At 22.9% G+C, this 230,686-nt stretch carries 219 protein-coding genes, 10 tRNA genes, 3 rRNA genes, 1 other RNA gene, 2 pseudogenes and 4 other annotated features (2 of these 239 running past the window's edge); of the genes and pseudogenes, 138 read left to right on the top strand and 97 right to left on the bottom strand.

The features are described 5' to 3' along the window. Positions 1-1,567, top strand: the 3' portion of a protein-coding gene (gene rpoC, locus H0H41_RS02255) for a DNA-directed RNA polymerase subunit beta' (RefSeq protein WP_185872088.1). The gene continues 2,669 nt to the left of window position 1, outside the view; the window shows 1,567 of its 4,236 coding nt (coding positions 2,670-4,236); its start codon lies off the left edge, out of view; the stop codon is at positions 1,565-1,567. Positions 1,568-1,569: 2 nt separating this feature from the next. Here rpoC and glnS read toward each other — a convergent pair whose 3' ends face one another. Next, on the bottom strand, positions 1,570-3,216 hold the full coding sequence (gene glnS, locus H0H41_RS02250; RefSeq protein WP_394798449.1) for a glutamine--tRNA ligase: 1,647 nt from the start codon (positions 3,214-3,216) through the stop codon (positions 1,570-1,572). Between the two features lie 82 nt (positions 3,217-3,298). On the opposite strand from glnS, the gene H0H41_RS02245 reads away from it, so the two are divergent. Together H0H41_RS02245 and H0H41_RS02240 are read left to right on the top strand one after the other, a co-directional pair. After that, entirely contained in the window at positions 3,299-4,591 is a 1,293-nt protein-coding gene (locus tag H0H41_RS02245; protein ID WP_223843723.1) for a bifunctional folylpolyglutamate synthase/dihydrofolate synthase, read from the top strand. A gap of 41 nt (positions 4,592-4,632) precedes the next feature. After that, positions 4,633-4,708 (top strand) — tRNA-Val (locus H0H41_RS02240). Here H0H41_RS02240 and miaA read toward each other — a convergent pair. From miaA to H0H41_RS02205, 7 genes are all read right to left on the bottom strand, one after another. Further along, on the bottom strand, positions 4,668-5,609 hold the full coding sequence (gene miaA / locus H0H41_RS02235) for a tRNA (adenosine(37)-N6)-dimethylallyltransferase MiaA (RefSeq protein WP_185872522.1): 942 nt from the start codon (positions 5,607-5,609) through the stop codon (positions 4,668-4,670). The two genes, H0H41_RS02240 and miaA, sit on opposite strands and share 41 nt — an antisense overlap. Before the next feature lie 32 nt (positions 5,610-5,641). Further along, positions 5,642-6,715, bottom strand: a complete 1,074-nt coding sequence (aroC, locus tag H0H41_RS02230; protein ID WP_185872087.1) for a chorismate synthase — start codon at positions 6,713-6,715, stop codon at positions 5,642-5,644. Positions 6,716-6,723: 8 nt separating this feature from the next. Beyond that, the gene (locus H0H41_RS02225; protein WP_185872086.1) at positions 6,724-8,391 is read right to left on the bottom strand and encodes a DEAD/DEAH box helicase; all 1,668 of its coding nucleotides are present in this window, start codon (positions 8,389-8,391) and stop codon (positions 6,724-6,726) included. Between the two features lie 132 nt (positions 8,392-8,523). After that, entirely contained in the window at positions 8,524-9,834 is a 1,311-nt protein-coding gene (locus H0H41_RS02220; RefSeq protein ID WP_185872085.1) for an MATE family efflux transporter, read from the bottom strand. Between the two features lie 56 nt (positions 9,835-9,890). Next, positions 9,891-11,006, bottom strand: a complete 1,116-nt coding sequence (gcvT, locus tag H0H41_RS02215) for a glycine cleavage system aminomethyltransferase GcvT (protein ID WP_185872084.1) — start codon at positions 11,004-11,006, stop codon at positions 9,891-9,893. Next, a complete protein-coding gene (locus H0H41_RS02210; protein ID WP_185872083.1) occupies positions 10,993-11,397 on the bottom strand; it encodes a 6-pyruvoyl trahydropterin synthase family protein in 405 nt (134 codons plus the stop codon). Before H0H41_RS02210 ends, gcvT begins: the two co-directional genes overlap by 14 nt. Before the next feature lie 3 nt (positions 11,398-11,400). Beyond that, a complete protein-coding gene (locus tag H0H41_RS02205) occupies positions 11,401-11,940 on the bottom strand; it encodes an isopentenyl-diphosphate Delta-isomerase (protein ID WP_185872082.1) in 540 nt (179 codons plus the stop codon). A gap of 51 nt (positions 11,941-11,991) precedes the next feature. Between H0H41_RS02205 and H0H41_RS02200 the strand changes: the two genes are divergently transcribed. Beyond that, positions 11,992-12,423, top strand: coding sequence for a hotdog fold thioesterase (locus tag H0H41_RS02200; protein WP_185872081.1), 432 nt, complete (start codon positions 11,992-11,994; stop codon positions 12,421-12,423). 2 nt (positions 12,424-12,425) lie between these two features. Next, the gene (locus H0H41_RS02195; protein ID WP_185872080.1) at positions 12,426-13,460 is read left to right on the top strand and encodes a chorismate-binding protein; all 1,035 of its coding nucleotides are present in this window, start codon (positions 12,426-12,428) and stop codon (positions 13,458-13,460) included. On the opposite strand, the gene H0H41_RS02190 is transcribed toward H0H41_RS02195, so the two are convergent. Then, positions 13,442-14,731, bottom strand: a complete 1,290-nt coding sequence (locus tag H0H41_RS02190; protein ID WP_185872079.1) for an NAD(P)/FAD-dependent oxidoreductase — start codon at positions 14,729-14,731, stop codon at positions 13,442-13,444. The genes H0H41_RS02195 and H0H41_RS02190 overlap by 19 nt on opposite strands. 88 nt (positions 14,732-14,819) lie before the next feature. On the opposite strand from H0H41_RS02190, the gene H0H41_RS02185 reads away from it, so the two are divergent. Beyond that, the gene (locus H0H41_RS02185) at positions 14,820-15,530 is read left to right on the top strand and encodes a zinc metallopeptidase (protein ID WP_185872078.1); all 711 of its coding nucleotides are present in this window, start codon (positions 14,820-14,822) and stop codon (positions 15,528-15,530) included. A 6-nt stretch (positions 15,531-15,536) separates the two neighbouring features. Here H0H41_RS02185 and H0H41_RS02180 read toward each other — a convergent pair whose 3' ends face one another. The 4 genes from H0H41_RS02180 to nusB are packed head-to-tail and all read right to left on the bottom strand — an operon-like array spanning position 15,537 to position 17,550. Beyond that, entirely contained in the window at positions 15,537-15,644 is a 108-nt protein-coding gene (locus H0H41_RS02180) for a 30S ribosomal protein THX (RefSeq protein ID WP_185872077.1), read from the bottom strand. Between the two features lies 1 nt (position 15,645). Then, positions 15,646-16,248 (bottom strand): dephospho-CoA kinase, encoded by a 603-nt coding sequence (coaE, locus tag H0H41_RS02175; RefSeq protein ID WP_185872076.1) that lies wholly within the window; start codon positions 16,246-16,248, stop codon positions 15,646-15,648. Continuing rightward, positions 16,245-16,571 carry a preprotein translocase subunit YajC gene (yajC, locus tag H0H41_RS02170; RefSeq protein ID WP_185872075.1) on the bottom strand — a complete coding sequence of 109 codons (327 nt, stop codon included), beginning with the start codon at positions 16,569-16,571 and terminating at the stop codon, positions 16,245-16,247. Before yajC ends, coaE begins: the two co-directional genes overlap by 4 nt. A 40-nt stretch (positions 16,572-16,611) precedes the next feature. Further along, positions 16,612-17,550 carry a transcription antitermination factor NusB gene (nusB, locus tag H0H41_RS02165; RefSeq protein WP_185872074.1) on the bottom strand — a complete coding sequence of 313 codons (939 nt, stop codon included), beginning with the start codon at positions 17,548-17,550 and terminating at the stop codon, positions 16,612-16,614. 129 nt (positions 17,551-17,679) lie between these two features. On the opposite strand from nusB, the gene H0H41_RS02160 reads away from it, so the two are divergent. From H0H41_RS02160 to H0H41_RS02150, 3 genes are all read left to right on the top strand, one after another. Continuing rightward, positions 17,680-19,392 carry an ABC transporter ATP-binding protein gene (locus H0H41_RS02160; RefSeq protein WP_185872073.1) on the top strand — a complete coding sequence of 571 codons (1,713 nt, stop codon included), beginning with the start codon at positions 17,680-17,682 and terminating at the stop codon, positions 19,390-19,392. Positions 19,393-19,480: 88 nt separating this feature from the next. After that, complete coding sequence (locus H0H41_RS02155) at positions 19,481-19,879, top strand: DUF3276 family protein (RefSeq protein WP_185872072.1); 399 nt, start codon at positions 19,481-19,483, stop codon at positions 19,877-19,879. 97 nt (positions 19,880-19,976) lie between these two features. Next, positions 19,977-20,456 (top strand): KdsC family phosphatase, encoded by a 480-nt coding sequence (locus H0H41_RS02150; protein ID WP_223843722.1) that lies wholly within the window; start codon positions 19,977-19,979, stop codon positions 20,454-20,456. A 72-nt stretch (positions 20,457-20,528) separates the two neighbouring features. Here the strand turns inward: H0H41_RS02150 and groL are convergent, their stop codons facing one another. From groL to pncB, 7 genes are all read right to left on the bottom strand, one after another. Further along, a complete protein-coding gene (gene groL, locus H0H41_RS02145) occupies positions 20,529-22,172 on the bottom strand; it encodes a chaperonin GroEL (RefSeq protein ID WP_185872070.1) in 1,644 nt (547 codons plus the stop codon). Positions 22,173-22,220: 48 nt separating this feature from the next. Then, positions 22,221-22,499, bottom strand: coding sequence for a co-chaperone GroES (locus tag H0H41_RS02140; protein WP_185872069.1), 279 nt, complete (start codon positions 22,497-22,499; stop codon positions 22,221-22,223). Between the two features lie 105 nt (positions 22,500-22,604). Next, positions 22,605-22,847, bottom strand: coding sequence for a preprotein translocase subunit SecG (gene secG / locus H0H41_RS02135; protein ID WP_185872068.1), 243 nt, complete (start codon positions 22,845-22,847; stop codon positions 22,605-22,607). Further along, positions 22,848-23,351: a hypothetical protein gene (locus tag H0H41_RS02130; RefSeq protein ID WP_185872067.1), complete on the bottom strand. Its 504-nt coding sequence runs from the start codon at positions 23,349-23,351 to the stop codon at positions 22,848-22,850. Beyond that, a complete protein-coding gene (locus tag H0H41_RS02125; RefSeq protein ID WP_185872066.1) occupies positions 23,341-24,591 on the bottom strand; it encodes a sigma 54-interacting transcriptional regulator in 1,251 nt (416 codons plus the stop codon). The genes H0H41_RS02130 and H0H41_RS02125 overlap by 11 nt, the downstream gene beginning before the upstream one ends. Before the next feature lie 4 nt (positions 24,592-24,595). Then, on the bottom strand, positions 24,596-25,930 hold the full coding sequence (gene miaB / locus H0H41_RS02120; RefSeq protein WP_185872065.1) for a tRNA (N6-isopentenyl adenosine(37)-C2)-methylthiotransferase MiaB: 1,335 nt from the start codon (positions 25,928-25,930) through the stop codon (positions 24,596-24,598). 46 nt (positions 25,931-25,976) lie between these two features. After that, a complete protein-coding gene (gene pncB / locus H0H41_RS02115) occupies positions 25,977-27,149 on the bottom strand; it encodes a nicotinate phosphoribosyltransferase (RefSeq protein ID WP_185872064.1) in 1,173 nt (390 codons plus the stop codon). Between the two features lie 126 nt (positions 27,150-27,275). Here pncB and H0H41_RS02110 point away from each other — a divergent pair, with 126 nt between their 5' ends. From H0H41_RS02110 to H0H41_RS02090, 5 genes are all read left to right on the top strand, one after another. Beyond that, entirely contained in the window at positions 27,276-27,548 is a 273-nt protein-coding gene (locus H0H41_RS02110; protein ID WP_185872063.1) for an RNA recognition motif domain-containing protein, read from the top strand. Positions 27,549-27,672: 124 nt separating this feature from the next. Further along, a complete protein-coding gene (gene dapA / locus H0H41_RS02105; protein ID WP_185872062.1) occupies positions 27,673-28,560 on the top strand; it encodes a 4-hydroxy-tetrahydrodipicolinate synthase in 888 nt (295 codons plus the stop codon). Between the two features lie 5 nt (positions 28,561-28,565). Beyond that, a complete protein-coding gene (locus H0H41_RS02100; protein WP_185872061.1) occupies positions 28,566-29,069 on the top strand; it encodes a ferritin in 504 nt (167 codons plus the stop codon). Then, positions 29,066-29,620, top strand: a complete 555-nt coding sequence (gene bamD / locus H0H41_RS02095) for an outer membrane protein assembly factor BamD (protein ID WP_185872060.1) — start codon at positions 29,066-29,068, stop codon at positions 29,618-29,620. Before H0H41_RS02100 ends, bamD begins: the two co-directional genes overlap by 4 nt. After that, positions 29,620-29,928, top strand: a complete 309-nt coding sequence (locus H0H41_RS02090) for a hypothetical protein (protein ID WP_185872059.1) — start codon at positions 29,620-29,622, stop codon at positions 29,926-29,928. The genes bamD and H0H41_RS02090 overlap by 1 nt, the downstream gene beginning before the upstream one ends. Positions 29,929-29,934: 6 nt before the next feature. Here H0H41_RS02090 and fsa read toward each other — a convergent pair whose 3' ends face one another. After that, complete coding sequence (fsa, locus tag H0H41_RS02085) at positions 29,935-30,597, bottom strand: fructose-6-phosphate aldolase (protein ID WP_185872058.1); 663 nt, start codon at positions 30,595-30,597, stop codon at positions 29,935-29,937. A 128-nt stretch (positions 30,598-30,725) separates the two neighbouring features. Between fsa and lpdA the strand changes: the two genes are divergently transcribed. The 3 genes from lpdA to obgE all read left to right on the top strand — a co-directional run bounded on the left by lpdA (position 30,726) and on the right by obgE (position 33,848). Then, on the top strand, positions 30,726-32,114 hold the full coding sequence (gene lpdA, locus H0H41_RS02080; RefSeq protein WP_185872521.1) for a dihydrolipoyl dehydrogenase: 1,389 nt from the start codon (positions 30,726-30,728) through the stop codon (positions 32,112-32,114). A gap of 152 nt (positions 32,115-32,266) precedes the next feature. Then, the gene (locus H0H41_RS02075) at positions 32,267-32,857 is read left to right on the top strand and encodes a nucleoside monophosphate kinase (protein ID WP_185872057.1); all 591 of its coding nucleotides are present in this window, start codon (positions 32,267-32,269) and stop codon (positions 32,855-32,857) included. Between the two features lie 4 nt (positions 32,858-32,861). Continuing rightward, complete coding sequence (obgE, locus tag H0H41_RS02070; protein WP_185872056.1) at positions 32,862-33,848, top strand: GTPase ObgE; 987 nt, start codon at positions 32,862-32,864, stop codon at positions 33,846-33,848. A gap of 2 nt (positions 33,849-33,850) precedes the next feature. Here the strand turns inward: obgE and clpX are convergent, their stop codons facing one another. Next, entirely contained in the window at positions 33,851-35,071 is a 1,221-nt protein-coding gene (clpX, locus tag H0H41_RS02065) for an ATP-dependent Clp protease ATP-binding subunit ClpX (RefSeq protein ID WP_185872055.1), read from the bottom strand. A gap of 30 nt (positions 35,072-35,101) precedes the next feature. Continuing rightward, positions 35,102-35,202: signal recognition particle sRNA small type (gene ffs, locus H0H41_RS02060), an RNA gene on the bottom strand. A 150-nt stretch (positions 35,203-35,352) separates the two neighbouring features. Between ffs and H0H41_RS02055 the strand changes: the two genes are divergently transcribed. Together H0H41_RS02055 and H0H41_RS02050 are read left to right on the top strand one after the other, a co-directional pair. Further along, a complete protein-coding gene (locus tag H0H41_RS02055) occupies positions 35,353-36,990 on the top strand; it encodes a CTP synthase (protein ID WP_185872520.1) in 1,638 nt (545 codons plus the stop codon). Continuing rightward, the gene (locus H0H41_RS02050; RefSeq protein WP_185872054.1) at positions 36,987-38,672 is read left to right on the top strand and encodes a YidC/Oxa1 family insertase periplasmic-domain containing protein; all 1,686 of its coding nucleotides are present in this window, start codon (positions 36,987-36,989) and stop codon (positions 38,670-38,672) included. Before H0H41_RS02055 ends, H0H41_RS02050 begins: the two co-directional genes overlap by 4 nt. A 12-nt stretch (positions 38,673-38,684) precedes the next feature. On the opposite strand, the gene H0H41_RS02045 is transcribed toward H0H41_RS02050, so the two are convergent. Next, entirely contained in the window at positions 38,685-39,434 is a 750-nt protein-coding gene (locus H0H41_RS02045) for a biotin--[acetyl-CoA-carboxylase] ligase (protein WP_185872053.1), read from the bottom strand. 109 nt (positions 39,435-39,543) lie between these two features. On the opposite strand from H0H41_RS02045, the gene rsfS reads away from it, so the two are divergent. From rsfS to H0H41_RS02025, 4 genes are read left to right on the top strand one after another with little or no spacing between them, the layout of a single operon-like run. Beyond that, the gene (gene rsfS / locus H0H41_RS02040; RefSeq protein WP_185872052.1) at positions 39,544-39,864 is read left to right on the top strand and encodes a ribosome silencing factor; all 321 of its coding nucleotides are present in this window, start codon (positions 39,544-39,546) and stop codon (positions 39,862-39,864) included. A 43-nt stretch (positions 39,865-39,907) separates the two neighbouring features. Continuing rightward, positions 39,908-41,860 (top strand): ATP-dependent zinc metalloprotease FtsH, encoded by a 1,953-nt coding sequence (gene ftsH, locus H0H41_RS02035; protein ID WP_185872051.1) that lies wholly within the window; start codon positions 39,908-39,910, stop codon positions 41,858-41,860. A 22-nt stretch (positions 41,861-41,882) separates the two neighbouring features. Continuing rightward, positions 41,883-42,707, top strand: coding sequence for a phosphatidate cytidylyltransferase (locus H0H41_RS02030; protein WP_185872050.1), 825 nt, complete (start codon positions 41,883-41,885; stop codon positions 42,705-42,707). Positions 42,708-42,725: 18 nt separating this feature from the next. Next, complete coding sequence (locus H0H41_RS02025) at positions 42,726-43,394, top strand: phosphatidylserine decarboxylase family protein (RefSeq protein ID WP_185872049.1); 669 nt, start codon at positions 42,726-42,728, stop codon at positions 43,392-43,394. A 33-nt stretch (positions 43,395-43,427) separates the two neighbouring features. Here the strand turns inward: H0H41_RS02025 and dnaK are convergent, their stop codons facing one another. Next, positions 43,428-45,341 carry a molecular chaperone DnaK gene (gene dnaK / locus H0H41_RS02020; RefSeq protein ID WP_185872048.1) on the bottom strand — a complete coding sequence of 638 codons (1,914 nt, stop codon included), beginning with the start codon at positions 45,339-45,341 and terminating at the stop codon, positions 43,428-43,430. A 205-nt stretch (positions 45,342-45,546) separates the two neighbouring features. Between dnaK and rplM the strand changes: the two genes are divergently transcribed. The 39 genes from rplM to H0H41_RS01825 all read left to right on the top strand — a co-directional run bounded on the left by rplM (position 45,547) and on the right by H0H41_RS01825 (position 69,536). Next, positions 45,547-45,993 (top strand): 50S ribosomal protein L13, encoded by a 447-nt coding sequence (gene rplM / locus H0H41_RS02015; protein ID WP_185872047.1) that lies wholly within the window; start codon positions 45,547-45,549, stop codon positions 45,991-45,993. 11 nt (positions 45,994-46,004) lie between these two features. Next, positions 46,005-46,385, top strand: a complete 381-nt coding sequence (rpsI, locus tag H0H41_RS02010) for a 30S ribosomal protein S9 (RefSeq protein WP_185872046.1) — start codon at positions 46,005-46,007, stop codon at positions 46,383-46,385. An 18-nt stretch (positions 46,386-46,403) separates the two neighbouring features. Next, positions 46,404-47,135 (top strand): 30S ribosomal protein S2, encoded by a 732-nt coding sequence (gene rpsB / locus H0H41_RS02005; protein WP_185872045.1) that lies wholly within the window; start codon positions 46,404-46,406, stop codon positions 47,133-47,135. Continuing rightward, positions 47,132-47,959: a translation elongation factor Ts gene (tsf, locus tag H0H41_RS02000; protein ID WP_185872044.1), complete on the top strand. Its 828-nt coding sequence runs from the start codon at positions 47,132-47,134 to the stop codon at positions 47,957-47,959. Before rpsB ends, tsf begins: the two co-directional genes overlap by 4 nt. 18 nt (positions 47,960-47,977) lie before the next feature. Beyond that, positions 47,978-49,525 carry a 2,3-bisphosphoglycerate-independent phosphoglycerate mutase gene (gene gpmI / locus H0H41_RS01995; protein ID WP_185872043.1) on the top strand — a complete coding sequence of 516 codons (1,548 nt, stop codon included), beginning with the start codon at positions 47,978-47,980 and terminating at the stop codon, positions 49,523-49,525. 23 nt (positions 49,526-49,548) lie between these two features. Beyond that, positions 49,549-50,364: a type I methionyl aminopeptidase gene (gene map / locus H0H41_RS01990; protein WP_185872518.1), complete on the top strand. Its 816-nt coding sequence runs from the start codon at positions 49,549-49,551 to the stop codon at positions 50,362-50,364. Between the two features lie 75 nt (positions 50,365-50,439). Then, entirely contained in the window at positions 50,440-50,847 is a 408-nt protein-coding gene (gene rpsL, locus H0H41_RS01985; protein WP_185872042.1) for a 30S ribosomal protein S12, read from the top strand. Next, positions 50,822-51,301 (top strand): 30S ribosomal protein S7, encoded by a 480-nt coding sequence (gene rpsG, locus H0H41_RS01980; protein WP_185872041.1) that lies wholly within the window; start codon positions 50,822-50,824, stop codon positions 51,299-51,301. The genes rpsL and rpsG overlap by 26 nt, the downstream gene beginning before the upstream one ends. Positions 51,302-51,312: 11 nt before the next feature. Next, positions 51,313-53,418, top strand: a complete 2,106-nt coding sequence (gene fusA / locus H0H41_RS01975; RefSeq protein ID WP_185872040.1) for an elongation factor G — start codon at positions 51,313-51,315, stop codon at positions 53,416-53,418. 5 nt (positions 53,419-53,423) lie between these two features. Then, on the top strand, positions 53,424-53,729 hold the full coding sequence (rpsJ, locus tag H0H41_RS01970) for a 30S ribosomal protein S10 (RefSeq protein WP_185872039.1): 306 nt from the start codon (positions 53,424-53,426) through the stop codon (positions 53,727-53,729). A 3-nt stretch (positions 53,730-53,732) separates the two neighbouring features. Beyond that, entirely contained in the window at positions 53,733-54,359 is a 627-nt protein-coding gene (rplC, locus tag H0H41_RS01965; protein WP_185872038.1) for a 50S ribosomal protein L3, read from the top strand. Further along, positions 54,356-54,985, top strand: a complete 630-nt coding sequence (rplD, locus tag H0H41_RS01960; RefSeq protein ID WP_185872037.1) for a 50S ribosomal protein L4 — start codon at positions 54,356-54,358, stop codon at positions 54,983-54,985. The genes rplC and rplD overlap by 4 nt, the downstream gene beginning before the upstream one ends. Before the next feature lie 38 nt (positions 54,986-55,023). Further along, complete coding sequence (rplW, locus tag H0H41_RS01955; protein ID WP_185872036.1) at positions 55,024-55,314, top strand: 50S ribosomal protein L23; 291 nt, start codon at positions 55,024-55,026, stop codon at positions 55,312-55,314. Then, positions 55,314-56,138 (top strand): 50S ribosomal protein L2, encoded by an 825-nt coding sequence (gene rplB, locus H0H41_RS01950; RefSeq protein ID WP_185872035.1) that lies wholly within the window; start codon positions 55,314-55,316, stop codon positions 56,136-56,138. Before rplW ends, rplB begins: the two co-directional genes overlap by 1 nt. Before the next feature lie 9 nt (positions 56,139-56,147). Continuing rightward, positions 56,148-56,432, top strand: a complete 285-nt coding sequence (gene rpsS / locus H0H41_RS01945) for a 30S ribosomal protein S19 (RefSeq protein WP_185872034.1) — start codon at positions 56,148-56,150, stop codon at positions 56,430-56,432. 6 nt (positions 56,433-56,438) lie between these two features. Then, positions 56,439-56,810, top strand: coding sequence for a 50S ribosomal protein L22 (gene rplV, locus H0H41_RS01940; protein ID WP_185872033.1), 372 nt, complete (start codon positions 56,439-56,441; stop codon positions 56,808-56,810). A gap of 8 nt (positions 56,811-56,818) precedes the next feature. After that, entirely contained in the window at positions 56,819-57,514 is a 696-nt protein-coding gene (gene rpsC / locus H0H41_RS01935; protein WP_185872032.1) for a 30S ribosomal protein S3, read from the top strand. Between the two features lie 15 nt (positions 57,515-57,529). Continuing rightward, positions 57,530-57,949: a 50S ribosomal protein L16 gene (gene rplP / locus H0H41_RS01930; RefSeq protein ID WP_185872031.1), complete on the top strand. Its 420-nt coding sequence runs from the start codon at positions 57,530-57,532 to the stop codon at positions 57,947-57,949. After that, positions 57,946-58,134: a 50S ribosomal protein L29 gene (gene rpmC, locus H0H41_RS01925; RefSeq protein ID WP_185872030.1), complete on the top strand. Its 189-nt coding sequence runs from the start codon at positions 57,946-57,948 to the stop codon at positions 58,132-58,134. The genes rplP and rpmC overlap by 4 nt, the downstream gene beginning before the upstream one ends. After that, positions 58,131-58,406, top strand: coding sequence for a 30S ribosomal protein S17 (gene rpsQ, locus H0H41_RS01920; RefSeq protein WP_185872029.1), 276 nt, complete (start codon positions 58,131-58,133; stop codon positions 58,404-58,406). The genes rpmC and rpsQ overlap by 4 nt, the downstream gene beginning before the upstream one ends. Positions 58,407-58,421: 15 nt before the next feature. Continuing rightward, complete coding sequence (rplN, locus tag H0H41_RS01915) at positions 58,422-58,793, top strand: 50S ribosomal protein L14 (RefSeq protein ID WP_185872028.1); 372 nt, start codon at positions 58,422-58,424, stop codon at positions 58,791-58,793. A gap of 18 nt (positions 58,794-58,811) precedes the next feature. After that, positions 58,812-59,081 carry a 50S ribosomal protein L24 gene (rplX, locus tag H0H41_RS01910; protein ID WP_185872027.1) on the top strand — a complete coding sequence of 90 codons (270 nt, stop codon included), beginning with the start codon at positions 58,812-58,814 and terminating at the stop codon, positions 59,079-59,081. A 27-nt stretch (positions 59,082-59,108) separates the two neighbouring features. After that, a complete protein-coding gene (gene rplE, locus H0H41_RS01905) occupies positions 59,109-59,657 on the top strand; it encodes a 50S ribosomal protein L5 (protein ID WP_185872026.1) in 549 nt (182 codons plus the stop codon). A gap of 1 nt (position 59,658) precedes the next feature. Further along, positions 59,659-59,928: a 30S ribosomal protein S14 gene (gene rpsN, locus H0H41_RS01900; protein WP_185872025.1), complete on the top strand. Its 270-nt coding sequence runs from the start codon at positions 59,659-59,661 to the stop codon at positions 59,926-59,928. 13 nt (positions 59,929-59,941) lie between these two features. Further along, positions 59,942-60,325 (top strand): 30S ribosomal protein S8, encoded by a 384-nt coding sequence (gene rpsH, locus H0H41_RS01895; protein WP_317168636.1) that lies wholly within the window; start codon positions 59,942-59,944, stop codon positions 60,323-60,325. A gap of 21 nt (positions 60,326-60,346) precedes the next feature. Beyond that, positions 60,347-60,892, top strand: coding sequence for a 50S ribosomal protein L6 (gene rplF, locus H0H41_RS01890; RefSeq protein WP_185872023.1), 546 nt, complete (start codon positions 60,347-60,349; stop codon positions 60,890-60,892). Between the two features lie 14 nt (positions 60,893-60,906). Then, positions 60,907-61,230 carry a 50S ribosomal protein L18 gene (gene rplR, locus H0H41_RS01885; protein ID WP_185872022.1) on the top strand — a complete coding sequence of 108 codons (324 nt, stop codon included), beginning with the start codon at positions 60,907-60,909 and terminating at the stop codon, positions 61,228-61,230. An 11-nt stretch (positions 61,231-61,241) separates the two neighbouring features. Continuing rightward, on the top strand, positions 61,242-61,745 hold the full coding sequence (gene rpsE / locus H0H41_RS01880; RefSeq protein ID WP_185872021.1) for a 30S ribosomal protein S5: 504 nt from the start codon (positions 61,242-61,244) through the stop codon (positions 61,743-61,745). Positions 61,746-61,758: 13 nt separating this feature from the next. Then, a complete protein-coding gene (rplO, locus tag H0H41_RS01875; protein WP_185872517.1) occupies positions 61,759-62,214 on the top strand; it encodes a 50S ribosomal protein L15 in 456 nt (151 codons plus the stop codon). Positions 62,215-62,223: 9 nt separating this feature from the next. Continuing rightward, positions 62,224-63,624 (top strand): preprotein translocase subunit SecY, encoded by a 1,401-nt coding sequence (gene secY, locus H0H41_RS01870; RefSeq protein ID WP_185872020.1) that lies wholly within the window; start codon positions 62,224-62,226, stop codon positions 63,622-63,624. A 42-nt stretch (positions 63,625-63,666) separates the two neighbouring features. Further along, positions 63,667-63,882, top strand: a complete 216-nt coding sequence (gene infA, locus H0H41_RS01865) for a translation initiation factor IF-1 (protein WP_012840793.1) — start codon at positions 63,667-63,669, stop codon at positions 63,880-63,882. 35 nt (positions 63,883-63,917) lie between these two features. Beyond that, entirely contained in the window at positions 63,918-64,034 is a 117-nt protein-coding gene (gene rpmJ / locus H0H41_RS01860) for a 50S ribosomal protein L36 (RefSeq protein WP_185872019.1), read from the top strand. 18 nt (positions 64,035-64,052) lie between these two features. After that, positions 64,053-64,433 (top strand): 30S ribosomal protein S13, encoded by a 381-nt coding sequence (gene rpsM / locus H0H41_RS01855; protein ID WP_185872018.1) that lies wholly within the window; start codon positions 64,053-64,055, stop codon positions 64,431-64,433. 9 nt (positions 64,434-64,442) lie between these two features. Beyond that, entirely contained in the window at positions 64,443-64,820 is a 378-nt protein-coding gene (rpsK, locus tag H0H41_RS01850) for a 30S ribosomal protein S11 (protein WP_185872017.1), read from the top strand. A 10-nt stretch (positions 64,821-64,830) separates the two neighbouring features. Then, the gene (gene rpsD / locus H0H41_RS01845) at positions 64,831-65,439 is read left to right on the top strand and encodes a 30S ribosomal protein S4 (protein ID WP_185872016.1); all 609 of its coding nucleotides are present in this window, start codon (positions 64,831-64,833) and stop codon (positions 65,437-65,439) included. A gap of 51 nt (positions 65,440-65,490) precedes the next feature. After that, entirely contained in the window at positions 65,491-66,486 is a 996-nt protein-coding gene (locus H0H41_RS01840; RefSeq protein ID WP_185872015.1) for a DNA-directed RNA polymerase subunit alpha, read from the top strand. A 29-nt stretch (positions 66,487-66,515) separates the two neighbouring features. Beyond that, positions 66,516-66,950: a 50S ribosomal protein L17 gene (gene rplQ / locus H0H41_RS01835; protein ID WP_185872014.1), complete on the top strand. Its 435-nt coding sequence runs from the start codon at positions 66,516-66,518 to the stop codon at positions 66,948-66,950. Next, the gene (gene eno, locus H0H41_RS01830; RefSeq protein ID WP_185872013.1) at positions 66,943-68,232 is read left to right on the top strand and encodes a phosphopyruvate hydratase; all 1,290 of its coding nucleotides are present in this window, start codon (positions 66,943-66,945) and stop codon (positions 68,230-68,232) included. Before rplQ ends, eno begins: the two co-directional genes overlap by 8 nt. A gap of 53 nt (positions 68,233-68,285) precedes the next feature. Further along, positions 68,286-69,536 carry an SLC13 family permease gene (locus tag H0H41_RS01825; RefSeq protein ID WP_185872012.1) on the top strand — a complete coding sequence of 417 codons (1,251 nt, stop codon included), beginning with the start codon at positions 68,286-68,288 and terminating at the stop codon, positions 69,534-69,536. Here the strand turns inward: H0H41_RS01825 and H0H41_RS01820 are convergent. After that, positions 69,517-69,993 carry a hypothetical protein gene (locus H0H41_RS01820; RefSeq protein WP_223843721.1) on the bottom strand — a complete coding sequence of 159 codons (477 nt, stop codon included), beginning with the start codon at positions 69,991-69,993 and terminating at the stop codon, positions 69,517-69,519. The two genes, H0H41_RS01825 and H0H41_RS01820, sit on opposite strands and share 20 nt — an antisense overlap. 23 nt (positions 69,994-70,016) lie before the next feature. Here H0H41_RS01820 and menB point away from each other — a divergent pair, with 23 nt between their 5' ends. From menB to H0H41_RS01795, 5 genes are all read left to right on the top strand, one after another. Continuing rightward, positions 70,017-70,847 (top strand): 1,4-dihydroxy-2-naphthoyl-CoA synthase, encoded by an 831-nt coding sequence (gene menB, locus H0H41_RS01815; RefSeq protein ID WP_185872011.1) that lies wholly within the window; start codon positions 70,017-70,019, stop codon positions 70,845-70,847. Then, positions 70,844-71,752 carry a 1,4-dihydroxy-2-naphthoate octaprenyltransferase gene (menA, locus tag H0H41_RS01810; RefSeq protein WP_185872010.1) on the top strand — a complete coding sequence of 303 codons (909 nt, stop codon included), beginning with the start codon at positions 70,844-70,846 and terminating at the stop codon, positions 71,750-71,752. Before menB ends, menA begins: the two co-directional genes overlap by 4 nt. A gap of 4 nt (positions 71,753-71,756) precedes the next feature. Beyond that, positions 71,757-72,452 (top strand): metal-dependent hydrolase, encoded by a 696-nt coding sequence (locus H0H41_RS01805; protein WP_185872009.1) that lies wholly within the window; start codon positions 71,757-71,759, stop codon positions 72,450-72,452. 71 nt (positions 72,453-72,523) lie between these two features. Then, positions 72,524-73,546: an enolase C-terminal domain-like protein gene (locus H0H41_RS01800; RefSeq protein ID WP_185872008.1), complete on the top strand. Its 1,023-nt coding sequence runs from the start codon at positions 72,524-72,526 to the stop codon at positions 73,544-73,546. A gap of 10 nt (positions 73,547-73,556) precedes the next feature. Next, entirely contained in the window at positions 73,557-74,627 is a 1,071-nt protein-coding gene (locus tag H0H41_RS01795) for an acyl-CoA synthetase family protein (RefSeq protein ID WP_185872007.1), read from the top strand. 8 nt (positions 74,628-74,635) lie between these two features. Here H0H41_RS01795 and H0H41_RS01790 read toward each other — a convergent pair whose 3' ends face one another. Next, entirely contained in the window at positions 74,636-75,859 is a 1,224-nt protein-coding gene (locus H0H41_RS01790; RefSeq protein ID WP_185872006.1) for an NADP-dependent isocitrate dehydrogenase, read from the bottom strand. Between the two features lie 644 nt (positions 75,860-76,503). Here H0H41_RS01790 and H0H41_RS01785 point away from each other — a divergent pair. The 3 genes from H0H41_RS01785 (at position 76,504) to H0H41_RS01775 (ending at position 80,045) form a co-directional block, all read left to right on the top strand. After that, positions 76,504-77,328 (top strand): serine O-acetyltransferase, encoded by an 825-nt coding sequence (locus tag H0H41_RS01785; RefSeq protein WP_185872005.1) that lies wholly within the window; start codon positions 76,504-76,506, stop codon positions 77,326-77,328. Between the two features lie 11 nt (positions 77,329-77,339). After that, a complete protein-coding gene (gene cysK, locus H0H41_RS01780; protein WP_185872004.1) occupies positions 77,340-78,251 on the top strand; it encodes a cysteine synthase A in 912 nt (303 codons plus the stop codon). 126 nt (positions 78,252-78,377) lie between these two features. Continuing rightward, entirely contained in the window at positions 78,378-80,045 is a 1,668-nt protein-coding gene (locus H0H41_RS01775; protein WP_185872003.1) for a diflavin oxidoreductase, read from the top strand. A gap of 44 nt (positions 80,046-80,089) precedes the next feature. Here H0H41_RS01775 and H0H41_RS01770 read toward each other — a convergent pair whose 3' ends face one another. From H0H41_RS01770 to H0H41_RS01760, 3 genes are read right to left on the bottom strand one after another with little or no spacing between them, the layout of a single operon-like run. Continuing rightward, positions 80,090-81,061, bottom strand: a complete 972-nt coding sequence (locus H0H41_RS01770; RefSeq protein WP_185872514.1) for a 2-hydroxyacid dehydrogenase — start codon at positions 81,059-81,061, stop codon at positions 80,090-80,092. A gap of 20 nt (positions 81,062-81,081) precedes the next feature. After that, entirely contained in the window at positions 81,082-83,436 is a 2,355-nt protein-coding gene (locus tag H0H41_RS01765) for a transglycosylase domain-containing protein (protein WP_185872002.1), read from the bottom strand. Positions 83,437-83,492: 56 nt separating this feature from the next. Then, the gene (locus tag H0H41_RS01760; RefSeq protein ID WP_185872001.1) at positions 83,493-84,551 is read right to left on the bottom strand and encodes a PSP1 domain-containing protein; all 1,059 of its coding nucleotides are present in this window, start codon (positions 84,549-84,551) and stop codon (positions 83,493-83,495) included. Between the two features lie 55 nt (positions 84,552-84,606). On the opposite strand from H0H41_RS01760, the gene coaD reads away from it, so the two are divergent. Next, positions 84,607-85,104, top strand: a complete 498-nt coding sequence (gene coaD / locus H0H41_RS01755; RefSeq protein ID WP_185872000.1) for a pantetheine-phosphate adenylyltransferase — start codon at positions 84,607-84,609, stop codon at positions 85,102-85,104. Positions 85,105-85,161: 57 nt separating this feature from the next. Here coaD and rnr read toward each other — a convergent pair whose 3' ends face one another. After that, positions 85,162-87,174: a ribonuclease R gene (gene rnr / locus H0H41_RS01750; RefSeq protein ID WP_185871999.1), complete on the bottom strand. Its 2,013-nt coding sequence runs from the start codon at positions 87,172-87,174 to the stop codon at positions 85,162-85,164. 176 nt (positions 87,175-87,350) lie between these two features. Between rnr and H0H41_RS01745 the strand changes: the two genes are divergently transcribed. Then, a complete protein-coding gene (locus H0H41_RS01745) occupies positions 87,351-88,169 on the top strand; it encodes a glycogen/starch synthase (protein ID WP_185871998.1) in 819 nt (272 codons plus the stop codon). Between the two features lie 40 nt (positions 88,170-88,209). Then, complete coding sequence (gene glmS / locus H0H41_RS01740) at positions 88,210-90,060, top strand: glutamine--fructose-6-phosphate transaminase (isomerizing) (RefSeq protein WP_185871997.1); 1,851 nt, start codon at positions 88,210-88,212, stop codon at positions 90,058-90,060. 27 nt (positions 90,061-90,087) lie between these two features. Here glmS and H0H41_RS01735 read toward each other — a convergent pair whose 3' ends face one another. The 5 genes from H0H41_RS01735 to H0H41_RS01715 all read right to left on the bottom strand — a co-directional run bounded on the left by H0H41_RS01735 (position 90,088) and on the right by H0H41_RS01715 (position 93,226). Further along, positions 90,088-90,846, bottom strand: a complete 759-nt coding sequence (locus tag H0H41_RS01735) for a uroporphyrinogen-III synthase (protein ID WP_185871996.1) — start codon at positions 90,844-90,846, stop codon at positions 90,088-90,090. 71 nt (positions 90,847-90,917) lie between these two features. After that, a tRNA-Cys gene (locus tag H0H41_RS01730) sits at positions 90,918-90,988 on the bottom strand. A 23-nt stretch (positions 90,989-91,011) separates the two neighbouring features. After that, positions 91,012-91,362, bottom strand: coding sequence for a dihydroneopterin aldolase (gene folB / locus H0H41_RS01725; RefSeq protein ID WP_185871995.1), 351 nt, complete (start codon positions 91,360-91,362; stop codon positions 91,012-91,014). Continuing rightward, on the bottom strand, positions 91,355-91,978 hold the full coding sequence (locus tag H0H41_RS01720; protein WP_185871994.1) for a superoxide dismutase: 624 nt from the start codon (positions 91,976-91,978) through the stop codon (positions 91,355-91,357). Before H0H41_RS01720 ends, folB begins: the two co-directional genes overlap by 8 nt. A 39-nt stretch (positions 91,979-92,017) precedes the next feature. Then, on the bottom strand, positions 92,018-93,226 hold the full coding sequence (locus H0H41_RS01715) for a phosphoglycerate kinase (protein WP_185871993.1): 1,209 nt from the start codon (positions 93,224-93,226) through the stop codon (positions 92,018-92,020). A 95-nt stretch (positions 93,227-93,321) separates the two neighbouring features. On the opposite strand from H0H41_RS01715, the gene H0H41_RS01710 reads away from it, so the two are divergent. Continuing rightward, positions 93,322-93,768, top strand: coding sequence for an RpiB/LacA/LacB family sugar-phosphate isomerase (locus H0H41_RS01710; RefSeq protein WP_185871992.1), 447 nt, complete (start codon positions 93,322-93,324; stop codon positions 93,766-93,768). Beyond that, a tRNA-Asn gene (locus H0H41_RS01705) sits at positions 93,759-93,832 on the top strand. The genes H0H41_RS01710 and H0H41_RS01705 overlap by 10 nt, the downstream gene beginning before the upstream one ends. Before the next feature lie 93 nt (positions 93,833-93,925). On the opposite strand, the gene gmk is transcribed toward H0H41_RS01705, so the two are convergent. Continuing rightward, positions 93,926-94,501, bottom strand: a complete 576-nt coding sequence (gene gmk, locus H0H41_RS01700) for a guanylate kinase (RefSeq protein WP_185871991.1) — start codon at positions 94,499-94,501, stop codon at positions 93,926-93,928. Between the two features lie 63 nt (positions 94,502-94,564). On the opposite strand from gmk, the gene H0H41_RS01695 reads away from it, so the two are divergent. Further along, entirely contained in the window at positions 94,565-95,560 is a 996-nt protein-coding gene (locus H0H41_RS01695; protein ID WP_185871990.1) for an aspartate-semialdehyde dehydrogenase, read from the top strand. Here the strand turns inward: H0H41_RS01695 and rsmI are convergent. Further along, positions 95,557-96,219, bottom strand: coding sequence for a 16S rRNA (cytidine(1402)-2'-O)-methyltransferase (rsmI, locus tag H0H41_RS01690; protein ID WP_185871989.1), 663 nt, complete (start codon positions 96,217-96,219; stop codon positions 95,557-95,559). The genes H0H41_RS01695 and rsmI overlap by 4 nt on opposite strands. Before the next feature lie 288 nt (positions 96,220-96,507). Between rsmI and H0H41_RS01685 the strand changes: the two genes are divergently transcribed. Beyond that, complete coding sequence (locus H0H41_RS01685; RefSeq protein WP_185871988.1) at positions 96,508-96,930, top strand: hypothetical protein; 423 nt, start codon at positions 96,508-96,510, stop codon at positions 96,928-96,930. On the opposite strand, the gene topA is transcribed toward H0H41_RS01685, so the two are convergent. Genes topA through queA form a run of 3 tightly spaced genes read right to left on the bottom strand, consistent with a single transcriptional unit; the run spans position 96,927 to position 101,113 of the window. Next, on the bottom strand, positions 96,927-99,062 hold the full coding sequence (topA, locus tag H0H41_RS01680) for a type I DNA topoisomerase (protein ID WP_185871987.1): 2,136 nt from the start codon (positions 99,060-99,062) through the stop codon (positions 96,927-96,929). The two genes, H0H41_RS01685 and topA, sit on opposite strands and share 4 nt — an antisense overlap. Before the next feature lie 9 nt (positions 99,063-99,071). Next, positions 99,072-100,049: a polyprenyl synthetase family protein gene (locus tag H0H41_RS01675; RefSeq protein ID WP_185871986.1), complete on the bottom strand. Its 978-nt coding sequence runs from the start codon at positions 100,047-100,049 to the stop codon at positions 99,072-99,074. Positions 100,050-100,069: 20 nt separating this feature from the next. Then, positions 100,070-101,113, bottom strand: a complete 1,044-nt coding sequence (queA, locus tag H0H41_RS01670; protein ID WP_185871985.1) for a tRNA preQ1(34) S-adenosylmethionine ribosyltransferase-isomerase QueA — start codon at positions 101,111-101,113, stop codon at positions 100,070-100,072. A 224-nt stretch (positions 101,114-101,337) separates the two neighbouring features. Here queA and H0H41_RS01665 point away from each other — a divergent pair. The 5 genes from H0H41_RS01665 (at position 101,338) to rrf (ending at position 108,215) form a co-directional block, all read left to right on the top strand. Continuing rightward, positions 101,338-102,872: ribosomal RNA gene (locus H0H41_RS01665) — 16S ribosomal RNA — on the top strand. 85 nt (positions 102,873-102,957) lie between these two features. Then, a tRNA-Ile gene (locus H0H41_RS01660) sits at positions 102,958-103,031 on the top strand. A 6-nt stretch (positions 103,032-103,037) separates the two neighbouring features. Beyond that, positions 103,038-103,111: transfer RNA gene (locus H0H41_RS01655), tRNA-Ala, on the top strand. 63 nt (positions 103,112-103,174) lie between these two features. Then, positions 103,175-103,713 (top strand) — a sequence feature (23S ribosomal RNA rRNA prediction is too short). A gap of 7 nt (positions 103,714-103,720) precedes the next feature. Then, positions 103,721-104,458: a sequence feature (23S ribosomal RNA rRNA prediction is too short), on the top strand. 14 nt (positions 104,459-104,472) lie between these two features. Further along, positions 104,473-104,848 (top strand) — a sequence feature (23S ribosomal RNA rRNA prediction is too short). A 22-nt stretch (positions 104,849-104,870) separates the two neighbouring features. Beyond that, positions 104,871-105,160 (top strand) — a sequence feature (23S ribosomal RNA rRNA prediction is too short). 1 nt (position 105,161) lies between these two features. After that, positions 105,162-108,058: ribosomal RNA gene (locus H0H41_RS01650) — 23S ribosomal RNA — on the top strand. A gap of 47 nt (positions 108,059-108,105) precedes the next feature. After that, positions 108,106-108,215: ribosomal RNA gene (gene rrf / locus H0H41_RS01645) — 5S ribosomal RNA — on the top strand. 33 nt (positions 108,216-108,248) lie between these two features. On the opposite strand, the gene H0H41_RS01640 is transcribed toward rrf, so the two are convergent. Beyond that, positions 108,249-109,961 carry a ribonucleoside-diphosphate reductase subunit alpha gene (locus H0H41_RS01640; RefSeq protein ID WP_185871984.1) on the bottom strand — a complete coding sequence of 571 codons (1,713 nt, stop codon included), beginning with the start codon at positions 109,959-109,961 and terminating at the stop codon, positions 108,249-108,251. An 18-nt stretch (positions 109,962-109,979) separates the two neighbouring features. Further along, entirely contained in the window at positions 109,980-111,797 is a 1,818-nt protein-coding gene (gene rpsA / locus H0H41_RS01635; RefSeq protein ID WP_185871983.1) for a 30S ribosomal protein S1, read from the bottom strand. A gap of 202 nt (positions 111,798-111,999) precedes the next feature. Between rpsA and dnaE the strand changes: the two genes are divergently transcribed. The 11 genes from dnaE to H0H41_RS01580 all read left to right on the top strand — a co-directional run bounded on the left by dnaE (position 112,000) and on the right by H0H41_RS01580 (position 128,003). After that, positions 112,000-116,289, top strand: a complete 4,290-nt coding sequence (dnaE, locus tag H0H41_RS01630; protein ID WP_185871982.1) for a DNA polymerase III subunit alpha — start codon at positions 112,000-112,002, stop codon at positions 116,287-116,289. Between the two features lie 160 nt (positions 116,290-116,449). Then, positions 116,450-118,219, top strand: coding sequence for an argininosuccinate synthase domain-containing protein (locus H0H41_RS01625; protein ID WP_185871981.1), 1,770 nt, complete (start codon positions 116,450-116,452; stop codon positions 118,217-118,219). Continuing rightward, on the top strand, positions 118,219-119,199 hold the full coding sequence (argC, locus tag H0H41_RS01620) for an N-acetyl-gamma-glutamyl-phosphate reductase (RefSeq protein WP_185871980.1): 981 nt from the start codon (positions 118,219-118,221) through the stop codon (positions 119,197-119,199). The genes H0H41_RS01625 and argC overlap by 1 nt, the downstream gene beginning before the upstream one ends. A 14-nt stretch (positions 119,200-119,213) precedes the next feature. Continuing rightward, a complete protein-coding gene (locus H0H41_RS01615) occupies positions 119,214-120,365 on the top strand; it encodes an aspartate aminotransferase family protein (RefSeq protein ID WP_185871979.1) in 1,152 nt (383 codons plus the stop codon). Beyond that, the gene (carA, locus tag H0H41_RS01610; protein WP_185871978.1) at positions 120,355-121,455 is read left to right on the top strand and encodes a glutamine-hydrolyzing carbamoyl-phosphate synthase small subunit; all 1,101 of its coding nucleotides are present in this window, start codon (positions 120,355-120,357) and stop codon (positions 121,453-121,455) included. Before H0H41_RS01615 ends, carA begins: the two co-directional genes overlap by 11 nt. A 28-nt stretch (positions 121,456-121,483) precedes the next feature. Beyond that, complete coding sequence (gene carB, locus H0H41_RS01605) at positions 121,484-124,723, top strand: carbamoyl-phosphate synthase (glutamine-hydrolyzing) large subunit (protein WP_185871977.1); 3,240 nt, start codon at positions 121,484-121,486, stop codon at positions 124,721-124,723. Between the two features lie 8 nt (positions 124,724-124,731). Then, positions 124,732-125,685: an N-acetylornithine carbamoyltransferase gene (locus H0H41_RS01600; RefSeq protein ID WP_185872513.1), complete on the top strand. Its 954-nt coding sequence runs from the start codon at positions 124,732-124,734 to the stop codon at positions 125,683-125,685. After that, positions 125,685-126,467, top strand: coding sequence for an acetylglutamate kinase (argB, locus tag H0H41_RS01595; RefSeq protein ID WP_185871976.1), 783 nt, complete (start codon positions 125,685-125,687; stop codon positions 126,465-126,467). Before H0H41_RS01600 ends, argB begins: the two co-directional genes overlap by 1 nt. Then, positions 126,458-127,540 carry a M20 family metallo-hydrolase gene (locus H0H41_RS01590; RefSeq protein WP_185871975.1) on the top strand — a complete coding sequence of 361 codons (1,083 nt, stop codon included), beginning with the start codon at positions 126,458-126,460 and terminating at the stop codon, positions 127,538-127,540. Before argB ends, H0H41_RS01590 begins: the two co-directional genes overlap by 10 nt. Before the next feature lie 48 nt (positions 127,541-127,588). Further along, complete coding sequence (gene trxA / locus H0H41_RS01585; RefSeq protein WP_185872511.1) at positions 127,589-127,918, top strand: thioredoxin; 330 nt, start codon at positions 127,589-127,591, stop codon at positions 127,916-127,918. An 11-nt stretch (positions 127,919-127,929) separates the two neighbouring features. After that, positions 127,930-128,003 (top strand) — tRNA-Asp (locus H0H41_RS01580). 22 nt (positions 128,004-128,025) lie between these two features. On the opposite strand, the gene ribB is transcribed toward H0H41_RS01580, so the two are convergent. Genes ribB through H0H41_RS01565 form a run of 3 tightly spaced genes read right to left on the bottom strand, consistent with a single transcriptional unit; the run spans position 128,026 to position 131,790 of the window. Further along, complete coding sequence (gene ribB, locus H0H41_RS01575) at positions 128,026-128,658, bottom strand: 3,4-dihydroxy-2-butanone-4-phosphate synthase (protein WP_185871974.1); 633 nt, start codon at positions 128,656-128,658, stop codon at positions 128,026-128,028. A gap of 38 nt (positions 128,659-128,696) precedes the next feature. Continuing rightward, complete coding sequence (locus tag H0H41_RS01570) at positions 128,697-129,845, bottom strand: LptF/LptG family permease (RefSeq protein ID WP_185871973.1); 1,149 nt, start codon at positions 129,843-129,845, stop codon at positions 128,697-128,699. A 31-nt stretch (positions 129,846-129,876) separates the two neighbouring features. Then, positions 129,877-131,790 (bottom strand): DNA translocase FtsK 4TM domain-containing protein, encoded by a 1,914-nt coding sequence (locus tag H0H41_RS01565; protein WP_185871972.1) that lies wholly within the window; start codon positions 131,788-131,790, stop codon positions 129,877-129,879. Positions 131,791-131,888: 98 nt separating this feature from the next. Between H0H41_RS01565 and H0H41_RS01560 the strand changes: the two genes are divergently transcribed. Continuing rightward, positions 131,889-133,037 (top strand): porin, encoded by a 1,149-nt coding sequence (locus H0H41_RS01560; RefSeq protein ID WP_185871971.1) that lies wholly within the window; start codon positions 131,889-131,891, stop codon positions 133,035-133,037. Between the two features lie 94 nt (positions 133,038-133,131). Further along, positions 133,132-133,712, top strand: a pseudogene (gene nadD, locus H0H41_RS01555) (nicotinate (nicotinamide) nucleotide adenylyltransferase). Positions 133,713-133,718: 6 nt separating this feature from the next. On the opposite strand, the gene H0H41_RS01550 reads toward nadD, so the two are convergent. Then, a complete protein-coding gene (locus tag H0H41_RS01550) occupies positions 133,719-134,621 on the bottom strand; it encodes a 5'-3' exonuclease (RefSeq protein WP_185871970.1) in 903 nt (300 codons plus the stop codon). Between the two features lie 28 nt (positions 134,622-134,649). Here H0H41_RS01550 and metG point away from each other — a divergent pair, with 28 nt between their 5' ends. After that, positions 134,650-136,350 (top strand): methionine--tRNA ligase, encoded by a 1,701-nt coding sequence (metG, locus tag H0H41_RS01545; protein ID WP_185871969.1) that lies wholly within the window; start codon positions 134,650-134,652, stop codon positions 136,348-136,350. A 41-nt stretch (positions 136,351-136,391) separates the two neighbouring features. On the opposite strand, the gene H0H41_RS01540 is transcribed toward metG, so the two are convergent. From H0H41_RS01540 to H0H41_RS01520, 5 genes are all read right to left on the bottom strand, one after another. Further along, a tRNA-Ser gene (locus tag H0H41_RS01540) sits at positions 136,392-136,476 on the bottom strand. Positions 136,477-136,491: 15 nt separating this feature from the next. Further along, positions 136,492-137,727, bottom strand: coding sequence for a diaminopimelate decarboxylase (gene lysA, locus H0H41_RS01535; protein WP_185871968.1), 1,236 nt, complete (start codon positions 137,725-137,727; stop codon positions 136,492-136,494). Positions 137,728-137,773: 46 nt separating this feature from the next. Beyond that, entirely contained in the window at positions 137,774-140,176 is a 2,403-nt protein-coding gene (lon, locus tag H0H41_RS01530) for an endopeptidase La (RefSeq protein WP_185871967.1), read from the bottom strand. Positions 140,177-140,335: 159 nt separating this feature from the next. Further along, positions 140,336-142,345, bottom strand: a complete 2,010-nt coding sequence (gene ligA, locus H0H41_RS01525) for an NAD-dependent DNA ligase LigA (protein WP_185871966.1) — start codon at positions 142,343-142,345, stop codon at positions 140,336-140,338. A 37-nt stretch (positions 142,346-142,382) separates the two neighbouring features. Then, positions 142,383-143,273, bottom strand: a complete 891-nt coding sequence (locus H0H41_RS01520) for a N5-glutamine methyltransferase family protein (protein WP_185871965.1) — start codon at positions 143,271-143,273, stop codon at positions 142,383-142,385. Between the two features lie 82 nt (positions 143,274-143,355). Here H0H41_RS01520 and mnmE point away from each other — a divergent pair, with 82 nt between their 5' ends. The 5 genes from mnmE (at position 143,356) to rplI (ending at position 147,495) form a co-directional block, all read left to right on the top strand. Continuing rightward, the gene (gene mnmE, locus H0H41_RS01515; protein WP_185871964.1) at positions 143,356-144,756 is read left to right on the top strand and encodes a tRNA uridine-5-carboxymethylaminomethyl(34) synthesis GTPase MnmE; all 1,401 of its coding nucleotides are present in this window, start codon (positions 143,356-143,358) and stop codon (positions 144,754-144,756) included. A 20-nt stretch (positions 144,757-144,776) separates the two neighbouring features. Beyond that, complete coding sequence (gltX, locus tag H0H41_RS01510) at positions 144,777-146,297, top strand: glutamate--tRNA ligase (protein WP_185871963.1); 1,521 nt, start codon at positions 144,777-144,779, stop codon at positions 146,295-146,297. Between the two features lie 68 nt (positions 146,298-146,365). Next, the gene (gene rpsF, locus H0H41_RS01505) at positions 146,366-146,710 is read left to right on the top strand and encodes a 30S ribosomal protein S6 (RefSeq protein WP_185871962.1); all 345 of its coding nucleotides are present in this window, start codon (positions 146,366-146,368) and stop codon (positions 146,708-146,710) included. A gap of 16 nt (positions 146,711-146,726) precedes the next feature. Continuing rightward, positions 146,727-147,035 (top strand): 30S ribosomal protein S18, encoded by a 309-nt coding sequence (gene rpsR, locus H0H41_RS01500; protein WP_185872477.1) that lies wholly within the window; start codon positions 146,727-146,729, stop codon positions 147,033-147,035. A gap of 7 nt (positions 147,036-147,042) precedes the next feature. After that, positions 147,043-147,495 carry a 50S ribosomal protein L9 gene (rplI, locus tag H0H41_RS01495; protein ID WP_185872476.1) on the top strand — a complete coding sequence of 151 codons (453 nt, stop codon included), beginning with the start codon at positions 147,043-147,045 and terminating at the stop codon, positions 147,493-147,495. 15 nt (positions 147,496-147,510) lie between these two features. Here rplI and H0H41_RS01490 read toward each other — a convergent pair whose 3' ends face one another. Beyond that, positions 147,511-148,839: an Nramp family divalent metal transporter gene (locus H0H41_RS01490; protein ID WP_185872475.1), complete on the bottom strand. Its 1,329-nt coding sequence runs from the start codon at positions 148,837-148,839 to the stop codon at positions 147,511-147,513. Positions 148,840-149,080: 241 nt separating this feature from the next. Here H0H41_RS01490 and H0H41_RS01485 point away from each other — a divergent pair, with 241 nt between their 5' ends. From H0H41_RS01485 to mtaB, 10 genes are all read left to right on the top strand, one after another. Further along, complete coding sequence (locus H0H41_RS01485; RefSeq protein WP_185872474.1) at positions 149,081-149,917, top strand: prephenate dehydratase; 837 nt, start codon at positions 149,081-149,083, stop codon at positions 149,915-149,917. Positions 149,918-149,923: 6 nt separating this feature from the next. Continuing rightward, entirely contained in the window at positions 149,924-151,081 is a 1,158-nt protein-coding gene (locus tag H0H41_RS01480) for a pyridoxal phosphate-dependent aminotransferase (protein WP_185872473.1), read from the top strand. Beyond that, positions 151,078-151,926 (top strand): prephenate dehydrogenase, encoded by an 849-nt coding sequence (locus tag H0H41_RS01475; protein ID WP_185872472.1) that lies wholly within the window; start codon positions 151,078-151,080, stop codon positions 151,924-151,926. Before H0H41_RS01480 ends, H0H41_RS01475 begins: the two co-directional genes overlap by 4 nt. Positions 151,927-151,941: 15 nt before the next feature. Continuing rightward, the gene (locus H0H41_RS01470) at positions 151,942-153,015 is read left to right on the top strand and encodes a bifunctional 3-deoxy-7-phosphoheptulonate synthase/chorismate mutase type II (protein WP_185872471.1); all 1,074 of its coding nucleotides are present in this window, start codon (positions 151,942-151,944) and stop codon (positions 153,013-153,015) included. A gap of 44 nt (positions 153,016-153,059) precedes the next feature. Next, positions 153,060-154,322 (top strand): methionine adenosyltransferase, encoded by a 1,263-nt coding sequence (metK, locus tag H0H41_RS01465; RefSeq protein ID WP_185872470.1) that lies wholly within the window; start codon positions 153,060-153,062, stop codon positions 154,320-154,322. A 24-nt stretch (positions 154,323-154,346) separates the two neighbouring features. Next, complete coding sequence (locus tag H0H41_RS01460; RefSeq protein WP_185872469.1) at positions 154,347-155,144, top strand: enoyl-ACP reductase FabI; 798 nt, start codon at positions 154,347-154,349, stop codon at positions 155,142-155,144. Between the two features lie 18 nt (positions 155,145-155,162). Next, complete coding sequence (gene rpe / locus H0H41_RS01455) at positions 155,163-155,825, top strand: ribulose-phosphate 3-epimerase (RefSeq protein WP_185872468.1); 663 nt, start codon at positions 155,163-155,165, stop codon at positions 155,823-155,825. Continuing rightward, positions 155,815-157,686, top strand: coding sequence for a DNA primase (gene dnaG / locus H0H41_RS01450; RefSeq protein WP_185872467.1), 1,872 nt, complete (start codon positions 155,815-155,817; stop codon positions 157,684-157,686). The genes rpe and dnaG overlap by 11 nt, the downstream gene beginning before the upstream one ends. 60 nt (positions 157,687-157,746) lie before the next feature. Continuing rightward, complete coding sequence (locus tag H0H41_RS01445; protein WP_185872466.1) at positions 157,747-158,376, top strand: peroxiredoxin; 630 nt, start codon at positions 157,747-157,749, stop codon at positions 158,374-158,376. A gap of 93 nt (positions 158,377-158,469) precedes the next feature. Continuing rightward, positions 158,470-159,795: a tRNA (N(6)-L-threonylcarbamoyladenosine(37)-C(2))-methylthiotransferase MtaB gene (mtaB, locus tag H0H41_RS01440; RefSeq protein ID WP_185872465.1), complete on the top strand. Its 1,326-nt coding sequence runs from the start codon at positions 158,470-158,472 to the stop codon at positions 159,793-159,795. 27 nt (positions 159,796-159,822) lie between these two features. Here the strand turns inward: mtaB and lipB are convergent, their stop codons facing one another. Beyond that, positions 159,823-160,530: a lipoyl(octanoyl) transferase LipB gene (lipB, locus tag H0H41_RS01435; protein WP_185872464.1), complete on the bottom strand. Its 708-nt coding sequence runs from the start codon at positions 160,528-160,530 to the stop codon at positions 159,823-159,825. Positions 160,531-160,630: 100 nt separating this feature from the next. Here lipB and lysS point away from each other — a divergent pair, with 100 nt between their 5' ends. Continuing rightward, on the top strand, positions 160,631-162,130 hold the full coding sequence (gene lysS / locus H0H41_RS01430; RefSeq protein ID WP_185872463.1) for a lysine--tRNA ligase: 1,500 nt from the start codon (positions 160,631-160,633) through the stop codon (positions 162,128-162,130). Positions 162,131-162,146: 16 nt separating this feature from the next. On the opposite strand, the gene H0H41_RS01425 is transcribed toward lysS, so the two are convergent. Together H0H41_RS01425 and rsmG are read right to left on the bottom strand one after the other, a co-directional pair. Next, on the bottom strand, positions 162,147-163,106 hold the full coding sequence (locus H0H41_RS01425) for an amidohydrolase family protein (protein ID WP_185872462.1): 960 nt from the start codon (positions 163,104-163,106) through the stop codon (positions 162,147-162,149). A 15-nt stretch (positions 163,107-163,121) separates the two neighbouring features. Further along, a complete protein-coding gene (gene rsmG, locus H0H41_RS01420) occupies positions 163,122-163,772 on the bottom strand; it encodes a 16S rRNA (guanine(527)-N(7))-methyltransferase RsmG (protein WP_223843739.1) in 651 nt (216 codons plus the stop codon). A 53-nt stretch (positions 163,773-163,825) separates the two neighbouring features. Here rsmG and H0H41_RS01415 point away from each other — a divergent pair, with 53 nt between their 5' ends. Further along, on the top strand, positions 163,826-165,013 hold the full coding sequence (locus H0H41_RS01415) for a pyridoxal phosphate-dependent aminotransferase (RefSeq protein ID WP_185872461.1): 1,188 nt from the start codon (positions 163,826-163,828) through the stop codon (positions 165,011-165,013). Between the two features lie 71 nt (positions 165,014-165,084). Here the strand turns inward: H0H41_RS01415 and H0H41_RS01410 are convergent. The 4 genes from H0H41_RS01410 to H0H41_RS01395 all read right to left on the bottom strand — a co-directional run bounded on the left by H0H41_RS01410 (position 165,085) and on the right by H0H41_RS01395 (position 167,810). Further along, a tRNA-His gene (locus tag H0H41_RS01410) sits at positions 165,085-165,158 on the bottom strand. A gap of 41 nt (positions 165,159-165,199) precedes the next feature. After that, positions 165,200-166,267, bottom strand: a complete 1,068-nt coding sequence (locus H0H41_RS01405; RefSeq protein ID WP_185872460.1) for a diphosphomevalonate/mevalonate 3,5-bisphosphate decarboxylase family protein — start codon at positions 166,265-166,267, stop codon at positions 165,200-165,202. Continuing rightward, positions 166,268-167,674: a dicarboxylate/amino acid:cation symporter gene (locus tag H0H41_RS01400; RefSeq protein ID WP_185872459.1), complete on the bottom strand. Its 1,407-nt coding sequence runs from the start codon at positions 167,672-167,674 to the stop codon at positions 166,268-166,270. A gap of 65 nt (positions 167,675-167,739) precedes the next feature. Beyond that, positions 167,740-167,810 (bottom strand) — tRNA-Gln (locus H0H41_RS01395). A gap of 80 nt (positions 167,811-167,890) precedes the next feature. Here H0H41_RS01395 and rpsP point away from each other — a divergent pair. Continuing rightward, positions 167,891-168,229: a 30S ribosomal protein S16 gene (rpsP, locus tag H0H41_RS01390; RefSeq protein ID WP_185872458.1), complete on the top strand. Its 339-nt coding sequence runs from the start codon at positions 167,891-167,893 to the stop codon at positions 168,227-168,229. A 41-nt stretch (positions 168,230-168,270) separates the two neighbouring features. On the opposite strand, the gene truB is transcribed toward rpsP, so the two are convergent. From truB to gyrB, 3 genes are read right to left on the bottom strand one after another with little or no spacing between them, the layout of a single operon-like run. Further along, positions 168,271-168,984 carry a tRNA pseudouridine(55) synthase TruB gene (truB, locus tag H0H41_RS01385; protein ID WP_185872457.1) on the bottom strand — a complete coding sequence of 238 codons (714 nt, stop codon included), beginning with the start codon at positions 168,982-168,984 and terminating at the stop codon, positions 168,271-168,273. Next, the gene (locus H0H41_RS01380) at positions 168,981-169,787 is read right to left on the bottom strand and encodes an undecaprenyl-diphosphate phosphatase (RefSeq protein WP_185872456.1); all 807 of its coding nucleotides are present in this window, start codon (positions 169,785-169,787) and stop codon (positions 168,981-168,983) included. Before H0H41_RS01380 ends, truB begins: the two co-directional genes overlap by 4 nt. Positions 169,788-169,806: 19 nt before the next feature. Beyond that, entirely contained in the window at positions 169,807-171,732 is a 1,926-nt protein-coding gene (gene gyrB / locus H0H41_RS01375; protein ID WP_185872455.1) for a DNA topoisomerase (ATP-hydrolyzing) subunit B, read from the bottom strand. 111 nt (positions 171,733-171,843) lie between these two features. Here gyrB and argH point away from each other — a divergent pair, with 111 nt between their 5' ends. Continuing rightward, positions 171,844-173,214, top strand: a complete 1,371-nt coding sequence (gene argH, locus H0H41_RS01370; protein WP_185872454.1) for an argininosuccinate lyase — start codon at positions 171,844-171,846, stop codon at positions 173,212-173,214. Here the strand turns inward: argH and trmD are convergent. Continuing rightward, positions 173,209-173,874, bottom strand: coding sequence for a tRNA (guanosine(37)-N1)-methyltransferase TrmD (gene trmD, locus H0H41_RS01365; RefSeq protein WP_185872453.1), 666 nt, complete (start codon positions 173,872-173,874; stop codon positions 173,209-173,211). The two genes, argH and trmD, sit on opposite strands and share 6 nt — an antisense overlap. A gap of 91 nt (positions 173,875-173,965) precedes the next feature. Here trmD and der point away from each other — a divergent pair, with 91 nt between their 5' ends. From der to H0H41_RS01350, 3 genes are all read left to right on the top strand, one after another. Beyond that, complete coding sequence (gene der / locus H0H41_RS01360) at positions 173,966-175,306, top strand: ribosome biogenesis GTPase Der (RefSeq protein WP_185872452.1); 1,341 nt, start codon at positions 173,966-173,968, stop codon at positions 175,304-175,306. Positions 175,307-175,354: 48 nt separating this feature from the next. After that, complete coding sequence (gene ruvA, locus H0H41_RS01355) at positions 175,355-175,963, top strand: Holliday junction branch migration protein RuvA (protein WP_185872451.1); 609 nt, start codon at positions 175,355-175,357, stop codon at positions 175,961-175,963. 96 nt (positions 175,964-176,059) lie between these two features. Then, on the top strand, positions 176,060-178,351 hold the full coding sequence (locus H0H41_RS01350) for an inorganic phosphate transporter (RefSeq protein WP_185872450.1): 2,292 nt from the start codon (positions 176,060-176,062) through the stop codon (positions 178,349-178,351). On the opposite strand, the gene H0H41_RS01345 is transcribed toward H0H41_RS01350, so the two are convergent. Continuing rightward, positions 178,348-179,346 (bottom strand): LuxE/PaaK family acyltransferase, encoded by a 999-nt coding sequence (locus H0H41_RS01345; RefSeq protein WP_185872449.1) that lies wholly within the window; start codon positions 179,344-179,346, stop codon positions 178,348-178,350. The two genes, H0H41_RS01350 and H0H41_RS01345, sit on opposite strands and share 4 nt — an antisense overlap. After that, entirely contained in the window at positions 179,343-179,861 is a 519-nt protein-coding gene (locus H0H41_RS01340; protein WP_185872448.1) for a CvpA family protein, read from the bottom strand. Before H0H41_RS01340 ends, H0H41_RS01345 begins: the two co-directional genes overlap by 4 nt. An 11-nt stretch (positions 179,862-179,872) precedes the next feature. Here H0H41_RS01340 and H0H41_RS01335 point away from each other — a divergent pair, with 11 nt between their 5' ends. After that, positions 179,873-180,235, top strand: a complete 363-nt coding sequence (locus H0H41_RS01335; RefSeq protein ID WP_185872447.1) for a hypothetical protein — start codon at positions 179,873-179,875, stop codon at positions 180,233-180,235. Between the two features lie 2 nt (positions 180,236-180,237). Next, entirely contained in the window at positions 180,238-181,221 is a 984-nt protein-coding gene (gene pheS / locus H0H41_RS01330) for a phenylalanine--tRNA ligase subunit alpha (RefSeq protein WP_185872446.1), read from the top strand. On the opposite strand, the gene rlmB is transcribed toward pheS, so the two are convergent. After that, positions 181,205-181,966 carry a 23S rRNA (guanosine(2251)-2'-O)-methyltransferase RlmB gene (rlmB, locus tag H0H41_RS01325; protein ID WP_185872445.1) on the bottom strand — a complete coding sequence of 254 codons (762 nt, stop codon included), beginning with the start codon at positions 181,964-181,966 and terminating at the stop codon, positions 181,205-181,207. The two genes, pheS and rlmB, sit on opposite strands and share 17 nt — an antisense overlap. Before the next feature lie 368 nt (positions 181,967-182,334). Further along, positions 182,335-182,604, bottom strand: a complete 270-nt coding sequence (locus H0H41_RS01320; protein ID WP_185872444.1) for a YtxH domain-containing protein — start codon at positions 182,602-182,604, stop codon at positions 182,335-182,337. A 63-nt stretch (positions 182,605-182,667) separates the two neighbouring features. Between H0H41_RS01320 and murB the strand changes: the two genes are divergently transcribed. Further along, positions 182,668-183,711, top strand: coding sequence for a UDP-N-acetylmuramate dehydrogenase (murB, locus tag H0H41_RS01315; protein WP_223843738.1), 1,044 nt, complete (start codon positions 182,668-182,670; stop codon positions 183,709-183,711). A gap of 82 nt (positions 183,712-183,793) precedes the next feature. Then, positions 183,794-184,594 carry a purine-nucleoside phosphorylase gene (locus H0H41_RS01310; RefSeq protein ID WP_185872443.1) on the top strand — a complete coding sequence of 267 codons (801 nt, stop codon included), beginning with the start codon at positions 183,794-183,796 and terminating at the stop codon, positions 184,592-184,594. Here the strand turns inward: H0H41_RS01310 and H0H41_RS01305 are convergent, their stop codons facing one another. Next, positions 184,595-185,629 carry an Mrp/NBP35 family ATP-binding protein gene (locus H0H41_RS01305; protein WP_185872442.1) on the bottom strand — a complete coding sequence of 345 codons (1,035 nt, stop codon included), beginning with the start codon at positions 185,627-185,629 and terminating at the stop codon, positions 184,595-184,597. A gap of 85 nt (positions 185,630-185,714) precedes the next feature. On the opposite strand from H0H41_RS01305, the gene H0H41_RS01300 reads away from it, so the two are divergent. Together H0H41_RS01300 and pnuC are read left to right on the top strand one after the other, a co-directional pair. Continuing rightward, positions 185,715-186,362: a 4'-phosphopantetheinyl transferase family protein gene (locus H0H41_RS01300; protein ID WP_185872441.1), complete on the top strand. Its 648-nt coding sequence runs from the start codon at positions 185,715-185,717 to the stop codon at positions 186,360-186,362. Then, positions 186,359-186,994: a nicotinamide riboside transporter PnuC gene (pnuC, locus tag H0H41_RS01295; RefSeq protein WP_317168632.1), complete on the top strand. Its 636-nt coding sequence runs from the start codon at positions 186,359-186,361 to the stop codon at positions 186,992-186,994. The genes H0H41_RS01300 and pnuC overlap by 4 nt, the downstream gene beginning before the upstream one ends. On the opposite strand, the gene hisS is transcribed toward pnuC, so the two are convergent. The 14 genes and pseudogenes from hisS to rsmH all read right to left on the bottom strand — a co-directional run bounded on the left by hisS (position 186,989) and on the right by rsmH (position 202,911). After that, positions 186,989-188,413, bottom strand: coding sequence for a histidine--tRNA ligase (gene hisS / locus H0H41_RS01290; RefSeq protein WP_185872440.1), 1,425 nt, complete (start codon positions 188,411-188,413; stop codon positions 186,989-186,991). The genes pnuC and hisS overlap by 6 nt on opposite strands. 49 nt (positions 188,414-188,462) lie before the next feature. Beyond that, positions 188,463-189,812 (bottom strand): cell division protein FtsZ, encoded by a 1,350-nt coding sequence (gene ftsZ / locus H0H41_RS01285; protein WP_223843737.1) that lies wholly within the window; start codon positions 189,810-189,812, stop codon positions 188,463-188,465. Positions 189,813-189,823: 11 nt separating this feature from the next. Then, positions 189,824-191,194 carry a cell division protein FtsA gene (gene ftsA, locus H0H41_RS01280; protein WP_185872439.1) on the bottom strand — a complete coding sequence of 457 codons (1,371 nt, stop codon included), beginning with the start codon at positions 191,192-191,194 and terminating at the stop codon, positions 189,824-189,826. 4 nt (positions 191,195-191,198) lie between these two features. After that, positions 191,199-191,825: a cell division protein FtsQ/DivIB gene (locus H0H41_RS01275; protein WP_223843736.1), complete on the bottom strand. Its 627-nt coding sequence runs from the start codon at positions 191,823-191,825 to the stop codon at positions 191,199-191,201. Positions 191,826-191,921: 96 nt separating this feature from the next. Further along, positions 191,922-193,298, bottom strand: a complete 1,377-nt coding sequence (murC, locus tag H0H41_RS01270) for a UDP-N-acetylmuramate--L-alanine ligase (RefSeq protein ID WP_185872437.1) — start codon at positions 193,296-193,298, stop codon at positions 191,922-191,924. Continuing rightward, a complete protein-coding gene (murG, locus tag H0H41_RS01265; protein ID WP_185872436.1) occupies positions 193,295-194,401 on the bottom strand; it encodes an undecaprenyldiphospho-muramoylpentapeptide beta-N-acetylglucosaminyltransferase in 1,107 nt (368 codons plus the stop codon). The genes murC and murG overlap by 4 nt, the downstream gene beginning before the upstream one ends. 21 nt (positions 194,402-194,422) lie before the next feature. Continuing rightward, positions 194,423-195,088, bottom strand: coding sequence for an FtsW/RodA/SpoVE family cell cycle protein (locus H0H41_RS03070; RefSeq protein ID WP_262887259.1), 666 nt, complete (start codon positions 195,086-195,088; stop codon positions 194,423-194,425). A gap of 56 nt (positions 195,089-195,144) precedes the next feature. Next, the gene (locus tag H0H41_RS03065; RefSeq protein WP_262887258.1) at positions 195,145-195,594 is read right to left on the bottom strand and encodes an FtsW/RodA/SpoVE family cell cycle protein; all 450 of its coding nucleotides are present in this window, start codon (positions 195,592-195,594) and stop codon (positions 195,145-195,147) included. Further along, a pseudogene (murD, locus tag H0H41_RS01255) lies at positions 195,581-196,941 on the bottom strand (UDP-N-acetylmuramoyl-L-alanine--D-glutamate ligase). Before murD ends, H0H41_RS03065 begins: the two are co-directional and overlap by 14 nt. 6 nt (positions 196,942-196,947) lie before the next feature. Further along, complete coding sequence (gene mraY / locus H0H41_RS01250) at positions 196,948-198,135, bottom strand: phospho-N-acetylmuramoyl-pentapeptide-transferase (protein ID WP_185872435.1); 1,188 nt, start codon at positions 198,133-198,135, stop codon at positions 196,948-196,950. 38 nt (positions 198,136-198,173) lie between these two features. Further along, positions 198,174-199,634 carry a UDP-N-acetylmuramoyl-L-alanyl-D-glutamate--2,6-diaminopimelate ligase gene (locus H0H41_RS01245; RefSeq protein WP_185872434.1) on the bottom strand — a complete coding sequence of 487 codons (1,461 nt, stop codon included), beginning with the start codon at positions 199,632-199,634 and terminating at the stop codon, positions 198,174-198,176. Continuing rightward, positions 199,631-201,604, bottom strand: a complete 1,974-nt coding sequence (locus H0H41_RS01240) for a penicillin-binding protein (RefSeq protein ID WP_185872433.1) — start codon at positions 201,602-201,604, stop codon at positions 199,631-199,633. The genes H0H41_RS01245 and H0H41_RS01240 overlap by 4 nt, the downstream gene beginning before the upstream one ends. Positions 201,605-201,614: 10 nt before the next feature. After that, positions 201,615-201,986, bottom strand: coding sequence for an FtsL-like putative cell division protein (locus H0H41_RS01235; protein ID WP_223843735.1), 372 nt, complete (start codon positions 201,984-201,986; stop codon positions 201,615-201,617). Positions 201,987-202,002: 16 nt separating this feature from the next. Continuing rightward, positions 202,003-202,911: a 16S rRNA (cytosine(1402)-N(4))-methyltransferase RsmH gene (gene rsmH / locus H0H41_RS01230; RefSeq protein WP_185872432.1), complete on the bottom strand. Its 909-nt coding sequence runs from the start codon at positions 202,909-202,911 to the stop codon at positions 202,003-202,005. Positions 202,912-203,007: 96 nt separating this feature from the next. Between rsmH and tgt the strand changes: the two genes are divergently transcribed. Together tgt and H0H41_RS01220 are read left to right on the top strand one after the other, a co-directional pair. After that, on the top strand, positions 203,008-204,132 hold the full coding sequence (gene tgt, locus H0H41_RS01225) for a tRNA guanosine(34) transglycosylase Tgt (RefSeq protein WP_185872431.1): 1,125 nt from the start codon (positions 203,008-203,010) through the stop codon (positions 204,130-204,132). Next, positions 204,129-205,202 (top strand): LptF/LptG family permease, encoded by a 1,074-nt coding sequence (locus tag H0H41_RS01220; protein WP_185872430.1) that lies wholly within the window; start codon positions 204,129-204,131, stop codon positions 205,200-205,202. Before tgt ends, H0H41_RS01220 begins: the two co-directional genes overlap by 4 nt. Before the next feature lie 72 nt (positions 205,203-205,274). Here H0H41_RS01220 and H0H41_RS01215 read toward each other — a convergent pair whose 3' ends face one another. Further along, positions 205,275-206,789: a Do family serine endopeptidase gene (locus H0H41_RS01215; RefSeq protein WP_185872429.1), complete on the bottom strand. Its 1,515-nt coding sequence runs from the start codon at positions 206,787-206,789 to the stop codon at positions 205,275-205,277. A gap of 202 nt (positions 206,790-206,991) precedes the next feature. Between H0H41_RS01215 and dapF the strand changes: the two genes are divergently transcribed. Further along, positions 206,992-207,819 carry a diaminopimelate epimerase gene (dapF, locus tag H0H41_RS01210; protein WP_185872428.1) on the top strand — a complete coding sequence of 276 codons (828 nt, stop codon included), beginning with the start codon at positions 206,992-206,994 and terminating at the stop codon, positions 207,817-207,819. Continuing rightward, a complete protein-coding gene (locus H0H41_RS01205; protein ID WP_185872427.1) occupies positions 207,819-208,916 on the top strand; it encodes a zinc-binding metallopeptidase family protein in 1,098 nt (365 codons plus the stop codon). Before dapF ends, H0H41_RS01205 begins: the two co-directional genes overlap by 1 nt. On the opposite strand, the gene ychF is transcribed toward H0H41_RS01205, so the two are convergent. After that, a complete protein-coding gene (ychF, locus tag H0H41_RS01200) occupies positions 208,900-209,916 on the bottom strand; it encodes a redox-regulated ATPase YchF (protein ID WP_185872426.1) in 1,017 nt (338 codons plus the stop codon). The two genes, H0H41_RS01205 and ychF, sit on opposite strands and share 17 nt — an antisense overlap. A gap of 96 nt (positions 209,917-210,012) precedes the next feature. On the opposite strand from ychF, the gene tatC reads away from it, so the two are divergent. Further along, entirely contained in the window at positions 210,013-210,813 is an 801-nt protein-coding gene (gene tatC / locus H0H41_RS01195; RefSeq protein ID WP_185872425.1) for a twin-arginine translocase subunit TatC, read from the top strand. Between the two features lie 31 nt (positions 210,814-210,844). On the opposite strand, the gene H0H41_RS01190 is transcribed toward tatC, so the two are convergent. Together H0H41_RS01190 and smpB are read right to left on the bottom strand one after the other, a co-directional pair. Further along, entirely contained in the window at positions 210,845-212,110 is a 1,266-nt protein-coding gene (locus H0H41_RS01190; RefSeq protein WP_185872424.1) for an OmpA family protein, read from the bottom strand. A 68-nt stretch (positions 212,111-212,178) separates the two neighbouring features. Then, the gene (smpB, locus tag H0H41_RS01185; RefSeq protein ID WP_185872423.1) at positions 212,179-212,625 is read right to left on the bottom strand and encodes an SsrA-binding protein SmpB; all 447 of its coding nucleotides are present in this window, start codon (positions 212,623-212,625) and stop codon (positions 212,179-212,181) included. A 98-nt stretch (positions 212,626-212,723) separates the two neighbouring features. Between smpB and H0H41_RS01180 the strand changes: the two genes are divergently transcribed. The 8 genes from H0H41_RS01180 to murI all read left to right on the top strand — a co-directional run bounded on the left by H0H41_RS01180 (position 212,724) and on the right by murI (position 217,939). Next, entirely contained in the window at positions 212,724-213,590 is an 867-nt protein-coding gene (locus H0H41_RS01180) for a transketolase (protein WP_185872422.1), read from the top strand. 23 nt (positions 213,591-213,613) lie between these two features. Further along, a complete protein-coding gene (locus H0H41_RS01175) occupies positions 213,614-214,579 on the top strand; it encodes a transketolase family protein (RefSeq protein ID WP_185872421.1) in 966 nt (321 codons plus the stop codon). Between the two features lie 11 nt (positions 214,580-214,590). After that, the gene (locus tag H0H41_RS01170; RefSeq protein ID WP_185872420.1) at positions 214,591-214,920 is read left to right on the top strand and encodes a nucleotide pyrophosphohydrolase; all 330 of its coding nucleotides are present in this window, start codon (positions 214,591-214,593) and stop codon (positions 214,918-214,920) included. A 3-nt stretch (positions 214,921-214,923) separates the two neighbouring features. Next, on the top strand, positions 214,924-216,177 hold the full coding sequence (locus tag H0H41_RS01165; protein ID WP_185872419.1) for a 3-phosphoshikimate 1-carboxyvinyltransferase: 1,254 nt from the start codon (positions 214,924-214,926) through the stop codon (positions 216,175-216,177). 161 nt (positions 216,178-216,338) lie between these two features. After that, a tRNA-Glu gene (locus H0H41_RS01160) sits at positions 216,339-216,410 on the top strand. A gap of 21 nt (positions 216,411-216,431) precedes the next feature. Continuing rightward, a complete protein-coding gene (gene rpsT / locus H0H41_RS01155; protein WP_185872418.1) occupies positions 216,432-216,671 on the top strand; it encodes a 30S ribosomal protein S20 in 240 nt (79 codons plus the stop codon). A 199-nt stretch (positions 216,672-216,870) separates the two neighbouring features. Continuing rightward, positions 216,871-217,119, top strand: coding sequence for a hypothetical protein (locus tag H0H41_RS01150; protein ID WP_185872417.1), 249 nt, complete (start codon positions 216,871-216,873; stop codon positions 217,117-217,119). Between the two features lie 10 nt (positions 217,120-217,129). Beyond that, positions 217,130-217,939, top strand: coding sequence for a glutamate racemase (murI, locus tag H0H41_RS01145; RefSeq protein WP_185872416.1), 810 nt, complete (start codon positions 217,130-217,132; stop codon positions 217,937-217,939). Here the strand turns inward: murI and H0H41_RS01140 are convergent. From H0H41_RS01140 to H0H41_RS01095, 10 genes are all read right to left on the bottom strand, one after another. Continuing rightward, positions 217,926-220,208 (bottom strand): NADP-dependent malic enzyme, encoded by a 2,283-nt coding sequence (locus H0H41_RS01140; RefSeq protein ID WP_185872415.1) that lies wholly within the window; start codon positions 220,206-220,208, stop codon positions 217,926-217,928. The two genes, murI and H0H41_RS01140, sit on opposite strands and share 14 nt — an antisense overlap. A gap of 88 nt (positions 220,209-220,296) precedes the next feature. Then, the gene (locus H0H41_RS01135; protein ID WP_185872414.1) at positions 220,297-220,755 is read right to left on the bottom strand and encodes a cytochrome C oxidase Cbb3; all 459 of its coding nucleotides are present in this window, start codon (positions 220,753-220,755) and stop codon (positions 220,297-220,299) included. 54 nt (positions 220,756-220,809) lie between these two features. After that, the gene (locus H0H41_RS01130) at positions 220,810-221,694 is read right to left on the bottom strand and encodes a cbb3-type cytochrome c oxidase N-terminal domain-containing protein (RefSeq protein ID WP_185872413.1); all 885 of its coding nucleotides are present in this window, start codon (positions 221,692-221,694) and stop codon (positions 220,810-220,812) included. After that, positions 221,684-221,878, bottom strand: a complete 195-nt coding sequence (locus tag H0H41_RS01125; protein WP_185872412.1) for a cytochrome oxidase — start codon at positions 221,876-221,878, stop codon at positions 221,684-221,686. The genes H0H41_RS01130 and H0H41_RS01125 overlap by 11 nt, the downstream gene beginning before the upstream one ends. A gap of 4 nt (positions 221,879-221,882) precedes the next feature. Next, entirely contained in the window at positions 221,883-224,075 is a 2,193-nt protein-coding gene (ccoN, locus tag H0H41_RS01120; RefSeq protein ID WP_185872411.1) for a cytochrome-c oxidase, cbb3-type subunit I, read from the bottom strand. An 18-nt stretch (positions 224,076-224,093) separates the two neighbouring features. Further along, complete coding sequence (ccoS, locus tag H0H41_RS01115; protein WP_185872410.1) at positions 224,094-224,243, bottom strand: cbb3-type cytochrome oxidase assembly protein CcoS; 150 nt, start codon at positions 224,241-224,243, stop codon at positions 224,094-224,096. 37 nt (positions 224,244-224,280) lie between these two features. Then, positions 224,281-226,500, bottom strand: coding sequence for a heavy metal translocating P-type ATPase (locus H0H41_RS01110; protein ID WP_185872409.1), 2,220 nt, complete (start codon positions 226,498-226,500; stop codon positions 224,281-224,283). A gap of 29 nt (positions 226,501-226,529) precedes the next feature. Further along, entirely contained in the window at positions 226,530-226,928 is a 399-nt protein-coding gene (gene gcvH, locus H0H41_RS01105) for a glycine cleavage system protein GcvH (RefSeq protein ID WP_185872504.1), read from the bottom strand. A 20-nt stretch (positions 226,929-226,948) separates the two neighbouring features. Beyond that, positions 226,949-227,623: a glycoside hydrolase family 73 protein gene (locus H0H41_RS01100; RefSeq protein ID WP_185872408.1), complete on the bottom strand. Its 675-nt coding sequence runs from the start codon at positions 227,621-227,623 to the stop codon at positions 226,949-226,951. A 70-nt stretch (positions 227,624-227,693) separates the two neighbouring features. Beyond that, complete coding sequence (locus tag H0H41_RS01095) at positions 227,694-229,598, bottom strand: putative porin (RefSeq protein WP_185872407.1); 1,905 nt, start codon at positions 229,596-229,598, stop codon at positions 227,694-227,696. Positions 229,599-229,861: 263 nt separating this feature from the next. Here H0H41_RS01095 and H0H41_RS01090 point away from each other — a divergent pair, with 263 nt between their 5' ends. Beyond that, positions 229,862-230,686 carry the 5' portion of an anthranilate synthase component I family protein gene (locus H0H41_RS01090; protein WP_185872406.1) on the top strand. The gene runs 585 nt beyond the window's last position, so the window shows 825 of its 1,410 coding nt (coding positions 1-825); the start codon lies at positions 229,862-229,864; its stop codon lies beyond the right edge, outside the window.

Here is a 230,686-nt window from a genome sequence, read left to right as displayed (position 1 = left end):
TTTAACCTGTGAAGCTAAAATGGGAATTTGTTCTAAATGTTATGGTCGTAATTTATCAACAGGAAAAATAATTCAAAAAGGAGAAGCAGTAGGAGTTATTGCTGCACAATCCATTGGTGAACCAGGAACTCAACTTACATTAAGAACTTTTCATGTTGGAGGAACCGCAGGAAATATTACAGAATCTTCACAAATAAGAGCTAAATATGATGGTATTATAGAATTTGAAGATTTAAAATTCGTTAAAACAAAAAAAAATTCAAAAAAATTAGGTATAGTAGTTTCTAGATCAACAGAAATGAAACTTTTTAATAAAAAAAAATCATCAATATTAATGATTAATAATATACCTTATGGAGCATCTTTATATGTAAAAAATGGAGATCAATTAAAAACAGGAGATATAATTTGTAAATGGGATTTATATAATGCAGTTATTATTGCAGAATTTTCTGGAATTATATCTTATCAACATTTAGAACAAGGATTAACCTTTCAAGTTGAAATAGATGAACAAACCGGATTTCAAGAAAAAGTAATAACAGAAGTAAGAAATAAAAATTTAGTTCCTACATTAAAAATATTGAATGATAAAAAAGAAGAATTAAAAGTATATAATCTTCCAGTAGGATCTCATTTAATGGTAGAAGATGAAGAAAAAATAGATATAGGAAAAATTTTAGTAAAAGTTCCTAGAAAATCAGCAAAATCAGGAGATATAACAGGAGGATTACCTCGTTTATCTGAATTATTTGAAGCACGTAATCCTTCTAATCCAGCTGTAGTTTCAGAAATGGATGGTATAGTTAGTCATGGAAAAATTAAACGAGGTAATAGAGAGATTATTGTAGAATCTAAAACAGGAGATATTAGAAAATATCTTGTTAAATTGACAAATCAAATTCTTGTACAAGAAAATGATTATATAAAAGCAGGAATGCCTTTATCAGATGGAGCTGTTACTCCTAATGATATTTTAAATATAAGAGGACCTAGAGCAGTTCAAGAATATTTAATTAAAGAAATACAAGAAGTATATCGTTTACAAGGTGTAAAAATTAATGATAAACATTTTGAAGTAATCGTTTTACAAATGATGAGAAAAGTAGAAGTATTAGATGTAGGAGATACTAAATTTTTAGAAGGAAGTATAGAATATAAAGATGATTTTATAGAGGAAAATGATAGAATTTTTCATATGAAAGTAGTAGAAAATTCTGGAGATTCTAATATTTTTAAAAATGGAGACATTGTTAATTATAGAGATTTAAGAAATGAAAATACTGTTTTAAAATATAAAAATAAAAAATTAATAAAAACAAGAAATGCAATTCCAGCAACAGCTAGACCTATATTACAAGGAATAACAAGATCCGCTTTACAAACAAAATCTTTTATATCTGCAGCATCATTTCAAGAAACAACAAAGGTTTTAAGTGAAGCAGCAATAAGTAGTAAAACAGATTATTTATATGGATTAAAAGAAAATGTTATAGTAGGACATAAAATTCCTGCAGGAACTGGATTAAGAGAATATGAAAATATTCAACCAGAAATTTTGCAATAAATTTATAAATGTTTTTTCCATTTATTTTTTATATAAACTGTTTTATTAAAAATAATTTTATTAATAGTAGAATTTTCTACATAAAAATAACCAATTCTTTGGAATTGAAAATGATCTCCTTTTTTTGCATTTTTTAAGGATGGTTCTGCATAACCTATAATTTGATCTTTTGATTTTGGATTTATATATTTATAAAAATTTGTATTTGGATTTTTTTTTAAAAAAAGAGGATTATATAAATTAATTTCTATAGGAAAAGAATGTTTTATAGATACCCAATGTAAAGTACTTTTTATTCTTCCTTTTTTTTCTACTTTTTCTTTTTTTCCAGATTTACTTTTTGGATCATAAGTACAATGAATTTCCTTTACTTCTCCTTTATAATTTTTAATTATTGAATTAGCTTTTATAATATAAGCATTTTTAAGTCTTACTTCCTTTCCAATACTAAGACGAAAAAAATTTTTTTTTTGCTTTTCCAAAAAATCGTCTTTTTCAATATAGATAAATTTTGAAAAAGGAATTTTTCTTTTACCAAAATTAGAATTTTCTGGATTATTTTCTGCTTCAATCCATTCAGTAGTATTTGTAGAATAATTATCAATAATTAATTTTATTGGATGAAATACTACCATTACTCTATGAGCTATTTTATTTAAATGTTCTCTAATCCAAAATTCTAAAAGAGATATATCAATTATATTATTTCTTTTTGAAATTCCTATTTTATGAACAAAATTTTTTAAAGCTATTGAAGTATATCCTTTACGACGTAATCCAGATATAGTTAATATACGCGGATCATCCCAAGATGGGATAATTTTTTTTTCAATTAAATATTGAATTTTTCTTTTACTAGTTATAGTATGACTTAAATTTAATCTGGAAAATTCTATTTGTTTAGGTATTATTTTATTTTTAAAATCATAAATTTGATTTAAATACCAATTATATAAAGGTCGTCTATTTTCAAATTCTAATGAACATAAAGAATGTGATATTTGTTCAATATAATCACATTGACCATGAGTCCAATCATAAGTAGGATAAATACACCATTGATTTCCAGTTTTATGATGTTTTTTTTGTAAAATTCTATACATAATTGGATCTCTCATATTCATATTTGGAGAACTCATATCAATTTTAGCTCTTAAAACACAAGATCCTTCTTTAAAAAATCCATTTTTCATTTTTTCAAATAAATATAAATTTTCATCTATAGATCTATTTCTATAATGACTATGAATTCCTATTTCAAAAGGTGTTTTTCTTTGAAATTGTATAATTTTTTGAGATTGATCATCTATATAAGCTTTATTTTTTTGAATTAATTTTATAGCCCATTTATAAAGTTTTTGAAAATAATCTGAAGCATAACTTTCTATATCCCATTTAAATCCTAAAAAAAGAATATCTTTTTTTATAGATTCTATAAATTTTTTACTTTCTCCTATAGGATTAGTATCATCAAATCTTAAATAAACTGGTGATTTATATTTTTTTCCTAATTCAAAATTTAAATAAATAGCTTTTACATGTCCAATATGGAGATATCCATTTGGTTCAGGAGGAAAACGAAATTTAATTTTTTCAATAGGAAATCCATTTCTTATATCTTCCTCTATAATTCTTTCAATAAAATGTATATGTGATTTTATTCCAATAAATAATTAGAAATCAACTTTAATACGAATATAACTAATTTTTTGAAAAAAATATATTTTTGTTATGTTATTTTTAACAATTTATAATTTGAATTATTTAGAAACTATTCAATGGATTTTTAATCGTCTTTTAATGTATCAAACATCAGGATTAAAATCATATAAACCAGGTTTAAAAAGAATAAAAAATTTTTGTTTTCATTTAGGAAATCCTCAAAATTATTTTAAAAGTATACATATAGGTGGAACAAATGGAAAAGGATCTACAGTTCATATGTTATCTTCTATTTTACAAGAAGAAAAATATAAAGTTGGATTATTTACTTCTCCTCATTTAATAGATTTTAGAGAAAGAATAACTTATAATGGAATTTTAATAGAAAAAGATTTTATTATTAATTTTATTAAAGATAATCAACAATTTATAGAAAAAGAAAAAATTTCATTTTTTGAAATGAATACAGCTTTAGCTTTTCAATATTTTAAAGAAAAAAAAGTTAATATAGCAATTATTGAAGTTGGAATGGGAGGTAGGTTAGATTCTACTAATATTATTATTCCAGAAATATCTGTTATAACAAATGTTAGTATAGATCATACAGAAACTCTTGGAAATAATAAATTAAAAATAGCCTTTGAAAAATCAGGAATTATTAAAAAAAATGTATCAGTAATCATAGGAAGAAAAATATCAAAAAATATACAATTTTTTTTTCTTAAAGATGCTTTAAAAAAAAATGCTCCAATTTATTTTTCTTTAAAAAAAAAAGAATATATAAAATATAAAATTCCTTTTAAAGCAAATTATCAAAATTTAAATAGAAGTATTGTATTAACAATTGTTAATATTTTACATTATAGAAAAAATATAATTATTTCTGATAAATCTATAAAAAATGGATTAAAAAATGTAATAAATAATACAAATTTTAAAGGTCGTTGGCAAATTTTACAAAAAAAAAATCCAAAAATTATTTGTGATATTGCTCATAATGAAGAAGGAATATACATGATTAATAATCAATTAAAAAAAGAATCTTATGATAACTTACATTTAATTTTAGGATTTGTAAAAGAAAAAAAAGTAGAAAAATTATTAAAATATTTTCCTATTGAATCTTTTTATTATTTTTGTCAACCTAAAATAGATAGAAAATTTCCCATTAATGATTTAAAAATATTAGTTTATAAAATGTTTCAAAATAATCAAAAAATAAATTTCTATCATTCTGTAAGAAATGCTTTTTTAGCTTCTAAAAAAAAAGCAAAAAAAAATGATTTAATTTTAATAACTGGAAGTACGTTTATTGTTTCTGAAATTTTACTATATTATAAAAATTTTTTTTCTTACATTTGAGTATAATAAATGAATTAAAAAAAAGTAAAAAAATAAATTATGGGTAATTAGCTCAGTTTGGTTTAGAGCATCTGTTTTACAAGCAGGAGGTCACTGGTTCAAATCCAGTATTGCCCACTATTTTTTTTAAAATAAAAGATAAAATTTTTTCTTTTTCATTTGGATGAAACCATGTAATATCAGTATCTTTTTTATACCAAGTTAATTGTCTTTTAGCGTATTTTCTCGTATTTATTTTTATTTTTTCTATAGTATCATTGATACAATTTTTTTTTTGATCAAAAAATTCAAAAAATTCTTTATAACCTATAGTTTGTAAACTATTTAAATTTTTATAAGGATAATATAATTCTGCTTCATATAAAAGACCTTTTTTTATCATATTTTCTACTCTATTATTTATTTTTATATAGATTTCATATCTAGGAAGAATTAATCCTATTTTCAAAATTAAAAAATCTCTTTTTTTTAATTTTTTTTGAAAAAAGAATGAAGGATCTTTTCCGGTAGATTTTATAATTTCTAAATATCGTATTAAACGTATAGGATTATAAATATCTATAAATTTATTTTTATTTTTTAATTTTTTAAATTCTTTTTGTAAAAAAGAAATTCCATTTTTTTTAAAATTAAAAATTAAATGATTTCTAATATTTTTATTAATTTTAGGAAAATTAGATAATCCTTCTGTTATAGCTTTTTCATATAACCCAGATCCTCCTACTATCAAAAGAATAGAATATTTATTAAATAATTTATTAATTTTTTTTAAACAATCTATTTCAAATAATTTAGCGTTATAAATATTATGAATACTTAAATGCCCTATAAAATGATGAGGAACTTTAGAAAGTTCTTCTATTGTAGGCATTGAAGTCCCTATTTTTAATTCTTTATAAAATTGTCTAGAATCACAAGATAAAATTTCAGTTTTTAATTTTTTTGCTAAAAATAAGGAAATATCTGTTTTTCCAACAGATGTTGGTCCTAAAATAAAAATAATAAATTTTTGATTCAATTTTTTATTAATAAATAAATATTTAATAAATATTAAAATATTTTAGATAATTTAGAATACATCCAATAATCAGCTAAAACTAAAGCAGTCATTGATTCAACTATTGGTATAGCACGTGGTAAAACACAAGGATCATGTCTACCTTTTCCTTCCATAAGGACAAAATTTCCATGTTTGTCTATAGTTTTTTGTTTTTGCATAATTGTTGCTACAGGTTTAAAAGCTATTCTAAAATAAATATCCATTCCATTTGATATTCCTCCTTGTATTCCTCCAGATAAATTTGTTTTAGTTTTTCCATTTTTATAAAATGGATCATTATGTTTAGATCCAGTTAATTTAGTACCATCAAATCCACTTCCATATTCAAATCCTTTAACTGCATTAATTGAAAGCATAGCTTTTCCTAATTCAGCATGAAGTTTATCAAAAACTGGTTCTCCTATACCTTTTGGTATATTTTTTATAACACAAGTAATAATTCCTCCTATTGTATCTCCTTCATTTTTTATTTTTTTAATTTGAGATATCATTTTTTCTGCTAAATATGGATCAGGACATCTTATAGAATATTTTTCTATAGATTCTCTAGATAAATCTAATTCTTTATATGATTTATTTACTGAAATGTTTCCTACAGAAGAAACATAAGATATAATTTTTATATCTTTTATTAATTGTTTAGCTACAGCACCAGCTACTACTCTACATATTGTTTCCCTAGCAGAAGAACGCCCTCCTCCTCTATAATCTCTTATACCATATTTTTGTTCATATGTAAAGTCTGAATGAGATGGACGATAAATATCTTTAATATGTTTATAATCACCTGATTTATGATCTTTATTATAAATAATAAATCCAATAGGTGTTCCTGTTGTTTGATTATTAAAAATACCAGATAAAAAATCCACCTTATCAGGTTCATTTCTTTGAGTAACTATTGATGATTGTCCCGGTTTTCTACGATTTAATTCATATTGAATTTCTTCTATATTTAATTTTAATCCTGCGGGACATCCATCAATAATACCTCCTAAAGCCATTCCATGACTTTCTCCAAAAGTACTAACTCTAAATAAATTACCAAAAATATTCCCTGCCATATCAAATTTTAATTTTTTATTTCTATAGAAATTGGTTTTCCTAAATGATTAATTCTACTCATTCCTATTAATACTTTATTTCTAAAGCGTTTTTCTATTTCAAATAATGAAGAATTTGATAAAATTTCTATATGTCCAATATGAATACGTGAATTATTAACTGCTTGATTAATTAGATTAATTAATCCTAATTTTGTCATATTATCTTTTGATCCTTTATTTAAAAAAAGTTTTAAAAAAGAATCTTTTTTAAATTTTTTTTCTTTTGAAAAAATTTTTTTTCTAGTATTAAACTTATTTTTTATAAAATTGTTATTTTTATTATTTTTAGTAAAATAAATAGAATTTATATCTTTAGAATTTTTATAATAATTGATAAAACGATTAAATTCAATCCAAGAAAAACGTTTTATTAATTCTTCTTTATCAAAGAATTCTAAATTTTGTTGTATTTTAGGAAGAAATTTATTCATTAATTTTTCATCTATAACTACTTTTTTTATTTTTTCTATAAAATAAAAAAATTGTTTTTCACATATTTCTTGTCCATTAGGAATTATAAATTTTTTAAATTTTTTTTGAATTTTTTTTTCAAATTCTTTTAAATTTTTAATTTCTTTATTTTGTATAATACAAACAGAAATTCCTGAATTTCCAGCTCGACCAGTTCTACCACTTCTATGTACATAAATATCACTTTCTTTTGGAAGATTATAATTAATAACATGTGTAATGTTACGAACATCTAATCCACGAGCGGCAACATCTGTTGCAACTAAAAATTGTAAATTTTTATTTCTAAACTTATTCATTACAAACTCACGTTGTGTTTGTGATAAATCTCCATGTAAAGCATCAGCATTATATCCATCTTTTATGAGAAATTCAGCTATTTCTTTAGTTTCTTTTTTTGTACTACAAAATATAATACCATAAATTCCAGGATTACTATCTACAATTCTTCTTAAGACTAAATATTTTTTATTAAAATGATTTACTATATAATAAATATGTTTAACATCATCAGATCCAATATTTTTTTGACCTATAATAATTTCTACAGGATCAATTAAATAATTATGTGCAATGGAATTCATATATTTAGACATTGTTGCTGAAAAAAGAAGGCTTTGTCTTTTTTTTGGTAATGTATTTATTATATAATCTAATTCTTCTTTAAATCCCATATTTAACATTTCATCTGCTTCATCAAGAATTAAATATTTAATCTTTTCAAGATATAATTTTTTTCTTTTTATTAAATCAATAATTCTACCAGGAGTTCCTATTATAATGTGATTTTTATTTTTTTGTAATGATTTAATTTGAGTATTTATGTTGACACCTCCATATAAAGAAATAATTTTTATAGAGGATAAAAATTTAGAATATTTACAAAAATCACGAGTAATTTGTATACAAAGTTCTCGTGTAGGACATAAAATAAAAGCTTGAGGAGTATTTAAATTATAATTTATTTTTTGTATAATTGGTAATCCAAAGGCAGCTGTTTTTCCAGTTCCTGTTTGAGCTAATGCTATAACATCTTTTTCTGAAGAAAGTAAAAATGGAATAATTTTTTCTTGTATAGGAGTAGGGCATTGAAAACCAATATCTTCTAATGCTTTAATAATATTATTATTAAAAAAATTGTATTCTTTAAATGTTTTTTTCATAAAAGAAAAGAATGGTTAAAAAGTAGCATTTTTAATTTTTCATTTATTATATTATATTAACAAATATAGGTAATTATTATAAACTAATATTGAGTATTATTATTTAATTTATAATTGAATATTAGTGATTTATTATATTTTTTTTATAAGTTTTTTAGTTATAATTTCATATCTTATAAAAAGTAATAATGCTGATATAGTAATACCTAATCCTAATCCAATCCAAATTCCTTGAATACCTATTTTAATAGATAATAACCAAGATAAAGGTAAAGCAATAATCCAATAAGAAAAAAAACTAATCCACATAGGAATATGAACATCTTGTAATCCTCTTAAAGCTCCAAGAATAATTCCTTGTAATCCATCAGGTAATTGAAAAAAACTGGCAATAAAAATCATTTTTTCTGCAATTAAAACAACTTCATAATCATTATCATTTTTTATATAAAAAAAAGGAATATAATTTCGAAAGAAAAAAAATAAAAAACTACATATTAACATAAAAATAATTCCCATTAAAAAAATAGATTTTCCTATTTTTCTTAATTCATAATAATTTTTTAAGGCAAATTGATTTCCTATTCTTATTGTAGCAGCTACAGAAAGACCTGTATTGAGTAAAAAAGTAGAAGAAACTAAATTGATAACTATTTGATGAGCCGCTAATACTTTAATTCCATATATACCTGATATAAAAGAAGAAATAGCAAAAGCACTCATTTCAAATAACATATGTAATCCAGATGGAATACCTATTTTAAGTATTTTTTTTAAATATTTCTTTTTTATAAAAAAACATTTAAAATGATCATAATAATTATGTACTTTTTTATATTTATACAATATAATTAAAATTCCTATTAACATAATTATACGAGATATTAAAGTTGAATAAGCTATACCTATAGAACCTAATTGAGGGAATCCTAAAATTCCATTAAGAAATATATAATTTAATATTATATTAATTAAAGCTGAAGACCAAGTAACTAAAAGACTAGGAAATACTAAAGATAATCCTTCGGAAAATTTTCGAAAAACTTCAAACATCATCCATGGAATAAAAGATATTCCTATTATTTCTAAAAAAGATATAGTTTCATTTAATATTTCTTTAGGTTGTCCTAAATAAGGAATAATATAACAAAAAATGTGTATTTCTATATACATTAATATGGATAAAAAAAAATTAATAATTAATCCATGATAAAAAATAATAATACCTTCTTTATATTCTTTTTTAGCATCTATAGATGCTATTAAAGATGAAATAGATGTTGATATTCCTAATCCAAAAATAATTATAATAAAAAAAGCAGCATTAGCTAATGATATGGAAGCTAAAGATTTTTTTCCTAAAAATCCAACCATAATGTTATCAGATAATCCTATACATATTACTCCTAATTGAGTAAAAAAAATAGGAATAGCTAATAACAAATTTTTTTTAAAATGGTTTAAATATGTTTCTTTTTTTTTAATAAAATTATTATTTTTTATATTTTTATAAAAGGTAATTTTACTATTTTTATAGAAATTTTTTTTTCTTTTATTAAAAGAAATAAATTTTCATTTATGAAATGAGTTTTTTTTTCCCATAAATATCCTAATCCTATTCCTTTTTTTAGAATAGGGGAAAAAGTACCAGAAGTAACATTTCCAACAAAATTATCATTTGTATCTATTAATGAATATCCTTGTCTTGGAATTTTTCCTTGTTTTTTTACAATAAAAGATATAAATTTTTTATATTTTCCATTTTTTTTTTGTATTTGTAATATTTTTTTTGCAATAAATTTTTTTTGAAATTTTGTAATCCAAGATAATCCCGCTTCAATAGGAGTTATTTCCTCAGAAAGATCTTGTCCATATAAACGATACCCCATTTCTAATCTTAATGAGTTTCTACTTGATATTCCACAAGGAATTATTTTATTTTTTTTAATTTCTAATTCTAGAATCTGATTCCATATTTTTTCTGTATATTCATTAGGGATATAAAGTTCTACTCCTTTAGATCCTGTATATCCAGTACAGGAAATTAATATTTCTTTAACTCCTGCAAATTCTCCTATTTTAAAATGATAAAAAGGAATTTTATCTAATAAAATATTAGTTAATTTTTGAATATAAAATAGTGATAATGGTCCTTGAATTGCCAATAAAGAATATTCTTGAGAAAAATCTATAAATTCTATATTATAATTATATTTTTTAATATAAGTATTTATCCATTTTGTATCTTTTTCAATATTAGCTGCGTTAACTATAAGTAATAATTTTTCTTCATTAATTTTATAAATTACTATATCATCTATAATTCCTCCATTATTATTAATCAAGCAATTATATTGAGCTTGACCTATTTTTATTTTTGATAAATCATTAGTCGTTAAATATTGAATTAAATTTATAGAATCTTTTCCATTTAAAATAAATTTTCCCATATGACTAATATCAAAAATACCAGCTTTATTTCTTACTGACATATGTTCTTTTAAAGAAGAAGTATATTGAAGTGGCATACAAAATCCATAAAAATTTACCATTTTAGCTCCTAAACATATATGATTTTTATATAAAATTGTTTTTTTTAAATTATTTTCCATCATATTCAACAAAATTATTTTCTGTTTCGTATAAAGTTATTTTTAAATCTAAATCAGAAGATATTCTTTTATTTATTTTATTCCACATAAAAATAACAATATTTTCCGCAGTTGGATTTATAGAAGAAAATTCTTTTAAATCTAAATTAATATTTTTGTGATCAAAAATTGTTTCTATTTCTTCAAAAAGAATTTTTTTTAAATTTTGTAAATTTAGTACAAATCCTGTTTCTACATTAATTTTTCCTGTTATACTAACTATATATTTATAATTATGACCATGATAATATGCACATTTTCCAAAAATTTTTATATTTTTTTCATGATTCCAATAATTATTATAAAGTTTATGAGCAGCACTAAAATGTCCTTTTCTACTTATAGTTATTTTCATAATTTAATTTAATTGATTAATATAATTTTTAAGTATAATTTTAAACCATATTGTATATGATTCTGGATAAAGATGAATATTTTTTATTAATTTATTCAATGGAATCCATTTCCAATTTTCAACTTCTTTATGGTTTATAATTGGAGATTTTTCATAATATCCTACAAAAACATGATCTAATTCATTTTCTATTAATCCATTATTTAATAATTCATAATAAGTAAAACAAAACTTATGTGTTAAAAAACAATCAAATCCCATTTCTTCTATTAAACAACGGTGTGCTGCTTTTAAAATTGATTCATTTTTTCTAGGATGACTACAACATGTATTAGTCCATAGTAAGGAAGAATGATATTTTATTGAAGATCTTTTTTGTAACATTAAATCATTTTTAAAATTAAAAATAAAGACAGAAACAGCACTATGGAATAACCCTTCTAAATGAATTTTTTCTTTTTTTTCAAATCCAATAATTTTATTTTTTTTTCCTATTAAAGGAATAAAATTATCATCTATTATTTTATTTTTTTTATCTTTCATACCTTCATATTTTATAAAAAATTATACCAAAAGATTATATTTAATTGGAGAATGAAAAAAAAAATTAACGAATTATTAAATAAATTAAATCATTTAAAAAAAAATACATTAATGAATACATTATGTATTCAATTTATTGAATTATCTCTAAAATTAGATTTTTTAATAGCAAAAATGAAAATAAGTCATAAAATTCTTCAACCTTTTGGTTATTTACATGGAGGAGCAACGATAGTTTTAGCTGAAAGTGTTGGTAGTTCTTTGTCTTTTTTAAATTTAAAAGAAAATAAAAATAAAGAAGTTTTTAATATTGAGATTTCTGCAAATCATATTCGATCTATTAAAAAAGGAATTTTATTTGCTAAATCTAAAATTATTCATAAAGGAAAAATTTTACATATTATTCAAACCAATATTTATAATGAAAAAAATACTATTATTAGTTTTTGTAAAATGACTAATATTATAATTCAAAAAAAATAAAAATGTCAAAAAAAATAAGTATTTTTTCTTTATATAAAAAAATTATAAAAAATTATTGGGATAAAAACAAATTTGTTATTTTTAAAAAACCTCACAATAATAAAATTTATTTTTATTCTCATTCTAATTCTAAAAAAAATAATTTTTTTTTAATAAAAAATTTTGATTGTGATTATAAAAATATAAAAATAGTTCCTAAAAAAATTTATTATGTAGATATATTAAAATTTTTTATAAAAAAAAATTATGAAAGTAATTATTCTTTTTTAACATATTCTATAGAATATAAAAATTTAATTAAAAAAGCTATAGAAAAAATACAAAAAGGACAACTTAAAAAAGTTGTTGTTTCTAGATCTATAAAAATTCATTTTCATAATTTTTATTTAAAAAAAACTTTCCAAAAATTAATTTTTTCTTATCCAAATGCTTTTATAAGTTTATGGTATGATGTTAATCATGGATTTTGGATAGGATGTTCTCCAGAATTATTAATAAAATCTTATCAAAAAAAATTGGAAACTGTTGCTTTAGCAGGAACTATTTGGAATAAAAATAAATGGACAAAAAAGGAAATAGAAGAACATAAAATTGTAATAAAATATATTGTTCATTTATTAAAATATTACAAAGGATCTATTTTTTTAAAAAAAACTAAAATTATAAAAATGGGAGATTTAAAACATTTAAAAACTTCAATTTTTTTTTCATTTTTAGAAGATCCTGATTATTATGAAATAATAAATCGTTTACATCCTACTCCTTCTATTTGTGGATTTCCTAAAAAAGAATCTTTAAATTTTATTCAAAAATATGAAGGATATAAAAGAGGTTTTTATACAGGATATATTGGTATTATAAATAATAATAATATGGAATTATATATTCATTTAAGATGTGCAAATATTCAAAAAGAAAAAAAAGAAATTACTTTATATGCTGGAAGTGGAATTACTTTAAATAGCAATATAGATAAAGAATATATCGAAACAGAAAATAAAGTAAAAAATATTCTTTCTCAATTTTTTTTTAAATGATTTTTTTTTCTATAAAATGGTCTTATAATTAAACGTACACTATTATGATAATGAAAATATTGAATAATCCAATTAGTTAAAGCTATTACTTTATTTCTAAAACCAACTAAACTAACTAAATGAATAAACATCCACACAATCCATGCTAAAAAACCTTTTAATTTAAAATAAGGAAAATCACATACTGCTTTATTTCTACCAATAGTAGCCATAGAACCTATATTTTTATATATAAAAGGTTTAATATTTTTTTTATTATTAAAAAAATGATTAAAATTTTGAGCTAAATAATTACCTTGTTGAATGGCAGGTTGAGCCATCATAGGATGACCGTTTTGATAAGATTTTATATAAGCAACATCACCAATAGCAAAAATATTTTTATATTTTATAGTTTTAAGATAATTATCTACTAAAATTCTATTTCCCATTATGTCTTCTTTTAAAAATCCTTTTATAATAGATCCTTTGACACCTGCAGCCCATATAACATTAGAAGATTCTATTTTTTGATTTTTTTCCATAAAAACTATTTTTCCATCATAGTCTTGTACTAAACAGTTTAACCATATAATAACTCCTAATTCTTTTAAATTTTTATAAGCTTGTTTTGCGGATTTTTCAGACATACCATCTAATAATCTTGAAGTAGCTTGTAATAAATGAATATTCATATATTTATCATCTAAATTAGGATAATCATATGGAAGAATATATTTTTTCATTTCTGCTAAAGCTCCAGCAAGTTCTACTCCAGTTGGTCCTCCTCCTACAATAACAAAAGTCATAATACTTTTTTTTTCTTTTATATTATTTGTTAATAAAGCTGATTCAAAGTTTTGTAAAATAAGACTTCGAAGATTTAAAGCTTCTGTAATAGATTTCATTGGTAATGAAAAATATTCAATATTTTTATTACCAAAATAATTAGTAACAGATCCTGTAGATATAATTAAATAATCATAATATAAATCACCTATATTAGTATATATTTTTTGTTTTTTTGTATTAATATAATGTACATAAGCCAATCTGAAAAAAAAATTTTTTGTTTTTTTAATAATATTTCTAATAGAATGTGCTATAGAATCTGGTTCTAATCCAGCTGTAGCAACTTGATATAATAATGGTTGAAAAGTATGGTAATTATTTTTATCGATGAGAACAACCTGATATTTATCTCTTCTTAATTTTTTTGCTACTTGCAATCCAGCAAATCCAGCACCAATAATAACTACCCTTTTTAGATTATTTATTGTTGGAATATTCATAGTCAAAAATTTGACACATAAATAGCTAATTTATATATATTTTCATTTTAATTGATAAATTAATAATTTTGTTTAAAAATAGATTTTTATGAGTTACTATTTAATTATAGGTATTACTTTTTTAGTAAGTTTTATTGTTAATTTAATTTTAAAAAGAAAATTTCAAGAATTTTCTAAATTTCATTTACATTCTTATATGAGTGGAAAAGAAATAGCAGAAAAAATGTTAGAAGATAATGGAATTACTGATGTAGATGTTCTTTTAATTGAAGAAGAAGGAAATTTAACAGATCATTATAATCCTATGAATAAAACAATAAATTTAAGTCAAATAGTTTATAATGGAAGAAATGCTGCTTCTATTGCAGTTGCTGCTCATGAATGTGGTCATGCTTTACAACATAAAGTAGGTTATAATTTATTAAAAATACGAAATCGTTTAATATTTATTTTAAATTTTAGTTCAAAATTTACTAATATAACTATAATGGCTGGATTAACTATTTTTTATAATTCCGGTGGAAAAGATTCTTTAATCCTGCAATTAGGAATAGCATTATTTTTTTTAATTGTTTTTTTTTATTTTCTAACTTTACCAATAGAATTTGATGCAAGTAATAGAGCTTTAAAATGGATAAAAAAGAAAAATATAGTAAATTATCAAGAATATAATAAAGCAAAAGAATCTTTAAATTGGGCAGCAATGACTTATGTTATTTCTGCTTTAGGAAGTTTAGCTCAACTAATATATTTTCTATCTTTTTTTTTCACAGGTATAAATAAAAAAGATGATAAATAAGAAATTTTAATTCTTTTTTTTCTTTTTTCTTATATTTTTTGGATTTGGCCGAAGATTTCCATAAGTTTTATTTTTAATTTTTCCTCTTTTAGTTTTTTTATCTCCTTTTCCCATATTATTTTATGTATTTATTAAATAATTTATGCATTTTATCTGCTTTTTTTTGTAAAAAAGTTATAGATGAATAATTATGAATAATAAAATGAGATTTTTTTTTTCTTTTTTTATTAGATATTTGATTATTTAAACGATTTATAATTTGATTTTCATTTAAATTATCTCTTTTTATAATTCTTTCAATCATTTTTTTTTTCGGTGAAGTGATTGTAATAATACAATTACATTCTTTATAACTTCCACTTTCAAATAAAAGTGCAGATTCTTTTATAACATAAAAAGTTTTCTTTTGTAAAGAAAAAATCCAATTTTTAAAATCAATAGAAATCCATGGATGTATAATAGAACATAATAATTTTAATGCATTAGGATTTTTAAAAACAATTTCTGATAAATAATCTTTATTAATTTTTTCTTTTTTATAAGAATTATTTCCAAAATGTTTAATAATATTTTTTTTTACAATTTTTATTTTATTCATTAATATCTTTCCTCTTTTATCCGAAGAATAAATAGGAATTCCTTTTTTTTTAAAAAAAGAAGACAATAAACTTTTTCCAGAACCCATTTTTCCAGTTATTCCTATTAATAAAAATTTCATTTTTTATTATTTTTTATTTTTAATAATTCCTTTTCCTTATAACGTAATTCTGTTAAATCTTTGGAAATAGTATTTTTTTCCAATTTTATTTTTCCTATAATAGTTTCTAGTATACAAAAATTTTCTGTAATATCTATAATTTTTCCATGTATTCCAGAATTTGTTACTATATAATTTCCTCTTTTTAAATTATCTTGAAATTTTTTTTCAATTTTTTGTTTTCGTATTTGAGGACGTATCATAAAAAAATAAAATATAATAAAAATTAATGCAAACATACAAATAGTATTTGCAATAGAATTTTGTTGTAATAAAAAAAACATAATAATAAATATTAAAATTAATTAAAATAGATTTTTTTATTTATAATAATCCTTTTCCTATTTTAAATATTTTATTTTTTTTGTGTAAAAATTTAAAAATTTGATCTAATATTCCATTAATAAACATTTTACTTTTTTCCATACAAAATATTTTTGTAATTTCTATATATTCATTCATAGTAGCTTTTGGTGGTATATTTGGAAAATATAAAAATTCACAAATAGCCATTTGTAATATAATTAAATCTATAATTGCTATTCTTTTTATATCCCAATTATTTGATATATTTTTTATTAATTTATTAAATTCTTCTTTATGAAAAATGGTGTTTCTATATAAATCAATAATAAATTTTTTATTTTCATCATTTTTATAAATATTATATAATTTAAAATTTGGGGGAGTAGAATATTTTATAAATTGTAAAGTTTTACATACCATAGTATGAGCTATACATAAGTTTTCTTTTCCATTAATGTATAAATCTTCTATATATTCTATTAATTTTTTATTAGGAATAATAATATTTTTATAATATTTTATGATAAATTTTTTTTCCTCTTCAAAAGAGGATTCAAAAGAAGTATAATGTTTATTATAATTTTTTTTATCTATTGATTGTTGCATTTCTTGTAATAAAAGAAAAATGTATTTATCTTTTTTTTTCCATAAAATTTTTCCAGAATTTTTTTTAGAATTATATTCTTTAATTAAATATTTATTATTAGATAGTATTTTAATAACAGAATTATATGCAAATTGATGTATAGTATTTGTGTTAATTTTATCATATTTCTTTTTTTGTAAAGAATTTTCTCTAATTTTTAAAATTAAAAAAAGAAGAGAAATATATAAATTATGCAATTCTTCAATACTTTTAAGCATATTTTTTTCAACTTTATTTGAATCTATTTTAGATAAGTGTTGAGCATATAAAAATTGTAAACTTCTTATTCTAAAGTATCGTCTTATTGACATTTTTTATTAATAATGTTGATTTAATATAAATCAATATATTTTTATAATTTTATAAAAATATTTTATATGTACAATTATATTATATAAATAAAAAATCAAACTTAAAAAGTTTGTATTTTTGTATGTTATATGAATGGTTTATTTGCTTTTAGCAAAAAATATTGTAAAAAATATAAATTACGTTTATTTATAGGTTTTTTATTGATTTTAATATCAAATATTTTAACTTTATTTCCTATTCCTTATATAGGAAAATCTATTAATACAATTAAAAATTTAATTACTAGTTTTTCAGATACATCAAATTTTTTTTCTTTAAAAAAAGAAATTTGTATTTATACTATTATTATATTAATAGTTCCAATTATTGGAGGTTTTGTTAAATATCATATGCGCCAATGTATTATTACAACATCTAGAATGATAGAATTTGATATAAAAAATGAAATTTTTTTACATTATCAAAAATTGAGTTTATCATTTTATAAAAAGAATTCAACAGGAGATTTAATGAATCGATTAACAGAAGATGTTTCTTTTATTAGACAATATATAGGACCTGGTATAATGTATTTTGTAAATCTTATTGTTCTTTTTTTTATGGTTTTTATACAAATGTTACGAATTAATAAAATTTTAACTTTTTATGTAATTTTGCCTATTCCTATTCTTTTTATTTTCATTTACTATATTAGTATTTATATTACTAAAAGAAGTAATCAAGTTCAAAATTATCAATCTTTTATATGTTCTTTTATTCAAGATACTTTTTCCGGTATTCATATTATTAAATCATTTGTTTCAGAATCTTTTTTTCAAAAAAAACATAATAAAATTATATTTAAATATCAAAAAAAAAATATAGAATTGGTAAAAATAGATACTATTTTATCTTCTATTATCATATTTTTTATAGGAACTAGTCATTTATTAATTATTTTTTTTGGAGGAAAAAAATATTTTGAAGGAGAAATAAAAGAAATAGGGACTATTGCTGAATTTTTTACATATATTAATATTTTAATTTTTCCTTTTATTATATTAGGTTGGGTAGTTTCTATTATAGAAAGAGCTAAAGTATCAAGACTTCGTATAAGTGAATTTTTAAAAGAAAAACCAGAAATTTTTAATAACAATTTGATAAAAACAAAAATTTTTGGTAAAGTACAATTCAAAAATGTTAGTTTTATTTATTTTAAAAATAAAAATGATACAATTAGTAAAATATCATTTACCCTAATGAAAGGTAAAACTTTGATTATAACAGGAGAAACAGGTTCTGGAAAAACAACTATAGGTAGATTAATATCTAGATTATATGATCCATATAAAGGAGATATATTAATAGATAATTTATCTTTAAAAAATCATAATTTATATGATTTTAGAAATAATATAGGTTATGTTCCTCAAGAATCTTTTCTTTTTTCAGATTCAATTTATAATAATATAGCTGTAGGAGGTATAGAAAAAGTATCTTCATATAAAGTTTATGAAGCTGCAAGAAAAGCTATGATAGAAAATGATATTTTAAATTTCAAAAATGGATATGAAACAATTATAGGAGAAAGAGGAATTACTTTATCAGGAGGACAAAAACAAAGAATATGTATAGCAAGAGCACTTATAAGAAATCCTAAAATTCTTATATTCGATGATAGTTTTTCTGCTATAGATCAAAAAACTAGAAAATTAATTATTTATTATATAAAAAAAGAATTGAAAAATAGTACTATTATTATTATTACTCATGATATTTCTTATATATCTGATTTTGATTTATTTATTGTTTTAAAAAATGGAAAAATATCAAAAATAAAATATAATAATATTATATTATAAAATTTTTTAAAAAAAAATTAATTTTAAATAATTATTCTACATTTTTTTATTTAGATTTGCTTTATTAGGATTATAATATTTTATTGAAATGGACGAAAAAGAAAATATCAAAGAAAGAAATGAAATTTGTTCACGAACTCTAAAAACTGGTAGTAGAACTTATTTTTTTGATGCAAGAGAAACAAGAGCTGGTGATTATTACTTAACAATTACTGAAAGTAAAAAAAATTTTTCTGAAACAGGAGAAATAACTTATAAAAAACACAAAATATATTTGTATAAAGAAGATTTTTCCAAATTTCAAAGTATACTTGATGATATGATTCGATTTATCATTAATGAAAAAGGAAGAGAAGTTATTTCAGAACGTCATCAAAAAGATTTTAAAAATCATACAACATATAATCAAAATCAAGAGATTAAAGATGCTCAAAAAAAAACATCAGAAATAAAGGATTTTACAAATATTAATTTTGAGGATATTTAAAGTTTAAGTTTAATATTTTTTTTATTATTATACAGTTTTTTTTATGTTGATTTAAGGTTTTTTTAGGAGAATGGATACGAAAAATTATCTGAACATAATGAATGATATTAATACTTTTGTATTTGATGTAGATGGAGTATTAACAAATTGTACTTTAAATTTATTTCCAGATGGAAATATGGTACGTCAAATGTTTGTTCAAGATGGATTTGCTATGGAAATAGCAAAAAAAAAAGGATATAATTTATGTATCATTACAAAAGGTTCAGATTTAATGGTTTTTAAACGTTTAAGAAATTTGAATATCCGTTATATTTATCAAGGAGTTGATAATAAAAAAAAATATTTAGATGAATATTGTAATATTTTAAATATTACAAAAAAAAAAGTTCTTTACATGGGAGATGATCTTCCTGATATTGAAATCATGAGATCTGTAGCTTTACCTTGTTCTCCAATAGATGCCGTTCAAGAAGTGAAAGATATATCTAAATATATTTCTCCAAAAAAAGGAGGAAGAGGATGTGTAAGAGATGTGATTGAACAAACTTTAAAAGTTCAAAAAAATTGGTTTTAAATTTGTTTTAAAAAAAATAGTGTCTTTATTAGGACACTATTTTTTTTTATTATTTACATCAACATTTTACATCTACATCATTCCTCCCATTCCACCTCCTCCAGCTCCTGGCATAGGAGGTGCTACATTAGATTCTTCTTTTTTTATTTCTGTTACTACACATTCAGTAGTTAATAACATTCCAGATACTGAAGCGGCATTTTCTAATGCAACTCTAGCTACTTTTGTAGGATCTATAATACCTTCTGCAATCATATTTTTATATTCTCCAATTTTTGCATCGTATCCATAATCTCCTTTTCTTTCAGCTACTTTAGCAACAACAACAGATCCTTCTCCACCTGCATTAGCAACAATTTGACGTAAAGGTTCTTCTAAAGATCTTCTAACTATTTGAATACCAGTATCTTGATCTGAATTTTCTCCTCTTAAATTATCTAAAGAATTAATAGCACGAACTAAAGCTACACCACCACCTGCTACAATTCCTTCTTCTACTGCAGCTCTAGTAGCATTTAAAGCATCATCTACACGATCTTTTTTTTCTTTCATTTCTACTTCAGAAGCTGCTCCAACATAAAGAACTGCAACTCCTCCTGCTAATTTAGCAAGACGTTCTTGTAATTTTTCTTTATCATAATCTGATGTAGTTGATTCTATTTGTGCTTTAATTTGATCAACACGTGCTCTTATATCTTTTTTATTTCCTCCTCCATTAACAATAGTAGTATTATCTTTATCTATAATTACTCTTTCTGCTTTACCTAACATATTTAATTTTACATCTTCCAATTTACTTCCTGTTTCTTCAGAAATAACAGTTCCTCCTGTTAAAATAGCTATATCTTCTAACATAGCTTTTCTTCGATCTCCAAATCCAGGGGCCTTAATAGCAGCTACTTTTAAAGTTCCTCGTATTTTATTTACTACTAATGTAGCTAAAGCTTCTCCTTCAACTTCTTCAGAAATAATAAGTAATGGTTTTCCAGACTGTGCTACTGGTTCTAGTATAGGTAATAAATCTTTCATTGCTGCTATTTTTTTATCAGACAATAAAATTTTAGGTTGATCAAATTCAGTGATCATTTTTTCAGTATTTGTAACAAAATATGGAGATTGATAACCTCTATCAAACTGCATACCCTCAACAACATCAACGGATGTATCTGTTCCTTTTGCTTCTTCTACAGTAATAACTCCTTCTTTTCCTACTTTTTCAAAGGCATCCGCTATCAAAGCTCCAGTTTTTTCATCATTATTTGCTGAAATAGAAGCTACTTGTTTTATTTTTTCTGTATTTCCTCCTACTTCTCTAGATTGTTTTCTTAAATCTATAATTACAAATTCTAAAGCTTTATCTATACCTCTTTTTAAATCCATTGGATTAGCTCCAGCTGCTACGTTTTTTAATCCTTCTCTAACTATAGCTTGAGCTAAAACAGTTGCAGTTGTAGTTCCATCTCCAGCAACATCATTTGTTTTAGAAGCAACTTCTTTCACCATTTGTGCTCCAAGATTTTCAATAGGATCTTCTAATTCAATTTCTTTAGCTACAGTAACTCCATCTTTAGTGACTTGAGGACCTCCAAATGATTTTTGTAATACAACATTACGACCTTTTGGTCCTAAAGTAACTTTAACAGCATTAGCTAACGCATCTACTCCTTTTTTTAATTTATCTCTTGCTTCAATATCAAATTTAATATCTTTTGCCATAATTTTTTAATTTTTTGAATACTTAATAAGTTATATGAAGTTATATAATCATATGATAGCTATTATATCAGACTCTCGCATAATGAGGTATTCCTTACCTTCCCATTTTAATTCTGTTCCAGAATATTTTCCGTATAAAACTCTATCTCCTTCTTTTAGAATCATAGGTTCATTCTTTTTGCCTTTACCTACCGCAATTATAGTTCCTTTTTGTGGTTTTTCTTTTGCAGTATCAGGAATAATAATACCTGAAGCTGTTTTTGTTTCAGCAGGATCAGGTTGTACAAGAACACGATCTGCTAAAGGTTTAATCTTTACTTCCACCATATTTTAAATAATTTTTAAAGTTTACGACACTAATTAAAAAAAAGCCAAAAACATGCCAAATAAAAATTTATTGATTTTTTTTCATCTTAATAATATTAAATGACATTATGTCATATTTAATTTTAAAAAAAAATTAAATAATAAAATTAAAAAAAATATAATAATAGATAAAAACCAAGTAATATTTTCTAAAAATGTATTTGTTCTTTTAATACCAAAAAATCTAAAATTTTTTTCCATAAAAGTTTGATTAATACTTTCTTTTTTAGGATTTTGTATAAGTATAAATATTATAAGAAGAAAACACATTAGAATAATAAAAAATCCAGATAAAGTTATATATGTCATTTATAAATTATTATTATTTTCATAAAATATTTTTTGATATACTTGAATTGTAAGTTTTTCTATAATTTTATTAATAATTTCTTCTAAAAAAAGATTTTTTTTATAATAAAAATATTCTGATACAATAAAATTTTGTTCCCAATTTTGTTCTGGTTCTAAATTATCTTTATAACATATTTTCACTGTTATTTGAATTTTTTTTAATGAATAATTTTCTGTTGGAATAATTGCATAATCTAAAAATTTTCCTTCTAAAATAATATCTCCATCTTTTAATGCTAAATAAGAAGGATTATGTTTTAAAATATAATTTTCTATATTTTTTTTAAAATCAAAAGAAATAGATCTTCTAGGTATATGTATATTCATTTCTTCTGAAAAATCTCCTATTTCTATTGTTTTTATTGGATAAAAAAATGAATAAATAGAAGTATAAGAACAACTAGTAATAGTAATAGATATAAATAGAAAAATAAAAAAAAAATAAATTTTTTTATAATCCATATTGTTTAATTTTTCTATATAATGTTCTTTCTGAAATTCCTAATTCTTTTGCTGTTTTTCTTCTTTTTCCATTATTTTTTTTTAAAGCTTTTTGAATAAATTCTATTTCTTTTTTTTCTAAAGAAATAGAAGAAGATTCATTTAAATTATCAAATGAATCTTCTTCTACTTCTTCATAATCTAAATTATTATCATCTTCAGATAATTTATATGAATCTTCTAATTGAAAAATAGAGTTATCCTTATTATAAATCATTTTTCCAAAAATTTTTTCCATAAGTTGTTGATTTTCTTTAATAAATCTTGTATTAGTATGATTTTTAATTAATTGAAAAGTAATATTTTTTAAATCATTAAAATTTTTTTTCATATCAAATAAAATTTTATATAAAAAATCTCTTTCTTTAGAAAGTCCTTTAAAAAAATTTTCATTATGAGAAAATGATATTGAAGGAATATTTTCTGGAATATATTCTTTTAATTTTTCTACGGAAATTTCACGTTTAGTTTCTACTACAGAAATTTGTTCTGCAATATTTTTTAATTGTCTGATATTTCCTGGCCAATAATAATTTTCTAAATATTTTAAAGATCCTTCAGTAAGTGTTACTGAAGGCATATGGTATTTTTCTGCAAAATCATTAGCAAATTTTTTAAATAAAAATTTAATATCATTTTTACGACAACGTAAAGGAGGAACGTTAATTTGTACTGTATTAAGTCTATAATATAAATCTTCTCTAAATTTTCCTTTTTGTATAGATTCTATCATATTTAAATTAGTAGCAGCAACAATTCGTATATTAGTTTTTTGAATTTTGGAAGAACCAACTTTAATAAATTCTCCTGATTCTAATATTCTAAGAAGACGAACTTGTGTAGTTAAAGGTAATTCTCCTACTTCATCTAAAAAGATAGTTCCTCCATTCACTCCTTCAAAATATCCTTTACGCATACTTATTGCTCCTGTAAAAGATCCTTTTTCATGACCAAACAGTTCACTATCAATAGTTCCTTCTGGAATTGCTCCACAATTTACAGCAATATAAGAATGATGTTTTCTAGAAGAAAATTGATGAATAATTTTTGGAATAAATTCTTTTCCTACTCCACTTTCTCCAAGAACTAAAACAGATATATCTGTAGGTGCAACTTGTATTGCTTTTTCTATAGCTTGATGTAAAGCATAATCATATCCAATGATTCCAAATTTTTGTTTTATATTTTGGATAGATTCCATATTTTTATTTTTTTACATCTTTATAAATTTTTCCAATTAAAGTAGCAGAAGTAGTTTCTGTTATTTTTACATATGTAAATTGTCCTATTTTATAGGATTCTTTAGGAAAAACTATAACTAAATTTTGTGTATTTCTTCCATACCAATATTGATTATTTTTTTTAGATTCACCTTCTATTAAAACTTCTTGTATTTTTCCTACATATTCTTTCATTCTGAATAATGAATGTTTTTTTTGTAAATCAATAATTTCTTTTAATCGTTTTTTTTTAACATAATGTGGGACATTATCTTTTAATTTTCTATATGCATAAGTTCCTGGTCTAGAAGAATAAGAAAACATATAACCATAATTATATTGAATTTCATTCATTAAATCAATAGTATCTTGATGATCTTTTTCTTCTTCATTACAAAAACCAGTCATAATATCATGTGATATAGAACATTCAGGAATTATTTTTCTAATTTTTTTAATTAAAGAAATATATTTTTCACGTGTATATTTTCTATTCATTAATTTTAATATTTTATTACTTCCAGATTGAACAGGTAAATGAATATGTTTACAAATGTTAGAATGTTTAGAAATAACTTCTAATATTTTATCCGACATATCATGAGGATTAGATGTAGAAAATCTTATTCTCATGAAAGGTATTTCTGGAGCTAAAAAATTTAATAAATCAGAAAAATCCATATTGTTCCATTTATAAGAATCAACATTTTGTCCTAAAAGAGTTATTTCTTTATATCCATTTTTATATAATCGTTTACATTCCTCAATTATATAATATGGATTACTGCTTATTTCTCTTCCTCTTGTAAAAGGAACTACACAAAATGTACACATATTATTGCATCCTCTAGTTATACTTAAAAAAGTTGTTATTTTTTTTAAATAAAATGGATTTATATCTGAATATGTTTCATTTTTTTGATTATTTGAATAAATATATGGTTTTCCAATTATAGCATTTTTAATAAAATTAGGTATTTCTTTATAAGAATTAGGATTTACAAAAAAATCAATTTTTTTTTTCTTTAAAAGAATATCTCTAAATTGTTTAGATAAACATCCTATAATACCAAATAAAATTTTATTTTTTCTTTTTAAATATTGTAATTCTTCTAATCTATTGTTTAATGTTAATTCTGCTTTTTTTCTAATAGAACAAGAATTAAATAAAATTATATTTGCTTCTTTTAAATTTTTTGATAAAAAAAATCCATTTTTAAATAAAATAGAAATTACTATTTCACTATCTGATACATTCATTTGACATCCATAATTTTCAATATAAAAACTATTGTTTAATTCTTTTTTATTGTTTTCCATCTTATATAATTATTAATAAATAAAGGTAAAATAAAATGACATTATGTCATAAATGAAGGATTTTTTTAGCAAAAAAAATCATATTTTTTTTTCCAGTTGATTTTTTTTCAACATTAGATAATTTTACTACTGAAATCCAATTTTTTTTTGGAATGGTTTTAATCATTTTAATAACAATATTCATAGAAGGAGGACCAACATCATTAGTAAAATTAGTTCCTATTCCAAAAAAAGGATTAATTTTATTTTTACAAAAAGAAGAAATAAAAGCCACTTTATCTGGATTAAGATTATCAGAAAATACAATTTTTTTTTTAATAGGATTTATTTTAAATTTTTTATAATGTTTTATTGTTTTTTTAATAAAAGAAATAGGATCACCGCTATCATGTCTAATTCCTTTAAAAGTATTAGAAAGTTTTTTATTAAAATTTTTGAAAAAAATTGAAGATGTGTATGTATCGGATAAAGCTATACCTAAATTTCCTTTATAAATATTTAACCAATTTTCCATAGCTATACGATCTGCTATATTAAATCCATATTTTGCTGCGTGAAACATAATCCATTCATGTCCTTTAGTTCCTATTGGTTTAATGGAAAATATATGAGATAAATGAACATTACTACTTCCTATAAAAAAAGGATATCCTTCTTCTATTAAAATTTTAAGTATTAATTTATGTACTTGATAAGAATATCTTCTTCTTGTTCCAAATTCTCCAATTTTAACTTTTAATTTTTTATATTTTTTTAATTTTTCTTTAGTAAGAATGATGATATTTTTATCAGATAAACGTTTTATTCCTGTTAATTTATAATATAATTCAGAAATAATAGCCATTAAAGGAACTTCCCATAATATAGTTCTACTCCATAATCCTTCTATATTCATTTTTATATTTTTTCCTTTTTGATATATATTTACTTCTTTTGGATTATATTGATATTGATTTAAAAAATCTAAATAAGAGGAATCTAAATAAGGACAATATTTTTCTAAAAAAATTCTTTCTTTATTTGAAAGTTTTAAATAAGACATTTTATTAAGATTTTCTTTTAAAATATTTGCAAAATTTTTAGGAAAAGAATATTTTCCTCTATTAATAAATTCATATTTAGCTTTTACTAATGGAAATAATTTAAGAACAGCATTTTGCATAGTAAATTTATAAAAATCATTATCCAATAATGATGATATAATAGAAAAATTATTCATTATAAGTATTCTTTAACTTATTTATAAAAATTTTTTAATTTAATATAAAAAATAGAAAATTTATATTTTAATATATTTAGAAAAAATATTTCTCTAAATTTGCTTTGAAAACAATTTATTTTTAATATGGACAATACGAAATTATATGTAGGTAACTTATCTTATGATATGACAGAACAAGAATTAAAAAAATATTTTGAATCTATAGGAGAAGTAACTCATGCTAAGATAATTTTTGATGAATCTACATCAAATAAAAGAAGTAAAGGATTTGGATTCATAGAAATGTCTAATGAAGAAAACGCAAAAAAAGCTATAGAAAAATTAAATGGGACAGAATTTATGGGAAGAAATATTATTGTATCTGCAGCTAGACCTAGAACAAAAAAAGATTATTAATAATTTAATTTATGTACATACGCTTACATCTGTTTTTTTTATTTTTTTAAAAAAAAATGATTAATGATATCTCAATATGAAATAATAACTTTATTAATATCACATATATATATCAAACTAATCTATGAAAAAATTATATGGAACAGGTGTAGCGTTGGTTACTCCTTTTAAAAAAGATGGAAAAATTGATTTCAATGGAATTGAAAAACTAGTAAAATATGTTTTAGATAATGAAGTTGATTATTTAGTAGCATTAGGAACTACAGCTGAAACTGCTACTCTAAAAAAAGAGGAAAGAAGAGATATTATTAAATGTATTCAAAGTAAAAATTATAAAAAACTTCCTTTAATATTAGGAATTGGAGGGAATGATACAATTAATATTATAAATCAAATAAATAAAATAAAAAATTTATCAGATTTTTATGCTATATTATCAGTTTCTCCTTATTATAATAGACCTTCTCAAGAAGGAATATATGAACATTTTAAATCTATTGTAAATTCTACTGAAGCAAAAATTATTATTTATAATGTTCCTAAAAGAACAGGATCTAATATAACTCCAAATACTGTTTTACGTTTAGCTAATAATTTTAATAATATTATAGGAATAAAAGAAGCTTCTGGAAATATATTGCAATCTTATAAAATTCTTGAAAAAAAACCTCAAAATTTTAGTGTTATTTCAGGAGATGATTTTATTACTTTACCTATAATATTAGGTGGAGGAGAAGGTGTAATATCCGTCATTGCTCAAGGATATCCTAATAAAATTTCTAAAATGGTTTCTTTAGCTAGAAAAAATCAAGTAGAAAAAGCTTTTTCTATTTTTTATGAAATTATTGATATGATAGATTTAATTTATGAAGAAGGGAATCCTACAGGGATTAAAACTTTTTTAAGTATAAAAAAAATATGTAATCCATATGTAAGATTACCATTATTAATTGGAAGTTACTCTTTAAAAGAAAAAATGATGAATTTAATAAATAAAAAAAATAGAAATTAATTGATATGCTTAATGATAAAATACAATTAGAATTAATAAAACAATTAAATAGAGAATCAGAATCTTCTCAATTATATTTATCTATGGCTTATTGCGTAGAAAAAAAAGGATTTGAAGGAATATGTGAATTTTTATATGATCATTCTAATGAAGAAAGAAAACATATGTTAAAATTAATCAGATATCTTAATAAAAGAGGAGGTGATATTACTTTAAATAATATTTTTTTAAAAAAAATAACATATGGATGTTTAAAAGAATTATTTCAAATATTATTTGAACATGAAAAAAAAATTTCTAATAAAATTAATTTTTTAGTTGAATTATCTTTAGAAAAGAAAGATTATTTTACATATAATTTTTTACAATGGTATGTTAAAGAACAAATAGAAGAAGAATCTTTAATTAAGAGAATTTTAGATAAAATTCAATTAATAGGAGAAGATAAAGGCGGATTATATTTATTTGATAAAGATATGAAAAATTTTCATAAAAATAAAAAATTATGAATATGAAAGTTATTTTTTTAATAATAATATTTATGAGTTTTTTTGAAAGTTGTGTTATTTCTAAAAAAAAATATGTTTCTTTAGAATTAGAAAAAGAAAATGAATTAATAGAAGAAAATTTATTTGAAAGTGGTAAATATTATTATTTTTCTTCTTTAAACTTTAATCTAGATAAAAATAAAACTGATATAGCAATTAATAAATTCAATCAATTCATTAAAAAATATCCTAAAAGTTTAAAAATAAAAGAAGTTTATAAATTACTTAATGATTTATTAATGAAAATAGAAAGAAAAAATTATTATATAGCTAATTTATATTTTATAATGCATAAATATCAAACTTCTTTAGATTATTTTCAAGATTTTATAAAAGATTTTCCAGAAAGTAATTTTAAAGAAAAAGTATTATATAAAATTTGTGTATCCCAATATAAATTATATAAAAAAAAAGATTTCATAAAATCATATAATGATTATATGAAGTATTTTTCATATTATAAAAATAATACTAAAAAATTAAAAATTTTATATAAAAAATTAAAAAATTAATGAATTTTTTGAATACTAATGCTCCAATAAATACTGAAACGATAGATCGTATAGAATTAGAAAAAAAATCAGGAAAAAATATATATGAAAGTATATGTATTTTAGAAAAAATAAGTCAAATAATTAGTAACCATCTTAAAAAAGATTTAAATAATAAATTAGAAGAATTTAATATAATCAATAAAAATAATCTAGAAGAGATTTTTGAGAATAAAGAACAAATAGAACTTTCAAAAAGTTATGAAAAATTACCAAAAGTAACATCTATTTCTATTCAATATTTATTAAATGAAAAAATAAAAATTTAATATTACTTAATTTATTTTATTTTTATAATCAATTAAAAATTTTTCTAATCCTATATTTGTTAAAGGATGATTAAGTAAAGAATAAATCACTTTTATGGGAGAAGTAATAGCGTATATTCCAATTTTTGAACATTCTATAATATGTAAAGGATGACGAATGGATGCTGCTAAAATTTTCGTTTTAAAATTATAATTATCATATATTTTTTTTATTTCTTTTATTAAATTTAATCCATCATAAGATATATCATCTATTCTTCCTATAAATGGAGATACATAATTAGCACCAACTTTAGCTGCAAATAAAGCTTGACTTGAAGAAAAAATTAAAGTACAATTAGTTTTTATTTTTTTATATGAAAAATATTTAATAGCTTTGATCCCATCACATGTCATAGGTACTTTTACTACTATTCTTGGATGAAGAAGAGAAAGTTTTTCTCCTTCTTTAATCATTTCTTCATAATTTGTGCTAATAATTTCTGCACTTACATTTTCTTTATTTTGTAGGATATTACATATAGATATATAATGATTTTCAATTTCTTTTTTACTAGAAAAAGATTCTTTAGAAATTAAAGATGGATTTGTAGTAACTCCATCTAATATCCCCAATAATTTTGCTTCGTTAATTTCCTTTAAATTTGCCGTATCTATAAAAAATTTCATAATTTATATATTTTATTGCAAATTTATTTAAATATTTTTTTTTTAATAAAAAAATGAATTTTTGTTTTTTTTATAAAAAGATTTTTAAAAAGAAAAATCCGTAAATTTAATAATATTTTTATATTATGATGCATTTTGATGTTATTATTTTAGGTAGTGGCCCAGGAGGTTATGTTGCTTCTATACGTGCGTCACAATTAGGAATGAAAACAGCGATAATTGAAAAGGAATCTCTTGGAGGAGTTTGTTTAAATTGGGGGTGTATTCCTACAAAATCTCTTTTAAATAGTGCCAAAATTTTACATTATATAAAAAAAAATGGACAACTTTTTGGAATTAAAAATGATCAAATCAAAATAGATTATTCTCAAATACTTTCTAAAAGTAAAAATATAGTAGAAAAAATGAGAAAAGGAATTTCATTTTTAATGAAAAAAAACGGAATTCATGTTATTTCCGGAAATGCAATTTTAAAAAAAGGAAAAAAAATTGAAATTTATAAAAATGAAAAAAATATAGCAGAATATTCTGCTACACATATTATTATTTCTACTGGAGCAAAACCTAAAATTGAAAAAAAATTTCAAAATAATCAAAAAATAATAACATATAAAGAAGCTCTTTCTTTACCTCATTTACCTAAAAAAATGATTATTATAGGTTCTGGTGCTATAGGATTAGAGTTTGCTTATTTTTATCATTCTATGGGAACAGATGTTTCTATCATAGAAATTTGTTCAAAACTTTTTCCAAGTGGAGATAATGAAATATCTGATTATTTAAAATTTTCTTTTGAAAAAAAAGGAATTAAAATTTATACATCTTCTTCTATAAAAAAAATTTTTGATAAAAATGAAAAAATTATAGTAGAAATTAAATCACCTAAAGGTGATATTATTTTAGATGCAAATAAAGTTCTTTATGCTATTGGTATTACTCCTAATATTAATAATATTGGATTAGAAGATATAGGAATTCAAATTGAAAAAGAATTTATTTATGTAGATGATAATTATAAAACAAATATAAATGGATATTATGCTATTGGAGATGTAATTCAAACTCCTTCTTTAGCTCATGTTGCTTCACATGAAGCGATAAATTGTGTTGAAAATATAAAAGGATTAAATTGTCAAAAAATCAATTATAATAATATTCCAAAATGTGTTTATTCTTTTCCTGAAATAGCTTCAGTTGGATATACTGAAATAGAATCTAGACAAAAAGGATTTCATATTAAAGTATCTAAATTTCCATTTAATGCTCTTGGTAGAGCTATTTCTGATGAAAACACTGATGGTTTTGTTAAAGTAATTTTTGATGATAAATATGATGAATGGTTAGGATGCCATATGATTGGAAATAATGTTACAGATTTAATTTCAGAAGTAGTTGTTGCAAGAAAATTAGAAGCTACAAGCTATGAAATTATAGGAAGTATTCATCCTCATCCTTCATTAAGTGAATCTATTTTAGAATCTGTATCTAATGCTTATGGTAGATCTATTCATTTATAAGTTATAAACTTCTTTTTACTTTATACATACATTATTTTTTATATTATTTTGATTATTAATACATAATTATATTGTGTATTAATATCTTTTTTCTATAAAAAATAAAATGGTTCTGTATTCTATTTGCAGAAAATTCATAATTTTATTATTTTATGATACATATTATATTGTTCGGGCCTCCTGGATGTGGAAAAGGAACTCAAGCTAAAATTATTGCAAATAAATTTGGTTTTATTCATTTATCTACTGGAATGATATTTAGAAATCATATAAAGAAAAAAACAAAGTTAGGAAAACTTGTTAGTTCTTATATTAATAAAGGAATGTTAGTTCCTGATATTATTACTACAAATATGTTATATATAGAAATACAAAAATATTTTTATGCCAAAGGAATTATTTATGATGGGTATCCTAGAACAAAAAATCAACTTATTTCTTTAGAAAAAATTTTAAAAAAATTTTTTTTAGGAACAATAAATATAATTTTTTATTTTTCTATTCAAAAAAATTTAATAATAAATAGATTATTAAAAAGAGGAGAAACTAGTTTAAGAAATGATGATATTAATATTATAACAGTTAAAAAAAGAATAGAAGAATATAAAAAAGAAACTTCTTTAGTTTGGAAAAATAATCATAAATGGATAAATAATTTATTTAAATTAAATGCTTCTCTTTCTGTAAAAGAAATTTCTATTTTTATAGAAAAAAAAATAATTAATTTTTTACAAAAAAATTAATTTTATGAAAAATTGTTTTATTGATTTTATAAAAATTTATTGTAAAAGTGGAAATGGAGGATCTGGATGTGTTCATTTTTATAGGGATAAATCTATAACTAAAGGAGGTCCAGATGGAGGAACAGGAGGAAAAGGTGGAAATATTATTATTCAAGGAAATTCTAGTATTTATACTTTTTTTCATTTAAGATATAATAAACACTGTATAGCAAAATCAGGATCTCCTGGAAAAGGAAATAATCTTACTGGATCCAATGGAAAAGATTTTTTAATAATTGTTCCAATAGGAACTATAATTAAAGATGAAAAAAAAAATATAATAATGGAAATTACTAAAAATTATGAAACAAAAATTTTATTTGAAGGTGGAAAAGGAGGAAAAGGAAATTCTTTTTTTAAAAATTCAATGAATCAATCTCCTTATTATGCACAACCAGGTATTAAAACAAAAGGATATTGGATTTTTTTAGAATTAAAAATTTTAGCAGATGTAGGATTAATAGGATTTCCAAATACTGGAAAATCAACTCTTCTTTCCGTTATTACAAAAGCAAAACCTAAAATAGGTAATTTTGCTTTTACAACTAAAAAACCACAATTAGGTGTATTAAAAATGAATTTTAATTCTTTTTTAATAGCAGATATTCCTGGTATTATAGAAAAAGCTTCTGAAGGAAAAGGGTTAGGTTATCATTTTCTTAGACATGTAGAAAGAAACTATATTTTATTATTTTTAATTTCTTCAGAAACAAAAAATATAAAACAAGAATATTTTATTTTATTAAATGAATTAAATAAATTTAATTCAAATCTTTTAAAAAAAAAACGTTTATTAGTTATTTCTAAATCGGATTTAATTGATAATAAAAAAAAAGAAACAATTATAAAAATATTTTTAAAGATAAAAGAAAATATTATGTTTATTTCTTCTTTTACAAAAGAAGGATTAATACAATTGAAAAAAAAATTATGGAAATTAATTCAAAATTAAAATTAATAATAATTAAGTTTTTTCATAACAATATCTTTATCTATATTTAAATTTTTTTGAATATTTTCTATATCATATATATAATCTATAAAAATCTTTTCACAAAAAGTACGTAATCCTCTTGCTCCTAATCCAATTTTAAAAGTTTTATCTGCTATAATATCTAAAGCTTCATCTGTTATATTCATAGATATATTATCCATATCAAATAATTTTTGATATTGTTTAATTAAAGCATTTTTAGGTTCTAATAATATTTTTTTTAGCATATTTTTATCTAATGGATTTAAATAAGTATTAATAGGAAATCTTCCTATTAATTCAGGAATTAATCCAAAATTTTTTAAATCTGAAGAAATAATATTTTTTAAATAATTATTTTTTTTATATTTTTTTTTTTGAGTAAAAAAACCTATAGAAATTTTTTCTATTCTATCAGATATAATTTTTTCAATTCCGTCAAATGTTCCCCCAGCTATAAATAATATATTTTCAGTATTAATTTGTATCATTTTTTGATCTGGATGTTTTCTTCCTCCTTGTGGAGGAACATTAATTATTGCACCTTCTAATATTTTTAATAAAGCTTGTTGGACCCCTTCTCCAGAAACATCTCTTGTTATAGAAGGATTATTACTTTTTCTAGATATTTTATCTATTTCATCTAAAAAAATAATTCCTTTTTCAGCAGAATTTATATCATAATTAACAGATTGTAAAAGTTTTGTTAATATAGATTCTACATCTTCTCCTACATATCCAGCTTCAGTTAAAGTAGTAGCATCTGCTATAGCAAAAGGAACTTTTAAAAGTTTTGATATACTTTTAGCTAATAAAGTTTTTCCTGTTCCTGTGTTTCCAATTAATAATATATTAGATTTTTCTATTTCTATATTTTCATTTTCTTTTTTTTGATTTTCATTATATTGACTATTAAGTATTCTTTTATAATGATTATATACAGCAACAGAAATAATTTTTTTTGCTTCATTTTGTCCTACAACATATTTATCTAAATAAAATTTTATTTCTTTAGGTTTTTTTATTTCTATTTTAATAGAATTATTTTCTTTTTTAGTTTTTTTTTCTAAAAATTTTTTATTAATTATAGAATAAGTTTTTTCTATACAAAAATTACAAATATGTCCATTTATTCCAGATATAAGAAAAGTTATTTCATTTTTTTTCCTTCCACAAAAATTACATTTTAATAAATCTTCCATCTTCCATATTTCATATTATTTATAATTATAATGGAGCAAGCTTTACTACATCACATCGCTACGACCTTATTACCTTTGCTGTGTTCCCACCCTGGAGGATTCATAGGGAGCTGATTGTGTAGAACTTGCTCCAAATTTGGTAAATATAAAAAAAAAATCATAAATTCTCATTTTTTCTAAATAAAATTGATATTTTATGAAATAAAAATTTTTTATAATTTATAATTATTAATTTATATTTTTGATTTATTTGTATTATTTCATTATTTATTTATTTTATGATGAAAACAAAATATATTTTTGTTACAGGAGGAGTAACTTCTTCTTTAGGAAAAGGAATAGTTTCAGCTTCATTAGGAATGTTATTAAAAGCTAGAGGATATAAAATTACGATTCTAAAATTAGATCCTTATTTTAATATAGATCCAGGTACTTTAAATCCTTATGAACATGGAGAATGTTTTGTAACTAAAGATGGAGCAGAAACAGATTTAGATTTAGGTCATTATGAGAGATTTTTAAATCAATCTACTACTAAAGAAAATAATGTAACATCTGGATTGATTTATAAAACAGTCATAGATAATGAAAGAAAAGGAAATTATTTAGGAAAAACAGTACAAGTTATTCCTCATATTACTAATGAAATTAAAAGACGTATTAAGATATTAGGAGAATCAAAAAATTATGATATTATTATTACTGAAATAGGAGGAACAGTAGGAGATATAGAAAGTTTACCATATATTGAATCAGTACGTCAATTAAAGTGGGAATTAGGAAAATTTAATGGATTGGTAATTCATTTAACATTACTTCCATATATTACAGTTACTGGAGAAATAAAAACAAAACCAACACAACATTCTGTTCGTAGTTTAATGGAAAATGGAATACAAGCAGATATTATTATTTGTAGAACAGAAAAACATATTTCTAAAGAAATTAGAGAAAAATTAGCATTATTTTGTAATGTAAAACCAAAACATGTTATAGAATCAATTGATACTAAAATTATATATGAAATTCCTTTTTTATTACATTTTCAAAATTTTGATAAAGTAGTATTAAATCATTTAAATTTATCAACTATTATTTCTCCTAATTTAAAAAAATGGAAAATTTTTATTAAAAAATATAAAAATCCTAAATATGAAACAAAAATAGCATTAGTTGGAAAATATGTTTCTTTACATGATTCTTATAAATCAATTATTGAAGCATTAATTCATGCAGGTACTGAAAATGATACTTACGTTAATATAAAATGGATTTATTCAGAAATGATAAAAGAAAAAAATATTAAAAAAAATTTTGAAGGAATTTCAGGAATTTTAGTTGCTCCAGGATTTGGAAATAGAGGAATAGAAGGAAAAATTCTTGCAACAAAATATGCAAGAGAAAATAAAATTCCATTTCTTGGAATATGTTTAGGAATGCAAATTGCTATAATAGAATTTGCAAGAAATGTTTTAGGATTAAAAAAAGCAGAAAGTTATGAGACAAATCCATATACTTCTCATCCTGTTATATCTTTAATGGAAAAACAAAAAAAAATAATTCATAAAGGAGGAACTATGCGTTTAGGAAATTGGAAATGTTCTTTAATAGAAGGTTCTAAAATATTTTCTATTTATGGAGGAAAAAAAGATATTTTTGAAAGACATCGACACAGATATGAATTTAATAATAATTATTTAGAATGTTTTTCTAACGCTGGAATGAAGCCAGTTGGAATTAATCCAGAAACAGGATTAATAGAAGCAATAGAGTTAGAAAATCATGTTTTTTTCTTAGGAGTTCAATATCATCCAGAATATAAAAGTACAGTAAAGAATCCGCATCCTTTATTTATTAATTTTATACAAGTTTCTAAAAATTATAAAGATATTGATCATCAGAATTCTTCTTATATATGAAGGATAAAAATTTAGATTATAATTCTATAATAGGACTATTCCTTATATTATTTATTTTAACGATTTTCACATATTTTAACATTAATAATAATAATAAAGAATCAAAAAAAGAATATAAAAAAATAATTTTTTTTAAAAAAAAAGAAAAAAATAATCTTTTTATATTAGAAAATAATGTTTTAAGATTAAAAATATCTAATATAGGAGGAATAATAAATGAAGTTCTTTTAAAAAAATATAAAGCATATGATCCTTTATTATCATATCATACAAAAAATCTGTATTTAATAAAAAATTCTAGTTTTTTATATAAAATGTCTTTTTTAAATAATAAAGGTTTAAATATTAATACAGAAAATTTATTATTTAAACCTTTATTATTTAATAATACAAAAAAATATAATAAAATTCTTATAATGAGAGCTAAAAATCCTTATGGAAAAGGTTTTTTAGATTATATATATACAATTGGTAAAAATAATCAATATGATATTGGTTTTTCTATAAAAACAACAAATTTTTTTCCTTTTAAGGAATCAGTTTCTATCAATTTAGAACAAAAAATTTTATCTCTAGAAAAAGATAGAGATTGGGAAAATTCCTATACTCAAGCATATTATTCTAATAATAATAATAATTCTATAAAATATTTATCTGAAAAAAAAACAGAAGAAAAAAATTTATCCAATATAAATTGGATTGCTCATAAACAACAATTTTTTGCTTCTATATTTAAACCAGAAAAAATATTAAAACATATTTTTATTCGATCTTATAATTTTTCTTCAGGAAATTCTTTAAAAAAAATTCAGTTTAAAACTTTTATAAAAAAAAAAGAAAATGAAGAATTTAATTTTTCTTTTCGTTTTTATTTTGGACCTTTGGATTTTTATTTATTAAAAGATTATAAAAATGGATTTGAAAATATTATTCCATTTGGATGGGGTTTTTTAAAATGGATTAATAAATATTTTTTTCTAATAATTTTTCAATTATTGGAAAAAACAAATTTAAATTATGGAATAATTATTATTTTAATGACTATAGTAGTAAAACTTATATTAGCTCCAATTACTTATAAACAATATAAATTAAGTGCTATAATGAAATTAATTCGTCCAGAAATAGAAAAATTAAACAAGGATTATAAAAATAATGAAGATGCTTTTAAAAAACAAAAAGCTATGATGAATTTATATAAAAAAGTAGGAGTAAATCCCATGTCAGGGTGTGTTTCTACATTATTTCAAATTCCTATTTTTTATTCATTATTTAAATTTTTTCCTACTATAATTAATTTAAGAGGAAAATCTTTTCTATGGGTAGATGATCTTACTTCATATGATTCAATTCTTGAATTACCTTTTTTTATACCTTTTTATGGTAATCATATAAGTTTACTAACTTTATTATATTCATTAGCATTATTTTTTTATACAAAATTAAGTAATAATGATAAAAAAGATTTTTCTCAAAATGAGCATAATACTATTCCTGATATAAATTTTTTATTATATTTAATGCCTATTATAATGTTATTTTTTATAAATAGTTATGCTTCTGCTTTATCTTTATATTATTTTATTTCTAATATTATAAATATTTGTTTTTTATTTTTAATTAAAAAATTTATGTTAAATGAAGAAAAAATTTTAATGAATATTCAAGAAAAAAAAATATAATAAAAATTATTTTTATTTATTAATAATAAATTTTATTTCTTTTTGAGAAAAAAAATAAAATTTATTATTAAATTCAATTATTAAAAAACCTTGATTTGTTATAGATCGTATTATTCCTTTAATAAAATTTTTTGTTTTATAAATATAAAAGATAGAAATTTTATCTTTTAAATAAAGATGATTAATATAATATTTTTTGATAAAATTTTCTCCATATTTTATAAATAATAAATATTCTTTTTGTATAAAAAAAATAATTTTATAAAATAAATCATCTAATTCAATATTTATATTTAAAATTTCTTTTAAAGAAGAAGCATTCCATTTTTTATCAAATTTTGTTTGATATACATTTAAACCAATTCCAATAATAGAAGTATGAATTTTTTTTAAAAAAAGACTATTTTCTATTAAAATTCCTCCTATTTTTTTACCAAATAATATAATATCATTAGGCCATTTAATCCAAAAAATTTTTTTATTTTTTTTTGATAAAACTTTATGAATTGCATTACTTGTAATAATGTTAATTATATATTTATTATAAAAAGGATTTATAGGTTTGAATATAATACTAAAAGTTAAATTCTTTTCTTTTTCTGTATACCATAAATTATTTCCTATTCCTATTCCTTTATTTTGATTTAAAGACCATATTATTAACCAATTTATATTTTTTAAAATATATTTTCTAGCATATTGATTTGTAGAATTAACTTTTTGTAATAGAATTAAATATATAGGCCAAATAAATTTTATCAAAATGTTTTATATTAGAAAATTAAACTTCTTTAAAGTGAAAATCTTATTTTTGTCTTACATTGAAATTTAAAAAAAATACTAATATAATAACATTAAAAAAATTTTTGTTTTGTTACTAAAAAAAATCATAGAAGGAATTCAAATGGTTAAAGGAGAAGATATATCTATTATAAATTTAAAAAATAAAAAAAATTTTATTTGTGATTATTTTGTCCTTTGTAATGGAAATACTCATAATCAAGTTTATGCTATTTCCCAATCTATAGAAAAAATTACAATGAAACAATTACAGGAAAAACCTTGGCATATAGAAGGATTAAAAAGTAAAAAATGGATACTAGTAGATTATATTTCTATTGTAGTTCATATTTTTCAAAAAGAAGTAAGACTATATTACAATATAGAAAATCTTTGGAATCAAAATTTATAACAAAAAATTTTGTTTTTATTTTTAAATTAGATAATGAAGAAATATGATAGATAAAAAAGGAAAAAACAAAAATAATTTTTTTTGGGTATATGCAGTAATATTTGCTATATTTATTGGAATATTCTTTTTTAAATCTTCTTTTTCAAGTCCTATAAAAATAGATCAGGATACTTTTTTTGATATTTTATCAAAAGGAGAAGTTCAAAAAATTATAATAAAACATAGAGAAATAGTACATGTTTATTTAAAAAAAGAATTTATAAATTATAATGAAATTAATGGATTTAATTTAAAATATTCTATTTTACCTAAAAATAATGAACAAAAATCTACTACACAATCATTAAAATATGAATTTGAAATAGGAGATTTACAATTTTTTCAAAAAAAATTTGAAGAATATAAAAGAAAATATAATTTAAATACTATTATTGATTTTAAAAATCAACAAGAATATACAATAACTAAATTTTTTTTTGATTATGGTATATTTTTTATATTATTAATTATTTTTTGGATTTTTTTATTTAGAAGAATAGGTTCTACAAGTGGAGGTCCAGGTGGACAAATATTTAATATAGGAAAATCTAAAGCTAGATTATTTGATGAAAATGATAATGTTAAAATTACATTTAAAGATGTAGCTGGATTAGAAGGAGCAAAAGAAGAAGTTCAAGAAATAGTAGAATTTTTAAAAAGCCCTCAAAAATACACTAAACTTGGAGGAAAAATACCTAAAGGAGCTTTATTAATAGGCCCTCCAGGAACAGGAAAAACTTTATTAGCTAAAGCAGTAGCTGGAGAAGCAAAGGTTCCTTTTTTTTCTTTATCAGGTTCAGATTTTGTAGAAATGTTTGTAGGAGTAGGAGCTTCTAGAGTAAGAGATTTATTTGAAAAAGCTAAAGAAAAATCTCCATGTATAATATTTATTGATGAAATTGATGCTATAGGAAGAGCAAGAGGAAAAAGTAGTATAGCAGGATCTAATGATGAAAGAGAAAATACTTTAAATCAATTATTAACAGAAATGGATGGATTTGGTACTCATACAAATGTAATTGTATTAGCAGCTACAAATAGATCAGATATTTTAGATAAAGCGTTACTTCGTCCTGGTCGTTTTGATAGAACTATATTAGTAGATTCTCCTGAATTAAATGAAAGAAAAGAAATATTTAAAGTTCATCTTAAAAGATTAATTTTATCTGAAAATGTAGATATAGATTTTTTATCTAGACAAACACCAGGTTTTAGTGGTGCAGATATAGCAAATATTTGTAATGAATCGGCTCTTATTGCTGCAAGAAAAGATAGATCTAAAATAGAAAATCAAGATTTTTTAGAAGCAATAGACCGTATTATAGGAGGATTAGAAAAAAGAAATAAAATTATTAAACCAAATGAAAAAAAAAGAATAGCCTATCATGAAGCAGGTCACGCTATAATAAGTTGGTTATTAGAACATGCAGCTCCTTTAGTAAAGGTGACTATAGTTCCTAGAGGAAGATCATTAGGATCTGCTTGGTATCTTCCAGAAGAAAGACAATTAACTACTCCAGAACAAATGAAAGATGAAATTTGTGCTTTATTAGCAGGAAGATCAGCAGAAGAAATTATTTTTAGTAGTATTTCAACTGGTGCCTTAAATGATTTAGAAAGAGTAACTAAACAAGCACAATCTATGGTAGCTATTTTTGGATTAAATGAAAAAATTGGAAATATTTCTTATTATGATTCTACAGGACAAAATGAATTATCTTTTTCTAAACCTTATAGTGAAAAAACCGCTCAAATTATAGATGAAGAAATATCAAAAATTATCAAAGAACAATATCAAAGAGCTAAAAATATATTAAAAAATAATGAAAAAAAATTAGCTATTTTAGCGAATGAATTATTAGAAAAAGAAGTGATCTTTAGAGAAGATTTAAAAAAGATTTTTGGAGAAAGACCTTATTCTGATGAAATTGGAGATATGTTAGGTAATATTTCTTAATTATTTTTATTTAAAAAATTTTATGAATGAAAAAAAGAAAAATTTCAACTTTTTAATAAGATTTTTAACTGGTTTTATTTATGTTTTTTTAATTATTATTTCTATTGAAACAGGAGAAAAAATGTTTAGAATAGTAATGATGTTACTATCTTTTTTTTGTTTATTAGAATTTTTAATTCTATCAAAAACTGATATTTTTTTAATTAAAATAGTTTGTTTATTTTTTTTATTTTCTATATTAATAGATATTTTTTTTATAAAAAAAGGAATTATTCCTTATATAATATGTTTTATTCCTTATTCTATAATTTTTTTATTAATTCAATTATTTTCTAAAAAATATTCTCATAAAGAAAAACTAATACAAGTTAGTCATTTAACTTTTGGATTTTTTTATATTATAATGCCTTTTTATTTAGCATCTTATATATATACTAGTATATATCATGGAAAAGAATTAATTTTAGGCATATTTATTTTAATATGGACAAATGATTCTTTTTCTTATTTAATTGGAAAAAAATGGGGAAAAAGAAAAATAGCTATATCTATTTCTCCTAAAAAGTCTATAGAAGGTTTTATTGGAGGATTATTATTTTGTTTAATATTAGGTTTTTTATTATATAAAATATGGAAAGAAAAATATTGGTTTCTTTTATCTTTTATAATTCCTATTTTTTCAATTATTGGAGATCTTATTGAATCTACTATTAAAAGATCTTATAATGTAAAAAATTCAGGTATTTTATTTCCTGGTCATGGTGGATTTTTAGATAGATTAGATAGTTTTATTTTTATTATTCCAATTATAGCAACAATAGTAATTAGTATGGTTTATTTATTTTAAATAATATTCTATTTAATTATGATTCATAAAGAAGGATTTACATTTTTAATTTATTCTTTTATAATAATATTATTATTAATATTTATTTCTTTTCTTTTTTTTTATAAAAAAATTTCTTTTATTATATCTATTTTTTTAATAATATTATACTTTTTTTTTATTTTTTTTTTTAGAAATCCAAAAAAATATTTTTATATTAAAGATTATCCTAATAAAGAAATAGTTATTTCTCCTGCTGATGGAAAAATTATTAAAATTCAGAAAAAAATTTTTGAAAATGAATTTTTAAAAAAAAATTGTATATGTATTTCTATTTTTATGTCTCCTTTTAATGTTCATGTTAATAGATTTCCTGTATCTGGAAAAGTAATTTATACAAAATATCATCCAGGAAAATTTTTAATAGCTTGGTTGAAAAAATCATCATTAAATAATGAACGTACAACTACTGTTGTACAAATAAATAATGGAAAAAATATATTATTTAGACAAATAGCGGGATTTTTAGCTAGACGTATTACTCTTTATGCAAAAAAAAATTCTATAGTCAAAAAAGGAGAGGAATTTGGATTTATTAAATTTGGATCTAGAGTTGATCTTTTTTTACCTTTAAATTCTATTATTTTAGTGAAAAAGGGAGAAAAAGTTTCTGGAGGAGAAACTCTAATTTCTATTATTCCATTATAATGAATAACTCCCTTTATCAGTTGATTTTTTATTTTATTTTATTTCTTCGTAATCAACATCTTGTACATTTTCATTTTCTTTATTATTACTTTTGTCATTATTTTCTTTTTTATCTGATTTTGATTGATTATTATCATTATTCTTTTTTTCTTCTGTATAAAGTTCCTGAGAAGCGTTAGTCCAAGCTTCATTAAGTTTTTTCATATTATCATCAATAGATGAAAAATTTTTTTCAGAATGAGCTTTTTTTAATTTTTCTAAATATATTTCTATATTTTTTTTATTATTTTCTGATAATTTATTTCCATAATCTTTTAATTGTTTTTCAGATTGAAAAATTTGATTATCAGCCATATTTAATTTTTCTATTTCTTTTTTTATTTTTTCATCTTTTTGAGCATTCTCTTGTGCTTCTTTTTTCATTTTTTCGATTTCTTCTTGATTTAAACCTGAAGAAGTTTCAATACGTATTGATTGTTCTTTTCCAGTCCCTTTATTTTTTGCAGATACATTAAGTATTCCATTAGCATCTATATCAAAAGCAACCTCTATTTGAGGAATTCCTCTAGGAGCTGGTGGAATATCTATTAAATCAAATCTACCAATTTCTTTATTATCATTAAACATTGGTCTTTCACCTTGTCCTACACGTATAGTTACTGCAGATTGATTATCTGATGCTGTAGAAAAAACTTCCGATTTTTTTGTAGGAATAGTAGTATTAGATTCAATAAGTTTTGTAAAAACCCCTCCTAAAGTTTCAATTCCTAAAGATAAAGGAGTAACATCTAATAATAAAACGTTTTGTACATCTCCAGTTAAAACTCCACCTTGTATAGCAGCTCCAATAGCAACAACTTCATCTGGATTTACTCCTTTAGATGGTTTTTTTTTAAAAAATTTTTCTACCTCTTCTTGTACTTTTGGTATACGTGTTGATCCTCCTACTAAAATAACTTCATCTATATCTTTAGTATTTAAATTAGCATCTTTTAATGCTTTAGAACAAGGTTGAATAGAACGTTGTATTAATTTCTCTGATAATTGTTCAAATTTAGCACGAGTTAATGTAATAACTAAATGTTTAGGGCCAGATTCTGTAGCTGTAATATATGGAAGATTAATTTCTGTTTGATTAGAAGAAGATAATTCTATTTTAGCTTTTTCAGAAGCTTCTTTTAAACGTTGTAAAGCCATAGGATCTTTTCTAAGATCTAATTTTTCTCTATATTTAAATTCATTTGCTAAATAATCAATAATTATTTGATCAAAATCATCTCCACCTAAATGAGTATCTCCATTTGTAGAAAGAACCTCAAAAACTCCATCACCTAATTCTAAAATAGAAACATCAAATGTACCTCCACCTAAATCATATACAACTATTTTTTTATTTTGATTACTTTTATCTAAACCATAAGCTAAAGCTGCTGCTGTTGGTTCATTAATAATTCTTTCTACTTTTAGTCCTGCTATTTCTCCAGCTTCTTTAGTAGCTTGTCTTTGTGCATCATTAAAATAAGCCGGAACTGTAATAACAGCTCTATCAACTTCTTCTCCTAAATAATCTTCAGCAGTTTTTTTCATTTTTTGTAAAATCATTGCTGATATTTCTTGAGGAGCATATAATCTTTTTTCTATATCTACACGAGGTGTATTATTTCCACCTTTAATAACTTTATAAGGAATATGTTTTAATTCTTCTGTTACTTCAGAATACATTCTTCCCATAAATCGTTTAATCGAAAAAATAGTTTTTTGTGGATTAGTTACAGATTGTCTTTTTGCTGGATCTCCTATTTTTCTTTCTCCTCCTTTTACAAATGCAACTATAGATGGAGTAGTTCTTTTCCCTTCTGAATTAGGTATAACAATAGGGTCATTTATCTCCATTACAGCAACACAAGAATTTGTTGTTCCTAAATCTATTCCTATAATTTTACTCATTTTTATTACGTTTTTTCAATATTAATTAATTAATTAATAATTCTTCAATCATTATGCCATAATGAAAATAAAAGCTATTATAAATAAGTGAATAGAATGTATGACAATAAAAAGCTTTTGAAAAAAAAATTTTTTATGACAAAAAGTCATTTATATTTTAATATTTATTTTTATATTATATATTATAATATAAACAATAAAAGATATGAATCCATTAAGTTTAAAAACTTATTCAGTTAAAAAAAAATCAATAGTAAAATCTTGGATAATAATGGATGCTACTAATCAAATTTTAGGAAGATTATCTTCTCAAATTGTTTCTATTATACGAGGAAAATATAAATCTTTTTTTTCTCCACATATAAATTGTGGAGATCATGTCATTGTAATTAATTCTAATCATATTAAACTTACCGGAAAAAAATGGAATAATAAAAAATATATTCATTATACTGGATATCCAGGAGGAAAAAAAATTATTTTTTTGAAAAATTTATTTAATAAAGATTCTAGAATTTTAATATATAAAGCAGTAAAAGGTATGCTTCCTAAAAATCGTTTAGGTCGTTCAATTTTAAAAAATTTACATGTATATCATGAATCTAATCATAAACATGAATCTCAAAATCCTATTTTATTTAAGTTAAATTAATAATAAAAATTATGGTACATCATACTATAGGAAGAAGAAAAAGATCTCTTGCACGTATATATTTTAAACAAGGAAATGGAATAATAACTATTAATTCTAAAAAATTAGATCAATATTTTCCAAAATATATTTATCAAAAAATTTTATATCCTATAAAAATTATTGATAAATTAAATCAATTTGATATAACTATAAAAGTTATTGGTGGTGGTTTTAATGGACAAGCAGAAGCTATTCGTCTTGCAATTTCTCGTGCACTTTGTCAAAGTGATCCAAAATATAGAAAAAAATTAAAATCTGAAGGATTATTAACTCGTGATTCTAGAGAAGTTGAAAGAAAAAAATTTGGTCAAAAAAAGGCAAGAAAAAAATACCAATTTTCAAAACGATAAAAAAATTAAAAAATAAAAATGAAAATTAATACTCAAGATTTATTAAAAGCTGGTGTTCATTTTGGACATATTGCACGTAAATGGAATCCAAATATGCGTTCTTTTATTTTTATGAAAAAAAGTGGAATTCATATTATAGATTTATCAAAAACAATTATAAAATTGGAAGAAGCTTGTAATGAATTAAAAAAAATTGCCATAACTGGAAAAAAAATATTATTAGTTGGAACTAAACCTCAAGCTAAAAAAAAAGTTTCTTTATATGCAAAAAGTATAAATATGCCTTGTGTAACAGAAAGATGGTTAGGGGGGTTTTTAACAAATTTTACAACTATTCGAAAATCTGTTAAAAAAATGAATAGTATAGAAAGAATGAAAAAAAATGGAACTTTTAATACTTTATCAAAAAAAGAAAGATTATTAATTGATAGATTATATGAAAAACTACATAAAAATTTAGGAAGTATTTCAAATATGAATCATATACCAGGTGGTATTTTTTTAGTAGATCCAAATAAAGAAAAAATAGCTTTAACAGAAGCTAAAAAATTAAAAATACCCATATTTGCTATGGTAGATACAAATACGAATCCTAATGATATTCACTATCCTATTCCATCTAATGATGATTCATCTAAATCTATAGATATTATTTTAAAATTTATTACAGAATCTATAAAAAATGGAATTATTATAAACAGAAATGAACGTGAAGAAAAAAATTTTACCATAAAAAATAGAAAATCATGAAAATTTCTGTATTTCAAATTAATAAACTTAGAAAAATAACAGGTATTGGAATAATGGATTGTAAAAATGCTTTAATTAATTCAAATGGAAATATAGATGAAGCTATTCATATTTTAAGAAAAAAAGGAGAAAAAATTGCAATTAATCGTTCATTATTTCAAATGAAAGATGGAGTTATTATTTCTCAAATAAATTCTAATTTTACTTCAGGAACAATTATAGGTATTAGTTGTGAAACTGATTTTTTATCTAAAAATTTAGAATTTTTAAATTTTTCATTTATGCTTTCTAAAAAATCTTTAGAATTTTATACTAAAGAAGATTTTTTAAAAAGTTTTTTACATGATAAAAATTATCATGGAAGTGTTAAAGATATTATTATTAATAAAATGGGAGTTGTAGGAGAAAAAATTGAATTAAAAATTTTTGAAAGAATAGATTCTCCATTTGTAATGAATTATACTCATAATAACTATAAAATTGCAACATTAATAGGATTATCTTCTAAAATAAACGTATCTATAGCTAAAAATATAGCAATGCATATAGCGGCTATGAACCCTATAGCTATAAATAAGGAAGGAATACCAAATATTTTATTAGAAAAAGAAATAGATATTATAAAAAATCAAATAAAAAAGGAAATAAAATCAGATAAAATAAAACAAAAAATTATTAAAGGAAAAATTCAAAAATTTATTTTAGATAATACTTTATTAAATCAAAAATTTATAAAAAATAATAAAATAAGTATTCAAGAATATTTAAATAAAAATAATAATAATAATTTAAAAATAAATTTTTTTAAAAGAGTTAGTATTTAATATTAATAAATTTAATAAATGAAAAAATTAATGTTGATAATTTTAGATGGATGGGGTCTTTCTTCTCCTATAAATTTTTTTTCCTCTGCTATTAAAAAAGCAGATACTCCATTTATTGATTTTTGTTATAAAAATTATCCTTTTAGTAAATTAGAAGCTTCAGGAATTTATGTTGGATTACCAAATGGTCAAATGGGAAATTCTGAAGTTGGACATATAAATTTAGGATCTGGACGAAAGATAATTCAAAATTTAGAAAAAATTAATACATCTATTAAAAATGGATTATTGAAAAAAAAAATTAATTATATTTTTGAAAATATTTCTTTTTTAAAGAAAAAAATTCATTTTATTGGATTATTATCTGATGGTGGAGTTCACTCACATATGAATCATCTTTTTTATTTACTTAAAATAGCATATGAAAAAAATATAAAAGACGTTTTTATACATGTTTTTACAGATGGAAGAGATTCTTCTCCTAAGAGGAGTATTTTTTATATAAAAGAACTTTTAAAAGTAACTAAAAAATATGTTGGTAAATTATCTACTGTTATGGGAAGATATTATTCAATGGATAGAGATCATAAATGGGAAAGAACTAAAAAAGCATATAATGCTATGGTTAATTCACAAGGTTTTTATACTAAAAATATTTTTTCTTCTATAGAAGAATTTTATAAAAATGGAGTTACTGATGAATTTTTATTACCTTTAATAATTATTGATGATAAAGGTTCTCCTATTTCAAAGATAGAAAATGGAGATATTGTTTTTTGTTTTAATTTTAGATCAGATCGTTCTAGACAAATAACTGAACTTTTTATTGGATATAATTCTTTTTTAGATGTTAAAAAGTTAAGTTTATTTAATTACATAACTATGACTTGTTTTAATGATAAATATCAAAATGTTGATGTTCTTTTTAAAAAAGAATTTTTACCAGAAACGTTAGGTGAAGTTTTGGAAAAAGAGGGAAAAAGACAAATTCGTATATCTGAAACAGAAAAATATCCACATGTTACTTTTTTTTTCTCTGGAGGACGAGAAATTCCTTTTGATAAAGAAATTAGAATTATTTGTCCTTCTCCAAGAGTATCTACTTATGATTTAAAACCTGAAATGAGTGGAAAAGATATTATAAAAAGAATTATTCCTGAATTAAAAAATAAAAATTCAGATTTTATTTGTTTAAATTTTGCAAATCCAGATATGGTAGGTCATACTGGAAAAATGAAAGAAACAATAATGGCGTGTGAATATGTTGATCAATATACAAAAATTTGTTCAGAAGAAGCTATAAGAAATTCATATATAGTTATTATAGTAGGAGATCATGGAAATGCAGATTATATGATTAATATAGATGGGACTCCAAATACTTCTCATACTACATCTTTAGTTCCTTTTATTATTTTAGATCAAAAAATAAAAAAAAAAGATATTATTTTAAGGGAAATAGGTTCATTATCAGATGTAGCTCCTACTATACTTCAATTAATGGAATTACCAATTCCTCATATTATGAGTGGTATTTCTATGATTAAAAAATATAGAAAAGAATAATTATACTTTATTACTTTATTTTGATGCATATAAAAACTATTGAAGAAATAATATTAATTAAAAAAAGTGCTTTTTTAGCTTCTAAAACATTAGGTATGTTATCTAAAGAAATTATACCTGGTATAAATACTATTTATTTAGATAAACTTGCAGAAACATTTATTTATGATCATGGTGGAAAACCAGCTTTTTTGGGTTTATATGATTTTCCGAATACATTATGTGTTTCACCAAATAATCAAGTAGTACATGGTATACCTAATAAATATCCCTTACGTGAAGGAGATATATTATCTATAGATTGTGGTGTTTATATGAATGGTTTTTATGGAGAACATGCATATACTTTTGAAGTTGGGTCCGTTTCTAATGAAATAAAAAAATTTCTTAATTTTTCTAAAAAATCTTTATATATTGGAATTTCTAAATGTATCAGTGGAAATAATGTTGGAGATATAGGATATTCTATACAATCTTATATTGAACAAAATGGATATAATGTAGTTAAAGATCTTGTTGGTCATGGAATTGGAAAAAAAATGCATGAAGATCCTCAAATTCCTAATTTTGGAAAAAAAGGACAAGGATTAAAATTAGAAAATGGATTAGTAATTTCAATAGAACCTATGGTAAATTTAGGATCATCAGATATTTTTTTTCATAAAGATGGATGGACTATTACTACTTTAGATAAAAAAATATCTTCTCATTATGAACATAATATTGCGATTGTAGATGGATTACCTTGTTTGCTTTCTACTTTTCGTTATATTTATAAAGAACTGAATATTAAATCATATGAAGAAGATTTATTTCAAAATAAAAAAATTAATTTTTAATGTTAATTTGTTGATTAAGTTATAATTTTTTATATTAAATAACATAATGATTTATGTTCTAAATATAGATATAATATGCCTACTATACAACAATTAATTAGAAAAGGTCGTACTTCTGTACCTAAAAAAAGAAAATCTATTGCATTAGAATTTTGTCCTCAAAAAAGAGGAGTTTGTACTAGAGTTTATACTACAACACCTAAAAAACCAAATTCAGCTATGCGAAAAGTAGCTCGAGTACGTTTTACTAATGGAAGAGAAGTTATTAGTTATATAACAGGAGAAGGACATAATTTACAAGAACATTCGATAGTTTTGGTTAAAGGAGGAAGAGTAAAAGATTTACCAGGAGTAAAATATAAAATAGTAAGAGGAGCTCGTGATACAGCTGGAGTAAATGGACGAAAAAAAAGTAGAAGTAAATATGGTGCTAAAATAATTAAAAAAAGTTTAATTAATGAGAAAAGTAAGAAAAAAATATAAAATATATTTACCAGATCCAAAATTTAATGATCCACTTGTTACACGATTTATAAATCATTTAATGAAAAATGGGAAAAAAAATATAGCATATAAAATATTTTATAATGCTATTGAAAAAATAGATTTAATAAAAGAAAAAGAAGAAAAATCAGCATTAGAAATATGGAAAGATGGATTAAAAAATGTAATGCCTCATGTAGAAGTTAGAAGTCGTCGTATGGGAGGATCTAATATTCAGGTTCCTGTTCCTATTTCTTCTAATAGTAAAATAACTAAAGCAATGAAATTATTAATATCTTGCGCATTTATTAGAAGAAATGAAAAAAGTATGGCAAATAAATTAGCATACGAAATATGGGACGCTTTTCAAGAACAAGGAGAAGCAATTAAAAGGAAAGAAAATATTCATAAAATGGCTGAAGCTAATAAAGCATTTTCTCATTTTAGATTTTAGTTATTTTTTTTATGAGTAAAAATTTAAAATATACGAGGAATATAGGTATTGCTGCACATATTGATGCAGGAAAAACAACTACTACAGAAAGAATTTTATTTTATACAGGAATAAATCATAAAATAGGAGAAGTTCATGACGGAGCTGCTACTATGGATTGGATGCAACAAGAACAAGAAAGAGGTATAACTATAACTTCTGCAGCTACATTTTGTGAATGGATATATAATAAAAAAAAATATCAAATTAATATTATCGATACTCCAGGACATGTAGATTTCACTGTAGAAGTAGAAAGATCTATGAGAATTTTAGATGGAATGGTTGTTTTATTTAGTGCTGTTGATGGTGTAGAACCGCAGTCTGAAACAGTATGGAGACAAGCAGATAAATATGAAATACCTAGAATAGCTTTTGTGAATAAAATGGATAGACAAGGAGCTGATTTTTTTGATGTTTGTTCTCAAATAAAAAAAATTTTAGGAGCAAATTCTCTTCCTTTACAAATTCCTATTGGAAGTGGAGATAATTTTGTTGGTGTAGTAGATTTAATAAAGAATAAAGCCATAAAATGGGATGAAAATAATTATGGAATGACATATAAAGAATATCCTATTCCATATGAAATGAAAAATTTAGTGAATGATTATCATAATAAATTAATTGAAACTTTATCAGAATATGATGATGTAATAATGGAAAAATTTTTATATAGTAATTATACTATATCAGAAGATGATATTATTCATTCTTTACAAAAGAATACAATACAAATGAAAATTATTCCTATTTTATGCGGTTCTTCTTTTAAGAATAAAGGAGTTCAATCTATATTAGATGCAATATGCAGATATTTACCTTCTCCTTTAGAGGTTAAGGATATAGTAGGAATTCATCCTATTAGTCAAAAACAAGAAATAAGAAAACCTAATGAAAATGAACCTTTTTCTGCTTTAGCTTTTAAAATATCAAGTGATCCTTTTGTAGGTCGTTTAGCTTTTTTTAGAGTTTATTCTGGTAAAATAGAATCTGGTTCTTATAGTTTTAATGCAAGATCTGGTAATAAAGAAAGAATTTCTAGAATATATCAAATGCATGCAAATAAACAAAATCCAATAGAAAAAATTGGACCTGGAGATATAGCCGCTGTAGTTGGATTTAAAGATATTAAAACAGGAGATACTTTATGTGATGAAAAATATCCAATTTTATTAGAAAATATATTATTTCCAGATCCAGTTATTGGTTTAGCTATTGAACCTAAATTTCAATCAGATGCTGATAAAATGGGATTAGTTTTATCTAAATTAATGGAAGAAGACCCAACTTTTCAAGTTAGAACAGATCATTATACAGGTCAGACTATTATTTCTGGAATGGGAGAACTTCATTTAGAAATAATTGTAGATCGTATGAAAAGAGAATTTAAGATTGAAGTTAATCAAGGAAAACCTCAAGTAGAATATAAAGAAGCTTTGACTAATTCTGTTGAACATAGAGAAATATATAAAAAACAAACAGGAGGAAGGGGGAAATATGCAGATATATTATTTAGATTAGAACCTGGAAATATAGAACAATCTGGGTTAATATTTATTAATAAAATTAAAGGAGGAAATATTCCTAAAGAATATATTTCTTCTATAGAAAAAGGATGTAAAGAAATGATGAAAAATGGACCTTTATCTGGATATGAAATAGATAATGCGAAAGTTACTATTTTAGATGGATCTTATCATTCTGTTGATTCTGATCAACTTTCTTTTGAAATAGCAGGAAAATTAGGATTTAAAGAAGCTTCTAAAAAAGCAAATCCAGTTTTATTAGAACCAATTATGAAATTAGAAGTTATTGTACCAGAAGATAATATGGGAGAAGTAATAGGAGATTTAAATAGAAGAAGAGGAATAGTGAAAGATATGAATACTAAAAATAATGTAAAAATAATTCAGGCTTCAGTTCCTTTATCTGAAATGTTTGGTTATGTAACAATTTTACGAACACTTTCTTCCGGAAGAGGTACTTCTGTTATGGAGTTTTCTCATTATGATACAGTTCCTACTAATATAATAAATAATATTATTATAGATAATCGTAATAATAAAATAAAAAAATAAGCATTATGAGTCATAATATAAAAATAAAATTAAAATCTTATGATTATAATTTATTAGATAAATCGGCAGAAAGAATTGTTAATTCAGTTTTACCTACAGGAGTAGTATTAAATGGACCTGTTCCTTTACCTACTGAAAAAAAAATATTTACAGTATTACGTTCTCCACATGTAAATAAAAAATCAAGAGAACAATTTTTTCTTCCTACTCATAAAAGACTTTTACAAATTCATAATGCGTCATCAAAAACAGTAGATGCATTAATGAAATTAGAATTGCCTAGTGGAGTTGAAGCGGAAATAAAAGTATAAAAAATGTTGGGATTAATAGGAAAAAATATAGGAATGACAAGTATTTTTTTAAAAAATGGAATAAATGTTCCTTGTACTGTTATAAAAGTCAATCCTTGTTATATCATTCAAATAAAAACAATAAAAAATGATGGATATTTTTCTATTCAACTTGGAGTTGATGATAAAAAAATTCAAAAAACTAATAAACCTTTATTAGGTCATTTTAAAAAATCTAAATTGTCTCCAAAAAAAAAATTATTAGAATTTAAAGTAAGTTCAATTACTAATTTAGAATTAGGAACTAAATTTAGTGTAGATCTTTTTCAAGAAGGAGAATTAATTAATATTAAAGGAATTTCTAAAGGTAAAGGATTTCAAGGAGTTGTGAAAAGACATAATTTTTCAGGTGTTGGAGAAAAAAGTCATGGTCAACATAATAGATTAAGAGCTCCTGGATCAATAGGAGCAGGATCTAACCCGTCGCGTGTTTTTAAAGGTAAAAAAATGGCTGGAAGAATGGGGAACATAAGTGTTACTATTAAAAATTTAAAAATATTAAAAATAGATACTTATCAAAATTTGATTATTTTAAAAGGATCAGTTCCAGGAACTAAAAATTCATATTTGATGATTAATAAAAAAAAATGAAATTAATAATTTTAGATACTAAAGGGAATTTTACTAATAAAGAAGTAGAATTTGATGAAAAAATTTTTTTAAAAAAATCTTATAATCATTCTTTATATTTAGAAATTAAAAGGTATTTATTGGCTCAACGTCATGGAAAACATAAATCTAAGGAGAGAGGAGAATTATCTGGAAGTACTAGAAAATTACATAAACAAAAAGGTACTGGCGGATCTAGAAAAGGAAATATTAAAAATCCTATTTTTAGAGGAGGAGGAAGAGTTTTTGGACCAAAACCAAGAACTTATTTTTTAAAATTAAATAAATATACTAAAAATATAACAAAAAAATTTATTATTGAACAAAAATTAATACAAAATCAAATAAAAATTATTGAAGATTTTGAATTAAAAACTCCAAAAACTAAATTAATTTTAGAATTATTAGAATCACTACAATTAAAAAATAAAAAATTATTAATAGTAATTGGAAAAGAAAATAAAAATTTGTATTTATCATCTAGAAATTTAGAAAATTTAAAATTATTAAATGTGAATGAATTAGATTGTTTTTCATTATTAAATTTTCCATATATTATTTTTTTTGAAAATTCAATAAAAACAATTAATAAATATTTATCTATATAAAAAATAAAATATATAAATAAATATCTAAATTATAGATTATGATTTTTATTAAACCTATTTTTACAGAAAAATCAGAAAATTTTAAAAAAAAAAATTGTTATATTTTACATGTAAATGTGAATTGTAATAAAATTCAAATAAAAAAAGAAATTAAAAAAATATTTGGATTTTCAGTAAAAAATGTTAGAAGTATGATTTATCCTAAAAAAGATAAATCTAAATATACTAAAAAAGGATTTATTTATGGAAAAACAAATAAAATAAAAAAAGCTATTATTCAATTTAAAGAAAATCAAAAAATTGATTTTTTTAATAAAAAAGAAATTTAATGTCAACTAGAAAATTAAAGCCTATTACGCCTGGACAACGTTTTAGAATAGTAAATTGTTTTGATCATATTACAATAAATCATCCGGAAAAAACTTTAATTAAAGGTAAAAAAAAATCTGGAGGACGAAATAATACTGGAAAAATGACTATGCGTTATTTTGGAGGAGGTCATAAAAGAAAATATAGGAAAATAGATTTTAAAAGAAGAAAATTTGGAATTCCTGCTATTATAAAATCTATAGAATATGATCCTAATAGATCATCTTTTATATCTTTACTTCATTATAAAGATGGAGAAAAAAAATATATTATTACTATGGAGGGATTTAAAATAGGACAGGAAATTATTTCTGGAAATAATATACCTTTTCATATAGGAAATTCTACTTTTTTAAGTGAGATACCTTTAGGTACTAATATTTCTTGTATAGAAATTAATCCTGGTCAAGGTGCTAAAATAGCTAGAAGTGCAGGTTCTTTTGCACAATTATTTGCAAAAGATAAAAAATATGCTACTATTAAATTACCTTCTGGAGAAATAAGAATTATTATGATAACATGTATGGCAACAATTGGTGTTGTTTCTAATATAGATCATCAATTAGAAACATATGGAAAAGCAGGTAAAAAAAGACATTTTGGAAGAAGACCTAGAACTAGAGGTGTAGCTATGAATCCTGTAGATCATCCAATGGGAGGAGGTGAAGGTAAAGCATCTGGAGGAATACCAAGAAGTAGAAAAGGAATCCCTTCTAAAGGATTTAGAACTCGTTCTAAAAAACGATATTCTAATAAATATATTTTACAAAGAAGAAAAAAATAAATTTTAATTATGGCAAGATCTTTAAAAAAAGGTCCATATGTATCTCATAAATTGTATAAAAAAGTACTTAATAATTTAAAATTAAATAAAAAAATTATAATTAAAACTTGGTCTAGGCCATCTACAATTTTACCTGATTTTGTAGGACAAACATTTTCTGTTCATAATGGTAAACAATTTATAAATGTATATATTACTGAAAATATGATTGGACATAAATTGGGGGAATTTGCTCCTACTCGTACTTTTAAAGGGCATTCTGGATCTAAAAATAAATTAAAAATAAAGAACTGATGTAATATGAAAGAAATAAATGGAATAGCTTCAGCTTCTTTAAATGGAGTTAGAAGTTCTCCGAGAAAAATAAGATTAATAGTTGATTTAATTAGAAATAGAGAAATTCAAAAAGCTTTAGATATATTAACATATAGTAATAAGAAAAGAATATCTTTTTTTTTAAAAAAATTACTTCTTTCTTTATTATCTAATTGGAAAAAAAAATATAATGATTTTCATTTGGAAAATGAAAATGAATTATATATAAAAGAAATTAGAGTAAATCAAGGAAAAACCTTAAAAAGGTTACGACCTGTTCCTCAAGGAAGAGGTCATAGAATTAGAAAAAAATCAAGTAATGTTATAGTTCTTTTGGAAAAAAGAAAAAAAATATAATTTTTAATATGGGACAAAAAACAAATCCGATTATTAATCGTCTTGGAATTATTACAGGATGGCAATCTAGTTGGTGTAATAATTATAAAGATAGAATACAGGAAGATTTTAAGGTAAGAAGATATATAATAGCAAGATTACCAAAAGGTATAGTTTCTCGTATTTTTATTGAAAGAACTTTAAAATTTATAACTATTACTATTCGAACATCAAGACCCGCTCTTGTTATAGGTAAAGGAGGAGATGAAGTAGATACAGTTAGAAAAGAATTAAAAAAACTTACTAAAAAAGAAGTTCAAATTAATATTTCTGAAGTGAAACGACCAGAATTAGATGCTCCATTAGTTGCTAAAGGAATAGTAAGACAATTAGAAAATAGAATTTCATATAAAAAGGCAATTAAATTATCTATTATTTCTGCTATGAGAATGAATGCTCAAGGTATAAAAATTCAAATTTCTGGAAGACTGAATGGTTCAGAAATGGCTAGATGTGAAATTTATAAAGAAGGAAGAATTTCTCTTGGAACTTTTCGTGCTGATGTAGATTATCACATGGAAGTAGCTCATACAATTTATGGTAGTATAGGAGTTAAAATATGGATAATGAAAGGAGAAGTATATGGAAAAAGAGAATTATCTCCTTTATTAGGAATACAAAAAAAACAAAGAGGATACAAAAATATTTATAGAAAAAAGAAATAGTATATATTTTTATTTATGCTTCAACCTAAAAAAACAAAATATAAAAAACAACAAAAAGGTAGAATTCGTGGAAATTCTAATAAAGGAATTTTTCTTTCTAGAGGTTTATATGGTATAAAAGCTTTAGAAGGAGCTTGGATTAGTTCTAAACAATTGGAATCTGCACGAGTAGCCGCTACTAGATATATGAAAAGGGAGGGTCAATTATGGATTAATGTTTTTCCAGATAAACCGGCTACAAAAAAACCACAAGAAGTACGAATGGGAAAAGGGAAAGGCCCTGTTGAATTTTGGGTTTCTGTAGTTAAACCTGGAAGAATTTTATTTGAAATTGATGGAGTAGAAATGAATATAGCAAAAGAAGCTTTAAGATTAGCTTCTCAAAAACTTCCTATTAAAATGAAATTTATTTTTTCTAATAAAATTCTTTTATGAAAAATTTAGAAATAAAAAATTTATCAAGTAATGATTTAATTCGAAAAATTAAAATTTATGAAAATAATTATCAAAATATAAAATTTTCTCATTTTATTAAAAATCATAAAAATCCAATGTTAATTAAAGAATTAAGAAAAAAAATTGCTCAGTTAAAAACTGAGTTAAATAAAAAAAATAAATGATAGAAAAAAATAAAAAAATCATTAGAAATAATAGAAAACAAAAACAGGGAATAGTTATAAGTGATAAAATGAATAAAACTATTATAGTATCTGAGGTAAAAAAAATAAAACATAAATATTATGGAAAAAGTATTACAAAAAAAAAAAAGTATATGGTACATGATGAAAAAAATATTTCTAAAAATGGAGATAAAGTTAACATTATGGAAATACGCCCTATAAGTAAAAATAAATGTTGGAGGTTGGTTTCTATATTAGAAAAATCTAAATAATTATTATTATTTTTTATGTTGCAACAAGAATCTATTTGTAAGGTTTCAGATAATACGGGAGCAAAAGAAGTTTTAATTATTAGAGTATTAGGTGGAACTAAAAAAAGATATGCTTCTTTAGGAGATTCTATAGTTGTTACTGTTAAAGTAGCTATTCCTGGAGGAAATATAGTTAAAAAAGGACAAATTTATAAAGCTGTAATTATTAGAACAAAAACTAGAAAAAAAAGAAAAGATGGATCTTATATAAGTTTTGATGATAATGCTTGTGTATTAATTAATGATTCTAAAGAAATGATAGGAACTCGAGTTTTTGGTCCTGTAGCAAGAGAACTTAGAGAAAAAGAATATATGAAAATTATATCTTTAGCACAAGAAGTTTTATAACTATTTTTTATAAATACTATGAATAAAATCAAAAAAAATGATAAAGTATTAGTTTTATCAGGAAATTATAAAGGGAATAAAAGTATTATTTTAAAAATTTTTTCTAAAAAAAATAAAGCAATTGTACGTGGATTAAATATAGTAAAAAAACATTTAAAACCTAATATTAAAAATCCAAAAGGAGGAATTATAGAAAAAGAAGCCCCTATTCATATATCAAATTTAAAAAAAATAAATGAAGAAAAAGAAGCCCCTATTATAAATAATGATGATTTAAAAAATAAATAAAATACAATCATTAATGAATATTAAATAATGTATCAATCTAAATTACAAAATTTATATAAAAAAAAAATAGTTCCAAGTTTAATTAAAAAATTTGGATATAAATCTGTTATGGAAGTTCCTAAATTAGAAAAAATAGTAGTTCATCAAGGAATTGGATTATCTGTTTCTGATAAAAAAATAATAGATTTTTCTATGAAAGAAATAACAGATATAACAGGACAAAAAGCTATTTTTTGTTATTCTAAACATGATGAATCTGGTTTTAAACTTAGAAAAGGAATGATTATAGGAGTAAAGGTTACTTTACGTAGAATAAAAATGTTTGAATTTTTAGAAAGATTAATTTTTGTTTCATTACCTAGAGTAAGAGATTTTAATGGAGTAAAAAAAAGTAGTTTTGATGGATATGGAAATTATAATATGGGTATTATGGAACAAATAATTTATCCTGAAATAAATATTGATAAAATTAAAAAAAATATGGGAATGAATATTACATTTGTGACATCGTCTAAAAATGATATAGAAGCTCAAGACCTTTTGTCTTTTTTTGGAATACCTTTTAAAAAAAATTAAAATGGCTAAAGAATCAGTTAAGGCAAGACAAAAAAAAAGAGAAAGAATGGTAATAAAATATGCAAATAAAAGAAAAATGTTAAAAAAATCTAAAAATTATGAACTTTTACAAAAGTTACCTAGAGATGCATCTCCTGTTCGATTAAGGAATCGATGTTCTATTACTGGAAGGTGTAGAGGTTATATGCGTAAATTTGGTGTTTCTCGTATCGTTTTTAGAAATTTAGTTTCTCAAGGTCTTATTCCTGGAATAAGAAAAGCGAGTTGGTAGTAAATTAAAAAATATTATCATGGATACGATTGCTGATTTTTTAACCAGAATTAGAAATGCATGTTTAGCAAAACATAAGTTTTTAGAAAGTCCTTCTTCTAAAATAAGAAAAGAAATTTCTAATGTTTTGTTAGAAAATGGATATATTTTAGGTCATAAAATAATAAATAATAAAATTAAAATAGCTTTAAAATATTATCAAGGAAAAACATCTGTTATACAACAAATAATTAGAATAAGTAAACCAGGACTTAGAAAATATTGTAAATATAGAAATATTCCTCGTGTATTAAATGGGTTAGGTATTGCTATAATGTCTACTTCTTATGGAGTTATAACAGATAAACAAGCACGAAAAAAAAGAATAGGAGGAGAAATATTATGTTATGTATATTAATATTAATAAATTATTTTTAAAATGTCTAGAATTGGAAAAAAACCTATTTTGATTCCTGAAAATGTAAATATAAAAATAATTGATAAAAAAATATTAGTTGAAGGTAGTTTAGGGTCTTTAATTCAAAAAATATCTAAAAAAATTAAATTAAATTTGAATGAAAATCAATTAATAATTACTAGATATCAAGAAGATAAAACATCTAAATCTTTACATGGATTATATCGTGTTTTAATTAAAAATATGATTATAGGAGTTACAAAAGGATTTATAAAAGAATTAGAATTAGTAGGAATTGGATATAGAGCTTCTTATAATGAAGATATTTTAGATTTAAATCTAGGGTTTTCTCATAATATAATGATGCAAATTCCTAAAGAAATTGATATAAAAATAAAATCTGAAAAAGGAAAAAATACTATTTTAGTTTTAAAATCTTATGATAAACAATTATTAGGAATAATAGCAGCTAAAATTAGATCTTTCAGAGTTCCAGAACCTTATAAAGGAAAAGGAATAAAATATTTAAAAGAAAAAATTCGTAGAAAAGTAGGAAAATCTGCTTAATTTTTATAAAAAAAATGAAAAAAAAAAAATTTAAAAAAATTTTTGGAAAATTAGATAGACCTAGAATTTCTATTTTTAGAAGTAATAAAGAAATTTATGTTCAAATTATAGATGATAATACTGGAAATACTTTGATTTCATCATCTTCAAAAGATAAAATATTTAATAATTATAAAAAAACAAAAATAGAATTATCTAATGATGTTGGAAAATTAATAGGTAATAAAATAAAAAATTTAAAAATAAAAAAACTAGTTTTTGATAAAGGAAGATATTTATATCATGGAAGAATTAAATCTTTAGCTGATGGTATTAGAGAAGTTGGATTAGAATTTTAAATATAAAAATAATGTCTAGAATTAAATATTCAGGATTAGAATTAAAAGAAAAATTAGTTGGAGTTACAAGGGTTTGTAAAGTAACTAAAGGAAGACGATATTTTAGTTTTAGCGCTATTGTTATTAAAGGAAATGAAAATGGATTAGTAGGATATGGATTTGGTAAATCAAAAGAAGCTCCTGACGCTATTCATAAAGCAGGAGAACAAGCTAAAAGAAATCTTTGTAAAGTTTGTATTTGTAATGGAACTATTCCTCATGAACAAGAAGCTAAATATGGAGGAGCACATATTTTAATTAAACCTGCATCTGATGGTACAGGTATTATAGCTGGTGGACCGTTAAGAGCTGTTTTAGAAGCTGCAGGATTAAGAAATGTTTTATCAAAATCTAAAGGATCTTCTAATCATCATAATATTATAAAAGCTACTATAAAAGCATTGAGTAAAATAAGAGATGTTTATATTATTGCTAAACAAAGAGGGATAACTATTAAAAAAGTATATAATGGGTGAAAAAAAAATATTAATGAATATTAATCAATTATCTCCAAAAAATGGATCTAATAAAAAAAAATTAAGATTAGGAAGAGGTCAAGGTACTGGAAAAGGAGGAACTTGTGGTAGAGGTCATAAAGGAGCAAAATCTAGATCAGGATTTTCTAAAAAAATAGGATTTGAAGGAGGACAAATGCCACTTCAAAGAAGAATTCCTAAATTTGGATTTAGGAGACATTTTTTACGAAAAAAATTTTCTTTAATTAATTTAGATACAATTCAAAATTATGTTAATCAAGGAAAAATTAAAGATATTGTTAATAAAGATATTTTATTAAAAAATAATTTAATTAAAAAAAATAATTTAATAAAAATTTTAGGAAGAGGAAAACTCCATTCTCCATTAAAAATATTTGCATCTAAATTTAGTAAAAAAGCTTTATTATCTATTCAAAAAATAGGAGGTGAAGCTCTATTTTTAGAATAACAAATTATTATGATTAATTTTTTAATATTATTTCGTAATATATGGAATATTAAGGAATTGCGAAAAAAAATAGGAATAACTTTAAGTTTATTATTAATATATCGTTTTGGTTCTTATATACCTATTCCTGGAATTAATCCTTTAGGAATTAGTGATTTTATGGAGAAATTTAATTCAGGATCTAAAGGATTAATGCAAATTTTATCTTCTTTTACTGGAGGGGCTTTTAATCGAGCTTCAATTTTAGCTTTAGGAATTATGCCTTATATATCTTCTTCTATTATTATTCAATTAATGTGTATAATTATTCCTAATTTACAAAGATTACAGAGAGATGGAGAAAGTGGTCGAAAACAAATTAATCTTATTACAAGATGGTTAACAGTAGGTATATGTTTATTTCAAGCTCCTATATATCTTATTTCTTTAACTCAACAATTTATTCCTTTTTCATCAAATTTTGTTAATAAAACTTATTTAATTGATATAGATACTTTTTATGGAAAAAGTTTATTTTGGATTATAGGTATAATTATTTTGACTTCTGGAACTTTATTTACTATGTGGTTAGGAGATAAAATTACAGATAAAGGAATAGGTAATGGAATATCTTTAATAATTATGTCTGGAGTAATAGCACGTTTTCCAGATGCTATTATCAAAGAAATTTTTAGTAAATTAGAAATTAGAAATGGAGGATTGATAATTTTATTTTTTGAATTTTTATTATGGTTATTAGTAATTTTATTTTCTATTATAATTATTCAAGCTATTAGAAAAATTCCAGTACAATATGTTTCTTATTATAAATCTTTAGAATTAGGTAGTTCAAAATTAATTCATAAAAAACATCAATATATTCCATTAAAAATGGTTTCTGCTGGTGTTATGCCTATTATATTTTCTCAAGCTATTATGCTTTTTCCATTAACTTTTTTTGATTATATCAAAAATATAAAAATTAAAAATTTTTTACATCTTTTTCAGGATATTTATGGATTATGGTATAATTTAACAATTTCTATATTAGTAATAATTTTTACTTTTTTTTATACAGCTATTACAATTCCAGTAAATCAAATAGCTGATGATTTAAAAAGAAATGGAGGACATATTCCAAAAATAAGACCTGGAAAAGAAACTGTAAAATACATAGATAATATTTTATCTAAAATTACATTACCTGGATCTTTTTTATTGGCCATGATAGCTATTTTACCATCTATAGTATTTCGAATAGGTATTACTCAAAGTTTTTCATTATTTTATGGAGGAACTTCTTTATTAATTGTAGTGGGAGTAATTTTAGATATTTCACAACAAGTAAATATTTATTTATTAAATTATCATTATGATGGATTAATGATGATAAAAAATCGTACTAATAATAGTAAATATATTAGATTATAATTTTTTTTTGTATATTATTTATGTTAAAAAAAAATATTATTTATGGCTAAACAGAAACATATTGAAGTTGATGGAATTATTATAGAATCATCTCCAAATGCAATGTTTCGTGTTGAATTAGAAAATGGGTGTATTGTAAAAGCTCATATATCCGGAAAAATGAGAATGCATTATATAAAAATATTACCTGGAGATAAAGTAAGATTAGAAATGTCTTCTTATGATTTAGAAAGAGGTAGAATAACTTATAGATATTAAAAAATATAATAATTAACAATAAATTAAAAAATATTATGAAAGTAAAAGCTTCTTTAAAAAAAAGAACTGATAATTGTAAAATAGTTAGAAGAAAAGGTCGTTTACGAATTATTAATAAAAAAAATCCTAGATTTAAACAAAAACAAGGTTAATATATTATTTTATTTAATATGGCTGTTCGAATTTCAGGAATAGATATTCCTAGATCTAAAAGAGGAGTTATAGGTCTTACTTATTTATATGGTATAGGTAAAAGTTTATCAAAAATGATTTTATATTCTATTGGAATTAATGAAAATAAAAAAGTTGAAAATTGGTCTGATGATGATATTAGTAAAATTAGAAAATTTATATCTGATAATATAAAAATTGAAGGAGAATTAAGATCTGAAATACAATTTAATATAAAAAAATTAATGGATATAGGTTGTTATATAGGAACAAGACATAGAAAAGGATTGCCATTAAGAGGTCAAAAAACTAAAAATAATTGTAGAACTAGAAAAGGAAGAAAAAAAACTGTTGCAAATAAGAAAAAAGTTACAAAATGATAAATATTTATGGCTAAATTATCAAAAAGATCGGTAATTGTAGATCCTATAGGAGAAGCTCATATTAAATCTACTTTTAATAATATTATTATAACTATAACTAATAAAAAAGGTGATGTAATAGCATGGTCTTCTGCTGGAAAAATGAATTTTAAAGGATCGAAAAAAAATACACCATATGCTGCTCAAATGGCAGCAGAAAATGTAGCAAAAGAAGCTATAAATTCGGGAATAAAAAAAGTAGAAATAAAGGTAAAGGGTCCTGGAGCTGGAAGAGATGCAGCTATACGAGCTTTAAGTAATTCTGGTATTATAGTAACAATGATAAAAGATATAACTCCATTGCCACATAATGGATGTCGACCACCAAAAAGAAGAAGAGTATAATTTAATAATTATGGCAAAATATATAGGACCTAAAACTAAAATTTCTAGAAGATTTGGAGAATGTATTTATGGAGAAGATAAATATTTTGAAAGAAAAAAATATCCATCAGGACAACATGGTAATAATCGTCGTAGAGGAAAACGTTCAGAATATTTAATACAATTAATAGAAAAACAAAAAGCAAAATATACTTATGGTATATTAGAACGTCAATTTGAAAGATTATTTTTTGAAGCATCAAGAAAAAAAGGAATTACTGGAGAATTATTATTACAAGCATGTGAAAGTCGTCTTGATAATATAGTTTTTCGATTAAAATTTGCTCCATCTCGATCTTCTGCACGTCAAATAGTTTCTCATAGACATATTATTGTTAATGACAATATAGTAAATATTCCATCTTTTAGATTAAAACCAGGAGATAAAATAGGAATAAAAGATAAATCAAAAAAACATCCAGTTATATTATATTCTATGCAAAAAAAGGAAAGACCATTAGTAGAATGGTTAATTTTAGATGAAAAAAATATGTTTGGAATATTTAGGATTATGCCAAAAAGAACACAAATACCTGAAAATATTAAAGAACAATTTATTGTTGAATTATATTCAAAATAAATTATAAAAATATAAGTTAAATTATCCATATACGTATATTCATTATTTTATATGTCTATTTTAGATTTTGTAAAACCTGATAAAATTGCAATATCTGAATTATCAGATAATAAAGGTTTATTTCATTTAAAACCGTTAGAACCTGGATATGGAATTACTTTAGGTAATTCTTTACGAAGAGTTTTATTAGGATCCTTAAAAGGTTTTGCGGTAACTTCTATTAAAATTGAAGGAGTTAAATATGAATTTTCTACTATAAAAGGTGTTATTGAAGATGTAACTGAAATAGTATTAAATTTTAAAAAAATTCGTTTTAAACGTAAAATTCCAGGAATTAATAAAGAATTAGTAAATGCTTCTATTTCTTATGGAAAAAAAGTTACAGGGGATATTTTAAATCAATTTATTTCTGGATTTCAAATTTTGAATAATGATTTAGTTATTTGTAATAAAGATGAATCTATTCCATTAGAAATTAGTTTTACAATTGAAGAAGGAAGAGGTTATGTACCTGCAGAAGAAAATAAAAAAAATAATAGTAATCATGATTTAATTGGAATAATTCCTATAGATTCTATTTATACTCCTATTAAAAATGTTAAATATACAATAGAGAACTGTAGAGTTGGTCAAAAAACTGATTTTGAAAATCTTTCTTTAGAAATTAAAACTGATGGATCTGTATGTCCAAAATTAGCTTTAATGGAGGCATCTAAAATATTAATACAATATTTTTCTATTTTTTCTTATGAAAAAATAGAAAAAAAGAAACAAGAAAAAATTAACAAAGATAAAAAAAAATATGATGAAGAATTTTTACGAATGCGTACTTTATTAAAATCTAGTTTAAATGATATGGATTTATCTGTTCGTACAAAAAATTGTTTAAAATCTGCATCTATAGAAACTATAGTTAGTTTAGTTAATTGTAATAGAAATAATATGTTAAAAATGAGAAATTTTGGAAAAAAATCTTTAGATGAATTAGAAAGTAAAATGAAAGAAAAAGGATTATATTTTGGTATGGATATATCAGAATTTAAATAAATATTATAATATAAAGAATAAAAGAATAGATGAATCATAGAAATAAGAATAATCATTTAGGAAGAAAATATGGACATCGTAAATCTATTCTTTCTAATTTAGCTACTTCTTTGATTAAAAAGAAAAAAATATTTACTACTTTAGCTAAAGCTAAAGCTTTAAAAAAATATGTAGAACCTATTATTACAAAATCTAAAATTAATACAACTCATTCTAAGAGAAATATTTTTTTATATTTAAAAGATAAAACAGCAGTTACAGAATTATTTAAAAATATTTTTGATAAAGTTCGCATTCGTTGTGGTGGATATACTAGAATTATAAAAACTGGATTTCGTCTTGGAGATCATTCCTCTATGTCTTTTATTGAATTAGTAGATTTTAATAAAATTTATACATCTAAAAAAATTAGAAAAAAATCTGTCAGACGTAGTAAAAAAAAAAATATATTTAAAAATGAGTAAAATTAAAAAAATTTATGCTAGACAAATATTAGATTCAAGAGGAAATCCCACTATAGAAGTAGATGTAATAACAGAAAAAAATATTCTTGGACGTTTTTCTGTTCCATCTGGAGCATCAAAAGGAGAAAATGAAGCTTTTGAATTACGTGATAATAATAAAGATTTTTTTTATGGAAAGGGAGTTTTAAAAGCAGTTTATAATGTTAATAACATAATATCTCCTGAATTAATTGGTAAATCTATTTTTGATCAAATTTATATTGATAAATTGATGATAGAATTAGATGGAACAAAAAATAAAAAAAGATTAGGAGCAAATTCTATTTTATCTATTTCTGTATCAATAGCAAAAGCTGCTGCTAATGAACTCAATATACCACTATATAAATATATAGGAGGAATTTATACAAATAAATTACCAATTCCTTTAATTAATATTGTAAATGGAGGAAGACATTCTAATGCTCCTATAGCTTTTCAAGAATTTATGATAGTTCCTATTAAGGCTAATACTTTTTTAGAAGCACTTCAAATGGGACATAAAGTTTTTTATCAATTAAAAAATCTTTTACAAAAAGAAGGATTATCTACAAGTGTAGGTGACGAAGGTGGATTTTCTCCTAATTTTAATGGAATAGAAGATGTTTTAAATCATATATTAGAAGCTATACATATGGCTAATTATGAACCTTATGATCAAATAGGTATAGCTATAGATTGTGCTGCTTCTGAATTTTATTTAGATAATAAATATTATGATTATTCTAAATTTGAAAATAAAAAAGAAAATTATAAAAAATCTAAAAAAGAACATGTTAATTATTTATCTTATTTAATTAAAAGGTTTCCTATTATATCTATTGAAGATGGAATGGATCAAAATGATTGGGAAGGATGGAAATTATTAACAGATGAAATAGGAGATAAAGTTCAATTAGTAGGAGACGATCTTTTTGTAACTAATACTTATAAATTAAATGAAGGAATTCAAAAAAAAGTAGCAAATTCTATTCTTATAAAAGTAAATCAAGTAGGATCATTAACAGAAACAATTGAAACAATTAATTTAGCTAAAAAAAATAAATATAAAAATATTATATCTCATCGTTCTGGAGAAACAGAAGATTCTTTTATATCTGATTTAACTGTTGCATTTAATATTGAACAAATTAAAACTGGTTCTATTTGTCGTTCTGAACGAATTTCAAAATATAATCAATTATTACGAATTGAGGAAGTATTAGGAAAATATTCTTGTTATTCAGAATGGAATTATACATAATAAAATGATATGAATATTTTATCAAGGTAATGGTAATGATGAATTAATAATTAATGGTAATTTTAATTTTTATATTAGGATATTTATTTATTACTCTTGAAAATTTATTTTCTTTAAATAAAGTTATTCCATCTATTTTAATGTCCGTCATATGTTGGTCATTCATTATGTTTTTTAATCTTCCTGTTTATGAATTAGATCAACATTTATTAATTAAAAAAAATCCTCAATATTTATTATTATTTCATTTAGGAAAAGCTTCTGAAATTATTTTTTTTCTTATTGGAGCTATGACTATTATTTCTGTGATTGAAAAATATTCTGGATTTGAAGCTTTGAAAGAATTATTGCATGCAAATACAAAACGTAAATTTTTATGGATAATAAGTTTAGTTTCTTTTTTATTATCAGCTATAATAGATAATTTAACAGCAACTATAGTATTAATTTCTCTTTTAAGAAAAACAATCATTAATTATAAAGAACGTTTATATTATTTAGGCACAGTAGTAATATCTGCTAATGCAGGAGGTGTTTGGTCTCCAATTGGAGATATAACTACTACAATGTTATGGATTTCAAATAAAGTAACTACTTTCTATCTTTTTAAAAAAATATTTATTCCTTCTATATTATGTATGTTTTTTTCTACTTTAATAGCATCTTATGCATCTATTTTTAATGGATTATTTAAAATAAAAGAAAATAAATTATCAAAAGATAACCTTAAAAAAGGTTTTTTTATGTTAAAAATAGGTTTTTTTTTAATGTTACTTGTTCCTATTATTAAAACTATAACAGGTGTACCACCATATATGGGTATGATGTTTTCTTTAGCAATTCTTCTTTGTATAGTTAAAAATTATAAATATAAATCAAAATATTCTATAGAAGATATTTTTAAAAAATTGGATTTTTCTAGTATTTTATTTTTTTTAGGAATTTTACTTTCAGTATCTGCTTTAGAAGCATTGGGTATATTATATAGGTTATCTCATTTAATTAATGAAACTTTTTATACATGGAAAATAACAACTTTTATATTCGGATTAATTTCTTCTATTATAGATAATGTTCCTTTAGTTGCGGCTACTATTGCTATGTTTTCTTATCCAATTGATCATGATTTATGGCATTTTATTGCTTATGTTTCAGGAACAGGAGGAAGTATTTTTCTTATAGGGTCTGCTGCAGGAGTTGCTGCAATGAGTATGGAAAAAGTAGATTTTTTTTGGTATTTAAAAAAAATTAGTTGGATAGCTTTAATTGGTTATATATCTGGATTTATTTTCTTATTAATTTAATTTTATTTATTTTTTTTTGTATAATTTCTATAAAATATCCTCCTAAATATGAAAAAGGTAAAAAAAGTGGAAGTATTATTATTTTAAACCATAAAGGAAGTGGATAAAAAAATATATGAAATAATGCTATTAAAAATAAAATAAATCCAGTTAATATAGCATAAGCAATTTTTGCATTTTTTACAAAAAAAGCAGTAATTAAACCTCCTAATAAAGCACTAAAAGCATAAAAAAAAATTAAAATTAAAAAAAATTCAGTAGGAGCTTTAAAAAAAATATATTTTAATTTATTTAATGGAATAAATTTTATTTTTAAAAACCATCTTTTTATAATTTTTATAAAATAAAGTATTTCTATAATACTTATTATTACTCCTAAAAATACTGATAATATATTACGATACATTATAACATAATAAAAAAATTTTTTATTTTGTAAAAATGTAAAAATAAACATCAATTTTTAATTTATTTTTTTTTATGAATTATACATCTAAAATAGATTGGATCCCAATCAAAAAATACAAAGATATTTTATTTCTTTTTTGGGAAGGAATATCTAAAATAATAATAAATAGACCATGGTGTCATAATGCATTTCGTGTAGAAACAGTTGATGAAATGATAAATGCAATAAACATATGTTATAATCGAAAAGATATAGATATTCTAATTATAACAGGATATGGAGATAAATCTTTTTGTTCTGGAGGAGATCAAAAAACAAGAGGATTAGGAGGATATTTAGATAAAGATGGAGTTACAAAATTAAATATATTAGATTTTTACAAAAAAATAAGAGAAATTCCAAAACCTGTTATAGCTATGGTAAATGGTTATTCTATAGGAGGAGGACATGTATTACATGTTGTTTGTGATTTAACTATTGCATCTGATAATGCTATATTTAGTCAAGTTGGACCAAAAGTTGGTTCTTTTGATGGAGGATTTGGATGTTCTTATTTAGCTCGTCATATTGGTCAAAAAAAAACACGAGAAATGTGGTTTTTATGTAAAAAATATACAGCAAAAGAAGCATTAAAAATGGGATTAATAAATAAAGTTGTAAATAAAAATGAATTAGAAAAAGAAACCATAAAATGGTGTAAAATAATACAAAAAAGAAGTGCAATGTCTTTAAGAATGATAAAAAGATGTTTAAATGCGGAATTAGATGGACAACATGGATTAATGCAATTAGCAGGAGATGCTACTTTAATGTTTTATTTAATGGAAGAATCTCAAGAAGGTAAAAAAGCTTTTTTAGAAAAAAGGGATCCTAATTTTAAAAAATTTAAAAAATTTTTATGAAAATAAAATATTGGATTTATGCATCTCGTTTATATACTTTACCTTTATCTTTTTCTGGAATAACCTTAAGTTTTTTAATATCTAAATCTAGAGTAAAAAATAGTAATTTTACTATATATATTTTATGTATTATTACAGCTTTATTATTGCAAATATTATCTAATTTTTCTAATGATTATGGTGATAGTATAACAGGGGTCGATAATTCTAAAAGAATAGGACCTAAAAGAACAATTCAATCTGGATTAATTTCTTTATTAGAAATGAAAATAGCTATTTACTTATTTTCTATACTTTCTTTTTTATCAGGTATATTACTAATATATAAAAGTATTTCATATAAAAATTTTTTTCTTTTTTTATTTTATATTATAGGAATTATTATTTGTATTTATAGTTCTATTAAATATTCTATTGGACCATATCCTTATGGATATATAGTAGGAATGGGAGATTTATTTGTTTTTATTTTTTTTGGATTATGTTCGGTAATAGGAAGTTATTTTTTATATACACATACTTTACATATGGATATTTTTTTATTATCTTTATCTATAGGATTATTAAATGTATCTGTTTTAAATATTAATAATATGAGAGATATGGATAATGATTATGAAAATGGAAAATATACTATGGCAGGGTATTTAGGTATGAAAAAAGCAAAAATATATCATATAATTTCTATATTAATTTCCATTTTATTAGGAGTATTTTTTATTTTTTTAAATCAAAAAACTATTTATCAATGGATTTTTTTTATATTAATTGTTATTTTTTTAATTTTTCATATTAAAAGAATAATTTTTTTATCAAAAAAAAATTTATTTAATTTAGAAATAAAAAGACTAATTTTAATAGTTTTTTTATATGGATTAAGTATAGGAATTAGTAATTTTTTATAAAAAAATGAAAATAACTTTTTTTACTCATAATACATTTTTATTAAAAATAAATAATAAATATTTATTAATAGATCCTTTTTTTTCTGGTAATCCTTTTTTTGAAAAAAAAGATTATATAAAATATATTAATAATATAAAAAAATTAGATTATATACTTATTACTCATGCACATTATGATCATGTATGTGATGTTGAATTTTTTGCAAAAAAATTTCATAATGTTTTAGTAATTTCTAATTATGAAATTGCTAATTATTTTGAAAGAAAAGGAATAAAGACATATGGAATTAATTATGGTTCTTTTATTTTTTTTCCTTTTGGAAAATTAAAATATGTTTGGGCGGCTCATTCTAGTGTTTTTTCTGATGGAACTTATGGAGGAAATCCTGGTGGATTTTTATTACATACAAATGAAGGTAATTTATATATATCTGGAGATACATCATTAATGTATGAAATGAAAATTATTCCTAATTTTGGTCCATTAAATATTTCTATATTACCAATAGGAGGTAGATATACTATGGATATAGAAGAAGCTATTATTGCTTCAAATTTTTTAAAATGTAAAAAAATATTAGGAGTACATTATAATACTTTTCAAGAGATTCAAATAAATAAAAATGAAGCTAAAAAAAGTTTTTATAAAAAAGGAAAAGAATTAATTTTATTAGAACTTGGAGAGTTTATATATATATAATTTTATATTTTTTATGGAAAAAGAAAAATTAAATATTTTTTTAAAAAAAAAAATTTTTTTTTAAAAAAAAAATGTCTAACTCTTATAGAGTTTTTTCTAATAATATTGTTTGGTTTATTATTTTAAAAAAAAATAATAAAATAGGAATAGGAGAATGTAATCCATTATTAGATAAATTATGTTTAATAAATTTTAATCAATTTGAAAAAGAATTAAAAAATATTCTAAAAAAAGTTTTTTTTTTAAAAAAAATAGAAATGTATTACTATTATAAATATATTTCATATTCATCTATTTTTTTTGGATTAGAACAAGCATTTTTAAGTTTAAAAAATCAATTTCCTATATTATATAATTCTTCATTTACTAATGGTAAACAAGGTATTCCTATAAATGATTTAATATGGATTAATGATTTTAAAAATAAAAATAATGTTATAAAAAAAATAAAAAAAAAAATTTTTGAAGGATTTTTATTTTTAAAAATAAAAATTAGTTTTAATCTTTTTGATTATCAATATTCAATTTTAAAAAAAATAAAAAAAAAATATCCTTTTATAAAAATACGTGTAGATGCAAATGGTTGTTTTGATAAAACAACAAAATATTTATATTATATAAATAAACTTTATGATTTAAATATAATTCATTCAATAGAACAACCTATTATATCTGGAAATTGGAAAAAAATGTCAAAAATATGTAAAGAATCAAAATTACCTATAGCATTAGATGAAGAATTAGAAGGAATTTTTAAATTAAAAAATAAAAAAAAATTATTAGATATTATTAATCCTCAATATTTAGTTTTAAAACCTAGTGTAAATGGAGGATTTTATGGATGTAAAGAATGGATATTAGAAGCTAATAAAAGAAATATTAAATGGTGTATTAGTTCTTCTTTAGAAAGTAATATTGGTATTAATGCTATTTCTCAATGGACTTTTATTATAAATAAAAAATATGGATATAAAAATTGTAATCATGGATTAAATACAGGAATTTTATATATTAATAATTGGATTTCTTCTTTAGAAATTAAAAAAGGAAAAATTTGGTATAATCCATTTTTAAAATGGAATATTTTTTTTTAAAAAAAAAATAATGATAAAATATGGAATCTGGATAGATTTTTCTTCTAAAAATGTATTAAATAATATTTTTAATGATTTTAAATATTTTAAAGAAAATTTAGAATGGAAGAATTCTATTTTATCTTTTTTAAAGAATTGGTATAATAATGAATCTACATTAACTATTTTTAGTTCTGGAACAACAGGTATTCCTAAAAAATTTTTTTTTAAAAAAAAATTTTTTTTTAAAAGAGCTATAACAACTGTAAAATTTTTAAAATTAAAAAAAAAAGGAATTAAAGGATTGTTTTGTTTATCTCCAAATTTTATAGCATCTAAAATGTTTTTAATACGTGCTATTATTTTTAAGTGGAAAATTTATTGTATTCCTCCATCATCTAATCCTTTAAAAAATATTAAAGAATATTTTGATATTACATCAATGGTTCCTATGCAAGTTTTTTTTAGTCTTAAATATTTAAAATATATTAAAATGATTTTGATAGGAGGAGGAGAAATATCTAATTTTTTAGAGAAAAAATTACAAAATATTTCTACAATTTGTTATTCAACTTATGGAATGACAGAAACTTTAGGTAATATAGCTATAAGAAAAATTAATGGATTTAATAAATCTATTTATTATAAATCATTTAAAGATATTCATTTAAGTATAGATAAAAGAAATTGTTTAAAAATTTTTTTTTCATATTCTATGGATTCTTTTATAAAAACAAATGATATTGTTTCTATGAAATCCAATAATGAATTTTTATGGATAGGAAGATATGATAATATTATTAATAGTGGAGGAATTAAAATTATTCCTGAATTAATAGAAAAAAATATTAGTTTTTTTATTCCTATTCATAAAAGATTTTTTATTTCTTCAATAAAAGATAAAATTTTTGGAGAAAAAATAGTATTAATTATTGAAGGGCCTCCTTTTCAATTGAAAATTCCAGAAAATATTTTTAATGAAAAAAATAAATTTTATAAACCAAAAAATATTTTTTTTATTCCTAGTTTTATAGAAACAACATTAGGAAAATTTAATAGAAAAAAAATTATGAAAAAATTAATTAAAAAAATGAAAATATAATTATATTGTCATATTATTTTATCAAAAAATAATTTTAATTCTTTAAAAAATGTTTTTGTATCTAAATAATTTTGTTTTTTTTGATTTTTATTCATTATTTGAAATAAATCTTTAGTCATTTTTCCAGATTCTATGAAATTAATACATGCTTTTTCTATTTTTTCAGAAAAATGTTTTAAATCTTTATTTTTATCTAAAAAGGCACGATGTTTAAGTCCTCTAGTCCAAGAAAAAATGGAAGCAATAGGATTTGTATAAGTTTTTTGTCCTTTTTGATATAATCTATAATGTCTAGTTATAGTTCCATGAGCCGCTTCAGATTCTAAAGTTTTTCCATCTGGAGTCATTAAAATTGAAGTCATCATTCCTAATGAACCAAATCCTTGAGCAATGCAATCAGATTGAACATCTCCATCATAGTTTTTACAAGCCCATATAAATCCTCCATTAGATTTTATCGTTTGTGCGATCATATCATCTATTAAACGATGTTCATAAGTAATTTTTAAATTTTCAAATTTAGATTTATATTCATTTTCATATAAATTTTGAAATATTTTTTTATATCTACCATCATATTCTTTTAATATAGTATTTTTTGTAGATAGAAATAAAGGCCATTTTTTATATATAGAATAATTAAAACAAGAATGAGCAAATCCATAGATAGATTTATCTGTATTATACATTCCCATAGCAATTCCAGGACCTATAAAATGATGTATTTTAAATTTTTGAGATTGATTTTTATTATTATCTGGAATAAAATAAATATATAAATCACCTTTTTCTTTAATTAAAAAATCTATTGCTTTATATTGATCGGCATAAGCATGTCGAGCTATACATATAGGTTTTTTCCAATTTTTTATTATACGAGGTATATTATTAATTATAATAGGTTCTCTAAATATAGTTCCATTAATAATATTTCGTATAGTTCCATTCGGAGATTTCCACATTTTTTTTAAATGAAATTCTTTCATTCTATTTTCATCTGGAGTTATTGTTGCACATTTAATTCCAACATTATATTTTTTTATAGCATTAGCAGCATCTATAGTTATTTGATCATTAGTAATATTTCTATTTTTTATTCCTAAATCAAAATATATAATATTTATATCTAAATAAGGAAAAATAAAATATTTTTTAATATCTTTCCATATAATTCTAGCCATTTCATCTCCATCCATTTCTACTATAGGATTATGTACTTTTATTTTTTTCATAAAAAATTATTAAAATAATATTACATTTTAAGTATAATATAATAAAAGAAATTCTTATATTTTTGTACTATAGTGTATATAGTATATAAATGTATACTACATTTAGTATATAAAAATATGTTACCTTTGAATCATTTTGAATCATTCAAAGGTTTTTTTTTTTTTGAATAAAAAATATAAAATGGAAAAATTTATCAAAGAAATGTTTATATGATCTTTTCAAAAAAAAGAAAATCTACTCTCGTAGAGGAGATATTAAAAATTTTTTAAAAAAATTTTACCAAAAAATGTATCTAATATATTTTATGATAATATAAAAAATAGAATACAATTTTGTTTTTTACCAAAAAAAATTTCTTAAAAAGAATTCACAAAAAAATTTTGTATGGTATTTTAAATATGATTTAATAAAATATTATATTATTTATGTTGATTAGAAATTGAAAATTATAAAATAAATAATTTTTTTTTCTAAATTTTTTATTATTTATTATTCTTTATTCTTTATAGACTTTATAGAAGGATTTTTAAATATAGATATAAAATGTTATATATAATATACTTATTTTTTTAAATTTAATAAAAATTATAGAAATGAATACTGTTGGTGGAAAGATTATTCTATAATCAAAATTTTAAATTAAATGTTAGATTTTTTAAATACAATATTTAAAAATAATAAAAAAAGAAATCATTTTCCTAGTAAAAAAAAGTCTGAAGACTTTGTGGAATCTTTATTTAATTTTTTATTTATTCCAGATCAAATTATTATTAATAATACATTTTTATTAGAAAAATATTACAATAAATTAAAATATTTTTTATATGAAATTTTTATTGAATTAAATTTTGATAAAAAAAATTCTGAAGATCTTTCTAAAAAATTTTTTGAAAAAATTCCTAATATCTATAAAACATTAATAATAGATGCTTATGCTATATTAGAATCTGATCCAGCCGCAACAGTTATAGAAGAAATTTTTATTTCTTATCCTGGTTTTTTTGCTACTGCATTATATAGAATAGCTCATCAATTATGGATTCAAAATATTCCAATTATTCCTAGATTAATTACAGAATATGCACATAGTAAAACAGGAGTAGATATTCATGCATCTGCAAAAATAGGAAGTTCTTTCGCAATTGATCATGGAACAGGAATAGTTATAGGATCTAGTACAAAAATAGGAGATAAAGTAAAAATATATCAAGGAGTTACTCTAGGAGCTATTTCTGTAAATAAAAAATTATCAAATAAAAAACGTCATCCTACTATAGAAGATAAAGTTACTATTTATGCTGGAGCTACTATTTTAGGTGGAGAAACTATAATAGGTCATGATAGTGTTATTGGAGGTAATGTTTGGTTAACAAAAAGTATTCCACCTTTTTCTATAGTGTATCAAAAAAGTGAAATAAAAATGAGAAATAATAGTACTTTTCCTGATCCTATTAATTTTATGATATAAAAAAAAAAAAAATGAAAGTTGATAGTATTTTACAAACTATTGGAAATACCCCCCATGTTCGTCTTAAAAAATTGTATCCTAATCATAAAGTTTGGATAAAATTAGAAAAAAATAATCCAGGAGGAAGTATCAAAGATAGAATTGCTTTATCTATGATTGAAGATGCAGAACAAAAAAAAATAATTCAACAAGGAGATATTATTATAGAACCAACGTCTGGTAATACAGGAATTGGATTATCTATGGTTTGTTCTGTAAAAGGTTATCGTTTGATTTTAGTTATGCCAGAATCTATGAGTCTTGAAAGAAGAAAATTATTTTCTATTTTTGGAGCAAAATTTGTTTTAACTCCAAAAGAAAAAGGAATGAAAGGAGCTATTAAAAAAGCAGAAGAACTTATTGATATTATTCCTAATTCATGGATGCCAAAACAATTTGATAATATATCTAATATTAATATTCATAAAAATACAACTGCACAAGAAATTATAAAAGCATTTCCTGATGGAATAGATTATTTTATTACAGGAGTTGGAACTGGAGGTCATATAACTGGAATAGGAGAAATATTAAAAAATAAATTTTCAAATATAAAAATTTTTTCTGTAGAACCATTGGAATCTCCTGTTATATTTGGAGGTACACCACATCCACATTCTTTACAAGGATTAGGTGCAGGATTTATTCCTTCTATTTTAAATAAAAAAATATTAGATGGAACTTTTTTAGTTTCTAAAGAAGAAGCTTTTTCTTTTGTTCGAAAAATAGCAAAAAAAGAAGGGATTCTTGTTGGAATATCTACAGGAGCAGTTTTATCTGCTATAAATAAACAATTACCTCAATTTTCTGAAAAATCTATAATATTAACGTTTAATTATGATACTGGAGAAAGATATCTTTCAGTTGAAAATCTTTTTTTTTAATGGTAAAAAAAGTAATTGATTATAATGTTTTGATTAAATTTTTTTTATTTATTAATAATTTAATAAATTAATAAAAATTAATATATACAATTATATAATAAAATTAGTTATTAACCTAATAAAAAAATGTTATCTGAATCAAATAAAAAAATATTTATTAAATTAATAAAAGAATCTTCTCGAGAAGAAATTATTTGGATGTATGGATATATGTCAGGATTATTTCCTAAGGATAAATGTTTTTTTGATATTTTAAAAAATAAAAAAGAAAAAATTACATTAGTTTATGGAACAGAAACAGGAAATGCTAAAAGTTTAGCTTTTGATATTTATAAAAAATTTCAAAAAAAAGAATTAAAGATAAATTTAATAAATTTAGATCAATATAATTTAAAAAATTTAGAAAAAGAAAATTATTTATTAATAATAATTAGTACACATGGAGAAGGAGAGCCTCCTTTTTCTGCAAAAAATTTTTTTAATTTTATTAAAAATAATACAAAAATTTATTTAAAAAAATTGAAATATAGTGTATTAGCATTAGGAGATAAATCTTATTCTCATTTTTGTCAAGCTGGAATAGATGTAGATAAATATTTATATAATATAGGAGCAATTAGAATTATTCCATTATATAAATGTGATATTGATTATAAAGAAAAAGCATATAAATGGTTTTATGAAATTTTAAATTTTTTTCAAAATAAAAAAGATATAGAAAATAAAAAACGTATAATATGTGGAAAAATTTTTAATAAAATACTTTTAAGTGATCAAAAAAGAGAATATAATAAAAATAAAGAAGTTTATCATATTGAAATTTCTTGTCAAAATGAAATTAAATATAACCCAGGTGATGCTATAGGAATATTTCCTGAAAATTCTTCAAATCAAACATATGATATTATAAATTTTTTTTTAAAAAATAAAAAAATTGAATTAAAACAAAAAGAATATAAAAAAATATATAATCTTTTTAAAAAAAAATTTAATATTTTTTGTTTATCAAATAATTTTTTAAATAAATATTCTTTATTATCTGATCAAGAAAATATACCTTATGATCGTAAATGGAATCTTATTGATCTTTTAAAAGAATTTCCGATAAAAAGGAAATATTCATTAAAAAATTTAATAAAAATAATGGAATGTATAAAACCCAGATTATATTCTATTTCTTCTTCTCATAAAGTTCATTATAATAAAATACATATTACTGTATCCCGTCATAGTTTTCAATTAAATGGAGAAACTGTATTTGGATATTGTTCTGATTTTTTGTCAAAATTAAAAAAAGGTGATGAATTATTCTTTTTTATTTATAATAATAAATTATTTAAATTACCAAAAAATTTAGATAAAGATATAATTCTTATTGGTCCTGGAACTGGAATAGCTCCTTTTCGTTCTTTTTTATATGAAAGAGAATATATGGGAGCTACAGGAAGAAATTGGTTATTTTTTGGAGATCAACATTTTTCTACAGATTTTTTATATAAAAAAGAAATTCAAACTTGGAAAAAAAAAGGAATTCTTAATAATGTAAGTCTTTCTTTTTCAAGAGATCAAAAAAATAAAATATATGTACAAGATAAAATATGGGAAAATCGTATAGAATTTTTTTCATGGATCCAAAATGGAGCATATATTTATGTTTGTGGTAAAAAAGATCCTATGAGTATAGATATTGAAAAAATGATTTATCATATAATAGAAGAAGTAGGAAAATGTAATCCAGAATTTTTTATAAAAGAAATGAAAAAAAATGGAAGATATTTAAAAGATGTATATTAAAAATATTTATAATTATTTTTATTTAAAATTTTTAAATATATTCATTAATATTTTTTATAATTATTTTTTAAATTAAGTTTTTTATTTAATAAAATAATTTTTTCTACAATTTTTTTATCCATTTTATATTTCGATTCTTTAGTCCATCCAGCAATATGTGGAGTTAATATAACTTGATCAGAATGAATAAGATAAAAAAAACTTTTTGGAAGTGTATTTTTATTAAAAATATTTTCAAAAGATGAATTTTCATATTCTAATACATCTAAACATGCTCCATAGATTTTTCCATTTTTTAATGCTTTAACTAAATGATTTGTAATAATACATCCACCACGAGAAGTATTTATTAAATAAAAAGGTTTAGAAAACCTTTTTATAAAATTATAATTAATCATTCCTTTTGTTTTTTTTGTATAAGGTACATGTAAACTAATTACATCTGATTTTTGAAATATTTTATTCATATGAACTTGTTTAGCATAAGTATCTCCAATATTAGGTAATATATCATAACATAATATTTTAGCATTAAATCCAGAAAGTTTTTTAGCAAAAGATTTTCCAGTATTTCCATATCCAATAATTCCTATTGTTTTTTTCATAATTTCTTTTCCTCTATTTTTTTCTCTATACCATTTTCCTTTTTGTATTTGATGATTAGAACGAATAATATGATTCATTAAACATAAAAGCATTCCTATTGCATGTTCTGCTACGGCATCTTTATTTCCTTCTGGAGAAGAAATTAAAGTAATACCTTTTTTAAAAGCATAATCTTTATCTATATTTTCTGTACCAGATCCAATTCTTGCTATAAATTTTAAATTTTTAGCTTTTTTAATAAATTTATTATCTATTTTTAATCTACTTCTTAAAACAATTCCATCATATATAGAAAGATTCATTTTATCGTATGAATCATGATAATTTTCGTCACAAATAAATCCTTTTTTTTTTAATGTATATATAATAAAAGGATGATTTTTTTCTAAAATTAATATTCTTTTAATCATATTCATATTATGATATTATTTTATTTATCAAAATTTTTATTATTATTTAAATTTTCATTATTTTTATTATTATTTAAATTTTCATTTATATCTATAATTTTTTTGAATTCTTTTATAAAATTTTTATTTTCTTTTTTTTCATTTTCCTCATTAATAAAAATATTATTATGATCCTCTTTTATAGATAAAGAAGAATTATCTATACATTTTTCCCAATTATATTGATAATTTTTAGGTTTACGAAAAAATAATTGATCATGATAGATCAAATTTATATCTTTATATAAACTTTTCATATAATAAGCCCATATAGGTAATGCCATATTAGCTCCTTGTCCTAATTTAATATTCTCAAAATGAGAAAATCTATCTTCCCAACCAACCCATACTCCAGTCGTTAAATTTGGAATCATTCCTATAAACCATCCATCTGAATTTTCATTAGTTGTTCCAGTTTTTCCTGCTATTTCTCCTATAAAATTATATTTTTTTAATCTTTTTGCTGTTCCATATTTAATCACTCCTTGCATTAATTTTAACATAATATATGCTACTTCTTCACTAAAAACTTGTCTTTTACTAATATCTATATTATCTTGAATCAAATTTCCATTTTCATCTTCTATTTTAACTAAAATACTTGGTTTGATATAAAAACCATAATTAGTAAATGTATTAAATGCTCCTGTCATTTCATATAATGTTAAATCTGCAGAACCTAATGCAATAGATGGATGTTCAGGAATTATAGACTTTATTCCCATTTTTTTTGCTAAATTTATGACAGGTTGGGGTGTTATTTGTGATATTAAACGTGCAGATATAGTATTAATAGATAAAGCTAACCCATCTTTTAATGTAAAAAATCCTCCATATTTTCCATTGGAATTTCTAGGACTCCATTTTCCTAAATGAAATTTTTCATTTGATATTTTTGTACAAGGATTATAATGTAATTTATTGATAGCAGCTGCGTATAAAATAGGTTTAAAAACAGAACCAACTTGACGTTGTGTTTGCGATACATGATCATATTGAAAATAATTAAAATCAATTCCTCCTACCCATGCTTTTATAAATCCAGTAGATGGTTCTATAGATAATAATCCAGATTGGATTATACTTTTTTGATAACGGATAAAATCCCATGGAGACATTAATATTTTTTTAGATCCATTCCAAGTAAATAATTTTATTAATTGTGGTTTTTTAAATTTTTCTATAATTTTATTTTCTTCTAATCCTTTTTGTTTTAAATCTTGATAAAGAGAAGTTCTATGCATAGCAGATATTAATATTCTTTTTGTTTTTTCTTGAGAAATATTTAAAAATGGATAATTTTTATTTTTTTTTTGCATATTATTAAATAATATTTGTAATTTACTAAGATGTTTTTTTACTGCTTTTTCTGCATAATCTTGCATTTTTGCATCAATAGATGTATATATTTTCAATCCACTAGAATAAAGATTTAATTTTTTTCCAGTTTTATTTTCATATTCATCTAAAGATTCTTGAATCTCTTTTTTTAAAAATTCACCATAATAAGTGAGTAATTCAAAATCTTTTTTTTGTATTTTAAAATTAATTTTTATGGGTTTTTTTAACTCTTTCTTATATCTATACCTATTTAAAAAATTATATTTTTTCATTTGAAAAAGAACTAAATTTCTTTGTTTTTTTGCTCTTTTAGGATAATTTTTAGGATTATATAATGAAGGATTTTCTAACATACCAACTAGTATTGCACTTTCTCCTAAATTAAGTTCAGAAACTTTTTTATTAAAATAAGTATGGGCGGCTGTTTCTATTCCTTTTGCATTATATAAAAAATCAAATTTATTATAATACATTGTAATAATTTCTTCTTTTGTATAACGTTTTTCTAATTCTATAGCCATTACCCATTCTAAAAGTTTTTGATGAATTCTTTGTAATTTATTTTTTGCAGATGGTCCAGTAAAAAGAAGTTTTGCTAATTGTTGAGATATAGTACTTCCCCCTCCTTTTTTTCCTAATGAAAGAATTGCTCTAAGAAAAGATTTAACATCAATTCCAGAATGATATTTAAAACGAATATCTTCTTTTGCTATTAAAGCATTAATAAGATTTTTTGGAAGTTGTTTATAAGTAATTAAAGTCCTATTTTCTGAAAAAAATCTACCTAACAATATACCATTAGCATCATATACTTCCGATCCTACTTCCATAGTAGGGTTTTCTATATCCCTAGTACTAGGTAAAGCTCCTAAATAACCTTTAGAAGCAGCATAAAAAATTGTGAATATTATACTTATTCCTATAATAAATAAAAACCAAAAATAAAAAATAAGTATACGAAAATAATAATTTACTTTTATATTTTTTTTATACACGCAAAAAATTATTTTTTTTTATCATACTATGATGATTATAATTTTATATTAATTAATTATATAGATAAATCTTTAAATGTTAATTCTGTTTTTTGAATAGTATTAATTGTAGATAATTCCTCTAAAGGAGGTGTTATTTGATTTTTTTTTAAAATTTCTTTAATTTTATTTACTTTTATTTTAAACCAAGTATTTGGATTCTTAACATAAGAAAACCACATTATTTTTTTAAAAACATCAATTTTCATACATTGAGCTATTCCTTTTTTTGTATAAATTTTTTTATTAAAATCTGGAAAATTTTTTAAAGAAGTTAAATAAGCATCTAATTCATAATTAAGACAACATTTTAATTTTTGACATTGTCCAGTTAATTTTTGAATATTAATGGAAAGCTGTTGATATCTTGCAGAATTAGTAGTAACACTTTTAAAATTTTTTAACCAAGTAGAACAACAAAGTTCTCTTCCACAAGATCCTATTCCTCCAATTTTTGCTGCTTCTTGTCTATATCCTATTTGACGCATTTCTATACGTGTATGAAAATGTGTAGATAATTTTTTAATTAAAATTCTAAAATCAACTCTATTTTCTGCTGTATAATAAAAAATAGCTTTTTTCCCATCAGCCTGATATTCAACATCACAAATTTTCATAAAAAGATTTAAATTTTTTGAAATTTTTTTAGCTTTTAAAAGAGTGGTAAATTCTTTTTTTTTAAAAAATTTCCAAATATTTATTTCTTTATATGTAGATTTTCTATATATATTTTTTAATATATCTATATTTTTATTTCTGATTTGTAATTTTACTAATTCACCAGTTAGAATTACTACACCTATATCATATCCTTTTCCAGATTTAGATTCTACAGTAACAATATCTCCTTTACAAAGGGATATTTTTTCTTTATTAAGAAGGAATTCTTTTCTATTATTTTTAAATTTTACTTCTACAATATCATGTTTTTGATATTCAAAAGGAGATTGAATATTAGATAACCAATCTAATCCATTGAAATTATAGCATTTTTTTTCTTTAAAAATATTTTTTTCAAAAGAATTTTCTTTTTTTTTACATTTATTTTTTAAACAATTAGAACATGATTTGTTCATTATCCTAATAAATATTATACTATAAAGATATAAAAAATATGATATAAAAATTATTATGAATTATAATGAAAAAATAGCTATATTTCCTGGTTCTTTTGATCCTATTACTTTAGGACATTATGATATTATTATTAGAGCTTTAAATTTATTTGATAAAATTATCATAGCTATTGGAAAAAATATGAAAAAAAAAAATATGTTTTCTATTCAAAAAAGAAAAGAATGGATTCAAAAAACTTTTTGTAATTTTCCTTATAAACATAAAATAGAAATAGATTCATTTAATGGATTAACTATTTCTTTTTGTAAAAAAAAAAAAGTTAAATTTTTATTAAGAGGAATTAGAAATAAATTTGATTTTGAATTTGAGAAAAATATATTTTTTACTAATAAAAAATTAAATAAAATAAATTTTATTGAAATTGAAACAGTTTATTTTATTTCTTCTTATGAAAAATCTCATATTTGTTCTTTTCTTGTAAGAAATATTATAAAAAATGGAGGAGATTATACTATATTTGTTCCTTCTTCTGTTCGAATAGATAATAAATAATTAATTAAAAAAATAATATTAATTATATTGTATTTACTTTAGATAAATGTAATTTTATTATTTATTTTCTATCCAACTAAGAATAATTTTTTTTTTTTCCATATTTATATCTATAATTTTTACTTTTACTTTATCTCCTAAATGATAAATTTTTCTTTTTTCTTTTCCAATTATACTATATTCATTTGAATTTAAAATATAATAATCTTCTTTAATATCACGTAATCGAACCATACCTTCTGTTTGAAATAATAATAAATCAATATAAATACTCCAATCAGTAAATCCAGTAATAATTCCATAAAATTCTTTTCCTAAAAATTTTTGTATATATTTAATTTGTATATATTTAATAAATTCTCTTTCCGCATCTATAGCTAATCGTTCTTTATAACTACAATATTGAGATTGTTTTTCATAAAATTCAATTTTTTTTAATTTATATGTTTTGTCATTATTATTATTATGATAATTATTGTTATTGATTAAATAATAATGTAATAAACGATGAGCGATAATATCTGAATATCTCCTTATAGGAGAAGTAAAATGAGTATAATAAAAAAAAGATAATCCATAATGTCCTATATTTTTTGTAGAATATTTAGCTTTACTCATAGAACGAAGAATTAAATTTTCAATCATATTTTGTTCTGATTTTCCTTTAATTTTTTTTAATAAAAAATTAATAGAATTTTTTAAGTTATTAAAATCTAAAAAATAACCTAAAGGTTCTATAATTTTTTTTAATAAAAAAATTTTTTGAAAATCAGGTTTATCATGAATTCTATAAATAAAAATTTTATTAGAAGGAGATCCATTACAATTTAAACTAACAAATTCTGAAATTTTTCTATTAGCTAATAACATAAATTCTTCTATTAATCTATGAGCATCATTATTTTTTTCTAAACGTAAGGATATTGGATTATTTTTTTCATCTAAATGAAATTTTATTTCATCTTTATCAAGATAAATTGATCCATTTTTTAATCTTTTATTTGTTAAAATTTTAGAAAATAAAAATAAAGTATAAATTTCTTCATAAAAATCTCCTTTTTTATTTTCTATTATTTTTTGAACTTCTTCGTATGTAAATTTTCTATTAGATTGTATAATGGTTTTTCCGAACCAATTATTTAATATTTTTCCTTTATTATTTATGTTAAAAATATAAGAAAAACTTAATCTATCTTTTTTAGGAGTTAATGAACAAAGATCATTGGATAATATTTTTGGAAGCATAGGAATAACTTTTCCTATAAAATAAATAGATGTAGAACGTAAATATGCTTCTTTATCCAATAAACTTCCTTCTTTTACATAAAAAGAAACATCAGAAATATGAATACCGATTTCCCATATATCGTTATTTAATTTTCTAATTGATAATGCATCATCAAAATCTTTTGCATTTAATGGATCAATAGTAAAAGTATTAATACTTCGCATATCTTTTCTTATATTATTTTTATTTAAATTTTTTTTTAAATAAATTTTTTTCGCTTCATTTTCTATTTTTTTAGAAAATTTATAAGAAATTCCATATTGTTCTAATAATGAATCAATTTCTGTTTGATATTCTCCAGATTTTCCAAATATTTTTATAATTTTTCCTAAAGGATTTTTTAGTTCTTTAGGCCATGATATAATTTTAACTAAAACTTTATCGTTGTTATGATATTTTTTAATATTATTTATTGGTATTGGAATAAAAATATCGACATGAATACTATTATTATATACTATTACTGATCCATATTTAGAATTTAAATGAAGATTTATTTTTAATATTCCAATAAATTTTTTATTTTTTCTTTTTATAATTTTAAGGACTTCTCCTTCTATTTTTATTCCTTTTCTATGTCTATTTTTTTTATTTAATTTAATTTTTACTAAATCTCCTTCTAAAGCTCTATTTGTTTTATTTTTTGGAATAAAAATATCTTTTTGAAATCCTTCAATATTAACAAAAGCATATCCATGATTAGTCATATTAATATATCCAGTAGTAATAGAAGTAAAATTATTATTAAAATATTTTTTTTTTATTTTTTTTTTTGATTTCATGATAATAAAACATGTCTATTTATTATATAAATAAATATAAAAGGTGAAAAAGTCTACAATCTACACTAAAAAATCATTTTTTTTTAAAAAAAAATTAATGTATTGGATATTATTTATTATATTTGCAATGATCCGTTTTTTTACTATATATTTATCAAAATAAAAATAACTCTAAGATGACAGGTAAACGTATATTATATGTTTCTTCAGACTTATTTCCTTTTTCATCAGAGAATTCAATATCTTTATCGGTTTTAAAAGCCACTAAATTTATGCAATCAATAGGAAATGATGTACGTATATTTATGCCTCGTTTTGGAGTAATAAATGAAAGAAGACATCAATTACATGAAGTAATTCGTTTATCAGGAAAAAATTTGGTTATTAATGATATAGATCAACCATTATTAATAAAAGTAGCATCAATTCCTGATGCTAGATTACAAGTTTATTTTATAGATAATGAAGAATATTTTAAAAGAAAAGCTATATATGAAGATGAAAATGGAATCTTTTTTCAAGATAATGATGAAAGAGCTTTATTTTTTACAAAAGGAGTTTTAGAAACCGTAAAAAAATTAAATTGGAAACCTGATATTATTCATCTTTATGGGTGGATTAGTTCTTTTATTCCTTTGTATATTAAAAGTTTGTATAAAAATGATCCTGTATATAATAATACAAAATTAATTGTATCTATTTATAATAAACCTTTTCAAGGTTATCTTAATAAAGATATTATTAAAAAAATAAAATTTGATGGAATTAAATTAAAAAAATTAAAATTATTAGAAAATCCAAATTATTTTAATTTAATAAAATTTTGTATGTATTTTTCGGATGCTATAATAAAAGGAGATCTTTCTTTTCCTCAAGAAATAGAAGATTTTATAAAAATAAAAAAATTGTTAGTATTAAAATATTATCCTGTAGAAAAAATAGAAACCGTTTATCAACAATTTTATAAAGAAACTTTTTTAGAACAAATAAATTAATATTTATCATAAATAAAAACTTCTAATTTTATTAGTTAGAATGTGTGGTATAATTGGTTATTTGGGTTATAGAGATGCTTATCCTATTATTATTAATGGATTAAAAAAATTGGAATATAGAGGATATGATAGTTCTGGAATTGCACTTTTTTATAAAGATGGATATAGTTTATGTAAAACAAAAGGAAGGGTTAATGAATTGGAAAAAAAAATATATTCTAATAATATAAAAATAAGTGGAACTATTGGAATAGGTCATACTAGATGGGCAACACATGGAGTTCCAAATGATTTAAATGCTCATCCCCATGTTTCAAATTCTAATAAACTTATTATGATTCATAATGGGATTATAGAAAATTATCATGCAATTAAAATTGTTTTATTAAAAAATGGTTTTACTTTTAAAAGTAAAACTGATACAGAAGTTTTTATAAATTTTATTGAATATATTAAAAAAGAAAATAAATCTTCTTTAGAAGAAGCTGTAAGAATTTCATTAAATGAAATAATAGGAGCTTATTCTATTGTTGTAATAGATAAATCACATCCAGAAACAATTATTATTGCAAAATTAGGTAGTCCTCTTGCATTAGGAATTAATGATAAGGAATTTTTTATTGCATCTGATACTATTCCTTTTGTAAATTATACAAAAAATGTTATTTATTTAAAAGATGGAGAAATGGCTATTCTTAGAAAAGGAAAAGAATTAGATTTAAGAAAAATTATAAATAACCATAAATTAAATCCAATCATTAAAAAACTGAAAATAAATTTAAAACAAATAGAAAAAGGTGAATATAAATATTTTATGTTAAAAGAAATACATGAACAACCAAAAACAATTTTGGATACCTTACGTGGAAGATTATTAATACCAAAAGGTATTATTTGTATTGATGGAATTGAATCTAATAAAAATATTTTTATTAACGCTAAATCTATAACTATAGTAGCATGTGGAACTTCATGGCATGCTAGTTTAATTGGAGAATATTTATTAGAAGAACTTGCTTCTATTCCTGTAGAAGTAGAATATGCTTCAGAATTTCGATATAGAAATCCTATTATAAATAAAAAAAATATAATTATTGTTATTTCTCAATCAGGAGAAACAGCCGATACTTTAGCTGCTTTAAAATTAGCAAAAAAAAAAGGAGCATTTGTTTTTGGTATTTGTAATGTAGTAGGATCATCTATTGCACGAAATGTAGATGCAGGTGCTTATACTCATGCCGGTCCTGAAATTGGAGTAGCATCAACAAAATCTTTTACTGCACAAATTACAATTCTTATTTTATTAGCTTTAAAAATAGGAAAATATAGATCATCTATAAATGATAATCGTTATAAATGTTTATGTCAAGAATTAGGATTAATTTCAGAAAAAGTTTATCATACTTTAAAAAAAGATGATTCTATAAAAAAAATTTCTAAAGTATATCATAATGTTAATAATTTTCTTTATTTAGGTAGAGGAATTAATTTTCCAGTAGCTTTAGAAGGAGCTTTGAAATTAAAAGAAATATCTTATATTCATGCAGAAGGTTATCCTGCAGCAGAAATAAAACATGGACCTATTGCTTTAATAGACGAAAATATGCCAGTAGTAATTATCGCAACAAAAAAAGGATGTTATAATAAAATAATAGGAAATATTCAAGAAATAAAAGCTAGAAAAGGTAAAATAATAGCTATAGTTAATGAAGGAGATATTCAAGTTAGTACATTAGCAGATCACGTTATAAAAATTCCTAATAGTTCAGAAGAATTAAGTCCTTTAATTACTGTTATTCCTCTTCAATTATTAGCTTATCAAATAGCTTATATACGAGGAGAAAATGTTGATCAACCGAGAAATTTAGCAAAATCAGTAACAGTAGAATAATATATATTATATTTTATTTTTTTTAAATTATTTAATATTATATTTATAATTTTTTGATATAATATATTTTTCTAAAGCCATGAACATGGAAGGGAATTCTGGAGTTGGAACTTTTATATCTATTTTTAATCCTGCTTTATAAGCAGTATCTAAAGTATTTTGACCAAAAGTTGCAATTTTTATTCCATTTTGATCAAAATCAGGAAAATTTTTAAATAAAGATTTAATTTCTGATGGATTAAAAAAAACTAAAATATCATAATATATATGTTTTAAATCAGATAAATCACTATAAGTAATTTTATATAATATTGCTCTTCTCCAAAAAATATTTAATTTATTTAACATATTTGGAATTTCTGGTTTTAAAATATCTGAAGAAGGTAAAATAAATTTTTCTTTTGGATATTTTTTAATATATGGTAATATATCTTTAAATGATTTGTTTCCAATATAAATTTTTCTTTTTCTATATATAATATATTTTTGTAAATAATAAGCAATTTTTTCCGTTTGGCAAATATATTTCATAGAAATAGGAACTTTAAAACGCATAGATTCAGCTAATCTAAAATAATGATCTACAGATTTTTTACTTATAAAAAGTATTACAGTAAAATCAGAAAAATTTATTTTTTGTTTTCTTATATCACTAGACGATGCTCCTTTAATTTCTATAAAAGATCTAAAATCAATATTGATATTTTTATTTTTACAAAGTTCTAAATATGGTGAATCAGAGCCACCTGTAAGAGGTTGTGAAATTAAAATATTATTTATCCTCATTTATATCTATTATTTTATTCTTTTATAATTATTAAAATATTAAAATATAAAAAAAAAATTAAATAAAAAAAAGGCACAGAGCGGAATCGAACCGCTATAAAAGGTTTTGCAGACCTCCGCCTTTCCTATCGGCCACAGTGCCAAAAATAATACAAAAAATTATATTCAATGATATAAAATAACACATACTCTATCTATATTTCCTTTTATAGGTGGATTTTCTTTACAAATTTTAATTTTTATATGTTTAATTATTTTATATTTTTTTTTAATTTTTTGAATTATTCTGTTTGCTACATGTTCAATTAATTTAGAATTAATTTTCATTTCATTTTCAACGATATAATATAAACTAACATAATCAATAGTTTCTGATAAATTATCAGAAATAGAAGATTTCTGAAGATTTAATTCAATTTCTATATTGATAGTATAATCAGAACCAATATTTTTTTCTTCTGAAAAACATCCATGATATCCAAATAATCTGATATTTTCTAGAATTATTTTACCCATGTAAATTATTTACAATTTTATTGTAATTTTTTTCTACTTTTTTCCAATTGATAATCTTCCAAAAAGAAGATATATAATCTAAACGACGATTTTGATATTGTAAATAATAAGCATGTTCCCAAACGTCTAATCCTAATATAGGAATTCCTTCACAACCTATTCCTAACATAATAGGATTATCTTGATTAGATGTAGAACAAATAGTTAATTTTTTTTCTTTAACACATAACCAAGCCCATCCTGATCCAAAACGATTTAATGCAATAGTAGAAAATTTCTTTTTAAAAAAATCAAAAGATTCAAAATTTTTTTGAATGATATCATTAAAATAAGAACTTGGATCTATATATTCAAAATTAGGAATTAATATCTCCCAAAAAAGATTATGATTATAAAATCCTCCACTATTATTACGTAATAATGTAGATCCTAAAGGAGATTTTTTTAAAATTTCTTCTATAGTAAGATTCATCATATCTGTACCATAGATAGCTTTATTTAAATTATTCGTATAAGTTGCATGATGTTTTGTATAATGGATTTCCATTGTTTTTTGATCTATATAAGGTTCAAAATCCTTATATGAATAAGATAATTTTGGAAGTTTAAATGACATATTTGTTTTTTTAACAAAAGAACAAATATAATTAAAAATTTATTTTTTTATAGCTTTTATTCCAGGAAGTATTTTATTTTTTAAACTTTCTAAGAATGCTCCTCCACCAGTAGATAAATAACTAATTTTTTTATCATATCCTTCCATTTTTAATGAAGCAATAGAATCTCCTCCTCCTACTAAAGAAAAAGCTCCTTTTTCAGTTGTTTGTGCAATTATTTTTGCTATGGATCTGGTTCCTAAAGAAAAATTAGAAAATTCAAAAACTCCTACTGGACCATTCCATAAAATGGTTTTTGATTTTTTTATAATATCACAAAAATATTTTATAGAAGCAGGTCCTATATCTAATCCCATCCATCCATTTGGAATAGAATGAATAGGTACTATTTTAGTATTTTTTGTATTTTTAAAAGAATTAGCAATAATAACATCTTTTGGAAGATGTAAAATATTTTTTTTTTGACATTTATTAAAAATTATTTTTAATATTTTTTCAATTTTATTATTATTTTCAATAATAGAATTTCCTATTTTTCCTCCATTTATTTTAATAAAAGGATAAGACATCCCTCCCCCTATTAATATATAATCTGCAAAATCAATAAGATTTTCAATAATATCAATTTTAGAAGAAATTTTTGCTCCTCCTAATAAAATTGTAATAGGATTATTATTTTTTTTTGATAAAAATTTATTTAAAAATTTAATTTCTTTTTGCATAAGAAATCCTATACATTTTTTTTCTCCAAAAAATTTAGGTAAAATAGTTATAGAAGCATGTGAACGATGAGAAGCTCCAAAAGCATCATTTACATAAATATTTCCTAATTTTGATAATTCAAAAGCAAAATTTTTATTTTCTTCTTCTTCTTCTTTATAAAAACGTAAATTTTCTAATAATAAAATTTCACCATTTTTTAATTCATTAATTTGTTTTTTGACATTTTCTCCTATACAATTTTCACAAAAATTTATAGTTTTTTTTAATTTTTTAGATAAAAAAGGAATTAAAAATTTTAAAGAATCCCTTTCAGAGGGAATCCCTTTTGGTCGTCCAAAATGGGAAATAAGAATGACTTTTCCATTTTCAGAAATAATTTTTTGAATAGTTGGAATAGTATATTGAATTCGTGTATCATCTATTATTTTATAATATTTATTTACAGGAACATTAAAATCTACTCTTAGTAATGCTATTTGATTGTTAAAATTAAAATCATTAATAGTTTTTATATTTTTTATCATAATATAGTAAAATAATTTTATTTATCAAGTTAATATTTTAAGAGATTAATATTTTTAATTTTTATAATGTATATTTATTTGTTGTAATAAATATTATGCTAATAGCAATAGGATCTGATCATACAGGAGTATATTATAAATCTTTAATAAAAAATTTTTTGATTAAAAAAGGATATAAAATAAAAGATTTTGGTTTTTCTAAATATGGAGAAACAGTAGATTATCCTGATTTTATTCATCCTACAGCTAAATTTGTAGAAAAAGGAAAGGCAAATTTTGGAATTATTATATGTGGAAGTGGAAATGGAGCTGCTATTACTGCAAATAAATATAAAAAAATTCGTGCTGCTTTAGGATGGAAAAAAGAAATTGCTTTTTTAGCAAGAAAACATAATGATGCTAATATTATTAGTTTACCAGCACGTTTTTTAAATAAAAATGAAGCTTTAGAAATTATAGAAATATTTTTAAAAACAGATTTTGAAGGTGGAAGACACAAAATTAGAATAAATAAAATTCCAATTAAAAATGATCCTCAGTAGCTCAGTTGGTTAGAGCACCTGACTGTTAATCAGGGTGTCGCTGGTTCGAATCCAGCCTGAGGAGTTATAAAAAAAATAATATCGGTGTGTAAATTATATTAATATTATATACGTCTGGGGGGTGTATAAATACTAATTTAGTAGAAATACACCGATATTATTTATCATAAATGAAATTAGAAACAATCTGAATTATTTTTTTTTTTGTTTGAAATAAATCAATATTAAATAAAATAAAATCAAATAATTTTGCATAATTATTTTCTTTTTTTGCTTTATTTAAACGTGCATTTATTTGATTTTTTAATGTTTCAGAATTTCTTTTTATTAATCTTTTTTTTAAAAGATTCATTGAATTAACCATAATAAATATAGATAAAGAATTATTTGGGTATTTTTTTTTTAAATTTAATCCTCCTTTAACATCTATATCAAATAAAACATGTTTGTTAGATTTCCAAATTTTTAAAATTTCATTTTTTAAAGTTCCATAAAATAGTTTAGGGTAAACTTCTTCCCATTCTAAAAATTGGTATTTTTTTATTTTAGAAATAAAAGTATTCATTGATATAAAATAATAATCTTTTCCATGTTTTTCATTATTTCTAATTGAACGTGTAGTACACGATACAGAAAATTTTAAATTTGAAAATTTTGAAAGTAAATAATGTGAAATAGTAGTTTTACCACATCCAGAAGGACCTGATAAAATAATCATTTTTCCTTTTTTCATTATTATATATATTATATTATTTATTAATTTTGTTATTTATTTTATTAATTTATATTTATTTATATGAAACTGGGAATAGTAGGAGCGACAGGATTAGTAGGACGTGTAATGATTGATATTTTAGAAAAAAAAAAATTTCCAAAAAATGAATTATATCTTTGTGCTTCTAATAAATCTGTAGGAAAAAAATTTTCTTTTAAAGGAAAAATATATAATATTATTAGTTTACATGATTTATTTTTAAAAAAACCAAATATTGTTTTATTTTCAGCAGGTTCAAATATATCAAAAGAATGGGCTCCAAAATTTTCAAAAATAGGATCCACTGTTATAGATAATTCTTCTGCATGGAGAATGGATCCTACAAAAAAATTAATTGTTCCCGAAATTAATGCTTCGTTTTTAGAAAAAAAAGATAAAATTATTGCTAATCCAAATTGTTCTACAATACAATTAGTAATGGTATTATTTCCTTTACATAAAGAATATAAAATAGATAGAGTAGTTATTTCTACATATCAGTCCGTAACTGGAACTGGAAAAAAAGCTTTAGATCAATTAAATCAAGAAAAAGAAGGAAAAATTAAAATTCATAAAGTTTATCCATATTTTATTCATCAAAATGTTTTACCTCATTGTGATTCTTTTTTAGAAAATGGTTATACAATAGAAGAAATGAAATTAATAAAAGAAACAAAAAAAATAATGAATGATTATAATATAGCTATTACATCAACAGCAGTACGTGTTCCTGTTATAGGAGGTCATTCAGAAAGTGTTAATATTACATTTAAAGAAAAACCTAATATAGATAATATATATAAAATTTTATCTCAAACAAAAGGAATAATTGTTCAAGATAATCCACAAAAAAATATTTATCCTATGCCATTATATGCTCATAAAAAAAATGAAGTTTTCGTTGGTAGAATACGAAAAGATTTTTCATTAAAAAATTCTATAAATTTATGGATAGTATCTGATAATCTTAGAAAAGGAGCAGCAACAAATACTATTCAAATTGCAGAATATTTAATTAGTAAAAAATATATTTGTTAATATTTTTCAATAATAATAGTATATTCTCCTAGTATTTTTTTAATATTTTCATAATGTAAAATTATTTTTTCTATATTTCCTCTTAATATATCTTGAAATAATTTTGATATTTCTTTACATATTACAATATTTCTTTTTAATCCAAAAAAATATTTTATTTCATTTAATGTTTTTAATAATCTATGAGGTGATTCATAAAATACAATGGTTCTATTTTCTTTAGAAAGATTTTTTAATTTATTTATTCTTTTTTTTTTGGGTAAAAAACCAATAAAAGTAAATTCATTAATAGATAAACCAGAGCTAACTAATGCTGGAATTAAAGCAGTAGGTCCTGGTAAACATTCTACGATAATAGAATATTTTATACAATATTTAATTAATAAAAAACCTGGATCAGATATACTTGGAGTTCCTGCATTTGATATTAATGCTAATTTTTTTCCTTTTTTTATTATTTTAATAATATTAGAAATTATTTTATGTTCATTATGAATATGATATATATTTATTGGAGTTTTAATATTATAAAAATTTAATAATTTTTTAGAAACTTTATAATTTTCTACTAAAATTAAATCAACTTCTTTTAAAATTCGTAATCCTCTAAAAGTAAAATCTTCTAAATTTCCTATAGGAGTAGGAACTATATATAACATATTTAAATTTATTAAAAAAAACTTTAAAAAAAAGATATTGTCAATACATTTTTTATAAAATAAAAATTTTTAACTTCTATTATATGATAATAAATTTTTCAAATTTATTGTATTTATATTAAGAAATTAAAAAATATTTTTTATTAAATCATTTATTATAAATAAAATAAAGAAAATTATATAAAATAATTTTTAAAATTTCATCATAAACTAAAATAGTTAACAATTTGTATTCGTAATAATAATTGATACATTAAAAATTAATTAATTCTGATGAAATAAATAATAATGAGAGGTAAACAATATATATTTAGAAGCCGTTTAGTATCTGGAGATATTATATTTAAATATGATTTAAATGGTTTTTTAAGAGAAGTAATTTTTCCTAAAAAACTTTCTTTATCACATTATATATGGATAGGGAAATATTTACCTTATAATGAATCTATAATAAATAAAATGAAAAATTCAAAAGCTTCTTTTTCTATAGAAGAAATTCCTACAGATTTATCTTTTAATCGTTTTTGGACAGATTATAAATATAAAGTAGGAAAAAAAAAAATGGCTGAAAATATATGGAATAGAATGTCTTTATCTGATAGAGTAAAAGCTTTATCTTATATTCCAAAATATTTAGATCATGTTAGAAGAACGGGACATGATCAAGCTTACCCAACTACTTACTTAAATCAAAGATATTTTGATATTTAAATTTTTTCATTTTTATTTATTTTTTTATTTTGATTTTCAATTATAAGTTTAATAACTTGTTGTAAGTTGAAATTTAATGAATTAAAAAATATTTTTTCTTCAATTGGAATATATTTTTTTTTATATTTTATATATATATTATATTTATTAATTTTTAATAAAACTTCTTCTTTTTCAAAAAAACCTAAAGATTTAGGTAATTCAAGAATTTTTAAAGCTTCTGTAAGTGAAATTGTATTGATTTTTTGACTATTTAAAATAGGAGAAAATTTTGGTTTTTCTTTTTTTTTAAATTCTCCCATTTGAACAATAGCTCCAAATTTAGCAAATTTTGCAAAAATTTTTTTATTAGATTTAGGATCAACTCCAAGAAAATATTCTTTTTTAATTTTATTTACATGTTTATTAACATATTGTATTTTTTGATAAAATTTACTATAAAAATTTTGAAGTATTTTAATCCAAGATTTTTTTCCTTTAGCTATATCATCAAAACTTTTTTCTAAATTTGCTGTAAAATTATAATCTATTATTTCTTCAAAATTTTTAACTAAAAAATTAGTAGTTATAATTCCTATTTCTGTAGGAATTATTTTATTTTTTTCAATTTCAATAAATTCTTCATTTTTTTCAAAAATAGAATTTTCTTTTATAAAAAAATTTTTTCGTATTTCTGTTTTTTTTAAAATTTTATGTATGTTTACATAATTTCTTTTTTGAATAGTAGATATTATAGGAACATAAGTAGATGGTCTACCTATTCCCAATTTTTCTAAATCTTTTACTAAAGATGCTTCATTATATCTACGTATATGAGTTGAAATAATTTGTTTTGCTACAATATCTTTTATTTTTAAAAAAGAACCTTTCTTTATATCTAAAATATTAGAAATACTAGATTTTTTATTTTCATTTTCAATTTTTAAAAATCCATCAACTAAAATAGTTTTATTTGTATAAATAAAAAAATTATTAATACATGAAGATTGAATATAAAAAATTTTTTTTTCTATAATAGAATCAATCATTTGTCCCATAATAGTACGTTTCCATATAAGTTGATAAAGTTTTTTTTGAAATATATCTAAAGAATCTAAATAATTTTTTTTATCAAAATAATTAATAACAGTAGGATGAATAGATTCATGTGCTTCTTGAGAAAGAAATTTTTTTTGAGAAAATGTTTTTAAAGATAAATATTTCTTCCCATATGAAAGTAATATATAATTTTTTATTTTTAATAATATATCTTTTGATAAATTTGTACTATCTGTCCGCATATATGTAATAAATCCTTTTTCATATAATTTTTGTGCCAAAAACATAGTTTTTGATATAGAATAATTTAAACTTTTATAAGCTTCTTGTTGTAAAGAAGAAGTCGTAAATGGAGGAGGAGAATTTTTTTTTTCATGTTTTATAGTAATTTTTTTTATTACAAAAACACTATTAATACATGATGATAAAATATTTTTTATTTTATTTTCATCCTTAATTTTTTTTTCTAATTTTGCATGAAAAATTATTTTTTTTTCATTTTCAAAAACTCCATTTATTTGATAAATTAATGAAGGAACAAAATTTTGTATTTTTTTTTCTTTTTCTACAATAAGTTTTACTGCAGCAGATTGAACTCGACCTGCAGATAAACCTCTATTTATTTTTTTCCATAAAATAGGAGATAATTGAAATCCTACTAATCTATCTAAAATTCTTCTTGCTTGTTGAGCATAAACTAGATTATAATCAATAAATCTTGGATTTTTTATAGCATTAATAATTGCTTTTTTTGTAATTTCATGAAAAACTATTCTTCTATATTTTTGTTTAGGAATATTAAATATTTTACAAATTTGATAAGCAATAGCTTCACCTTCACGATCTTCATCAGAAGCTAACCAAATAATTTTATAATTTTTTATTAATTTTTTTAAATTTTCAACTATTTGTTTTTTCTTAGATAGAATAACATAATCAGGTTTAAAATTATCTTTTATTTTAATTCCTATTTCTTTTTCTGGAAGATCTATAATATGACCATAACTAGATACAACATAATAATTTTTTCCTAAAAATGTTTGAATAGTGGAAGCTTTAGTTGGAGATTCTACAATAACTAAATTTTCTTTCATTAAAAAATTTTATTGATTTCTTTCAACAATAAAATTAACCATTATTTTTAATGTATCTTTAATAATTCCTTTTGGATAAAATTCTAAAATTTTTAGTGCATTATTACGAAATTTTATCATTTTTTTAGTTGCGTATTCTAATCCTTTATATTTTTTTACATAACTAATTATTTGAAATCTGTTTTTTTCATTATAATTTTTTATATAATTTAATATGTATTTTTGATCATTTTTAGATGCATTTTGAATAGTATAAATAAGAGGAAGTGTTATTTTCTTTTCTTTTAAATCAATACCTATAGGTTTTCCTGTAAAATTTTTATCATTTTCTTCATAATCAAATAAATCATCTTTTATTTGAAAAGCTATACCGATAAAAATTCCAAATTTTTTCATTTTTAATATTGTTTTTTCATCTGCATTTACTGAACGTGCTCCACATTCACAAGATGCTGCAATTAAACTTGCAGTTTTTTGATAAATAATTTTATTATAAATCTTTTCAGTAATATTTAAATTTTTAGATTTTTCCATTTGTAATAATTCTCCTTCACTCATATTTTTAACAGTTTTACAAATTATTTTAAGAATATCATAATAATTATTATTTGTAGCTAATAAAAGACTTTTAGAAAGTAAGTAATCTCCTATTAAAACAGCTATTTTATTTTTCCATATAGCATTAATAGAAAAAGAATTACGACGAAGAGAGCTATTATCTATTACATCATCATGAATAAGTGTTGCTGTATGTATTAATTCAATTAAACAAGCGGTATGATATGTTTTTTTTTGTATTGTTCCTAACATTTTTGCTATTAAAAAAACAAATATAGGACGAATTAATTTTCCTTTTCTATGAGAAATATAATGAGTAATTTGATTTATAAGTGTAATATTGTTTTTAATTATATTAAAAAATTGTTTTTCAAATTCTTCAATTTCTTTTTTAATAGGAATTTTAATTTTTTCTAGAATTATTTTCATAATTTTATCATGAAATTTTTTTATAAAATTAGCATAGCATCTCCATAAGAATATAATCGATATTTTTCTTGAATTGCTATTTTATATGCTTTCATAATTAAATCAAATCCTGCAAATGCTGTTATCATCATAAGCAATGTTGATTTTGGCATATGAAAATTTGTAATCATAGAATTAGCTATATTAAAATTATAAGGAGGAAAAATAAATTTATTAGTCCATCCAGAAAATGGGTTTAAATTTTTATTAGAAGAAACAGAGCTTTCTATTGCTCGCATAGAAGATGTACCAACAGCACAAATTCGTTTTTTTTTTTGTATAGCATGATTAATCATATAACATGTTTCTTTATTTATAGAACATTTTTCAGAATCCATTTTATGTTTTGATATGTCTTCTACTTCTACAGGTAAAAAACTTCCTAATCCTAAATGTAAAGTTACTTCTACTAAATTTATTCCTTTTATTTCTAATTTTTTTAATAGATGTTTTGAAAAATGTAATCCTGCAGTTGGAGCTGCTACGGATCCTTCTTTTTTTGCATATACAGTTTGATAACGTTCTTCATCATTTTTTTCTGGTTGTCTATTAATATATTTTGGAAGTGGCGTTTTTCCTAATTCTTTTATTTTTTTTATAAGTTCTTTATGTGTTCCTTCAAAATGAAGTTGTAAAATTCTTCCTCTAGAAGTTGTATTATCTATAACTTCTCCTGTTAATCCATATCCAAAATTTAATTTATTTCCTACTCTAACTTTTCTTGCAGGATCAACTAAAACATCCCAAGTTCTATCTTTAGAATCTAATTCTCTAAGTAAAAAAACTTCTATTTTAGCTTCTGTTTTTTCTTTATTTCCAAATAATCTTGCGGGAAAAACTTTTGTATTATTTAAAATAAAAGTATCTCCTTCTTCAAAATATTGATATAAATCTTTAAATAGTTTGTGTTCTATTTTCTTATTATTCCTGTGAATAACCATTAATTTAGATTCATCTCTTTCTTGAGATGGAAATTTAGCTAAAAGATTTACAGGGTATTCAAAATTAAAGTCCGAAGTTCTCATATATAACTAATAAAGATTTTATATTATTTATATATAAAATTATATTATTTTTTTCTCAATAAAATTTTTTTAAAAAAAAAAACGTATACTTGTATTTCTTGTATTTTTGGATACAAAATAATATTTATTGTTCTTTACATATAAAAAATAAAAGCTTCTAGATCTGATATTTAGAATTTTTTAATTTTAATAAAAGGTTTTTGCATCTTTGATATTAATTTTTTACAACGGAGAGTTTGATCCTGGCTCAGGATGAACGCTAGCGGCGGGCTTAACACATGCAAGTCGAGGGGCAGCATAAAATTTATAATTATAAATTTTGATGGCGACCGGCGTACGGGTGCGTAACACGTACGTAACCTACCTTTTGCTAGAAAATAGCCTGAGGAAACTCGGATTAATGTTCTATAGTATAATAAAATCGCATGATTTTATTATTAAAGCAGAAATGCGGCAAAAGATGGACGTGCGCCCGATTAGTTAGTTGGTAAGATAAAAGCTTACCAAGGCGATGATCGGTAGGGGGCCTGAGAGGGTGATCCCCCACACTGGTACTGAGATACGGACCAGACTCCTACGGGAGGCAGCAGTGAGGAATATTGGTCAATGGAGGAAACTCTGAACCAGCCACGTCGCGTGCAGGAAGAATGCCTTACGGGTTGTAAACTGCTTTTGTTTAGGAATAAAGATTCTTACGTGATAAGAATTATGAATGTACTATACGAATAAGTGTCGGCAAACTCCGTGCCAGCAGCCGCGGTAATACGGAGGACACAAGCGTTATCCGGATTTATTGGGTTTAAAGGGTGCGTAGGCGGTTTATTAAGTCAGTAGTGAAATATTGCAGCTTAACTGTTAAAAGTGCTATTGATACTGGTAATCTTGAGTGAGATTGAAGTAGCTGGAATGTGTGGTGTAGCGGTGAAATGCATAGATATCACACAGAACACCGATCGCGAAAGCAGGTTACTAAGTCTATACTGACGCTGAGGCACGAAAGCGTGGGGAGCAAACAGGATTAGATACCCTGGTAGTCCACGCCGTAAACGATGATCACTAGTTGTTGGATTTTTTTCAGTGACTAAGCGAAAGTGATAAGTGATCCACCTGGGGAGTACGGTCGCAAGGCTGAAACTCAAAGGAATTGACGGGGGCCCGCACAAGCGGTGGAGCATGTGGTTTAATTCGATGATACGCGAGGAACCTTACCAAGGTTTAAATGTACTACGAGTAAATTAGAAATAGTTTAGTCTTCGGACGGAGTACAAGATGCTGCATGGTTGTCGTCAGCTCGTGCCGTGAGGTGTTGGGTTAAGTCCCTCAACGAGCGCAACCCTTATTGTTAGTTGCCAGCGAGTAATGTCGGGGACTCTAACAAGACTGCCGACGTAAGTCGAGAGGAAGGTGGGGATGACGTCAAATCATCACGGCTCTTATACCTTGGGCTACACACGTGCTACAATGGTCGGTACAAAGGGTTGCTACTGGGTAACCAAAAGCTAATCTCTAAAAGCCGATCTCAGTTCGGATTGGAGTCTGCAACTCGACTCTATGAAGTTGGAATCGCTAGTAATCGCATATCAGCCATGATGCGGTGAATACGTTCCCGGGCCTTGTACACACCGCCCGTCAAGCCATGGAAGTCGGTGGTACCTGAAATTGGTGACCATAAAAGGAGCTACTTAAGGTAAAATCGATAACTGGGGCTAAGTCGTAACAAGGTAGCCGTACCGGAAGGTGCGGCTGGAACATCTCTTTTTTAGAGTTTTTTTTAAAAAATTCTTTTATTAGACTAGGAGCTTTTTTTATAAAAATTTATTGTGGAGTAGAGATTGATTAATTTCAGTCTCGTAGCTCAGACGGTTAGAGCGCTACACTGATAATGTAGAGGTCCGCGGTTCAATTCCGCGCGAGACTATTTGGGGGGGAATTAGCTCAGATGGCTAGAGCGCCTGCTTTGCACGCAGGAGGTCATCGGTTCGACTCCGATATTCTCCATTTTGTAAAGTTCTTTGACATACATAATATATAATAATAATAAAAATGAGGAAAACTAATAAAGAGCGTATGGTGGATGCCTTGGCTCTGAGAGGCGATGAAGGACGTGATAAGCTGCGATAAGCTGCGGGGATTGGCATATACAAATAGATCCGCAGATTTCCGAATAGGGTAACCTATTATATTGATGATATAATATTACTTAATAAGTAAAGCAAACCTAGAGAACTGAAACATCTAAGTATCTAGAGGAAAAGAAAACAATAGTGATTCCGTAAGTAGTGGCGAGCGAAAGCGGAATAGCCCAAACCATTATAGTTTAGGCTATAGTGGGGTTGTAGGTCTATATTAAGGACTATTTTTTTATAGTAGAAAGATTTGGAAAAATCTATCATAGAAGGTGATAATCCTGTATATAAAATAAAAAAATTACCTAATAGTAACCTGATTAGGACGGGACACGGGAAATCTTGTCTGAATTTGCCGGGACCATCCGGTAAGGCTAAATACTACTCAGAGACCGATAGTGGACTAGTACCGTGAGGGAAAGGTGAAAAGTACTTCGAATAGAAGAGTGAAATAGATCCTGAAACCATACGCTTACAAACTGTCGGAGCTTTTTCGTAAAGTAACGACGTGCCTTTTGCATAATGAACCTACGAGTTAATTTTTCTGGCAAGGTTAAGTAGTTTAGCTATGGAGCCGTAGCGAAAGCGAGTCTGAATAGGGCATATATAGTCAGAGGAATTAGACGCGAAACCGAGTGATCTACCCATGAGCAGGTTGAAGCTGTGGTAACACATAGTGGAGGACCGAACCGGTTGACGTTGAAAAGTCTTCGGATGACTTGTGGGTAGGGGTGAAAGGCCAATCAAACTCGGAGATAGCTCGTACTCCCCGAAATGCATTTAGGTGCAGCATCGTGTAAAGTAATACAGAGGTAGAGATACTGATTGGATGAAGGGGTTTCATCACCTACTAATTCCTGACAAACTCCGAATGCTGTTATTATGTTTCACGGTAGTGAGGGCATGGGTGCTAAGGTCCATGTCCGAGAGGGAAACAACCCAGACCATCAGTTAAGGCCCCTAAGTATATATTAAGTTGAACTAACGAGGTTTAGTTACTTAGACAGCTAGGATGTTAGCTTGGAAGCAGCTATTCATTTAAAGAGTGCGTAACAGCTCACTAGTCTAGTGATTAAGCATGGATAATAATCGGGCATAAATATATCGCCGAAACTATGGGATTAGTTAATTTTATTAATTAATCGGTAGGGGAGCATTGTAATAGCGTAGAAGCTATATTGTAAAATATAGTGGAGTTCTTACAAAAGAAAATGTAGGTATAAGTAACGATAATGCGGGATAGAAAACCGCACACCGAAAAACTAAGGGTTCCTCAGCTATGTTAATCAACTGAGGGTTAGTCGGATCCTAAGATGAAATCGAAAGGTGTAATTGATGGAAAACCGGTTAATATTCCGATACTTTCTTTTATTGCGATAGGGGGGACGGAGTAATGAAACTGTCGCGTACGGACGGAAGTGTACGTTAAAATAGTTAGGTATAAAATATATTGGAAAATCCGTATATTTTTCTGATCTATGATAGTACCACAAACTTTCGGGGGAGTGGATAGTGCAGGTAAGAGCTTCCAAGAAAAGCCTCTAAGCTTCAGATAAAAGAAAACCGTACCAAAACCGACACAGGTAGTTGAGGAGAGAATCCTAAGGTGCTCGAGTGATTCACGGCTAAGGAACTAGGCAAAATGAACCTGTAACTTCGGGAGAAAGGTAGCCTTTTTTATAAAAAGGCCGCAGAGAAGAGATCCAGGCGACTGTTTATCAAAAACATAGGACTCTGCTAAATTGAAAAATGATGTATAGGGTCTGACACCTGCCCAGTACTGGAAGGTTAAAGAAAAAGGTTAGCTTCGGCAAAGCTTTTAACTGAAGCCCCAGTAAACGGCGGCCGTAACTATAACGGTCCATATTCTCCATTTTGTAAAGTTCTTTGACATACATAATATATAATAATAATAAAAATGAGGAAAACTAATAAAGAGCGTATGGTGGATGCCTTGGCTCTGAGAGGCGATGAAGGACGTGATAAGCTGCGATAAGCTGCGGGGATTGGCATATACAAATAGATCCGCAGATTTCCGAATAGGGTAACCTATTATATTGATGATATAATATTACTTAATAAGTAAAGCAAACCTAGAGAACTGAAACATCTAAGTATCTAGAGGAAAAGAAAACAATAGTGATTCCGTAAGTAGTGGCGAGCGAAAGCGGAATAGCCCAAACCATTATAGTTTAGGCTATAGTGGGGTTGTAGGTCTATATTAAGGACTATTTTTTTATAGTAGAAAGATTTGGAAAAATCTATCATAGAAGGTGATAATCCTGTATATAAAATAAAAAAATTACCTAATAGTAACCTGATTAGGACGGGACACGGGAAATCTTGTCTGAATTTGCCGGGACCATCCGGTAAGGCTAAATACTACTCAGAGACCGATAGTGGACTAGTACCGTGAGGGAAAGGTGAAAAGTACTTCGAATAGAAGAGTGAAATAGATCCTGAAACCATACGCTTACAAACTGTCGGAGCTTTTTCGTAAAGTAACGACGTGCCTTTTGCATAATGAACCTACGAGTTAATTTTTCTGGCAAGGTTAAGTAGTTTAGCTATGGAGCCGTAGCGAAAGCGAGTCTGAATAGGGCATATATAGTCAGAGGAATTAGACGCGAAACCGAGTGATCTACCCATGAGCAGGTTGAAGCTGTGGTAACACATAGTGGAGGACCGAACCGGTTGACGTTGAAAAGTCTTCGGATGACTTGTGGGTAGGGGTGAAAGGCCAATCAAACTCGGAGATAGCTCGTACTCCCCGAAATGCATTTAGGTGCAGCATCGTGTAAAGTAATACAGAGGTAGAGATACTGATTGGATGAAGGGGTTTCATCACCTACTAATTCCTGACAAACTCCGAATGCTGTTATTATGTTTCACGGTAGTGAGGGCATGGGTGCTAAGGTCCATGTCCGAGAGGGAAACAACCCAGACCATCAGTTAAGGCCCCTAAGTATATATTAAGTTGAACTAACGAGGTTTAGTTACTTAGACAGCTAGGATGTTAGCTTGGAAGCAGCTATTCATTTAAAGAGTGCGTAACAGCTCACTAGTCTAGTGATTAAGCATGGATAATAATCGGGCATAAATATATCGCCGAAACTATGGGATTAGTTAATTTTATTAATTAATCGGTAGGGGAGCATTGTAATAGCGTAGAAGCTATATTGTAAAATATAGTGGAGTTCTTACAAAAGAAAATGTAGGTATAAGTAACGATAATGCGGGATAGAAAACCGCACACCGAAAAACTAAGGGTTCCTCAGCTATGTTAATCAACTGAGGGTTAGTCGGATCCTAAGATGAAATCGAAAGGTGTAATTGATGGAAAACCGGTTAATATTCCGATACTTTCTTTTATTGCGATAGGGGGGACGGAGTAATGAAACTGTCGCGTACGGACGGAAGTGTACGTTAAAATAGTTAGGTATAAAATATATTGGAAAATCCGTATATTTTTCTGATCTATGATAGTACCACAAACTTTCGGGGGAGTGGATAGTGCAGGTAAGAGCTTCCAAGAAAAGCCTCTAAGCTTCAGATAAAAGAAAACCGTACCAAAACCGACACAGGTAGTTGAGGAGAGAATCCTAAGGTGCTCGAGTGATTCACGGCTAAGGAACTAGGCAAAATGAACCTGTAACTTCGGGAGAAAGGTAGCCTTTTTTATAAAAAGGCCGCAGAGAAGAGATCCAGGCGACTGTTTATCAAAAACATAGGACTCTGCTAAATTGAAAAATGATGTATAGGGTCTGACACCTGCCCAGTACTGGAAGGTTAAAGAAAAAGGTTAGCTTCGGCAAAGCTTTTAACTGAAGCCCCAGTAAACGGCGGCCGTAACTATAACGGTCCTAAGGTAGCGAAATTCCTTGTCGGGTAAGTTCCGACCTGCACGAATGGTGTAACGATCTGGAAACTGTCTCAGCCGTGAGCTCGGTGAAATTGTAATATCGGTGAAGATGCCGATTACTCGCAATGGGACGAAAAGACCCCGTGAACCTTTACTATAGCTTCGTATTGATTTTGATTGAAAAATGTGTAGGATAGGTGGGAAACTTTGAATCATTATCGCCAGGTAATGTGGAGTTAACCTTGAAATACCACCCTTTTTTTAATTGAAATCTAACTTAATTATAAAAAATTGAGGACATTGCGTGGTGGGTAGTTTGACTGGGGTGGTCGCCTCCAAAAAAGTAACGGAGGCTCCCAAAGGTACCCTCAACACGTTTGGTAATCGTGTGTAGAGTGTAATGGCATAAGGGTGCTTGACTGTGAGACTTACAAGTCGATCAGGTACGAAAGTAGGGCATAGTGATCCGGTGGTTCCGAATGGAAGGGCCATCGCTCAAAGGATAAAAGGTACTCCGGGGATAACAGGCTAGTCTCCCCCAAGAGCTCACATCGACGGGGAGGTTCGGCACCTCGATGTCGGCTCGTCACATCCTGGGGCTGAAGAAGGTCCCAAGGGTTGGGCTGTTCGCCCATTAAAGTGGCACGCGAGCTGGGTTCAGAACGTCGTGAGACAGTTCGGTCTCTATCTATTGCGAGCGTTAGAAGCTTGAGTGGACCTGATTCTAGTACGAGAGGACCGAATTGGACGAACCTCTGGTGTATCAGTTGTATCGCCAGGTGCATCGCTGAGTAGCTATGTTCGGAAGAGATAAGCACTGAAAGCATATAAGTGCGAAACTCACCACAAGATTAGGCTTCTTTTAAGGGTCGTTGGAGATGACAACGTTGATAGGCTATAAGTGTAAAGACAGTAATGTCATAGCTGAGTAGTACTAATTACCCGTAGGTTTTCAAAATTTTTATACTATTATGTATATTATGTTATGTCATTTAGTATTTTTTTTGGGTGGTTATAGCAATATGGACCCACCTCTTCCCATTCCGAACAGAGAAGTGAAACATATTAGCGCTGATGGTACTGGTTATTCCGGGAGAGTAAGTCGCTGCCCTTTTTTTTATAAAAAAAATATAACTTATTAAAAAAGTTAAAGTAAACTTTCTGAATATAAATCTCTATTTTTTGTATCTGCACGAAGAATACTTTCACTTCTATAATAATAAAGACTTTTTAATCCTATTTTCCAAGCTTCAAGATGAACTTTATTAATATATTTTGCTGGAGTATTTTGATGAAAAGAAAGATTTATACTTTGTCCTTGATCAATATATTTTTGTCGTATGCTAGCTTGTTTAATTAATTCTAATTGATTAATTTCTTTAAAACATCTAAAAACATTTTTTTGTTCTTCATTAAGTGCTGTTAAGCCAAGACAAGATCCTTTTTCATTAGCTATTTGTTCCCATACTTCTGGTATATTATATCCAATTTTTATAAGTATATTTTCCAAATAAGGATTTTTTCGAATATGCATTCCTTTTGAATCATCATCTACATATATATTTGCAGCTAAAGGTTCTACTCCTTGAGAAAGACCTCCAGCTAATTTAGCAGAACTCCTATTAGGAGCCATCGCCATTAAAGTTAAATTTCTTCTTCCTGTTCCTATATTCCATTCAGATTCTCCATATTCTTTTGCTAAATATTGAGTTGCTTTTTGAGATTCTAATTGTATATTTTTAAATATATTATGTATTAATATATCAGATTGAATAGATATAAAAGGAATCATATTAGATTGTAAATAAGAATGCCAACCTAAAGCTCCTAAACCTAAAGCTCTACTTTTTTCCGCAAAACGAACAGCATCTTCTATACCTCGTATATTTTTACCTTTATTAATAAATTCTTGTAAAACAGCATCAAGAAATAAAATAGCATAAAAAACAGTATTTGTATTTTTCCATTCTACATATTTATATAAATTTAAAGAAGAAAGACAACATACAAGAGTATGATTTTCATCTGTTGGTAACATAATTTCTGAACAAAGATTACTATGATGTATTTTTAATCCATGTTTTTTCCAATTTTCTGGAATATTATTATTAGCATTATCTTGAAAAAAAAGATATGGTTCTCCAGTTTTAACACGTTCTTTAAGAGTATTTATCCATAATATTCGTTCCTTTCCATTTTTTTTTAAAACTTTTTCCATAAAAGAATTAGAAATTATTACCCCTTGATGGACATTATGACATTGACGATTAATATCTCCTTTAGGTTCTCTTATTTTTAAGAATTCTGGATATTCTTTATGTTCTATATTTAAATAAATAGCGACAGCTCCTCTTCGTGTTCTACCTTGTTTACTAGCTATAATTGCACTATCATATGATTTAATAAAAGGAATAATTCCATCAGAAGCACCTAATGTACCATTTTTTATAGGACAACCTACAGATCTAACTAAACTAAAATCATATGAAGTTCCTCCACCATGTTTACTTAAAATAGCCATTTCTAAATTTTTTCTATATATTTCATACATACTATCTCCAATTCTTCCTGAAAAACAACTAATAGGTAAACCTTTTTCTGTTCCTAAGTTAACCATAACTGGAGTAGAAGGAATAAGCCATCCTTTCCAAAATATATTAAAAAATTTTTTTTCTATTTTTGGTTTTTTAAGTATTTTTGCTGCATTTTTTGCTAATCTTTTATATGCTCCAAAAGGAGTTTCTCCATCTAATAAATATCCACCTTTAATTGTAGTCAAATATAATTCATTATTAGCCCAAACAGGAAAATCTTTTTCAACTTTCCATCCTTCTTTTTCTGCAATAGGGTGTGTTTCCATTTTTTTTTAGAACTATTTTTAGTTATTTTTTTCTTTTTCTATTTGTTCTTTCAATTGAGCTAATCCTTTTATATCCCCAAGAGTTGATTTTTCAAATTTTCTATTTTTTCCACGTTGTTCTTTCTTTTTATTTTTATCGCGATAAATAGATGTATGAGAAACCACAATTTTTTTAATTTCTTTATTAAATTCGATTATTTTAAAATTAGTTTTTTCTCCTTTTTTAAGAATTTTTCCATCTTTTTTTTCTAAAAAACGTAATGGAGCAAAAGCTTCTATTTCTTGATCTTCTATAAATTTTACAGAAGCACCTTTATCAAATACATTTGATATTATTCCATGATGAATACTTCCTAAATAATAATTTTTTTCATATTTATACCATGGATTTTCCATTAATTGTTTATGTCCTAAATTAATTCTTCTAGATTGAGGATCTAAAGTAAGTATAATAATTTCTAATTTATCATTGATATTACAAAACTCAGAAGAATGTTTTATTTTTTTAGTCCATGAAAGATCATTGGTATAAATAATTCCAGATATTCCTTTTTCTAATTCTAGAAAAACACCAAAATTGGTAAATTTTTTAACAATTCCAACATGTTTTGATCCAATAGGATATTTATTTTGTATATTAATCCAAGGATCTTGAGTAAGTTGTTTCACGCTTAAAGATATTTTTCTTTCTTGACGATCTATTGTTAAAATTACCGCATCCAATTCATCTCCTATTTGTACAAAATCTTGAGTAGAAGATAAATCAGTAGACCAAGACATCTCACTAATATGCAATAAAGCTTCTACTCCTGGAATAATTTCTATAAATGCTCCGTAATCAGCTAAAACAGTTACTTTTCCTTTAACTTTACTACCTACCTTTAAATTTTTATCTAAAAAATTCCAAGGATGAGGTTGTAATTGTTTTAAACCTAATTGTACACGATTTTTATCTTTATCTACACCTAAAACCACAAATTTTAATTCTTGTTCTAATTGAACTACTTCTGTAGGATGATTTATATGAGGCCAACTCATATCGGTAATATGAAGCAATGCATCTACTCCTCCTAAATCTACAAAAGCTCCATAAGGAAGAATATTTTTTATTTTTCCTTCTAATACTTGACCTTTATCTAATTTTGATATCATTTCTTTTCTCTGTTCTTCAATATCTCGTTCTATTAATACTTTATGAGATACAACAACATTTTTTGTTTTTTTATTAATTTTAACAACTTTAACTTCCATAGTTTTTCCTACGTAAATATCATAATCCCGAACAGGTTTTACATTAATATGTGATCCAGGTAAAAAACATTCAATATCAAATATTTCAACAATTAATCCTCCTTTTGTTCTAGCTACAACATAACCTAATATTACTTCTGATTTTTCATATGCATCATTAATACGTTGCCAATTTCTTAACATTTTTGCCTTTTGATACGAAAGAATACATTCTCCTTTATAATCTATTTTAACAACCATAACTTCTACTTTACTTCCAGATTGAATATTTAAAAAATCTTCTCTAAATTCATTTATAGGAATAGCTCCTTCTGCTTTAAATCCAATATCTACAATAACATTTTTATCCGAAATGTATGTTACTATTCCTTGATATATTTCTAATTCTTGAACTTTAGGTAAAGTTTTTGTGTATAATTCTTCTAATTGTTTTCTTTTTTCCTGTTTCTCATTATTTAAATGAGTTTCGTATTTCGTCCAATCGAAACTTTTTATTACTTGTTTTTGATCATTCAATTTTTCATTTTCAGATAAATCAGATAAAGTGGATACTTTTCTCTTTATTTCTTCGGTTTGATTAGACATAATTTTTATTATTTTTTCACTATTTTTTTTATCCATCCATATACCATATATATATCCAATCATTCATAAATATCCAAAAATATGGACATATAAACTAAAATTGAATATTTTCGTTTATTTTATTTTTATAAATTTTTTACAAAAAACAGACAATACAAAACTAATAATTTTTCAGTAACTTTTTTCTACTAATTCAAATAAAATGTACCTCATTGTTGATACCGAAACGACAGGATTACCTGTATCTTACAATATACCAATTACTAATACAGAAAATTGGCCAAGAATCGTACAATTTTCATGGCAAATTCATGATATTTTAGGTGATTTAATAGAATTTAAAAATTTTATTATCAAACCAGATAATTATGATATTCCTTTCAATGCATTTAAAATTCATGGAATTACTAATGATAAAGCAGAAAAATATGGAGTTGATTTAAATTTTGTACTTTTTGAGTTTATAAAAGATTTTGAAAAATCTCAATGTTTAATTGGACATAATTTAGAATTTGATCAAAAAATAATAGAATGTGAATTTTTTAGAAAAAAAATTTCTTTTTCTTTCAAAAAAAAGAAAATGTTAGATACTAAAGTAGTTTCTGTTTCTTATTGTAAATTATTAGGAACTAGAAAAAAGTTTAAATGGCCTACATTATCTGAATTATATCAAAAACTTTTTGAAGAAAAAATTCCTAATTTACATAATTCTGCTAATGATGTAAAAGCTACAGCTCGTTGTTTTTTAGAATTATTACGTATTGGAATTATATCATATAAAGATATAGGAGTAGAAAAAAATATAATATTAAAATTTCAAAATAAATATTCATGTAAAATTTCTTCCTTTATAGTATCTTTTGATCCTTATTTTTTTTCTTTAAAAAAGAATAAAAAAGAAAAAAAAAACTTTAAAAATGAAGATCAAAAATTAAAAGAAGAACTAAAAAAAAAAAAATATTCCCATATTCATAACCATACTTTTTTTTCTATTCTTTATTCTACTATAAATATACAATCTTTAGTTAATAGAGCTATTCATCTTAATATGCCAGCTATAGGAATAACAGATTATGGAAATATGATGGGATCTTTTTATTTTTTAAATGCTATTCATTCTATAAATAAAAAATATTATCCACATAAATCAATTAAAGGTATTATTGGTTGTGAAGTTTTTATTTCAGATAATTATTTACAAAAAAAATTTACAAAAGAAGAACCGGATAAACGATATCAACAAGTTTTTTTATCTAAAAATAAAAAAGGTTATCATAATTTAACAAAACTTTGTTCACTTGGATTTACAGAAGGTTTTTATGCAGGAATTCCTAGAATTGGAAAAAACTTAATAGAAAAATATAAGGAAAATTTAATTGCTCTTACTGGAGATCTTAATGCAGAAATACCATATACTATTCTCAATCATGGAGAAAGAAAAGCAGAAAAAATTTTTTTATGGTGGAAAGAACTTTTTGAAGATGATTTTTATATAGAATTATTACGTCATGGGTTAGAAGAAGAAGATTATGTGAATAATATATTATTAAAATTTTCTAAAAAATATCATGTAAAATATATTATACAAAATAATACTTTTTATTTAGATCAAAAAGAGGCAAATGCACACGATATTTTACTTTGTGTAAAAAATGTAGAAAAACAATTAACACCTATAGGAAAAGGAAAAGGTTATAGATTTGGTTTTCCAAATCATGAATTTTATTTTAAAGATTCAGAAGAAATGAAAAAAATATTTTTTGATCTTCCAGAAGCTTTTGATTTTTTAGATGAGTTAGTTAATAAAATTGAATCTTATCATTTATCACATAAAATATTACTTCCTAAATTTAAAATTCCGGAATCTTTTAAAGATTGTCGTGATAAAATAGATGGAGGAAATAGAGGAGAAAATCGTTTATTAAAAAAAATTACTTATGAAGGAGCTAAAAAACGTTATAAAAATATTACTACAGAAATTAAAAAAAGAATTTTTTTTGAATTAAAAACAATAGAAAAAATTGGATACCCTGGTTATTTTCTTATTGTTCATAATTTTATTCATCAAGCTAAAAAAATGAATATTTCAATTGGTCCTGGAAGAGGATCTGTAGCAGGATCTGTTGTTGCTTATTGTATGGGTATCACAAATATAGATCCAATAAAATACCATCTTCTTTTTGAAAGATTTTTAAATCCTGATAGGATTTCTTTACCAGATATTGATATTGATTTTGATGATAAAGGACGTGAAAAAATTATTAAATGGGTAGTTCAAAAATATGGTAAAAATCAAGTCGCACAAATTATAACATATGCTACAATGGGCGCTAAATCATCTATTAGAGATACTGGTAGAGTTTTAAATTTATCTTTAAAAGAAACAGATATTTTAGCAAAAATGGTTCCTAATATGTTATCATTAAAAACTATTTTATCAGAAAATTATCCTATAGAAAAAATAAATATTAATAAAGAAGAAAAAAATAATGTACAAAAATTAAGATATATAGCAAAAAATAAATATGATTTAAAGGGAAAAGTTTTGCAACAAGCAAAAATTTTAGAAGGAACTATAAGAAGTACAGGTATTCACGCTTGTGGTATTATAATAAGTCCATACGATATTAAAGAATATGTTCCTGTTTCTGTATCCAAAGAATCGGATTTATTACTTACGCAATTTGATAATCATGTTGTAGAACATGTTGGATTATTAAAAATGGATTTTTTAGGATTAAAAACTCTTACTATCATTAAGGATGCAGTTCATCTTATTAAAGAAAGACGTAATATAAAATTTTCGTTTTCTTTAAAAGATGAAAAAACTTATTGTCTTTTTCAAAAGGGAGAAACTATAGGAGTTTTTCAATATGAATCTCCAGGTATGCAAAAATATTTACGTCAATTAAAACCTGATAAGTTTGATGATTTAATAGCGATGAATGCATTATATAGACCTGGACCTTTACAATATATTCCTAATTTTATATCTAGAAAACATGGTAAAGAATCTATAACTTATGATCTTCCAGAAATGAAAGAATTTTTACAAGAAACTTATGGTATAACCATATACCAAGAACAAGTTATGTTAATCGCTCAAAAAATAGCTGATTTTAGTAAAGGAGATGCTGATATTCTGAGAATAGCTATGGGTAAGAAACAAAAAGAAATTCTCAATAAAATGAGAAATCAATTTATTGAAAAAGCTATGAAAAAAGGGTATTCTAAAAATATTTTAGAAAAAATATGGAAAGATTGGGAATATTTTTCTTGTTATGCTTTTAATAAATCTCATGCTACATGTTATGCCTATATTGCTTTTCAAACTGCTTATTTAAAGGCTCATTTTCCACATGAATATATGGCTTCTGTATTAAGTAATAATATGCATAATATTAAACAGCTTACTTTTTTTATAGAAGAATGTAAAAAAATTAAAATATATATTCTTAATCCGGATATCAATAAAAGTGATTCTTTTTTTACAGTAACTGATTGTAATAAAATTTTATTTGGTCTTAAAGGAATAAAAGGAGTAGGAGAAAATGCTGTAAAAATTATTCTAATAGAAAGAAATAAAAATGGACCATATAAATCTATTTTTGATCTTATCAAAAGAATTGATTTACGTATAGTGAATAAAAAAACTTTAGAAAGTTTAATTTTATCTGGAGCTTTAGATTGTTTTCATATACATAGAGAACAATATTTTTATATAGAAAATAATGAGAAATTAAATACTTTGGAAAAAATTATTCGTTTTGGATCAAAATTTCAAAAAGTAAAAAATAAAAATATTGAAATAGATAAACCTATTATTATGGAATGTAATTTATGGAGTAATATAGATAAATTATCTAAAGAAAAAGAAGTATTAGGTGTTTATGCATCTGCACATCCTTTAGATGATTATTATTATGAAATGAAATATTTGACAAATATATCTTTAGAAAAATTAAATAAAAAAGAATCTATATTAGTTGGTAAAAAAATTCATATATGTGGAATTTTATCAAAAATAGAAAAAAAAACATATATAAAAAGTGGAATAAAATATGGTATTTTTTTATTAGAAGATTATAATTCTTCTAAAGAATTTAGAATTTATGGACAACAATATATAAAATATGAACCACTTCTATTAAGTAATAATTTATTATATATATGTCTTTTTATTGAAAAATCAAAATATAAAGAATATAAAATAAATATTTTATATATAGAAAATTTACAAAATGTTCTCACTAAATTAGTACGTCAACTTATAGTAAAAATTAATATTAATAATTTAAATAATACAATTATTAATGACATAGAAAAATTATTTTCTCAAGAAATAGGAAATAAAAAATTAAATATTATTCTTTATGATAAAGAAAATAGAATTTTTTTAAATTTTGAATCTATAAAATATGGAATTAATATTAATTCAAATTTTTTAAAAAAATTAGAAAAAATCAATGGATTAGATTTTTTTTTAAATTGAAACTTAATAAATATTAAGTAAAAATTGATATGAATTTAATTAAAAAGACTTTATTAAATTTGTATTTAGTTTAGAAAAAGTAAAATATATGAAGCATAATTTATCCTTCACCATATCGGTAGAACATATTTATTTTTTTTTTTAGTGGTTTCTTATAAAAATGAAAATCCAAGTTAGAGTATCTCATGAAAAAGATACAAAATATGCATCTTTAATTTGTCAAAAAATTAAAGAATCAGCAAAGATAAGAGGAACTGGAATTGCAAAAAAAGATCCAGAATATATTAAATTAAAAATGATTCATGGAAATGCAATAGTTGCTTTTTACAATGGAGAATTAGCGGGTTTTAGCTATCTTGAAATTTATCAAAATAAAGAATTTGTTGTTAATTCTGGTTTAATTGTTTTTCCTGAATTTAGAAAAAAAGGGTTAGCAAAAATTATTAAAATTGAAATATTTAAACTTTCTAGAAAAAAATTTCCCAATTCTAAAATTTTTAGTATAACAACAAGTAATCCAGTAATTAAAATTAATACAGAATTAGGTTTTAAACCTGTTTCTTTTAATGAATTAACTCAATCAGAAGAATTTTGGAAAGGATGTAAAAGTTGTGCAAACTTTGATATTTTAACCAAAAATAAAAAAAAAATGTGTTTATGTACAGGTCTTTTATATAATCCTCATCAAGATAAAAATTTAAAAAATAAAAATACAAAAAATAATTATTTATCTTCAGGAGATAAGATTCTTTTAGCTTATAGTGGAGGATTAGATACCTCTTATTGTTTAAAATATCTTATTCAAGAAAAAAAATATGAAGTTCACACAGTTATTATTAATACAGGAGGATTTAATAAAAATGAATTAGAAAAAATTGAAAATAGAGCTATAAGTATTGGATCTAAATCTCATAAAGAAATTGACGCTATAGAAGAATACTATCAAAATTGTATAAAATATCTTATATTCGGAAATATTCTGAAAAATAATACTTATCCACTTTCAGTCAGTTCAGAAAGAATTTTTCAGGCCATCAAAATAGCAAAATATGCAAATTTTATTAAAGCAAAAGCAATTGCTCATGGAAGTACAGGAGCTGGAAATGATCAAATAAGATTTGATATTGCTTTTCAAATTGTTTGTCCAGAAAAAATAACTTTATCTCCTATAAGAGATATGAAAATTTCTAGAGAAAAAGAAATAGAATATTTAAAAAATCAAGGAATATCTATTTGCTGGAATCAAGCAAAATATTCTATTAATAAAGGAATTTGGGGTACTAGTATAGGAGGAAAAGAGACTCTTACTTCTTATCATGATTTTCCAGAAGATGCTTATCCTACAAAATTTAGTAGTATAAAAAAAAGTGAAAAATTAGAATTGGAATTTGAAAAAGGAGAATTAATAAGTGTTAATAAAGAAAAAAATAAAGCTGTAAAAAATATAATAAAAATTAAAGAAATAGCTTCAGAATTTGCTATAGGAAGAGGAATTCATATAGGAGATACTATTTTAGGAATTAAAGGAAGAGTTGCATTTGAAGCTTCAGCTGCAATTATTATTATTAAAGCTCATCATTTATTAGAAAAACATATTTTAACAAAATGGCAACTTTATTGGAAAGAACAACTTTCTAATTGGTATGGGATGTTACTTCATGAAGCTCAATATTTAGACCCTGTTATGCGTGATATAGAAAAATTTTTAAAAAGTACACAAGAAAGATTGACCGGTACTGTAGATATAGTTCTATATCCTTATAGATTTCATTTAGTAGGAATTAAATCTAAATTTGATTTAATGGCATCTTCAAATATAGCTCAATATGGAGAAATGAATTATGCTTGGAGTGCAGAAGATGTTAAGGGTTTTACAAAAATTTTGAGTAATCAGATGAAAATGTATCATAATTTAAAGAATAAAGAATAATGATTAAAATAGGTATTATTGGAGGAGCGGGATATACTGCCGGAGAATTACTTCGATTGATGATTCATCATCCTAAAATTATAATCAAAAGTGTAGTTAGTAAAAGTAATCAAGAAAAATTTATTCATTTGATTCATCAAGATTTATTAGGAGAAATAGATAATATGAAATTTACTCGTTCTTTAAAAAAAGAACTTGATGTTGTATTTCTTTGTTCTGGACATGGAGAATCTAGAAAAGAATTGAATAATATTAATATTTTGGAAAAAACAAAGGTTATTGATTTAAGTCAAGATTTTAGAATATTCCATCAATCTTCTTTTAAGAAAAGAAATTTTATTTATGGATTACCTGAATTACAAAAAAAAATAATTAAAAAATCGAATAATATAGCAAATCCTGGTTGTTTTGCTACAGCTATTCTTTTAGCTATTTTACCATTAGCTAAAAATCAATTATTAAAAAATAATATTCATATTAGTGCTATAACTGGTTCTACAGGATCTGGAAGAAAAAATAGTGATACTAATCATTTTAGTTGGAGAAATAATAATATTTCTGTTTATAAAATTTTTCAACATCAACATTTACAAGAAATTCAACAAACTATACATCAAGTACAAAATAATTTTTGTAATAAAATTTATTTTGTACCTTATAGAGGTAATTTCTCAAGAGGAATTATAATTACTTTATATACTCATACTATTTTTTCTTTAGAAAAAAATAAGGAAATATATAAAGAATTTTATAAAAATCATCCATTTGTAAATATTTCTGATGTTAATATTGATCTTAAACAAGTGATTAATACTAATAAATGTATTTTATATCTTATAAAAGAAAATGATCAATTGATTGTTATAAGTATTATAGATAATCTTATAAAAGGAGCTTCTGGTCAAGCTATACAAAATATGAATATTATATTTAATTTGGATGAAACTTGTGGTTTAAAATTAAAATCCATTCGTTTCTAATCAAAAAAAATAATATGAAATTATTTGACGTTTATCCTATTCTAGATATAGAATTAAATAAAAGTGAAGGATCTTATTTATATGATGTACAAGGTAATATGTATTTAGATTTTTATGGAGGACATGCTGTTATATCTATTGGTCATTCACATCCATATTATATAAAATCTTTAACAGAACAAATTCATAAAATATCCTATTATTCTAATAGTGTTTATATTTATCAAAAACAAAAATTAGCTAATCTTATTGGAAAAATTTCAGGATATGAAGATTATTCGTTATTTCTCTGTAATTCAGGAACAGAATCTAATGAAAATGCATTAAAAATAGCTTCTTTTCATACAGGAAAAAAAAAGGTCATAGCCTTTAAGGGGGCTTTTCATGGGAGGACAAGTGGTAGTGTTTCTGTAACAGATAATTATAAATTAGTATCTCCTTTTAATACTCAACATGAAACTATATTTTTAGATTATCATGATTTTGATTCTTTAGAAAAAGAATTAAAGAAAAAAAACATTTGTGCTTTAATTACTGAAGGAATACAAGGAATATCTGGAATTATAGATCCAGGATCTAATTTTTTTTGTAAAATTAGATATTTGTGTAAAAAATATGATACAGTATTGATTATTGACGAAGTACAAAGTGGATATGGAAGAACAGGATCTTTTTTTTCTCATCAATTATATCCTATACAACCAGATTTAATTACTATAGCTAAGGGTATGGGAAATGGATTTCCTATAGGAGGAGTATTAATTCATCCTAAATTTAAACCATATTATGGTATGTTAGGAACTACTTTTGGCGGTAATCATTTAGCTTGTGCAGCAGGAATTGCTGTATTGGAAATTATTAAAAAAGAAAATTTAATTGAAAATGCGAAAAATATGGGAAAAATATTGTTACAAAAATTGCATTTTATTCCTGAAATAAAAAAAATAAGGGGAAGAGGTTTAATGTTAGGTTTAGAATTTAATTTTCCAATTCATGATTTAAAAAATATTTTAATTTACAAAGAAAAAGTATTTGTTGGAATATCTAATAATCCATATATTTTACGATTATTACCACCATTGAATATTAATATCAGTCATATAAAATTATTTCTTTTAAAATTAAAAAATGCCTTATCATATTTATATAAAAAAAATGGAATATAATAAAATAATAAATAGGGCAATACTTATATTAGAAGATGGTACAAAGTATGAAGCTTCTCATTTTGGAGCTCCAGTATCCTCTTCTGGAGAGGTAGTATTTAATACATCTATGACAGGTTATACAGAAAGTATGACCGATCCATCTTATAATGGTCAAATTCTTACTTATACTTATCCTATTATCGGAAACTATGGAGTTCCATCTTCTTCTTATAAAGAATATATTTCTGAATTTTATGAATCCGATAAAATTCAAGTATCCGGACTTATTATATCTTATTATTCTCATCGTCCATATCATTGGAATATGAGTTTATCTTTATCTGATTGGTTGTATAAAAATGGAGTTCCAGGATTACATGGAGTAGATACTAGATTTTTAGCAAAAAAACTTAGAGAAAAGGGAGGATCTATGTTAGGAAAAATTGTAATAGAAAATGAAGATATTCCTTTTTATGATCCTAATAAGGAAAATATTTCTAAAAAAGTTTCTATTCATGAAAAAATTACATATGGAAATGGTATATACAAAATATTACTTGTAGATTTTGGTTTAAAAAATAATATTTTACGTTGTCTTTTGCGAAGAAATTGTACTATTATAAGAGTTCCATGGGATTATGATTTTACCAATGAAGAATATGATGGGTTGGTTCTTTCTAATGGACCTGGAAATCCTAAAATTTATGAAAAATCTATATATTATATTCGTATAGCTATGAAAAAAGAACGACCTATATTTGGTATATGTTTAGGTAATCAACTTTTGGGAATTGCAGCTGGAGGAAATACTTTTAAATTAAAATATTCTCATAGAAGTCATAATCAACCAGTTATTTCTGTAAAAACAGGAAAAAGTTTTATTACATCACAAAATCATGGATATGTTTTAGATGCAATAAATCTACCAAAAGAATGGAAAATATTTTTTAAAAATTTAAATGATGATACTTGTGAAGGCATCATTCATGATAATAAACCTTTTTTTTCGGTACAATTTCATCCAGAAGCTTCAAGTGGACCAACAGATACCGAATTTTTATTCGATTTTTTTATCAAAAAAATTATTGTTCATAAAAATAAACAATAAATAATTAAAAGAATTTTCCAAAATTAGTATGAAAATAGATAAAGTACTTATCCTGGGATCAGGTGCATTAAAAATAGGAGAAGCTGGTGAATTTGATTATTCTGGAACACAAGCATTAAAAGCTCTTAAAGAGGAAGGAATTTATACTATATTGATTAATCCAAATATTGCAACAGTTCAAACTTCAAAAGAAATTGCTGATAAAATTTATTTTCTTCCTTTAACTTTATATTTTATTAAAAATGTTATAGATAAAGAAAAACCAAAAGGAATTTTATTGTCTTTTGGTGGACAAACTGCATTAAATTGTGGTATTCAGCTTTTTAAAGAAGGAATTATAGAAAAATATAAAATTCAAGTTTTAGGAACTCCTATTAAATCTATTATTCACAGTGAAGATAGAAATTTATTCAGGAATAGATTGACTCATATTAACATAAAAACAGCAAAAAGTTTTGTAGTTCATTCTATAGATGATGCTATATACTATTCTTTAGAAATAGGGTTTCCTATTATCATTAGATCTGCTTATACCCTTGGAGGGTTAGGAAGTGGTTTTGCAAAAAATATTAATGATTTAAAAAAAATAGTAAATAAGGCTTTTTCTTATTCTTCTCAAATTGTAGTAGAAGAATCTTTAGAAGGTTGGAAAGAGGTTGAGTATGAAATAGTTAGAGATAAATATGATAATTGTATTTCTGTTTGTAATATGGAAAATTTTGATCCTATAGGAATTCATACAGGAGAAAGTATTGTAGTTGCCCCATCACAAACTCTAACAAATTCGGAATATTATACTTTAAGAAAAGTAGCAATATATATTGCTAGAAATTTTAATATAATTGGGGAATGTAATGTTCAATTTGCATTAAATCCTAATTCAGAAGATTATCGTGTTATTGAAATTAATGCACGTCTTTCTCGTTCAAGTGCTCTTGCGTCGAAAGCAACTGGTTATCCTTTAGCTTTTGTAGCCGCAAAATTATCTTTAGGATATGGATTGCATGAATTAAAAAATTGTGTAACTAAAAATACTTCTGCTTTTTTTGAACCAGCATTAGATTATGTAGTATGTAAAATTCCTAGATGGGATCTTAATAAATTTTATGGTGTTTCTAATAGAATTGGAAGTAGTATGAAAAGTGTCGGTGAAGTAATGTCTATTGGAGGTTCTTTTGAGGAAGCATTACAAAAAGGAATTCGAATGTTAGATATAGGTAAACAAGGTTTTATCAATATGAATAAAAAAAAAATAATATCTCATCATCTTCTCAAAGAATTTCTTAAAAAACCTACCGATAAAAGAATATTCTTTTTAGAAAAAGCTTTAGAAGAAGGTTTTTCAGTAAAAAAAATACATGATTTAACGAAAATTGATCCATGGTTTATATATCAACTTGATAATATTTTTCAAACGAAAAAAAAGATAGAAAGTTTTAAAAATTGGAGTGATATTCCGTATGAATTGTTAAAAAAAGCGAAAAAAGAAGGTTTTTCTGATATGCAGATTGCTATTATTTTTTTAAATAAGAAAAATAATCAATGTAAATATAAAAATATTTATCATTTAGAAAAAAAAATAAGAAAATATAGAAAAAAAAATAATATAGTTCCATATGTACGACAAATTGATACTTTAGCTTCTGAATATCCAGCATATACAAATTATTTATATTTGACTTATCATGCTATTCAACATGATATTATTTATGAAAAAGATGAAAAATCTGTTATTACATTAGGATCTGGTGTTTATAGAATAGGAAGTAGTGTAGAATTTGATTGGTGTTGTGTTAATGCATTGAATACTATTAAAAAAGAATCTTATAGATCAATAATGATTAATTGTAATCCTGAAACTGTAAGTACTGATTTTGATATATGTGATCGATTATATTTTGAAGAACTTACTTTAGAACGTGTATTAGATATTATTGAATTGGAAAAACCAAAAGGAACAATTGTTTCCATGGGTGGTCAAATTCCTAATAATTTGGTTATAAAACTTTATGAAAGAAAAGTAAAAATTTTGGGAACATCTCCTATTTCTATAGACAAGGTAGAAAATAGATATAAGTTTTCTCATGCTATGGATTATTTAAAAATTGAACAACCTAGATGGAAAGAATTATCTGATTTGGATACTATTTATCAATTTGTAAAAGAAGTAGATTTTCCCATCTTAGTAAGACCTTCGTATGTTCTTTCAGGTGCTGATATGAATGTTCTTTCTAATAAAGAAGAATTACATCATTATCTTAATGAAAAAATATCTATATCTACAGAATATCCATTAATTATTACAGAATTTATTAAAGATGCAAAAGAAATTGAATTAGATGCTGTTTCTCAAAATGGAGAAATTTTATATTATGCTATATCGGAACATGTAGAGTTTGCTGGAGTCCATTCAGGAGATGCCACTTTGGTATATCCTCCACATAATATATATTTGTCAACATTGAGAGAAATTATTGATATATCTAAAAAAATATCCAAATATTTTAATATATCTGGTCCTTTTAATATTCAATTTCTATCTAAAAATAATAAAATAAAAGTAATTGAATGCAATTTGAGAGCTTCTCGAAGTTTTCCTTTTGTATCAAAAGTATCTCATTTTAATATGATTGAATTAGCTACTCAAGTTATTCTTGGAAAGACAAAAAATAAAATAACACCTAATTTTCTTATGACTAATTTTTTAGGAGTAAAAGCTTCTCAATTCTCTTTTTCTCGTTTACAAGATGCAGATCCTATTTTAGGGGTAGATATGGCTTCTACAGGAGAAGTAGGTTGTTTAGGAAATACGTTTGATGAAGCACTGTTAAAATCAATGCTTTCTGTTGGGTACACAATTCCAAAAAAAAATATATTGATATCTGGAGGCCCTATTAGATCAAAATTGGATCTTTTAGAAGTAATAAAACTATTACAGAAAAAAGGATATATATTATTTGCAACAGAAGGAACCAATAATTTTTTATCACAAAATAGTATTCACTCTATAAGAGTTCATTGGCCAAATGTAAAAAAATCTTTAAATGTTATTGAATTAATAAAAAATAAAAAATTTGATTTGATTATTAATATACCAAAAAATCTCAGTAAATCAGAATTGGATAATGATTATGCTATAAGACGTTCTGCTATTGATTTTAATATACCTATTTTAACTAATGCACGTTTAGCAAAAGCTTTTATACAAGCATTCTGTAATTTATCTATGGAAAAATTATTTATAAAAGATTGGAATGAATATAAATGAAAAATTTGATGAAAAAATTTTTTAGTGTAGAAGATGTTACAAATGTATATGATCTTATTAAAGAAGCTATTTTTTTAAAAAAGAATCCATATAAATATAAACATATTGGAAAAAATAAAACAATTGGATTAGTTTTTTTTAATCCTAGTTTACGAACAAGAATTAGTTGTCAGAAAGCCGCTTTTCATTTAGGATGTAATACTTGGATATTAAATATTCATAAAGATTCTTGGAAAATTGAAATAAATGATGGAAGTGTTATGAAAATGACACAAGAACATCTTAAAGAGGCTATTTCTGTTATGAGTATATATTGTGATATTCTTGCAGTTAGAACTTTTCCTAATTTATCAGATAGAGATTATGATTACAAAGAAGTAATTTTTAATAAAATATTGAATTATTCTAGAGTTCCAGTCGTAAATATGGAAAGTGCTACTTTGCATCCTTTGCAATCTTTAGCAGATGTAATGACTATTGCTGAGTTTACATCTTTTTTTAAAAAAAGATGTAAAGTTGTATTAAGTTGGGCTCCTCATATTAAACCATTACCTCATTCTGTAGCAAATTCTTTTACTCAATGGATATCCAAAATAGATAAAATTGATTTTATTATTGCGTGTCCTGAAAAATACAATCTTGACGAAAAATTTTCTAATAGAGTTTTTACTACACATAATCAAGATGTGGCATTTATGAATGCTGATTTTATTTATGCCAAAAATTGGAGTAGTTATTTAGATTATGGAAAAATTGTTTGTAAAAATTATGAATGGATGATTACTGTAAATAAAATGAAACTAACAAATCATGCTAAATTTATGCATTGTTTACCTGTTAGGAGAAATATTGTGGTGGAAGATGCTGTTTTAGATAGCAAAAATTCTATTGTATTGCAACAAGCAGAAAATAGAATTTTTGCTTCACAAATAATTTTTTTAAAAATTCTACAGTCTTTATAATGAAAATACATATAGTAAAAATTGGAGGTCATTTAATTAATGACCAAAATATTCTTAATTTTTCTTTGAAATCTTTTTGTCAATTAAAAGGAAATAAAATATTGATTCATGGAGGAGGTAAAAAAGCAGATATTATTTCAAATAAAATGGGAATTTCTCAAAAAATTATAGAAGGAAGAAGAATTACAGATAAAGATACTTTGGATATAGTTATTATGACTTATGCAGGAATGATTAATAAAAATATTGTAGCTATATTACAATCTTATAATTGTAATGCTTTTGGTTTATCTGGTGCAGATGGAAATTGTATTCAATCGAATTTACGAAAAAATAAAAAAATTGATTATGGATATGTAGGGGATTTAAATGGTAAAAGTATTAATATACGTTTAATAAAATTTTTATTAACAAATAATATAATTCCTGTATTTTGTTCTATTACTCATGATGGAACAGGAAATTTATTAAATACAAATGCAGATACTATAGCAACTTATATGGCAATATCCTTATCTAGGGAAAAAAATTCTGAAATAGAATTACATTTTTGTTTTGAAAAAAAAGGAGTTTTACGAGATATACAAGATTCTAAATCTTATTATAAAAAAATAAATTTTAATTTATTTCAAAAAATGAAAAAAAATCATTCCATAAAAAATGGAATGATTCCTAAATTAGAAAATGCTTTTTTTGCATTAAAAAATGGAGTCACTAAGGTAAGCATAGGATTACCTAATTATTTAAATGATATGAACAATAAGACTATTATATGTCCATAGTTAATTTTTTGAAAATTTTGAAAAAAGAAGCTATAAAACTTCTGATACAACTAATTAATACTCCTTCTATATCCAAACAAGAAAATAAAGTATCTTTTATTATAGAAAATTATCTTCATAAATATGGATTTCATGTTAAAAGAAAATTTAATAATATATGGACTGAAAATAATAATTTTTTGAAAAAAAAAAATATACGAACTATATTATTAAATTCTCATCATGATACGGTAAAACCAGGAAAAAATTGGATAACAAATCCTTTTTATGCTAAAAAAAAAGAAAATAAACTTATAGGATTAGGAAGTAATGATGCTGGAGCTTCCGTTGTTTCATTAATATCTACTTTTATATATTTAAGTAATTTAGATAAATTACCTTACAGATTAATTCTTTCAATTACTGCAGAAGAAGAAATATCCGGATCTTTAGGAATTAGATCCATTTTATCTGAATTAGGAGATATTGATTTAGGAATTGTAGGTGAACCAACAAAAATGCAAGTAGCTATTGCTGAAAAAGGGTTAATGATATTAGATTGCATAGCTGAAGGAAAAACAGGACATTCTGCAAGAGATATAGGTATTAATGCTATTTATAAAGCAATAAAAGATATAGAAATTTTAAAAAAGTTATCTTTTGATAAAAAATCAGAATTATTAGGTCCTATTACTTTAAATATTACTCAAATTCAAGGAGGAATCCAACATAATGTTATTCCTGATTTTTGTTCCTTTGTAGTAGATATAAGAACAAATGAGTTATATAAAAATGATGAATTAATTGATATTATACAAAATAAAATTTTTTCTAAAATAAAACTTCGTTCTTATTATTTAAATTCTTCTTTCATCAATCCTATGCATCCTATTGTTTTAAAAGCTAAATTAATGGGAAGAAAAACATATGGATCTCCTACCCTTTCTGACCAAAGCATTATGCCTTTTCCAACAATTAAAATGGGAGTTGGAGATAGTGTTCGTTCTCATACTCCTAATGAGTATATTTTTATTTCAGAAGTAATGGAAGGAATAGATATTTATATATGTTTGTTAAAAGATTTTTACTTTTAAATTTAAAACAAAAAAGGTAAATTTGTTATGTCCTTAAAAAAAAAAAATATGTTACAAGAAATAAACGATGATAACTTTGAAAAGTTCGTTAATAAATTGTATAAAGATAAACCTATTTTAGTAGATTTTTGGGCTCCATGGTGTGCTCCATGTCAATCATTATCTATTTTATTAGAAGACATATTTTCTGAATATAATGATAAAGCATTAATTTTTAAATTCAACGTGGATAATAATCCAAAAAATTCTTCTAAATATGGAATACGTAGTATTCCTACTATGATTTTTTTTAAAAATGGAGAAAAAAAAGATATTCATATTGGAATTGCATCTAAAGATGAAATTAGAAAAAAATTAGATGCTTTAATTGTTCAATAATTCATTTAATTGGTCTGGTAGTTCAGTTGGTTAGAATACATGCCTGTCACGCATGGGGTCGCGGGTTCAAATCCCGTCCAGACCGCATTATGTAAAATGTATATAGTTTAATTTTTATTTTGGATTTTATATTTTATAAGATCTTCTATAGATATAATTTTCATATTAAATTTTTTAGCAATATGAATTAACTGGGGTAAACGTGCCATAGATCCATTTTTATTCAAAATTTCTACCATAACCCCTCCAGGTTTACATCCAGCCATTTTAGTTATATCAATAGCTGCTTCTGTATGACCAGGTCTTTCTAAGATACCTCCTTTTTTTGCGCAAAGAGGAAATATATGACCTGGTTTATTAAATTCTTCTGGTTTTACTTTATTAACTAATGCAAAAATAGTTTTTGCTCTATCTGAAACGGAAATACCAGTACTAACTCCATATCCTCGTAAATCAACGGATACAGTAAAAGCGGTTTTTCTAGGGTCTGTGTTATTTTTTACCATCATTTGAAGTTCTAATTGATTACATTTTTCTTCTGTTAGAGATACACAAACGAGTCCTCTTCCATGAGTAATTAGAAAATTTACAATTTTAGGAGTTATTTTTTCAGCTGCTACTATAAAATCTCCTTCATTTTCACGATTTTTATCATCTACTACAATAATAATTTTTCCACTTTTTATATCTTGAATGGATTCTTCAATATTATTCAAATTTTTATTTGAATCAAAAACCATATTTATATATATTTGATATTTGATTTTTTTTTTTATATTTAAAAAATATAAAAATCATCCATTACAGTTTTATAAGTCATCCATATACTTATTGGAAAAAAAATACAATTAGGAATCCATGCTCCTATCCATGGATCTATTTCATTTTTTTCTACTTTATTTTGAGTTATAGTTAGCAAAGTATAGTAAATAATAAATATAATTAATGCTACAATAGTAGGCACCCCTATTCCTCCTTTTCTAATAAAAGCACCTAATGGAGCTCCAATTAAAAACATAATAATACATGTTACTGGAAATGTAAATTTTTTTTGCAATTCTAATTGTAATTTTATTAAATGATAGATATTTTTTTCTTTTTTTAAAAATTTAATTTTTTTCATCAGAGTTTTTGTATCATAGGAGTCATAATCATCTAAATTTTTTATTTTTTCATAATCTTCATAAGAAGGAATTTTAAAATTTTGAATTAAAGTATCAAATTGTACAATTTGATAAGAATATTGTCCTTTTTTTTCATTTTTATTTTCACTATATAAAATACCATTCATTAATTTAAATTGAATGGATTCATATTTATCTTTATTTATAATAAAGAATCCTTTCTTAGAAAGAATAGTATTTACTAATAAATTTTTATCATAAAAAAAAATAAATACATTATGTAGTTCTTGATTATTTTTCGATTTATTGTCTATTTTTATGAAAAAATTTGGTAATAAATTTACAAAAATTCCTTCTTTTAATTTAAAATATGGATGAGTTAATGAAATTTTATATCCTAATTTTTTAGCTTTTATTTTTGCTTTTGGAATGACTAAATCTGAAAATAAATATAATAAAATTGATAAAATACAGGTAAAACCTAAAATAGGTTTCATTATACGAAAAAGAGATATTCCAGAAGATTTTATAGCAGTTAACTCTTGAGTTTCTGAAAAATTACCGTATGTTATGAGAGAAGTTAATAATAATGATATAGGAGTAACTAATGGAATAATAGATATACCAAAATAAAATATAAATTTTATAATTATTAAAATATTAATATTTTTACCAGATAATTCATCGATTTGACTCCAAAAAAATTGAATCATAAAAACAATAAATATTGTAAAAAAAATAATAAAAAAAGGAGCTATAAATAAACGAAGAATATATAAATCAAGTTTTTTGATTGGAATCATAATATTTTTAATAATAAAAATAACATTTTACTTAATCTGGTTTTGGTAATAAAAAATATTCGTTTTTTTTATCATTATATTTATAATAATTAACTATTTTTTTAATATCTTGCAAATCGATGAAGGGAGATTGTAACCGTATTAATTCATTTTTATTAGAAAATAGTAGATCTCCTTTTCCTATTAATTTTTCTGCTCCCGTACAATCTAATATTGTTCTAGAATCTATTTTAGAACTTACTCTAAATGCAATTCTTGCAGTAAAATTTGATTTAATTAATCCGGTAATTACATCAACTGATGGACGTTGTGTTGCTATAATTAAATGAATTCCTACAGCACGAGCAATTTGTGCTAACCGAGTTATATATGTTTCTATTTGTTTATTTTGACGAAAAGAAAAAATTAAATCAGCAAATTCATCAATAATTAAAATTATATAAGGTAAATGATATTTTTTATTATGTTTTATATTATTGTATTCTTGAATATTTCTAACTTTATTTTTTTCTAAAATAGCATATCTATTATCCATTTCTTTACATAAAGAGTTTAATATATTTTTTATTTTATGTAAATCTGTTATTATAGGTTCTATAGAATTAGGAATAGTAGCAAAATAAGATTTTGAAATTTTTCTATATATAGATAATTCTACTTTTTTTGGATCAATTAAAACAAATTTTATATTTTCTGGATTTTTTTTATATAATAAAAAAATAATAATAATATTTAATATAACAGATTTTCCTTGTCCAGTTGATCCTGCTATTAGTAAATGAGGCATTTTTACCAAATCTATAATAAAAATTTTATTAAATACATTTTTTCCTAAAATAATAGGTAATTCCATTTGATAACTTTTTTTTTTGCTTTCTTCTGAAAAAATAATGTCTTTCATATAAACAGTATGACGATTATAGTTTGGAATTTCTATTCCAATAGATCCTTTTCCAGGAATGGGAGCTATAATTCTTATGGATATAGCAGATAAATTTAAGGCTATTTCATTTTTTAAATTTTTTATTTTTGAAATTCTTGTTCCTACCTTAGGATATATTTCATATAAACTAAAAGTAGGTCCTATTATGGATTTAATTTGATATATTTCTATTTTATAATAATTAAGAACTTGTATTATTTTTTTTTTATTAGAATCTATATCTAGATTATTGTTATTATTTGATATAGAATAGGAAGAACAATTCTTTTTAGAATTCTTAGAAGAAAAAATAGAATATAGAATATTTTTATTTTTTTTATTATTCAAATGACATTGATTATTTTTAATTTTATTTAATTTGAATAGTTTATTAATAATGTTTTTTATATTAATAAATAAATGAAAAAATTTTAAAATGTCTATTTCTTCGTAATATTGTATTTTTTTTTGCATTTCATTTGTATTTGTAATACGAAAAATAATGATAAAGTAAAAAATAATATTTGTAAAAAGAAGTATATATGATCCTATTTTTCCAAATAAATGTATCAATAATTTTCCTATTTCAAATCCAATAACTCCACTAAATATTCCTTGATAAGGAACAATAATATAAAAAGTTATTGGTAACCATATACTAAAAAATATAAATTTATATATTGTTGATTTATAAAAATTGTTGAATAATTTTTTTTGAAAAAAAATTTTAAAACCAGTGATAAATAATATTATAGGAATAAATAAAGCACTAATTCCTATTCCACAGAAAATAAAAACATGAGAGATAAAAGCTCCTATTTTTCCAAGTAAGTTTTCTGCTATAATTTCTTTATCAAAAAATTTTGATAACTGGCTTTGATCATTTTCCCAATGAAAAAGAAAAGAAAAAAAACTTAATAATAAAAAAAGGCTACTCATCAATAAAAAAAATCCTAAAAATATTTTAGGAGTTTTTTTTTGATTTTTTCTTTTTTTTTTAGTATTTAAAAAATTTTTATACATTTTATTTTATTAAATATTTTTTAATTATTTAAAAGTTTTTTATACTGGAAAATTTATTATATTATATAATAATTATATAATAATAATAAATTAAAAAAATGAAAAAAATAAAAATGATTTTTTTTGTTCTTTTTTTAGGATTTTTTTATCCTTTTCATAATATCAATTATAGTTACGCTGATGAAGGAATAATTAATCAAAAAAAAGATAAAAATTCTCAATTTAACATATTTCTAGATTTTAGAAATAGTATTCATTCTATTGTAAAAAAAGAATCTTTTGAAGGATCTCGTTTCTATGAAGACTATTTAAATTTAGAAATTATAGGAAAGGCAAATGATAAAATTAGTTATCATTTTGCAAAAAAATTGAATGATTTGAATGATATAAAAAATAAAACAATAGTTGATTTAGCTTATTTAAAATATAAGTGGAATGATAAACTATATTTTTTAATAGGAAAACAACCTTATTCTTTTGGAAGCATGGAATATTATAATAAGATATATGAATCACCATATCAATATATAAATGTATATAAAAATCAGGAGAATCCTATTGGATTAAATTTTATTTATATTCCAATAAAAAATCATGAATTACAATTACAAGTTGTAAATAGTATAAAAAATTTATATTATAAAGAAGAAAATAAGAAAGAAGAAAAGAATCCTATAGGTTATTCTTTGAATTGGAATTGGAGTTTGTTTAATCATAAAATAATACAAAATAGATGGTCATATTCTATTTTTCAAGAAAATGAACATAAAAAATTTTGGAAATTACTTGCTTTAGGTAGTAAAGTAGATTTAAAATATTTTTCTATAGAAGCAGATTATATATTAAGTGATGAAGATATAGACAGAAATGGTGATATAACAAACATATTACGTTCATGTCATTCTGATTATAAAGAGATAGTTCCTTTAAAAAATGGAATTTATTTAATAAAATTAAAATACAATTTTATTCCAAAATGGAATTTAATTGCAAAAGGAGTATATGAAATGAATACTTCTAAAAAAGGAGTTAATAATATTTTGGAAGGAAATAAATTATTCAAAAAAGCATATACTTATTATGGAGGTATAGAATTTATTCCTATAAGAAAAAATGAAGATCTTAGTTTTTATTTTTTGTATAAAAATCAAATAATTAATTACAATTTAGATCATCCAATTAAAGCAGAAAATAAAAATAATCATTTTATAACTTTAGGATTTAGTTATCGTATTAAAATGATTTAAATTAAAAAAATATTAAAAAAATAAAATATATATAGTAAAATAGTGTAAAAATATCGAGATATTTTCTCGATATTTTTATTTCATTTATATTAATATGAAAATAGGACTTTATTTTGGATCATTTAATCCCATACATTTAGGACATATAATTATTGTAAATTATATAATAGAATTTTTAGATATAGATCATGTTTGGTTCGTTGTTTCTCCACAAAATCCATTAAAAAAAAAAATCTTTTAGATTATGAACAAAGAATTAAAATGGTTCAAATAGCTATTTATGGTTATGAAAAAATGAATGTTCTAGATATAGAATATGGATATTATCCTTCTTATACGATTCATACATTGAACAATATAGAAAAAAAATATCCTAAAAATAAATTTTCTCTTATCTTAGGACAAGATTCTTTTTCTTCTTTCAAAAAATGGAAAAATTATAAATTTATTTTGAATAAATATAATATTTTAGTTTATCCTAGAATTGGTCATTTTTCCAATACTTTTTTTAAAAAAAAAAATATAATTTTTTTAAAAAAAGCTCCAATTATTGAAATATCTTCTTCTTTTATTCGAAGATCTATTCAAAAAGGAAAAAATATAAAACCTATGCTTCATACAGAAGTTTGGAATTATATAATAAAATATCAATTTTATAGAAAAAAAATAAAATAATTTTTTTTATTTAAAATTATAATAATATTGATGAGCTTTTTTTAATAATTTGATAAATTCAAGTTCTACGAATATTTTTTGAATAGAATTCCAATTTGGTTTTTTAACATAAAATTCTTCATCATAAAAAGAAAAAAAAGGAATATTAGTTACTATTGTAACTAATTTTTTGGATAAAAAACCTAAATTTTTATTTTTTTCAATATTTATTTTCATTTTTCCATGAAGATCATGAGTTGAATTGAGTAATTTTTCAATATTACCATATTTTTTAATAAATTTTTTTGCATTTTTTTCTCCTATTCCTGGTAATCCTGGTATGTTATCAGAAGGATCTCCCATCATACTCCATAAATCTATAATTTGTTTTGGATATTTTACTCCATATTTTTTTTGAATTTCCTTTATTCCGAATATTTTTTTTGGATTTCCTTTAAAAGGAGGTCTATAAACTTGAATATTTTTTGTAACTAATTGAAAAAAATCTTTATCCAAAGTAATGATATAAATCATATATCCTTTATTTTCTGCTTTTTTTGCTATTGTTCCAATCATATCATCTGCTTCATATCCATTTTTTGCATAAAAAAAAGAAATTTGAAAAGTTTTTAAAATTTTTATAATATAAGGAATTGCTATGTAAATAGCTTCTGGTGTTTTTTTCCTATGTTCCTTATATTTATAATATTCTTTTTTTCTAAAAGAAATTTTTTGACTATCATCAAAAATAATAGCCATATAAGATGGTTTCTCCTCATTTAATATTTTTATTAAGAATTTTGTAAAATTAATAATAGGAGAAGTATTAAGACCTTTATAAGTAAAAAGTGGATTATTTATATAAGCATAATAACTTTGATATATCAATGGATATGCATCTATTAAAAATAATTTTTTATTATTATTCATATTTTATTAAAAATTTCATAATTATATCATGAACAAATCAAATAAATATACAGTTACTGCAGCTTTACCATATGCAAATGGACCAATTCATATTGGTCATTTATCAGGTGTTTATTTTCCTGCAGATATTTTTGTTCGTTATCTGAGACGAAAAAATATAGATGTTATTTTTATATGTGGATCGGATGAACATGGAGTTCCTATTGCTATGCAAGCTAAAAAAGAAAAAAAAACTCCTCAAGAAATAGTCAATAAGTATCATAAAATGATTAAAAATTGTTTTAATAATTTTGGTATAAAATTTGATAATTATTCTAGAACTTCTACAAAAATTCATTACAAAATGTCTACTTCTTTTTTCAAAAAACTTCATGAAAAAAAAAAAATTTTTGAAAAAATATCTGAACAATATTATGATAAAAAATATGAACAATTTTTAGCAGATAGATATATATCCGGTATATGTCCACATTGTAAAAAAGAGGAAGCTTATGGAGATCAATGCGAACATTGTGGAAGTTCATTAATTCCTGAAGAATTAATACATCCAAAATCTACCATAAGTGGTAGTTTACCTATTTTAAAAAAAACCAAACATTGGTATTTTCCTTTAAATAAATATCAAAAATTCTTAGAAAAATGGATTTTAATTAATCATCAAAAAGATTGGAAAGTTAATGTATATGGACAAGCAAAATCTTGGTTAGACAAAGGATTAAAACCTCGTGCTATTACTAGAGATTTAACTTGGGGAGTTCCTGTTCCTATTTTGCAAGAAAAAGGAAAAGTACTATATGTATGGTTTGAAGCTCCTATCGGATATATTTCGTCTACTATAGAATGGGCAAAGAAAAAAAAAATAGATTGGAAACCTTATTGGAAAGATAAAAAAACTAAATTAATTCAATTTATAGGAAAAGATAATATTGTTTTTCACTGCATTATTTTTCCAGTCATACTTAAAGCATATGATAGTGGATATATTTTACCGGATAAAATATTAGCTAATGAATTTCTTCATTTAGAAAATAAAAAAATATCTACTTCTAAAAAATGGGCAGTATGGGGTCATGAATATTTAGAAGATTTTCCCAATCAACAAGATACCCTACGTTATATTCTCATTGCTAATATGCCAGAAAAAAAAGATAATAATTTTAATTGGAAAGATTTCCAAAGAAGAAATAATACAGAGTTGGTTGCTATATTAGGAAATTTTGTTAATAGGAGTTTAACTTTAGTTAAAAAGTATAATAATGGAATTGTTCCTCATCCAAGTATTTTATCTATAAAAGATCAAAATATTTTAAATAAAATAAAAAATTATCCAGAATATATAGGTAATTTGATTGAATCATTTAAATTTAAAGAATCATTAGCATGTTTTATGAACTTAGCTAAAGTAGGAAATAAATATTTAACAGAAGAAGAACCTTGGAAAAAAAAAGAAATAAAACGTATAAAAACCATTCTTTATGTTTCTTTACAAATTGTTGGAATGTTAGCTCAATTATCAGAACCTTTTCTTCCATATACTGCAAAAAAATTATTAAATATACTTCGTATAAAACCTTTTTTTTGGAATAAAATAAAAGAAAAAATTTTATGTCCAGGACATTTATTGGGTGATAATACATTTTTATTTAAAAAAATAACTAATAAAAGCATTGAAAAACAAATAAAAAAATTAGAAAAAAATAATATAAATACAAAAAAAAATTCTAAATAAAATTTAATTAAATATTATCATAAAAGTATATTTTACTATTGCGGAGAGAGAGGGATTCGAACCCCCGGAGGTATAACCCTCAACGGTTTTCAAGACCGCCGCAATTAACCGCTCTGCCATCTCTCCACTATATATTATTTATTATATGTGTATTTCTACTATATTATTCATAAGATCTTGCATTGTTTCTCTTTTTCTTATAAGAAAATCTTTTCCATGAAAAATTAAAACTTCAGAAGGTCTATAACGAGAATTATAATTAGAAGACATAGAAAAACAATAAGCTCCCGCATTTTTTATGCATAAAATATCACCTTCACGGATTTCTTGAATTTTTCTATTAAAACCAAAAGTATCCGATTCACAAATATATCCCACTACCGTGTAAAAACGAAAACGACCATTTGGATTAGAAATATTTTCAATACAGTGATAAGCATCATAAAACATAGGACGAATAAAATGATTAAAACCTGAGTCTACTCCTGCAAAAACAGTTGAAATCGTATGTTTTATGACATTTACATGAACTAAAAAATATCCAGATTCACTAACTAAAAATTTACCTGGTTCAAAAATCAAAGAAATTTTATTTCCGTAATTTTTACAAAAATCTTCAAATTTTTCCGTTAAAGAATTACTTAAAGCAGTAAGATCCGTTTTTATATCGTTTTTTTTATATGGAACTTTAAATCCACTTCCAAAATCAATATAGTCAATATTGGAAAAATCAATAGCTATTTGAAACAATATTTTTGCTCCTTCTAAAAAAGATTTAATATCTGATATATCAGATCCTGTATGCATATGAAATCCTTCTATTTTGAGTCCTGTATTTTTTACAATTCTTTTCATATGAGGAATTTGATAATAAGAAATTCCAAATTTAGAATCAATATGTCCTACTGAAATTTTTGAATTTCCTCCTGCCATAATATGCGGATTTATTCTTATTCCTATAGAATAATTTGGATAATATTCTCCAAATTGTTCTAAAATGGATAGATTATCTAAATTAATTCTAACTCCAAACCCAACGGCTTTTTTTATTTCTTGAATAGAAACACAATTAGGTGTAAATATAATTTTTTTAGGATGAAAACCAGCTTTTAATCCTAATTCTACTTCCTGAATAGATACGGTATCTAATCCACTTCCTAATTTTTGAAAAAATTTTAATATATTCAGATTAGTATTTGCTTTACAAGCATAATTAATTATTAAATTTTTAATTCTACTAAAAGCATTTTTCATCTTTATATATTGTTTTTTTATTTTGCAAGAATCGTATATATAAAGTGGAGTTCCGTATTTTTTTGCTAATTGAATTAATTGTTCTCTATGAATTGGAGAACTAATATTTTTTAATTCATTCATTTTTAATAAATAAAAAATCAAAAAAACATGTTAAGTAAAATTTTTTTTACAATAAAGCTAAATGAATTACATCATTCATATTTCTAACATAATCAAAGGTTAATCCTTTTAAATGTTCTGATTTAATTTCTTCTACATCTTTTTTATTATCCTGTGAAAGAATAATTTCTTTAATATTAGCACGTTTAGCTGCTAGAATTTTTTCTTTAATTCCTCCTACAGAAAGAACTTTTCCTCTTAGGGTAATTTCTCCTGTCATAGCTAAATGAGGTTTTAATTTTCTTTTTGTAAAACTGGAAACTAAAGAGGTCAACATTGTTATTCCTGCAGATGGACCATCTTTTGGTACCGCCCCCTCAGGAACATGAACATGTACATTTTTTTCTTCAAACATTATAGGATTTATGTTAAATTCTTTATAATTTGCTTTAATATATTGTAAAGCGATCGTAGCAGATTCTTTCATAACTTCTCCTAAGTTACCAGTAATACTTAAATTACCTTTTCCTTTTGATAAAATAGATTCAATATATAAAATATCTCCACCAAAATTAGTCCAAGCTAATCCTGTGACCACACCTGGAACATTATTTTCTTCATAACGATCAGGGTCATTTGGAATTCCAAGAATATTTTCTATTTTTTCAATACTTAAATGTTTGACATATTTTTTATTCATAGCAATATGTTTGGCAACATAACGTGCTAATTTAGCAATATGCTTTTCCAGAGTTCTCAATCCAGATTCTCTTGTATAACTTTCAATAATTTTTTCTATTTGTTTTGTTCCAAGTATTAAATCTGATTTTTTTAATCCATTTTCTTTGAGTTGCTTAGTAAGTATATGTTTTTTTACAATTTGTGTTTTTTCTTCTACTGTATATCCATTCATTTCTATAACCTCCATTCTATCTATAAGAGCTGGTTGTATATGAGATAGTGAATTTGCTGTAGCAATAAACAATACTTTTGATAAATCATAACCCATTTCTAAAAAATTATCGTAAAATGAAGTATTTTGTTCAGGATCTAAAACTTCTAACATAGCAGAAGAAGGATCTCCATTTGTTCCTAAACCCATTTTATCTATTTCATCTATGACAAAAACAGGATTGGAGGTTCCTATTTTTCGTATAGATTGCAAAAGACGCCCAGGCATAGCCCCTATATAAGTTCTTCTATGTCCTCGTATTTCAGATTCATCGTGTAATCCACCTAAAGAAATACGTACGTATTTTCTTTTTAGTGCAGTAGCTATAGATCTTCCTAATGAAGTTTTACCTACTCCAGGTGGTCCATAAAAGCATAAAATAGGAGAACGCATATCTCCTCTTAATTTTAAGACAGCTAAATATTCTATAATACGTTCTTTGACTTTTTCTAGACTATAATGATCTCTATCTAATATTTTTTGTGCATATTCTAAATCAAAACTATCTTTTGAATACCTTCCCCAAGGAAGGTCAATCATTAATTCTAGATAATTTCTCTGTACTGTATATTCAGGCATTTGAGGATTAATTCTTTGCATTTTGAGTAATTCTCTATCAAATTGTTTTTTTGCTTCTTTTGTCCATTTTTTTCTAGACGCTTTAATACGCATTTCATCAATTTCTTTTTCATAAGAAATATCTCCTAATTCTTCTTGTATTGCTTTAATTTGTTGATGCAAAAAATATTCTCTCTGTTGTTGATCCATGTCACTACGAACACGAGATTGAATATCATTTTTTAATTTAATTTGTTGATGTTCTACATTAAGAAAACGCAATGTTTCCATTGCCCTTTTTTTTAAATCATCGTATTCTAACAATTTTTGTTTATCTCTAGTAGCCAAATTCATATTTGCTGCTACGAAATTTATTAAAAAAGAAGGACTTTCTATATTCCTAATAGCAATACTGGCTTCTGATGGAATATTAGGATTATCTTGAATAATTTTTATAGCAATTTCCTTTATAGATTCTACCAAAGCAAGGTATTCTTTATCCTTACAGGAAGGTTTATTTTCTTCTAAAGCTATAATTTCTGCTTTAAAATAGGGATCATTTTGAATAAAACGATTCACTTTAAATCTTCTTTTTCCCTGCAAAATAACAGTTGTATTTCCATCAGGCATTTTTAATAATTTTAATATTTTAGCAACTGTTCCAATGGAATACAAATCTTTTTCACTGAGATTTTCAATACCAGAATTTTTTTGTGTTAATACTCCAACTGTTTTATCTAATCCATAAGCATCTTGTAACAATTGAATGGATCCACTTTTTCCTGCTATAATTGGAAAAACAATTCCGGAATACAAAACCATATTTCTGACTGTTAAGATACATAATTGTTTAGGAATTTCGTCTTTTAATAGCTGATCTTCTTCATCTTGACTCATTAATGGTATGAACTCAGCTTCAGATTCAAATCCAGATTCTGTAAATATATTTTTTAGTAACATAAAAAAAATAGATTTCTTACTTAAATGATGCATGAATTCTGTGATGCATAAATTCATATGATAATCATCATCACTATAAGAATTAAATATACTGTTTTCTATATGAAAAACAAAACCATCTATACTGACTATTTTTTTTTAAAAAATCGTTTAAAATTTTTAAATATCTTTTTCTGATTTTTTAATAATTTCTAGAAAAAGATTTTCTGTTAAAATTTTTATATGATTTTTTTCCATACTTTTTTTTAATTTAGATCCAAAGTTTTTTCCAACTACTAGAAAATTAATTTTATTATTGATAGTATTATATACGATACCACCTAAATTTTCTACTATATTTTTTGCTTCATGACGAGTCATACAAGATATTTTTCCTGTAAATACAAAAGATTTTCCTTCAAAAAAAGAAAATTTTTTATTTATAAAATGTTTAGAAAAATGTAATCCATATTGAATTAACATTTTAATTAAATGTTTATTTTCATAAATTGAAAAATAATGAATTATGCTTTTTGCAATTTTTTTTCCTATTCCTGAAATAGAAATTAAATGATCATAATTTGCATGTATTAAAGAATATATATCCAAAAAATTTTCTGTTAATTTTTTGGATATATATTCTCCTACATGAGGAATACCTAAGGCATATAATACTTTAGAAAAGTGATTATATTTAGATTTTTCTATATTATTTATAATACTATCTGCTAATTTTTCTTTTATTCCATCTATTTGAATAATTTTTTCTTTTTTTAATTCATATAAATTATAAATTTTGCATAAAAAACCTTTTTTGTATAGTTTTTTTATCATTTTACTTCCAATTTTTTGAATATTCATAGTTTTTTCGCTTACAAAATGTTTTATTTTTTCTATTTCTTGAGAAGAACAATTTTTATTTGTACAATAAAATAATTCGTTCTTTTTTGTTAAAAAATTATTGCATGATGGACATTTTTTTAAAAAAAGTATAGGAAATGTTTTATTAGATCTTTTTTTTATATTTATATTTATTACTTTTGGAATTATATTACCACCTTTTTCTAATAAAAGGTAATCTCCATAATGAATTCCAATTTTTTGGATAAAATTTTCATTATAAAGAGATACTCTTTTTATTTTTGTTCCAGAAATATATATAGGAACTACATTTGCTACAGGAGTAATTATTCCAGTTCTTCCTACTTGGAAGGAAAGGTTTAATAGTTTTGTTTCATATGATTTTTCCCTAAATTTATAAGCGATAGCCCATCGTGGGTATTTATTTGTGAATCCTAAAATGGATTGTTTTTTATATTCATTTACTTTAATAACTATTCCATCAATTTGGAATGGTAGTTTTTCTTTATTTAAACTATAAATATCTATAAAATGAAATACTTCTTCCATATTTTTACAAAAACGTGCTGTTTCTGGAATTTTAAACCCCCAATTTTTTATGTATTGTAGAGATTCATATTGTGTATGGAAAGGTAAATTTTCTCCTAAAACATGAAATGCAATAAAAAATAAATTTCTTTTACGAACTTCTTTAGAATTATGAAGATTTAGTGTTCCACTAGCTGTATTTCTTGGATTTGCATAAGGAGGAAGACCATTTTTTATACGTTTTTTATTTATTTCTATAAAATTTTTTAAGAAAAAAAAAATTTCTCCACGTATTTCAATATATGCAGGATAATTTTTTCCTATTAATTTTAATGGAATGTATTTTATAGTTTTTATATTTTCGGTAACATCTTCTCCTTTTTCTCCATTACCACGAGTAATTGCATTTATTAAAAAACCGTTTTTATAAATTAAATTAATAGATACTCCATCATATTTTAGTTCACACACAAAGGATAAAGTATGAATTAATTTTTTTATTTTTTTTTCCCAAATTATTAATTCTTTTTTTGAATAAGTATTTTGAAGAGAATACATTTTGTATTTATGATAAAAAACTGGATAAGATTGTTTATGAATTTCTGATCCTATTTTTAATGTTGGAGAATTTGGATCATAGAATTTAGGATATTTTTTTTCTAAAAAATATAATTCTTTTAATTTTTTATCAAAATGATAGTCAGATATATTTGAAATATTTAAATTATAATATTTATAATTAAGTTTTGATAATTCTTTTCTTAGTTTGTATATTTTTTTTTCTATTTTTTTTTGATCCATGTAATTGTTATTTTATTTATTTTCTTTTATTTTTTTCTTATTTTTTCTTATAATATACTGCACGAATCATTCTAAAAAAACCATGAAAATCTTTTTTTATTTTTATATTAAAAAATCCTATTTTTTTTAAAAATTTAATAATATCTAAATAAATAAATTGGTTTATTTCAAAATAAACATAAACAATTCCAGTCAATTTTTTTTTAATCCAAAAAGAAATTTTTTTATAAAAAATTAAAGGATCCTTATCAGGAACAAATAAAGATTGAAAAGGTTCGTATTGAATAATATTTGGATGTAATAATTTTTTTTCAGATATTCTAATATAAGGAGGATTACTAATAATTATTATAATAGAATTATTATTTATTTTTTTTTGTATAGGAATATCACTATTTAAAATATTTACTTTTTTAAATGAAATTTTTACATTATGTAATTTTGCATTTTTACGAGCTATATCAATAATTTTTTGAGAAAAATCTATTGCATAAATATGTCCAATTTTTGGTTTTTTCTTTTTTAATGTAATACTAATACATCCACTTCCTGTTCCAATATCAAATATTTGACTATTTTTCGTATTTTTATTATCTTGTAAAATCCAATATACAAGTTCTTCCGTTTCTTGTCTTGGAATAAAGACATTTTTATTAACTATAAATTCCATATCAAAAAAATATGCTTTTCCAATTACATATTGAATGGGTTTATTTTTTTTTAATTCCCATAATTTTTTGATTAATTTTTTATAAATTATAAAATGAATTTTTCCTTTTTTACTTAATTTTAATAAAATAGTTGTTTTATCACATTTAAAAATGTGGGTCATAAGTAAAAAAAAGATACTTTCTATTTCTTTAGAATTTTTATATAAATTTTGAAGATTTTTTTGAAATAAACTATAAAATTTGTCAAAAGATATCATAAATTAAAGTTTATTGAAATTATGTAAATTAAAAAAATACTTTTTTTTACAAAAAATATTTAATTTATATCATTAATTTATTATGTTAGATGATGATACAATTGTTGCTTTAGCAACTCCTCCTATTGGTTCTAGTGCTATTTCTGTTATTCGTATTTCTGGAAAAAATTCTATATCTATTGTTGAAAATATTTTTTTTTCTATTAAACCTAGAAAAAAATTACAAAATCAATTGACACATACTATTCATTTAGGGTATATTATAGAAGAAAATAATGATTTATTAGATCAAGTATTAATTTCTATTTTTAAATCTCCTTTTTCTTATACTGGAGAAAATATGATAGAAATTTCTTGTCATGGATCTTATTATATACAACAAAAAATTTTACAATTGTTAATTAGAAAAGGAATACGTTTAGCCCGTCCTGGAGAATTTACATTTCGTGCTTTTTTAAATAAAAAAATAGATTTATCACAAGCTGAAGCTATATCTGATCTTATTTTATCTGAAAATAAAGTTTATCATGATATTTCTTTACAACATATTAAAGGAAAATTATCTAATTTAATTAAGGGATTAAGAATTAAATTGTTAAATTTTGCATCTTTATTAGAACTTGAATTAGATTTTTCTGAAGAAAATATGATATTTGTGAATCGAAAAAAATTTTTTTCATTTTTACAAAAATTAGAATATACTTTAAAAGATTTAATTGAATCTTTTTCGTTAGGAAATGCTATTAAAAAAGGAATTAATGTGATTATTATTGGAGAACCTAATGTTGGAAAATCTACTTTTTTTAATCAAGTTATTCAAGAAGACCGTTCTATTATATCTCATATAGAAGGAACTACTAGAGATTGTATAGAAGGAGAAATTATTTTAAATGGAATTATTTTTCATTTTTTTGATACAGCAGGAATTAGAAAAACTATAGATCCTATAGAAATGATGGGAGTTGAAAAAACAATGAATAAAATAAAAGAATCTCAAGTTATATTATATATTTTTGATTTTTTAGAAATAAAAAAATATAAAAAAATTATTAATGATGTTCAAAAAATTCAAAAAAAATATCCATTGAAAGATATTTTTGTAATAGCAAATAAATCAGATATATCCCATTTACATAATCATAATTTTATTGAAAATATTAAATTAAAAGTTTCTTATTTTTTTGCAATTTCTGCAAAAAATCATAATGATGTTCAAAAAATATTAGATTTTTTAAGTTATTTATTTATTGAAAGATTAAAAAAACAAAAAATAGTTGTTACACAAAGTAGACATTATGAAGCTTTAAAGCTTTCATTAAAAGAGGTTTTATTAGCTTATGATGCTTTAAAAAAAGGATCTTCAGAAGATTTAGTTTCTATTTATATTAAAGAAGCATTACGTTATTTAGGAGAGATTACGGGAGAAGTAACAAGTGAAGATATATTGAATAATATTTTTTCAAAATTTTGCATTGGAAAATAATATTATAATATTTAGTAATTATGTCAAAAAATTTTGTAAGAGTTCGTTTTGCTCCTAGTCCTACAGGACCACTTCATTTAGGTGGCGTTAGAACTGCATTATATAATTATCTTTTTGCTAAAAAATATGGAGGAAAATTTATTCTTAGAATCGAAGATACTGATAAAAAAAGATTAATATCTAATTCTGAATCTTATATTATAGAAACATTAAAATGGTGTGAGATAGAACCTGATGAAGGTGTCGGATATGGAGGCCCTTATTCTCCTTATTATCAATCTAAAAGACAAAAAATTTATCATTTTTATATAAATAAATTATTAAAAAAAGGGTTCGCTTATTATGCGTTTGACACAAATATAGATCTTGATAGAAAAAGAAAAAAATATAATGATTGTGGATTAACTTTTTCTTATAATTATAAAAATAGAATGGAATTGAATAATTCTTTAACTATGAATGAAAAACAATTAGATACTAAGTTAAAATCTTGTTCTTCTTATGTTATTCGATTTAAAATACAACCTGGAGAAAAATTTAATATGTATGATATCATACGTGGAAATATCATAGCATACACCAATAATTTAGATGATAAAATATTATTAAAATCAGATGGATCAGCTACTTATCATTTAGCTAACACTATAGATGATCATTTAATGAGAATAACCCATGTTTTAAGAGGAGAAGAATGGTTACCATCTATGGCATTTCATATATTATTATATAGGTCTTTGGGGTGGATCCCTCCTCATTTTGCACATTTACCTTTAATTTTAAGAAAAGATGGAAAAGGTAAAATCAGTAAAAGGAATTTAGAAACCTTAAATTTTCCTATATTTCCTATTCAATGGAAAGTTCCAGATACTAAAATTATCATTCCAGGATATAGAGAACTAGGTTATTTTCCAGAGGCATTTGTTAATATGTTAGCTTTATTAGGATGGAATCCTGGAGGAAAAAAAGAAATTTTTTCTTTACAAGAATTAATAAATTTGTTTTCTTTAGAAAAAATAAATAAATCTGGTGTTTATTTTGATATAAAAAAAGCGAATTGGTTTAATAAAAAATATTTGAATAAAAAAAAAGAAGAAATATTTTTCTTTCTTTGTAAAGAACTTCAAAAACGTTCTATTCAATATAAAAAAAATTATTTATGGGAAATTATTCATCTAACAATTGATAGAATACATTTTATTCATGAAATATGGGAACATACTTTTTATTTTTTTATTTCTCCTATTTCTTATGAAAAGAGTTTTTTTCAAAAAATATGTAATATAAAATCTATTTCTCAATTAGAGAATGTAAAAAAATTGTTATATCATATCAATAAATTTACAGATGTAAATTATAAATACTTTTTAAATAAGGATAAAGATAAAAAAAGACATGAAATCATTCAATTATTACGTTTTTCATTAGTTGGAGTTCTCAAAGGAATTGATATTTTTATGATTTTGAAAATGCTAGGTAAAGAAAAAAGCATACAACGCATAAATAAATTAATAAATAAAATTAAAGATACAATAATTTAGAATATTTTTTTTTTGAAAAAAGAACATAAAAATATAGATTTACATTTTAGTTTAGTAAAAAGAATTTAATGCTTAAACAATATGAAAATATCATGATAATTACTCCTATATTATCTGATGATCAAGCAAAAGAAACAATTCAAGAATATGAAAATTATATTATTCAAAAAAAAGGAAAAATTGTTTATCAGGAGCATTGGGGATTAAAAAAATTAGCTTATCCTATTCATAAGAAACAAAGTGGTTGTTATCATTTATTTGAATTTTTATTTCCATCTAATTTAATAGATGATTTAGAATTAAAATTAAAACAAGATGAACGTATTTTACGTTTTTTAACTATAAAATTAAATAAATATGGAATAGAATATGCAAAAATAAGGAGAAAAAAATTATTAAAAAAAGATGAATAATTAATTATGTTATTATATGTTATTAGAGGAAACCCAGAAAAATACAAAACAAAAACAGGTAGGAGATAGTGATTTAAGATATTTATCTCCTATTAAAATAGAAACAAAAGTAGAAAAAAAATATTGTTATTTTGAAAAAAGAAATATTAAATATATAGATTATAAAGATCCTACATTTTTAATTAAATTTTTAAATGCACAAGGAAAAATTTTACCACGTCGTATTACAGGTACTTTACAAAAAAATCAAAATAAATTAAATGCATCTATTAAGAGATGTAGGCATATTGGATTATTACCTTTTGTTACAGATGATTTAAGATAAGATAAAAATGAAAATACTTTTAAAAAAAGATGTAGAAAACTTAGGTTTTCAATATGATGAGTTGGATGTAAAACCTGGTTATGCTAGAAATTATTTAATCCCTAAGGGATATGCTATTTTAGCATTACCTGGAATTATAAAAAATATTCGTGAAATTTTGACGCAAAGATCTAAAAAGGAAAGTTTTTTAATTGAAAAATCAAAAGAGATAGAAAATAAATTAAGAAAATTAACTATTAAAATACCAGTTAAAGTGGGAAAAGGAGGAAAACTTTTTGGTTCTATTAATAATCAAAAAATTATGAAAATATTAAATGAAGAAGGAATTTCTATAGATAAAAAATTTATTAGAATTCCTGGAAATAAAGTTATTAAAACAATAGGAAAACATAAAGTAAGTATCCGATTGCATCACAAACGCGAATTTTCATTAACTTTCGAAGTATTATCTTCTTCTTAAAAAATTCAATTTTAATTAAAGTAAAATGTCATATATTAAAAATAAATTTAGTACTATAATTATGATAGTAATAAACCAAGCTGATATTTTTATAATAGGTCCATTTACAAATGGTCCCATTTTTTTATAATCTCCGGTGAAACAAACTAATGGTATAATAGCAAAACTTAATTGTATTGATAAAATTATTTGACTAATTATTAATAATTCAGATGTTCCTTTTTCTCCATAAACAATAGCAGCAATCATCGCTGGAACAATAGCTATAAGTCTTGTTATTAATCTTCTTATCCAAGGTTTAAATTTTAAACTAATAAATCCTTCCATTACTATTTGTCCAGCTAAAGTTCCAGTTAATGTAGAATTTTGTCCAGATGCAAGTAGAGCTAATGCAAAAAAAACTCCAGATAATTTACCAAGTATAGGAGTTAAAAGTTTGTGTGCATCCATTATATCTTTTACATCTGTATGCCCTGTTTTGTGAAAAGTAGATGCAGATATAATTAATATAGCTGCATTAATAAAAAATGCTAAGGATAAAGATAAGGTACTATCTATGGTTGCATATTTTATCGCCATTTTTTTCCCTTCAAAAGTACGTGGATAATCTCTAGTTTGTATAATGCTTGAATGAAGGTATAAATTATGAGGCATTACTGTAGCACCTAATATTCCTATGGATATATAAAAAGAATGCGAGTTTTTAATTATTTCTATATTGGGAATAATACCTTTTAATATAGAAAAAATTTCTGGTTTAGAACTAATTATTTCAAAACTAAAACAAATTAAAATAGTAAATATTAAAGCGGCAACCACACTTTCAATATATCTAAAACCTTTATATTGAAAAAATAAAATGATAAAAACATCAATAACTGTAATTAATACACCCCATGTAATAGGAATTCCAAAAAGTAGTTTTAAGGCTAATACAGAACCAATAATTTCTGCTAAATCACAAGCAGAAATGGCTATTTCACATAAAATCCATAATATAAAATTAATAAATTTTGGATAATGATCTCTGCAAGCTTGTGCTAAATCTCTTTCACAAACAATTCCTAATTTTAAAGCTAAATGTTGTAAAATAATGGCAAAAAAATTTGATATAAAAATAACAGATAAAAGCATATAACCAAATTTAGAACCTCCAGCTATATCTGTTGCCCAATTTCCTGGATCCATATATCCTACAGCAATTAATAATCCTGGACCAGTAAAAGCAAAAAATTTTCTCCATATTCCTTTTTTTTTAGGAACATAAACGGAAGAAAAAACTTCCGAAAGGGAAGGGGTATTATTTTCATTTCTCCATCCTGTAGAATATTTTTTTTTTTGCATAATAAATAATAAGTAATAGTAGATAGTAGAACATGAAAATATAAAGTTAACTGTTTTAATCTTTTTTTGTGATTAATTCATTTTTGATTAAAATTAATGTTTATGTAATATTTTTATTTTTTTAATTCAAAGAATAAATTGCATAAAATATAATAATTCATTATATTTGTTTCAAATTTTTCCGCTTGATTGATAATGAAACTTTCGTCTTTTACAAGTAATTCAATCTTTCTTTAGTTTCATGAAAAAAATAGCTATACAAGGGGTTAAAGGATGTTTTCATCATGCAGCCGTTTCCATATATTTTGAAGGATGTAATTATAACTTAATGGAGTGTTCTTCTTTTAGAGAATTAGCTTTTTCTGTTGCAAAATCTAATGTAGATATTGGTGTAATGGCTATAGAAAATACCATAGCGGGTACAATATTAACTAATTACAGTCTTTTATCTGAATATAATTTGAAAATAGTAGGAGAAATATATGTTCCTATACAACATCATTTGATGGCTTATCCAGGACAAAATATAGGAGATATTAAAGAGATTTATTCTCATCCTATGGCTATTTTACAATGTGAATTATTTATATATGCACATCCTTCTATAAAAATATCTGAATATTCAGATACAGCTGCTGCTGCTAAATATATTTCTATATATAAAAAAAAAGGAATAGCTGCTATAGCATCTGAAAATGCTGCTAAAGAATATGGATTAGAAATCATTTCCAATAATATACAGACTATTACAAGGAATTTTACTAGATTTTTTATTATTAAAAATTGTAAAAAACAAGAAAATGATTCTTTTAATAAAGCTTCATTAAGGTTTAAAATATTACATACTACTGGTAGTTTGTCTCAAGTATTGAATATTATATCGAATCTTGGAATAAATATGACTAAAATACAATCTATTCCTATAATTCAAAGACCTTGGGAGTATTCCTTTTATGTAGATATTATATTCAATAATATAAAATCTTATGAAAAGATGAAAAAACAAATTCAAAAAATACCTTGTATTCATAAATTATCTATTATGGGAGAATATAAAAATGGTAGAATTCAATCTTAAAGACTAATGATTTTAGTAGCAAAAAAAATGCATACAGTATCGGAATACTTTTTTTCCGAAAAAATGAAGAAAATTAATAATCTGAAAAAAAAAGGCGAAAAAATCATTAATTTAGGAATTGGTAATCCAGATTTACTTCCGCCAAAAAGCGTTATTCATAAAATGAAAAAGGCGTCAGAACTTAAATATGCGAATACTTATCAAAGTTATATTGGAATAGAAAAATTACGTGATGCAATTTCTAATTGGTATAGAAAAGTATATAAAGTAAATGTAGATTCTACAAATGAGATTTTGCCATTAATGGGGTCTAAAGAAGGAATTATGCATATAAGTATGTCTTATTTAGATAAAGGTGATAAAGTATTAATACCAAATCCTGGATATCCTACTTATTCATCTGTATCTAATCTTTTAGAAGCAAAAATTATTTATTATAATCTTTGTGAAGATGAAAATTGGATTCCCAATATTCATTTTTTAGAAAAAATGAAAAATATTACGAAAGTAAAGATTATGTGGATTAATTATCCCCATATGCCTACTGGTGCAAAAATTACTTTGAATAAGTTGGAAGAAATTGTTTTTTTTGCGAAAAAAAACCGTATTTTACTCGTTCATGATAATCCTTATAGTTTTATATTGAATAATGAACGTCCTTTAAGTATTTTTAATATAAAAGAAGCTAAAGATATAGCTTTAGAATTGAATTCTTTAAGTAAAAGTTATAATATGCCAGGATGGCGTGTTGGAATGATAATAGGAAAAAAAGAATTTATTAATAATATACTAAAAGTAAAAAGTCAAATGGATTCTGGAATGTATTATCCGATACAAATTGGAGCTATAGAAGCGATGAAATATGATTTAAAATGGTTTGATAACCTTAATATAGAATATATTAAACGTAGAAAAATAATATGGAAAATATGTGATTATCTTAATTTAAGATATACAAAAGAAAGTTCTGGAATATTTGTTTGGGCAAAAATAATCGATGGGGAAAAAAATGATCATATATGGTCTGATGAATTTCTCAAAAAATATCACATATTTATTACACCTGGTAGTATTTTCGGAAAAAATGGAAAAGGATATGTCAGATTTTCTATGTGTTGTCCAGTAGAAATTTTAAAACAAGCAAAAAATAGAATTTTTTCATGAATATTGGAATTATAGGATTAGGTTTAATAGGTGGATCTATTGGTTTAGGATTGAGAAAATCAAATTTTGGAGATAAATTTATAGGAACAGACTTGAATCAAGAAAATGCTTTTTATGCTGTTAAACTTGGAATTGTAGATGAAATAATTCCTTTACAAGATCTCATTATGCAATCTTCCGTCATTATTTTATCTATACCTGTAGATGGAATAGAAAAAATACTTCCAATTTTACTTAATAAAATAAGTAATGATACAGTAATTTTAGATACTGGATCTACCAAATATGATATTTGTAATAGGGTTTTTTCTCATCCAAAAAGAAGTCGATTTGTAGCAACACATCCTATTGCAGGAATAGAAAATTCTGGACCTATTTCGGCTAATTCTGATCTTTTTTATAAAAAAAAATGTATTATTTGTGATTCTGAATTGAGTGATCCAGGAGCAATATATATTGCCAAAAAAATCTTTTCTATTATGAAAATGCGAATGATTTATATGACCTCTAAAGAACATGATTTATATATTGCTTATATATCTCATTTACCTCATGTAGTTTCCTTCGCTTTAGCTAGTACAGTTTTAAAAAAATTTAAAAATGAAAAACAAATTTTTAATAATATGATGGGAAGTGGATTAGATTCAACCACACGTTTAGCGAAAAGTAAACCTGAAACGTGGTTACCTATTTTTATTTCTAATAGAAATAATATGATTGAAGCTATAGATTTTTATATTGATCATTTAGAAATATTTCGTAATTATTTAATTAATAAAAAATTTCATAAAATAGATCAATTTATGAAAAATGCGAACAATATAAAAGATAAAAAATATGTGTAAATTAAATGTATTGTGATGGAAAAATTGAATAATAATATAGATAGATCATGGATTGATAAATTAAAAAAACCTTTAATTATATCTGGTCCTTGCAGTGCAGAAAGTGAACAACAAATATTAGAAACAGCTAATAGATTAAATTCTTCCTATGTTCAAATATTTCGGGCAGGAATATGGAAACCTAGAACAAAACCAAATAATTTTGAAGGAATTGGAAAAAAAGGACTTGAATGGCTTCATAAAGTAAAAAAAAATACGGAATTTATGATAGCTACAGAAGTAGCTAATGAAGAACACGTAAAACTTGCTATTTCTTTCGAAATAGATGTTCTTTGGATAGGTGCTAGAAGTACAGCTAGTCCTTTTACTATTCAAAAAATAGCGGATGCTTTAGAAGGAGAAAATAATAAAATTATTTTGGTGAAAAATCCAATTCATCCTGATATAGAATTATGGATAGGAGCTTTAGAACGTTTATTTAATAAAGGAATTAGAAAATTAGGAGTGATTCATCGTGGATTTTATACTTATAAAAATCCTAAATATCGTAATCAACCTAATTGGAATATTTTATTAAATTTTAGGAAAATTCTTCCTAGAATACCTATCATATGTGATCCTTCACATATTTGTGGTAATAAAGAAGGAATCTTTGATATAGCACAAAAAGCTTATCATTTTCAATATGAAGGATTGATGATAGAAACTCATTGTAATCCTGATCATGCTTGGAGTGATTCTCAACAACAAATTACTCCGGAAAAGCTTTTAAAAATGTTGAAAAAATTAACATATGTTAAAAAATGTGATCAAAAAAATAAAATAGATTTAGATTCTTTAAGAATTATAATTGATGAACTAGATGAAAATATTATTACGATTTTAGCAGAAAGAATGAATATTTCTAAAAAATTAGGATCTTTAAAAAAATCATCAGATATAGCTATTATTCAACCAAATAGATGGAAAAATATTATGGAAAAATCCATTTTTTTAGGAAAAAGTTTAGGCCTTTCTGAAGAATTTCTTGAAGGTATTTTTCAACTTTTACATCAAGAATCTATTAAAATTCAAAATAAAATTAGGTAATTTATTAAAATTTTAATAATTTTAATAGCTTAGTCACTAAAAAAATGGCTTATTTATTTACCAGCGAATCTGTTTCAGAAGGTCATCCTGATAAAATTTCAGACCAAATATCGGACTCTATATTAGATCATTTTTTAGCGTATGATCCAAATGCAAAAGTAGCTATAGAAACTTTAGTGACCACGGGACAAATTATATTATCTGGAGAAGTAAATTCTAAAATTTGGGTTAATGTTCAAAAAATATCACGTGATATACTTAGAAAAATAGGATATACTAAAAATGAATATAGATTTAATGCAGATTCTTGTGGAATTATTTCTTCTATTCAAGAACAATCTTTAGATTTATTTGATGGTATTATACAATCCAAAAAAGAATATCAAGGAGCTGGAGATCAAGGAATTGTTTTTGGTTATGCTGTGAAAGAAACGGAAAATTATATGCCTTTAACATTGGAGATATCACATTATATATTAAGGGAACTTTCTTTGATTCGAAAAGAAGGAGAAAAAATGACTTATTTACGTCCAGATGCAAAATCCCAAGTAACTTTAGAATATTCAGAAAAAAATGTTCCAATGCATGTTCACGCTATTGTTATTTCAACTCAGCATGATGAATTTGATACAAAAGAAAAAATGCAAAAGCGTATCGTTAAGGATGTTATTAATATTTTAATTCCAAGAGTAAAAAATAATACAAAATTAAAAAATATAAAAAAATTATTTACAAATAAAACAAAATATTATATTAATTCTACAGGAAAGTTTGTCATTGGAGGTCCTCATGGAGATACAGGATTAACAGGAAGAAAGATTATAGTAGATACTTATGGAGGAAGAGGATCTCATGGAGGAGGAGCTTTTTCTGGAAAAGACCCATCAAAAATGGATAGATCTGGAGCATATGCTGCTAGACATATAGCTAAAAATATTGTTGCTGCAGGAATTTCAGATGAATTATTGATACAAATTTCTTATGCTGCAGGAATTTCAGAACCAATTGGTATTTTTGTAAATACATATGGAAAATCAAAGATTGATAATGAAAAAATTGCATTTAATATAAATAAAATTTTTGATTTATGTCCTTATGCTATAGAACAAAGATTAAAATTACGTCAACCAATGTATGAAGAAACATCTGTATATGGACATATGGGAAAAACTCCAAAGAAAGTCTCTAAATCTTTTTTAGATATAGAAGGAAATAAAAAAAAACAAGAAGTAGAACTTTTTACGTGGGAAAAGTTAGATTATTTAACTATTATACAGGACATTTTTAATATAAAATTAAAAAAATAGATATTTTTATTTAATTGATTATATATGTCTTACAATTTATTGAAAGGGAAAAAAGGAATTATATTTGGAGCATTAGATGAAAATTCTATTGCTTGGAAGGTTGCAGAACGTGCTTATGAAGAAAAAGCATCTTTTGTATTAACTAATACTCCAACTTCTTTAAGAATTGGTAAAATTCATGAGTTATCTAATAAAACTAAATCTATGGTGATTCCGGCAGATGCTACTTCTATAGAAGATCTTAATATTTTATTTGAAAAAACATTAGATTTTTTTGGAGGAAAAATAGATTTTTTATTACATTCTATCGCTATGTCTATGAATATACGAAAAAAATTAACTTATACATCTATAAATTATGAATTTTTAAGAAAAGGATGGGAAATATCAGCTGTATCTTATCATAAGATAATGCAAACTGCTTGGAAAAAAAAAGCGATGAATAAGTGGGGTTCTATTGTTGCTCTAACATATATTGCTTCTCAACGAAGTTTTCCATTTTATGGAGATATGTCTGATTATAAATCTTATTTAGAAAGTATTACACGTAATTTTGGTTATTATTGGGGTATAAAGGAAAAGGTAAGAGTTAATACTGTATCACAGTCTCCTAGTATTACTAGATCCGCAAAATCCATAGAAGGGTTTCATAAATTTTTTATTTTTTCCGAAAAAATGTCTCCATTAGGAAATGCTTCTGCACAAGATTGTGCTAATTATATAATTACACTTTTTTCAGATTTAACAAGAAAAGTAACAATGCAAAATTTGTATCATGATGGAGGGTTTTCTACTACTGGAATTAGTGAATCTATACTATAATTTTATAAAATTTCTAATATGAAAAAAATTATAGCTCCATCCTTGCTTGCATCAAATTTAGCTTTTTTATATCGTGAAATAGAAATGTTAAATGAAAGTGAAGCAGATTGGTTCCATATTGATATTATGGATTCCTCTTTTGTATCTAATATTTCTTTTGGATCATTATTTACGAAATATGTAAAAAAATATGCAAATAAACCTATTGATGTTCATTTAATGATATTACAACCAGAACGATATATTGAACAATATAAAGATTGTGGAGCTGATCATTTACATATACATTATGAAGCTTGCATTCACTTAAATAAAACTATTTTTTCTATTAAAAAATATGGTATGAAGGTAGGTATAGCTGTTAATCCACATACTCCAATTTTTCTTTTAAAAGATCTTATTAAAGATATAGATTTTGTTTTATTAATGAGTGTTAATCCAGGTTCTAGTGGGCAAAAGTTTATTAGACAAACATTTCAAAAATTAGAAGATACTAAAGATTTGATCTTAAAAAAAAATTCTTCTGCTCTCATAGAAGTAGATGGAGGAATTAATTTAGAAAATGCTTCTTTATTATTTAAAAATGGAGCAGATATATTGGTATCAGGAAGTACTATTTTTTCTAATTCTAATCCTAAAAAAATTATTCGTAGAATGAAATTTTGTAATAATGATTTCTAAAGAAACTATTAAAAAAATCCTTTCTATTTCTTGCATAGAAGATATTATTGGAGATTTTGTAGAGTTAAAAAAAAGTGGATTAAATTATAGAGGACTTAGTCCATTCTCTCATGAGAGAACTCCTTCTTTTATAGTTTCACCTATAAAAAAAATATGGAAAGATTTTAGTTCTGGAAAAGGTGGTAATATTATTACTTTTCTTATGGAACATGAACATTTTACTTATGTAGAATCATTAAATTATCTTGCTAAAAAATATAATATTAAAATTGATTATATAGAAAAATTCTATAAAATTAATCATGAAAAACATGAAAAATTGTACCTGATACAGGATTATGCAAAAAAATTTTTCATAAATCAATTGTTTTTTACTAAAGAGGGACAGAAAAATGGATTCAATTATTTAATTCAAAAAAGAGGTTTTAATATGAAAATCATTCATAAATTTGAGTTAGGTTATGCCCCTCTTTCTTGGAGTTTTTTTACGAAAAAAGCCTTAGAAAAAGGATTTCAAATACGGGATTTAAAAAAATCTGGTTTTACTATTTCTAAAAAAAAATATTGTAATAATTTCTTTGATTGTTTTCGTCAACGTGTGATGTTTCCAATACATAATTTATCAGGAAGAGTGATAGGTTTTGGTGGAAGAAATATTGATTCTAGTTATTCTTCTTCATGTTATTCTACCAAATATATCAATTCATCAGAAAGTGATATTTTTCAAAAAAGTAAAATTTTATATGGATTATTCCAAGCTAAAAAAAATATCCTAAAAGAGAATCTTTGTTATTTAGTGGAAGGATATACAGATGTTCTTTCCTTACATCAATCTGGTATAAAAAATGTGGTATCTTCTTCTGGAATTTCACTTACTGTTGATCAAATACTTTTGATCAAAAAATTTACAAAAAATATAATTCTTTTTTATGATGGAGATCGTTCTGGAATTAAAGCTTCTTTAAGGGTAATTAATATGATATTGGAACAAGGAATGAATTTACGTATATTATTTATTTCTAAAGGAGAAGATCCAGATTCTATCTCTAAAAAGTATTCTATATCTCAATTAAAAGACTTTTTATCAAAAAATATTTATAATTTTGTTTCTTTTAAAAAAAAAATATATGGTAAATTTCATCAAGAGGATCCCATTAAAAAATCATTTTTTATTTTAAACATTTTGAATAGTATTTCAAAAATATCTAATATTCTTCAAAAAGAATTATACTTACAAGAAGCATCAAAAATTCTACAAATTCGACAAGAAATTCTAATTCATGAATTGGAAAAAATAAGTAAAAAAAATGGAAAAAAAATTCATAAATATCAAAATTATCAAAAATATCAAGTTTTTCAGGATAAAAAAAGTACTATTCTTATTATTGAAGAAAAATTAATTCAATTGATTTTAAATTATGGAAATAAAATAATAAAAAAAGAAAAATACAGTACAACAATTTTAGAAGAGATATTGCATGCTTTCAAATGTTGGAATTTACGTTTTTCTTTAAATAAGAATCAAGAAATTTTTCATAAAATTTGTTTACAACATAACAAAAAAGACACTTTAAAGTGGAATAAAATAGAATTTGATGATAAAGAAAATAAAAAATTTTATTCATTATCTAAATGGGATAAAAAAGGAATAAAAGTTTTTTATAACGAAGATCATATTTATCAATATGTAATAGATATATTATTAATATATAGATCTTTATATATTTCAAAATTAATAAAAAAAGAAATGATTCATTATCATATAAAAAAAAATCATGATAGAAAATTTTTTCTACAAAAAATTATATCTTTAACAAAAATAAAAAATGAACTATATAAAAAGTTACATAGATATGTGTAATTTTTTATTTTTTTCCATACAAATTTTTTTGGTAAATTCGTTCATATAAACTTTTGAAAAATGAAGACATTAATTTCAAAAAAAGCCCCTAATTTTACATCTAGTGCGGTATTAAATGGAAAAGATATTGTACAAAATTTTACTTTAGAACAATTTTTTGGTAGAAAATATATTTTACTTTTTTTCTATCCTAAAGATTTTACTTTTGTATGCCCAACAGAAATTTATGCATTTCAAGAAAAAATAAAGGATTTTGACATTAGAAATGTACAAATTATTGCTGTATCTACAGATACAGAACAATCTCATTGGGCTTGGTTACAGATTCCAAAAGAAAAAGGTGGAATATATGGTGTAACTTACCCTATTGTTTCTGATAGTAATAAAACTATATCTTATAATTATGGAGTTTTATCTGGAGATTGGATTTGTAATCAAAATGAAGGATTAAAGGCTACGGGAGAACTTATTGCTTACAGAGGATTATTTTTAATAGATAAAGAAGGTATTATACGACATATTTTAATTAATGATTTTCCTTTAGGTAGAAATGTACATGAAGCTATTCGTATGATAGATTCTATTCAACATTATGAAATAAGTGGAGAAGTTTGTCCTGCAAATTGGAATAAAGGAAAAAAATCTATGAAAGCTAGTAATAGTGGAATTATAGATTATTTTTCATCTTAACAAATTATCAAAAAGTGGATCAGATTGAATATTCATATTAAATATTATCTATCTGATCCTAAAATAATAGGATATAATTAGGATATAATATAAATGGTAAAAAAAAAAGTAGCATTTTATACAATTGGTTGTAAATTAAATTATGCAGAGACCTCTACTATAGCAAGAAAATTTTCTAATTTATATTATCAACATGTTTCTTTCAAAAATTATGCAGATATTTATATAATTAATAGTTGTTCTGTTACAAAAAATGCAGAATTAGAGTTTAATCGCATTGTACGTTCTGCTATAAATCAAAATTCACAAGCTTTTATTATAGCAATAGGATGTTATGCTCAATTGAATTATAAAAAAGTTTCTTCTATCGTCGGAGTAGATTTAGTTTTAAGTTATAATGAAAAATTTAAAATAATAGATTATATTAATATAAAATATTTAAAAAAATCTTATCCAAAAATTCTTTCCAAGATAAAGACAAATAATACTTATTTTCCATCGTTCTCTATCGGAAATAGAACTCGTTCTTTTTTAAAAATACAGGATGGATGTGATTATAAATGTAGTTATTGCATTATTCCTATGGCAAGAGGAGCCTCTCGTTCTGATAGTATAGAAAATATATTAAAAAATATTAAGTTTATTTTTAGTAACGGTGTGAAAGAAATAGTTTTAACAGGTATTAATATTGGGGATTATGGTAAAATACATGGAACAAATCGTCGTTTGTATACATTTTTTGATTTAATACAAGCTATAGATAAAATACCAGAAAAAGGTAGAATACGTTTATCTTCTATAGAACCTAATTTATTAAAAAATGAATATATTGAATTTTTTTCTAATAGTAAACATTTCGTTCCTCATTTTCATATTCCTTTACAATCTGGTAGCAACGATATTTTGGGAAAAATGCATAGACGTTATAAACGAGAAATTTATCAAGAAAAAGTAAAAAAAATACGAAGTTTCATACCAGATGCTTATATAGGTTCAGATGTTATTGTTGGTTTTCCTGGAGAAACACATAAACATTTTTTGGAAACTTATCATTTTTTGAAAAAATTAGAAATTTCATCTTTACACATATTTACCTATTCTCCTAGAGAGAATACAAAATCTATTTTGATACAGGAACATGTATCTAAAAAAATACAATGTCAACGTAATAAAATTTTGAGAAATCTTTCGAATAAAAAATATCGTTTTTTTTGCAACAGGCAAATTAACACAAAAAAAACTGTTTTATTTGAAAAAAATTCTAAAAATAAAAAATATATATATGGATATACAGAAAATTATATTAGAATTAAGATTCCATTGAATTCATATAATTTATTTTATATTAATACATTACAAGATGTAATTATAAAAAAAATAGATAAAGATGGAATTATGATAGCAGAACCTATAAAATAAATTATTCATATACTATGAGCTTATGAGCTATTTTTTCATAGAAATGAATTTTACTTCAAAAATTTCTTGAAAAGATTTTTTTACCATATTTTTTACTTCTTGAAAAGATATATCATTTTTTTTTAATTCTTTTTTTAAAGAAGTTACTTCTTGATTATAAATTCCACAAGGAATAATATAATCAAAATACCGTAAATCTGTATTTATATTTAAAGAAAATCCGTGCATAGTAACCCAACGACTCATTCTAATTCCTATCGCACATATTTTTCTCGATTTTCCATTTTTATTATGAAACCATACTCCTGTATTTCCTTTTTTTCGTTCTCCTTTCATTTTATAATTTTTCCACAAAAAATGGATAATAACTTCTTCTAAAAGACGAAGATATTTATGTATATCCGTAAAAAAATAATCCATATTTAAAATAGGATATCCTATCAATTGTCCAGGTCCATGGTAAGTTATATCTCCTCCTCGGTCTGTTTGATAAAAAGTTGCATTTATTTTTTTTAAAAAATCTGATGTAACCAACAAATGATTATCTTTTTTTCCATTTTTACCTATAGTATATACATGATGGTGTTCTACAAATAGAAAATATCCGGCTTTTTTAGAAAAAATATTATTTACTTTTTTTTGAATAATATCATTAAATAATTTTTTCTGATATTTCCAAGTTTCTTTATATTCTTTTTTTCCTAAATCTTCGAAAAAAAGTATTTTTTTTGTCATAGTTTATTCTTTTTAAGAAAAGGAATATAATGTAAAAAAAAACAAATATACCTTCATTTTATTCATTTTTGGTATTTTTGATACATACATAAATGAATATATGCCATCAGAACAACAAATAATACGTATACAAAAACTAGATAAACTTAAATTATTAGGAATAAATCCTTATCCATCAGATGAATATAATGTTACTAGTCCTATTTATAATATAAAAAAAAATTTTATTGAAAAAAAAGTTATTAGTATTGCCGGACGTTTAATGCGTTTTCGATTTTTAGGAAAAGCTTCATTTGGAGAAATAAAAGATCATACGGATTGTATACAAGTATATTTTTCTAAAAATCATTTATCATCAGATAAAATGGGAAAAGAGGATACTTATAATATTTTTTTAAAGAAACTTATAGATATAGGAGATATTATTGGAATAAAAGGTTTTTTATTTAAAACAAAAATGAATGAAATTACTATATATGCTCATAAATTAACTTTATTAGCAAAATCTATACGACCACTACCACAAGTAAAAGTGGATAAAAAAAATAAAAAAATATATGATTCTTTTTCTAATACAGAGCAACGTTATCGTATGCGTTATGTAGATCTTATAGTAAATGATCATGTGAAAGAAATTTTTTTAAAAAGAACTCGTATCATACAAAAAATAAGGAATTACCTTGATAAAAAAGGTTATATAGAAGTAGATACTCCTATTTTACAATCTATTCCTGGAGGAGCTATAGCTCGACCTTTTGAAACTTATCACAATACATTAGGTATTCCATTATATTTACGTATAGCTAATGAACTTTATTTAAAAAGACTTATAATTGGTGGATTTCACGGTGTTTATGAATTTTCTAGAAATTTTAGAAATGAGGGAATGGATCGTATTCATAATCCAGAATTTACTGTATTAGAGCTTTATATTGCTTATAAAGACTATTATTGGATGATGAATTTTACAGAAAAATTAATGAAGTCTATATGGTATATATTTCAAAAAAAAGAAAATAATCATATTAATTTTCATACTCCTTTTCCTCGTATTCCTATATTAGATTCTATTAAAAAATATACAGGATTTAATTTAGAAAATATGGAAGAAAATGAATTAAGAAAAGTATGTAAAAAATTGTATATAGAAGAAAATGTAAAAATGAGTAAAGCTAAACTTATTGAGAATATTTTTGAAGAAAAATGCGAAAAAAATTACATTAATCCTACTTTTATTATTGATTATCCAATAGAAATGAGTCCTTTAACGAAAAAACATCGTCATAAAAAAAATTTATCAGAACGTTTTGAACTTATTATTAATGGACAAGAAATAGCTAATGCTTATTCAGAACTGAATGATCCTATAGATCAACTTAATCGTTTACGGAAACAAATGGAGTTATCTGAAAAAAATCAAAAAGATGAATCAATGTTAATTGATAAAGATTTTATACGTGCTTTAGAGTTTGGAATGCCTCCTACTGCAGGAATTGGAATTGGAATAGATCGTTTAATAATGTTACTAACTCAAAAATATTCTATTCAAGAAGTTTTATTATTTCCACAAATGCGTCCCGAAAAAAGAGGAAAAAAATAAATTATTTATTGATTGATTATATTAATCCTAATACTTTTAATCCATTTATTGTAGCAATTTCTACTAAATGATCTATATCATAATAATGACATGCTTCTAACATAACACGTAATTCTATCCATAGATTTCCATCGGAAAAAGGTTTGTATATATCACAAATATTATCTGTTCCAAAAGCTACGATAATTCCTTCAGGAACCATTTCATCCACTGGAGTAATAGAATTATGGCTAGGAGTCAATTTTTCACTTCTTGTATGATCAATCCAAGCAATAGGACAAGAAATAACCATTAAATCTGCTTTTTTCATCAATTTATATGTTTCATAACGATATTCTCTATAATGAGCAGCTAAAGAAATACTATGTATGGCTACGACCTTTCCTTGCATTCCATGTTCAATCGTTTTTTTTGCTAATTTTTCGGTTTCTTTTTCTTTACTAGTATTAAATTGATCAACATGTACATGTACGATTTTTCCTTTTTTTTTAGCTGTTTTTAATAAAATATCTATATGTTCATCTTCTCTTCCATAATCTTTAGCAGGTAATCCTCCAATAATATCCACAAATTCTATTGATTTATCGAACCAATATTTTGATTCATTATTCAACACTCCTTTTAAAACTTGATTTGCAAAACGAATATGAATGTAATTTTCATAATTATTTTTCAATTTTTTAGCTGCTTTTAAAGAACGATCTTCAATAATTTCATCCACATCAATAAATGTGCACAAAGCTTGTGTTCCTTGTATTAAAAAATATTCTAATGCTTTTTCCATACGTACATAAATATCATCTACTGTCGCTAAACGTTTCATTTCATCTACCAGATACCATTTTTTTTTAATAGAAAAATAAGAATATTTGAAATTTTTTTTTGTTAAAGTATAAGCTCTATCTAAGTGAGCATGAGCATTAACCCATCCTCCTTTTTTTTTTATTTTTTCTATAAAAATTTTTTTAGGATTCATTATTAATTATTTTTTCTAAATATTAGAAATCCAAATTACTTTTTTAGTCATAAAAAATGGTTCATGAAAATAATGATTTAAAGGATATTCTATTGCATGAGGAAATTTTTTTAATTCTTCATCAAGATTTCCTCCTTTTAGATATAAAGCTCCATTTTTAATTTTTGAATTAGATTTGTATTTAAATTTATTTTTTATCCAATTATGTATAATATCAATTTTATTGACACCTCTAGTAACCACAAAATCAAATTTATTTTCTAATTTTTCTGCACGTATACAAATAGTATATGTATTTTTTAGATGTAGATTATATATAATTTTTTCTATAATTTTAATTTTTTTTTGAATAGAATCCACTAATATAAATTCTGTATTAGGAAAAATTATGGATAAAGGAATTCCAGGAAATCCTCCACCTGTACCTAAATCCATAACATATGATCCCGGAAAAAAAGAAAATACTTTAGCTATTCCTAAAGAAAAAAGAACATGTTGTTGATAAAAATTGTAAAATGTATTTCTAGAAATTAGATTAACATGTGTATTCCAATATGCATATAAATTTTTTAAAATAGACAATTTATATATTTGTTGATTCAATAAATTTGGAAAATATTTTTTAATTAATTCCATATTATCATTATTATCATTATTTAAATTCAAATTTATTTAGATTTGTAATCATTTCAAATTTTAATATTAATAAAATAATATCTATGGAAAATAGATTGTCTGATCGTTTGCAGAATATATCTTATTCGCAAACAATAGCTATGTCATCTAAAGCAAGAGAATTAAAAAATAAAGGATATGACGTTATAAATCTAAGTTTAGGAGAACCAGATTTTTTACCTCCTAATTTTATTTTAGATGCTGCTAAAAAAGCAATAGATGAAGGTTATCATTATTATACACCTGTATCCGGATATTTAGAACTTAGAAAAGTTATATGCAAAAAATTATATCGTGATAATCATTTAAAATATGAACCTTATCAAATTGTAGTTTCTACTGGAGCAAAACAAGCTATAATGAATGTTCTTTTATCTTTATTGAATCCAAATGATGAAGTTATTATTCCCGCTCCTTATTGGGTTAGTTATTTACAGATGGTAAAATTTTGTGAATCTTCTCCTATCGTAATACCAACAACTATGAAAAATGATTTTAAGATTCATCCATATCAATTAGAAAAAGCAATAACGTCTAAAACTAAATTATTTATTTTCAGTACTCCTTGTAATCCTACAGGAAGTGTTTATTCTTATCAAGAATTAAGAAATTTAGCAGATATTTTTAAAAAATATCCAAAAATTATGATTCTTTCTGATGAAATTTATGAACATATTTGTTATTCTAAAAAACATACTAGTATTGCTATATTTCCTGATATTCATAATCAAGTTATCACAGTAAATGGATTATCTAAATCTTTTTCCATGACTGGATGGAGAATTGGATATATTGGAGCTCCAGAATGGATCGCTAAATCTTGTGATAAGATACAGGGACAAATGACTTCTTGTGCAAATTCTATTGCACAAAGAGCCGCTATAATAGCATTAAAAGAAGATCCTAATCAAATAGAATATATGATAAAAGAGTTTAAAAAAAGGAGAAATCTAGTTTTAGATATGATCAAAGAAATTGATGGTGTACAATTTAATAAACCAAATGGAGCTTTTTATATTTTTCCAAAAGTATCCTATTTTTTTGGAAAAGAATTATATGGTAAAATTATTAAAAATGCAGATGATTTTTCTGAATTTTTACTTGATAAAGCTCAAGTAGCTACTGTAAGTGGAAGTGCTTTTGGTGATAATGAATGTTTACGTATTTCTTACGCTTCTTCAGAAGAAAAAATTATAGAAGCCTTCACAAGAATTAAAAAAGTATTAATTTAATAAATTATATTATATATATATAGAATAAAGGTATAAATATAAAATAAATAGGTAGGTAAGGGTAAGGGTAGGGTGGACGACCGGATTCGAACCGGCGACCCTCAGAACCACAATCTGATGCTCTAACCAACTGAGCTACGTCCACCATATATCATAATAATATCATAATATATATAAATATTATAATTAATAACAAAAACTTTCTATAATTTTTTTACAAAAAGAAAAAAGATCACTGTATATCCATTTTAGGATGATTTTTTTTTCTTCAATAGGGTATAACAGATGAACATTTGCACCTGCATCTAATGTAAAATAAATATTTTTTTTACTTTCTTTTCTAAAATCCCATACAGATTGAATAACATTTATAGTATTTGGTTTCATCCATAAAAAATAGGGACGAGATGTCATAATCATGGCATGAAGTGTTAAAGCTTCATGTTCTATTAATTCTCCAAATTCTTGAAAATCTCCTATTTTTAATATGGATATAAGACTATCCATATTTTTATTAGCAGATTTAAATCTTTCTTTAGCATAAAGATGGCTATTCATTAATAGATGTCCTTTTGAACTTAAAATCTTTTTGGGTTTTTCATCTATAATTAAAATAGTATTTACCAATTTTGTAAAAATTGTATGTATTTTATATGGATATGGAATAGCATAAAAATCGTTACTTCCTTTTATAGATTTATGATTGCCCCATACAACCAGTCCAGGATAAATAGATCTACAAGCACTACCTGAACCTAATCTTGCTAAAAAAGAAGCTTTTTTTAAAAAAAAATCTTCTTCTAAAGAAGAAACTAATTTTTTTTCTATTTCCATAACACATAATGCTAAAGCGCTCATGGAAGAAGCAGAAGAAGCTATTCCGCTACTATGTGGAAAAGTATTATAGGTTTCTATAATAAAATTAAAATCCAATAAATAAGAACAATAAAATGAAATTCTATGAAAAAAATCAAATATCTTTGGAAGAAAACTAGTTTTTTCTTTTCCTGAAAAAAAAATTTTTATAGAAAAATTTTTTTTTTCTTTTTTATGTTTATGATAAATTAATCGTGTTACCGTATAGATATTTTTTAGTGAATAACTAATAGAAGAATTTAACGGAATTTGAATTTTTTTATTATGTTTTCCCCAATATTTTATTAAAGCGATATTAGAATGACTTTTTCTTGTTACTTCTCCATTTTTATCTATAGAATATTTTTTATTTTTATAAACAAAACAATTTATTTTCAATTATAAATCATTTTTATTTTTATGAATATAATCAAACATTTTTTGGTCGTCGAATTCTCCTTCAGAACGAGCTATAACACAACTAGCTAATCCATTTCCTATTACATTTACAGTGGTTCTAGCCATATCCATTAATTCATCTATTCCTATAATAGCTAATATAGGCCAAGCTGGTAATCCAAAAGAAGCGACAGTTGCTAAAAGAATAACTAAAGAAGCTCTTGGAACTCCTGCTACTCCTTTACTAGTTAAAATTAATGTCAATCCTATGAATATTTGTTGACTAAAACTCAAAGGAATACCAGATGCTTGTGCTACGAAAACAGTAGCTAAAGATAAATAAAGAGTCGTCCCATCCAAATTAAAACTATAACCTGTAGGAATTACAAAAGCAATAATTTTTCTTGGAACACCTAATTTCTCTAAATTTTCCATAAGTAGAGGTAAAGCAGATTCTGAACTTGTAGTAGCAAATGCCAATGATACAGGTTCAGTTAATGCTTTAATAAAACCTTTTAAAGGAACTTTAATCCATAAAAGAATAGGAAATAAAACAACTATCAAAAAAATCATTAAAGCAATATAAAGAGTCAATAATAACTGAAATAGATTATATAAAATATCTAAACCCATATGTCCTACTGTATAAGCTATAGCAGATCCTACTCCTATAGGAGCAAAATACATGATAATTTTAGTGAATTTAAACATTATTTCCGAAAGACTTTCTGCAAATAATAATATAGGATCTCTTTTTTTTGCTTCTAAAAAAACCATTGATATACCGAAAATAACAGAAAATACCACTATAGGTAATACATCTCCATGATATATAGATTTTATAAAATTTTCTGGAAATACATGAAGAATAGTATCTTGCCAAGATCTACTTACTACTTTTGGCAATTGTTGTTCTGTTATTCCAGAAGGCATTACAATACCAACTCCAGCTTGAGATATATTAATAGCAATAAGACCAATAAATAAAGCTAAAGTTGTAACCACTTCAAAATATAGTAATGATTTCCATCCCATACTTCCTAGTTGTTTAATATTAGAATGACTTGCTATTCCAACTACTAAAGTGGAAAATAATATTGGAGCAATAATAGTTTTTATCAATCTTAAAAAGATTTGAGATAAAAATCTTAATTCTATAGCTATTTTTGGTATATCTAATCCAATTTCTATTCCTATGATAATGGATAATAAAATCCAAGTAGTTAAATCTTTTTTTAGAAAAGCATACAATATAAAAATAGATATGACAAAACATCTTAACATACAAAGAGTAAATTTATCAAATCCTAAAAAAGATTTGAATAAATGGATCAATACATATATTAAAACACTTAAAAAAGCTATTAATAAAACTTTTTCTTTTTTTATTTTCATTCCAATACTCATTTTGTAAAATTCAACATATCTAATATATATCTCAAAAATACAATCAAAAACCATCTGTTTGGTAACAGACCCGTAGGGACTCGAACCCCAACTAACAGAACCAAAATCTGCTGTGCTACCGTTACACAACGGGTCTATGTGTAAATATATATCATTTTTTTTTCAAAAACATTATAATTATGCCTAAATTAAGGTTTTTTGTAAATTCATAAATATATGTCTGTGAAAATACGTTTAAAAAGAATAGGAAAAAAACATAAACCTATTTATCATATAGTTGTAGCTGATTCTCGTTCTCCAAGAGATGGTAAATTTATTGAAAAACTAGGAACTTATAATCCTCATATGGATCCTCCTTTAACTATTTTAAAAATGGAAAATGCTGTATCATGGTTGATGAAAGGGGCTCAACCAACAAATACAGTAAAATCTATTTTTTCTAAAAATGGTGTATTATTAAAAAAACATTTATTAGAAGGAGTAAAAAAAGGAGTTTTAACTGATGAAGAATGCAATAAAAAATTTCATATATGGTATAAAAAATATAAAATATAAAATATAAAATATTATTATTATTTTGAAATAAAATATGGAAATTATAATTTTTTTAAAAAATCTAATTCTTTATTCAAACTATTTTTTATAGAAAAATTTCCTATACGTTCTCTTCTTAAAGAAAGAAGATAAGCCCCGCTTTTAAGTGCTTTTCCGAAATCTTGAGCAAAAGATCTAATATAAGTTCCTTTTCCACATTCTATAATAAATTTTATGTATGGTATTCCTATTTTTATAATATGAAATTGATAAATTTTTACACGTCTTGATTTCATAGAAATTATTTTTTCTCCTTTTCTAGCATATTCATAGAATTTTTTACCTTTTATTTTTAATGCAGAAAAAGAAGGAGGAAATTGATCAATTTCTCCAATAAATTTTTTAGATATTTTTCTAATAAATTGAGGAGTGATATGTAAAGTAGAAGAAAAATTATATTCCTTTGTTTCTGAATCAAAAGATAAGGTTTCACAACCTAATTTTATAATACCTGTATAAGTTTTTTTACAATTTTGAATATCATTTACTTTTTTAGTATATTTTCCTGTTAGAATAATTAATAAACCTGTAGCAAGAGGATCTAAAGTTCCTGCGTGTCCTATTTTTAAATTTACTTTTTTGGTAGTATTTTTTTTAGTAGTATTAGTGATAATATAACTTTTAATTTTTTTTACTACTTCAAAAGAAGTCCATCCCCAAGGTTTATCTATTAATAAAATTTTTCCATTTTGGAATTCTAATAAATTTTTTATCAAAATATTCTTATCGGTTTCATTTTCATTAAATAATGTACAATAATAAAAAAAATACCTATTATTATTCTATAGTATCCAAATAATTTAAAATTATTTTTTTTTAAATATTTTATAAAATATTTAACAGCTATTATTCCAGTAATAAAAGATACTATATTTCCTAAAAATAATAATTCTATATCTTGATATGTAAAAGAATTTAATTGAAAATAATATTCATGTAATTTTTTACATGTAGCAATTCCAATAATAGGAACAGATAAAAAAAAAGAAAATTCAATAGCTTTTTTTCTATTAATATTTTGTAATATACAAGCTATAATGGTAGTAGCACTCCTAGATACTCCTGGTATTAAAGATACACATTGAAATAATCCAATTATCAAAGCTTTTAAATAAGTAATATTGTTATTTTTTTTACCATGATAATTTTTTTCATAAAAATTTTCTGCTTTTAAAATGATTAATCCTCCTATAAAAAGAGATAAAGCAACAATAACTGGATTTTTTAATAAAGAATTTGTTTTTTGAGAATATAAAAAACCTAAAATTCCTATAGGAAAATTAGATACAAAAATTTTTATATAAAAATCCCATTTTTGAAAAAAAAATTTTTTTCTATATAAAAAAACAACTGATAATACTGCTCCAAGTTGAACAGATATAAGGAATAAACTTGTTATTTTATCTTCTAATATTCCCATAATAGAAGCTACAATAATCATATGTCCTGTAGAAGAAATAGGTAAAAATTCTGTAATTCCTTCAATAATCCCTAATAGGATTGATTGAATATAATTCATGATAAAAAAATACTAAAAATTATACATTTATTTTTGCATATATTGCATTTTTTTCTATAAAATTTCTACGTGGTGGTACTTCATCTCCCATAAGTATGGAAAATATTTTATCTGCTTCGGAATGATTTTCTATATTTACTTTTCTTAAAGTTCTTTTTTTTGGATTCATAGTTGTTTCCCAAAGTTGTTCTGCATTCATTTCTCCTAATCCTTTATAACGTTGTATATTAATATTTTTTTTTACTCCTAATTGATTGATAATATTTTCTCTTTCTTTATCGCTCCAAGCATATTGATAATGGTTCCCTTTTTGTATTAAATAAAGTGGAGGTGTTGCAATATAAATGTGTCCTTTTTCTATTAATGGCTTCATATAACGAAAGAACAATGTTAAAATTAAAGTAGAAATATGACTTCCATCTATATCAGCATCTGTCATAATAATAATTTTATTGTATCTCAGTTTTTTTATATTTAAAATTTCTTTATTTTCTTCGATTTCAATAGAAACTCCTAAAGATGTAAATATATTTTTTATTTCTTCATTTTCAAATATTTTATGCTGCATAGCTTTTTCAACATTTAATATTTTTCCTCGTAAAGGTAAAATAGCTTGAAAATTTCTATCTCTACCTTGTTTCGCAGTACCCCCCGCAGAATCTCCTTCAACCAAATAAATTTCACAATCTTTTGGATTATTAAAAGAACAATCCGCTAATTTTCCAGGTAAAATACTATTAATAGGATTCTTTTTTTGTATTAATTCACGAGCTTTTCTAGCAGCTTGACGTGCTTTAGCTGCTAATATTACTTTATCAATAATTTTTTTCCGATCAATAGGATGCTCTTCTAAATAACTATTCAACATTTCCCCTACAATCTTATCTACAATTCCTCCAACTTCGTGATTACTTAATTTTGTTTTAGTTTGTCCCTCAAATTGAGGATCCATTACTCTAACAGATATAATAGCTGTAATTCCTTCCCTAAAATCATCTCCAGTAAACTCAACTTTATCTTTATTGGATAAAATTCTATCACCATCTACATATTTTTTTAACGTTCTTGTTAATGCTCTTCGAAATCCAGAAAGATGAGTCCCTCCTTCAGTAGTATTGATATTATTAACATAAGAATGAATTTTTTCTTTAAAAGAAGTATTGTATTGCATTGCCACCTCTACAATTGTATTATCTTTTTCTCCTTCAATAAAAATGATATTTTTAGTTAAAGATTCCTTATTTTTATCTAAAATAGGAAGATATTCTTTTAATCCATTTTTAGAAAAAAAACATTCTTTAATATTCTCTCTTTCATCTTTTAAAAATAAAGAAAGTCCTTTATTTAAAAAAGATAATTCTTTCAATCTTTCGGATAAAATTTTATAATTATATGTAATAGAATGAAAAATAGAATGATCAGCAATATAATAAATTTTTGTTCCTTGCATATCTGTTTTTCCTAAACATTTTACAGGATAAAGGGCTGTTCCTTTAAAATATTCTTGTTGATAAATTTTTTTATTACGATAAATTGTAACTATAAGTTTTTGAGATAAAGCATTAACACAGGAAATTCCCACTCCGTGTAATCCTCCCGAAACTTTATAAGAATTTTTATCAAATTTACCACCTGCCCCAATTTTAGTCATTACAACTTCAAGAGCCGATTTTCCTTCTTTTTTATGAATATCTATTGGAATTCCACGACCATTATCAAGTACAGTAATAAATCCATTTTTGTGAATTTTTACCCATATTTTATTACAGAAACCTGCTAAAGCTTCATCAACAGAATTATCTATTACTTCATATACTAAATGATGTAATCCTCTAATTCCTACATCTCCAATGTACATAGAAGGTCTCATTCTGATATGTTCGATACCTTCAAGAGATTGAATACTATCTGCTGTATAATTATTTTTAGTATTTTTTTTACTCATAAATAACCCATTAATAATTTTATTGGAAATTTTTCTTATTTTATTTACATAAATAAAAAAAATTTTTAGTTTGATATTCGATCAAAGATAGAATAAAAAAAATGTTTTTTCGTGAAAATTTGGGATAAAAAAAATAATTTAAGTTTTAATAAAAAAATAGAAAATTTTACTTCAGGAAAGGATTCTAAAATAGATTTACTTTTAGCTCCGCATGATGTTATAGGAACTATCGCTCATATCATTATGTTAAAAAGTATTGGATTATTAAATAAAAAAGATTTTAAAATTTTAATTCATGAATTACGTCATATTTATGTAAATGAAATATTACAAAATAATTTTATAATGGATGAAGGAATAGAAGATATTCATTCTCAAATAGAATTTTTATTAATAAATCGTTTAGGAGAAGTAGGTAAAAAAATACATAGTGGAAGATCAAGAAATGATCAAATATTGGTTGATTTAAAACTTTTTGTTCGTACAGAAATCAAAGAAATCGTTTTAATAACTTATTCATTTTTTGATTTTTTATTAAAATTAAGTGAACAACATAAAAATACATTTATGCCTGGTTATACTCATTATCAAATAGCGATGCCTTCTTCTTTTGGACTTTGGTTTGCAGCATATGCTGAAAGTTTAATAGATGATTTATTATTAATACACACAGCATATCGTATTGTTAATAAAAATCCTTTAGGATCGGCGGCAGGTTATGGTTCTACTTTACCTTTAAATAGAAAAATGACAACGGATTTATTAGGATTTGAAAATTTAAATTATAATGTAATATATGCTCAAATGGGACGTGGTAAAATGGAAATAATAGTTTCAGAATCTATTGCTTCTTTAGCAAGAACTTTAAGTAAAATGGCACAAGATATTTGCTTATACTTAAGTCAAAATTTCAATTTTATTAGTTTTCCTGATCATCTAACTACTGGATCTAGTATTATGCCTCATAAAAAAAATCCAGATGTATTTGAAATAATACGAGCTAAATGTAATAGAATGATTTCATTACCAAATGAAATTTATTTAATTTCTTCTAATTTATGCTCTGGATATCATAGAGATTTTCAAATTATTAAAGAAAGATTTATTCCTCTTTTTGAAGAAATAAAAAAATGTTTTTCTATGTTTAAGTATATGTTGAATCATATTATAGTGAAAAATAATATTCTTCAGGAAGAAAAAGATAAATATAAATATTTATTCAGTGTAGAAATAGTTAATAAACTTGTTATTGAAAAAGGATATTCTTTTAGAGAAGCCTATCAAAAAGTCGGTTTAGATATACAAAAAGGATGTTTTCAACCTTTATACTTTACCAAAAATTCTTATTCTCATGAAGGAAGTATAGGAAATTTATGTAATAAAAAAATTAGAAATTTGATGAAAAATGTTATCAAAGAATTTAATTTTTATAAAATCGAAAAAATTATAAAACGTTTAATTTATAGTAAAAATATTTTATAAGTTTAACTTTTTTTTAAGTTGCATAGATTTTTTATAAAACCAATCTTTTATTTTTTTATGATGTCCAGATAAAAGGATTTTTGGTACAGACCATCCTTTATAAATAGCGGGACGAGTATAAATAGGAGGAGCAATTAAAAATTCTTTTTGAAAAGAATCCGTAATAATAGAATCTTTATTTTTTATGACACCAGGTAATAATCGAACTACAGATTCTACTACTACAGCCGCAGCTAGTTCTCCTCCAGATAAAATATATTTTCCAATAGATATTTCTTGAGAAATCAAATGATCTCTAATTCTTTGATCAATCCCTTTGTAACGTCCACAAAGAATGATAATATTTTTTTTATCAGTTAAAATTTTTGCATATTTTTGTGAAAAAATGGTTCCATCAGGAGTCATAAAAATTTTTTCATCATAATATCGTTCTGATAATAATTTTGAAAAACATTGATATACAGGTTCTATTTTAAGAACCATTCCAGATCCTCCTCCATAAGGATAATCATCTACTTTTTTTCGTTCCCCTACTCCATATTTACGTAAATCATGTACATAAATATCAATCAATCCTTGATTGATTGCTTTTTTAATAATAGAATTGGAAAAAGGACTATGTAAAATTTCAGGAAAAAGGCTAACAATATCTATACGCATTATTTTTTTTTAGTAATTAATATACACTTTGACTAATAATCTAGTAATGAATCTAATGAAAAAATTCTACCTTTGTGAATAATTTATTAAAATGAATTATACCGTATCTATCGTAGGACGTCCAAATGTAGGAAAATCTACTTTATTTAATCGTCTTGTAGGAAGAAAAAAAGCTATTGTTCATATTCAAAGTGGAGTTACAAGAGATAGAATTTTTGGAAATTCAGAATGGAATGGATTAAAATTCTCTGTGGTAGATACAGGTGGTTTTAATTTTTCAGTTTCAAATAATGATATTCTGGAAAAAGAAATAAAAAATCAAATTTTGATATCTATCAAAGAAACTGATGTTATTTTATTTTTAGTAGATATAAAAATTGGAATATTAGAAACAGATATAAAAATAGCTAAAATACTCAATAAATTTAAAAAAAATACTTTATTAGTAGTGAATAAAGTAGATAATGTAAAATCAATATCTTACAATGAAGATACAGATTTTTTTCATTTAGGATTAGGAAAATATTACTGTATATCAGCTATAAATGGTAGTGGAACGGGAGAATTATTAGATAAATTAATAGAAATTTTTAAAAAAAATTTCTTTTTTAAAAAAGAAAAAATCGTCAAAAGAGAATTACTTCCTCGTTTTTCGGTGATAGGACGTCCAAATGTAGGAAAATCTACTTTGATTAACTCTTTTCTAAATAAAAATCATCATATTGTAACTAATATTTCTGGTACAACTAGAGATAGTCTTGATGTTTTTTATAAAAAATTTGGATATGAATGTATTTTAGTTGATACTCCAGGAATAAGAAAAAAATCAAAAATTATAGAAAATATTGAGTATTATTCTTCTATGAAAACGGTACAAACAATCAAATACACTGATATTTGTCTTTTAATGGTAGATGCGTCTATTGGATGGGAAAAACAAGATATTAATATTTTTAGATTAATTAAAAAAAATAATAAAGGTATTATAATTCTTATTAACAAATGGGATTTATTTTATCATAAAAATTATTTGATAAAAAAGAATTACGAATTTTTGATTCGAAAAAAAATATCTCCATTTGATAATGTTCCTATTATTTTTATATCTGCAAAAAATAAATATGGAATACATCATATTATACCCATAGCTTATAAAATTTTAAAATCACGTAAAAATAGATTAAAAACGAATATTTTAAATAAAATTATGTTACCAATTTTTAAAAAAAACCCTCCTCCTTCTAAGAAAAAAAATAAATTGATAAAAATAAAATATTGTACTCAGCTGCCATTATGCACGCCCGTATTTATTTTTTTCTCTAATTTTCCTCAATATATAAAAGAATCTTATAAAAGATTTGTTGAAAATAAAATTCGTGATCACTTTGATTTTATAGGAGTCCCTATACAAATTTTCTTTAGAAAAAAATAATTTATTAGTATTTATTATCTATTTGTTAGACTTTTTTTTTATGATACTGTGATAACACATTTAAGAGGAAAATTAATAGAAAAAAATCAATCTTATTTAATAATAGATTGTCATGGAGTAGGATATTATATTCATATTTCATCATATACTTATTCTTCTTTATTAAAAATAATAAAAAAAGAAAAAGATATATGTATCTATACTTATCTTTTTATAAAAGAAAATCAACATGTTTTGTATGGTTTTTTTGAAAAAAAAGAAAGAAAAATATTTTCTTATTTGATATCTGTTAATGGAATAGGACCAAATTCTGCTATCATGTTATTATCTTCTCTAACTCCATATGAAATAGAAAAATCTATATATAAAGAGGATATAAAAAGTTTTAATCAAGTAAAAGGAATTGGGACCAAAACTGCTCAAAGAATTATTATTGAACTAAAAGATAAATTTACTAAAGACATTTTTCCTAAAAAAGGAAAAAATGTAAAATTTTTGGAAAAAACACCTTTTTTAATAAAAGAAGAAGCTTTAAACGCTTTGATTATACTTGGATTTTCTATCAAAAAATCTAAAAAGGTTTTGGATGATGTTTTAAATGAAAATCCCGAATTTTCTGTAGAAAATCTTATTAAAGAATCTTTAAAAAAATTGTAAAATCAGAAAAATAATTTTTTATGTATAAAAAAAATAAACCTGAAAAATAATATACTTTTTCTTTTTTTTGTGTATTCAATAATACCTCTTATTATTATGAAATTTTTTTATTCCTCAATTATAGTGGTTCTTTTTTTATTATCTATATTTGATCTTATTGTTGGATTAATTAATGATGCTGTTAATTTTTTAAATTCTGCCATTGGATCTAAAGTTGCATCTCGAAAAATAATTATGTCTTTTGCTAGTTTAGGTATTTTATTAGGAGCGGTTTTATCTAGCGGAATGATGGAAGTAGCAAGAAAAGGGGTTTTTGATCCTTCTTATTTTTATTTTTCAGATATTATTTTTATTTTTTTAGCTGTTATGATATCTGATATTATATTATTGGATATTTTTAATACTTTAGGATTACCCACTTCTACTACAGTATCTATGGTTTTTTGTTTATTAGGTGGAGCATTTAGTATAGCAATCATTAAAATGAGTTCTCCATTAAATAATGAGCCATTTCATCATTTAACTTTATACATTAAAACAGAAAAAACATTAACTATTAGTATAGGTATTTTTTTATCTATTATAATTTCTTTTATTTCTGGTTCTTTTATTCACTATTTTATTCGTTATTTATTTGGTTTTGAATATGAAAATAAATTAAAACATGTAGGAGTAATATGGACGGCTATTTCATTAAGTTGTATGACTTATTTTCTTATTATAAGAGGATTACATAGTACATTTCAAGGTTTTATTAATAATAATTTAACAGGATTTTCCTTATTCATTCAACATTTTATAAAATGTATTCATCATAATTTTTTTATTTTTTTGATTATATTATTTTTAACATGGACAATTATAGCGAAAATATTTGTTTCTTTAGGATATAATATATTAAAATTTGTTGTATTATATGGAACTTTTTCTTTAGCTATGGCTTTTGCAGGAAATGATTTAGTAAACTTTATAGGAATCCCTATAGCTGGAATACAATCTTATAAGATATGGATAAAAGCAGGTAGCCCCCCTCCTGAAAAATTCAATATGAAAGGTTTGTCGGGAAATGTGAAAGTTCCATCTATTATTTTAATTATTGCAGGAATGATTATGATAATAACTCTTTGGTTTTCTAAAAAAACAAAAAACATAACTAGTACAGAAATTAATTTAAGTAGACAAAATGAAGGATCAGAAAAATTTTTATCCAATTCTTTTTCTAGAGGAATTGTTCGATTTTTTTTATACTTTGGAAAAAGTTTTTTTAAATTATTTCCAAAAAGATTTTTGGTTAAAATAGAAAAAAATTTTAAGCAAAAAAAAATACAAAAAAAAGAAAATATTGCTTTTGATTTAGTTAGAGCTTCTGCTAATTTAACTATATCTAGCATATTAATATCTATAGCAACGGTTAAAAAATTACCATTATCTACTACTTTTGTCACTTTTATGGTGTCTATGGGGACTTCTCTTTCAGATAGAGCTTGGGATAGAGAAAGTGCTGTTTATAGAATTTCAGGAGTGTTAAAAGTTATAAGAGGATGGTTTTTAACAGGTTTCATGGCTTTTATTATATCAGGAATAATTGCTTCTTTTTTATACTTTTTTAAAGAATGGGCTTTATATTCTCTTATTTTTTTAATTTTATTTGTTTTTTATAAAAGTTATAAAAAATATCATCAAAAAAAAAGACAAAAGGAAAAACCATTTTTTGATATTATAGTAAATATTCCTATAGAAACAACTTTAAATAAAACATTTTATATTTTTAAAACAATACTTGAATATATAGAGGAAATGTATAAAAGTAGTATAGAAGGAATTACTCAAGAAAATTTTAAAACTCTTCAATATAGTAGAAATATTTTTTTAAAATTAAAAGAAAATTTTAAAAATATACAAAACACTTTAATTCAAGTGATTAGAAATACAAAAACCAGTAAAACTACTTATGGTATTATTTATTTACATATATATAACAAAACTAAAGATATTATTGAATCATCAGATATTATTACTAATCATACATTATTTCATGTAATAAATAGTCATACACCTTTAAAATATAAACAGAAAAAAAATTTATTAATTCTTGAAAATTTAATGATTGAACATTTTCACATTATTAAAAAAATAACAATAAATAAAAATTTACAAAAAATTCAATTTCCTTGTACAATACAAAATAAAATTCTAAATAAAATAGAGGAACAAATGAATCAACAAGTAATGGGAATTATTTCTCAAAAATATGGAAAAAAAAATACATTATTAATGTTAGATATTCTTTTACAATCAAAAAAAATAACAAAAAGTATAAAAGATATTATTTTATTATATAAAAAAAATATATCATCAAAAAAAGATGCATCATTTATAATTTTTTAGATTTTAATGTTCATTATATTACATCCTCGTATATCTGAAAAATCCATTCTTCCTAAGACTTCGAATTCTTCTTCATTTATTTTTCTTCCTAAATCTTCTGTTGAAATAAAAGGACAAGACAAATAATTAGATAAATCTATAATATCAATACCTCCTATTTTATTATTATTTATATGAATAAAAGGATCTTCCGGATCTCTTATATATATTTTCATCCAAGGAGGACATCGAAATATACCGTTTTTTTTTGCATATGCTTGAGAAAGCAATTCCGTCATTCCATATTCCGAATGAATTTCATCGACAAAAAAAAATTTTTTTAATATATTATGTAATTCTTCTCTAATTATTTCTTTTCGTTTACCTTTCATTCCTCCTGTCTCCATAATAATAACGTTTTTTTTATATTCATTTTTTCTTTTACTGTTACCAACATTTTTTTTTATAAAATCTAATAAAGAAAAACTAAGTCCAAAAATTAAAATATTTTTTTTTTCAGGAAAAATAATATTTTTTCTTTTATAAGAATAAGAAGAAGAAATAAAATGACTTCCATTTTTAATGGTCTTTTGTATAAAATATTTTACCATATAAATTAAAGAAGAATCATTTCTATCAGTAGGAATAAGTCCTAAAAATTTAAATTTTTCTATTGGACCATAAAAAAATTCAAATCCTTTTTTAATACTATTTAGATAAATACTTAAATCTTCTACATAATGTTTACTTTTTTTTATACCTGTTGTTCCGCTACTAGTAAAAATTATATCTGGAATACTTTTGGTATTATGACAAATACAATGTGTTTTAAAAAAAGAAATAGGTAAAAAAGGAATTTGAGAAATATTTTTTATTTCTATTGGATCAATTTTTAATGATTGAAGATAATTTTTATAAATTTTATTATATTTTATTTGGTAATGAAATATATCCAATGTTAAATTTTCAAATTCATTTTTTGATAAAAACGAAAAAATTTTATTTTTAAAACTCATTTTAAAAATAAAATTTGAAAATAAAAATATAATTCTTTCAATTTATAAAATAAGTATCCTTTTTTAGAAAAAAAAAATTGAAACTCTTTTTCAAAAGAATTTTGAAAAAAACTATAAGGAATTATATTTATTTTTTTATTTACTTCTTTTAGAAAAAAAAGACATATTGAAATCCAAAAAAAATATTTAATCATGCCTAATATTCCACCCAAGAATTTATCAATAGGTTTCATCCATGTAATTATCATAATTAATTCTATAATTTTTTTTGATAAAAAAGATAAAAAAATTATAGAAAGAAAAAAAATAATGATAGAAGAAATTATAAAAAAATAAGATTCTTTATTTACTACTACTACATTTATTTTTTTAATAAAATCAAATATAATAATTCCTTTATAAATAAAAATTAAAAATATCATGAATACAAAAAATTGATAAATTAAACCTTTTTTATAACCATGATATCCTCCATTTAAAACTAAAATAATAATGATTATATCTAATATTAACATAATTTATAAATATGAAAAAAAAATTTATACAAAAATTTCATATTAATTGGAATAAAGTAATATCATATATAAAAAATCATTTTTCCATAGAAGGACAAATTGATATTATTGGAATTATTTATTTAATAGGAATTCAAGAACTTGGTAAAGGTAAAAATAGATCTTTAAATAAAGAAGATAAAATTAATATTCTACATATTGCAATATGTAGAATATTAGAACCTTTTGGTTATTATTCTTTTCTTGGAAAAGATAAGGAAGGATGGCCTCATTATATATTAAAATCCAAAATTCCTTTTAATCAAAAAAAACAATTATTTTTAATTCAAAAAGCTATCATTCGTTATATGAACGAAGAAAATATTATTGAATAAATATGGATAAAAAAATAGATAAAATAAAAAAATATATTAAATATTTTCATATAAAAACATCTGATGATTTAAATTCATTTAGAGGAAAATTATTAGGGAAAAAAAAAGGAATTATAACAATATTATTTAAAGAATTAAAAGATATATCCATTTATAAAAGAAAAAATTATGGAATAATTATCAATGAATTAAAAAAAGAAGTTCAAAAAAAAATCTTTCATTATAAATCAAAAAATAATATTCAAAATGAAAAAATACTCAAATATGATCCTACTATACCTGGAAAATCTATAGAATTGGGATCAATACACCCGTTATCTATTATGAAAAATAGAATAATAGATATTTTTCTAAAAATTGGATTTACTTATGTAGACGGACCAGAAATAGAGGATGATTGGCATAACTTTACTGCTTTAAATATTCCAATTTATCATCCATCTAGAGATATGCAGGATACATTTTTTTTATATAAAAATCCAGATATTTTATTACGTACACATACTTCATCTATACAAATACGATATATGAAAAAATATAGTCCACCTTTTCGTGTTCTATCTATAGGAAAAGTATATAGAAATGAAACGATTTCATCACATTCCAATTTTATGTTTCATCAAGCAGAAGGATTTTATATAGATAAAAAAGTTTCCTTTTCCGATCTAAAACAAACGGTTCATTATTTAATAACTTCTCTTTTTGGAAAAGCAAAAATAAGATTTCGTCCATCTTATTTCCCATTTACAGAACCTAGCGCTGAAGTAGATATATCCTATAATAATAAATGGTTAGAAATTATGGGTTGTGGAATGATAGACCCAGAAGTTTTAAAAAATGTAAATATTGACCCAGAAATTTATTATGGATTTGCTTTTGGATTGGGAATAGAGCGTTTAACTTTAATGATTTATCATATGAAAGATATTAGAATTTATTTTGATAATGATATTCGTTTTTTAAAACAATTTAAATATGAATTTTAGACTTATATTTTCTTTGTCGTAAAACTTCATATAAAATAATTCCACATGCTACAGATACATTTAAAGACGAAATTCCTTTTATTACTGGAATTTTTATTTTTTCACAGGAAATTTTTAAATTTTTTGGAGAAATACCTTTTTCTTCATTTCCTAATATTAAAGCTAATGGTCCTGAAAGATCAATATTATACCAATATATATTGGATTTTTCCGTAGCAGATACAATTTTTAATCCATAATTTATTAAAAACGTTATAGTATTTTGAATATTTTTTTCTTGACATATTGGAACTTTAAATAAAGCACCTGAAGAAGTTTTAATAGAATCAGATCCAATCATTGCTGTCGATTTTTTTGGAATAATAATAGCATTTGCTCCAACACATGCAGAAGTACGTATTATGGATCCAAAATTTCTTACATCTGTAATTCGATCTAAAATTACCAAAAGTGGATTTATTTTTCTTTCATAAAATATAGGAAGTAAATCTTCTATTTGATAAGTTTTTATAGGAGAAAGTAAAGCAAAAACTCCTTGATGATTTTTATTTTTTAATTGAAAAAATTTTTGTTTTGAAACTATTTGAATGGGAATATTTTCTTTTTTAGAAATATTTATTAATTTTTTATAAGCATTAGATCCTTGTTTTAATCCTTTTTGAAAAAAAAGTTTATTAATAATTTTTTTAGATTTAATAGCTTCTATTAAAGGATGTATTCCATAAACAATTTCTACTTTTTTCATAGTAAATAATAATAATTTTAATTTTTTTTATTTTTATCAAAAATTCTAAAAATAGATTTTTTTAATAAATTTTTTATAAAAAACCGTGAAATATTTCTACAAAAAAAAAATAAAAAAAAGATCAAAAAATATAAAATAGTTATAAGTCCAAATCCAATTACATAATTTCCCAAATAAAATGAAATAAAAAAACATAAAGAAATACTACCTAAAAAAAATATAATAATACAAAATATTAATAAAAAAAAATTCAAAAAAATTTCTCCTATGATGGAAATCAATACTTGAAAAATTTCATCTTTTAAAATACACCATTTTTTATGTATAAAATTTTTAATAAAAATGAACATAAAAAAATAAAAAACTACTTAAGTACCTAATTCATCTTCTATTTGATCTATTTTTTCCTTATCTATTTTATTTTTTTTCCACATTTTTTCAAAATTAGATTTTATTTGATCTACTTTTTTACCAATTTTTTTACTAATTTCTTGAAAATTATCTTTTAATTCTTCTTTTTTTTCCCCTAGTATATTTTTTATTTTTTCCTCTTTTCTTGGAATGAACATAATTCCCATTACTAAACCAGCCATGGTACCTATCAAAAAACCCCAAAAAAAATTTCCTCCTCTTTTCATAAAAAATAACAATTTTATATTTTTACGGATAAATTTAATCAATTTACGCACAAAATTGTATTTATGTATTTATACAATATTATTCGTATGTTAATTAAACAAAATTTTTCTCTCAAAAAATTGAATACATTTGGAATAAATATTTATGCTCGTTATTTTGTAGAAGTGAAAAGTATCAAAGATATTAAAAAAATTTTTGATATATATCCATCTATTACAAAACTTTTCTTAGGAAATGGAAGTAATATTCTTTTTTTAAAAAATTATTATCCAGGATTAGTTATGAAAATAGGAATAAAAGGTAAAAAAATAATACATGAAAATAATTATACAGTTATTATTCAAGCTTACGCTGGGGAAAATTGGAATGAATTTGTTAAATGGACCATACAAAAAGGATTTAGTGGATTAGAAAATTTATTATTTATTCCTGGAACAGTTGGAGCTGCGCCTATTCAAAATATTGGAGCTTATGGAGTAGAAATAAAAGATACTTTATTAAAAGTACAAGCATATGAAATAAATAATAAAAAAATAATAGAATTTACACGTGAAGAATGTAAATTTCAATATCGTTATTCCTTTTTCAAGGATACTCATAATAAAAATAAATTTATAATTTTATCTGTTTATTTTTTTTTAAAAAAATATAAAAAATTGAATACATCCTATGTAGAAATTAAAAATGAATTAAAAAATATGAATATTAAAAAACCGACTATTCATGATTTCAGTAAAGCTCTTTTTAAAATAAGAAATCGTAAAATTCCAAATACAAAAAAAATTGGAAATGCTGGTAGTTTTTTTATTAATCCTACAGTAAATATTTTTGATTTTCAAAAAATCAAAAATAAATATCCCGATATTATTGGATATAATATTTCTAATAATAAAATCAAACTATCTGCTAGCTCATTAATTGAAAATGCAGGATGGAAAGGGAAAAAAATTGGAAATGTAGGAGTATATGATAAACATCCTATTATTTTAGTAAACTATGGAAAAGCTAATGGAATAGATATATATTATTTATCAAAAAAAATAACAAAAGACATAAAAAAAAAATTTAATATTCCTTTATCAATAGAAGTAAATATCATACGATAAAAAATAAACCCTATGAAAAAAAATAAATCAAAATATTTTTCAGGAAAAAATTACATTCTGTATAAATTGAAAAATTGAATTTATGTCAATGAATATGATTTTAGAAAAATCAAAAAAATACATACAAAATAAAATTAAAGAAAAACCTGATTTTGGAATTTTATTATTAGAAAATCAATTTGATAAATTGATAGAAGAAATTCAAAATCCTATATGTATTTTTTATGAAGAAATACCCATTTTTTCGAAAAAAAAATTATATGGAAAATTTTTATTTGGTAAAATAGAAGGTAAAAATGTAGTATTTTTAATAGAACATTTTTCTGAAAAAAAAGATAATAGAATCAACTATTTTACTATTATTTTATGTAAAAATATAGGTATTGATAAATTAATATTGATTAATATTTCTGGAGGAGTTAACCCAAATTATAAAATGGGAGATGTTATGTTGATTAAAGATCATATAAATTTATTTCCAGAAATTCCTAATGATTTTCTAAAAAATAGATTTTTTGAAATAACAAAGCCATATGATCAAAATATGTTAGAAATTGCAGAAAATATAGCTATGAATCATAACATAATTATACAAAAAGGAGTTTATGTAGCTTTTCCCTACTTTTATTATAAAACTTATGCAGAATATGCTATGATACAATCTATAGGTGGAGATAGTGTTGGAAGGAATATAGTAAAAGACGTAATAACTGCTAGATGTATGAATCTACGAGTTTTTGCCATTTCTATTATTGTTATGGGATTATCTAAATATAATATTCAAAATCATGAAGATTATAAAAATACATTTTTTCATGAAAATAAAAAATCTATATCTCTTTTAATATTAATAATAAAAGACTTTATCAAACTTTGTTTATAATTAATTTTTTATGTACAATTGATTGATTTGATTGATGATATTTTTTGTAATATTTATAAACATATTTTTAATTATATCATTTTTTAAAACAATAGGAATTCCTAAATCTGAATATTTTCGTATTTCTTGTAACATAGGTATTTCTCCAAGAAAGAATATATTACTTTTTTTGGAAAAATTTTTTACTCCATTTTTCCCAAAAAAATAGTATTTTTCTTTTTCTTTTTTTGTAAAAAAAAATGACATATTTTCTATAATTCCAATAATTGGAACATAAATAGATTTCATACGAAACATTCCAACTGATCTATTTACATCAGATAATGCTATTTTTTGAGATGTACTAACTATAACAATTCCTTGTAATGTAATTTCTTGCAAAATAGATAAATGAATATCACCTGTTCCTGGTGGTAAATCTACAATTAAAAAATCTAACTCTCCCCAATAAGTTTCATGAATAAATTGTCTCAAAACTTTAGTAACCATTGGACCTCTCCAAACAATAGCTTCTCCATATTTTAAAAAAAAACCTATAGATAAAATTTTTACTCCATAACTAATAATAGGATTTATGATACCATTTTTATGTGTTATGGTATTAATATTTTTTTTTTCAATATTAAACATTAATGGTATAGAAGGACCATATATATCAGCATCTAATAATCCAACATGAAATCCCATTTCTTTTAAAGAAACAGCAATATTAGTTGCTATTGTAGATTTTCCTACTCCACCCTTTCCAGAAGCTATAGCTATTATATTTTTTATAACAGGTTTTATATTGATAGATGATTCTGATTTCATTTCTATTTTGAAACATATTGTATATAATATATTTATACTTTTTATAGAATTTTTTATATTTTTTATTAGTTCATTTTTGAAATGCATAGCTGGATTATCTAATATCAAATAGATTACTATTTTATTATTTAATAAATCTATTTTTTTTACAAAACCAGATTCAATAATATTTTTCTTATTCATAAGAATAACATTTTTTAATGCTTTTTCAATTTCTTTTTTCATACATAAAGAATATTCTATTTTTTTTAGTAGTATAAATCACAATAGTACAAAAAAAATGACTAGATTGAAAAAAATACTACGTAATATGGATTCATATCCCTATAAATTTTATAAATTTCATACAAAAATTATAGTTTTTAAATGGGATAAATGGCAATTTTTTTTTAAAAAAACGTTTTTAGAAAAACTAATTTTTTCCGATAAAGATAAAATGTTTTTTTTTTCTTTATCGGAAAAACGCAAAAAAGAATTTTTAGGAATACGTTATGCATTGAGATATATAATAGGAATAAAAATGAATATTTTTTATAATGAAAAAAGAAAACCATTTATTTTTTCTAAAGGAAAACATATTTCATTAAGTCATTCTTTTGAAAGGATCGCTATAGCTATAAGTTCTTATAAAATAGGTATCGATATAGAAAAATTACGAAAAGATAACAAAATAATTAAAATAAAGAAAAAATTTCTTAGAGAAGATGAATCTATTTTTATTAAAAAAAATTATGAAAAAGATTATTTGCATATTATATGGGGAATTAAAGAAAGTTTATATAAACTAGAAGGAGGTATATATAATAGTTTTTTAGATCGTTATAAAGTTTCTCCTTTTTTCCTTAAAAAAGATTATTGTATATCATGTTGGATAATAAAAAAAACTTATTGTAAGATATTTTATGCTTTTTATAGAAAAATAGAAGAACATTACTTAGTTTATATTATAGATAAATGAATCTAATAAATGATTGTATCAATATTATTTTATCACCTTATTATAATAATAATATTTTTTCTATTATTTTAGAATTTACTGCTGTATCATTGACAGTATTTAGTGTTATTTTTATTCAAAAAAATAATATATGGGGATATCCTATAGGAATAGTAAGTACTATAATATATAGTTATTTAACTTTTGTTACTTCTCTTTATGGTGATTTTATTATTAATATGTATTATACAATGATGAGTTTTTATGGATTATATGTATGGATCCAAAAAAAAAATAAAAAAAATAAAGTAAAGTATATTACCTTTTGTAATCAAAAAGATTATTTTTACACATCTATTTTATTTTTAATGACATGCATTTTTAGTATAATGGTTTATTATTTTTATGGAAAACTTCAATCTCATTTTGATTGGATGGATGTATTAACAACAGGTATTTATTTTTCTGGAATGTATCAAATGTCTATGAAAAAAGTAGAAAATTGGATATTTTGGATGATTGGAAACGTCATTTCTGTTCCTATTTATTTTTTGAAAGGTTTTATATTAACAAGTATTTTATTTATCATTCTTTTTTTATTAGCTATAGGAGGTTTTTTCATTTGGAAAAAAAAAGCAATTAATTTATTATAAATCAATATTTAATTGATTAACAACATCATTTATATTATCATATTCTTTTTCTGTTCTTTCTTTAATATTTTTTACTTTTATTTTCCTTCTTTTAATTTCATTTTTTCCTATACTAATAGTAAATGGAATATTATTATCATTAGCGTATTTAAATTGTTTTCCTATTTTAACCGCATGAGGATATAATTGAGTAGAAATTCCTTTTTGTCTCAAAAAATTTATCATTGTATATGCATACAAAACTTCTTCATCTCCAAAATTAATAAATAAAACTTTTGAAGGATAACTATAAATAGTTTGTAATAAATTTTTTTTTTCCATAGCTAAATAAATTCTATCTAAACCTAAAGAAATTCCTACTCCATAAAGATTTTTCATTCCAAATAAATGAGATAATTTATCATATCGTCCTCCTCCACCAATAGAAATATAATTTGAATAATTAGTATTATTATTATGAAATGGGACAATTTCTAATATTGTTCCTGTATAATAATTCATTCCTCTAGCTAAAGAAATATTCCATTCTAATTTTGTATTTTTTAAAGAAATACTATTTATATTTTTATAAATAAAACTAAGATCTTTTATTCCATTTTTTCCTATTTTAGAATATTTAAAAGCGATAGTTAAATATTTTTCTTTTTTTATAAAATTTTCTTTCATATCGAAAAAAAATGCAATTTTATCAAATGATTGAGATGAAATACCTTTACACAACATTTCTTTTTTTACTAAATTTTTTCCAATTTTATTCCATTTATCTAATGATGTAATAAAATCTTTCCATAAATTATTTTTTATACCAGAAATTTCCACTAATCCTCCTAATATATCTCTATGATTCATATATATAATAATAGGAAAATTAAGTTTTGTAAAAATTTCGTCACAAAGTTGAATTAATTCTATTTCTTCCCATAAAGACCTATAATATGATGATATTATATCTACATCACATTGATAAAATTCTCTAAATCTTCCTTTTTGAGGGTTATCCGCACGCCATACAGGTTGTATTTGATATCTTTTAAAAGGAAAAACTATTTCATTTTTATGCATTCCTACATAACGTACAAAAGGAACCGTTAAATCATATCGAAGAGCTTTATTAGCTATATGTTCAATTAAAAATTTTTTGATATCAATCGTTTTTTCCTTATTATTTATTTTTCTAAAAATATCTGAAATTATTTTTTTTAAAACATTACCTGAATGAAGTAATTTAAACATTAAATAATCTCCTTCTTCTCCATATTTACCAATAAGAGTAGAAATTTTTTCAAAAGAAGGGGTTTCTATTGGATGGTAACCAAAAAGTTCAAATTTTTCTCGAATAATTTTAATTAAATAATTTCGTTTACTCATCTCAATAAATGAAAAATCCCTAGTTCCTTTAGGAATATTAAGTGACTTCATAATCTAATAAATATTAAAATATTAAAAATCATTAAATTTTTCATTTTTATTATTTTTTTTCTTTACGAATACTATTTTTTAAAATTTTTTCATTTTCATTATATGAAATAGGAAGATCAAAACTATCTTCTAGCATCATATATTTTTTATTTTGTTTTTTTTCTATAAAATTTGAATTAATAGATTTATCAAAAACACTTTTTTTTTGATTTAATGAAAAATTTTCTTTTTTCTTATTAGAAGAATATTTTTCTAAATGATTGGAATAGTCTTTTTTTCTTGTATAAAAATTTATTTTTTGAGAATAAGAATCTACTTCTTCTATTTTTTTTAATCTTTGCTCATATGGTTCTTCTAACCTATGAAAAATTTTTTTCTCTTCATGATTAATAGCTCTCTGAATTTCAGTAGGAAAGCCTGTAGCTACTATAGTTACGGATATACTTTCTTCTAAACTATCGTCCTCTCCTATCCCCATAATAATATTAGCATTATTACCTGCTTCTTTTTGTATATAATCACTAATTATTCCAATTTCATCTATAGTAATTTCTATTTTTCCTGAAACAATAAGTAAAAGAACATTTTTTGCTCCCGTAATTTTATTATCATTTAATAATGGAGAATCCAAAGCTTGTACTACCGCTTCTTTTGCTCTATTCTCACCAACAGAAATAGAAGACCCCATAACAGCTGTTCCACTTTCTTTAAGAACAGTTCTAGTATCTCTTAAATCTATATTTTGTTTATAATGATGAGTGATTACTTCTGCAATACCTTTAGCTGCTGTAGTTAAAACTTCATCTGCTTTTGCAAATCCAGCTTTAAATCCTAGATTACCGTATAACTCTCTCAGTTTATCATTGTTAATAACAATTAAAGAATCTACATTTTTTCTTAATGATTCGATACCTTTTTGAGCTTGTTTCAATCTCATTTTTCCTTCAAAATGAAATGGAATTGTAACAATACCTACAGTTAAAATTCCTTTTTCTTTAGAAATTCCTGCAATAATTGGGGCAGCACCTGTTCCCGTTCCACCCCCCATTCCTGCTGTAATAAATGTCATCTTAGTATTAGAATCTAGAACACTTTTTATCTCTTCTAAACTTTCTAAAGCAGCTTTTTCTCCTACTTCTGGATCTGCTCCTGCACCTAAACCTTCCGTAATAGAAGCTCCTAATTGAATTTTTACAGGTACTGGGTTATTTTTTAAAGCTTGTGCATCCGTATTACATGCTATAAAATCTACATCAGTAATTCCTTGTTCAAACATATGACTTAAAGCATTGCTACCTCCACCTCCTACTCCAATTACTTTTATTGCAGCTGAACGATTTTTTGAAAATCCAAATTGAACGTTATTTTTTTTTTGTTGTATAAAATCTTCTTTTTTCATTTCATTATTGATTATTCTGTATCATTCAATATTTGACGGAATTTATCTGCCCAAATTTCAAGAAAAGATTTTGATTTTGTTTTATTTTTTTTCTTTGAATGATCCGAATTATCTTCATAATTTAATTTCTGTTTTTTATTATAAAATTTTGTAGAAATAACTTCGGAAGTATGATTATTATCATATTTATGTACCATATCTGGTGTACAAAGATATTTTTTTTTATCATCAAGGCCTTTAATAACTAAACCTATAGACGTTGCATATTCTGGATTACTTATAATACCATTTTTTTCTCCTGCAATATATTCATTAGAATAACCTATACGTACATCCATACCAGTAATATATTCTGATAGAGGACGAATATGTTTTAATTGAGAACCTCCTCCTGTCATAACTAATCCTGCTATTAGTCTTTTTTTTTGTTCTTCATTTCCATAATTTTGAATTTCTATATTGACTTGTTCTAAAATTTCACATACTCTTTTATGTATAATATGAGAAAGATCTTTTAAAGAAATTTCTTTAGGATCACGTCCTCTTAATCCAGGAATACAAACAATTTCTGTTTCTTTATTTTCTCCAGGCCATGCAGATCCAAATTTTATTTTTAGTAATTCAGCTTGTCTTTCTATAATCAAACAATCTGTTTTAATATTTTCAGTAATAACATTACCTCCAAAAGGAATAACAGCAGTATGTCGAATAATATTATCTTTAAATATAGCAATATCAGTAGTCCCTCCTCCTATATCTACTAAAGCAACACCAGCTTCTCTTTCTTCAGTGCTTAATACAGCTTCTGCAGAAGCTAAAGGTTCTAAAGTCATTCCAGATAAATTCAATCCTGCTGCTTTAACACATCTTCCAATATTACGAATAGAAGAAATTTGTCCTACTACTACATGAAAATTTGCTTCTAAACGACTTCCATACATTCCTATTGGTTCTCCGATTTCTGCTTGACTATCAACTTTATATTCTTGTGGAAGAACATGAATGATTTCTTCTCCTGGAAGCATTACCAATTTATGAACTTGATCTATTAATTTTTGTATATCTTTTTGATTGATTACATTTTCAAAATCTAATCTAGTAATATAATCATTATGTTGTAGACTTCGAATATGTTGACCTGCTATACCAACAATAACTTCTTTTATTTTTAAACCAGAACTATGTTCTGCTTCAGATACTGCTTCACGAATAGCTTCAATTGTTTGAGTTATATTGTTAACAACTCCTCTATGCACCCCTATACTTTTAGATCTACCTATACCTAAGATCTCAATTTTATTATATTCATTTCTCCTTCCTACCATAGCTACAATCTTTGTGGTGCCCACATCAAGACCTATAGCTATATCTTGATATTCCATAGATTTATCTTTTTTTTGCTACTACTTGGTCTTTATATTGCAAATCAATACTTTTATATCGATTAATATCTATTTTATTTAGGTACTGTTTATAAAATGCTTTTAATTTATTCAATTTATTTTTAAAATTCTTTATATTTCCTAATATAATATAATGATTACCTATTTTCGGTATCAAAATAAATAAGTTATGATCATTTTTTTTTATGCTAATAATTTGATTTTTTAGTAATTCATCATAATTTATAAAATTGACAAATTTAATTAAATCTTTTTTTTCTTTTTTTGAAAAAGGTCCTTTTGCTAAAATAACTTTTGACGAATAAAAAGGAGAAAGTTCTAAATTTTCTGCATCTTTTGTTAGATAATATTCTTTATTACCATCTTTTATTCTTAAAATAGGTTCTTTTTGCCAAATTTTAATATTTAGGGTTCCATCTACACTAAGAAACACTTCCGATTTTTTTATAAAAGGATAATTATTTAATTTTTTTTCCATTCTCAATATACATAATTGACCGATTTTTTTTTCAATATTTTCTATTCTAGAAAATAGAATATTTTTAATAATTTCTTCATTTATAAAATGATTTTTAGATAATGGATCAATGATGATATTAAATTTTTTCAAATTTCTGTTTTTATGTATTTTTTGAGAAAAATAAAAAATAGAGATCATAAAAATTATATATAATAACAAAATAAGGATAAAGGATTTATTTTTCATTTATCCATATCGTTTATATAACCATTTTTTTATAGGAATAATTAAGGAATCTATATCACCAGCTCCTATTGTAATAATAATATCAAAATGTTTTTTTTCAATTTTTTCTAAAACTTGAGATAAATTTGATATTTCTTTATTTTTAGAACTCATTTTTATTTTTTTTAATAAATTATTGGAATTAATTATTCCATCCATATAAAATTCTCTAGCTGGATAAATATCTAATAATATTAAAATATCAAGTTTTTCTAAACTTCTTGCAAAAGATTCTTCAAAAAATTTAGTCCTACTAAATAAATGAGGTTGAAAAACACCTAATATTTTTTTATTTGGAAAACACTTTCTAACTGTTTGAATTAAAGCATTTATTTCTGTAGGATGATGTGCATAATCATCTATATATATTTTATTTTTAGATTGATAATGAATAGAATATCTTCTTTTTATTCCTTTAAATAAAAATAAAGATTTTCTTATTTTTTCTTTATTAATTTTTAAATAATCAGATATAGCCAACGCTGCTGTAATATTTTTTAAATTATGTATACCTGGAATAGGTAAAGGTAAAAATTTCCATGTATCTGTAGGAGTATGAAAATCAAAATACCATTTATTTCTTTTGATGGAAATATGATTGGAATAATAATTGGCTTTTTGAATTACAGAATAATATATAGCGTTTTTTATTAATGGTAAAGATTCTTCCTTACAAAGGAATATTTTTTTATATGGTTTTTTTATTCTTTTTAAAAAAGCTATATAAGCCTTTTTTAAAATTTTTTTATTTGGATAAATGTCTACATGATCTTGTTCAAAAGACGTAATACATGCTATATTAGGTGATAAATATAAAAAAGAATGATCAAATTCATCTGCTTCTACTAAAAAAATTTTATTTCCATTCAATATAATATTAGATTGATAATTTTCAGATATTCCTCCTAATAAAGAAGTAAAGGAAATTCCTGCATTATATAAAATATGGCCTAATAAAGTACAAGTTGTCGTTTTTCCATGTGTTCCACCTATTGCTATACAAATTGCATTTTCTGTAATAAATGACAATACTTGAGAACGTTTTTTTATATTTTTTCCATATTTCTTTAAATAAATCCATTGTTTATGATTATTTGGAATAGCTGGAGTATACACAATTAAACATTTTTTAGAAAGGACCCATTTAGGTAAAATTTCTATACAATCATGATAATTTATGTAAATTCCCTCTTCTTCTAATTTATTTGTCAATAAAGTTCTATTTTTATCATGACCATAAACTGTTTTTCCTATAGAATGAAAATATCTAGCAAGAGAACTCATCCCCATACCTCCTATTCCTAAAAAATAAAAAAAATCAACTTTTTTTAAGTTCATAAAATAATTTGTAATATCTCATTAACAATATCATTGGTAGCTTTAGGTTTTCCTAATTGTAGGATATTTTTACTCATTTTTTGTTTCATTTTTTCATCATTTACTAATTGAATGGTTGAATCCACTAATTTTTTCTCTATTTCCTCATTTTTAATAATTAAAGCCGCTTCTTTTTCTTCTAATATTTTAGCATTTTTATTTTGATGATCATCGGAAGACCAAGGAAAAGGAATTAATATATATGGTTTTCCTATTAAACATATTTCTGATATAGTTAAAGCACCAGCTCTAGATACAATAATATCTGCTGCGGCATAACATGTTGGGATATTTTCAATAAAATCCATTAAAATAAAATTTGAGTTATGAGACATTTTATTTTTTTTGATTCTATGAATATCTAATTTACCAACTTGCCATATAAGTTGTATATCTAATTCTATTAATTTTTTTAAACCTTTTATCCAAGCATTATTTATACTATTAGACCCTTTACTCCCACCTATAGATAAAACAGTAGGTCTTTCTACTTTTAATCCTAAATGAATACAAGCTTTTTCTTTACTAGGTCTTTGGAATATTTCAGATCTAACTGGATTTCCAGTTATTATGGTTTTTTCTTTTGGAAAATATTTTTTTGCTTGTTCATAAGCAATACATATTTTATGAGCATAACGAGAAAATATTCTATTAGTTAATCCAGGAAAAGAATTTTGTTCTTGAAGAAGAATAGGTATTTTATTTTTTTTTGCAGCATATAAAGTAGGAAAACTTACAAATCCACCTGTTCCAATAACTATATCTGGAGAAAATTTTTTGATAATTTTATTTGCTAAAAATAAACTATATATCAATTGTATAGATAGGATAAAACATTTTATAGAACAAAATTTATCTTTACCTCCTGAAATATAAATTTTTTCAATAGAATATCCAAATTTAGGAATTTCTTTCATTTCCATATGATTATTAGATCCAATAAATAAAATATTGATTTCTGGAATTTGTTTTTTAAGCTCATCTGCAATGGATATTCCAGGATAAATATGTCCACCACTTCCTCCACTTCCAATAATTATTCTAGGTAAAATATTATTGTTCATTATGAATGAATTATAATTTTATTATTTATTAGTTGAATTATCATATATTATTCTGCTAACACTTAATATGATTCCAAAACTAAAAAAAGTAACCCACATAGAAGTCCCTCCAGCACTAATTAATGGTAAAGTTTGTCCTGTTACTGGAAATAATCCGACAGCTATTCCCATATTAATGAGTGCTTGATTTATAATAGGAAAACCAACAGCTAATACTAATAAAGAACAAAAATAATTTTTAACCTTTGTAGCTATTATCATAATTCTTAATAAAATTAGAATATAAATAAATAAAAGTATTATTCCTCCAAAAGAACCATACTCTTCTATTATAATAGCATAAATAAAATCAGAAGAAGATTGAGGAAGAAAAGCTTTTAAAACACTTTTTCCAGGTCCACGACCAAATTTATTTCCTAAAATAATTGCAGTTTTAGATTGTTTCATTTGATAATTTCCTTCAGATTCATGATCTAAAAATTTTTCTATACGACTCTTCCATGTATAAACTCTATTCATAGGATTTTTATCTCCCCATTTTATAACAGAATAAATATATATTCCTGCAAATAAAATTCCCATTGATAAAACTCCCATAATACCTATAAATGGATATCCTCCTATAAAAAGTAAAATTAAAACAGAAATAAAAACAATAATTGCAGTAGAACCATTAGCTGGAAAAATAAGACCAATAATAAAAAATATGGGAAATAATAAAGGAAATAAAGAATTAACAAAACTTATATGTTTTTTTTTTTAGCTAAATATCTAGCGCAATAAATAAAAAGAATTAATCCAGCAATGCTTGAAGTTTGAAAAGATATATTAATAATAGGAATATGTAACCACCGAGAAGCATTTACTCCATCAAATTCTTTTCCCTGACTAATAGTAAAAATTAATAAAATGAATACTATAGGTAAAGAAAATATAGACATACGGTAAAAATATTTATAATCTATAAATTGAGTAAAAAAAAGAATACAAAAACCAATTAATAAAAAAATAGCATGTTTTAATAAATAATTAAAAACTGTATTGGATCCTCCATATGTACTTACTAAATTAGTACTAGCGGAATATACTGGTAAAAAAGAAAATATAGATAATAAAGAAATAAAAGCCCATAAATATTTATCTCCTTTTATATATTTATTGAAAATAGATTTATTTTTTTCATATTTTTTCATAAAAAAGTTTTTTAGCTTCTTTTTTAAATTTATTACCTCTTTCTTTATAATCTTTAAAAAGATCAAAACTTGAACAAGCAGGAGATAGTAAAATATTATCTCCATAATCAGATAATATATAAGCCATATAAACAGCTTCTTGAATACTTTTTGTTTCTAAAATAATATCAATAATATTTTTAAAAAAATTGATAATTTTTTTATTATGTTTTCCTAAACAAATTATAAATTTTACTTTTTTTTGAACAAATGGAATTAATTCTATATAATCATTTCCTTTATCTTTTCCTCCTGCTATCCATATAATAGGTCCATTTATACTTTTTAATGCATAAAAAACAGCATTAACATTCGTTGCTTTAGAATCATTAATAAATTGAACTCCATTTATATTAATAATTTTTTCAAGACGATGTTCTATAGGTTTTAATTTTAATATGATAGAAATTATTGATTTTTTTTGAATATTTAATATTTCAGATATAATTAATGAAGCCATAATATTATACAAATTATGATCTCCTATTAAAGGAATATCTTTTACATTTAAAAAATATATTTCTTGATTATTTTTATTTCTAATAAATATTTTATTATTTTTTATATAAGCACCAATATGTAATTCTTCTTTTATAGAAAAAGGAATACAAAAAGAAAAAATAGGGTATTTTTTTAATCCTTTTTTTATCAGAGGATCATCGTAATTATAAATAAAAATATCCTTTTTTGTCTGTAAAGTTGCTATTCTAAATTTAGATTGTATGTAATTTTCAATATTATCGTCGTATCTATTTAAATGATCTTTTGTTATATTTAATAAAACGGCAATATTTGATCTAAAATTGTAACAATCATCTAATTGAAAACTACTTACTTCTAATACATAAACTTTTTTTTTTTGATAACTTCTTTAGAAAAACTATGTCCAATATTTCCTGCTATTCCTACATTAATACCCTCATTTTTAATAATTTTATAAAGGATGGTACTTGTTGTTGTTTTTCCATTACTTCCTGTAATACTTATAATATAAGAATTATATAAATAACTTTTTCCAAATTCTAATTCAGATTGAATAGGAATTCCTAAAAAATGAATTTTTTTTATAAAAACATTTTTTTTTGAAATTCCAGGACTTTTTATTATTTTAATAGTTTCTTTAGTAATTATATTTTCTGTATGACCTTTTTCCTCAAAAGGAATTTTATTTTTTATTAAAATTTTTTTGTATTTCTTTAAAATAATTCCTGAATCAGATAAAAATATTTTTAATCCATTTTTTTTAGCTAATAAAGCGGCTCCTATACCACTTTCTCCTCCTCCCAATATTACTAATTTTTTTTTCATTTTTTATTATATAATTAATAAAATAAATACTAATATAGAAAACATCATTTGTATAATAACACAACGATGAAAAATTTTGTTTTCATGATACCCTAATTTTTGAAAATGATGATGTAAAGGAGCCATTAAAAAAATTCTTTTTCCTATACCATATTTTTTTTTAGAATATTTAAAATACAATACTTGTATTATAACAGAAATATTTTCTATAAAAAAAATTCCACATAAAATAGGTAATATGAATTCTTTTCTATTTATTATAGATATAACTGCTATAACTCCTCCTATAGTTAAACTACCAGTATCTCCCATAAAAATTTGAGCAGGATAAGTATTGTACCAAAGAAAACTTATTAAAGAACCTAAAAAAGAAAAAGAAAATATGATTATTTCTTCTAAATGAGGAATATATATAAAATGAAAATAAGATGAATATATTTTATTACTAGATATGATAGATAATAAAGATAAAGTAGCAAAAATAATAGAAGAAATTCCGGCTGTTAATCCATCTATTCCATCAGTTAAATTAGTTCCGTTAGATAAAAATGTTATAATTAAAATCATTATAGGAATAAAAACAATCCATGTATATTTTTTCCATTTTTTATTATACCAACTTAAAATATAAGAATAATCAAATTCATTATTATGATTAGAATAAAAAATGGGTATAGTTGTTTTGTAACCATGTTTTTTTTTAAGAAAAAAATTAAAATCTCTTTTTTGAATAGGATCATTTGTATTAAAAAAATACATAATACTTCCAATAAAAAATCCTAATAAAATCTGACTTAATATTTTACCCATTATACTAAGTCCTTTTTTATTATATTTAATTTTAATATAATCATCTAAAAATCCAATACATCCTATATATACGGTTGTTATTATTAATATAATAACATATATATTATTTAAAGAAGAAAAAAATATTGTAGAAATTAATGTAGAAAATATCATTATAACTCCTCCCATTGTTGGTGTTCCTTCTTTTTTATTTTGTCCAATAAGACCAAGATCTCGTATATGTTCTCCTATATTTATATTATTTTTTTTTCTATAATTCCAACATATAATTTTTTTATAACAAATAAATGCTAAAAAAAATGATAAAAAAAAAGCAATTATAGATCTATAAAAAATAGAATTAATATAAATAAAAATTAAATATTTCAAATAATGATTCATCATACTTTTATTTTTTTCATTATTTTCTATATTTGATAAAATTAATTTTTTAATAAATTTTTAGCTATTTTCATATCATTAAAAGGAAAACGTATTCCTTTAATTTCTTGATAATTTTCATGTCCTTTCCCAGCAATTAAAATAATATCTTTTTTTTTTGCAATTTGAATTGCAGTTTCAATAGCTTTTTTTCTATTTATAAAAGTTATAATAGATTTTTTATTCAAATTTGATTTGAAATTCTTCATATCAATTAATATTTTTTCCATATCCTCTTCTCTAGGATTATCAGATGTAAAAATAGATATATCACATTTCTCATAAACAATTTTTCCCATTAAAGAACGTTTTTTTATATCTCTATTTCCTCCACATCCTATAATACAAATTAATTTACAATCATTATTTTTTATTTTATTAAGTGTATTTAAAACAGATTTCAATCCATTTGGATTATGAGCATAATCTACAATAACACGAATTCCTGATTTTGATACAAATTGTTCAAAACGACCTCTAATAGGTTTTATATTTTTTATTTCTTTTATAAGATCATCTTTTTTTTTCCCTAGTAAAATTCCTGTAGCGTAACTAGCTAATAGATTATAAACATTAAATGTTCCTATTAAATTAGTGAAAATTTTATGACCATCAATGAATAATAGACTTCCATGAATACTTTTTTTTAAAATTTTAATTTTAAAGTTTGTCTTTTTTTTTAAACCATAAAAATATATTTTAGATAAAATATTTTTTATAATTTTATGTGAATTTTTATCGTCTGAATTAATTAATGCAAAAGATTGTTTAGGTAAATTTTCAAAAAAAATTTTTTTAGTAGATAAATAATGATCAAAAGATTCATGATAATCTAAATGATCATGTGTAATATTAGTAAAAACTCCCCCTTGAAATAATAATCCTGAAATTCTTTTTTGATGAATTCCATGTGAACTAACTTCCATAAAAGCATATTTACATCCTTTACAAATTGATAGTTTTAAATATTTATTTATTTCAATAATATTTGGAGTAGTATGTGTTGTAGGATATTTTTTATATAATATTTTTATACCAATAGTAGAAATAAGAATATTTTTTTCTCCTATTCTAGAAAAAATTTGATGAAGTATAGTTGCAACAGACGTTTTTCCATTTGTTCCAGTTATTCCTATTAATTTTATTTTTTTTGTAGGATTATCATAAAAATTAGAAGATATAATTCCTAAAGCATTTATAGAATCTTCAACCAATACGTAAGTAATATATTTATAAATAGGATAAATAATTTTTTCACAAACTATAGTATTAGCTCCATTTTTTATAGCATCTATAATAAATTGATGACCATCTTGTATTTTTCCTTTTTGAGCCACAAAAATCATATTTTTTTGTATTTCTTTGGAAGAAATAGAAATTCCTTCTATCAATTTAGAAGGATTTTTATCTATTATTTTTAATATATTTACTTTTTTGAGAATATCTTTTAATTTTTTTTTCATTCTTCTAGTTTAAGAAATATAATTTGATTTTTTTTTAATTTTTTTCCTGGATTAATAGATTGATTAACAACTTTTCCTATTCCTTTATATTGAATATTAAAACCCATATTTTCTAGTAAAGGAATAATATCCATTCCTGGAATGGATGTTAGATTAGGCATAATACATTTATTAACAAATAAATTTTTTGGTTTTTTAATCTGTTTCAATAAATCTTCTTTATTTTTTTTCTTTTTATAGAATGTTTTTTTTATTATTTTTGGATAAATAGATTTAGCTATTGTATCAAATACAGGTACAGCAACTTCAATACCATAATATCCTTTTTCTGGTTTTGAAATAACTACAATACAAGAATATTTTGGATTTTTAGCAGGAAAATATCCTACAAAAGAACTATTGTAAGTTAAAGGTTTATTTTTAATCCAGTAGTTTAACTGTGTTGTTCCAGTTTTACCTGCATAAGGATATTTTGTATTATAATATTTTTTAGCTGTTCCATTTTTAACAACTCCTTCTAACATACTTTGAATTTTTATAAGAGAAGACTTTTGAGCTATAGAAGGATTTCTTATAATAGGTTTTATATATTTTTTGATACTTTTACCATGATATTTTATTTCTTTAATAAATAAAGGTTTAACCATTTTTCCTTTATTAGCTATAGCATTATAAAAAGTAAGTATTTGTAAAGGAGTTAATTTAAGATTATATCCAAAAGTCATCCATGGTAATGTAATACTACTCCAATTTTTTCCACCAGGTTTTGGAATAAAAGGCATACTTTCTCCTGGAATATCTATACCTATTTTTTTATCAAGATGCCATTTACATAAATGTTCTATAAATTTTTTTGGATTATTTTTATAATTATCATAAATAATTTTTGCTATTCCTACATTGGATGATAATTCTAAAATTTGTTTTGGATTTATTTTTGCATATCCATTATAATGACTATCACGTATTTTTTTACCTCTTAATTTCATTATTCCACCTTTTATATTTACTATCATATCAAGATTTATTTTTTTATCTTCTAAAGCTGCAAGAATAGCCATTGTTTTAAATGTGGAACCTGGTTCATTCCCTTCCCATACTGAAAAATTTCTTAAATCTTCATAAGTATTTTTTTTTGTTTTTTCCAAATTAATCATAGCAGGTATTTCTCCACTTTTTACATCCATGATAATAACACATCCATGATCTGCTTGAGATATATACAATTCTTGTAATAATGCATGATAAGCAATATCTTGTATATATATATCTATAGTAGAATAAACATCTTTTCCATCTTCTGGATCTATTTCATTTCCTAATTTTAATGGTTTCCATATTTTAGAACTAATACGTTGTTCTAATCTTTTTCCATCTTTTCCTTTTAAATATTTACTAAATGCTCCTTCTAATCCTACTTTACCTCTATGATCATCATATCCTAATGTTCTTTTTCCAATATTTTCTAATGTGTGAATTCTGCATACTTTTTTTTCTACAATAAACCCTCCCTTAATTTGTCCTTTATTAAAAATAGGAAGATGTCGTAATATTTTAAAATGTGGATAATCTAAATTTTTTGCTAATAAAAAATATCTATTTCCCTTTTTTTTTTCATATTGAAATTTTTTATAGAAAAAAAATTTTGGTTTTTTAAATAAATATTCTAATGAATTACATAAAGAATGAATATTTTTTTGAAATAACTTTTCAGATATTGATTTAAAATCAATATGAATATCATATTTTATGACAGACATAACTAAAATACTACTATCTGAAGCATAAATATTTCCACGTTTAGCTTTAATTAAATTAGTTCTAATTGTTTTTTTTAAAATATATTTTTTATATTTTTCTGAATAATTTTGAATATAAAATAAATTGACAATAATTAATATTGCAATAAAAATGAATACAAAACCAATTAAGTAAGATTTATATAATATAATATATCTTTTTTGTTTCATTCTTTATTCTTTATTTTCTTATTGAATCCATCTCTTTTTTTTGTTGATCTTTTTCTACAACTAATTCGTATGGAGGTCCTTCTAAATGTTTTAATCCATTAACTAATTTTTTTCTAAGAAAAGAAGCTAGTTGTTTTTTCATACATTTACTATGTAAATCTGCATATTCTGATTTTAATTCTTTAATTTCTTCACTAATTTGAGTTATTGTTCTAATTTTTTTATCCATTAAATGTGAACTAGTAATACTTATTAAAGATAGTATAGTCATAAAAACAATGAAATTCCAACTACGATAGGCATCTTCTTTGATTAAAAATTTTCCTTTTAGGAAATATTTTATATTATTTTTAATATTTTGAATGTTATTTTTCATTTTCATTGCATTTAAACAATTATTATTTTAATTTTTCTGCTATTCTTAACTTAGCACTTCTGGATCTTGAATTTTTTATAATTTCCTTATAGCTTGGTTTAATAACTTTTTTATGTATCATTCTGAATGGAATAGTTTTAAAATTCATTTTATTTATTAAAATTCCTTTTTTAAAAAAATTTTTTATGATTCTATCTTCTATAGAATGATATGAAATTACAGATATTCTACCTCCTGGTATAATAATTTTAGAAGATTCTAATAAAAAATTCTTTAAAATATTTATTTCATCATTGACTTCTATTCGTATAGATTGGAAAATTCTAGCAAGAAATCTTTTTCTTTCTTTAAAAGATCCATGAATAGAAAAAAGATGAATTAAATCAAAAGTGTTAATAATTTTTTTTTGAATACGTTTTTTAAGTATTTTTTCTACAATTTTTTTTGCATTTTTAAATTCTCCATATTCATAAAATATATTAAATAACTCTTTTTTTGAACATTCATTAAGAACATTTTTAGCAGAATAAGAAGATTCTTGATTCATTCTCATATCTAAAGTAGAATTTAATTTATTGGAAAATCCTCTTATAGGATTATCTATTTGTAAAGATGAAATACCTAAATCAACTAATATTCCTGATACTTTTTTAATATTTTTTTCATTTAAAATATTACGTATATAAATAAAATTCTTATGAAAAAGATGAAAACGTTTATCTTTAATAAAATTTTTTTTTATAGATTCTTTGTCTTGATCTAATGCTATTAAAGTTCCTTCTTTATTTAATTTTTTTAAAATAGCATAAGAATGTCCTCCCCCACCAAATGTTGCATCTACATAAATTCCATTTTTATCTGTAATTAAATTTTCTATACTTTCTTTTAGAAGAACTGGTTTATGATGAAAATAAAAATGTTGAAAGTTCATTTTTTTTTATAAAAATATATTATATAACGAAATTATGTTTTATCAGTATATGTTTTTCTGTGCATTTATCATTCATTATAATTAAAATTTTTTTAAATGAAATTTGATTTAATTAAAAAAGATCGTTTTTCTAAAGCAAGGGCTGGTATTTTACAGACAGATCATGGAAAAATAGAAACTCCCATTTTTATGCCAGTAGCTTCAAAAGGTTACGTAAAAAATGTTCCAGTACATGATGTATATCAAATATCGAAAATAATTTTAGGAAATACTTATCATTTATATTTACAACCAGGAATTGAAATATTTCATAAAGTAGGAGGAATTCATTCTTTTATGAATTGGAAAGAATCTATACTAACAGATAGTGGCGGTTTTCAAATTTTTTCTATGAGAAAATTAAATAAAATTACAGAATATGGAGTAGTATTTAAATCTATTATAAATGGATCTTATCATTTTTTTTCTCCAGAAAAATCTATGGAAATTCAACGTTTTATCGGTGGAGATATTATTATGGCTTTCGATCATTTTCCTCCTTTTCCTTGTAGTTATCAAGAAGCTAAAACATCTTTAGAAAAAACACATCTTTGGTTAAAGAAATGTTCTTCTTATTTACAAAAGAATCCAGAAATATATAATTATAAGCAAAGTTTTTTTCCTATTATTCAAGGAAGTATTTATCCAGATCTCAGAAAATATTCTGTAGAAAAAATATCTTTATTAGAATCGGAAGGTTATGCTATAGGAGGATTAAGTTTAGGAGAAGAAAAAGAAAAAACATATAATATAACTGATTTATTAACAGATTTATTACCTAAAGAAAAACCTAGATATTTAATGGGAGTTGGATATCCTGTAGATATTTTAGAAGGAATATCTCTTGGAATAGATATGTTTGATTGTGTTATACCTACAAGAAATGGACGTCACGGAATGTTATTTACATGGAATGGTATAATGAATATAAAAAATAAAAAATGGGAAAAAGATTTTTCTTGTTTAGATGAATTTGGAAATTCTTATGTAGATAAATTGTATAGTAAATCTTATCTTAGACATCTTTTTTTATCTAAAGAGAATTTAGGAAAAGAAATAGCTTCTATACATAATCTATCTTTTTATTCAAATTTAGTTAAACAAGCAAGAGTTCATATCATGCATAATAAATTTTCTTCTTGGAAAAAATCTATTATTCCTTTATTAAAAGAACGTTTATGAAAATTTTGGACCGTTATATTATTCGTAATGTTTTGTTCACTTTCATATTTATTACTATTTCTTTACAATTTATATCTATAGTGATAGATATTTCTCAACGTATGCATCGTTTAGAAAATAATCAAGGATCTATTAAAAATGCCTTAATTTTTTATTATCCTTTTTGGTCTATTTGGTTAGCTAATACTTTTTCTCCTATTTCCGTTTTTTTATCTGTTATTTTTTTTACATATAAATTAGAAAAACATTCAGAAATTACGGCGATTTTATCAAGCGGAATAAGTTTTAATAGATTAACTTTTCCTTATTTAATATCTGCTTTTATAATAGGAGTTGTAGCATTATTAATAAATTATTATTTTCTTCCTTTATCTAATAAAAAAAAAAATCAATTTCATTATCAATATTTATTAAGTCCAAGATATAAAAAAAAATATGAAAAAAATCAAACAGTTAGTATTCAAATTTCAAAAAATGAATATATTTTTATGAAAAATTTTTCAAAAAAAGAAAATATAGGAAAAGAATTTGTCTATCAAAAATTTAATGGTAAAAAATTAATATATATTTTAAAATCTAAAAATATTTTTTGGTCAAAAAAAAATAAAATATATATTTTATTTGATTATAAAGAAATTACATTAAAAAAAAATTATGATTCCTTTATTAAAGGAGATTATAAAATAAAAAAATTTTTTTTTACTCCTGAAGAACTTTTACCAGAAGAATATATAGCAGAAACTATGAATATTTATGAACTAAAAAAATTTATAGATATAGAAAAAAAAAACAGAAATGTAAATATATATTTAAATGAATATTATCAAAGAACAAGTTTACCTTTTTCAACTTTTATATTCACTATTTTAGGATTATCTCTTTCTTCAAAAAGAAAAAAAAGTGAAATTGGTATTATTATAGGAATTATATTAGTTATTTTTTATATTTTTTTCACAGAAATTACAAAAATATACTCTATAAAAGATTATATACCTTCTTTTTTATCTATTTGGCTACCAAATGTTATTTTAGGAATAATTACAATATTTTTTTATTATAAAAATCATTAAAAAAAATTTACTTCATCAAGTATATCATTATTTATTATTAGTTAGTTCGTTATGTTATGCAACGATTACCAATTAATTCATTTCAAATCCTACTATATATACTTGTCCATTTTGTTTAATTAATTTTATAGTAACATCTCCTGAGTATTTTTTTAAAATACGATCAACATCATTAGGTTTTTTCATTTTTTCTCCATTAATAGATAAAATAATATCTCCTTCTTCCATTCCTATAGAACTTAAACGACCTGTTCTAATTTCTTTTATTCTAATTCCATAATCAATTCCAAAATCTTTTTTATATTCTTTATTAAGTTTTTCAAATGTTGCTCCTAATAATTCGGAAGGATTAATTTCCTCTTTACTTCTTATTTTTTTTCTTCCTTGTAAGTCTCTTAAAATAACATTAAAATTTTTTTTATATCCATTACGGATAATATTTATTTTAATCTTATCACCTGGATGTTTTGTTCCTACAATAAATGATAAATCTGCTACATTTTGTATTATAGTACCGTCTATACTTTTTATAATATCTCCTTTTTTTAAACCTGCATCTGCAGCTCCGCTTTTATCAAATACTTCTCCTATTAAAAAACCTTGTTGTGTTTTTATATTTTGATGTGTTTCTTGATTATAATCCTTTATATATTCGATTTTAGATAAATCCATTCCTCTTACACCTAAATATGCACGTTGTACTGCCCCGTATTTTTTTATATCTTGTATAACTTTAGCTACTAAATTAGAAGGAGCAGCGAAACTATATCCTATAAAATTTCCTGAAGATGAAGAAATAGCAGTATTAATTCCAATTAATTCTCCATTTGTATTAACTAAAGCCCCTCCACTATTTCCAGGATTTACAGCTGCATCTGTTTGAAAAAAAGATTCAATAGCTGATTGTGTTTCTCCTCTTAATATTCCTAAACTTCTATTTTTTGCACTTATAATACCTGCTGTTACAGTTGAATTTAAATCAAAAGGGTTTCCAATTGCTAAAACCCATTCTCCTATCTGAACTTTATTAGAATCTGAAAAATAAATAAAAGGTAAATTTTTATCATTTATTTTTAATAATGCGATATCAGTACTTGAATCCGTTCCTATCAATTTGGCCCTATATGATCTTTGATCATAAAGAGTAATTTCAATTTTTTCTGCATCTTTTATAACATGATTATTCGTTACAATATATCCATCAGGTGATATGATAACTCCTGATCCATGAAGTCCAGGAAAGTCATTTTTTTGAGATTTTTTTCCTCTATTTCCAAAATCATCAGGAAATCCAAAAAAGAAATCAAATGGATCAAATTGATTATTGTATTTTTTTGAATAATTTTTTACATTTACTACTGCATTTATTGTTTTTGCTACGACTCTTGTAAAATCAGGTAATCCTGCAGAACTAACTAATGATGATGGATCTGATGAAGTGAACTTTGTTTTTGGAAAATAAGAATAAGAAGATGATGTATATGGAAAAATTAAAGGATCTTCTTTAGTATATTGTTTATATGCAGCAATAGTTATAATTGAACTTATCATACTGCTAAGTATAATACAAAAAACTATTTTTTTCATAGTTATTGTTATTAGTTATTAGTTATTAGTTAATTAAATTATAGTTATTTATATTTTATATTTATATTTTATTTTATTTACACAAATATATAAAAAGAAATTAATAAAATTCATTACTTATTTTTTTATTAAAAATAATGTTAACTTCGTTTTTATAAATGTATTATAAATGCATGAATGCAGTTAAATGTATAAATGGAATATGAAATTGAATTTTTTTAAATATCATGGAACAGGGAATGATTTTATACTTATAGATTCTAGAAAAAAAAAAATAATAAAGGAACATTCTTTTTTTAAAAAATTATGTGATAGACATTTTGGTATTGGTGCAGATGGAATTATTTTTATTCAAAATGATTCAACCAGTGATTTTTATATGCAGTATCATAATTCTGATGGAAAAGAAAGTACAATGTGTGGAAATGGAGGAAGATGTGCTATTTTTTTTGCTAAAAAATTAGGAATTATTCCAAATAATAATCAAGAAGAAAATAAAACTTATTTTAGAGCTATAGATGGATATCATTATGGATCTATAATAAAAAATAATAAGAATAATAATAATAATTTTGTTTCTTTGAGTTTACTTAATGTTAAAAAAAATGAAATTGAAATTCATCCAAAACATATTTTTTTAAATACTGGATCTCCTCATCATATAATTTTTGTAAAAAACGTAAATAAAATAGATGTATATAAAGAAGGAAGAAAAATTAGATTTCAAAATCCTTATTTAAAAAAAGGCGTTAATGTTAATTTTGTAGAGATACTTGAAAATAATATCTTACAAATAAGAACTTATGAAAGAGGAGTAGAAAATGAAACTTTATCTTGTGGTACTGGAATAACTGCTTCTGTTATTTCAGCATATAAAATGAATAAAATTTCCTATATGAAAAAAATTATTGTGAAAACTTTAGGAGGAAATTTATGGGTTTCATTACAAGAAACAAAAAATGAATATAAAAATATAAATTTAACTGGACCAGTTCAATTTATATTTGAAGGTTTTATTGAAATAAAATAATGGAAAAAAAAAATAATTATTCAATTAATAGTGATTCTTTAAAATTTCTTAAAAAATATTTAAATGGATCTTCTCCAACTGGATGTGAAAGTGAAGGTCAAAAAATATGGATAAATTATATTAATTCTTATGTAGAAAAAATTCATATAGATTTATATGGTACAGCTGTAGGAATTATTAATCCTAATTATAAATATAAATTAATTATTGAAGCACATGTTGATGAAATATCTTGGTATGTTAATTATATAACAGAAGATGGAATTATATATGTTTCTCGTAATGGAGGATCTGATCATCAAATAGCCCCCTCTAAAAAAATTATTATTCATACCGAAAAAGGATTGATTCATGGAATATTTGGATGGCCTGCTATTCATACAAGAAAAGATTCAGAAGAAAAATCACCTAATATAGATAATATCTTTATAGATATTGGTGTATCTAGTAGAACTGAGGCAATAAATTTAGGCGTTCATGTAGGTTGTATTATTACTTATCCTGATGAATTTTTTATTATGAATAATAATTATTTTGTGTCTAGAGCATTAGATAATAAAATAGGAGGTTTTATAATAGCAGAAATTGCCAAGATGATAATGGAGAATAATGTTCATTTAAAATTTGGATTATATATAGTAAATTCTGTTCAAGAAGAAATAGGATTAAGAGGAGCTAAAATGATAGCTCAAACAATACGGCCAAATATGGCTATTGTTACTGATGTAACACATGATACATCAAGTCCTATGATTGATAAAAAAATACAAGGAGATATTAAATGTGGATTAGGACCTGTAATTGGATATGCTCCATCAATACATAAAAATATTAGAGAATATATTATTAATACTGCTAATAGGAATAAAATTCCTTTCCAACGTTTAGTTTCATCTAGAAATACAGGAACAGATACAGATGCTTTTGCTTATTCCAATAAAGGGGTATTATCTGCTTTGATATCTATTCCTTTAAAATATATGCATACTACAGTAGAAATGGTTCATAAAAAAGATGTAGAAAAAACTATATCATTAATTTTTGAAACTTTACAAGAAATTAATAATTCTAAAAAGTTTTTTATTGATGAAATCTAAAATGAATTATATCTCCATCTTGAATTAAGTAATTTTTTCCTACTAAAAAAATTTTTCCAGCTTCTTTTACTTTTTTATTTGATTTATATTTTATAAAATCATTATAATGAATTACTTCTGCTTTTATAAATCCTTTTTGAAAATCTGTATGAATAACTGAAGAAGCTTCATAAGCTGTACATTTATTAGGAATAGACCAAGATCGAATTTCTTTATTTCCTACTGTAAAAAAACTTTGTAAGTTTAATAGCTTATAAGCTTCTTTTAAAATTTTTTCAATTTCATAATATATATAATTTTTTTTCAATGATAAAACAACTAAAGTAGAATTTTCTAATTCTATTATTTTTTGAAGATTTTTTATATAAAAATGAGTTTTATTATTTAATTTTTCATCAATATTACATATATAAAGAACAGGTTTAATAGTTAATAATTGTAAATCAGTTATATATTTTTTTTCATCTCCTTGAAATGGATACATTCTAATATTTTTTCCTTCTTTTAAAAAAGAAAAAACTTTTTTTAAAATATTGATAGATTTATGAATTTTATTTTTTCTTTTTATATTTTCTAATTTATTTTCTATTGTTTCTAAATCTTTTAATTGTAATTCCATATCAATAATTTCTTTATCTCTAATAGGATTTATAGATCCTTCTACATGTAGAACATTCATATCTTGAAAAAAACGTATCATATGGATGATAACATTTGTCTCACGAATATGAGATAAAAATTTATTTCCCAATCCATCTCCTTTATGAGATCCTTTTATTAAACCAGCTATATCTACTATTTTTATTTCAGATGGAATAATTTTTATTGGATTAATGATTTTTTTAAGTTCATATAACCTTTTATCTGGAACTTTTGTCATTCCATAATTAGGTTCTATAGTACAAAAAGGAAAGTTTTCGGATAAAGCTTTTGAGTTAGAAATAAAATTAAAAAATGTTGATTTTCCTGTATTTGGAAGACCAATAATTCCACATTTCATTGATTTTATTTAATTTTAAATTAGTTTTTAATTATAAAAATTACAATTTTTATCAATATTGTATTGTAATAAATTGAATTATCAATTTTTTAATGAATGAAAGGAAATAAAATGCCGTTTTGGAAACATATTGAAGAACTCAGAAAACATGTTATTCATTGTTTTTGTGCAATCATCATAATGATGATTATTTTAATGAATAATAAAAATATTATATTTGATTATATTATTTTTGCTCCATCTAAAACAGACTTTATTACTTATCGTATTTTTTATAAATTTACAAATACATTTTTAGGTTTTCATTTAAATACTATATCTTTTTTATCTAAAAATTTAGAAATACAAAATCGAAAAATATTTGGACAATTTAATATTTATATATGGACTTGTTTTATAGGAGGAATTATTTTATCATCTCCTTATGTTTTTTATGAATTTTGGATATTTATAAAACCAGCTTTATCGGAAAAAGAAAAAAAATATTCTCAAAAAATTCTTATAATAGTAATATTTTTATTTGTATTAGGAATTCTTTTTGGTTATTTTATATTATGTCCATTTTTAATACACTTTGGATATTCTTTTAGAATCAGTCAAGTTCCCAAAAATATATTTGATTTATCGGATTATATTTCTTTGATGATACATTCTGTTTTATCTATGGGAATTGTTTTTTTATTTCCATTTTTTATATTTATTCTTACTAAAATGGAATTAATTTCTCATACATTTTTAATAAAATATAGAAAACATGCATTGTTAATAATGTTAATTATAGCTTCTGCTATTACACCTGGAGATATTTTTAGTACAATAATTGTTCTAATTCCTCTATTAATTCTTTATCAAATTAGTATATATATATCATTTTATATAAATAAAAAAACCTCTTAATTTTTTACAAGAGGTTTTTTTATTTTATTATTTATGATTTTCGTATTGTTATTTCAACACGTCGTCCTTTATTTTTATATTTTGCTCCTACTAATACTCGAACATTTATTCGAGATGCATCTACTCCTTTGGAGACTAAAACTTTAAATACTGAATTTGCTCTTTTTAAAGATAAAATTTTATTATAAGAAAATTTTCCATGAGAATCTGTATATCCATCTATATAAAATTTAGAATGAGGAATTTTATTAATCATTATTTTAGCTATTTCATGAACAATAATTAAATAACGATGAGATAATTTAAATTTTTTAAAATCAAATAAAATAGGACTAAAAACGATATCAGGACATCCTTTATTTTCTTTTTTACCAAATTCTTTAGGGCATTTATCTTCATTATCTGGAATATTATCTGAATCTGTATCAGGACATCCTTTGAATTTTTTTAATCCAAATTTATTAGAACATAAATCTTCTTTATCTAAAACTCCATCATTGTCAGAATCTTTTTGATTTTTATTATTACAAAAAATTTTTTCTTCTTCTTTTTTTTCTTTTCCTTCAATAGGAAAATAAGAATGATCTTTATTTATTTCTACTATTTTTTTATTTTCATGTTCTTTATGATCATTCTGATTTTTATTATATTTATATTTATTAAATTTTAAATTTCCAAAACGGAAAATAACTCCTAAATTGTGTTTCCAAAAATTTAAATAATCTCCTGATTGATACGCAAATACTTTATTATAAGTACTTTGTGCATTAATTCCAAAATTAGATACAATCCAAAAATTTAATCCTAATCCTCCGTCTATAATAAAAAAATTATTCTTATTTGTTTTAAAATATTTTGTTTCTGAAATTCTTAATTCTCTTTCTATATATCCATTAAATTTATGATATCCTGCTCCTAATCGTAAATATGGATCCAATTTATAATGAGGAAAAATATATAAATTTACTCCATTACTTAATTTGAAAAAAAAACCATTTTCTATTCTCCATCTAGTATTATCTATCATACCTGATGATGCATTTAAATATAAACCAATGTGTTTTTTGATATTATACTCTAATTCTAGATTAGAAATAATAGGATTAAAACTATTATTTCTTTTCATAAAAAAATTTCGAAAAGGAGATGTAATAGGAAAATAATTAATATCATGTGTTCCTATTTTAAGAAACCATTTTTCTTTTTCTTTTTCTTTCGAATCTTTAGAAAAAACTTGAAAAAAAATAGAAGAAAATAAAGTAAATAAAACAATAATAAAAAAATTGACGTTTTTCATAAAACTATAATTTCTTTGATCTAAACAAATATAGATATTTGATTTTAAAAATAAATTAAATATTTTATTTAATTTTTAAAGATTTTTTTATTTTTCTCTATTTCTCTTAAATAATCTCTTTTTCGTAAGTATTCACGTTTATCATATATTTTTTTACCCTTTGCTAAAACTAATTTCATTTTTACATATCCTTTATCATTTATAAATAATTCAATAGGAATAATAGTTAACCCTGTATTTTTCAATTTTTTATTAATTTTTTTTAGTTCTTTTTTTTTCAATAATAATTTTCTTTCTCTTCTACTTGTATGATTTTTGTGAGTTCCGAATTTATATTCAGCTATGTACATATTAATAGAATACAATTCTCCATATCTCATTTGACAAAAACTTTCTACAATACTTACTTTATTTTGTCTAATTGATTTTACTTCTGTACCAAATAATTGTATTCCAGCTACATAATGATCTAAAAAATGATATTGAAATTTTGCCTTTCTATTTAAAATACTCATAACATAATTTAATTAATTGTTATTTTTGTAAGTAGTAAGTATGAATAAAAAATAATATATCAAAAAAATTTTATTTTCAAAAAAAAATAGAAATAAAAATGAATGTACCTTATTTAAAAAATTTATGTTCTCAAGTAAGAAGAGATATTTTACGAATGATAAATGATGCACAATCTGGACATCCAGGTGGATCTTTAGGATGTGTGGAATATTTTGTAGCTCTTTATAAAAATATTATGCATTTTGATCCAAAAAAATTTACCATGGATGGAAAAAATGAAGATCTTTTTTTTCTATCTAATGGACACATTTCTCCTGTTTATTATAGTATATTAGCACGTTTAGGGTTTTTTCCAATTCAAGAATTATCTACTTTTAGAAAATTAAATTCACGTTTACAAGGACATCCTTCTGTGCATAGAAAATTACCTGGAATACGTATTTCATCTGGTTCCTTAGGACAAGGAATGTCTGTTGCTATTGGTGCAGCTTTATCAAAAAAATTAAATAAAGAATTTCATCGTATTGTTTATAGTTTACATGGAGATGGAGAATTGAATGAAGGACAAATTTGGGAATCTGTATTATATGCAGGATCAAAAAATATTGATAATTATATAGCAACAGTTGATTATAATGGACAACAAATAGATGGAACTACAGATGAAGTATTACCACTTGGTAATTTAAAAAAAAAATTTGAATCCTTTGATTGGAAAGTTTTAGAAGAATTAGAAGGAAATAATATTGAAAAAGTTATTTCTATTTTAAAAAAAGCCAAAAATGAAACTGGAAAAGGAAAACCAATTTTAATTATTCTATACACACAAATGGGATATGGAGTGGATTTTATGATAGGAAATAATGCATGGCATGGAAAATATCCTAATCAAGAAGAATTAAAAAAAGCTTTATATCAAATTAAAGAAACTTCTTTAAAAGATTATCCAATAAATACTCAATAATATGTAGAATACAATAAAATAATATGAAACAATATAAAAATCAAGGTTTAAAAGAAACTAGAGCTGGTTTTGGTAAAGCTTTAACTCATTTAGGAAGAAAAAATAATAAAGTTGTAGCATTATGTTCCGATTTAACTAGTTCTTTATTTATGAATCAATTTTCTAAAGAATTTCCAGAAAGATTTTTTCAAATAGGAATAGCAGAAGCTAATATGATTGGAATAGCAGCTGGACTTACTATTGGTAAATACATACCATTTACAGGAACATTCGCTAATTTTTCGACATCTCGTGTTTATGATCAAATTCGTCAATCTATTGCTTATTCTTATAAAAATGTAAAAATATGTGCTTCTCATTCTGGACTAACTTTAGGAGAAGATGGTGCAACACATCAAAGTTTAGAAGATATTGGAATGATGAAAATGTTACCTGGAATGACTGTTATTAATACATGTGATTATAATCAAACTTATGCTGCTACCATAGCTATAGCTCATTATTTTGGACCAGTATATTTACGTTTTGGTCGTCCTGCCGTAGCTAATTTTACAGATTATAATCAAATATTTAAAATTGGAAAAGCTGTTTTTTTAACAGAAGGAAAAGATATTACTATTGTTTGTACTGGTCATTTAGTATGGGAAGCTTTAGAAGCATCTAAAATTTTATATGTAAAAGAAGGAATAGAATGTGAAATTATTAATATTCATACAATAAAACCATTGGATGAAGAATCTATTTTAAAATCTGTAAATAAAACAAAATGTATTGTAACTGCAGAAGAACATAATTATTGGGGAGGATTAGGAGAAAGTATTGCAAGAATATTAACTACTAAAAAATGTTATTTTCCTCAAAGTTTAGTAGCTGTTAATGATGTTTTTGGAGAAAGTGGTAAACCTATGGAACTTTTGAAAAAATATAATATTGACCGTAATGCTATTATTAATCATGTAAAATTTTTATTAAAAAAAAAGAAAAATTAATATTATAAAAATTGAAAATTAAAAATATACAGAAATTAGTTCATAATTGGATTTTAAATCATGGAGTGCGTTATTTTGATATATTAACTAATACTATTCTTTTGTCAGAAGAAGTAGGTGAAGTTTCTAGAATTATTGCTAGAAATTATGGAGAACAATCAAAAAAAAAAAATTGTAAAAAAGAAGAAAATCTTGGAGAAGAATTATCAGATGTTTTATTTATAATAATTTGTTTAGCTAATCAAACTGGAATCAATTTAGAAGAATCGTTTCATAAAAAATTAAAAAAAAAAGAAATAAGGGATCATACAAGACACCATGAAAATGAAAAATTAAAATAAAATATGTCTTCTTATATTAATATTTATAAAGAAAAAAATTGTTTATCAGGATCTATATCTATTACAGGATCTAAAAGTATATCTAATCGTCTTTTAATTTTAAAAGCAATTTATAAAGATGATATTTATATTGAAAATATTTCAAATTGTGAAGATACAAAAGTATTAAAAAAAAGTTTAAACAGTACTTCTAATATATTAGATATTCATCATGCTGGAACTGCTATGCGTTTTTTAACTTCTTATTTTTCTATACAAGAAGGAAAAGAAGTTGTATTAACGGGATCAGATAGAATGAAAGAAAGACCTATTTATGTACTTGTAGAAGCTCTTAAAAAATTAGGATCTAAAATTTTTTATTTGGAAAAAAGTGGATATCCACCAATAAAAATTTTAGGAAAAAAAATTTTAGGAGGTGAAATAGATATAGATGCAAAAATTAGTAGTCAATATATTAGTTCTTTAATGTTAATAGCTAGTCAATTTAAAATGGGTCTAAAAATTTTTTTAAAAGGAAATATTACATCTATTCCATATATAAAAATGACTTTTAATTTACTATCTTTAGCAGGAGTACAAATTTTTTGGGAAAAAAAAATGATTCATATTTATCCAAAAAAAAATAAAGGAAAAAAATATTTTTATATAGAATCAGATTGGAGTTCTGCTTCTTATTACTATTCTATGGCGGCTATTGCAAATAATAGTCATGTTACTTTATCCTCATATAATAATCAAAGTTTACAAGGAGATAGAGAAATTGCTTCTATATATGATAAAAATTTTGGTATTTCTACTTTTTTTGATAAAAATACAATTACGTTAAAGAAAAAATGTAATTTTTTTTTACCAAAATTTATTCATTTAAATTTAAATAAAACTCCAGATCTTGCACAGACTATTGTTGTTACTTGTGCTGCACTTGGAATAAAATGTAATTTAAAAGGATTAGAAACATTAAAAATTAAAGAAACAGATAGATTATTAGCATTAAAAGAAGAATTAATAAAATTTGGTATTATAATAAAAATTACAGATAATTATTTAGAAATAATAAATTTTTGTAGAAAAAAAATTAGTTCATTTATAAAAATAAAAACTTATCAAGATCATAGAATGGCAATGTCTTTTTCTCCACTTGGTTTATGTACTTCTTTTCTAAAAATAGAAAAACCAAATGTTGTAGAAAAATCATATCCTGATTTTTGGAAAGATTTAAAATCTTTAGGATTTTTTATTAATTCTTATGAAGAATAAAAAATTTTTTTTCATAAAATATAAAAAAGTTTATTTTATTTTAATATTTTAATGAAAAATAAATAAAATAATAATAAAAAATTAAAAATCACTTCAATAAGTTAATCAACTTGTATTAAATACAAAAAAAATTTAATTTGTATTCTTAATTTTTTATTAAAGGCCCATTCGTCTATTGGTTAGGACATCAGGTTTTCATCCTGGAAAGAGGGGTTCGATTCCCCTATGGGCTACTATAATTTAGTAATTTAGTTATGGCAAATCATTTATCTTCTTTAAAAAGAATTAGAAAAAATAATAATAGACGTTTACGTAATAAATACGTACATAAAAGTACAAAAACAGCTATAAAAAAATTGTTAAAAAGTGGAAAAAAAGAACAATATCCTATTGTAATTTCTATGATAGATAAATTATCTAAAAAAAATATTATACATGCAAATAAAGCATCTAGATTAAAAATACAATTAAATAAAAAATTAATTATAAAATAATTTTTTATATGTGAAAAATTTTTTAATATTTCATTATTATATAGCTTTTTTAATTATTTTTTTTTTCATTATGGAAATAATATGTATTCTATGTAATATATTTTATAAAAAAATAAATAAAAATTTAATTAAAATTATATTGAATGGAACAGTAATTTTTTTATTTTTTCAATTTTTTATTGGTTTATTTTTAATAATTATGAATTATTATTTTTTTTATAAAAATGAAATTGGTATTATAAAAATTTTAAAACAAAAAAAAATGCGTTTAAAATTTATAGAACATCCAATAATGATGATTATTGGATGTTCTATCTTCATTTTTTTTTATAAAGAATTTTATAAAAAAGAAAAAATTACTAATACAGTTTTATTTTTATTTTTTTTATCTATATTGACTATTATAAGTCGTTTACCTTTCAATATTATTTTCAATATTGATCATTGAATTTAAATATATGAAAATAAATTCATTATCTCCAATAGGAATATTAGATTCTGGAATTGGAGGACTTCTTATAGCTAAAGAAATAAAAATGCAAATGCCTAATGAAAATTTTATTTATTTTGGAGATACAATTAATATGCCTTATGGAGAAAAATCTCAAAAATTTATTATAGAAAATTCTATAAAAATCATTTCTTTTCTTTATAAAAAAAAATGTAAAGCAATAGTTATTGCATGTAATTCAATAACATCTAATGCATTAGATGTTATTGAAAAAAAATTTTATAAAAAAATATTAATATTTAACGTTATTGATCCTATAATAAAAAATAAAATTTTTTTTTCCTCTAAAAAAATAGGAATAATCGCTACACCTGCTACCATACGTTCCAATTTTTATATAAAAAAAATTAAAAAATATTATCATCATTTAAATATAATTCAATCATCTACATCTTCGTTAGCTCCAATGATTGAAAAAGGATTGAAAATAAAAAAAAATATTATTAAAAATTATTTCAATCATTTTCAATCAATAGACACTCTTTTATTAGCTTGTACTCATTATCTATTTCTTAAAAAAGAAATAGATAATTTTTATCATGGAAAAGTTCATTTAATTGATATACAAAAAATAGTAGTAAAAGAAATAAAAAAAAAATTATATAAAAAAAAGTTATTATGTGTTACAAACAAAAAAAATAAAAAATATCCTATTTTTTATACATCTAATTTTATTCCTACTTTTTTTGAAAAAAAAGTTAAAATTATTTTTGGAGAAAAAGTTTTTATTAAAACACATATTTTTAATTTTTTCTAATTTGTGCGTCAATAACAGATAAAGTCGTTAAATTCACTATTTCTTCTATACTAGATTGCATTTGCATAACATGAGCTGGTTTTCGCATTCCTAACATTATAGGCCCAATAGTTTGAACATTACCCAATCCTCTAATAAATTTATAAGTTAAATTTCCTGATTCTAAATTAGGAAAAATAAAAATATTTGCTCTTTTTTTAACAAGTTTAGAAAAAGGAAATTTACTAGCCAATAAAAATTCATTTAAAGCAAAATCAGGTTGTAATTCTCCATCTACTATTAGATCTGGATATTTTTTATGTAAAAAATCTACTGTACGAGAAACTTTAGAAGATGTTTTTGAATTAGATGAAAAATTTTGAAAAGATAACATTGCTATATGTGGTTCAATATCAAATCCTTTAACTACATGAGAAGACATTAAAGCTATTCTAGCTAATTCTTCACTGGTAGGATCTTGAATAACAGCTGTATCTGCTAAAAATAAAGGTCCACGTTTTGTTAATAAAATCATCATTCCTGCTGTTTTTTGTACTAAGTTAGCTCTACCAATTACTTCTAACATTGGACGTAAACTTAATGAAAAACTTCTTGAATAACCAGTAATAACTGCATCTGCTTCTCCTTGATCTACCATCATAGCTCCAAAATGATCATTAGTTCGCATACGAATTGTTGAATCGTATAAAGTCAAACCTTTTCGGTTTCTTCTTTTCCAAAGAATTTTGGCAAAATTTTCTACTTTTTTTCTATTTTTTTCTTTTTCTGGATCTATAATGTGTAATTCTATATCTATTTTATTTTCATTTATTAAATATTTAATACGATCTTCATTTCCTAAAAGAACAGGAAATGAAACTATTCCTTCTTCATGAAGTATTTGAACAGATTTTAATACATCATATTCCTCTCCGTTACAAAAAACAACTTTTTTAGGATTTGTACGAGCTCTATTTTGAATCATTCTAAGCATTTTACTTTCATATCCCATTCTATCAAGTAATTTTTCTTGATAAATTTCCCAATTTAAAATTGGATTTCTTGCTACTCCCGAATTCATTGCTGCTTTAGCTACAGCAGGAGCAACACGAGTAATTAAACGATTATCAAAAGGTTTTGGAATAATATATTCTTTTCCAAAAGAAATATTTTTTTTATTATAAACAATATTTACTTGTTCTGGAACAGGTTCTTTTGCTAAAGAAGCTATAGCATATATAGCTGCTAATTTCATTTCATCATTAATTACACTCGCATTAACATCTAATGCTCCTCTAAATATATAAGGAAATCCTAAAACATTATTAACTTGATTTGGATAATCACTTCTTCCAGTAGCCATAATAATATCTGGACGTACTTTAATTGCTAAATTATAATCTATTTCTGGATCAGGATTAGCCATTGCAAAAACAATAGGATTTTTTGCCATACTTTTTAACATATTAGGAGTTAATATTCCTCCTATAGATAAACCAATAAAAACATCTGCATTTTTAATAGCTTCATCCAATTTTTGTATTGGATAATAAGTATTGATAGCGAACTCTTTTTTTTCATTATTTAAATCAATTCTTGAAGAATGTAATAATCCCTTACTATCAAACATAAAAATATTTTTAGGATTTACACCTAATTGTTTATAAGTTCTTGTACATGAAATAGCAGCAGAACCCGCTCCATTAACAACCATTTTAATTTTATTAATTTTTTTTCCAACAAAAGTAATAGCATTTAATAATGCAGCTCCTGATATAATAGCTGTTCCATGTTGATCATCATGCATTACAGGAATATTTAATTCTTTTTTAAGTCTTCTTTCTATTTCAAAAGCTTCTGGAGCTTTTATGTCTTCTAAATTAATTCCTCCAAAAGTAGGAGCAATAGCTTTGACTGTTTCTATAAATTTTTCAGGATCAGACTCATCTATTTCTATATCAAAAACATCAATTCCAGAAAAAATTTTAAATAATAGAGCTTTTCCTTCCATTACAGGTTTAGAAGCTAATGCTCCAATATCTCCAAGACCTAATACTGCTGATCCATTTGTAATAACTGCTACGAGATTTCCTTTAGATGTATATTTATATACTTCTTGAGAAGAACGAGCTATTTCTTTACAAGGTTCTGCGACACCTGGTGAATAAGCAAGAGATAAATCTCTTTGACTACTATATTTTTTGGTAGGAGTAATTTGTATTTTTCCAGAAGGAAATTGACTATGATAATTTAAAGATTCTTCACGAAAATTACTTATTTTTTTTCTCATTTTTTCATATATATATGTTAAAATATTAATTAATAATTAATAATAATAATTCTGAAAAAGAAACAGTTTTCTTAAAAAAAGAATATTATTATTTCCAATAAATTTCCTTTTCTATAAAATATTTTTTTATTTTATCTGTTTTCCACCTTATTATAAGTTTATAATATCCTCTTTTTAAAAATTTTTTAGGAATAAATAATGTTTTTTCTGAATTTTCTAATATTTTAAAATATTTTGTAATATCTAAATCTTTAGAAGATGATCTAAATAAAGTAAAAAATCCATAAAAATTTTCATTAATAGATGGAAATTGAATTATAATTCCAGAAGATAAAATAGAAATTTTTATTTTTTTATTTTTTGGAAGTTTTAATACATTTTTTTTTTCATTTATAATATCTTGATATTTTATTTCTTCTTCATAATATCTATCCGATACAAGTTGACTTTTTGCATAAGGAAAAAAAAACGCAATATAAATAATAAAAATTATAAAAATAACTAAAGATAACACAATTCCAGTATCAAAATTGAATTTTATTTTCATAATTAAAATTTTTTATAAAAAAAATATAAATGAATATATATATATAATAGAATATCATATTTTACTCCATTCTATTATTTTTTTTCCTTGAGGAGCTTTATATATTGAAGGTTTTTTATATATTTTATTAATAAAATAAACATAACTAGATATTTTTTCAATATCATTTCCTTTAATTTCTCCTGATTTTCCAAAAGCACGCATAGTAGGATTATTATCACTTCCATTCCAAATGATAGAAAAAATATTTTTAAATAAATCTTTTTCATTTATATTAATCCAATAATTATCTGTTAAATTAGGACCTATATTTCCACTTCCATCTAACTTATGACAAGTAGCACAATTTTCATTAAAAAGAATTTTTCCATTATTAATTAAATTTTTTTTAAAAAAAGCATTTTCTATAGTTACTTGAGGTGTTTTTTTTTCAAAAATCTCTATTTCTTTCAATTGATTTTTATAAGTTATATCATATTCCTTATAAGGATTAGAAAAATCGATTAATAAATAAGAAAAAAAATAAATCGCGGAAAAAATAATTGTTAAATAAAAAAGATGGATCCACCACAATGGTAATTTATTATCTAATTCTATAATACCATCAAATCCATGATCTATTTTTTTTACTCCATTATTGATATCTTTATGATCATGAAATATAAATTTATAAAATCTGTAAAAATAATTTCCTTCATTTTCTTTTAAAATTTTTATTTTTTCTTCTTTTGAAAAAAATTTTATTTTTTCTATAAAAATTAAATTATTAATAGATTCTAAAATATATAATAATATTGTTACTATAATAAAAAAAGAAATAGTTATAGGATGAAAAAAATAAGATTTATAATTAAAACTTATAAAAAAAACATAAAATATAAATATTATAATAAATAAAAAAGAAGGAATCATAATAAAAGAAGGAATTTTAGATCTCATAACTTTTTCTTTTTTTTTCTTCTTCTAAAGGAATTAAACTTATTTTTTTATAATATTCTTTTGGTTTAAAAAAAACAAAAAATAAAATCAAAAAAAAAATTAATAAAAATAAAATTAACATAATAGATTGAAAAATTCCTATATTTTTTTCTTCTATAAAATATTTTTTAAAAAAACTTATCATTAAATTACGATTTAATATCTGTACCAAGACGTTGTAAATAAGCAATAATAGCTATTATTTCTCTTTTTTCTAAAGGAATAAATTTTTCTTTTTCTATTTTTTTTTGTTGATTAATTTTTTTTTCTAAACTTGGACATTCTTTATAAATATCATATACAATTTTATTTGCTTGACGATCCATATCTTTATTCCAATTTTTTATATATTCTGAAGTATATGGAACGCCTAATTTTATCATTGCTTTTATTTTTTTTTCTGTATTAGATCTATCTAATTTATTATAAATTAACCAAGGATATCTTGGCATAATTGAACCAGGAGAAGTCGATCTTGGATTATACATATGATTATAATGCCAAGAATTAGGATTTTTTCCTCCTTCTCTAGCTAAGTCAGGGCCAGTTCGTTTAGAACCCCAAAGAAATGGATGATCATATACAAATTCTCCTGCTTTAGAATATTCTCCATAACGAACAACCTCATCTCTGAATGGACGAACTTGTGCGCTATGACAAGAATTACATCCTTCTCTAACAAATAAATCTCGACCTTCTAATTCAAGAGCTTTATAAGGTTTAACATTATGAATAGTAGGAACATTAGATTTAATGATTAAAGTAGGTATTATTTCTATAAAACCTCCAATAGCTACTGCTATAAAAGAAAAAATTGTTAATTGTATTGGTTTTTTTTCTAACCAACTATGAAAATTATCATTTTGATTTTTTTTTATTTCATAAAATGGATTACATTTAAATTCTTCATTATTAATTGAATATCCTTTTTTAATTGTTTTAATAATATTAAAAATCATTAAAATAAAACCTAAAAAATAAATCATTCCACCTATAAATCTTATTTTATAAAATGGAATAATAGATAATACTGAATCTAAAAAATTTTTATAAGTTAAAGTTCCATCTGGATTAAATTTTTTCCACATCATAGATTGTAATATAGATCCAAAATACATAGGAAAAATATATAATATAATTCCTAAAAAACCTAACCAAAAATGAATATTAGCTAATGATATAGAATATAACTTAGTATTCCATATTTTTTGTGTTAACCAATATATAATTCCAAAAGCCATAAATCCATTCCATCCTAAAGTCCCTAAATGAACATGAGCTATAATCCAATCTGTAAAGTGTCCAATCGAATTTAAAGTTTTAGTAGCAAGCATTGGTCCTTCAAAAGTAGCCATTCCATAACAAGTAATTCCTACTACAAAAAATTTTAATATAGGATTTTTCTTTACTTGATTCCAATCCCCTCTTAATGTAAGTAATCCATTTAACATTCCTCCCCAAGAAGGAGCAATTAACATAATAGAAAAAATAGTTCCTAAAACTTGAGCCCAATTAGGAAGAGATGTATACATTAAATGATGTGGACCAGCCCAAATATATACAAATATTAATGACCAAAAATGGATAATAGAAAGTTTATAAGAAAAAATAGGTTGATTAGAAGCTTTAGGAACAAAATAATACATTAACCCTAATATAGGTGTAGTTAAAATAAATGCAACAGCATTATGTCCATACCACCATTGCATTAAAGCATCTTGAACTCCAGCATATATAGAATAACTTTTAAAAGACAAAAGAGATATAGGTAATTCAAGATTATTAAATAAATGCAACATAGCAACAGCAACCCATGTTCCTAATAAAAACCAAATACTAACATATAAATGATTTATTCTTCTTTTTAAAATAGTACCTATCATATTAATACCATAAATAATCCAAATAAAAAATATTCCTATATCTATGGGCCATTCATGTTCAGAATATTCTTTACTGGTATTGATTCCTAATAAAAAAGTAATCCAAGTAGATAAAATAAATATTTGCCATCCCCAAAAATGAATCCAACTAAGAATATCACTAAAAATTCTAGTTTTTAATAAACGTTGTAAAGAATAATAATAACCAGTAAAAATTATATTTCCAACAAAAGCAAAAATAGTAGTATTTGTATGTAACATTCTCCATCGTCCAAATCCCATAATTCCTTGAGAATCTTTTAATTTATTCCCAAAAATAAAATCAGGAATTTCTGGACAAAATAATAACAATGCTATAAATAATCCAGCTAAAAATCCAATAAAAGCCCAAAATATTGTAGCATATAAAAAAGCTTTTACAATACGATTGTTATAATAATATGATGTATTTAATTTCATTTTTATTAAATTAAAGAATCATTTTTTTTCAGTATCATCAATCAAAATTCTAATTCTAGGAGATTCATAATCATCAAATTGTCCAGAATAAAGACAAATTAAAAAAAATATTAAAAAAATACCACCAAGAATAATACTTGATAATATCATAATAATTAATATATCCATAATAAAATAAATAAAAATTTTATAACTTTTTTTAAAGTTAAAATATAAATTTTCGTGAAACTATCCAAGTAGATATAATAGAAAAAAAAATAACAGAAAAAGAACTTAAAGGCATTAAAACAGCGGCTATTAAAGGTTTTAAATTTCCAGTTATCGCAAAATAAATTCCTATAATATTATAAAAAAAACTAATCATAAAATTAAAAATCACTAATTTTTTAGCAATTTTAGATATTTTTAAAAATAAAAAAATTTGATTTAAACAATCAGATTGTAAAAAAGCATCACAACTTGGGAAGAAACCCGTTGTATTTTCAGATATCGCAACACCTACTTCACTTTGACTTAAAGCAGCACAATCATTAATTCCATCTCCAAACATCATTACATTATCTCCTTTTATTTGTAATTTTTTAACATAATTTAATTTATCTTCTGGACTTTGATTAAAAATAACTTTTCCAGATTTAGGTAAAATAGATTGTAAATATTTTTTTTCTAATTCATTTTGATCTCCAGAAAGAATAATTATTTTATATTTTTTTAAATTTTTAAAAATATTTTTTAAACCTTTTCTATAAAAATTTCTAAATAAAAAATAACCTATAAATTTATTATTTATAGAAACAGAAACTGTTGTTTGGTTTCTATTATTTTCTTTAATACCTAAATATTTTTTTGATCCAATTTTAACTGGTATGTTTTTTATTATACCTTCTAATCCTTCTCCCATTATCTCTTTAAAATTTTTTATAGAATAAAAATCTTTTATAGATAATTCTGACAATATTCTTTGACTTAAAGGATGACTAGAATTTTTTAATAAAGATGCTATAATTTTTTTTTCCTCATATTTAATATTTCCTACAAAATATATTTTTTCTTTATTAGTATCAGTTATAGTTCCTGTTTTATCAAAAATTATAGTTTTTATCGTAGATATTTTTTCCATTGTAAAAATATCTTTTATATAAAAACTTTTTTTAGAAAAAAATCGTATTATATTTCCAAATATTAATGGAGAAGAAAGTACTAAAGCACAAGGACAAGTAATAATTAAAATTGAAAAAGTAGTTTGAAATACTTTTGATATATCATTATTGAAATACCAATATATTCCTGTTACTATAGAAATAGTCAAAATAATAGGAGTAAAATATTTACTAAATTTAGTAGAAATTGAATTTAAATAAAATAATTTTTTACTATGATTAGATTTACTTTTATTCCATAATAAGCTCAAATAACTATGATCTACATTTTTAATCACTTTTACAATAATTCTTTCTCCTTTTTGTTTAGATCCAGCATATATTTTATCTCCTATTTTTTTATTTATTAAATAAGATTCTCCTGTAATAAAACTATTATCTAATACAGCACTTCCTTTCATTAAAATAGAATCAGCAGGAATAATTTCTTCATTTTTAATAAAAATTAAATCTCCTTTTCTTAAAGAAGAAAGCAAAATTTTTTCTTCTTTTTTATTTTTATTTATTTTGGTTATTAAAATTGGATAAAAAGATTTATAATTTTTATTAAAAGAAATAATTTTATTATGAGTATGAATTTGAAATATTCTACTTATAAGTAGAAATAAAGAAAAACTAGAAATACTATCAAAATATCCAGATCCTAAATCAAAAAAAATTTCATAACAACTCCATAAAAAAATCACTAATATTCCAATAGAAATAGGAACATCCATATTTAAAACATGTTTTTTTAATCCAAAAATAGCATATTTTATATGATCTTTAAAAGAAGATATTACAATTGGTAAAGATAAAATTAACATTAAATAACGAAAAAAATTTCTATTTTCAAAAAACCATACATCTTTATAAGCCCCAACATATTCTGGAATTGCTAAAAGCATAATATTTCCAAAACAAAAAAATGAAATAGCTAATTTTTCTATTAATTTCCTATCAAATGTGTTAATTTTTTTTTTTTCTATTAATTCAAAATTAATAGAAGGACGATACCCCATATTATCAAGTAGTTTAGCTAAACTACTTAATTTAAATTCAATATTATTAAATGTTATCCAAATTTGTTTACTAGAAAAATCTACAGTAGATTCTAAAATATTTTTATGAAATTTGGATAAACTTTCTAAAATAAAAATACAAGAACTACAATGAATAGAAGGTATTAAAAAACGAACAGTTGTAATGTTATTATGATTAAAATCAATTATTTTTTCTGCAATTTTATTATTATCAAGAAAATAAAAAGAATTATTTTTTTTCATAAAAAATTCTATTTTTCTATTTATTAAAATTAATTAGATTCTTTTATATATTTTTTATATTCTTCTAAAGACATTAATTGATTATATTCTTTTATATCTAAAATTTCTATTTGTATAATCCATCCTTCATTATAAGAATTTTTATTAATAAGTTCTGGTTGAGATAATAATTTTTTATTAATTCTAAGAATAGAACCTGAAACAGGCATAAATAAATCAGAAACAGTTTTTACTGCTTCTATTGTTCCAAATGAATTTCCTTGTTGTATTTGTTTTCCTATTATAGAATCTTCTACGTCTAAATAAACAATATCTCCTAACTCATTTTGGGCAAAATGAGTAATTCCTACATAAGCTTTTTTATTTTTTTGAATTTCTACTCCTATCCACTCATGATTTTTACTATACCTAAAATTATTGGTATTCATATTCATATTCATAAATAATATTATTTATTTTTATATAATGTCCATTTTTTTTTCAAAAAAAGAAAAATTTTATAAAAAAGATACATTTTTCTTTTAAAAAAGAAATTATTTCTTCCATTTTTAATAGATGTAAGATATAAATTTATTTTTTTTTCTATTCCATAAGAATTTTTTTCATCAAATTTCCATAAAATATATTTTTCAATCTGATCAATTAACAAATCATCATAATTTAATGATGTAGCATATCCAGCTTTCTTAAGCTCTATAGCCCAAGATTGATAGTCATTATTTTTTAATAAAAATAATTTAGAATAACGTGGTTTTTGTAAAATTTTTGAATGATCTTGGTAAGAATCTTTAATAGAATTATATTTACGAAAACATTCTTTTGGATGATCATCATCATGGTAATAAATATCTCCTATCCAATTTTTTCCACATTTAATTCCAAAATGATTATTTGTTTCTTTAGATAAAATACTATTTCCACTAGAAGATTCTAAAATTCCTTGTCCTAATTTTATACTAGCTGGTATTCCAAATTTTTCCATTTCTTCAATAGCAAAAACTGCATATTTTTTAATATATTGAATGACATTTTCTATTTCTATATTTTGTTCTTTTTTTTCTTTTGAGAAAGATAAAAATGAAAATATCAAAAAAAATAATAAAAAATAAAAGATTTTTTTCATTATAATTATCTTAATAAATAAAATTACATTTTTTCCTATTTTTCTAAAAAATTTTATCAATTAATATCAATTAAGTAAAAAGTGTCCATAATAAACCAGTTTCAATAAATAACTCTTTTTTTTTAAAAAAATTTTTATAATGAAATCCTATATTTTTAATACTAAAATAAAATATAGTTTTATGTAATTTAAAATTACAAAAATAATCTATAAAGAAATTTTTTCCAGTTTTATTTGGATAACATTCTTTTTCTGAAGAAAAAACATGAATATCAAAAGGATAATAAATTTTTTGATAATAAAAACTACTAAAATAATGAATAGAAAAACCAGTTTTCATTAATAAATTTTTTTTAAAAAAAGAATTTTCATAAAAAATTGTATTTCGTGATAAAAAATTGGGTAAAGAAAAAATTAATGGATTAGAATCATATTTTTGATATAAAAAAAGATTATTAACTTTATACCTCCATATATTATGTGTTGTTTTTATTACAAAACTATATAATTGTAAATATTTACGGTATAAAAATTTTTCCATTTCTTTTTTATCATCTATAAATGAATGATCTAATTTAGATATAGAAAAAGAAATATCGTAATTTTTATGATTAAATAAAGAAAAATTTATTATCTTTTCTTGATCAAAAACCAACATATTTTTTCGTTTATTATTATAACAATCTTCATTTTCTTTTAGTATATAAAGATGAATAAAATCAGGAGTATATCCTTTATTTTGAAAAAAATGAAATTGGGTTAAAAAATAAAATTTTGAAAATAAAAAAATATGAAATTTTATATTCATATGTAAATATGGTTTTTTAAAATTATTAGATATTATCATATATTTACCAAATGAATATAATTTTATTATATTATTAATTGGGTAATTTATTTTAGTTTCTAAAGAAAAATTATTTATATATTTATTTTTAGGAATTAATCTATTTTTATTATAATATTTATTAAAAAATAATTGATAATGTATTTTATCAAAAATAGATCCTAATTCTATATTGAAATCATTTTTTTGAAATATTAAAAATAAACCATTTTTTATAAAAAAATGATTAATTTTATTGTCTTGTTCAGAAAATAAATGACTTTTATGGTATTTTTCATATTCCATATAAGTTTTAACAAAGAATGATTGATTTTTTTTAGAAAAAATATTTTTAAAAAAACTTATATAAAATCTATCATTTATCAATTTTTTTTGATCAAAAAAAACATTTTTATAATTTTTTATATTATTCCATTTTATAATTTCTTCTTTTTCTTTAAAAAAAAATTTTTGTTTTATATAATGACCCCATAATTTATAATTAAAATCATATATATTTTTATTTTTTCTATCTTGATAATTAAAAGTCATTAATAATAATTCTTGATTTTTTTCTAAAAAAAATTCATTTTTTAAATGAAGGTTTTTATATTCTATAGAATAATTAATTTTTTCATTTGGATTTTGAGAAAAAAAACCACCTAATATTTTTTCTTGAAAAAGATTACTTTTATAAAAAATTTCTGAAATAGGAGTTTTAACATCAAAATATTGAATTTTTTCACGATAAAAAAAAGGATCTTTAAAAAAAAGAATTTTTTGAAAATTATATATATTTTTTTTTTCAAAATTACTATTAGGAATTAAAAAATTCTGACCATTTCCAATATTATAAAATAATCCAAAATTGTCATTTTTAAAAAAATCATGATAATAATATTTCTTAATTGAAAAAGATTCTATTTCTAATAAATTTTTTTTAAATTGATTTTTTTCTGTCCAAAATTTGTAATCTTGATAATTAGGATAATAAATATCTATATTATTTTTTTTAGTATTAAAATTTTTTTTAAAATTAATACTTAATATTTCTTTTTTATCTTGATCTATTTTATCTATTATATACTCCATAGAATAAATAGAAATAGAAAAAGAAAATATAAAAAAATAAAAAAGAAATATTTTCATATAATCCATATAATAATCCAATAAAATTAAACTATACTACTATACTACTACTAATTATATTATATAATTATAACTATATTATATCATTTAATATATATAAAAAAAATTTATATATCTTTGTGTAAGGTAAAATGTCATTTCTGTAAAGTAAATGGTATTCTTAAATTAAAATTAATTTAATTGAGGATAAATTGTATCCCAAAAATATTTACAAGGCTTGTCTTTATGACGGCCTTTTTTATCATATAAAAATACCATAAACCATGTTTAAATTTAATTTTATAACTATTCAGAAAAAAATTTTAGCTGATAGTACTACACCAATAGAATTATATTTAAAATTAAGAGATATATTTCCAAATACATTATTATTAGAATCTTTTGATTCTAAAGTTTATAAAAATAATTTTTCTATTCTTTGTATGAATCCAATTTCAGAACTTATTCTAGATAAAAATGTATTACAAATATCATATCCAAATTATGTTCATAAACATATATTCATTAATGATAGATTGGATATTCAAATTTTAATTGAGGATTTTTTTCAAAAATTTAAAAGTGAAAATGCTTCTATTTATTATTCTGGATTATATGGTTATATATCTTATGATAGCATTCAATATTTTGAAAATATTCAATTTCATGCTCCAATTAAAAAAATATATAATATCCCACAAATAAGATTTAGTTTTTATAAAAATATTATTATATTTCGTCATTTTTATAATGATATTCATTTAATTGAACATCAATTTATTAATATTAATAAAAAAACTTATATTGATAAATTAATAGAATTAATAAAAAAGAAAAATTTTTCTTCTTTTTCATTTAAACCTATAGGAAATTGTTCTTCAAATATTACGGATATAGGATATCAAAAAATGGTATCACAAGGAATTAAAGCTTGTTTACGGGGAGATGTTTTTCAAATAGTATTATCTAGACAATTTCAACAAAAATTTAAAGGAGATGAATTTAATGTATATCGTTCTTTACGATTTATAAATCCATCTCCATATCTTTTTTATTTTGATTATGGAAATTATAAATTATTTGGATCTTCTCCAGAATCACAGTTAATT

The sequence above is a fragment of the Blattabacterium cuenoti genome, assembly GCF_014252255.1.
Taxonomy (GTDB): Bacteria; Bacteroidota; Bacteroidia; order Flavobacteriales; family Blattabacteriaceae; genus Blattabacterium; species Blattabacterium cuenoti_J.
The sequence above is the reverse complement of the archived record's forward strand: the minus strand, read 5'-3'. Positions and strand labels throughout refer to the sequence as shown.

Bases quoted from the DNA above. Each gene is read 5' to 3' on its own strand.
- H0H41_RS02245 (WP_223843723.1), top strand. From the start codon at position 3,299: ATGTTATTTTTAACAATTTATAATTTGAATTATTTAGAAACTATTCAA.
- aroC (WP_185872087.1), bottom strand. From the start codon at position 6,715: ATGGCAGGGAATATTTTTGGTAATTTATTTAGAGTTAGTACTTTTGGA.
- H0H41_RS02225 (WP_185872086.1), bottom strand. From the start codon at position 8,391: ATGAAAAAAACATTTAAAGAATACAATTTTTTTAATAATAATATTATT.
- gcvT (WP_185872084.1), bottom strand. From the start codon at position 11,006: ATGATGGAAAATAATTTAAAAAAAACAATTTTATATAAAAATCATATA.
- H0H41_RS02210 (WP_185872083.1), bottom strand. From the start codon at position 11,397: ATGAAAATAACTATAAGTAGAAAAGGACATTTTAGTGCTGCTCATAAA.
- H0H41_RS02205 (WP_185872082.1), bottom strand. From the start codon at position 11,940: ATGAAAGATAAAAAAAATAAAATAATAGATGATAATTTTATTCCTTTA.
- H0H41_RS02200 (WP_185872081.1), top strand. From the start codon at position 11,992: ATGAAAAAAAAAATTAACGAATTATTAAATAAATTAAATCATTTAAAA.
- H0H41_RS02195 (WP_185872080.1), top strand. From the start codon at position 12,426: ATGTCAAAAAAAATAAGTATTTTTTCTTTATATAAAAAAATTATAAAA.
- H0H41_RS02190 (WP_185872079.1), bottom strand. From the start codon at position 14,731: ATGAATATTCCAACAATAAATAATCTAAAAAGGGTAGTTATTATTGGT.
- H0H41_RS02185 (WP_185872078.1), top strand. From the start codon at position 14,820: ATGAGTTACTATTTAATTATAGGTATTACTTTTTTAGTAAGTTTTATT.
- H0H41_RS02180 (WP_185872077.1), bottom strand. From the start codon at position 15,644: ATGGGAAAAGGAGATAAAAAAACTAAAAGAGGAAAAATTAAAAATAAA.
- coaE (WP_185872076.1), bottom strand. From the start codon at position 16,248: ATGAAATTTTTATTAATAGGAATAACTGGAAAAATGGGTTCTGGAAAA.
- yajC (WP_185872075.1), bottom strand. From the start codon at position 16,571: ATGTTTTTTTTATTACAACAAAATTCTATTGCAAATACTATTTGTATG.
- nusB (WP_185872074.1), bottom strand. From the start codon at position 17,550: ATGTCAATAAGACGATACTTTAGAATAAGAAGTTTACAATTTTTATAT.
- H0H41_RS02160 (WP_185872073.1), top strand. From the start codon at position 17,680: ATGAATGGTTTATTTGCTTTTAGCAAAAAATATTGTAAAAAATATAAA.
- H0H41_RS02155 (WP_185872072.1), top strand. From the start codon at position 19,481: ATGGACGAAAAAGAAAATATCAAAGAAAGAAATGAAATTTGTTCACGA.
- H0H41_RS02150 (WP_223843722.1), top strand. From the start codon at position 19,977: ATGAATGATATTAATACTTTTGTATTTGATGTAGATGGAGTATTAACA.
- groL (WP_185872070.1), bottom strand. From the start codon at position 22,172: ATGGCAAAAGATATTAAATTTGATATTGAAGCAAGAGATAAATTAAAA.
- H0H41_RS02140 (WP_185872069.1), bottom strand. From the start codon at position 22,499: ATGGTGGAAGTAAAGATTAAACCTTTAGCAGATCGTGTTCTTGTACAA.
- secG (WP_185872068.1), bottom strand. From the start codon at position 22,847: ATGACATATATAACTTTATCTGGATTTTTTATTATTCTAATGTGTTTT.
- H0H41_RS02130 (WP_185872067.1), bottom strand. From the start codon at position 23,351: ATGGATTATAAAAAAATTTATTTTTTTTTTATTTTTCTATTTATATCT.
- H0H41_RS02125 (WP_185872066.1), bottom strand. From the start codon at position 24,591: ATGGAATCTATCCAAAATATAAAACAAAAATTTGGAATCATTGGATAT.
- miaB (WP_185872065.1), bottom strand. From the start codon at position 25,930: ATGGAAAACAATAAAAAAGAATTAAACAATAGTTTTTATATTGAAAAT.
- pncB (WP_185872064.1), bottom strand. From the start codon at position 27,149: ATGAATAATTTTTCTATTATATCATCATTATTGGATAATGATTTTTAT.
- H0H41_RS02110 (WP_185872063.1), top strand. From the start codon at position 27,276: ATGGACAATACGAAATTATATGTAGGTAACTTATCTTATGATATGACA.
- dapA (WP_185872062.1), top strand. From the start codon at position 27,673: ATGAAAAAATTATATGGAACAGGTGTAGCGTTGGTTACTCCTTTTAAA.
- H0H41_RS02100 (WP_185872061.1), top strand. From the start codon at position 28,566: ATGCTTAATGATAAAATACAATTAGAATTAATAAAACAATTAAATAGA.
- bamD (WP_185872060.1), top strand. From the start codon at position 29,066: ATGAATATGAAAGTTATTTTTTTAATAATAATATTTATGAGTTTTTTT.
- H0H41_RS02090 (WP_185872059.1), top strand. From the start codon at position 29,620: ATGAATTTTTTGAATACTAATGCTCCAATAAATACTGAAACGATAGAT.
- fsa (WP_185872058.1), bottom strand. From the start codon at position 30,597: ATGAAATTTTTTATAGATACGGCAAATTTAAAGGAAATTAACGAAGCA.
- lpdA (WP_185872521.1), top strand. From the start codon at position 30,726: ATGCATTTTGATGTTATTATTTTAGGTAGTGGCCCAGGAGGTTATGTT.
- H0H41_RS02075 (WP_185872057.1), top strand. From the start codon at position 32,267: ATGATACATATTATATTGTTCGGGCCTCCTGGATGTGGAAAAGGAACT.
- obgE (WP_185872056.1), top strand. From the start codon at position 32,862: ATGAAAAATTGTTTTATTGATTTTATAAAAATTTATTGTAAAAGTGGA.
- clpX (WP_185872055.1), bottom strand. From the start codon at position 35,071: ATGGAAGATTTATTAAAATGTAATTTTTGTGGAAGGAAAAAAAATGAA.
- H0H41_RS02055 (WP_185872520.1), top strand. From the start codon at position 35,353: ATGAAAACAAAATATATTTTTGTTACAGGAGGAGTAACTTCTTCTTTA.
- H0H41_RS02050 (WP_185872054.1), top strand. From the start codon at position 36,987: ATGAAGGATAAAAATTTAGATTATAATTCTATAATAGGACTATTCCTT.
- ftsH (WP_185872051.1), top strand. From the start codon at position 39,908: ATGATAGATAAAAAAGGAAAAAACAAAAATAATTTTTTTTGGGTATAT.
- H0H41_RS02030 (WP_185872050.1), top strand. From the start codon at position 41,883: ATGAATGAAAAAAAGAAAAATTTCAACTTTTTAATAAGATTTTTAACT.
- H0H41_RS02025 (WP_185872049.1), top strand. From the start codon at position 42,726: ATGATTCATAAAGAAGGATTTACATTTTTAATTTATTCTTTTATAATA.
- dnaK (WP_185872048.1), bottom strand. From the start codon at position 45,341: ATGAGTAAAATTATAGGAATAGATTTAGGAACAACAAATTCTTGTGTT.
- rplM (WP_185872047.1), top strand. From the start codon at position 45,547: ATGAATCCATTAAGTTTAAAAACTTATTCAGTTAAAAAAAAATCAATA.
- rpsI (WP_185872046.1), top strand. From the start codon at position 46,005: ATGGTACATCATACTATAGGAAGAAGAAAAAGATCTCTTGCACGTATA.
- rpsB (WP_185872045.1), top strand. From the start codon at position 46,404: ATGAAAATTAATACTCAAGATTTATTAAAAGCTGGTGTTCATTTTGGA.
- tsf (WP_185872044.1), top strand. From the start codon at position 47,132: ATGAAAATTTCTGTATTTCAAATTAATAAACTTAGAAAAATAACAGGT.
- gpmI (WP_185872043.1), top strand. From the start codon at position 47,978: ATGAAAAAATTAATGTTGATAATTTTAGATGGATGGGGTCTTTCTTCT.
- map (WP_185872518.1), top strand. From the start codon at position 49,549: ATGCATATAAAAACTATTGAAGAAATAATATTAATTAAAAAAAGTGCT.
- rpsL (WP_185872042.1), top strand. From the start codon at position 50,440: ATGCCTACTATACAACAATTAATTAGAAAAGGTCGTACTTCTGTACCT.
- rpsG (WP_185872041.1), top strand. From the start codon at position 50,822: ATGAGAAAAGTAAGAAAAAAATATAAAATATATTTACCAGATCCAAAA.
- fusA (WP_185872040.1), top strand. From the start codon at position 51,313: ATGAGTAAAAATTTAAAATATACGAGGAATATAGGTATTGCTGCACAT.
- rpsJ (WP_185872039.1), top strand. From the start codon at position 53,424: ATGAGTCATAATATAAAAATAAAATTAAAATCTTATGATTATAATTTA.
- rplC (WP_185872038.1), top strand. From the start codon at position 53,733: ATGTTGGGATTAATAGGAAAAAATATAGGAATGACAAGTATTTTTTTA.
- rplD (WP_185872037.1), top strand. From the start codon at position 54,356: ATGAAATTAATAATTTTAGATACTAAAGGGAATTTTACTAATAAAGAA.
- rplW (WP_185872036.1), top strand. From the start codon at position 55,024: ATGATTTTTATTAAACCTATTTTTACAGAAAAATCAGAAAATTTTAAA.
- rplB (WP_185872035.1), top strand. From the start codon at position 55,314: ATGTCAACTAGAAAATTAAAGCCTATTACGCCTGGACAACGTTTTAGA.
- rpsS (WP_185872034.1), top strand. From the start codon at position 56,148: ATGGCAAGATCTTTAAAAAAAGGTCCATATGTATCTCATAAATTGTAT.
- rplV (WP_185872033.1), top strand. From the start codon at position 56,439: ATGAAAGAAATAAATGGAATAGCTTCAGCTTCTTTAAATGGAGTTAGA.
- rpsC (WP_185872032.1), top strand. From the start codon at position 56,819: ATGGGACAAAAAACAAATCCGATTATTAATCGTCTTGGAATTATTACA.
- rplP (WP_185872031.1), top strand. From the start codon at position 57,530: ATGCTTCAACCTAAAAAAACAAAATATAAAAAACAACAAAAAGGTAGA.
- rpmC (WP_185872030.1), top strand. From the start codon at position 57,946: ATGAAAAATTTAGAAATAAAAAATTTATCAAGTAATGATTTAATTCGA.
- rpsQ (WP_185872029.1), top strand. From the start codon at position 58,131: ATGATAGAAAAAAATAAAAAAATCATTAGAAATAATAGAAAACAAAAA.
- rplN (WP_185872028.1), top strand. From the start codon at position 58,422: ATGTTGCAACAAGAATCTATTTGTAAGGTTTCAGATAATACGGGAGCA.
- rplX (WP_185872027.1), top strand. From the start codon at position 58,812: ATGAATAAAATCAAAAAAAATGATAAAGTATTAGTTTTATCAGGAAAT.
- rplE (WP_185872026.1), top strand. From the start codon at position 59,109: ATGTATCAATCTAAATTACAAAATTTATATAAAAAAAAAATAGTTCCA.
- rpsN (WP_185872025.1), top strand. From the start codon at position 59,659: ATGGCTAAAGAATCAGTTAAGGCAAGACAAAAAAAAAGAGAAAGAATG.
- rplF (WP_185872023.1), top strand. From the start codon at position 60,347: ATGTCTAGAATTGGAAAAAAACCTATTTTGATTCCTGAAAATGTAAAT.
- rplR (WP_185872022.1), top strand. From the start codon at position 60,907: ATGAAAAAAAAAAAATTTAAAAAAATTTTTGGAAAATTAGATAGACCT.
- rpsE (WP_185872021.1), top strand. From the start codon at position 61,242: ATGTCTAGAATTAAATATTCAGGATTAGAATTAAAAGAAAAATTAGTT.
- rplO (WP_185872517.1), top strand. From the start codon at position 61,759: ATGAATATTAATCAATTATCTCCAAAAAATGGATCTAATAAAAAAAAA.
- secY (WP_185872020.1), top strand. From the start codon at position 62,224: ATGATTAATTTTTTAATATTATTTCGTAATATATGGAATATTAAGGAA.
- infA (WP_012840793.1), top strand. From the start codon at position 63,667: ATGGCTAAACAGAAACATATTGAAGTTGATGGAATTATTATAGAATCA.
- rpmJ (WP_185872019.1), top strand. From the start codon at position 63,918: ATGAAAGTAAAAGCTTCTTTAAAAAAAAGAACTGATAATTGTAAAATA.
- rpsM (WP_185872018.1), top strand. From the start codon at position 64,053: ATGGCTGTTCGAATTTCAGGAATAGATATTCCTAGATCTAAAAGAGGA.
- rpsK (WP_185872017.1), top strand. From the start codon at position 64,443: ATGGCTAAATTATCAAAAAGATCGGTAATTGTAGATCCTATAGGAGAA.
- rpsD (WP_185872016.1), top strand. From the start codon at position 64,831: ATGGCAAAATATATAGGACCTAAAACTAAAATTTCTAGAAGATTTGGA.
- H0H41_RS01840 (WP_185872015.1), top strand. From the start codon at position 65,491: ATGTCTATTTTAGATTTTGTAAAACCTGATAAAATTGCAATATCTGAA.
- rplQ (WP_185872014.1), top strand. From the start codon at position 66,516: ATGAATCATAGAAATAAGAATAATCATTTAGGAAGAAAATATGGACAT.
- eno (WP_185872013.1), top strand. From the start codon at position 66,943: ATGAGTAAAATTAAAAAAATTTATGCTAGACAAATATTAGATTCAAGA.
- H0H41_RS01825 (WP_185872012.1), top strand. From the start codon at position 68,286: ATGGTAATTTTAATTTTTATATTAGGATATTTATTTATTACTCTTGAA.
- H0H41_RS01820 (WP_223843721.1), bottom strand. From the start codon at position 69,993: ATGTTTATTTTTACATTTTTACAAAATAAAAAATTTTTTTATTATGTT.
- menB (WP_185872011.1), top strand. From the start codon at position 70,017: ATGAATTATACATCTAAAATAGATTGGATCCCAATCAAAAAATACAAA.
- menA (WP_185872010.1), top strand. From the start codon at position 70,844: ATGAAAATAAAATATTGGATTTATGCATCTCGTTTATATACTTTACCT.
- H0H41_RS01805 (WP_185872009.1), top strand. From the start codon at position 71,757: ATGAAAATAACTTTTTTTACTCATAATACATTTTTATTAAAAATAAAT.
- H0H41_RS01800 (WP_185872008.1), top strand. From the start codon at position 72,524: ATGTCTAACTCTTATAGAGTTTTTTCTAATAATATTGTTTGGTTTATT.
- H0H41_RS01795 (WP_185872007.1), top strand. From the start codon at position 73,557: ATGATAAAATATGGAATCTGGATAGATTTTTCTTCTAAAAATGTATTA.
- H0H41_RS01790 (WP_185872006.1), bottom strand. From the start codon at position 75,859: ATGAAAAAAATAAAAGTACATAATCCTATAGTAGAAATGGATGGAGAT.
- H0H41_RS01785 (WP_185872005.1), top strand. From the start codon at position 76,504: ATGTTAGATTTTTTAAATACAATATTTAAAAATAATAAAAAAAGAAAT.
- cysK (WP_185872004.1), top strand. From the start codon at position 77,340: ATGAAAGTTGATAGTATTTTACAAACTATTGGAAATACCCCCCATGTT.
- H0H41_RS01775 (WP_185872003.1), top strand. From the start codon at position 78,378: ATGTTATCTGAATCAAATAAAAAAATATTTATTAAATTAATAAAAGAA.
- H0H41_RS01770 (WP_185872514.1), bottom strand. From the start codon at position 81,061: ATGATTAAAAGAATATTAATTTTAGAAAAAAATCATCCTTTTATTATA.
- H0H41_RS01760 (WP_185872001.1), bottom strand. From the start codon at position 84,551: ATGAACAAATCATGTTCTAATTGTTTAAAAAATAAATGTAAAAAAAAA.
- coaD (WP_185872000.1), top strand. From the start codon at position 84,607: ATGAATTATAATGAAAAAATAGCTATATTTCCTGGTTCTTTTGATCCT.
- rnr (WP_185871999.1), bottom strand. From the start codon at position 87,174: ATGAAATCAAAAAAAAAAATAAAAAAAAAATATTTTAATAATAATTTT.
- H0H41_RS01745 (WP_185871998.1), top strand. From the start codon at position 87,351: ATGACAGGTAAACGTATATTATATGTTTCTTCAGACTTATTTCCTTTT.
- glmS (WP_185871997.1), top strand. From the start codon at position 88,210: ATGTGTGGTATAATTGGTTATTTGGGTTATAGAGATGCTTATCCTATT.
- H0H41_RS01735 (WP_185871996.1), bottom strand. From the start codon at position 90,846: ATGAGGATAAATAATATTTTAATTTCACAACCTCTTACAGGTGGCTCT.
- folB (WP_185871995.1), bottom strand. From the start codon at position 91,362: ATGGGTAAAATAATTCTAGAAAATATCAGATTATTTGGATATCATGGA.
- H0H41_RS01720 (WP_185871994.1), bottom strand. From the start codon at position 91,978: ATGTCATTTAAACTTCCAAAATTATCTTATTCATATAAGGATTTTGAA.
- H0H41_RS01715 (WP_185871993.1), bottom strand. From the start codon at position 93,226: ATGATAAAAAATATAAAAACTATTAATGATTTTAATTTTAACAATCAA.
- H0H41_RS01710 (WP_185871992.1), top strand. From the start codon at position 93,322: ATGCTAATAGCAATAGGATCTGATCATACAGGAGTATATTATAAATCT.
- gmk (WP_185871991.1), bottom strand. From the start codon at position 94,501: ATGAAAAAAGGAAAAATGATTATTTTATCAGGTCCTTCTGGATGTGGT.
- H0H41_RS01695 (WP_185871990.1), top strand. From the start codon at position 94,565: ATGAAACTGGGAATAGTAGGAGCGACAGGATTAGTAGGACGTGTAATG.
- rsmI (WP_185871989.1), bottom strand. From the start codon at position 96,219: ATGTTATATATAGTTCCTACTCCTATAGGAAATTTAGAAGATTTTACT.
- H0H41_RS01685 (WP_185871988.1), top strand. From the start codon at position 96,508: ATGAGAGGTAAACAATATATATTTAGAAGCCGTTTAGTATCTGGAGAT.
- topA (WP_185871987.1), bottom strand. From the start codon at position 99,062: ATGAAAGAAAATTTAGTTATTGTAGAATCTCCAACTAAAGCTTCCACT.
- H0H41_RS01675 (WP_185871986.1), bottom strand. From the start codon at position 100,049: ATGAAAATAATTCTAGAAAAAATTAAAATTCCTATTAAAAAAGAAATT.
- queA (WP_185871985.1), bottom strand. From the start codon at position 101,113: ATGAGAACTTCGGACTTTAATTTTGAATACCCTGTAAATCTTTTAGCT.
- H0H41_RS01640 (WP_185871984.1), bottom strand. From the start codon at position 109,961: ATGGAAACACACCCTATTGCAGAAAAAGAAGGATGGAAAGTTGAAAAA.
- rpsA (WP_185871983.1), bottom strand. From the start codon at position 111,797: ATGTCTAATCAAACCGAAGAAATAAAGAGAAAAGTATCCACTTTATCT.
- dnaE (WP_185871982.1), top strand. From the start codon at position 112,000: ATGTACCTCATTGTTGATACCGAAACGACAGGATTACCTGTATCTTAC.
- H0H41_RS01625 (WP_185871981.1), top strand. From the start codon at position 116,450: ATGAAAATCCAAGTTAGAGTATCTCATGAAAAAGATACAAAATATGCA.
- argC (WP_185871980.1), top strand. From the start codon at position 118,219: ATGATTAAAATAGGTATTATTGGAGGAGCGGGATATACTGCCGGAGAA.
- H0H41_RS01615 (WP_185871979.1), top strand. From the start codon at position 119,214: ATGAAATTATTTGACGTTTATCCTATTCTAGATATAGAATTAAATAAA.
- carA (WP_185871978.1), top strand. From the start codon at position 120,355: ATGGAATATAATAAAATAATAAATAGGGCAATACTTATATTAGAAGAT.
- carB (WP_185871977.1), top strand. From the start codon at position 121,484: ATGAAAATAGATAAAGTACTTATCCTGGGATCAGGTGCATTAAAAATA.
- H0H41_RS01600 (WP_185872513.1), top strand. From the start codon at position 124,732: ATGAAAAAATTTTTTAGTGTAGAAGATGTTACAAATGTATATGATCTT.
- argB (WP_185871976.1), top strand. From the start codon at position 125,685: ATGAAAATACATATAGTAAAAATTGGAGGTCATTTAATTAATGACCAA.
- H0H41_RS01590 (WP_185871975.1), top strand. From the start codon at position 126,458: ATGTCCATAGTTAATTTTTTGAAAATTTTGAAAAAAGAAGCTATAAAA.
- trxA (WP_185872511.1), top strand. From the start codon at position 127,589: ATGTTACAAGAAATAAACGATGATAACTTTGAAAAGTTCGTTAATAAA.
- ribB (WP_185871974.1), bottom strand. From the start codon at position 128,658: ATGGTTTTTGATTCAAATAAAAATTTGAATAATATTGAAGAATCCATT.
- H0H41_RS01570 (WP_185871973.1), bottom strand. From the start codon at position 129,845: ATGATTCCAATCAAAAAACTTGATTTATATATTCTTCGTTTATTTATA.
- H0H41_RS01565 (WP_185871972.1), bottom strand. From the start codon at position 131,790: ATGTATAAAAATTTTTTAAATACTAAAAAAAAAAGAAAAAATCAAAAA.
- H0H41_RS01560 (WP_185871971.1), top strand. From the start codon at position 131,889: ATGAAAAAAATAAAAATGATTTTTTTTGTTCTTTTTTTAGGATTTTTT.
- H0H41_RS01550 (WP_185871970.1), bottom strand. From the start codon at position 134,621: ATGAATAATAATAAAAAATTATTTTTAATAGATGCATATCCATTGATA.
- metG (WP_185871969.1), top strand. From the start codon at position 134,650: ATGAACAAATCAAATAAATATACAGTTACTGCAGCTTTACCATATGCA.
- lysA (WP_185871968.1), bottom strand. From the start codon at position 137,727: ATGAATGAATTAAAAAATATTAGTTCTCCAATTCATAGAGAACAATTA.
- lon (WP_185871967.1), bottom strand. From the start codon at position 140,176: ATGTTACTAAAAAATATATTTACAGAATCTGGATTTGAATCTGAAGCT.
- ligA (WP_185871966.1), bottom strand. From the start codon at position 142,345: ATGGATCAAAAAAAAATAGAAAAAAAAATATACAAACTAAGAAAAGAA.
- H0H41_RS01520 (WP_185871965.1), bottom strand. From the start codon at position 143,273: ATGATATCTTTTGACAAATTTTATAGTTTATTTCAAAAAAATCTTCAA.
- mnmE (WP_185871964.1), top strand. From the start codon at position 143,356: ATGTTAGATGATGATACAATTGTTGCTTTAGCAACTCCTCCTATTGGT.
- gltX (WP_185871963.1), top strand. From the start codon at position 144,777: ATGTCAAAAAATTTTGTAAGAGTTCGTTTTGCTCCTAGTCCTACAGGA.
- rpsF (WP_185871962.1), top strand. From the start codon at position 146,366: ATGCTTAAACAATATGAAAATATCATGATAATTACTCCTATATTATCT.
- rpsR (WP_185872477.1), top strand. From the start codon at position 146,727: ATGTTATTAGAGGAAACCCAGAAAAATACAAAACAAAAACAGGTAGGA.
- rplI (WP_185872476.1), top strand. From the start codon at position 147,043: ATGAAAATACTTTTAAAAAAAGATGTAGAAAACTTAGGTTTTCAATAT.
- H0H41_RS01490 (WP_185872475.1), bottom strand. From the start codon at position 148,839: ATGCAAAAAAAAAAATATTCTACAGGATGGAGAAATGAAAATAATACC.
- H0H41_RS01485 (WP_185872474.1), top strand. From the start codon at position 149,081: ATGAAAAAAATAGCTATACAAGGGGTTAAAGGATGTTTTCATCATGCA.
- H0H41_RS01480 (WP_185872473.1), top strand. From the start codon at position 149,924: ATGATTTTAGTAGCAAAAAAAATGCATACAGTATCGGAATACTTTTTT.
- H0H41_RS01475 (WP_185872472.1), top strand. From the start codon at position 151,078: ATGAATATTGGAATTATAGGATTAGGTTTAATAGGTGGATCTATTGGT.
- H0H41_RS01470 (WP_185872471.1), top strand. From the start codon at position 151,942: ATGGAAAAATTGAATAATAATATAGATAGATCATGGATTGATAAATTA.
- metK (WP_185872470.1), top strand. From the start codon at position 153,060: ATGGCTTATTTATTTACCAGCGAATCTGTTTCAGAAGGTCATCCTGAT.
- H0H41_RS01460 (WP_185872469.1), top strand. From the start codon at position 154,347: ATGTCTTACAATTTATTGAAAGGGAAAAAAGGAATTATATTTGGAGCA.
- rpe (WP_185872468.1), top strand. From the start codon at position 155,163: ATGAAAAAAATTATAGCTCCATCCTTGCTTGCATCAAATTTAGCTTTT.
- dnaG (WP_185872467.1), top strand. From the start codon at position 155,815: ATGATTTCTAAAGAAACTATTAAAAAAATCCTTTCTATTTCTTGCATA.
- H0H41_RS01445 (WP_185872466.1), top strand. From the start codon at position 157,747: ATGAAGACATTAATTTCAAAAAAAGCCCCTAATTTTACATCTAGTGCG.
- mtaB (WP_185872465.1), top strand. From the start codon at position 158,470: ATGGTAAAAAAAAAAGTAGCATTTTATACAATTGGTTGTAAATTAAAT.
- lipB (WP_185872464.1), bottom strand. From the start codon at position 160,530: ATGACAAAAAAAATACTTTTTTTCGAAGATTTAGGAAAAAAAGAATAT.
- lysS (WP_185872463.1), top strand. From the start codon at position 160,631: ATGCCATCAGAACAACAAATAATACGTATACAAAAACTAGATAAACTT.
- H0H41_RS01425 (WP_185872462.1), bottom strand. From the start codon at position 163,106: ATGAATCCTAAAAAAATTTTTATAGAAAAAATAAAAAAAAAAGGAGGA.
- H0H41_RS01415 (WP_185872461.1), top strand. From the start codon at position 163,826: ATGGAAAATAGATTGTCTGATCGTTTGCAGAATATATCTTATTCGCAA.
- H0H41_RS01400 (WP_185872459.1), bottom strand. From the start codon at position 167,674: ATGAGTATTGGAATGAAAATAAAAAAAGAAAAAGTTTTATTAATAGCT.
- rpsP (WP_185872458.1), top strand. From the start codon at position 167,891: ATGTCTGTGAAAATACGTTTAAAAAGAATAGGAAAAAAACATAAACCT.
- H0H41_RS01380 (WP_185872456.1), bottom strand. From the start codon at position 169,787: ATGAATTATATTCAATCAATCCTATTAGGGATTATTGAAGGAATTACA.
- gyrB (WP_185872455.1), bottom strand. From the start codon at position 171,732: ATGAGTAAAAAAAATACTAAAAATAATTATACAGCAGATAGTATTCAA.
- trmD (WP_185872453.1), bottom strand. From the start codon at position 173,874: ATGCGTATAGATATTGTTAGCCTTTTTCCTGAAATTTTACATAGTCCT.
- der (WP_185872452.1), top strand. From the start codon at position 173,966: ATGAATTATACCGTATCTATCGTAGGACGTCCAAATGTAGGAAAATCT.
- H0H41_RS01350 (WP_185872450.1), top strand. From the start codon at position 176,060: ATGAAATTTTTTTATTCCTCAATTATAGTGGTTCTTTTTTTATTATCT.
- H0H41_RS01345 (WP_185872449.1), bottom strand. From the start codon at position 179,346: ATGAGTTTTAAAAATAAAATTTTTTCGTTTTTATCAAAAAATGAATTT.
- H0H41_RS01340 (WP_185872448.1), bottom strand. From the start codon at position 179,861: ATGTTAATATTAGATATAATCATTATTATTTTAGTTTTAAATGGAGGA.
- H0H41_RS01335 (WP_185872447.1), top strand. From the start codon at position 179,873: ATGAAAAAAAAATTTATACAAAAATTTCATATTAATTGGAATAAAGTA.
- pheS (WP_185872446.1), top strand. From the start codon at position 180,238: ATGGATAAAAAAATAGATAAAATAAAAAAATATATTAAATATTTTCAT.
- rlmB (WP_185872445.1), bottom strand. From the start codon at position 181,966: ATGAAAAAAGTAGAAATTGTTTATGGAATACATCCTTTAATAGAAGCT.
- H0H41_RS01320 (WP_185872444.1), bottom strand. From the start codon at position 182,604: ATGAAAAGAGGAGGAAATTTTTTTTGGGGTTTTTTGATAGGTACCATG.
- murB (WP_223843738.1), top strand. From the start codon at position 182,668: ATGTATTTATACAATATTATTCGTATGTTAATTAAACAAAATTTTTCT.
- H0H41_RS01310 (WP_185872443.1), top strand. From the start codon at position 183,794: ATGTCAATGAATATGATTTTAGAAAAATCAAAAAAATACATACAAAAT.
- H0H41_RS01305 (WP_185872442.1), bottom strand. From the start codon at position 185,629: ATGAAAAAAGAAATTGAAAAAGCATTAAAAAATGTTATTCTTATGAAT.
- H0H41_RS01300 (WP_185872441.1), top strand. From the start codon at position 185,715: ATGGATTCATATCCCTATAAATTTTATAAATTTCATACAAAAATTATA.
- pnuC (WP_317168632.1), top strand. From the start codon at position 186,359: ATGAATCTAATAAATGATTGTATCAATATTATTTTATCACCTTATTAT.
- hisS (WP_185872440.1), bottom strand. From the start codon at position 188,413: ATGAAGTCACTTAATATTCCTAAAGGAACTAGGGATTTTTCATTTATT.
- ftsZ (WP_223843737.1), bottom strand. From the start codon at position 189,812: ATGAAAAAAGAAGATTTTATACAACAAAAAAAAAATAACGTTCAATTT.
- ftsA (WP_185872439.1), bottom strand. From the start codon at position 191,194: ATGGAATATCAAGATATAGCTATAGGTCTTGATGTGGGCACCACAAAG.
- murC (WP_185872437.1), bottom strand. From the start codon at position 193,298: ATGAACTTAAAAAAAGTTGATTTTTTTTATTTTTTAGGAATAGGAGGT.
- murG (WP_185872436.1), bottom strand. From the start codon at position 194,401: ATGAACAATAATATTTTACCTAGAATAATTATTGGAAGTGGAGGAAGT.
- H0H41_RS03065 (WP_262887258.1), bottom strand. From the start codon at position 195,594: ATGAAAAAATATGAAAAAAATAAATCTATTTTCAATAAATATATAAAA.
- mraY (WP_185872435.1), bottom strand. From the start codon at position 198,135: ATGATGAATCATTATTTGAAATATTTAATTTTTATTTATATTAATTCT.
- H0H41_RS01245 (WP_185872434.1), bottom strand. From the start codon at position 199,634: ATGAAAAAAAAATTAAAAGATATTCTCAAAAAAGTAAATATATTAAAA.
- H0H41_RS01240 (WP_185872433.1), bottom strand. From the start codon at position 201,604: ATGAAACAAAAAAGATATATTATATTATATAAATCTTACTTAATTGGT.
- H0H41_RS01235 (WP_223843735.1), bottom strand. From the start codon at position 201,986: ATGAAAATGAAAAATAACATTCAAAATATTAAAAATAATATAAAATAT.
- rsmH (WP_185872432.1), bottom strand. From the start codon at position 202,911: ATGAACTTTCAACATTTTTATTTTCATCATAAACCAGTTCTTCTAAAA.
- tgt (WP_185872431.1), top strand. From the start codon at position 203,008: ATGAAATTTGATTTAATTAAAAAAGATCGTTTTTCTAAAGCAAGGGCT.
- H0H41_RS01220 (WP_185872430.1), top strand. From the start codon at position 204,129: ATGAAAATTTTGGACCGTTATATTATTCGTAATGTTTTGTTCACTTTC.
- H0H41_RS01215 (WP_185872429.1), bottom strand. From the start codon at position 206,789: ATGAAAAAAATAGTTTTTTGTATTATACTTAGCAGTATGATAAGTTCA.
- dapF (WP_185872428.1), top strand. From the start codon at position 206,992: ATGAAATTGAATTTTTTTAAATATCATGGAACAGGGAATGATTTTATA.
- H0H41_RS01205 (WP_185872427.1), top strand. From the start codon at position 207,819: ATGGAAAAAAAAAATAATTATTCAATTAATAGTGATTCTTTAAAATTT.
- ychF (WP_185872426.1), bottom strand. From the start codon at position 209,916: ATGAAATGTGGAATTATTGGTCTTCCAAATACAGGAAAATCAACATTT.
- tatC (WP_185872425.1), top strand. From the start codon at position 210,013: ATGAAAGGAAATAAAATGCCGTTTTGGAAACATATTGAAGAACTCAGA.
- H0H41_RS01190 (WP_185872424.1), bottom strand. From the start codon at position 212,110: ATGAAAAACGTCAATTTTTTTATTATTGTTTTATTTACTTTATTTTCT.
- smpB (WP_185872423.1), bottom strand. From the start codon at position 212,625: ATGAGTATTTTAAATAGAAAGGCAAAATTTCAATATCATTTTTTAGAT.
- H0H41_RS01180 (WP_185872422.1), top strand. From the start codon at position 212,724: ATGAATGTACCTTATTTAAAAAATTTATGTTCTCAAGTAAGAAGAGAT.
- H0H41_RS01175 (WP_185872421.1), top strand. From the start codon at position 213,614: ATGAAACAATATAAAAATCAAGGTTTAAAAGAAACTAGAGCTGGTTTT.
- H0H41_RS01165 (WP_185872419.1), top strand. From the start codon at position 214,924: ATGTCTTCTTATATTAATATTTATAAAGAAAAAAATTGTTTATCAGGA.
- rpsT (WP_185872418.1), top strand. From the start codon at position 216,432: ATGGCAAATCATTTATCTTCTTTAAAAAGAATTAGAAAAAATAATAAT.
- H0H41_RS01150 (WP_185872417.1), top strand. From the start codon at position 216,871: ATGAATTATTATTTTTTTTATAAAAATGAAATTGGTATTATAAAAATT.
- murI (WP_185872416.1), top strand. From the start codon at position 217,130: ATGAAAATAAATTCATTATCTCCAATAGGAATATTAGATTCTGGAATT.
- H0H41_RS01140 (WP_185872415.1), bottom strand. From the start codon at position 220,208: ATGAGAAAAAAAATAAGTAATTTTCGTGAAGAATCTTTAAATTATCAT.
- H0H41_RS01135 (WP_185872414.1), bottom strand. From the start codon at position 220,755: ATGAAAATAAAATTCAATTTTGATACTGGAATTGTGTTATCTTTAGTT.
- H0H41_RS01130 (WP_185872413.1), bottom strand. From the start codon at position 221,694: ATGAGATCTAAAATTCCTTCTTTTATTATGATTCCTTCTTTTTTATTT.
- H0H41_RS01125 (WP_185872412.1), bottom strand. From the start codon at position 221,878: ATGATAAGTTTTTTTAAAAAATATTTTATAGAAGAAAAAAATATAGGA.
- ccoN (WP_185872411.1), bottom strand. From the start codon at position 224,075: ATGAAATTAAATACATCATATTATTATAACAATCGTATTGTAAAAGCT.
- ccoS (WP_185872410.1), bottom strand. From the start codon at position 224,243: ATGGATATATTAATTATTATGATATTATCAAGTATTATTCTTGGTGGT.
- H0H41_RS01110 (WP_185872409.1), bottom strand. From the start codon at position 226,500: ATGAAAAAAAATAATTCTTTTTATTTTCTTGATAATAATAAAATTGCA.
- gcvH (WP_185872504.1), bottom strand. From the start codon at position 226,928: ATGAATACCAATAATTTTAGGTATAGTAAAAATCATGAGTGGATAGGA.
- H0H41_RS01100 (WP_185872408.1), bottom strand. From the start codon at position 227,623: ATGAAAAAAATCTTTTATTTTTTATTATTTTTTTTGATATTTTCATTT.
- H0H41_RS01095 (WP_185872407.1), bottom strand. From the start codon at position 229,598: ATGAAAATATTTCTTTTTTATTTTTTTATATTTTCTTTTTCTATTTCT.